Genomic DNA, 230,686 nt, shown 5'->3' with positions numbered 1-230,686 from the left:
GTCCTTCAATGCGGCCCAGACCTTGGGCAGCGCGGCAGGATAGTTGCTGGAGTTATGGGCTTGTCCGCCCAGGATCAGGTACGGAGCGCCGTCGACCATCAGGGCGTGGCGCCCGTCCTTGGCGACGATGCGGGGCATCTCGGTGGCGGCGTGGGCGGCGCTGAACGCCAGTGCGGCGCACAGGCCGAGCAGGCGAAAGGCGGGCTTATGAAACGGCTTCTTCATGCGCGGGTGTCCTCGGTGAGCGGTGGCAGGGAGAAAAAAAGGCGGCGGGCCCGGGAGCCTCGCCGCCTTGCGCAACGCTTAGAACGAATAGCGCAGCGATGCCGTGTAACGCGGTCCGGAGACGAACCAGGCACGGCCCTTCTCGCCGATCGACTGCTGCATCAGCTGCTTGTACTTCGAGTCGGTCAGGTTCTGCGCCTCCACGCCGAGCGACAGGTTCTCGGTGAAGTTGTAGAAGAACGAAGCATCCAGCTGGCCGTAGTCGTCCGCATAGGTCGGCAGGCCCCATGCCAGGCCGGTGGTGCCGCGCGCCGGGCTGTTCGGATTGGTGTCCGTGCCGTCGGTGCCGCGGGTGCCGTTGACGTTCACGCCCTGCAGGTTCTTCGAGCGCCAGTTCCATGCCAGGCGTGCCGACACGGGACCCTTGTCGAACATCAGCGCGATGTTGTACGTGTTCTTCGACAGGCCCTGCAGCGGCAGGTCGCCGAACGCCGCGCCGTTGGTGTCGCAACCATTCAGGCTCAGGTTCAGGTTGCTGGCGCCGTTGTTGCTGCCCGAGCAGTAGGCAGAGAACACGGGGTTGTACAGCTTCTGCTTGCCGTCCACGTAGGTGTAGTTGGCCTGCAGGCCCAGGCCCGAGAGCCAGCCCGGCAGCTTGTCGAAGTACTGCTGGTAGGCCACCTCGACGCCGCGTGCCGTGCCGCGCGCCGCGTTGACGGGGGCGGTGACGTTGAAGTTGTAGGTCTGGCCGTTCGCAGCCTGCAGCGGATAGCTGTAGGTCTGGTTGACGATGATGTCCTTCAGGCGCTTGTTGAACACGGCCACGGTCAGCGAGCCGGCCGGCGCGAAGTACCATTCGGCCGTCAAGTCGACCTGGCGCGACTGGATCGGACGCAGGTTCGGGTTACCGTCGCTGGTGCCGCTCAGGCTGACGTTGTTGACGATCAGGTTGTTGCCGACCAGCGTCGTGTCGTTGGTCTGCGACAGCGTCGTGTAGCCCTGCAGCTGGCTGAAGTCCGGACGCGAGATGCCCATCGCGGCGCCGAAGCGGAACTGCAGGTTGTCGGCCGCCTTCATGCGCAGGTTCAGGCTGGGCAGCACGTTGTGGTAGCTGTTGTCGTAGTCGCGCGCCTGTGCGTAGGCGCCGATGTTCGGAATCGCCGGACCCGTGACGGTGCCGCCGGGACCCGGAACCGGCGTCGTCGTCGGCGGGGTGAACACGGTGTAGCCGCGCGCCGTCATCTCCGTCTTCACGTAGCGCAGGCCGATATTGCCGTCCACCGGATATTTTAGGTCGTCGAAGCCGAAGCGCAGCTGGGTGTAGAACGCGCCCGTCTTCTCGCTCTGCGAGTTGGTGCCGGCCGGATCGGTGCCGAAGGTCGCCGCCTTCCAGGTGCCGCAGTTCGGCGTGGTGCCGTTGGTGGCGGCCACCTGGCGGCACAGCACGTCATAGTAGCTGTGCAGCGTGGCATAGCTGCCCGGATAGCCCGTTGCCAGCGAGGTGTTCGGGAACACCAGCGACGGCACGTTGGTGCCGTTGTTGAAGAAGTTGTTGAACTGGTGGAGCTGCGTCTGGTTGCTGAAGCGCGGGTCGCTCAGGTAGGCCAGTTGCGGCACGCTGGTGCCGTTCGGTCCCGGCACGGCCAGTTCGCCCTGCCACGGCTGGGTGATGGCGGCCCAGTTGTAGCTCGGATTCGTGTTCTGGGTGACGGCGTCGCGGTCCGTGAAGCGCACGCCGAAACGCACGTCGCGCAGCACCGGATGGTCGAACGCGTACTTGGCGTCCAGCTTCAGCGCCCACTGGTCCGCTTCGCTGCGGTCCATGTGTTCCTGGGTGAAGGCCCAGTAATAATTGTTCGGATTGGCCAGGTAGGCACGCTCGGCATCGCTGAACGACAGCGACGGCACGCTGCCGCGCAGGTCGATGCTCTCCTGCTGCATCTTGATGGCGGTAGCCACCGTCGAGTCGAAGCTGTGCGACTTGGCCTTGATGCGCTGGACGTCCGAGTCGAAGGTCCAGGCGCTGTTCGGACGCCAGCTCACGTGCCACGACACGTCGGTGGTATCCGAGATGCGGTTGGCGGCGCGGGTGTCGGCGCCGAAGTCGATGCCGTTGTCCACCGTGTCGTACAGCGTGCCGGTGAGCAGCGCGCCCTTGGCGTCGTAGGTCGCGCCCGGACGCACCTGGATGTTGTACGGGCTGGCCGACGAGAAGATCGCCTGCTCGTCCCATTCCATCTTGTACTTCGACTTGAAGTAGGTCAGCGACGAGCTCAGGGTCGCGTCCTTCTTCCACTGCAGCGCGCCGTAATAGCCTTCGCGCTTGCGGTCGAAGTTCAGCGTGCGCCACTGCGAACCCTTCGGCACCCAGACGGTGCGGCCCGGCTCGACGTCCGCGCGCGGATAGTAAGGCTCGACCTGGAATGCGTCGGTGCGGGTCGCGCTTTCGGAATACGCCAGGTCAACGAGGGCGCCGACTTCGCCGAAGCCCGTCTTCCAGCGGTCCGAGAACATCACGGAACCGGACGGCGACCAGCTTCCCTTCTTCAGTTCCGAATACGTGTTCTGCAGCGACACGGCGACCTTGCGGCCCTTGAAGTCGAACGGCATCGCCGTGCGCAGGTTCACCAGGCCGCCGATGCCGCCTTCGATCTGCTCGGCCGACGGGTTCTTGTAGATGTCGACGCCGGCCATCAGCTCCGGCGGGACGTCCTCGAAGTTCAGCGAGCGGCCGCCGTTGGCCGAGAACGAGTCGCGGCCGTTCAGTTCCGAACGCACGTAGGTCAGGCCGCGGATGTTCACGCCCGAGCCTTCCACCGAGTAGTGCTCCGGGTCGCCCTTGGCCATGGTGCGGTCGATCGTCACGCCGACGACGCGCTGCAGCACCTCGGTGACGGAGCGGTCCGGCAGCTTGCCGATGTCCTCGGCGACGATGGAATCGACGATCTCGTCCGAGTTCTGCTTGAGCTTCTGGGCCGAGTTCAGTGCAGCGCGCTGGCCGGTGACGACGACCACATTGCCTGCTTTCTGGGGAGCCGGCGCATTCTGCGCGCCCTGGGCGCCCACCTGCTGCTCGTTGGCGCTCTGCGCCAGTGCGGCGCCGCTCGCGAGCAGCGCGATCTGCGCTGCGGCGACGGCGATCGCGGTTTTCTGGAACTGTTTCATACTGTCTCCTATCGGCTGTCAATCGCATCCACGTTCGTGCGCGGATGCCTCTCTACTTCAAAGCGCCGGCCGCTTCGGGCCGGCTTCATCAATGATGATTCTTCACCTGCTTCGCCCGCGCGCACGCCGTGCGTGAAATCGATTACGCGCTGGGATCATGGCGGGCATCGCGGGTTCGTCCTGTCAGTGCCTGGATGGTTCGCCGAACACGATGCCGCGTCCGGCCGTGGTCATGTACACAACGCCGTAGCGGTTCATGTCGCCGACGACGAGCTGCGCATCGCCGGGGCCGCCGTACTGGTGGGCGTCGTCGTTGATGCGCACCCACGAGGCGCCGTCGTCGATCGAGCGGTACATGCCGCGCACGCCGCCCACGGTACCCCAGATGTACACGGCAGGGACATCCTTGCCGGGCGCCGCCTTGCCGAAGCCGAGCGCGCCGCACCAGCTCACGCCGGCCACGCCGGCAAAGTGTTCACCGCCGTCGCGCGAGCGGGCCAGGCCGCCATCCTTGAGCGGTACCCACAGGTCGCCCTTGCGGCCGGGCGCCGCGCGCAGCAGCAGCGCTCCGCCCACGGGCAGCGACGCGCGCCGTGCGAAACTGGCGCCGCCGTCGGCGCTGGCCAGCAGCGCACCCGTGTCCGGTTCGTAGACATAGAAGGCCTGCGGATCGACGGGATCGGCCACGGGGCGCACGTTCGCGCGCGCCAGCCCTTTCACCTCGGTCCAGCTGGCGCCGCCGTCGGCGGAGCGCCAGGTGGCCGCGGACCGCTCGGGGATGTGCAGGATGACGGCACCGTCGGCCGACAGCGCGAGCTGGCCGCGGCGGCCCTTCAGCGCCGCCGTCTTCGTCCAGGTGGCGGCGCCATCGCGCGTGACGTACAGGCTGTCGCCCAGGCGTGCCATGATCCGTGGCGCGCGCGCGGCCACGTCCAGGCCCGTCGTGGTACCCATCTGCGGCGCGTGGATGCGGCCGTGGCGGCGCGGATCCTCGTGCAGGTAGCCGTCGATGTCGCCGATGGCCGATACCAGCGGTCCGCCCGGGATGCTGACGAGGCCCAGCGGCACCGTCTCCTCCATGCCGGCGACGGTGAACGTCCAGGTGGCCGGCACGGCATCGATGTCGGCGGTGCGGAACACGCCGTTGCCCGAGGTGACCCAGACGGCCTTGCCGTCGCCGCCGTCGAATTCGACGGAGCCGGTCCAGTGGATGCCGTGCCCCTTCAGCCAGGGCACGCCGGCCGCTTCCTTGACGAAGCCGCGCGCGATCACGTCGGTCCAGGTGCCGCCTCCGTCCGTGCTCGTGAAGATGCGGTCGCCCTTGGCATCGCCCTGCACGAGGAAGGTGTTGATGGTCGAGATGACGAGACGCCGCGGGTCCTTTGGGTCCACGCTGACGCCTGCGAACGGCGTGGTCCAGCCCTGCGGCGTGATGTCGGTCCAGGCCCCGGTCGCGATCGCGTACTTGAAGACGGCGCCGCGGTTCATGGGCTCCCTGCCTTCGCGGTCCGGATGCGGCCCGGCGCCGTTCGCATAGGTGACGATCAGGTTGCCGGCGCCGTCGAGCACGGCGCGCTGCGGCATCAGGCCGGCCGGGCCGCCCTGCACCGGCGCAAAGCTGGCGCCGCCATCGTCGCTGCGGTACAGGTTCGGGCCGACGGCATCGTAGCGCGACACGCCCGCGAACACGCGCCGGGCCCGGCCGCCGGCGACGCTGGCCGGATCGGGGACGACGAAATCGATACCCACGTCGTTTGGCGTCGTCGTCACCGGCATGCCCGCCACGCGCGTCCACGTGTCGCCGCCGTCAACGCTCTTGAACAGGCCATCGCGGCGCGAGCCCACATACAGCAGCTTGGCGTCGGCCGGATCGATCGCGAGGCGCTCGCCGTTCTGCCGGCCCATGCCGTTGCCGTGGGTCTTGAACTGCGCGCCGACGTCGACCGTGGCGAAGGTCTTGCCGCCGTCCCGGGAACGCAGGATGGCCGTGCGGCCGCCGTTCAGGTACTTGATCCCGGCGAGCAGGTAGACGGTGTCGGCATCGTGCGGATCGACGGCTAGGCCGTCGATGCCGAGGAATCCGGTCTGGTCCTGCCCGACCCAGTCGAGCAGCGGGATCCAGCGTTGCGCGCGCGGGTCCCAGCGGTAGGCCCCGCCCACGTCCGTGCGCGCATACGCCACGCCGGGCGCCGCGCGGCTGGGGACGACGGCCGTGACGAAGCCGCCGCCGCCGATCGCCACGCTGTCCCAGACATAGGGAGCGTGCACGACCTGCCCGGTCACGGCGGTGCGCGCCGGCCCGGCGCCGGCCGTGGGCACGGCCACGCTGCCAGCCAGGGCCAGCGCGACGCCGACTGCGCCAGCGAGACGGTAGAGTTTCATTGCCGGTCCCTTGCGCCGGTTCACGCGGCCGGATGGCGCGCGGCAGCGCCGGAAACGGCGTGCGAGCAAGGGAAGGCGAAGGAAATGGATGACCCGCGAGGGTGAGTGGACGTGATGCGCATGGGTCTCCGGCCGTGATTTTTCGTTAGTTTGTTGTTATGTATCTACAGCGAATGCTAAGCGAATGGCGCTAATGGTGGCAAGCGAAATGTTCGCGCTAACAGCCGCCACGCATGGAATGCGCATAACTTCGCGCATTTTCTGAACAAAAATCGCTGAAATCGAGTTCAGACATTCATACCGCACATTATCAAGCGGGACGCCGTTGTATTTTTGTCACACGAAACGCGTATATGTGCGCTTAAGTTCCCGTGTGCCAACATGAAATTTGGGGTGCAGGAGAGATTTTGCGTCTTTATCGCATGGCTCGACCGCGCGTCAGTGACAATCTCGCCGTGGAGGCATGTAATCGATTTCGCCAACGACGTCTGCTGCCTTTGTACAGGAACCTGGACAGGGCGTGACAGCAATCGCCTCAACCCTATGGTAGCGCTTAACAAATGGTGTTAATGTCTACACTTTCCGCACCATGCCGCATGGGCTGGCGCGGGCATGACCACGACACCTAACCAAAGGAGACACCATGACCATCCAGGGCGACATGATCATCGGCCAGCGCATCGTGCGCGGCAGCGCAGGCAGCACGCGCGCCTTCAATCCCGCCACCCACGCCGCCATCGAGCCGGATTTCGGCCTGGCGACGCGCGAGGACGTCGATACGGCCTGCCGCCTCGCGGAAAGCGCCTTCGACGCCTACCGCGCCGTGCCGCTGGAAGCGCGCGCCGCCTTCCTCGAAGCGATCGCCGAGCGCATCCTCGAGATCGGCCCGCTGCTGATCGAACGCGCCGGCGCCGAGTCGGGCCTGCCGGCGGCGCGCCTGGAGGGCGAGCGCATGCGCACCGTGAACCAGCTGCGCCTGTTCGCCAAGGTCGTGCGCGATGGCCGCTTCCTGGACGCCATCCTGGACAGCGCCCTGCCCCAGCGCACGCCGCCGCGCCCGGACCTGCGCCTGCGTAACATCCCCCTGGGTCCCGTCGCCGTGTTCGGCGCATCCAACTTCCCGCTGGCGTTCTCCGTCGCCGGCGGCGACACGGCATCGGCGCTGGCGGCCGGCTGCCCCGTCGTCGTGAAGGCCCACAACGCCCACCTGGGCACGTCGGAACTGGTGGGCAAGGCAATCCGCCAGGCCGCCATCGACAACAATATGCCGGAAGGCGTGTTCTCGATGCTGATCGGCGAAGGCAACCAGATCGGCCAGGACCTCGTAACGCATCCCGCCATCAAGGCGGTCGGTTTCACGGGCTCGCGCGGCGGCGGCCTGGCGCTGGTGGCCGCGGCCAACGGACGCAAGGAACCCATTCCCGTGTATGCGGAAATGAGCAGCATCAATCCCTTCTTCCTGCTGCCGGGCGCGCTGGCCGCCGGCGGCGCCAAGCTGGCGCAGGGCTTCGTCGATTCGCTGACGCTGGGCGTGGGCCAGTTCTGCACCAACCCGGGCCTGGTGATCGCCATGGCCGGTCCGGACCTGGACGCGTTCCGCAGCGCCGCCGTCGAGGCCCTCGCCGCCAAGGGCGCGGGCACCATGCTCACGGCCGGCATCCACCAGGCTTATGCCGGCGCCATCGAGCGCCGCTCGGGCATCGCCGGCGTCGAACTCGTCGCTCAGGGCGGCGCCGACGGCAGCGGCTGCGCCGCCCGCGCCGCGCTGTACCAGGCCGACGCCGCGACCTTCGTCGCCAACCCGGCGCTGGAAGACGAGATCTTCGGGCCGTCCTCGCTGATCGTCGTCCGCCGCGACGAGGCCGAGCTGCTGCAGGTGGCCCGCCATGTCGAGGGCCAGCTGACGGCCACGATCCACGCGAACGCGGACGACCGCGCGCTGGCCGCGCAGCTGCTGCCGGTACTGGAGCGCAAGGCGGGCCGCATCCTGTTCAACGGCTTCCCGACCGGCGTCGAGGTGTCGCACGCGATGGTGCACGGCGGCCCGTTCCCGGCGACGTCGGACAGCCGCTCGACCTCCGTGGGCGCCTCGGCGATCGCGCGCTTCGTGCGCCCGGTGTGCTACCAGGACGTGCCGGCGGAGCTGCTGCCGGTGGAGCTGCAGGATGCGAATCCGCTGGGGCTCGTGCGGGTGGTGGATGGGGAGTTGAAGCTGGCTTGATGGCGGCGATCGGTGGGCACGTGGTGCCCACCCTACGGCCCCACGAAGGAGTCAAATGCAACGTCGCCCCTGCGCAGGCAGGGGCCCAATTTTCGTGGCAAGCCGACGAATTAGCCCCCTGCCTGCGCAGGGGCGACGGTGTTGATGCGTTGCGCTTTAGTGGTTATGGCGCGGCATGTCATCCGCCACGCCGCGGTACTTCAGCGCCAGCTCCATCACGCCGCCCGTGTGCAGCTGCCCCACGGTGGAGCGGTAGATTTCCTGCCACGGCGTCTGGTTCGGCGGGATCGGGGGCGGCGCGTCCTTGCGGCGCGCTTCCAGTTCCGCGTCTTCCAGCAGCACGTCGCAGCGGCCCGTGTTCAGGTCCACGCGCACGACGTCGCCCGTGCGCAGCAGCGCCAGGTTGCCGCCTGCCGCGCTTTCCGGCGACGCGTTCAGGATCGACGGGCTGTCCGAGGTGCCGGACTGGCGGCCGTCGCCCAGCGTCGGCAGCGCCATGATGCCTTTCTTGATCAGCGCATCGGGCGGCTGCATGTTCACGACTTCCGCCGAGCCTGGCCAGCCGATCGGACCGGAACCGCGGATCACCAGCATCGTGTGCTCGTCGATGTTCAGGGACGGGTCGTTGATGCGGTGGTGGTAGTCGTCCGAACCGTCGAACACGACGACGCGGCACTCGAAGCGGTTTTCCGCGCCGGGTGTCGACAGGTAGCGCGCGCGAAAGGCCGGCGAGATCACCGAGGTCTTCATGATGGCGAAGTCGAACAGGTTGCCCTTCAGGACCATGAAGCCGGCCTTTTCCTTCAGCGGCTCGTCGAACGGGCGGATCATCTCGCGATCAATGCTTTCCTTGCCGACCAGGTTCTCGGCCATCGTGCGGCCCGTCACCGTCAGGCGCTGCGAGCGCAGCCGGCCCTTCTGTTCCAGTTCCCACATGATGGCGGGGGTGCCGCCGGCGCGGTGGAAGCGCTCGCCGAGGAATTTACCGGCCGGCTGCATGTTCAGCAGCAGCGGCACGTCGTAGCCCACGTCCATCCAGTCGTCCGTCGTGATCTCCACGCCCGCGTGGCGCGCCATCGCGACGATATGCGGCTGGGCGTTGCTGGAACCGCCGATCGCCGCGTTCACCACGATGGCGTCCAGGAAGGCGTCGCGCGTCAGGATCTGCGAGGGACGCAGGTCCTCGAAGGCCATGCCGACGATCCTCTTGCCCGTCTCGTAGGCCATCTGGCCACGCTCGCGGTACGGCGCGGGAATCGCCGAGCAGCCCGTCAGCGACATGCCCAGCGCTTCCGCCACCGCGTTCATCGTCGACGCCGTGCCCATCGTGTTGCAGTGGCCCGCGGACGGGGCCGAGGCGGTGGCGATGTCGATGAACTTCTGTTCGTCGATCTCGCCCGCGGCCAGGCGCCGGCGGCCCTTCCAGATCGCGGCGCCCGAGCCCACCAGTTCGCCCTCGAACCAGCCGTCCAGCATCGGCCCGCCGGACAATACGATGGCGGGAATGTCGACGGTGGACGCGGCCATGATCTGGGCCGGCGTCGTCTTGTCGCAGCCCGTGGTCAGCACGACGGCGTCGATCGGGTAGCCGTGCAGGATCTCGACGAGGCCCAGGTAGGCCAGGTTGCGGTCCAGCGCGGCGGTCGGGCGGCGGCAGTTCTCGAAGATCGGGTGCAGCGGGAATTCCATCGGGATGCCGCCGGCATCGCGGATGCCGTCGCGCACGCGCTTGGCCAGTTCCAGGTGGATGCGGTTGCACGGGCTGATGTCGCTGCCGCTCTGGGCGATGCCGATGATCGGCTTGCCGGAACGGAGCTCCTCGGGCGTGATGCCGTAGTTCATGAAGCGCTCGAGGTAGAGCGCCGTCATGTCGATGCGCTCCTGGTTGTCGAACCAGTCCTGCGAGCGGAAACGTCGGGGGGTCTTTTGCTGGGTCATGCTCAATGGTCTCCTGCTCACTGCTGCAGCCGCAGCGCGTGCTGCGGCAATCCGGCCACGTCGAGCCGGAAGGTAAACAAACCGCCGGCCAGCGGCTGCGCGGCCAGCTCGTCGGGCGACAGGCCCTTGCGCGCCGTCGTCGCGTACACGGTGCGCAGGTCGTCGCCGCCGAACGCCAGCTTGGTGACGTTGGCGCACGGGAAGCGCACCTCCCCCCCCTTCCGTCCTTGCGCGTCGAAACGGTCGATGCGCCAGCCGCCGAAGGTGGCCACCCACAGGTGGCCGTCGGCATCGACGGCCATCCCGTCCGGATAGCCGCCGTCGGCGATCTCGATGAACACGCGCTTGTTGGACAACGCGCCGTCCGGCGCCACGTCGAACGCGTACACGCGCTTGTCGAGCGTGTCCGTATGATACAACGTGCCGCCGTCGGGGCTCACGGCGGGGCCGTTGGTGATGATGTAGCCGTCGTCCATCGTGCGCACGTAGGTGCCGTCGAAGCGGTACAGCGCGCCGCTGGCGGCCTCCTCGGCATCGTGCATCGAACCGAACCACAGGGCGCCCTGCGCATCGACATGGCCGTCGTTGAAGCGGTTGTGTTCGAGATCCGACTCGACCTTCGCCAGCGGCACGAAATCGCCGCTCTCCGGCAGGAAGCGGTACAGGCCGTCGTCCAGCGAGCACACCATGCCGCCGCCGCTTTCCGGCACGATGAAGCTCACCTGGCCCGGCGCGGGCCAGGTGCGGCGGTCGCTGCCGTCGGGCGCGCAGCGCAGGATGCGCTTGCCCTTGATGTCGACGAACCAGACCCAGGGGCCGCGCGCGTCCCACAGCACGCCCTCCCCCAGCAGCGCCTGGACGTCCCAGATGCAGGTGGGTTCGATCGTCATGCGCCGTACCATCCCGCGTCGACGAAGTATTCGCGGCCGCTGCAGGCGCGCGCATTGTTCGACGCCAGGAACAGCGCCAGCGCGGCGACGTCCTGCATCTCGACGCGTGCCGGCACGCACTGGCCGGCCAGGATGCGCGCCTCCTCTTCCGGGTTGTGCCACAGCTTTTCCTGGCGCGGCGTGCGCACGGCGCCCGGCACGATCGTGTTGGCGCGGATGCCGAACTTGCCCAGTTCGCGCGCCATGCCGCGGGTCATGCCCTCGATGGCCGCCTTCGCCGTCATGTACAGGTCGAGCTGGGTGTGCGGCAGGTGCCAGGAAATGGAGCCGAAGTTCAGCAGCACGCCATGGCCGCGCTGCTTCATGCCGGGGATGACGGCCTGGCTGCAGAAGAACTGGTGGCGCAGGTTGACGTTCATGCGGCTTTCCCAGTATTCCGGGGTCACCGCTTCGATCTCGTGGCGGTCGTCGTTGGCCGCGTTGTTGAGGAGGATGTCGACGCCGCCCGCCTCCGCCTCGATGGCGGCGAACGTGGACTTCAGGGCCTCGATGTCGGTCAGGTCGCAGCGGACGAACTTGGGCGCGGCGGCGCTGCCGGCCAGCGACTGTTCCAGCGCGCGCGAGGCTTCCTCGGCGATGTCGAGGAACCACACGCGGGCGCCTTGGGCGGCGAAGGCGGTGGTCAGTTCACTGCCGATGCCGCTGCCGCCGCCGGTGATGACGACGCGCTTGCCCTTCAGGTCCGGGTAGGTGGCGTAGACGAATGCTTCTTGCTTGGTAGGGGACATGGGATATTGTAGTGTCGGATGGGCCGAATGGTCCGGCTGGTTTCAGCGCGCGCCGGCCAGCAGGCCGCGTCGCGCCAGGTTGTCGTACAGGGCGCGCACGCCGAAGGTCCAGGGTTCGATGGCGTCGCTGCGCTCGACGGTGTTGACGAGCGTGCCCAGGGACGGCGTCGAGATGCTGACGCGGTCGCCCATGTGGTGGGTGAAGCCGCCGCCCTTCGCGTCGCGGTCCTTGATCGGCGAGAACATCGTGCCCAGGAACAGCATGAAGCCGTCCGGATACTGGTGGTGGCGGGCGCAGGTCTGGGCCACGAGGTCGAGCGGATCGCGGCTGATCTCGCGCATGAAGCTGGCGCCCGCCAGCTCGAAGCCGTCGTCGACGCCTTCGATCAGCATGCGCACCTCGAGTTCGCGCACCGTGTCGATGGTGAACGTGCCGTCGAACAGGCGGATGAACGGGCCGATCGCGCAGGAACCGTTATTGTCCTTGGCCTTGCCCAGCAGGAGCGCGCTGCGGCCCTCGATGTCGCGCAGGTTGACGTCGTTGCCGAGCGTGGCGCCGACGGCTTCCGCGCGGCTGTTCACGGCCAGCACGATTTCCGGTTCCGGATTGTTCCAGTGCGAGTTCGGGTGCAGGCCGACGGGCACGCCATGGCCCACCGACGACATCGGCTGCGACTTGGTGAACACTTCCGCATCCGGGCCGATGCCCACTTCCATGTACTGCGACCACAGGCCGCGCGCCGTCAGCTCGGCCTTCAGGCGCATCGCCGCCTCGCCGCCCGGCTCCAGCTCGGACAGGTCGGTGCCGATCGAGTCCTGCAGCTGAGCGCGCAGCGCGTCGGCGCGCGACGGATCGCCCTTGGCCTGTTCCTCGATCACGCGCTCGAGCAGGCTGACGGCGAAGGTGACGCCGGCGGCCTTGATTGCCTGCAGGTCGCACGGGGCCAGCAGGCGCACGGCGCCGCCCTTGCCGTTCACGAGGTCAGCGGCCAGACCCAGGTCCTCGCCCTCGGCCTCGCGCACGACGGCCAGCAGGTCGTCGCGCTCGAACAGCGCCGAGACGGTCGGGGCGTGGCGGGTGATGTCGACCACGCGGCCCTGCCGCACGGCGACGACGGCGGGACCGTCCACCGGCGCGCCACGCCAGACGCGGCCGACCAGCAAGGCCTGCTCGAGGTCCTCGGGCAGCGGATTGGCTTGATGTGCTGTCATGTCGTCTCTCCTGGTTATGCCACCGTCAGCGTCGTCTTCTTGAGGTTGACGCTGTCCGGACCGGCAAAGATGGTGAAGGTGCCCGGCTCGACGGCGCGTTTCATGTCCGCGCCATAGAAGGCCAGGTCGCCCGGCTTGATGTCGAAGGTGACGGTGCGCTGCTCGCCGGGACGCAGGGTCACGCGCGCAAAGCCCTTCAGCTCCAGCAGCGGGCGCGTGACGGAGCTGACGTCGTCGCGGATGTACAGCTGGACGACTTCGTCCCCGGCCACGCGGCCGACGTTCTTCACGTCCACCTGCACGCGCGTGCTGCCGTTGGCGGCGATCCTGGTTTGCTCGAGCCGCGGGGCCGAGATGTCGAAGCGGGTATAGGACAGGCCGTAGCCGAACGGGTACAGGGGCGTCGTGACGCCGTCGATGTAGCCGCGCCGGGTGCTCGGCTTGCGGTTGTAGTACATGGGCAGCTGGCCCGTGTTGCGGGCGATCGTCACGGGCAGCTTGCCGCCCGGGTTGGCTCGGCCGAACAACAGGTCGGCCACCGCATGGCCCGTTTCCTGGCCCAGGTACCAGCATTCCAGCAGCGCGCCGGCGCGCTCGGCCAGCAGCGTGGCCGACAGCGGACGTCCGTTCAGCAGCACCACGACGGTCGGCTTGTTCAGCGCGAAGATGGCGCGCGCCAGGTCGTTCTGCTGGCCCATCAGGTCCAGCGTCGTGCGGTCGCCCAGGTGGTTGTCGGCCCAGGCTTCGCGCGAGGTCTGCTCGTTGTCGCCCAGGACCATGACGATGGTGTCGGCCGACCTGGCCGCCTCGACGGCGTCGGCGATCAGGCGCGCGTTGACTTCCGGCTTGGTGAATTCGATCTCGTCCTTGCCCCAGACGTGGCCTTCCGTGATGCGCACGCCTTCCGAATAGGCCAGCTGGAATCCCTGCGCCCTGGCCTCCGCCTGCAGGCCTTCGTAGACGGAGACGACGTGGCGCGGCACGTCCGAGTAGCCGCCGATGGGCGTGTCCTTCGCGTGGGTGCCCAGCAGCAGCACCTTGCCGACCTTCTTGCCGTCCAGCGGCAGCAGGTTGCGCTCGTTCTTGAGCAGCACGGCGCTCTTCAGCGCGGCCTGGCGCGCCAGCGCGACGGCATCCGGCGTGGCCGTCAGCGCGTCGGCGCGGGCCGCATCGGCGTACGGGTTCTCGAACAGGCCGGCCTCGAACTTCAGCTTCAGGATGCGGCGCACGGCGGCATCGATCTCGGCGACGGACACCTTGCCCTCGGCGACCAGCTCGCCCAGCTTTGCGTAGCCCTTCGGGTCCGGCGTCTCGATGTCGACGCCAGCCTTGACGGCCTGGCGCGCCGCTTCCTTGACGTCGGCCGCCAGGTGGTGGCGCGTGACCAGCTCGTCGACGGCCATGTAGTCGGACACGGTGACGCCGTCGAAGCCCCACTCCTTGCGCAGCACGTCCGTCAGCAGCCAGCGGTTGGCGTGCGAGGGAATGCCGTCGATCTCGTTATACGAAGGCATGACGGCGGCGATCTTCGTCTCGCGCACGATCTTTTCGAACGGCGGGAAGAAATCCTCGCGCAGCAGGCGCTCGCCCACGTTGGCAGGGCCGATATTGGTGCCGCTCTCCGGCTGGCCGTGGCCCGTCATGTGCTTGAGCGTGGCGTATACCTTGTCCGGCGCCAGCGGCAGCGTCTCGCCCGAGAAGCCGATCACGGCGGCCTTGCCCATCACGCCGCACAGGTGCGGGTCTTCGCCGTAGGTTTCCTCGATGCGGCCCCAGCGCGGCTCGCGCGCCACGTCGACGACGGGCGCCAGCGCCAGGTTGGTGCCGCGCGCGCGCATCTCGCGCGCCGCCACGGAAAACACCTTCGTGACGAGCTCGGGATCGAAGCTCGAGGCCAGGCCGATCGCCTGCGGGAAGCTGGTGGCGTCGCGCGCGACGTAGCCGTGCAGCGCTTCCTCGTGCATGAAGATGGGAATGCCGAGGCGGGTGCGCTCCATCGCCCACTTCTGGACGGCGTTGACGTAGTCGGCCGTCTCCTTCGGCCCCCGGTTGGCGACGGCGCCGCTATTGCCGGCGGCGCTGGCGGCGCCCAGCTGGCGGTCCGACGGACGCGCGAACATGCCGATCCCGTGCGGATAGGCGGCGGCCGCCTTGGCCGGGTCGAAGCTGGTGTCCGTGTGCTGCAGCGCGCCCTTGCCGATCCAGACGCACTGCATCTGCGCGATCTTTTCTTCCAGCGTCATGCGCCGCAACAGATCGTCGACGCGCGCGCCGACGGGGGCGCCGGACTGCTTGTAGACGGGTGTCGCGCCCGCCTGCGCGGCAAAGGCGCCGCCCGGTACGACGGCCAGGCCGGCGATACCGCCGACGGAGGCCAGGAATTCCCTGCGTTTCAAAGCCATCGTTGTCTCCCTGCTCTTGTAGTCAGTCGCAGGAGGCAGTCCGCCCGGCATTGCGGCGAGCGGCGAGGACGCGCACGGGCGACGGACGTGCGCATGCGGCGCCGTCGCGATGTGTCGGGTCAAGCATGGAATGTCTCCTGTCGTTTTTATGTGTGGCGGCCGATTCCAACATCTGGATAACAGGAATGTTACCGCAACCATTCGAGTCTATACGGCTGGGCGCGGCGTTGTCAACGAATTATTCCGGCAGGGAGAACGACGCGGAAAACGTCAGCGCGCGCGCCCCTGCCTGGCCCCCGCGGGCAGGCGCGCCGGCGGGCGCACGCGCGGCGCGGCGTCGGACTGGCGGCGCACCAGCTCGAAGTCCATGCGCACCTGTTCGGGGCCGGCGGCACCGCCCTCGCGCTGGGCGCGCACACGCCGCACGAGCGCCTGCACGGCCTCGCGCGCCATCTCGGCGATGGGCTGGCGCACGGTGGTCAGCTCGGGCCAGATCGTCGTGGCGAGCGCGGTATCGTCGAAGCCCGTCACCGTCAGGTCGCCCGGCACGTCCAGGCCCAGGCGGTGGGCGACGGCGACCGTTGCGGCGGCCATGTCGTCGTTGCTGGCGAAGATCGCCGTCGGCCGCTCGTCCAGGGCGAGCAGCTGCTCGGCCGCGTCCAGGCCGGAACGGTAGGTGAACATGCCCTGCACCACCAGTTCCTTCGACGCGTCGGCGTGCTTGTCCGCGATGGCGGCGCGGTAGCCCTCCAGGCGGCGGCTGCTGGCCGTCTGGTTCGGATGGCCGACCACGAAGCCGATGCGCTGGTGGCCCAGGGCGATCAGGTGGCGGGTCATGTGGTAGGCGGCTTCGTAGTCGTCGATGCTGACGGCGCCCACGCGCGCATCGGGCGAACCGCAGGCGACGACGACGACGGGAATGCCGGCGCCGGCGATGGCGCCGACGATCGCTTCGCTGTCGCACAGGGGCGGCGGCAGGATGATGCCATCGAGGCCATTGCCGATCAGGCGGCGCGCATGCTCCGCTTCCTGCTCGCCCGCCTCGCACTTCTCTACGAACAGCTGGACATTGTTCAGGCCCGACTGGGTCAGCAGGCCGACAAGGAATTCGGACAGGTAGGCGGCGCTCGGATTACTGTACAGGAAGCCGACGCGGATCGGCTTGGACCCCGCCAGGTTGCGCGCCTCCTGGTTCGGCGTGTAGTTGAGCGCGGCGACGGCATCGGCCACCTTGCGGCGCGTGCTTTCGCGCACCAGGCCCTTGCCGTTCATGACGCGCGAGACGGTCATCGCCGACACGCCGGCCAGCTTGGCGACGTCGGCCATCGTGGGTTGGCCGCGCCGCTCCAGGTCGTCCTGGGTGGCTTCATCGGTGGCTTTGCTCATCGCTCGGGGGTCCTGTGTCACGTGTTATCGGGCGCATGGCGCGCCACTGTTTGCATCATCTTAACATAGGCGATTGCGCTAACATGCAGGCTCCCTCCTCCGCGCCCCGCAAAGAGAACGGCCCGGCCGGAAGATCCGGGCCGGGCCGCGCGGGACTGCGTGCCGCCGGGATCAGGCGCGCAGCAGCGAACGCAGCGTGCGCGACAGGTCCTCGGCCGAGAACTTGGCGACATAGGCATCGGCGCGCACGTTCTTGACGTGTTCCTCGTTCGTGGTGCCGGACAGCGAGGAGTGGATCACCACGGGCATGGTGCCGAAGCGGGCGTTGTTCTTGATGTTGCGGGTCAGCGTGAAGCCGTCCATTTCCGGCATCTCGAGGTCGGTCAGCACCAGGGCGACGCGGTCATGCACGGTCTTGCCTTCGGCCTCGGCGGCCGTCGCGATCATGTTCAGCTGCTCCCAGCATTCCTTGCCCGTCTTGGTCATCACGAACGGCAGGCCCATCGCTTCCAGGCCGCGCTCGATCAGCGAACGCGCGACGACGGAATCGTCGGCCGCGAGGATCACGGAACCGGGCTTCAGCTGGATCTTGTCGCCGACCGAGGTGGCGATATTGTCGTCGGACGATTCCGGGTTCAGCTCGCGCAGGATGGTTTCCACGTCCAGCACCTGGGCCAGACGCGGCGGGTGCTCGTCCGTTTCCGGCAGGCGCGCGATGCTGGTGACCATGCCGCTGCCGGCGCTGTGCTCGGCCGACATCACCTGGCTCCAGTCCAGGCGCACGATCTCTTCCACGCTCTCGACGGCAAACGCCTGCGTGGTGCGGGCGAATTCCGTGACGAGCATGATGTTCAGGCCCGTGCGCGGGATGACGCCGGTGATGCCCGGCAGGTCCAGCACCTGGATGATCTGGCCGCGCAGGTTGACGACGCCCAGCACGTGGTCGGGCGCGCCGGCCACCTTGGTGACCGCCGGCATGGCGACGATCTCGCGGATCTTGAATACGTTGATGCCGAACAGCTCGCTGGAGCTGCCATGTTCGTCACCGCCGAGGCGGAACAGCAACAGCTCGAACTTGTTGTTGCTGGTAAGGTTGCTGCGCTCGTCGACTTCCTGCTGAACCGATTTCATTGTGTCACCCCAAGGTATGATTCTTTGAGGAAATTCTAGTCGCGAATCGCGGTCCTGTGTAAAGACCGCCACCGATTTCGGGAAATTTTTGACACTCCTGGTTCAAAAAAACCACAGAATTGCCGAAACGACTTTACGAACAGTCGATCAAACGGGCGCTTTGGCCAGCCGGTCGACTTCGTCCAGCGCCAGGCGCGCCATCGTCCGGATGCCTTCGTAGGACTTGGCGGCGGCGATGAAGCGGCCGTTGTGGCAGAAACCGGCATCCGGCACGCCCGTCACGGCCGCCAGGTCGGCGTCGCGCAGGCCGGCCCACGCCTCCGGCAGGTCGGCGCGCGCATCGAAGTTCTCCGTGCTGACGGGCACCGTGTGGATCATGTAGCGCTGCTCGGCCAGGTTATGGCTGATCACGAACAGCACGTCCGGCATCTCCTTGCGCACGACGGTCGACCAGGGCATGGCGCCGTTCTTGAGGAACAGCACGCGGCCGCCTTCCAGCGCTTCCGAGCCGCGCACCTGTTCCAGCGCCTGCAGCGCGCCCACGCGGTACTTGACGGCGTTGGCCATGATGTCGGTGAGCACGGCCATCGCGCGCTCGAACTGCGCGGTGCGGAAGGCCTCGGCGGCGTCGCCGTAGCCCAGGCGCTGCTCGTCCATCCAGTTCAGGTTGTAGCCGGAGACGACGGCCGACAAGCCGTAGCCGCCGGGCGCGTTCTTGGCCGCCCCCACGTCGGACAGGTCCAGGTATTGCACGATGTCGCCGTCGATGGCCCAGGCGATCTGCTGCGCCGTCTCGGCGCTCAACGCCTGGCCCGCATGCTGCTGCGCCAGCGCGGCCACGCAGCGGGCGCCGTATTCCCGCCATACCAGCCCGGCGCTCGCGTACGGCACGCCGCTGCCGCGGGCGCCGTCGAAGCCTTTCTGGTGATGGTCGAAGCGGCCCGTGGCCGGATCCCAGACGCCGCCCACGTCGATAGCGAAATCGGCCGAGTCGATGATGGCCGCGTCGCGCGTGCGCACCAGGCCCGCGTCGGGGTACAGGATCTTCAGGACGGCGACGGCCCACGCGTCGTCCGCGTGGAATTTGCCGCCGTGGGTGGCTATCAGCATGCTTTCTCCAATCTGGTCCGCGGTGCGGCTCGAATCCGCATGATACCGGTTAGTCGCCGATTCTCGTAGCGGGCATGGCGCAGCGTGCCCGCGAACCGGTATCATCCATGGGCCGTACCTGCCCAACCGTCACCATCGGAGTCCGCATGTTCCAGCGCCTGGCCGCGAATCGCCTGTTCCTTCGTTCCCTGTTCCTCGCCGTCGGCCTGGCCGCAGGCGCAAGCACTCCCGCCCATGCCGCCGACCCGGCGCCGGCCGTCCCCAAGGGATCGCTCGTGATCGCCGGCGGCGCGCTGCGCGCCGACAATGCCGCCGTCTGGAAGACGATCGTCGACCTGGCCGGCGGCCGCGGCGCCCACATCGCCGTGTTCGCGACGGCCGCCGGCAACCCGGAACGCTCGGCCAGGTTCATCGCCGAGGTCCTGCGCGGCGCGGGCGCCGACCCGTTCATCGTGCCGCTGGCGCCGCGCCTGAAGGACAGCGACGTGCGCAAGGCGGCCGACGACGCCAGGCTGGCCGCGCAGGTGGCCGGCGCCGGCGGCGCCTTCTTCACGGGCGGCGACCAGGGCCGCATCACGGCGGCGTTGCGCCGGCCCGACGGGACCAACACGGCCGTGCTGGACGCGCTGTGGACCATGTACCGGCGCGGCGGCGTCATCGCCGGCACCAGCGCCGGCGCGGCCATCATGAGCAGCACCATGTTCTACGAGGGCCAGGCCCCGCTGCCGACGCTCAAGAGCGGCATCGTGGACGGGCGCGACATCGCGCCGGGCCTGGGCTTCATCGGCGACGACGTGTTCGTCGACCAGCACCTGCTCGTGCGCGGCCGCTTCGCCCGCATGCTGCCCGCGATGCTGGCCCGGAAGTACCGGCTGGGCCTGGGCATCGACGAGAACACGGCGGCCGTCGTCACGCACCCGGCGGGCAAGCCGGGCCTGGCCATCCAGGTCATCGGCTACAAGGGCGCGATCCTGCTCGACCTGGGCCAGGCCACCGTGGATGGCGCCCGCCCCGGCTTCAACGTGAGCAATGCGCGCATCAGCTATATGGACGCGGGCGACCGCTACGAGACGGCGAGCGCCACCTTCAAGCCCGGCGACGACAAGGAGAAGATCGAGAACACGGGCCCCGCCGCCGCCGGATCCTGGTTCACGCCGGACATCCTGGGCAACCAGGCCGTCGTCGACGTGCTGTGGAAGCTGGGGTCGGGCCAGTTGCCGAAGGCGACGGGCATCGCGTTCGGCGGGCCGGCCAGCGCCGCACCGGAGCGGGGCTTTGAGTTCACGTTCTCCAAGGTGCCGGAGAGCGAAGCCTACGAGTCGAACCGCGCCGACACCTACTCCGTCTACCGCGTGCGCCTGGACGTGAAGCCCATCCGCATGAAGCAGCCGCTGTACGAGAGCGATTGAATGAGAGCGACTGACGCGCCACCCGCGCTAGCGCCGGCCCCGCGTGGCCAGCCAGCAGACGATGGAGCCGGCGCAGACCAGGGCGGCGCCCTGCCAGAAGGCCGGCGCCAGCGGCGTGTCCAGCACGAACGCCGCCAGCGCGGACGACAGCACGGGAATGAAGTAGGAAGCGCCCGCGAGCACCGTCACGTTGCCGTGCAGGATGCCGACATTCCACGCCGCGTAGCCGAAGCCCATCGCGGCCGCGGCCAGTGCCAGGCACACGGTCGTGCGCAGTCGAACGCCATCGGGGCGCCGCCGAAGGCCAGGTAGTTCAGCCACAGCGCCAGCGCCGTGAGGATGAAGAACAGCGTCACGCCGTTCCTGCCCTCGGCGATCCTGGCCGTCACCGTGCAATAGGTCGACCAGATCAGCGCGCCCGCGAACGCCAGGCCGTAGCTCAGCGGATTGCTGCGGACGTTCGCCAGCACGGCAGCCGGGTCGAGCCCCTGCTCGCCGCCCAGCACGCGGCACACGCCCAGCAGGGCCAGTCCTACGCCGGGAACGATCCAGGGGCTGGACGGCTGGCCGTTGAACAGGATGGCGAACGCCATCGTGAGGGCCGGCCACAAGTAGTTGACCATGCCGACCTCGATCGCCTGGCGGTCCGTGGCGGCGTAGCCGATCGACAGTGCCAGGCATAGTTCGTAGGACACGAAGAGCGCGCCACCCAGCAGCAGGTAGCGGCGCGGGAACGCGCGGATGTCGCCCAGGCCGACCGTCGCCAGCAGCAGGACCGACGCGACCGTATAGATCATGGCCGCGCCGCCCGTCGCGCCCAGTCCCTGGCTGACGCTGCGGATCAGGCCCACGATCGAACTCCACAGCGCGATGGCCAGCAGGCCCGTCGCCGTCGCACGCTGCGCTCTCGACATGGCCGGGCGCCCGCTCATCGCTGGACTGCCAGCGCCAGCGTCTCCTTCACTTCTTCCATCACGACGTAGCTCTTCGACTGGCCGCCGTCGGCCACGTGCAGGATCTCGCCCAGCAGGCGGCGGTATTCCGTCATCTCGGGAATGCGCGCCTTGATCAGGTAGTCGAAGTCGCCGGAGACGAGGTGGCACTCCAGCACCTCGGGAATGGCCAGCATGGCGCGCCGGAACCGTTCGAACGCCCCTTCCGATTTCTGGCGCAGCGTGATCTCGACGAAGACGAGGATCTGCAGGCCCAGCGCCTGCGGCGTCACGCGCGCGTGGTAGCCGGCGATGACGCCGTCGCGCTCCATGCGCTTGACGCGTTCGATGCACGGTGTCAGCGACAACCCCACCTGTTCCGCGAGGTCCTTCATCACGATCCGGCCGTCCTGTTGCAGGATGGTCAGGATGTGCAGGTCGATACGGTCCAGCACACGGCTGGACTCCTTTTGTACGCGCATGAATTTTCACCAAAAAGGGATGGAATTACCGAATCAATTATCGCAACACTCGCTGTAATATGGCAATCTTTACTAATATCGTCCCCGTTTAGGGGAAACCGGGAAGAGCTATGCGAGCGACGCGCGTTTTGGTGCTGGGCAGCGGTGTGGTCGGCGTGACCACCGCCTATTATCTGGCAAAAGCCGGCCATGAGGTGACGGTGATCGACCGCCAGCCCGGCCCGGCCCTGGAGACCAGTTTCGCCAACGCGGGCCAGATCTCGCCCGGCTACGCCTCGCCCTGGGCCGCGCCCGGCATCCCGCTGAAGGCATTCAAGTGGCTGTTCCAGCGCCACGCGCCGCTGGCCATCCGCCCCGACGGCAGCCTGTTCCAGCTGCAGTGGATGTGGGAGATGTACCGCAACTGCGACGCCGGCCGCTACGCCGTCAACAAGGAACGCATGGTCCGTCTGGCCGAGTATAGCCGCGACTGCATCCGCCAGCTGCGCGCCGACACGGGCATCGCCTACGAGGGCCGCCAGCAGGGCACGCTGCAGCTGTTCCGCACCCAGGCCCAGTTCGACGGCGCCGCCAAGGACATCGAGGTGCTGCGCGACGCGGGCGTACCGTTCGAGGTGCTGGAAAGCGCGCGCCTGGCCCAGGCCGAGCCGGCCCTGGCCCACGTGCGCGGCAAGCTGGTGGGCGGCCTGCGCCTGCCGAACGACGAAACCGGCGACTGCCAGCTGTTCACCTCGCGCCTGACCCAGATGGCGCGCGAACTGGGCGTGCGCTTCGAGTTCGACACCGAGATCCAGCGCCTGGAGATCAAGGACGGAGAAGTCGCCGCCGTCCACACCAGCAAGGGCACGTTCGGCGCCGAGCGCTACGTGCTGGCGCTGGGCAGCTATTCGCGCCTGCTGCTGCGCGACCAGTTCAAGGTCCCCGTCTATCCGCTCAAGGGTTATTCGCTGACCGTGCCCATCGTCGATGCCGCCAAGGCGCCCGTCTCGACGATCCTGGACGAGACCTACAAGATCGCCGTCACCCGTTTCGACGACCGCATCCGCGTGGGCGGCATGGCGGAAATCGCCGGCTACAGCAAGGCGTTGAACCCGGCCCGCCGCGAGACGCTGGAACTGGTCGTCAACGACCTGTTCCCGGGCGGCGGCGACCTGAAGAACGCGACCTTCTGGACGGGACTGCGCCCGATGACGCCGGACAGCACGCCCATCGTCGGCGCCACGCCGCTGCGCAACCTGTTCCTGAACACGGGCCACGGTACGCTGGGCTGGACCATGGCCTGCGGCTCCGCCAGCGTGATCGCGGACCTCGTCGGCGGCCGCACGCCCGCCATTCCGGCCGACGACCTGGCCGTGTTCCGCTACGCCGGCAACAGCGACGCCGCCGCCCGTCCCGCCATCGCGCGTGCCTGATATGGACCGCTCCACCGATACCGCGCTGGACTCGGACCTGCCCACGAGCGGCGCAAGCGACGCAGTCGATCTGGCCGCACGCGCCGGCGCCCTGCTGACCGTCGACCTCGACGCCATCCGCGCCAACTACCGCCTGCTGCGGGCACAGGCCGGCGGCGCGCTGGTCGCCGGCATCATGAAGGCGGACGCCTATGGTCTGGGCATGGCGCGCATCGCGCCCGTGCTGGCCGAGGAAGGCTGCCGCGTCTTCTTCACCGCGCACCTGGACGAAGCGATCCGCCTGCGTCCCCTGGTTCCGGCTGACCGCGCCATCTACGTGCTGCACGGCGCCATGCCCGGCACCGCCGCGGATTTCATCGCCCACGGCATTTCGCCCGTGCTGAACGACGCCGGCCAGGCGCGCGAATGGATCACCGCCGGCCGCCGGCTCGGCCGGCGCCTGCCCGCCGCGATCCAGGTCGACACGGGCATGTCGCGCATGGGCATGTCCCCGGCCGACCTCGCGCTGCTCGGCGATCCGGCCGGATGGATGGGCGGGATCGAGCCCGCTTTCCTGATGAGCCACCTGGCCTGCGCGGACGAAGCGGACCACCCGATGAACGCGGCGCAGCTCGCCCGCTTCGAGGCCCTGCGCGCCCGCTTCCCCGGCCTGCCCTGCAGCCTGGCGAATTCCTCCGGCCTGTTCCTGGGCAGCGCCTTCCACTACGATATCGTGCGGCCCGGCGCGGCGCTGTACGGCATCAACCCGCGTCCCGGCAGCGCCAATCCGATGCGCGCCGTGGCGGCGCTGCAGGCGCGCATCGTGCAGGTGCGCGACGTGGAAGACGGCACCGTCGTCGGCTACGGCGCGCGCTTCCGGGCCGACGGTCCGCGCCGCATCGCCACCATCGCCATCGGCTATGCGGACGGCTGGCTGCGCGCCCTCACCAACCGGGGATACGCATTCGTGGACGGCGTACGCGTGCCGATTGCCGGCACCGTCTCCATGGACAGCATCACGCTGGACGTCAGCGCCATCCCGCGCGAGCGCATCGCGCCGGGCCTCGCCGTCGAGCTGCTGGGCCCCCACCAGCACGTCGACGAGGTCGCGGCCCAGGCGGGCACGATCGGCTACGAGGTGCTGACGCGCCTGAGCGGCCGCTTCCACCGCGTCTACGCCAACGCCTGACGCAGCCCGGCGCCGGCGGGCAGGCAACCGAGCCCCGCCAGCGTCGCGCTCACCGCCTCGTCCAGCGGCGTGTGCGGCTCGGCGCCCAGTTCCGCCACCAGCTTCGCATTGTCCAGCCGCACGGGCCACTCCCACAGGTAACGCATCTCGCCCAGCTCGCGCATCGTCACGTTGAACGGCGCCAGCAGCGGTACCAGCCACCAGGGAAAGCGCGACACGCGCGCATCCAGGCCGTGCACGGCGGCCACGCGGCGGATCGCCCCGACCATCGCCGTGCCGTCCGCATCCCAGTGGCCGCCCATGTGGTAGCGGGCGAACGGGGCCAGCGTGGCGCGGCGGACGATCAGCGCGACCATCGTCGCCGCCACGTCCGGCAGGTAGGCCCACTGGTGGCCGGCGCCGCCGCGCACCGGGTTGGCGATGCGGGTGATCGGGCGCCCCGGCTTGACGAGGCCCTGGCCGAACCAGTTGTTGCCCGCATGGGGGCCGAAGAAGTCGCCGGCGCGCACCACCAGGGCCCGGCCGCCCCGCGCGCACCACGCTTCCAGCTCCTCCTCGACCCGTACCCGCACGGCGCCCTTGCGCGTGGCGGGGTGCTGGGGAGCGCCTTCCGCGATGGGCGACGGCGTGTCGGGCCCGTAGTTGTAGACGGAACCGGCCACCACCACCAGCGCGCCGGCTGAACTGGCTGCGTCGGCGGCGGCCATCGCATTGCGCACCATGGGCAGCACCAGCTTGTCCCAGTCGCGGTAGCCGGGCGGGTTGACGGCGTGGACGATCACGGCGCAGCCGGCGGCCGCGGCGCGCACGGCGGCGGCATCCTCCGCGTCGCCCTGGATCCAGGCGATGTCCGGCTGCCGCCGCGCCTCCCCGCCCGCCCGCCGTGACAGCGCGCGCACGTTCCAGCCCTCGCGCAGCAACCGGCGCGCCACCTCGCCGCCGATGCCGCCGCTGGCGCCCAGTACCAGGGCGGTTTCCTGCATTCCCGTGTGTCGATCGATCTGCATGTCGCTCTCCTCGTTGACGATGCAGCCATCTTGCTGCATGCTCGGGCCAAATGGAATTGCATACATTGATGCAGCGGCCATGCATATTTGTATAGGCGGAGGGAGATGACATCGACGATCGAATGGGAGCTGTACCGCTCCTTCCTGGGCGTGCTGCGCGAAGGCTCGCTGTCCGGCGCGGCCCGCGCGCTGGGCGTCGCCCAGCCGACCGTGGGACGCCACGTGGCGGCGCTGGAGGCGGGGCTCGGACTCGCGCTGTTCACCCGTTCGCCGACGGGCCTGCTGCCGACCGAGGCGGCGCTGGCCTTGCGCCCGCATGCGCAGGCGATGGAGAGCACGGCGGCGGCACTGGAACGGGCGGCGGCCAGCATCGGCGACGGCGTGCGCGGCGTCGTGCGCGTGACTGCGAGCGAAGTGATGGGCGTCGAGGTGCTGCCGGACGTGGTCGCCCGGCTGCGCGATCGCCATCCGGACCTCGAGGTCGAGCTGCTGCTGTCGAACGACGTCCAGGACCTGCTGCAGCGCGAGGCCGACATCGCCGTGCGCATGGTGCGGCCGGCGCAGGACCAGCTGGTGGCGCGCCGCATCGGCGCCATCGCCGTCGGCCTGCACGCGCATCCGGACTACCTGGCGCGGCGCGGCACGCCCGCCGACAGCGCGGAACTGGCCGGCCACACGCTGATCGGCTACGACCGCCTGACGCCCCTGGTGCGCGCGGGGCTGAAGCGCTGGCCGCAACTGGACCGGCGCAGCTTTGCCCTGCGCACCGACAGCGACGTCGCCCAACTGGCCCTGATCCGCGCCGGCGCCGGCATCGGCTTCTGCCAGGTCCCGCTCGCGCGCCGCGCACCGGCGCTGGTGCGCGTGCTGCCGGACGCGTTCGAACTCGTCTTCGACACCTGGATCACGATGCACGAGGACTTGCGCAACAGCCCGCGCTGCCGCGTGACGTTCGACGCGCTGGCGGAAGCGCTCGCCGCGCACGCCTCGGGCTGAGGCACTGCCGGGGAGCGGTCAGCGCGCGGCGGCCGGCACCTGGCGCAGCACCTCACGCAACACCTGCAGCACGGCCTGCACCACGGCCGCCGGCTGCTCGTCCTGGATGATGTGGCCGGCGCCCGGCACGACGCGCTGCATGCCCTTCGTCGACAGGGCGGCCAGCTCCTTGTGGATCTTCTCGTTCTCGTCCTCGACGGCCTTGTTCACGGCACTCTGCGGTTGGCCCGGCACCGCGTAGGGGCTGACGCCGCGCGTGAGCACCACCAGCGGCAGGTCGCCGAAGGGCTTGCGCAAGGCGCGCAGCTGGGCGTCGCTGGTGTCGATCGCCACGAACTCCCTGGCGCGCACGTCCCAGTAGCCCGGCTTCATGTACATGGCCTGTACCTGGGCGCCCAGCACGGGGCCGTAGTAATCCTGCGGTTTGCCCACGCAATTGCCGAATTCCTCGCTGCCGGCCTTGAACCCCTTCCTGGCGGCAGCAAGGCAGTACTGGTCCTGGCGCTCGACCATCGCATACATGGCCTTGATGCGGCCGCCGGAGGCCTTGTCCAGGCGTTCCGTCTCGTGTTCGGTCTGCGGTTCGACGAGGACGAGGCCCTTTACTTCGGCTGGATAGCGATAAGCGAATACCTGGACGTTGGCGCCGCCGAGCGAATTCCCGACCAGCACGTACGGAGGTTTGATGCCCGCAACGCGGAGCGCCTCGTGCAGGTCCGCGACGGCGTTTTCCGACGTGTTCGGACGCTTGGCCGCATCGCTGAAGCCGATGCCCGCGCGGTCGAACGTGCAGGCGCGCGCCTGCCTGGCGACCTCCGGCTGCACGCGGTGCCAGTTCCATCCCGCCTCGCCCGACGCGGCGTCGAACACGACGGTCACTGGACCACTGCCGCTGCAATGCAGGTTGATCTTGCGGCCGCCGATGTCGACCAGCTGGCCGGGCTTGGCGAAGGCGGCGGAATCCGCTTGCACCGCGGCGTGGACGAACACGGGCAAGGACACTGCAAGCGCCGCGCAGGCAGTGCGGATCGTCAATGGATTCATTACGGAGGCTCCTGTCGTGGTCAGTTCGGGCGGATGCAGCCGACGGCGGCATTCGCGGTATCGGCGCGGTCGGTCCGCGTGCCGGTGCGCAGGTCGAGGACCGCGTGGGTCGATGCCCGCGCTCCCGCCGTTGCGCTCCACGTTTCGCCGAGCGTCCAGCCGGAACGGGGGACGGTGCCGGATGCGTACAAGCCCGTGAGTTCGTCGATGGTCGGCTGGCGCCAGCCGCTCGCCCCGTTGATCGTGGTCCGCGCGCAGAAGTCGCGCGCATCGGCGAAGACATCGTTGAGGGTGACCGCGGCCCAGGTCGCATTGTTCACGGTGACGGCAGGCTCCAGCGTGGCGACGCAGTCGTTGCCTTGCAGCGTGGCCGGTTCGATGCAGCTGCGGTCCGCCTGGCAGGTTCCGTTGACCAGGGTCTGGCCCGAGGGACAGGACGCCTCGGCCACCGTCAGCGTGGTCGTCTTCGACGTGGGCCCGAAGCTGCCCGTGCGTTCCTGGGATGCCGTGATCGTGCTCGTCCCCGGTCCCTTGATGGTGACGGTCGTCCCCGCGATGGTGGCGACGGCGGGATTGCTGCTGGTGAAGGTAAACGGCGCCGGGCTGCGCGAACTGGGCGCCGTCAGCGTGAATGGCGCATCCACCGTCGTCTTGTTGATGGCCGGGAAATCGCCGAGCGGCGGGCCGGCATCCGGATCGCCGCATGCCACGACCAGGCACGCCAGGAACAGCCAACCGAGCAGACGCTTCATGTTCATCCTTTGGGAGAGTGGGCGCGGTCATCGCCGCGCGGCGACGACACTCTACCAAAAAGATGGGCCGGCAAATACGCGGTTTGTCACAAGCGCGCGGGTGCCGGCCCGGTGGCGCGATCAGCCGGCCTTGCGCGCGGCCGGCGCCGGTGCGGCCTGGGCCACGCGCACGGCGTCGCCGTTCGCGACGCCGTCCGGCGGACTGTCGATGATGCGGTCGTTGCGGGTCACCCCGTCGAGCTGCATGGCGCTGCCCAGGTCGCGCGCGATGGCGACCTTCTTGAGCAGCACGTGGCCGGAGCCGTCGACGGTGGCCACCTGCGGGCCGGCCTTGCCGAGGATGACGGCGCCCGGCGGCACGACCACGGCGCCGCTGTCGGTCGGCACATCGAAGCGCACGTTCGCATAGGCGCCCGGCAGCAGCTCGCCGCCCGTGTTGTCCACGGCCAGCTGCACCAGCATGGCGCCGGTGCCGGTATTGATCGCCTGCGACAGCGACTGCACGGTTGCCTTGAACTGCTGGCCGGCGCGTTCCGGCACGGTCAGCACGGCTTCGCTGCCCGGTTTGATGAGCGCCACCTGGCGCTGCGGCACCTGCACGTAGACGCGCAGCTTGCGCAGGTCGGACACGACGAACAGCTCGGCGCCGCTGGCGCTGCTGCCGGCCGTGACCAGGGCGCCCACGTCCGTGTTGCGCGCGGTGACGACGCCGTCGAACGGCGCCACCAGGCGCGTGTAGCGCTTGAGCACCTGCTGGCGGTCGACGCTGGCCTGGAGCGCGGCCACGGTCGATTTCTTGGCGATGTAGTCGCTCTGCTTCTCGTCCGCCTCCTGCTTGGAGACGGCATTCTGCGCCACCAGCAGCTGCCAGCGCTTGGCCGTGGATTCGGACAGCGCCAGGTCGCTGCGCGCGACGGCCAGCTGGGCCTGGGCCTGGCTCAGGTCCTGGTCCAGGTCCGGCGTTTCGATGGTGGCCAGCACCTGGCCGGCCTTGACGTGGGCGCCGATGTCTTCCTTCCAGGCGCCCAGGTAGCCGCTGACGCGCGCGTAGATCGGGGCGCGCGACCAGGCTTCGATGCGCGCCGGCAGGTCCAGCGGCGCGCTGGGCGCGTCCTTCATGGACACGAGGGCGACGGTCGGCACGGAACGGGCGCTGGCGCCCTCCTGCAGCTGCTCGGCCTGGGAATGGCGGGTCATGAGGCCGCCGGCGACGATGGCGCCGGCGCCGACGACGAAGATGCCGGCCACGAGCAGGCCGCGCGGCGACTTGGCGGAAGACGATGGATTAGTTTGCATGGACGGGAACTCCGGGTTGGGGCGACTGGCCGCCGGCGGCGCGCGGGGCGCGGCGGCCGTGGACCAGGCTGAAGACGACAGGGACGAACACCAGGGTGGCGAACGTCGAGAAAATGAGGCCGCCGATCACGGCGCGGCCCAGCGGGGCGTTCTGCTCGCCGCCCTCGCCCAGGCCCAGCGCCATCGGCAGCATGCCGATGATCATCGCCAGCGCCGTCATCAGGACGGGGCGGAAGCGCACGAAGCCCGCGTCCAGCGCCGCGGCGCTGGCATCCTTCAATTCCTCGAGGCGCTCGCGCGCGAAGGTGATCACCAGCACGCTGTTCGCGGTGGCCACGCCCATGCACATGATGGCGCCCGTGAGCGCGGGCACGGACAGCGTCGTGTGCGTCGCGAACAGCATCCACACGATGCCCGCCAGCGCGGCCGGCAGCGCCGACACGATGACGGCGGGGTCGACCCAGGACTGGAAGTTCACGACGATCAGCAGGTAGATCAGGACGACGGCGCCCAGCAGGCCGAACAGCAGGCCGGAGAACGCGCGCTCCATGGTGCGCACCTGGCCCAGCATCTCGACCTTCGAGCCCTTCGGCACGTCGGCCGCCGTGTCGGCGATCGCCTTGCGGATGTCGGCGGCCACACCGCCCAGGTCGCGGTCCTGCGTGGTGGCGTGGATCTGCACCATCGGCTGCACGTCGTACTGGCTGATCAGGGCGCTGGCGTTGCCGCGCTCGATCCTGGCGATGGCGCCCAGCGTGGCCGCGGTCGTGCCGCTGGCGCCGTTGCCGATCGGGAGGTCCTGCAGCGCCGCCAGCGAATCGAGCTGGTGCTGCGGGGTCTGCATGACGATCGGATAGCTGACGCCATTGTCCGGATTCAGCCAGAAGGTCGGCGCGACCTGGCTGCTGCCGGCCAGGTTGACGACCATGCTGTTGGCGACGTCGCGCGTGGTCAGGCCGAGCAACTGGGCCTGGGTGCGGTCGACGTCGACGTTGAACTGCGGCGCGCGGTTGTTCTGCTGGATGCGCACGTCGGCCACGCCCGGGATGGCGCGGATGCGCTTGTACAGCTTTTGCGCGTAGGCGAAATTGGCGTCGATGTCGCGGCCGCGGACCTGCACGTCGATCGGCGCCGGCGAGCCGAAGTTCAGGATCTGGCTGACGATGTCGGCCGGCGGGAACGAGAACGTCGTGTCCGGGAATTCGCGCGGCAGCACCTCGCGCAGGCGGCGCACGTAGTCCGCCGTCGGCGCATGCTCCTCGCCCAGCGCGATCTGGAAGTCGCCGTCGTGGGAACCGGAGACGCCCGTGTTGTTATAGGTGATGTTGATCGTCGATGCGGGCAGGCCGATGTTGTCCACCATCGTGGCGATCTGCTTGCCGGGGATCTCGCGCCGGATCACCTGCTCGATCTTCGCGAAGCGCGCCGCCGTTTCCTCGATGCGGGTGCCGGCCGGCACGCGGACGTGGATCAGCAGCTGGCCGGAATCGACGGCGGGGAAGAAGTTACTGCCCAGGAAAGGCACCAGCAGGAAGGACGCCAGCACGAACACGAGGAAGCCCCCGATGAACGGGCCGCGGCGCAGGATCGCCTTGTCCAGGATGCCGCGGTAGCCTTGGCGGATGCGCTCGAAGCGCGCCTCGAAGCCGCGCTGGAAGCGCTGCGCCGCGTTCAGCTTGGGCGCGTTGCCGTCCTCGTGCGCGACGTGCGGCTTGAGCAGCCAGTTGGCCATAGTCGGCACCAGGGTACGCGACAGGATGAACGAGCAGACCAGCGCGAAAATCACGGCCTTGGCCATCGGCACGAACAGGAAGCCGGCCACACCTTCGAGGAAGAACATCGGAATGAACACGATGCAGATGCACAGCAGCGAGACGAGGGCCGGCGTGACGATCTGCTGCGCGCCGTCCATGATGGCCGGCTCCACGGCCTTGCCGTGCTCCAGGTGCCAGTTGATGTTCTCGATGGTCACGGTGGCGTCGTCGACCAGGATGCCCACCGCCAGCGCCAGGCCACCCAGCGTCATCAGGTTCAGCGTCTCGCCGGTGGCGGCCAGCGCGATCAGCGCGCCCAGGATCGACAGCGGGATCGACACGGCGATGATGACCGTCGAGCGCCAGCTGCCGAGGAACAGCAGGATCATGATGCTGGTGAGCGCGGCCGCGATCACGCCCTCGGTCGCCACGCCCTTGACGGCGGCGCGCACGAACACGGACTGGTCGTTGATCGGCTTGACCTTCAGCCCGTCGGGCAGCACGCCCTGCATGCCGGCCAGGCGCGCGCGCACGCCGTCGACGATGGCCAGCGTGGATGCGGTGCCGTTCTTCAGCACCGACATCAGCACGGAACGGCCGCCGTCCACGTGCACGACGTTGGTCTGCGGCGCGTTGCCGTCGTGGACGTCGGCGACGTCGCGCATCAGGATCGTGGTGCCGTTGACGACCTTGATGGGAATGCGGCCCAGGTCCTCGACCGCCGACGGTGCGCTGTTGAGCTGGATCGTGTATTCGAGGTCGTGGATCTTCTGGGTGCCGACCGGCGTCAGGATGTTCTGGGTCGCCAGCGCGTTCGCCACGTCCTGCGCCGACAGTCCGCGCGCCTGCAGCGCGTCCGGACGGACGTCGATCTGCACCTGGCGCTGCTTGCCGCCGAAGGGCAGCGGGATCGCGGCGCCCGGCACCGACACGAGCGGGATGCGCAGCGTGTTCAGGCCGAAGTCGTACAGCTGCTGTTCCGACATGCCCACGCCGGACAGCGCCAGCTGCAGGATCGGCACCGTGGCGGCGTTGTAGTTGAGGATCAGCGGCGGCGTCGTCCCGGCCGGCATCTGCTTGAGCAGCGCTTGCGAGACGGCCGTCACCTGGGCGTTGGCGACGGCGATGTTCACGCCCGGCTGGAAGAAGATCTTGATGACCGAGACGCCCGGATAGGTATTCGCCTCGATGTGCTCGATGTCGTTGACGGTCGTCGTCAGCGCGCGCTGGAACAGCGTCGAGATGCGGCCCGCCATCTGGTCCGGCGGCAGGCCGGTGTATTGCCAGGCGACGGCGATCACGGGAATCTTGATGTCGGGGAAGATGTCGGTCGGCGTACGCATCGCGGCCAGGGGACCGATGATCAGCAGCGTGAGCGCCAGCACGACGAAGGTATAGGGGCGGCGCAGCGCGACGCGGACCAGGCCAAGCAGCATTGTTGAACTCCAAGAATGAACAGCAACGCACGCCGTGGCACATGCCGGCAGATGACTTCAATACGCAGCAACTTCCCGTAAAGACGGGCTTTTTGCCGCCAACGGCGTGCGAAGGCGCTAATATGCGCGAAATATTAACTGAAGGCTAGATTTTTTGCAGTGCACCACCGGGGAATTTTGTACAGGGCTGAAACATGTAAGAACAACCATGGAGAACCCGCGTTCCCGGCCACGAAAGTCGACACAAAATCGGCACCGGCGGGCATGACGTTGTCCGGCTTCATATCTTGTATACTGGATGCCTCATGCGCCTGACCTCTTTCACCGACTACACCTTGCGGACCCTGCTGCACCTCGGCAGCAACCGCGACCGCCTCGTAACGATCCAGGAGATCGCGGACCTGCATGGCATATCGAAGAACCACTTGACCAAGGTCGTGCACGAGCTGGGCCGCAATGGAGTCGTCGAGACCGTCCGCGGGCGCAATGGCGGCTTTCGCCTGAACCACGAGCCGCAGGACATCAATGTAGGCGCCGTCGTGCGCATGGCCGAAAGCGACTTCTACATGGCCGAGTGCTTCAATCCTGAGGGTACCCCTTGCGGCCTGACGAAGGCGTGCCGCCTGAAAGGCGTCCTCAAGGACGCCACATCGGCCTATCTCGCGGAGCTGGACCGCCACACGCTGGCCGACCTGCTGCCGGAGCCCGCGCCGAAGGAGCAGCCGGTGACGCTGCACCGCACGCTGGCGGCCTGACCGGTTTCAGGCAAGGCATCCGCGTCGTTGGGCACGTGGTGCCTGCGCCGGCCGCGCCCACTCTACGGTCGCGAAAAAAGTGTGTTTCGCTGTCACGACCGGCGTCCCGGGTACGTCTAACAGGCATGAGGGCTGCAATCCGCAGCCCTGTCGATGACCTGAAAGGACCGACCATGTCGCACACTGCCCGCCTCCCCTTGTTCACCCTCGCCCCCGCGCCCCTGAAAGCCATGATCGGCCTGTCGCACGCGGCCAAGCAAAGTTCGCTTGGGCCGCAGCTCGTCGAACTGGTCAACCTGCGGGTGTCGCAGGTGAACGGCTGCGGCGTCTGCGTCGACATGCACTGGCGCGACCTCGTCAAGCAGGGGCGCGACCCGCGCCACCTGAACAGCGTGGCCGGCTGGCGCGAGTCGCCGTTCTTCGACGCCCGCGAACGCGCGGCCCTGGCCTGGGCCGATGCCGTCAACGCCCTGCCCGCCCGCGACGACACGGACGCCGCCTGGCCCGCGCTGCGCGAGCAGTTCAGCGATACCGAGATCGCGGAACTGGGCTATGTCATTGCCGTGATCCGCGGCTGGAACGTGATCAACCTGTCGCTGCGTAACCAGATCCCGGTAACGCCGGCGCCGGGGATGTAAGGCGGCCATCGACAGGAGACACCCATGTCCCTCTCGATAGCCGTCCGCGTCGCCGTCGTCTACCTCGGCGGCCCTGGCCACACGGAGCGCCATGCCGTCGCGGTGGCGATGGGTGCCGAACGGGCCGGCGCCCAGGTGCTGCTGCTCGACATCGGGCGTCCCGGCGCGTGGTGGGCCGACCTCGAGCGCGCTGACGCGATCGTGTTCGGATGTCCTGCCGCCGCGGGCGCCGCAGCAGTCCGCATGCCGTCGTTCCAGCAATTCATGGACGACAGCGCCAAGCTGCCCTGCGCCGCGTTCAGATGGCGCGGCAAGGTGGCGGCCGGGGTCGCCGGCGCGGACGCCCGGCCGGCCACGCTGGCGCATCTGGCTGCCTTCGCCGCCCGCCACGGCATGCGTTGGGTAGAACATGACCACGTGCACACGCGCCCTGCCGTCTCCCGCGCGGCGGCGCCTACCGTGCCCGGTGCTGCGGCCCCGACGCCGGCCGAGCTGCGCGCCAGCGAGCGGCTGGGTGCACGCATCGTGGAGACGGCGCGCGCCGGCATGACACAGCGCGCGATAGCGGCATGAACGGCGCGGAGCGGCCACCCTAGAACAGCGCTCCCTGACGGCTGGTGAGGCGCCCGAAGCTGTCCCCCAGGAACGGCAAGATGCCATCCGCCACCGGTTCGAGCTGGCGCGTCAGGTAGTGCTCGTAGTCGATCGCCGCGGCGCGGCCCGCCTCGACGACTTCCATCGGCTCAGGTCCCGCCATCGTCATCACGTAGCGGATCCAGCCGCCGCCGCGGCGGTACTGCGGCGGGCGGCCCTGGCGCACGTGGAATTCGTCGGCGCTGCGCGCGGCGCGCACGTGGGGCGGCACGTTGCGCTGGTACTCCTCCAGCGGGCGGCGCAGGCGCTTGCGGTAGACGAGCAGCGCGTCGAAGTCGCCGCGCATGGTGGCGGCCACGTAGTCGCGCACATAGTCCTCGTACGGTTCGCCGCGGAACACGCGTCCGTACAGCGCCTGCTGGAATTCCTGGGCCAGCGGCGTCCAGTCGGTGCGCACGGATTCCAGCCCCTTGTAGACGATCTCCTCGCTGCCGTCGGCGTTGCGCACCAGCCCCGCGTAGCGCTTCTTGCTGCCTTCGTCCGAGCCGCGCACGGTGGGCATCAGGAAGCGCCGGAAATGCGTCTCGTATTCCAGCTCCAGCGCCGACGCCAGCTGCAATTCCTCGCGCAGGTGGGCGCGCCACCAGCCGTTGACGTGCTCCACGAGGCCGCGGCCGATGCGCGCCGCCTCCTCTTCCTCGTGCGCCCGGCCCAGCCAGACGAAGGTGGAATCGGTGTCGCCGTAGATCACCTGGTAGCCCTGCGCCTCGATCAGCTCGCGGGTGCGGTGCATGATCTCGTGGCCGCGCATCGTGATCGACGAAGCCAGGCGCGGGTCGAAGAAGCGGCATCCCGTGGTGCCCAGCACGCCGTACATGGCGTTCATGATGATCTTGAGCGCCTGCGACAGGGGCGCGTTGCGTTCGCGCTTGGCCGCCTCGCGCTCCTGCCACACGCGCGCGACGATGCCGGGCAGGCAGTGCTGCGTGCGCGAGAACCTGCCGCCGCGGAATCCCGGCACCGTCTCCGCCTCGTCCTCTTCCAGCCCGGCGACGAGGCCGACCGGATCGATGAGGAAGGTGCGGATGATGGACGGGTACAGGCTCTTGTAGTCCAGCACGAGCACGGAGTCGTACAGGCCGGAGCGCGAATCCATCACGAAGCCGCCCGGGCTGTCGGCGCCCGGCACGTCGCCGATGTTCGGCGCGACGCGTCCCAGGCGGTGCATCAGCGGCATGTAGGAATGCTCGAACGCGGCGACCGAGCCGCCGCTGCGGTCGGCGGCCAGGCCCGTGACGCTGGCGCGTTCCAGCAGGAAGGCCATCAGGCCCGCCTTGTCGAAGATGCGCGTGACCAGTTCGCAGTCGCGCAGGTTGTACAGCGCCAGCGCCGGCTTGTCCTGTTCGAACATGCGGTCGATGCTGGCCATGCGGTCGTAGGGATTGTCGATCGCCTTGCCTTCGCCCAGCAGGCTTTGCGACACGTGTTCCAGGCTGAACGAAGGGAAACTCCAGGTGGCCGAGCGCAGCGCCTCGATGCCGTCGATGACCAGCCGCCCCGCGATGCAGACGAAATAATGTTCCTGCCGGCCGTGCTCGCGCCACTCCATCGGGCTGCCGTCGCGGCCCAGGCGCAGCGGGTGCTGCAGCCGTTCGGCATGTTCCTGCAGCACCCGCAGGTCGAACTGCACGACGTTCCAGCCGATGATCGCGTCCGGGTCGTGGCGTTCGATCCAGCTTTCCAGGCGGTCGAGCAGCTCGCGCCGCGTGGCGCACAGCTCGTAGTCGAAATCGAGCGTCGACGGGTCGCCGTTGCCGGGGCCCAGCATGTAGACCTGGCGCTGGCCGCAGCCTTCCAGCGCGATCGAACGCAGCTCGCCCTGCATCGTCGTCTCGATGTCGAGGGACACGGTCGACAGGCGCGGCCGGTAGCCCGGCGCCGGCTTCAGGTGGGCATCGACCAGCACGCGCCCGTCCCCTTCCATGGGCGTGCCCGTGAATGCGGCGGGCGCCGTGATGAAGCGCTCCATCAGGTAGCGTTCGGGCGGACGCACGTCCGCCTCGTAGACGTCGATGCCGTGTTCGCGCAGGCGTTTTTCCAGGCGCAGCAGGTGGCGGTACTGGCGGCAGTACAGGCCCAGCACGGGGCGGTTGCGGAAGTCGCGCAGGCCCAGCTCGCGCAGCTCGACGCCGCGCTCGCGCGCCAGTAGGCGCCGCAGCATCTCGCCTTGCTCGGCCGGCACGAAGGCGACGGCCTGCTGCGGCGCCAGGCGCACCAGCCGCGGCCCCGCGTCGGTCGCGAGCCAGAACGCGACCTCGACACCGGCATCCGTATCGCGCCAGTGCCGCGTCAGCAGGAAGCCCTGCTGCGCCGTGTCCACGCTCGAGGAGTGTTCCACTACGTCACCCGGCGCTGGCCAGCCCGTCGCCGACGTAGCGCGCCAGCTCGGCCTCCGAGAAGCCGGCCAGGCGCCGCGCCTCGACGTTGAACGGGCCTTTCAGGACGGGCGCCTTGTAGCGTACCGTCAGGGCGTCGTATGTCGACACGGGCTCGAGGCCGCGCTGTTCGCACAGGAAGAAGTACCAGCGGTTGCCGATCTCGACGTGGCCCACCTCCTCGCGCAGCAGGATGTCCAGGATGCGGGCGGCCGCCTCGTCGCCCGCCTGCGCCAGCTTGGCGCGCAGCGGCGGGATCGCATCGAGGCCGCGCGCCTCCATCGTGCGCGGCACGAGCGCCATGCGTGCCAGCACGTCGCCACTGGTCTTGGCGACCATCTCCCACAGGCTGTCATGGCCGGCGAAATCGCCGTAGGACCAGCCCAGCGTGCGCAGGTGCGCGGCCAGCATCTCGAAGTGGCAGGCCTCTTCCCCGGCGACGCGCAGCCAGTCCGTGTAATACGCTTGCGGCATGCCGGGGAAGCGCCAGACGGCGTCCAGCGCCAGGTTGACGGCATTGAATTCGATGTGGGCGAGCGCGTGCACGAGCATCGCGCGGCCCTCCACCGTCGCCATCGACCGGCGCCCCACGAGGCGCGGCGGCACCAGCTCGGGGCGCGCGGGACGGCCGGGAATGCCACCCGGCGGCGCGAGGTCGGCGGCGGGATCGATGGCCAGGGTGCCGGCCCGCGCTGCCGCCACCAGCGCCGCCACGCCGGCGGCCTTGGCGGCGGGATCGGTTTCGACCAGGCACAGCAGGGCCTGGGTGCGCAGTTCGGGCGCGCGCGCCGGGGTGGTCATCGGTACATCCTGTACGGCTGAAACGGAAAGGCCGGTAGTGTACCACCCGTGCACAACGCCGTCGTCCCTGCGCAGGCAGGGACCCAAGTTCTGCAAGCGTCGCCGCCCTGCAGGCAGCATTGGGTCCCTGCCTGCGCAGGGACGACGCCAGCGGGGTCAGCTCAGCGCTGGATCGGCGCATCCTCGCTGCGCGGCGGCGTGGTCACCGGCGGCGGCTGCATCGGCTGCGTCTGCGGCACTTGGGGCTGGCCGCTGGCGCTGGTCGCCGCCTCGGCATCCGACTGCGAGGTGCCAGATGCGGTGATGCCGCTGCTGCTGCTACCCATGCTGCCGGTGCTGCCCGTTCCACCCGTCGCCGCGGCGCCGGCATCCATGCCGCCAGAGGCCGTCGCGCCGCCTTGCGAGCTGCCCACGGCGCTGCTGCCGTCCCCTTCCGTCGTCGTGACGACGCGTTCGCTCACGCCGCCGGCCGGCGTGTTCTGCGCCAGCTGCGTCATGTTCTTCATGTCGTTCTGGTAGGTCTTGCGGGCGTCGGCCAGGCAGCCGGCACGTTCCGACTTGGCGCCGCGGTTGCAGGCGGATTTCTGTTCGGCATACGCCGCGTTGATTTCCTTCTTGAGGGTCGTGCTGGTCTGCTGTTTCGTGTACCAGCGCGCCGGGTCGCCCGGCTTCTTGGCGGTCTGCGACTGCGCCAGCGCCGAACCGGCGGCGGCGACACACAGGGTGCAGGCAACGACGATGCTGCGCAGCAGTGGGGTCTTGGTCTTCATATGAGCCTCCTGACATGATGCATGGTGAGCCACACTGGGCCACGCCGTTCTGGCGCAAGCCCTCCGGCGCCTTCGGTCACCCAGCGAGACATTGTCAAGGTGACATCAGGCTTGGGGCCAGTATAGTCGTTTGCACAGCATCCTTCAGTTCCTTACCTTCAGGCATGTTTACATGCACAAATTCCTTGGGAACGAAAACGATTCCAAAAAAGTTGTCAAGAATGATAGGATGCGAAATGTTTGCGCAAACAGCAGACGGCAAGCGGCGCGGCACCGGCCGACCATATAACAAGCAGCGGACCCCACCGTCCGCGACACGAGACACTCCATGAACCTGTTTACCTCCCTGGACACCTTCGTCTTCCTCGTCTACTTCGTGGTCGTCGCCGGCTACGGACTGTGGGTCTACCGGCGCAAGAAAAGCGCCTCGACGACCGCCTCGCACGATTACTTCCTGGCGGAGGGGTCGCTGACCTGGTGGGCCATCGGCGCCTCGCTGATCGCTTCCAACATCTCGGCCGAGCAGTTCATCGGCATGAGCGGCTCCGGCTACCGCATCGGCATGGCGATCGCCGTGTACGAGCTGATGGCGGCCGCCACCCTCGTCATCGTGGCCGTGTTCTTCATGCCCGTGTACCTGAAGAACCGCATCTACACGATGCCGCAATTCCTCGAGCAGCGCTACGGCAAGGCGGTGGCCACGACGATGGCACTGTTCTGGCTGGGCCTGTACGTGATCGTCAACCTCACCTCGATCCTGTACCTGGGCGCGCTGGCGATCAGCAGCATCGTCGGCATCGGCGTCTTCCCCTGCATGCTGTTCCTGGCCATCTTCGCCACGATCATCACGCTGGGCGGCATGAAAGTGATCGGCTACACGGACGTGATCCAGGTGCTGTGCCTCGTGATCGGCGGCCTGGTGACGACGTGGATCGCGCTCGACCTGGTAGCGACGCTGGGCCAGGGCAACGGCGCCATCCGCGGCGCGACGGAACTGTTCCGCAGCACCCGCGACCACTTCAACATGGTCCTGGGCCGCAACGACCCCAACTACATGGACTTGCCGGGCCTGAGCACGCTGATCGGCGGCATGTGGATCGTCAACCTGAATTACTGGGGCTGCAACCAGTACATCACCCAGCGCGCCCTCGGCGCCGACCTGCAGACCGCGCGCAAGGGCCTGCTGTTCGCCGCCTTCCTGAAGCTGCTGATGCCGGTCATCGTCGTCCTGCCGGGCATCGCCGCCTTCGCACTGGACCGTGCCGGCGTGCTGGGCGACGCGATGCGCGTGGGCGGCGAGCTCAATCCCGACCGCGCCTACCCGACACTGCTGGCCATGCTGCCGGCAGGCCTGAAGGGCGTCGCCTTCGCCGCGCTGACGGCCGCCGTCGTCGCCTCGCTGGCCGGCAAGGCCAATTCGATCGCCACCATCTTCACCCTCGACATCTACAAGAAGAACTTCAACAAGGACGCCGCCGAAACGAAGATGGTCTGGATCGGCCGCGTCTCCGTCGTGGTGGCGATGGTGCTCGCCGTGCTGATCGCCCCCTTCCTCGGCATCGACAAGAAAGGCGGCTTCCAGTACATCCAGGAATACACGGGCTTCGTCTCGCCGGGCATCCTGGCCATGTTCCTGCTGGGCTTCTTCTGGAAGAAGACCACCGCGCCGGCCGCGATGTTCGCGACCATCGGCGGCCTGGTGTTCTCGATCATCCTGAAGTTCCTGCCCGACATGATGGACCTGTCCTTGCTGGCCCCGATCGGCTTCGCCGCCGACAACGGTCACGGCGTCTACGAGATCCCGTTCCTGGACCGCATGTTCATCGTATTCTGGGCCGTCGTCGCTGGCATGGTCGTCATCAGCAAGATGGGCGACGCCTCGAAGATCAAGGCGCTGGTCGTCGATCGCCAGCTGTTCCGCGTCGACGGGGCGTTTGCCTTCGGTTCGGCCGTCGTTTGCGTGCTGGTCGCGACAATTTATGGGGTGTGGTGGTAGGCGCCCGCCGAACCCCTCGCGTCGCCGGGATCGCCCCTGTCGTCTCAGGGACGATGTCCGTTGGACGTCCGCCCATGCGGGACAGCCAACGGTGTTGTCGTGAATTTGCGCATCGTTCTACCATGGCAGCCAAACCTGCCCAGCAAGGACAACACCATGCGTTCCTATCCCACTGATAGCCCACAAGCCATTTCCCGATTGCTGGCGTTGACCGTCATCAGCGACGGCGGGGGATCACCGTCCGAAATCGCCGCGACGTACCGATTGAGCATCCTCGGCCATGCCGGGATCGACGAACAGGTGTTCGATGGCGTCCTGCGCGAGCTGACCGCCGATCTTCCCGCGACGTCGGACGACCTGGTCAAGATCGATGCCGGCATGATCGATCAAGCCCTGGCGGAAATCGTCCGGCCGGAACTCCGGCTGCGCGTATGGAAAGCCATGTGGCAGCTGGCCTATGCGGACGACGAATTCGCCCACGCCGAAGTGGCATTGCTGCACAGGGCGACGGAGGCGTGGGGCATCGAGGCGGATGCCGACGGCAACGGGAAGATCGCCGGGAGCGGCATCGGCTGAGCGGCATTGGCTGAACTTCCTCGCCGGATTGCGCCGCCTGGTCTGGCCGGCGCGGTGTCAGCGTCCCTGCGGCGGCATCGTCTTGCGCCACCAGTCGTCGATCATCTGTTTTTCGTACGGCAGGCTCTCGGCATGCAGATAGGTGGAGACGCGTTCGCGGTAGCCGCCGTCGGACAGCTCCGCCTCGCCGCGCGCTACCTCCTTGCCATCGTCCGTCAGCAGGTAACGCAGGCGCATGCTCGGCCGGTCGCCGATACCGTCCATGATGCGCACGCTGTCGAAGGACGGCGTGCCGGGGCGCTCGCGCCCGGCCAGGTCGACGTCGAGGACGTCGACCACGAGGTCCATGCGCGGCCCCAGTCCCTCGCCCAGGCGGCGGAAGTGGGCCGCGAGGTCGTCCAGTGCCTGCTGGCGCAGCTCCGGTGCGCGCGGCAGATCCGTGTATCGATCGGATGCGACGAAGTTGACGGTGACGGCGGCGGACGCCAGGCAAGGCGCGAGCAGCAGGAATACTGGAAGCAGCGCGGGAACCAGCGCAGGAAGCAGCGCGCGCGTCACGGTGTCACGCCGCATGCCAGGCGGCCGCAAACGCCTGCGCCCGGCGTGCAAGCTCGTCCGGCGCCACGCCCGGCGTGAACAGCTGGCTGCCGATCCCGGCGCCCGTGGCCCCCGCCGCCTTCCAGGCCGCGATCTGCTCCGGCGTCACGCCGCCCACGGGCCACAGCGGCGTCCCCGCTGGCAGCACGGATTTCATCGCCTTCAGCCCGGCCGGCCCGATGGTCTCGGCCGGGAACAGTTTCAGGATGTGCGCGCCGGCGGCCAGCGCTGCGAACGCCTCGGTGGGCGTCGCCACGCCGGGCGCGCACAGCAGTCCTCGCTCGCGCGCGTGGGCGATCACGGCCGGGTCGTAGTTCGGCGCCACGAAGATGCGCCCGCCCGCGTCGGCCACGGCATCGACGTCGGCCAGCGTCAGCATCGTGCCGCCGCCGACCAGCGCGTCCGGCGGCGCCAGGTCGCGGATGATGCCCATCGCTTGCAGCGCGCCGGGACGGTTCAGCGGCACTTCGATCAGCCGGAAGCCGGCGTCGAACAGCGTGCGGCCGACGGTGGCGGCATCGGCGGGGTCGAGTCCGCGCAGGATGGCGACGAGGGGCAGGTCGATACGGTCGAGGTTCATGGGAATGGCATCCGGTCGAGGAAAAGCCCGAGCGCGGCGACGTACACGGCGTCCGGGTCGAGGGGCGCGAGGGCGATGCCCAGCTGTCCGCCGGCCCGCGCATAGTAGCCGTGCAGCCGGGGCGCGGCGATGGAGACGACCTCGCCGCGCGCATCGCTCGTGAGGTCCAGGGCTGCCAGCAGCTCCGCGCCGATGAGCAGGCCGCTGACGAAGGATCGGGTGTGCGCGGCCGGCATCGCGCCCGTGACGACGCGGGCGCGCACGCCGAACAGCGCATTCGTCAGCAACGCGCGGTGGCCGGCCTCGGCGACGCCGGCGTCGAACGCGGCGTCGATATCGGGGCCGTCCATCAGCGGCGCCAGCGTGCCCTGCTTGCCCAGCGTGGCGAAGAATTCTCCCGTCATGAAGGTCGACACGTGGCGGATCACGCCTTCCTCGAGCCGCACCCACTTGCTGTGCGTGCCCGGCAGGACGAACCAGCCGTCGCGCCGCCCCATGGCGACGGCGCCGAGCAGCTGCATCTCCTCGCCGCGGATGACGTCGACCCGGCCTTCGCCATCCTGTTCCCGGTAGCCCGGCACCAGCAGGCAGGACCGCCCGGACGCCGCGTCCTGAACGGGCACGAGGTGCTGCGGCAGGTCTTCCAGCGGCACGGACGCGTCGAGGTAGGGCGTCTCCTTCCACCCTTGCGCGCTGCCGATCATGCCGGACGCGACGACGGGCACGTCCGCGCCGGTCCCCATGTCGGCGAGCAGCGCCGCCAGCGACGGGCCGAAGTCCGGCCGCGCGGCCAGCATGCCCTGGTCGTCGCTGCGGCGGTCGAGGCAGGCGCCGCCCGGTCCCACGAGGTAGGCGCGGCGGTTGCTGGTGCCCCAGTCGATCCCGAGCAGGCGCATGGACGTCACCATTCGGCGATGCTGCCGTCGGGATGGCGCCAGACCGGATTGCGCCAGTCGATCGCGCGTTCGGTCGCGGCCATCACGGCCGCCTCGTCGATCTCGACGCCCAGGCCGGGCTTGGGCAGCGGCTTGATGTAGCCGTCCACGATCGCGAAATCCTCCTTGTTGAGGACATAGTCGAGCACTTCGCCGCCCTTGTTGTAGTGGATGCCCATGCTCTGCTCCTGCAGCACGGCGTTGTGCGACACGAAGTCCACCTGCAGGCAGGCGGCCAGCGCCACTGGGCCCAGAGGGCAATGGGGCGCCAGCGCGACGCCGTAGGCCTCGGCCATGGCGCCGATGCGCACGCATTCCGTGATGCCGCCCGCATGCGAGAGGTCGGGCTGCGCGATCGCCAGGCCGCCCTGTTCGAACACGCGGCGGAAGTCGAAGCGCGAGAACAGGCGCTCGCCGGCCGCGATGGGGATCGAGGTGGCGTCGGCGAGCCGGCGGAAGCCGTCCCCGTGTTCCGGCAGCACGGGTTCCTCGACGAACAGGGGGCGCAGCGGCTCCAGTTCGCGCAGCAGCACCTTGGCCATCGGGAATGACACGCGGCCATGGAAGTCCAGGCCGAACTCGATGGCGTCGCCGAAGGTCTCGCGGATGTTCGCCACCCGCTTGACCGTTTCGCCGATCTTGCGCGCGCTGTCGATCAGCCCGAGGTCGTCGGTGCCGTTCATCTTGAAGGTGTCGAAGCCGACGGCCTGGCGCGCCGAGATGCCGTCGATGACGTCGTGCGGCCGGTCGCCGCCCACCCAGCTGTAGGTCTTCATGCGCTCGCGTACCAGACCGCCCAGCAATTCGTAGACGGGCACGCCGAGCCGCTTGCCCTTGATGTCCCACAGCGCCTGGTCGATGCCGGCGATGGCGCTCATCAGGACGGGGCCGCCGCGGTAGAAGCCGCCGCGGTACATGGTCTGCCACAAGTCGTTGATGTGGGACGGGTCGCGCCCGACGAGGTAGTCGGCCAGTTCGTGCACGGCCGCCTCGACGGTCCGTGCGCGGCCTTCGACGATGGGCTCGCCCCAGCCGTGGATGCCTTCGTCGGTCTCGATCTTCAGGAACATCCAGCGTGGCGGCACGCGGTACGTGGACAAGCGGGTGATCTTCATCCACCTAGTGTAGACCCGGGCGCCATCTCGGCGGCGTACGTTATCTTCCGGAAAAAAGCGGGAACCTGGCGCGGGTCAGCAGAAGCCGTGGCGCTTCAGGGCAGCCCCGAGCTCTTCCTTGAAACTGCCGTAGTCCACGGCCTTCTGTATGTATTCGATGGCGCCCAGCGCGTCGGCGCGGCGGCGGTCCGCTTCGAGGCCGGAACCCGAGACGACGATGACGGGCAGCTGCTCGCCGTCCGGTTGCGCGCGCAGCTTTTCCAGCAGCTCGAAGCCGTCCACGCGCGGCATCTTGATGTCGAGCAGCAGCAGGTCGAAACGGTCTTCCTGGGCCAGCCGGTACGCTTCCTCGCCGTCGCCGGCGATCACGAGCCGGTGCGGGAAGCCGCAGCGTTCCAGCGCCAGCCGGGTCAGCATCACGTCGATGCCCAGGTCATCGACCACCAATATCTTTTTCATTGCCGCGTGTCGTGTGCGACGACGACCTGTCCGGCGCAGTGGTAGTTGGAGGAATCCGGACACTGTACCACGGCCCGGCCGATGTGACGACCCGGTTCGCATGACGGACGTGCGCGCGTCCGGCGTGCTATCGTCGGGCGTCGCCCCCTTCCATTCGAACATGTACCATCCCTGCCCCGACGAACACGGCCTGCCCGTGCGCATCGCCAACCCCAGCCTGCCCGGCGACCCCACGGCCTGGGCGGACCCGGCCCGCATGGCCACCGTCGTGCCCGGCGGCGCCATGCCCGCCGCGCTGAACGGCACGCCCATCGCCCCGGCCCTGCTGCCGATCGTCGAGGCGCGCATCGACGAACCGCCTTATGTGCTGCCGGCCGGCATGCGCGCGGCGGCCGGCGCCGTCATCGTCGAGGACGATGGAAGGGTGTGGCTGGTGGCGCCGACCAATGGCTTCGGCGGCTATGTAGCCACCTTCCCCAAAGGACGCGTCGACGGCGCCATGGACCTGCAGGCCACCGCCGTGCGCGAAGCGTTCGAGGAGTCGGGCCTGGCCATCGAACTGGTCGCCTTCCTGGCCGACGCGCCGCGCACGCAGACCTATACGCGCTACTACGTGGCGCGTCGCGTGGGCGGCAATCCGGCGCTGATGGGATGGGAGACGCAGGCCGTGCACCTGGTGCCGGCCGCGCTGCTGCCGGAGGTGGCAATCCACGCGAACGACGTGGCCGTGATCGCCGCGCTGCGACGCCGCTGACCGGATCGGAAAGCAGGCGTCGCAGCTTGCCTTACACGCCGACGATCGAGACGGCCTTCGTGTTCAGGTAGGCCTCCAGCGCTTCCGGCCCGCCTTCCGACCCGTAGCCCGAATCCTTGACGCCGCCGAACGGCAGCTCGGCGCTCGGCGTGGCCGGCTGGTTCATCCACAGCATGCCCACTTCGAGGCGGTTCATCAGCTGCTGGGCGTTCTTGATGGAGCGGGTGAACGCATAGCCGGCCAGGCCGTACGGCAGGCGGTTCGCCTCCGTGATCGCCTCCTCCAGCGTATCGAAGCCGCGCACGGCGGCGACGGGGCCGAACGGCTCGTCGTTGAACACGCTCGCTTCCAGCGGCACGTCGGACAGGATCGTCGGCGCGAAGAAGTTGCCCTCGCTGCCCACGCGCTTGCCGCCGGTGACGACTTGCGCGCCCTTGGCCTGGGCGTCCTCGACGACCTTGGCCATCGCGGCCAGGCGGCGGTCGTTGGCCAGCGGGCCCAGCGTGGTGCCTTCGGCCAGGCCGTCACCCAGCTTCAGGCCTTCGGCGTGGGCGGCCATCGCGCGCACGAACTCGGCCTTGATGCTGTTGTGGACGAGGAAGCGGGTCGGCGAGATGCACACCTGGCCCGCATTGCGGAACTTGGCGGCGCCGGCGGCCTTGACGGCCAGCGCCACGTCGGCGTCTTCCGCCACGATGACGGGGGCGTGGCCGCCCAGTTCCATCGTCGCGCGTTTCATGTGGGCGCCGGCCAGCGCGGCCAGCTGCTTGCCCACCGGGGTCGAGCCCGTGAAGGTCACCTTGCGGATGACGGGGTGCGGGATCAGATAGCCGGAAATCTCGGCCGGGTCGCCGAACACGAGGCCCACGGTACCGGCCGGCACGCCGGCGTCGACGAAGCACTGGAACAGCGCGGCCGGCGATGCCGGGGTCTCCTCCGGCGCCTTGCACAGGAAGGAGCAGCCGGTGGCCAGCGCGGCGGCCAGCTTGCGCACGACCTGGTTGATCGGGAAGTTCCACGGGGTGAAGGCGGCGACGGGGCCGACGGGCTCCTTCAGCACGAGCTGCTGGGCTGCCGGGTTGCGCGACGGGACGATGCGGCCGTACACGCGCATGCCTTCTGCGGCGAACCAGTCGATGATCTCGGCACCGGCCATGGTCTCGACCCGCGCCTCGGCCAGCGGCTTGCCCTGCTCCTGCGTCATCAGGCGGGCGATGTCGTCGGCGCGCTCGCGCAGCAGGTTGGCGGCGCGGCGCATGGTGGCGGCGCGTTCCGCTGCCGAGATGGCGCGCCAGGCCTCGAAGCCTTTCTGGGCCGCGGCCAGTGCACGGTCGAGGTCGGCGATGGTTGCATGCGCCACCGTGCCGATGGTCTTGCCGCTGGCCGGGTTCACGACGGGAATCGTCTTGCCGCCGGTGGCGTCGACCCATTCGTTGGCGATCAGCAGGCGGATGTCGGGGTAGTTCGTAGTCGTCATGGCGTGTGTCCGTTGTACGTTGTTGTGGAAAGCGATGCGCACCCGGAGCGTCGGTAGTGGCCGGGCGCCGCATCCGCTACTGTGCCAGAAATTCAGGGATCCCGTGCGGACCGGCCGGATTTTCGCCGCCGCGCAGGCGCGTATGGACGCGCAGATCCTGCGTCCCGACAAGAAGAATTTCACAGGCATAACGTGCCCGGCGGCAGGGCACAGCGGTGCTACTCTTGGCTCATGTACGGCGCAGCACGCCCGCGATATGCCGGCAGCGCGGCGCCCCTCCCGCCAACCCAGCACAGCAAGGAAGCGAACCATGAGCAAAACCGTCGGTGACTTTTTCGTCGAACGTCTTTACGACTGGGGCGTGCGCACCATCTTCGGCTATCCGGGCGACGGCATCAACGGCGTGCTCGGCGCACTGGACCGCTTCGACAAGAAGATCGACTTCATCCAGGTACGCCACGAGGAAATGGCCGCCTTCATGGCGTCGGCCCACGCGAAGTTCACGGGCCGCCCGGGCGTGTGCCTGTCGACCGGCGGCCCCGGCGCCACCCACCTGATCACGGGCCTCTACGACGCCAAGCTGGACCACATGCCCGTCCTCGCCATCGCCGGCCAGGCCGCGCGCACCACGCGCGGCGCCCATTACCAGCAGGAAGTCAACCTGGAGCGCATGTTCGCCGACGTGGCCGACTTCGTCCAGGAAGCGGCGGTGCCGTCCCAGGTGCGCCACCTGGTCGACCGCGCCATGCGCACGGCGCTGGGCCAGAACGGCATCAGCGTGCTGGTGCTGCCGAACGACCTGCAGGAACTGCCGTACGAGGACCCGCCGCGCAAGCACGGTTCCGTGTTTTCCGGCATCGGCTACACCCGTCCGAAGATCGTCCCCTACGACGCCGACCTGGCGCGCGCGGCCCAGGTCCTGAATGCCGGCAGCAAGGTCGCGATCCTCGTCGGCGCCGGCGCCCTGGGCGCCACCGACGAGGTGATCGCCGTGGCCGAGCGGCTGCAGGCGGGCGCCGCCAAGGCCCTGCTGGGCAAGGCCGCCCTGCCCGACCACCTGCCCTGGTGCACGGGCTCGATCGGCATCCTGGGCACCAAGGCCAGCTGGGACATGATGAACGAGTGCGACACCCTCCTGATGATCGGCACCGGCTTCCCCTACGCGGAATTCCTGCCGAAGGAAGGCAAGGTCCGCGCCGTGCAGATCGACATCGACCCGACCATGCTGGGCGCGCGCTACCCCACCGAGGTCAACCTGCACGGCGACGCCGCCGAGACGCTGCGCCTGCTGCTGCCCCTGCTGCAGGAGAAGCAGCTGGACGGCGCGTGGCGCAAGAAGATCGAGCAGGACGTGCGCGATTCCTGGACGCTGCTGGAACAGCGCGCGATGGCCAAGGCCACGCCCGTCAACCCGCAGCGGGTCGCGTGGGAACTGTCTCCGCTGCTGCCGCGCGACGCCATCGTCACGAGCGACTCCGGCTCCTGCGCCAACTGGTATGCGCGCGATTTGAAGGTGCAGCGCGGCCAGATGTATTCGCTGTCCGGCGGCCTGGCGTCGATGGGCGCGGCCGTGCCCTATGCGATCGCGGCCAAGTTCGCCCATCCGGAGCGTCCCGTGATCGCCCTCGTCGGCGACGGCGCCATGCAGATGAGCAATATGGCCGAGCTGATCACCGTGGCCAAGTACTGGCGCCAGTGGAAGGATCCGCGCTGGATCGTCTGCGTCTTCAACAACGAGGACCTGAACCAGGTGACCTGGGAACAGCGCGTGATGGAGGGGAACCCGAAGTTCGAGGCCACGCAGACGATCCCGGACGTGCCCTACCACCGCTTCGCGGAACTGATCGGCCTGAAGGGCATCTATTGCGCCGATCCGGACATGGTCGCCGAGGCCTGGCGCGACGCGCTCAAGTCGGACCGTCCCGTCGTCCTCGAATTCAAGACCGACCCCGAGGTGCCGCCGCTGCCCTCGCACATCACGCTGGAACAGGCCAAGTCCTTCATGAGCGCCATCGCCAAGGGCGACCCGAACGAGGGCTCGATGCTGGCCGGCGTGGCCAAGCAGGTATTGAGCTCGATCCTGCCGGGCGAAAAGAAGTAATCTGTCGAAAGGAAGTACGCAATGATCCCGTTCATGTTCGCCACCGGCATCGAGAACAGCTATCCCACCATCGAGAACGGCCGCCTGCGCCGTGACCAGATGGAGGAATGCGGGCATTACAGCAACTGGCGGCACGACTTCGCGCTGGTGAAGGACATGGGCATCGGCTACCTGCGCTACGGCGTGCCGCTGCACCGGGTCTGGCTCGGGCCGGGCCGCTACGACTGGGAATTCTCGGACCAGGCCTTCGGCGAGTTGCAGCGCCTGGGCATCGAGCCCATCGCCGACCTGTGCCACTTCGGCGTGCCGGACTGGGTCGGCAATTTCCAGAACCCGGAGTTTCCCGCGCTGTTCCGCCAGTACGCGGCCGACTTCGCCGCGCGCTACCCGTGGATCCGCTTCTACACGCCGGTCAACGAGATGTACGTCTGCGCGCGCTTCTCCGCGCTGTACGGCTGGTGGAACGAGCAGCAGACCAGCCCCCGCGCCTACGTGACCGCGGCCAAGCACCTGGCCCAGGCGAGCGTGATGGCCATGCAGGAAATCGCGCGGCGCCGCCCGGACGCCCTGTTCATCCAGAGCGAGTCGACCGAATACTTCCACCCCTGCACGCCGCAGGCGGTGGAACTGGCCGAAGCGATCAACGAGATCCGCTTCCTGTCGCTGGACCTGAACTACGGCCACCCGCTGGAACCGTCCGCGCGCGCCTTCGTGCTCGACTGCGGCATGACGGAGGAAGACCTGCGCTATTTCGAACGGAACGGCATGCGCCGCAACTGCATCATCGGCACCGACTACTACGTCACCAACGAACACTACATCGAACCGGACGGCACGCGCACCGCGGCAGGCGAACTGCTGGGCTACACCACGATCGCCCGCCAGTACTACGAGCGCTACGGCCTGCCGCTGATGCACACCGAGACCAACCGCGACGAGGGCCCGCAGGGCGACGAGGCCTCGTCCTGGCTGCGGCGCCAGTGGTCGATGATGCTGAGCCTCATGCACACGGGCGTGCCGATGGTCGGCTTCACCTGGTATTCGCTGACCGACCAGGTCGACTGGGACGATTCGCTGCGCTTCAACCGCGGCCACGTCAACGCGCGCGGCTTGTACGACCTCGACCGCCAGATCCGCAAGGCAGGCTGCGAATACCGCAAGCTGCTGGCGGACTGGCGCGACCGCATCGGTCCCTACGACGAACTGGAACCGGATCCGCAGGTCGCCGCGGACCACCGTCCGGACACCGAGGCCGTCATCGACAACCTGCGGCGCCTGCTGATGCGCGTGGACTCCCACGATAGCGGGGCCAAGGCGCAATAGTCGCCGTCCAGCAACGGGTGCGCCAGAGACAGGGGTTCAGGCTTTCCCGTCCGGCTGTTCGTGCGACGCCGTCGTTGCGGTCGTAGTGCCCGCCCTGGTGGCGGGCCGCGCACGGTGCACGTCCTGGAACAGCAGCATGTCGGCCACCCGGTCCGGCTTGTCGCCATCGAAGCCGAGGACCTGGGCGCGCTCGGCCGGATTGCACCACGTCCCGAACAGCATGTCCCACAAGGGCAGTCCATAGTTCTGGCGGTGATGGCCGCGCCGATGGTGCACGGTATGCATTTCCGGTCGTTGCACGATGAATCCCAGCCACGTCGGCGTGCGCAGATCGCTGTGCAGGAACAGGTCGAACAGCCCGGTCAGCAGCAGCGCGATGGCCGCCGCCACGGGACTGGCGCCCAGCACCAGATAACTCGCACCGGCACTGATGCAGATCGCTGCCGCCGTGTCGAGGGGATGCGCATAAAACGCGGTCAATGCCTCGACCCGGCGCGCGCTGTGGTGCAGCTGGTGGAACGCCCGCCAGAGCAGGTCGGACCAGTGGGTCAGGCGGTGCCACCAATAGAACAGGAAGCTGGCAAGCAGAAAGCCGAGGAAACCCACCGCCGCCTCCGGCATGACGCTGCCAGCATCGAACAGGGCGACGCTGCGGATCGCGCTGCCGAACAGGTAGCCGACCGCCAGGGTCACCGCCAGCGTGACCGCACCCACGCCGGACGCCAGGATCAGCCAGCGCTGGTCGCAGCGGTTGCGCGACGCCGGCGCGATCACTTCGCGTGTGAACAGGGCGACGAAGGCCAGGCCGATGACGGGCAATACCAGGAGTTCGATCATTCCTCACCTTTCAGGAAACGCCAGGGATGCGGCGCAGGCCGTTGCAGACCCCAAGTGTACGTCCGCCGCACCGATGCGACAACCCGTGGCGTGACGAGGGGAGCGACGTACGGGCTGCCTCACTCGTCCGGCGCAAGCGGCACGTACTGGTTCTGCAGGTCGTTCGACGCATCCGCCGCCTGCCAGGCCGCGCTCGTGGTGGGAGCCAGGAACACGGCTTGCGTCACGCTATAGCCGCCGGGCGACATGCGGGCCGGCGCATCGGCGCGCACGGCGTCCATGTCGATGCGCCCGTCCGGCAGGCGGCGCACGGCGCGCTGCCTGGCCGGGGTGATGCGATACAGCACCAGGGCGGCCCCGACGCCCGCGGCCAGCCGGGCCATCGGATCCGGATACCCCGTCATGACATCGTTCTTGCCGCCGGCGTCGGCCCAGCCGAGCGTGACGAAGCCCGCGCGCTTCCAGCGGGCCACTGCCGCGTCGAGATCGTCGACCATGCCGAGCTGGATCCTCGCGGCCTTGTAGGCCATGGGGCCCACGCGTCCGGGCACGGGCGCCGGCTTGTCGGACGCCTCGATCGTCGAACGTCCGCCGCCCCGCTCCATCGGGGCCGTGTCGCGTGAGTCGCGCGACACGGCGGCCAGGTAGACGGCGTGCGGCGGCGCCGGGGCGGCGCTCTGCACGATGAGCGAGGCGCCCATCGCGGCCGCGCGTTGCGGAAAGTCCTGCCGGGCGTCCCCCGGCCCGCTGGCACCGATGCGCACGAAACCCCGCTGTTCCCAGGTACGTACGGCGGCGGGAACGTCGTCGGCGAATGAAAACTGGACGAGGGCATGGCGCACGATCCGCGGCGCCACGTGGGCGGGCGGGTCGGTGGCAGCGATGTAGTGATCGGCGATATCGTTGGTCATGGCGGGTGTCCCGGTATGTTCAGGTAACGCCACCGCTACTTTGCGGCAGCATCGGTTGCTGCATCGGTTGCTGCATCGGTTGCTGCCTCAGTTGCTCCCGGCCCGCGCCGGCACCGTGGCCGGCTGCTGCCACACGGCCGGCAGCACGCTGCGCGTCGCGTAGTCCGTCGCGGACAGCCCGAACAGCACGAGCATCGTCACGGCGCCCACGACGGCGGCGATGCGCAGCAGCGCGGGCGCGCGGCGCAGGCGCATGAACACGAGCGCGACCACGATCGCCTTGGCCAGCGCGATCACCAGGCCCAGCGCCGTGTTGACCCAGCCGAGGGGGACGAATGCCGTGCCGGCGCTCGCGGCCAGCAGCGCCATCAGGACGGCCCAGGCAAGCAGCAGCGGTTTCGCTTCCTTGTCCATTCAGCCTCCCGCCCTTCCGACAAGGTACAGCAGCGGATACAGGAAGATCCAGACCACGTCGACGAAATGCCAGTACAGGCCCGCCAGCTCGACGGATTCCGCGCTGGGCCCGCGATCGCCGCGGCCCTGCAGCCGCCAGGCCAACACGGCGCAGGTGCCGAGTCCCACGCACATGTGCAGGGCGTGCATGCCCGTGAGCGCGAAGTACAGCAGGAAGAACAGCAGCATGCCGTGCAGGGTCTCGGCGCCCGGCGCATCGTCGGGACGGAAGCCGGCGCCGGGGAACAGGTGTTCGCCGACCTCCTTGTGCCACTCGATGCCCTTCACGGCCAGGAAGGCCAGTCCCAGCGCGATGGTCAGCGCCAGCAGGCGCACCGTGCGGCGCCGGTCGCCCGCCTTTGCCGCGGCGCCGGCCAGGGCGATGGCCAGGCTGCTCGTGAGCAGCAAGGCCGTATTCAGCGTGCCGAGCCAGAAATCCGTGTGGCGGCTCGCCAGCGCGCACGCCTGCGGGTAGTGGGTGCGCACGTACAGGTAGCCCAGCAGCAGCGGCCCGAAGAACAGCAGTTCGCTCGACACGAACACCCACATGCCGAAGCTGCGCGCCAGGTCCTGCTGCGCCAGCGTCGTGAACTGTTCGTCGAGCTGCGCTTCCGGCATCCCGCGGGGCATGGGCGTCGTCATGGCGTGTAGGCGTAGGGGCCGCGCGTGACTTCCGGCTGGCGGCTGAAGTTGTGGACGGGCGGGGGCGAATCCGTCTGCCATTCGAGGCCCGTGGCCTGCCACGGATCGGCCACCGCCGCCTTCCCGAAGCGCAGCGACCAGGCCAGGTAAGCGAGCGGCATTAGGTAGCCGACCGCGAGCAGCACGGCGCCGGCCGAGGACAGCACGTGCAGCAGCTGGAATTCCTCCGGATAGCTGTGGTAGCGGCGCGGCATGCCGGCATAGCCGAGCAAGTACTGGGGAAAGAAGGTCAGGTTGAAGCCGGCGAAGATCACCAGCGCCGCCACCCTGCCCCAGGCTTCCGAATACATCCGTCCCGTCACCTTGGGCCACCAGAAGTGGATGCCGCCCAGGTAGGCCATCACGGAGCCGCCCACCATGATGTAGTGGAAGTGGGCGACGACGAAATAGGTGTCGGACAGGTGCACGTCCAGCGCCAGCGCGGCCAGGAACAGGCCCGTCAGGCCGCCCAGGGTGAACAGGCCCACGAAGCCGAGCGCATACAGCATCGGCGCCGTGAAGTGGATGCGGCCCTTGTACAGGGTCGCCGTCCAGTTGAACACCTTGATCGCCGACGGCACCGCGACGAGGAAGGACAGCAGCGAGAACACGAGCCCCGCGTACACGGACTGGCCGCTGACGAACATGTGGTGGCCCCACACGAGGAAGCCGATCACGGCGATGGCCAGGATCGCGTAGGCCATGAAGCGGTAGCCGAACACGGGCTTCCTGGCGAAGCACGGGATGATCTCGCTGGCCACGCCCATCGCGGGCAGCACCATGATGTACACGGCCGGGTGCGAGTAGAACCAGAACAGGTGCTGGAACAGCAGCGGGTCGCCGCCCAGCGCCGGGTCGAAGATTCCGAGCTGGAACAGGCGCTCGACGGCCACCAGCACGAGTGTCATCGCGAGGATCGGCGTGGCCAGCACGAGGATGATCGACGTCGCATAGTTCGCCCACACGAACAGGGGCAGGCGGAACCACGTCATGCCGGGCGCGCGCATCGTGTGCACGGTGACGATGAAGTTCAGGCCCGTCAGGATCGACGAGAAGCCCGTGACCATGATCCCGGCCAGCGTCAGCACCACGTGCGAGTTCGAGAACATCGTCGAGAACGGCGTGTAGAACGTCCATCCCGTATCGACGCCGCCCGCCAGCAGCGCCCAGATGACCATCAGGCCGCCCGCCATGTACAGGTACCAGCTGGCCAGGTTCAGGCGCGGAAACGCCAGGTCGCGCGCGCCGATCATCAGCGGCATCAGGAAGTTGCCGAGCACGGAAGGGATCGACGGGATCAGGAACAGCCACACCATGATCACGCCGTGCGCGGTGAACAGCTTGTTGTACGTGTCGGCGCTGACCAGGTCGCCCTGCGGCGTGGCCAGCTCCAGGCGGATCAGCGCGGCCGCGATCCCGCCGAGGAAGAAGAACAGCGTGATCGACAGCCCGTACAGGACGGCGATGCGCTTGTGGTCGCGCGTGAGCAGCCAGGAGCGCAGCGTGAAGCCCTCGGCCAGGTAGCCGCCGACGGGCGGCGTCTCCGCCATCACGCTAGCGTCGTTCTGCGGTGTCGGCATGGCCGGTCTCCCTGATATATTCGATGATCGCCAGCAGGTCTTCCTCGCCGATCTTGCCGGCGAACGAAGGCATGATCGGGGCGTAGCCGGCCACGACGTCCTTGTCCGGGACGAGGATGGCATCGCGCACATAGGCTTCGTCGGCGCGCAGTTCGCGCCCGTCGGCCAGGTGCACGGGACGGCCCAGCAGCCCGTTCAGCGACGGCGCATGCACGGTGGACCCGGCGGCGTGGCAGCCGCTGCAGCCGTAGTCGCGGAACAGCGCGTAGCCGCGCTGCGCCATGCCCGGCTGGCGCGGCCCTTCCGTGAGCCAGCGCGCGAATTCGCCCGGCGGCTGCACGACGACCTTGCCCAGCATGAGCGCGTGGTCGGTGCCGCAGAACTCCGTGCAGAACAGGTGGTATTCGCCCGCGCGGCTGGGCGTGAACGAGATGCTCGTGTAGCGGCCCGGCAGCACGTCCTGCTTGATGCGGAACGCGGGCACGTAGAAGCTGTGGATCACGTCCTCGGACGTCATCACGAGGCGCACGGGCCGGCCCAGCGGCAGGTGCAGCTCGCCCACCTCGCGCCGCCCATTGCGGTGCTGGGCCTTCCACATCCACTGCTTGGCGACGACGAACACTGGCATCGCGTCGGCCGGCGGCTGGTACAGCTTGACGTAGTCGATGGCCGCCCAGGCGTAGATGCCGAGGAACAGCAGCAGCGGGGTCAGCGTCCAGGCGATCTCGATGCCGCGCCCCTGGCCGGGCGCATTGCTGCGATCCGCATCGGAACCGGCCCGGTAGCGCACGGCGAAACCGATCGTCAGGGCCAGCACGGCCAGGGCCACGGCGCCGGTCAGCAGCAGCAGGGCCAGCGCCAGGCTGTCCAGGCGCGTGGCGGAGGCGGCGCCGTCCTCGGGCAGCAGGTAGAAATGCGGGGCGAGGTTCAGCGTCATGCTACTCCTCCGCGGGCGCGCCGGCGCCAGATCCAGGTGCCGAGCAGCGCCAGCACCAGCAAGGCGCCGCCGCGCACGGCCGCCAGCGCGGCCCCGCTGTGGCGCCCCGCGGCGGGGTCGATATGGGCGCACAGCAGCGCCAGGCGCTGGCCGAACGACGGCGCCGGATCGATCCGGTACGCGCGGGCCGCCTGCACGGCGGCGCGCACGCCGGCCGGGTCGAAGCGCACGCCGGGGAAGAAGCGCACGATCCTGCCATCGGGCGCCGCCACGACGAAACCGGCAGCATGGGCGATCTGTCCGCCGCCGGCGTCCGGCACGGCGCGGTAGCCGAGCGCCCGCTCGATGCGCGCCAGCTGCGGCGCCGCACCCGTCAGCAGGGCGATGTCGGCGCCGCCGCCGGGGAGCAGCGCGGCATAGCGGGGCAGGCGCGCGCGCGCGGCGGCGCCATCCTCGCGCGGGTCGATCGACACGCCGACCAGCACATACTCTCCCGCCTTCATGCCGGACAGGGCCAGCGCCTGCAGGACGCCCTCGAACAAGGTGCCGCACAAGCTCGTGCAGCGGTAGTAGCCCGGCACCAGCACGACGGGCACGCGGCCGAACCTCGCGCCCAGCGGCGCGTCGCGGCCCGCCTCGTCGCGCAGCACGGCATCGAGCGGCAGCCGGGTTCCCGGGCGCGGATCGAAGGCGACGTCGGGCGGCGGCGGCAAGGCCAATGCCTGGGCGCTGGCGACCGGGGGCAGCATGGCGCACGCCAGCAGCGCGGAGGTGGCGAGGACGCGCAGCTTCATCGACGCTCCTCCTGCCTGGCCGCGCGCGCGGCCGTGAGGCGCATCGCCTCGGCCAGCGGGATGCGGGCGACGCCGGCCTCGTGGTCGACCCAGCCATACCCCGTCGTCAGGCGTTCCTTTTCCGCGAAATACGCGGCGCGCTCCGGCACCGGCGCCGTCTGCAGGCGCGGGGCCGGTGCCGAGTTCGCGTGCGGCGGCGTGTTGCCGGCCGGCCCCGTCGCGCGCAGCAGCAGCCAGGCGCCCGCGACGGCGAAGGCGATCCCGCACACGATTGCGCAGGCGCCCCAGCCGATCTTGCGCACGTCCAGCCGCGTCGATTCAGGCATGGTTGCCCTCCCCTCGTGCCGGAACGGGAAGGCGAACGAGCATGGCCAGCACCGCCAGTACGGCGGCCGCCGCCGGCGCGAACCAGAGCGTCCGTCCTTGCAAGCCCTCGACCGACGGCAGCACGAGCCACCAGCAATCGAGCAAATGGGCGCCCAGCAGGGTCCCGGCCAGCATGCCCATGACGCGCGGCGCCCGTTTCGCGCGGCGCGCCAGCAGCAACGCCAGCGGCGCGAACAGGTGCACGGCCGCCAGCAGCCAGGCCACCGTCTTCCACAGGGTGTCGCTGCGGCGCAGGTACCAGGAAATCTCGTGCGGCAGGTCGGCCGCCCAGATGACGAGGAACTGCGAATACGACAGGTAGCCCCAGACCAGCACGTACATCAGCAGCAGGTTGCCCAGGTCCGGCAGGCGGGCGCGGATCGCCTCCCGGTCGGCCAGCAGCACGGCCAGCGCCATTCCCGCCAGCACCTGGCCGGCGCCGGCCAGCCAGCCGAAGATGCTGGAATACCAGTGCGGCTGCAGCGACATGATCCAGTCGACGGCCGCCAGGCCCACCGACACGCCGTACAGCAGCAGGAACGCCGCCGCGCGGCCGGCGCTGCGGCGCTGCGAGCGTGTCTCGATCCAGGCCAGCGCGCTCCACAGCAGCAGGTAGCCGATGCTGCGCGCGACGAAGAAGCCGGGGCTGAGCCACCAGTCGCGGAACGCCTCTTCCGGCTTGCCCGACGGCGGGTGGTCCAGCCAGGGATACAGCGCATGCATCCCCAGCAGCACGGGCAGGAACAGCAGGCAGGCCAGCGGCAGCCAGCGCGCCGCGCGCAGCAATGGCGGGCGGATCGCCTCGCCCCAGGCGCCGCCCGTCAGCTGGTGCAGCCACACGTTGGCCAGGCCGCCGAGCAGCGCGCCCGTCACGAACCACCATGTCGCCAGCCAGGCAGCCAGCAGGCCGCGCGCGTCGAGCCGCCAGCCGGCCCAGGCCAGGGCAGCGGTGACGATGGCGCCCGTGATGACCACCGGCGCCCTCATGGCTGGCCTCCGGCCGGCAGGCGCGCGCGCAGCGACGGGGGCAGCCCGGCAACCGGCGCGTGCTGGCTCAATTGCAGCGCGCGGACGAAGGCCACGATGGCCCAGCGCTCGTGCGGCTCGATCCGGTCGCCATACGGGACCATGACGCCGTAGCCGTTCTTGATCACGTCGTAGACATGGCGGTCGCTGGCCACGCGCAGGCGGTCCTGGTGGAACGTGGGCGGCGCCGGGAAGCCGCGGCGCACGACGAGGCCGTCGCCGTCGCCCGCCGGGCTGTGGCAGGGCATGCAATAGATCATGTACCGCTCGCGCCCTTTTTCCAGCAGGCGCATGTCGACCGGATAGGGATTGTCCTGCGCCCGTTCCGCCGCGAGATCGTCCTCGACCTGGGCGGCACCCCGGCGCCCGCTGGAGCTGCCGGCGAAGTCGCCGCGCGCGCGCGCCTGCACGCCAGCCGGGGGCGTGCGCGCGGCGGCGCCGTCGGCGAACAACGGGCTGGCCGCGAAGGTGCCGTAGCGGGGCTGGTCGTACATATCCTGCTTGGCGCGCTCGCAGCCAGGCAGCAGGACGAGACAGAAGATCGCCGCTGCCGTCCTCATCCCGGCACCTCGCACACGAACAGGGGATCCAGCGGCTCCAGCAGTTCGCGCGCCGTCACGGCCGCGAACACCGGGTCGCGCGCCGGCAGGTACAGGTAGAAGCGGTTGCGGCTCGCCAGTTCGAATTCCTCGACCTCGAACAGCGGGTGATACAGCTGAGGCAGGCCGTTCAGCAACAGCATCGCGATGGCCGCGCAGAACGCGGCGCCCAGGATCGCCACCTCGAACGTCGCGGGGATGAAGGCGGGCCAGCTGTGCAGCGGCCGTCCGCCGAAGTTCAGCGGATAGTCGACCACGGCCGCATACCACTGCAGGAAGTAGATCGCCGCGCCGCCCAGCAGGCCGCCAACCAGCGCGGCGGGCGCGATCCAGCGGCGCCGCATGCCGAGGATGTCCGGCAGGCCTTCGACGGGGAACGGCGCATAGGCCTCGGCACGCGTATAACCATGGTCGCGCGCCGCGCGGGCGGCCGCGCACAGCGCCTCCTCGCCGCGGAACTCGGCCAGCAGGCCGGCGCAGGGACGCTCGCCGTTCGTGCTCATGCCTCCCCCTTCGCGCTGTCGCGCACCAGCTCGCGCATCTCGGCGATCGAGATGAGGGGCAGGAAGCGCACGAACAGCAGGAACAGCCAGACGAACAGCGCGACGGTGCCGAAGAAGGTCAGCCAGTCCCAGAATGTCGGATAGTACATGCCCCAGGACGACGGCAGGTAGTCGCGGTGCAGCGAGGACACGACGATCAGGAAGCGCTCCATCCACATGCCGCAATTGACGACGAGGCTCAGGACGAACAGCGCCAGCACGTTGTGGCGCACGCGGCGCAGCCACAGGAGTTGGGGCAGCACGATATTACAGGCCAGCATGCTCCAGTAGACGGGCGCGTACGGCCCCGTCCAGCGGTTGACCATCATGTACTGCTCGTAGCGGTCGGCGCTGTAGAAGGCGGTGAACGCCTCGGCGGCATAGCCGTAGCCCACCAGCCAGCTGGTGGCGATCATGACCTTGGCCGCGTTCGCCAGGTGGCGCCCGGTGATGAAGCCCTGCAGGCCGAAGGCGGCGCGCAGGGGGATCGCGATCGTCAGCACCATCGCGAAGCCGGAGAACAACGCGCCCGCGACGAAGTACGGCGGGAAGATCGTCGAGTGGTAGCCTGGCGTGTTCCCCACGGCGAAGTCGAACGACACGATCGTGTGCACGGACACGACCAGCGGCGTGGCCAGGCCTGCCATCAGCAGGTAGGCGGATTCGTAGCGCTCCCAGTGGCGCGCCTCGCCGCGCCAGCCCAGTGCCAGCAGGCCGTACACGACCTGGCGCGCGCGCTGCCCGGCCCGTCCGGCGCGGTCGCGCAGCGTGGCCAGGTCCGGGATCAGGCCCACGTACCAGAACAGCGCGGAGACGAGGATGTAGCTCGTGATCGCGAAGAAGTCCCACAGCAGCGGGCTGCGCCACTGGGGCCACAGGTCCATCTTGTTCGGGTACGGCACCAGCCAGTAGAAGAACCAGGGGCGGCCCAGGTGGATGATCGGGTAGATGCCGGCCATGCTGGCCGCGAACAGCGTCATCGCCTCGGCGAAGCGGTTGATCGACGTGCGCCAGCGCTGGCGCAGCAACAGCAGCACGGCCGAGATGAAGGTGCCCGCGTGGCCGATGCCGACCCACCAGACGAAGTTGGCGATGGCGAAGCCCCAGGCGACGGGCATGTCGACACCCCAGATGCCCACGCCTTTCACCAGCAGCCAGACCAGCGCCACCAGCAGGCCGAACACGCCCACGCTGGCTCCCACGAAGGCGGCCCACCACTTCCAGCCGAAGCGGTGCTTGAGCACGATGCCCGCGATCTCGTCGCTGACGCCCGCATAGCTCCAGCCGGCGCCCAGGATCTCGCTGCCCTGCGAGCGCGGCGGTACGCGGTCGGTGGTCGGCGGCCCGCTCATCCGGCCTCCGGATCGGGATTCACCACGCGCGCGCCGTAGCTCGTGCGCGGCCGCGTGTTCAGTTCTTCCAGCAGCACGTAGTCGTGGGCGGAGGCCTTGGCCGCCACCACGGCGCTGTGCGGATCGTTCAGGTCGCCGAACCGGATGGCGCGTGTCGGGCAGGCCGCCTGGCAGGCGGTGACGACCTCGCCGTCCTGCACGCGCCGACCGGCCCGTTCGGCATCGATGCGGGCGCGGGTGATGCGCTGCAGGCAGTAGGTGCACTTCTCCATCACGCCGCGCCGGCGCACCGTGACCTCGGGATTCTGCATGGCCTTCAGGCTCTCGAACCGTTCGTTGGCGTACTGCAGGAAGTTGAAGCGCCTTACCTTGTATGGACAGTTGTTCGAGCAGAAGCGCGTGCCGACGCAGCGGTTGTAGACCTGCACGTTCAGGCCGTCGCCATCGTGGACGGTGGCGCCGACCGGGCACACCTCCTCGCAGGGCGCGTGTTCGCAATGCATGCAGGGCACGGGCTGGAACAGCGTGCGGCGCCGCCCGCCATGCTGCTCCACGTAGCGGTCGACACGGATCCAGTGCATGGCCCTGCCCCGCATCACCTCTTCCTTGCCCACGACGGGGATATTGTTCTCGGCCTGGCAGGCGATCGTGCAGACGCCGCAGCCGATGCAGGCGTTCAGGTCGATCGCCATGCCCCATTTGTAGCCGTCGTAGCGGCGTTCCGGGTAGAGCGAGACCTCGGGCACCGGCGGTTCCGGCGGCTCCGTGGGCACCGGCTTGCCGCGGCGCAGTTCGGCCACGCGCACGGGCGCGCGGCCGTGCATGTCGAATTCGCGCTGGCGCATGGCGAAGTCGTGCTTGTTTCCCAGCCGCTCCAGCGCCAGCGGGGGCGCCGCATCGAAAGATGCCGTCGTGCGCAAGCGGTAGGCGTCGAAGCCGACGCCGTTGCCGACGCTGCCGGCGGCGCGCCGTCCGTAGCCGAGCGGCAGCGTGACGACGCCCTCTGCCTGCTCCGCCAGCACGAGCACGGGCGCCTCCACCATGCGGCCGGCCACGCGCAGCCGCACCCGGTCGCCGCTGGCGATGCCGGCGCGGGCGGCGCTGGCGGGGCCGATCAGGGCGGCATTGTCCCAGCTGATCGACGTCAGGGGCCGCGGCAATTCCTGCAGCCAGCCATTGTTGGCGAACGTCCCGTCGTCGACCGACGGGTCGGCGGCGAACACGGCGACCAGGCCGGCCGCGGCCGCCGGTGCGGGCCGCCGGGGCAGCGTTACCGCAGGCACGGCGACGGGCGCGGCCGCGCTGCCGGCGACGAAGCCGATGCGCAGGGCCTCGCGCCAGGCATCGTCGCCCGCGAGACCCCGTTCGCGCCACGTCGCCCGCACCAGCGCGAGGCCGTCGCGCGGTCCGTCGCCATCCAGCAGCACCAGCAGCTCGTGCGCCGAGCGTCCCCCGTACAGCGGCGCGATCATCGGCTGCACGATGCTGGCCGTGCCGTCGGCCGCGCGGGCGTCGGTCCACGCCTCGTAGCCGTGCGCCAGCGGCAGGTGCCAGCGCGCCGCATGGCCCGTCTCGTCGCGGTACAGCCCCAGGTGGGCGCTCAGCGGCACCCGCGCCAATGCCCTGGCGAAGTCGAGGTCGGCGGGCGCCGTGTAGACGGGGTTCGTGTCCAGCATCAGCAGCGTGTCGACGCGACCGGCATGCATGTCGGCCACGAGCGCGGCGATCGACGCCGCGTGCGCCGCATCGCCCAGCGCGGTCTGTTCGATGTAATCGACCGGCGCGGCGAGGCGCTGGTTCAGCAGGTGGACCAGCGCCCGGCTGGCCGGGTCGAGCGTGGAACCGGCCACGACCAGGGCGCGGCCTCTGGCGCCATCCAGCGCCTTGGCGACGGCCGCTTCCCAGCGCGCCGCCTGGGCGTCGGGCGCCTGGCCGGCGTCTGGAGCGATGTTCAGATGCGCGGCGATGCGCCACAGGCTCGCCGCGATCTCGCGCGGGTTGCGCGAAAGGCGCTCGTCCGCATGGGCGCCTGTGAGCGTCGGCGTCGACTCCAGCGCGTACAGGCGGCGCTCGCCGGCATCCGCGCCAGGGCGCCGTCCATCGGCCCAGCTGCGCGCATGCAGCAGCGATGCCGGGCCGCTGCCCAGCAGGTCCGCGTCCAGCGTGAGCAGCACGGCCACCTCGTCCAGGCGGTACCTGGGTTCCAGTACCCTGCCGAACGCCAGCCGCGACGCCTGCGCGGCGCCGTCGTCGTGCAGCGGATCCCAGAAGTGCACGCGTGCCTGCGGCCAGCGCGTGCGCACGGCGTCCAGCTGGCGGGCCAGCGTGGGAGAACTGGAAGGACCGGACAGGATGCGCAGGCCGGCCCCGCCGTCGCGCGCCCAGCCAGGGCGGCGCGCCGCCAGCGCCGCCTCGAACGCGGGCCAGGTCGACAGCTCGGCGCCCTGCTGCACCGTCTGCGAGCGGTCCGGGTCCCACAGCTGCAGGATCGATGCCTGGGTGAAGACGTCGGTGGCGCCGCCCGCGATCGGGTGCTCGGGGTTGCCCTCGACCTTCGTCGGCCGTCCCATGTTCGTCTCCACCAGCACCCCGTGGGCGTGGCCGCGCCGCACGAAGGCGCTGGCGTAGAACAGGGGCCGGCCCGGTACGGCGCTCTCCGGCATGCGCACCCAGGGCACGATGGTCTCGCTGGGCGGTCCCTTGCAGCCGGCGCCGGCCAGCGCCGTCGATGCCGCCATCAGCTTCAGGAAGCGGCGCCGCGCGACGTCGTCGGCGCGCGTGATGGGGAACACGGGACGGTGGCCGGGTGCGCTCATCGGTGGCAGGTGGAACAGTTGGTGAGCGTCTGCGCGTCGCGCAGCCGGTAGATGCGCGTCAGCTGGCGCACTTCCTCGGGACTCAGTTGCTTGGCCGGCTCCATCGACAGCACCTTGTCCAGCGGCCGGACGTGCTTCGGCGCCTCGCTGTGGCAGTTCAGGCACCATTGCATCTCGAGCGAGGCGGTGCGCCAGGTCAGCGGCATCTGGTCGACGCGGCCATGGCACTCGACGCAGGCGACGCCCTTGTTCACGTGGATGTCGTGCTCGAAGTAGACGAAGTCCGGCAGGTCGTGCACGCGCACCCAGCGGATCGGCCGCCCCGTGCGCTCGCTCTCGTGCAGGGCCTTGAGCAGCGGCGAATCGACGAACAGCTGCGAATGGCAGCTCAGGCACACCGACGTCGACGGCATGCCGGCGAAGCGCGACTTCTCGACCGAGGTATGGCAGTAGCGGCAGTCGATGCCGTCGTCGCCCACATGGTGCTTGTGGCTGAACGGGATCGGCTGCTCGACCGGCTCCATGGTGCCGTAGGCCGGCGTCATGACCCACCACGCCAGCGCGATGCCGCTCGCGCACAACCCCAGCAAGGCGAGCAGGGCCAGCTTGACGTACAGGACGGCCGATCGGGAAAACGGTGCTGCCATCGATTAGGGACGCTTGGGTTCGACACGGTGGTCTTGATTGTCAATACGGCACTCTAGGCGGCGCCATTCTTGGTCCGGTCCAGTATAGCCCGGCGCGAAAATCGGCCCTGCACGATATGGCTGGGCTGGCCGCGCCCCGTTCTTGCGGGCGCCCCACCCGATCGCAAGGGCGGCCAGGGCCCCGTCCCGTGATAGCATGGCAGACCTGCTTTCACTCACCACCTCCATGCAAGCCCAACCATCCCGTCATCTCGATGCCATCGTCGTCGGCAGCGGTCCCGGCGGCGCCGCGACGGCGCGCGAACTGACGCGGCGCGGTGCCCGGGTGTTGCTGCTCGAGCGCGGCGGCGATGCGCCGCTGGCCGGCACGCTGGGCCAGATGGCCGGCATGGCGGCGGTGCCGGGCAAGGGCGCGTTCCTGCACCGCGACGCGTCGCTGCTGGTACGCGCGCTGACGCTGGGCGGCACGTCGACCGTGAATTTCGCCACCGCGGCCCCGCCCCCGGCCGCCATGTTCGCCGCGCACGGAATCGACCTCGAGCCGGCGCTGGCCGCACTGCGCGCCGAACTGCCGATGGCGCCGCTGCCGGACGGGCTGGTGGGTCCGATGGCGCGCCGCATCATGGGCGCGGCGCGCGCACTGGGCCTGCCCTGGCGCAAGCTCGACAAGATGATCCGTCCGCAGTCGTGCCGGGCCGGCTGCTGGCGCTGCGTGTACGGCTGCCCGACGGGCGCCAAGTGGACGGCGCGCGACTTCGTCGACGAGGCCCGCCGCGCCGGCCTCGCCGTGCGCAGCAACGTCCTGGTCGAACGCGTGCTGCTGAAGGACGGCCGCGCCGCCGGCGTGGAGGCAACCGTCGACGGCAAGCCGGCGCGTTTCCTGGCCCCGCTCGTCGTGCTGGCGGCGGGCGGCATCGGCAGTCCGCGCCTGCTGCGCGCCTCCGGGCTGATGGAAGGCCCGGCCCGCTTCTTCAGCGATCCGGTGGTCGCCGTGATGGGCAGCGTCGACGACCTGGGCGAGGATGGCGGCGCCGAGGTCCCGATGGCAGCCGGCGCAGCGTGGCACGCCGACGGGTTCGCGCTGGCCGACCTGACGCTGCCGCGCCCGATGTACCAGGCCTTCGCCGCCCAGGCCGGCCGCGTCGACCGCCTGTTCGCGCACGGCCGCACGCTGTCCATCATGGTCAAGATCCGCGATGCCGTCGGCGGCGCCATCGGTCCCCGCTGGGTCGACAAGACCTTGACCGACAGCGACCGCGCGCGCTTCTGCGACGGCACCGAGATCGCCCGGGCGATCCTCAAGGAAGCGGGCGCCCGCCATCTGTTCTCCAGCCACCACTTCGCCGCCCACCCCGGCGGCAGCGCGCGCATCGGCGACGTCGTCGACGCCGACCTGCGCACGGCCACGCCGGGCCTGTACGTCTGCGACGCGTCCGTCATTCCCGAACCCTGGGGCCTGCCGCCCACGCTGACGCTGCTGTGCCTGGGCCAGCGGCTCGGCACCCACCTGGCGTGCGCCGAGGCAGGCCAGGCCGCCTGACGGGAACGCCCGGCCGGTATCTGCGTCAGCATTACCGCTCGTGGGGCTGGCGCCGTGCCCGCCCACGTGCTACGCTGATGTATTGCCGGCCAGAAACTACCCGGATCGCATGAGGGCACCACCATGCCTCCTCCGGCGCTCCATGCAGCCGGCTTGAGCGGGATTTCGAGGCGACATACATGAAGAACTGGTTGAATCGTTTGCTCGGCGGCGCCCAAGGCGACGGCACCGGCGCGGCTGCGCTGGCCGTGGCGGCGGCTGGCACCGAACACGTGGACACGGGCGCGGAGATCGACGCCGCCTACTACCGCTGGCTGACGGCATCGAACGGCTACCAGGCGCCGGCCGAGATCGAGCGCCGCATCCTGGCCGAAGTAGCGGCCCTGGCGGACGATGCGGGAGCGGCCGCGCACCTGGTGCCGCGCGTGCCGGAAGTGATCCCGCAGCTGCTGGCCAGCCTGGGCGACGACGCGGTGTCGCACGTGGAGATGGCGCGCCAGGCCTCGCAGGACGTGGTGCTCGTGGCGGAACTGATCCGCGAAGCGAACAGCGCCTACTACCGCTCGCTCGATCCGGTCAGCACGGTCGATGCGGCGATCAGGCGCCTGGGCCACGACGGCTTGCGCATGCTGCTGGCGCGCCTCGCGTTCCGTCCGATCATCAAGATGCAGGCCGGCGGCTTCGCCCGCGTGGCCGCGCCCAGTGTATGGAACCAGTCGGAACGCTGCGCGCTGGCCGCCAGCCTCATGGCCCCCGGCGTTACGGCCGGCGCCTTCGAAGCCTATCTCGCCGGCCTGCTGCAGAACGTCGGCCTGGTGGTCGCCTTCCGCGTGGCGGACGGCGTGTGCGAGGATGGCCGCATTCCCGGCGCGCGCGCCTTCGGCGAGGAACTGCAGGCGCTCAGCCGGCGCCTGTCTTCGCAAATCGCGGCCCACTGGGAATTCCCGATCGAGGTGTGCGAGAGCATCGCCCACGCCGGCGATCCGGGCGACCGGCCGCTGGCGCGCGCGCTGGCGCTCGGCGACCGCATCGCCAAGCTGCGCCTGCTCATCGACGGCAACGTGCTGTCGGAACAGGACAACCTCGTCACGGACGGCCTGGACAACTTCCAGCGGCGCTGCCTGACCAAGCTGGGGAACGCGTTGGCCGAAGCTTGACGCGCACCGCCCAATGAAAAAAGCGCCCGCGGGCGCTTTTTTCATTGCCTGGCAGTCGTGCTGCTCACACGGGTCCCGGCAGCGCTTCCAGCGCCTTGCGGCGGCGTGCGCCCGCGACCAGGCCCGCCATGCCGATGCCCAACGCGATCACGGCGATCGCGCGGGGATCGAGGCGCTCGTCCATCTCGGCGCGCAACTCCGCATCGCCATGCGCGACGGCGGCGGGCGACGCGAGCTTCGGCACCGGCTGGCCGGCCGCGTGGCCCGCGTCGGCGGCGAAAGCCGATCCCAGGGAGCCTGCGCCGAGCAGCAGGGCCAGAACAGCGGTGCGAATGGTCGTCATATGGTATCCGTCAGGTTGCCCGCCAGGGTCGGCGGCGTGTCTTGTTTCTGTACGGAACAATAATGCCGCCATTTAGCGGTTTCGTCAAATTCCATTTCTGCATGGAATCGATAGTCCCCCTTTATCGGCGGTTCTGTCGTGTCTTTACGACAATTTCGACACTTTCCCGTCGGCGCCGCGCGGGGAGGCACGCTCAGGCGGCATGTGCATCCGCTTCATGCCGGCCGTCCGGCGCCTTGCATACGGCTTCGATGGGGTGGCCGTCGGGGTCGACCAGGAACGCCGCATAGTACGTGGGACCATCGTCCTCGCACAGGCCCGGCGCCCCGTTGTCCTGTCCGCCGGCCTGCAGTCCTGCCGCGTGGAACAGGTCCACCGCCGCGCGCCGCGGTGCCGCGAATGCCAGGTGGAAGCCGGCGCCGGGCGGGGCCGCCGCGGGGCGCAGCTTCAGGCACAGCAGGTCTTCGCCGTCCTCGATGCCGTAGCCGACGGCATCGTCGTCGTCGAACACGCGGCGATAGCCCAGCGCGCCTAGCACGGCGTCGTAGGAGGCAGTGGCGACGCCGAGGTCGCGCACGCCGAGTGACAGGTGATGGAGCATGGAATGACGGGGCACGGCGCCCCTCGAGATCGAAGGCCGCCACGAAGGCCGCCATGATCGCAGCCTGCGTGGTACGGGCGAATCGCTGGCGCTAGCCGGTCCGTCCGTCGATACGCTCGCAGATCCACTGCCGTGCCCGCGCCAGCGCCAGCTGCGCCATGCGGGTGGGGAACTGGATGAAGCCGTGCGGGGCTTCCGGCAGCAGGTGCATCTCGACCTCCGCCGCCTCGGCCCAGCGGGCGGCCATTTCGCGCGTGTCGTCGCGCAGCGGATCGAGTTCGCCGCCGAACATCAGCGCCGGCGGCATGCCGGCCAGGTCGCCGTACAGCGGGGACAGCGGCGGCGCGCGGCGGCCGGCGTCGTCGACGTCGCGCGTCAGGTGCGCCATGTCGGGCACCATGCCGGGTCCGTCCAGCAGCAGCGTTTCCGGCCCGGCAGCGCGGACGCTTGGCGTGCCGGCCAGGTCGTACACGCCGTAGAACAGCACCGCGCCCTTGACCCGCGCGAACAGCGCCGGCCAGGCCTTCAGGCGCAGCAGCGTGGCCGCGGCCAGGTGCCCGCCGGCCGACTCCCCGACGAGGAACACGGGCAGGTCGCCGCCCTCTTCCAGGCCTCCGTCCAGCGTCCAGCGCGCGGCGGCCAGGCAATCGTCCATGATGTCGCGCATCGCCGCGTCGGTGGCCAGGCGGTAGTCGACCGAGACGACCAGCGCCTGGCACTCCAGCGCCAGCGCGGCGTTGCGGTCGTCGTCCATGCGCGCATTGCCGATCACCCAGCCGCCGCCGTGCACGTCCAGCACGACGGCGCGCGGCGTGGCCGGCGGACGCAGGATGCGGACGGGAACGCGCAAGCCGTCCGCGACGGCCTCCGTCTCGCGCACGGCCAGCCGGCGGCGCGCCAGCTTGCGGTCGGCACCGATCTGCGACAGGCGCAGCAGGCCCTGTCCCAGCCGCAACACGAAGTCGTTGGTCAGGCGGAAGCGCGGCGCATAGGCGAGCTTGCGGTTGAAGGCGCGCGCTTCGGCCAATGTGGCGGCATCGACGGGCAAGCCGGCGGCGGATGGGCGGTGGAGGACGTTCATGTCATTAGTGTAACGAGCCGCAGTCGAGGCCGGCGCACACTGTCGCAACCGCACCCGCGTCGCGTATCATATGCGCCACTTCAACTACCGTAACGGACGAACGACATGGCAGACCAGGACATCACCTACGACGAGGTTGCCGCAGCGGCCGCGGGCCTGCAGGACGGCGGCCAGCCGGTGACGCTCGAGGCGGTGCGTGCCTTCGTGGGCAACGGGTCGCCGAACGCCGTCTACAAGCACCTGGCAGCGTGGCGTGCCAGCAATAGCAAGCCGGCCGAGGTCCCGCCGGCCACGCTGCCGGAATCGCTCGTCGCCGACCTGGCCGCGTGGGCGCGCCAGTTCGCGCACGACGCCGGCGCCGCCGAACGCGAAGCACTCGCCCAGTCCGACGCCGACCGCGACGCCCTGCTGGCCGCCGGCGACGCGCTGGAAGCGGAACGCGAAGCCCTGCGCGCCGAGCTGGCCGACCGCGACGAGGCCATCGAGCGCCTCAACGCCGAGCTGCGCAACGCGCGCCAGGTCGCGATGGATGCGCTGGTCAGCAAGGCCAAGGACCAGCTGGCGATCGACGGCAAGGAGGCGCAACTGACGGCCCTGCGCGCCGAGATCGAGCGCAACGTTGCCGCCCAGGCCGCCGAATCGGACCGCCGCCTGGCCGCCGAGATGGAACTGGTGGGCGCCACGACGGCGCGCACGGCGCTGGAGGCGGAAAACGCCGACCTGCGCGCGCAGCTGCAGGCGGCACGCAAGCGCTGACGCCGTCGCCCCTGCGCAGGCAGGGGCCTCATGTCGCTTGCGCAGCGACTGCGCTTGACGAGCCTGGATCCCTGCCTGCGCAGGGACGACGTTGTCCAGGGCAAGCGGCTGTTCTTCCTGTCCGCGCCGGAACGTGCACCAATAAGGGGCAAGCCACCCCCATTCCCTCTGGCACGGTTCTTGATACATCGCCATGTATCGAACCAAGGACAAGCCATGAGGGACTTCTACAACGAGATGATGGACGGCGCCGGCCCGGTGCGCGACCACTACCGGGAATTCGACAGCTGGCTGCAGCAGCAGCCGCGCGAGCGCATCGAACGCAAGCGCGCGGAGGCGGACCTCACCTTTCGCCGCGTCGGCATCACCTTCGCCGTGTACGGCGACGGCGCCGGCACCGAGCGCCTGATCCCCTTCGACACGATCCCGCGCATCATCCCCGCGCACGAGTGGACGGCGCTGCAGGCCGGCCTGGCCCAGCGCGTCAAGGCGCTGAACATGTTCGTGCACGACATCTACCACGAGCAGAACATCATCAATGCCGGCATCATCCCGGCCCGCCAGATCTACCAGAACGCCCAGTACCGGCCCGAGATGCAGGGCATCGCCGTCGCCTCCGACATCTATGCCCACATCGCCGGCGTCGACATCGTGCGCGCCGGAGCGGGCGAGTTCTACGTCCTGGAAGACAACCTGCGCGTGCCTTCCGGCGTGTCCTACATGCTGGAAGACCGCAAGATGATGATGCGGCTGTTCCCCGAACTGTTCGCGCGCCACCGCGTCGCGCCGGTCGAGCACTATCCCGACATGCTGCTGGAGAACCTGCGCTCGGTCGCGCCGACGGGCGTGCTCGACCCCACGATCGTCGTCATGACGCCGGGGATGTACAACTCCGCCTACTTCGAGCACGCCTTCCTGGCCCAGCAGATGGGCGTCGAGCTGGTCGAGGGCAAGGACCTGTACGTGAACGACAACGCCGTCTGGATGCGCACGATCCGCGGCCCCCAGCGCGTCGACGTCATCTACCGCCGCCTCGACGACGACTTCCTCGATCCGCTCGCGTTCCGCTCCGATTCCTCGCTGGGCGTGCCGGGCCTGCTGTCCGTGTACCGCGCCGGCCGCGTGACGCTGGCCAACGCCATCGGCACCGGCGTGGCCGACGACAAGTCGATCTACCCCTACGTGCCGGACATGATCCGCTTCTACCTGTCGGAGGAACCGCTGCTGAACAACGTGCCGACCTGGCAGTGCCGCAAGCCGGACGAGCTGTCCTACGTGCTGGCCAACCTGGGCCAGCTGGTGGTCAAGGAAGTGCACGGCGCCGGCGGCTACGGCATGCTGATCGGCCCCGCGTCGACGCAGGCGCAGATCGAGGATTTCCGCCGGCGGCTCGTGGCCAGGCCGGACGGCTACATCGCCCAGCCCACGCTGGCCCTGTCGGCCTGCCCGACCTATGTGGACAGCGGCATCGCGCCGCGCCACATCGACCTGCGGCCCTTCGTCCTGTCCGGCAAGACCATCTCGATGGTGCCGGGCGGCCTGACGCGCGTGGCGCTGCAGGAAGGCTCGCTGGTGGTGAACTCGTCGCAGGGCGGCGGCACCAAGGACACCTGGATTCTGGAGGCATGATGCTGAGCCGCACCGCGGACCACTTGTACTGGATGGCGCGCTACACCGAGCGCGCCGAGAACACGGCGCGCATGCTCGACGTGGCGCTGCAGACCTCGATGCTGCCGCAGTCGCAGCACGACACCGAACAGGCCTGGCGCGCCATGCTGAGCATTTCCGAACTGCGCGACGCCTACGACGCCCGCCACGAGGTGCTGGACGCCCGCAGCGTGCTGTCCTTCATGGTGCACGACAGCGGCAACCCGTCCTCGATCGTGTCCTGCCTCACGGCGGCGCGCGAGAACGCCCGCGCCGTGCGCGGCGTGCTCACCACCGAGGTCTGGGAGACCCACAACGCCACCTGGATCGGCCTGCGCGAGCGCGCCGTGCTGGACGGCGACCCGGGCGAGTTCTTCGACTGGGTGAAGTACCGCTGCCACCTGTGGCGCGGCGTCACCTTCGGCACCATGCTCGACGACGAGGCGATGGTCTTCATCCGCCTCGGCACCTTCCTGGAACGGGCCGACAACACGGCGCGCCTGCTCGACGTGAAGTACCACGGCGCCCGCGACAAGGACGGCGCCGGATCCGACGCCAACCGCGAGGTGCTGTCCCAGCGCGAATTCTATTACTGGGCCGCCCTGCTGCGCTCCGTGGCCGGCTTCGAGATCTACCGCAAGGTCTACCGCGACGCCATCACGCCGGCGCGCGTGGCCGAGCTCCTGATGCTGCGCGCCGACATGCCGCGCTCCCTGCTCGCCTGCATGGAGCAGGTGGTGGCCAACCTCAAGACCGTACGCAACGACGTCTCGCGCGAGACGGAGCGCCTGGCCGGCAAGATGCACGCCGAGCTGCAGTTCGCGCGCATCGAGGACATCCTCGAGGCCGGCCTGGACGACACCCTGAGCCGCTTCATGGAAAACGTCTATGAACTGGGCAACGGCATCAGCCGCGACTTCCTCGTTCCCCTCGGAGCCTGACCATGCACCTGTCCATCCGCCACGAGACCCTGTACCGCTACACCCAGCCGCAGGCCTACAGCATCGAACAGCTGCACCTGGTGCCGCGCAGCGAGCCGCAGCAGCAGGTGCTGTCCTGGAAGATCGCCATGCCGGGAAACAGCGCGCCCTATGTCGACGCCTACGGCAACCATTCGCACATGATGACGCTGAACGAACCGCACGACAACGTGCGCATCGTCGTCGAGGGCCTCGTCACCACCACGCCGCTCAGGGACGGCCGTCTGGAAGCCGCCGACAGCCTGTCGCCGCTGATCTTCACGGTGCCGACCCGGCTCACGCAACCCACGCCGCTGCTGGCCGACATCGCCGCCCGCTGCCTGCCCGCGGCGGGCGCGCGGGTCGGCACCGCCGCCGCCATGGACCTGGCCGCGCACATCTTCGGTGCAGTCGAGTACCGCAGCGGTGCGACCGACGTGTTCAGCACGGCGGGCGACGCCATCGTGCTGGGCGCCGGCGTGTGCCAGGACCACGCCCACATCTACCTGGCCTGCTGCCACGCCCGCGGCGTGCCGGCCCGCTACGTGTCCGGCTATATCGATCCCGGGTCGACGGGGCATGCGGCCAGCCACGCCTGGATCGACGTCTGGGTCGAGGACGCCGACCACACGGGCTGGGTCAGCATCGACGTCACCCACAACCGGCTGATGACGGACGCCTACTGCCGGCTTGCCATCGGCAGGGACTACGAATCGGCCGCGCCCGTACGCGGCATGCGCCGCGGCGGCGGCGAGGAAACCATGCGGGTCGAGGCCATGATCGTCCCGGTCCAGTAAAATAGCCGCACTTATTTTCGGTAAATACGCCAATGACTTATTGTGTAGGCATGCGCCTGAACGCGGGGCTGGTCTTCCTGGCCGATTCGCGCACCAATGCGGGGGTCGACCAGGTCGGCACCTTCCGCAAGCTGAGCGTGTTCGAGAACCCGGGCGACCGCATGATGGTGCTGATGACGGCCGGGAACCTGTCGATTTCCCAGGCGATCCGCCAGGTCGTGTCCACCTACATCAGTCCCGAGGGCGCGACGATCTGGAACGCGACCAATATGTACGACGCCGCCCGCATCGTGGGCGACGCCGTGCGCGCCGTCCACAGGCAGGAAGCGGCACAGCTGGCCGAATACGGCGTCGATTTCAACGTCAGCCTGATCTTCGGCGGCCAGATCGCGGGCGAACGCTGCCGCCTGTTCTACGTCTACTCGGCGGGCAACTTCATCGAGTCGCACGACGAGAACCCCTATTTCCAGATCGGCGAGGCGAAGTACGGCAAGCCGATCCTCGACCGCGTCGTCACGCCGCACACGACGCTCGACGATGCCGCCAAATGCGCGCTGATCTCGATGGATTCGACGCTGCGCTCGAACATCTCCGTGGGCCTGCCGCTCGACCTGCTCGTGTACGAGGACGGCGCGCTGGCCGTGACCCGCTTCGTGTCCATCGACGAGCAGAACCAGTATTTCAGCCAGCTGCGCAACAGCTGGGGCCAGCAATTGAAGGCCGTGTTCGAAGGCATCGACGCGCCCGTGTGGAACGCGGCGCCGGGCGCCACCGAGAACGTGCTGTCCTCGGCCAACGGCGGCAACCGTCCCGTGCGCATCGCCCTGCCGCCGGGCATGATCGCGGCCGAGCCGACGGCTCCCGTGCAATCGCTGGCCGAGGGGCCGGCGTCCACGGCCCAGCACTGAGGACGCCGCATATATACGATCCCGCCCCCTTTTTCGCTGGCGTTTATGCGCTTGCCGCTAGCATTCCTGGACGGCCACATCGGCACGTACCCCGCGTGCCCGCCGTTTGCGAAAGGATTGCCATGATCGACCGCCTGAAGTGCCTGGACGAAGCCCGCACCGCCACGCGCAGGACGCAGCGCGCCTGCGCCCTCGCCAGCGCCCTCGCCCTGTGCGTCTATCTTGCCGTGTCGCTCGCCTGGGGGTGAGCCCGCGGCAGCGGAGGCGCGCGCCGCACGCCCGTGCGCTGTGCCACACTGGCCCGACCACATTTGGCGGGAGCTCGACATGAACACGGAACAGCACAGCACCGCGCAGGCGCAGGATGGCCAGCCGGAACAGAAGGACACGGAACCGCAGCAGCAGCAGCAGCAGCACGATGACGTCGACGGCTTGAAGGACAAGAAGCCGGACGAGTTGACGCCGGAAGAGCTGCGGCTGATGGCGGACACGATGCCGGGCGAAGGGCCGGGCGACTAGGCCTGCCGGGCCCGGGCTACTGCCCGGGCGGCGGCTGCCACAGCTCGACCTTGTTGCCTTCCGGGTCGAGCACCCAGCCGAACTTGCCGAATTCGCCCTCCTCGGTCTTGTCGAGCACGTGGCAGCCTTCGGCGCGCAGCAGCTGGAGCAGCGCATCCAGGTCGTCGACGCGATAGTTCACCATGAAGGACGCCAGGCCGGGCGCGAAGTGGTCGCTGCCGGCGGCGCCGATCGACCAGGTCGTGGTGCCGCCGGCCGGCGTACCGGCGCCGTCGGACCAGTCGAACGTGGCGCCGCCCCAGTCCTGCACGTCGATGCCCAGGTGGCGCTTGTACCAGCCGCGCAGCGCGACCGGATCTTTCGCATGGAAGAAGATACCGCCGATACCCGTTACGCGTTTCATCGTTCGCTCCGATCAGAAAAGCTCCGCTGTAGCAGCACGCAGACTTCGTCGACGTCAGGCCGCGGCGATCATCCTCAGCAGCGTGTCGCCGAAGCCGTCGCGGGCGCGCGCATCCGTGCGGGCGCTCGTGTACACGCGCGGCTGCGCGCTCCAGGCGAAACGGGCGCCGATCGCTTCGAGCGCCTTCACCAGCAGCACGTCCTCGTGGCAGGACACGCTCTGGAAGCCGCCGGCGGCGCGGTAGGCATCGGCGCTGACGCCGAGGTTGGCGCCGTGGATGTGGCGGTGGCCGTCGCGGTCGTGGTAGTTGCGTGCGAAGTGCTCGCGCAGGCGCTGGGCATTGTTCCCGTGCGGTGACCAGTCGTCGACGGCGACGGAGCCGCACACGACGTCGACGCCCAGCGCCAGCTGCTCGGCCAGCCATTGCGGGGACACGCGCGTGTCGGCGTCCGTGAACGCGAGCCAGCGCGCCCCGCCCTCCAGCAGGTGCCTCGCGCCGGCCGCGCGCGCGACGCCGACCTGGCGCGCATCGACTTCCAGCGTGTCGAGCCCCACGCCCGCCGCGGCGAATGCGGGCCGGCGGCGGCGGACGACGCTAGCGCTGCCGTCGCGGCAGGCATCGAGCACGACGCACACGCGCACCGGCTCGCCCTGCAGCGCCAGATGGCCGGCCGCGGCCAGGATGGCGTCCAGGCAGTCGCCCAGCGCGGCTTCCTCGTCGTGGGCGGGAATGGCGACGCCGATCATGGATTGCCTCCCTGCTTGCGGAAAACCTCGAGGAGGAAGTCCTCGTCGGCGTGCCGCAGCGTGCGCACGAAGCCGGGCAGGCGGGCCGCCGCCGCGTGCACGAGCTCGGTGGAGGCGGCACGGTCGTCGAAGTCATGCAGGTAGTGGCACAGCACCAGCTCGCCGTCGGCCTGCACGCTGGCGCCGGCCAGCGACAGCAGGGAGACCAGCGCGGCGGGCTCGAAGTAATAGGCCAGCTCGCTGACGACGACGAGGTCGAAGGCCGCTGCGCGCGGCCACTCGGCGGGCAGGCTGCGCCGCTCCATAAGCACCCGGCCCCGCTCCGCGCCGGCCTGCGCCACGCGCCGCCGCGCCGCGGCCACGGCGCTGGCGGAACCGTCGCACGCCAGCAGCTGGTCGCAGCGCTGCGCCAGCGCCGCGCTCATCTCGCCGTTGCCGCAGCCGGGTTCGAAAGCATTGCGGTAGCGCGACTTGCCCAGCGACGCGAGCAGGATGGCGCGCTTGCGCCGCTCGTACCAGGCGTCGCGCACATGCCAGGGATCGTCATCGGCCGCGTAGAGGGCCTCAAAATGCCGTTGCCGGCTCGGTTGGTCGAGGTTCATGCAGATACAGTTCGTAAGGATTGAGCAAGCGTTCCAACGCTTGCGGGAACACGATGGGCGTGGCCCCGGTACTGGAGTCCACCGTCAGCTGGCTATGGAAGCAGGCCATCGCCGCGCGCTTGCGTTCGACCAGCTCCGGCGGCAAGGACAGCTTGCGCGCCCGGTCGAACGGAATGGCGCCGTCGCCCGGCGCGCTCCAGTGCCAGCCCCAGACCGGCACTTCGAGCAGGGTCGCGCCGACGGCGCGCGCCGCCGCGGCGCAGGCGCGCGCCGTGGCCTCGTGGTCCGGGTGGCCGTCGTAGCGCCAGGTGGTGACGACGACGTCGCCCGGCTGCAGCAGTGCCGCCAGGCGCCACGCCACGTCCTCCTCGGCCGCCGTCACGCCGCCGTCGGGAACGTGCAGGCGTACGAGGCGCGGCGCCGCGATGCCCAGGCTGTCCAGCGCCGCCAGCGATTCGCGCGGCCGCGTCGCGCGCAGGCGCTCCACGGGCCACTCGGAGGAACCGGCATGGCTGCCCTCCCCGTCCGTCACGGCGACGACGGCGAAGGGCCGGCCGTGCTGCCCCAGCAAATGCAGCAGGGCCCCGCAGGACAGGATCTCGTCGTCCGGATGGGGCGCCACGACGACGGCCCGCGCACCTCGCGGCACGAGGTCGTCGAGGCCGACGGCCGGAACCCGGGCCAGCGCGGCATCGTCGCGCCAGGCGTGCGCGGGCGTGCCCAGGCCGGCGATGTGGCGCGAACGGTCTACAGCGTCCATGGCGCCTCCCCGGCCGCGGCGACGAGACGCCCGACGGCTTCCTGGTCACGCTCCGCATGGCTCTGGCGGATGAACACGGGCAGGTCCGCGAACAGGCGCGCGAGCCTGCCGTCCTTGCACATGGGGCCAGGCCCCAGCGCGCGGCCCGCCTGCGCCAGCACCAGCGAGGCCGCCGCGTCCACGCTCAGCCGCACCGACAGGGCCAGCTGCATCCCAGCGCGGGACGGCGCCCGGTCGATGGCGGCGGCGGCCTCGCGCATCAGGGCCGCGCTGCCCTGCAGGGCCACGGCCACTTCGCCGAGCTGGGCCAGCCGGTGCGGGTCCGGCTGCGCCGCCACGCGCGCACGCAGCGCCTGCGCCAGCGCCGTGGCCGCGCCGAACCAGCAGGCGGCCACGCCAGCGCCGCCGTGCCAGAACCCGGCGCGGCCGACGTAGAATCCCGGCCCGCCCAGCGGCACGGCACGGGCACGGTCGAACAGGACGTCGACGCTGCGCGAGCCGGCCATGCCGACCGCATCCCACCCGTCCTCCGTCACCCGCACGTCGGCCTGGCGCAGGTCGACGGCGGCCAGCATCGCTTCCCCCGCCTCGTTCCAGCAGCTGACGACGGCGTGACTGACGTCGAGCGCGCCAGAACACCAGGCCTTGCGGCCATCCAGCGTGTAGCGGCCATCCCCTTCCCGGCGCAGCAGCACGCGCGCATCCGGCGGTTCCGCGCACCAGGTGGCCCAGGTCGCGGATTGCTCCGCCTGCGGGGCGCCCGCCTCGGCCAGGATCGCCAGCGCATCGGTATGGCCTTCATACAGCTTGGCGACGCTCAGGTCGTGGGCGCCGATGGCCGCAAGCGCCTGCCAGCGCGCGAGCGTGGCGCCGCTGCCGGGCAGCGGCAGCCGGTCCAGTCCCGCAGCATTGAGGCTGCGCAGGGCCGCGCCCGGATCCATGCCGGCAAGACGGGACAAGTGGTCTTCCAAGGAAGCTGGCGGTAACGGTCGTGCGTCGTGCATGGCAACAGGATGCCGCTGAGAAGTTGCAATATATGCATCATAACAAATTGAACAGAACGGCTACGCACGGCTGAGTACGCTCATCGGCGATGGTGGCTCGCCTTTCGACGTTCACGTCGACGGCGTGTCGGTTAGTTGCAATCAGGAGACGACAGGCGCGCGACGCCCGGATGCGGTATCGTTTCCGCCTCAACCACAGGAGCACCAATGCCGGAAGCCATCCATTTCTACGAACCGCGCCTGGGCCATGGCCTGCCGCACGACCCGTTCAACGCCATCGTCGGTCCCCGCCCCATCGGCTGGATCGGCTCGCAGTCCGCCGACGGCGTGCCGAACCTCGCCCCGTACAGCTTCTTCAACGCCTTCAACTACACGCCGCCCATCGTCGGCTTCTCCAGCACGAGCCTGAAGGACAGCGTCAGGAACATCGAAGCCACGCGCGAATTCACCTGGAACCTCGTCACCCGTCCGCTCGCCGAACGCATGAACGCCACCTCCGCCGCCGTCGGTCCCGACGTGGACGAGTTCGCGCTGGCCGGCCTCGCCCCTGCCCCCTCGCGCATCGTCGCGGCGCCGCGCGTGGCCGAGAGTCCCGTGTCGTTCGAATGCCGCTGCACCCAGCTGATCCAGCTGCAGGGCCAGGATGGGCAGGCGGTGCAGGCATGGCTGGTGCTGGGCGAAGTGGTCGGCGTACACATCGACCGCAGCCTGCTCAAGGACGGCATCTACGACACGGCCAACGCCGGCCACGTGCTGCGCGGCGGCGGGCCCTCCGACTACTTCGCCATCGGTCCGGAGCAACTTTTTCACATGTTCCGCCCCGGCGCGAAATCCTGAGCCCGCGAACGCGCTATTTAATAGCACGATCGTTCAGTCACCAAAAACGCCGCGATCACGTATGATGGCTGCCCCGCGCCGGCAATCGGCCGGCGGCAAGCCGCGCGCACGAACAACAAGACCTGCGCCGCGCCGCCCGTCGACCCGGCATCGAAGCATCAGATCAACCATCGGCCGGACCATCGGCATAGGAGCAACAATGAGTATCGAAAGCAGTCAGGACGAATCCAGGGACACCCAGTTGCGCGCGGACGCGCTCGAGTATCACCGCAGCCCCGTGCGCGGCAAGATCGAAGTCGTCGCGACGAAGCCGCTGTCCAACCAGCGCGACCTGTCGCTGGCCTATTCGCCTGGCGTGGCCTATGCCTGCGAAGAGATCGCCGCCGACCCGGCCATGGCCGCCGAATACACGTCGCGCGGCAACCTGGTCGCCGTGATCTCGAACGGTACCGCCGTCCTGGGCCTGGGCAATATCGGCCCGCTGGCGTCCAAGCCCGTCATGGAAGGCAAAGGCTGCCTGTTCAAGAAATTCGCCGGCGTCGACGTGTTCGACCTGGAACTGGCCGAGAACGATCCGGACAAGCTGGTGGAGGCCATCGCGATGCTCGAGCCCACGGTGGGCGGCATCAACCTCGAGGACATCAAGGCGCCCGAGTGCTTCTACATCGAGAAGAAGCTGCGCGAGCGCATGAACATCCCCGTCTTCCACGACGACCAGCACGGCACCGCCATCATCTCCAGCGCCGCCCTGCTCAACGCGCTGAAGGTCGTGGGCAAGGACATCGGCAGCGTCAAGCTGGTGTGCTCCGGCGCGGGCGCCGCGGCCATCGCCTGCCTGGACATGATGGTCAGCCTGGGCGTGCAGCAGCAGAACATCTACGTCACCGATTCCAAGGGCGTCATCTGGCAGGGCCGCGAAGCGAACATGGAAGCCAACAAGGCGCGCTATGCGCAGGCGACCGACGCGCGTACACTGGCTGACATCGTCGCCGGCGCCGACGTCTTCCTGGGCTGCTCCACCGCCGGCGTGCTGACCGCGCCGATGGTCAAGACCATGGCCGACAGCCCCATCATCCTGGCGCTGGCCAACCCGGAACCGGAAATCCGCCCGGAAGTGGCGAAGGCCGCGCGTCCGGACTGCATCGTGGCGACCGGCCGTTCGGACTATCCGAACCAGGTCAACAACGTGCTGTGCTTCCCCTACATCTTCCGCGGCGCGCTGGATTGCGGCGCGACCCGCATCACGGACGAGATGAAGCTCGCCTGCGTGACCGCGATCGCGGCGCTGGCCGAAGCGGAAGCCAACGACGCCGTCGCCGCCGCCTACGCGGGCCAGGACCTGACGTTCGGTCCCGACTACATCATCCCGAAACCGTTCGACCCGCGCCTGATGGCGGCGATCGCCCCGGCCGTGGCCGCCGCCGCCGCCGCGTCGGGCGTCGCGACCCGCCCGATCGAGGACATGGACGCCTACCGCGACAAGCTGGGCGAGATGATCTACCACACCGGCTTCTTCATGAAGCCCGTGTTCTCCAAGGCCAAGGCCCTGCCGCGCCGCGTCGCCTACGCCGAAGCGACCGACCAGCGCGTGCTGCGCGCCGTGCAGACGGTGGTCGACCAGGGCCTGGCGCGCCCGGTGCTGATCGGCGCCGCCGCCGAGATCGAGGCCGCCGTCAAGGCGTCGGGCCTGCGCCTGCGCCGCGAAGTCGATTACGCGCTGGTCGAGCCGGAAGCGGGCATCGACGCCACCCTGCAGGCCGCGCGCCTCGTCAACGCCGGCCAGGCCGATGCGCTGATCTGCGGCATGAAGGGCAGCTACGACAGCCACCTGACGCACGTGAAGAGCGAGATCGGCCTGGCGCCGGGCGCCGAGACGCTGGCCGCGATGAACGCGCTGGTGCTGGACAAGATGACGCTGTTCATCACCGACACCTACGTCAACGACAACCCCAACGCGCAGGAGCTCGCGGCGATCACCCGCCTGGCCGCCGACGCGATGGTGCACTTCGGCGTGGAGCCGAAGGCCGCCCTGCTGTCGCACTCGATCTTCGGCTCGTCCGAGCGTCCGTCGGCCGTCAAGATGCGCGAGGCGCGCGCCCTGCTGGCCGCGAGCAGCCCCGAGCTGCAGGTGATCGGCGAAGTGCACGGCGACGCCGCGCTGTCGGAAGACATCCGTCGCCTGTACCAGCCGCAGGAAGCCGAAGGCGGCTTCGCCGGCGCGGCCAACCTGCTGGTGATGCCGTCGCTGGACGCCGCCAACATCCTGTTCAACGTGCTCAAGGTCACGTCGGGCAAGGGCGTGACCGTCGGCCCGATCCTGCTGGGCGCCGCCAAGCCCGTGCACATCCTGAGCCCGAGTGCGACCGTGCGCCGCATCGTCAACATGACGGCGCTGGCGGGTGCAGGAGTGCGATAGGCACTCCTGCACGGGGTGCGATAGGCACTCCTGCACGGGGTGCGATAGGCACTCCTGCACGGGGTGCGTCAAGCCTCCATCCGCAGCAATAGCACGTCGCCCCCGCGAAGGCGGGGGCCCAATTCCTCAGCGCTGCCTCGGCACGAAAATTGGGCCCCTGCCTGCGCAGGGGCGACGGTGTCTTATCATACGTGGCGGCTTCGGCACTCCCCCGCTCAATGCACCCGTCGCCGCCGCGCCGACGAGCTCCAGTTTTCCAGGTCCACCTCCTCCCGCATGTCCGCGCAAGCGTCCACCAGCTTGTCGATCTCCCCGGCCCCCAGGCCGCAATTGAGCGTCAGGCGCACCAGCGAGCGGTTCTTGGCCGTGGCCGGCGCGCAGAACACGGCGCCCTGGATGCCGCGCTCCTCCAGCGCCTTGCGCAGGACGAGCGTCTTCGGTTCCGGCCCCGCTTCGAGCGCCACGATCTGCTCCGTCCCGTCGTCGATGCAATAGCCCAGGCGCGCCAGCCGTTCGCGTACTTCCACCGTGATGCGGCGCAGCGCCTCGCGCCGCCCGTCGGCGCCGCGCACCAGGTCGATGGCCGCGTCGAAGAAGGCCAGCTCGTGGTTCAACAGGCAGGAACTGAAGATGGCGGGACGCGACGCCGACAGGAAGTAGCCCTTGAAGCGGCTCGAACAAGTGATCAGGCCCGCGCGTCCGGCGAAGGCCTTGGCCAGCGAGGCGGTACGGAAGTGCACGCGGTCCTCGAGCCCCATGGCGATGACGATGCCTGCGCCTTCCGGCCCGTGCGTGCCGAGCGAATGGGATTCGTCCACCACCAGGATGCTGCCGCTCCTTTCCGCGATCTCGACCACGTCGCGCAGCGGCGCGACGCTGCCGTTGGTGCTGTACAGCGCGTCGATCACGACCACGCCGCGCCCGTGCTTGGCGACCTGGCGTGCCAGGTGGCCGGCGTCGTTGTGCAGGAAAGGCACGCCCAGCGCCTGCGCCGACTGCACGCCCTCCCACAGGGAGGCATGGGCCATCATGTCCAGGTAGACCGGCACGCCCGGTTCCGCCAGGCTTTGCAGCAGGCCGACGTTGGCGGCCCAGCCGGATTGGGCCAGCACCGTGTCCTCGGCGCCCAGGTACTCCGCGAATTTCGCTTCCAGCCGGTGCTGGGCGCTGCCCGCCTGCAGGAACACCGACGACATCAGCGCCTGGCCCGCATTGTTCTCCAGGCAGGCCACCTGCGCCCGCACCAGCGCCGGGTCGCTGGCGATGCACAGGTAGTCGTTCCCGGCCAGCATGACGGCGCCGGGGCCGGGACGCTTCCAGACATGCATGTGCTCGCCGCCGAGCAATTGCTCGACGCGGGTCACGTAGTGCTCGTCCATGCGCCGCGTGACGAAGGACGGCAGTTCGTGGCTGGCCGGGCGGGCCGGACGCGCAGTGAACGGGGTACCCGCTTGGGATGCGAAATCGATCATCGTTTTTTCCTCCAAAAAAGTAGTCATTTTGCAATTCCCATTGACGGGTGGATAAGTCATGCGCGCACTATTGATCGAGATCAACGTCGCGTATGCCATTTACGTCACCATCGGCTCAGGTTGCGTCAGATCAATTTTGTGGATGCAAAGTCACAATGAACTCCCTCGCGAGCGGTATCGCCGGCGCCGTGCGCTCCGGCCAGTTCAAGCACCTGCTGCTCAAATGGCTGCTGGTACAGGAGCAGCAGCACGCCATGGTCGCCACCCGCCTGCGCCTGCTGGCCTGGATCGGCTTCCTCGGGATGCCGGCCTACTACCTGGTGTGGACGACGTGGTTCCCCCAGCCCTACGAAAGCCCGCTGCTGCGCGCCCTTGGCATGGCCCTGTGCGTGCCGGCCCTGTTCGCCCACCACGTCAAGGACAACACGCTGCTGCGCGCCTATGAATTCGTCGGCGTCACGTATGTCCTGCCCTTCTTTTTCACCTATATGTTCCTGATGAACGGCGGATCGGCCGTGTGGGCCCAGTCGCTGCTGGCCGCGCTGATCGTGCTGTTCCACTTCGACTGGTGGTGGGCGCTGGCCTCGTTCGCCGCCGGGACGCTGGCCGCCGCCGCCCTGTTCGTGGCAAACGGCGACGGCACGCCGCTGGCGCAGACCCACATGGTCGAGCAGGCGCCGATCTACCTGTTCACGATCGCGGTGGTGTCGGTGACCAAGCTGGGACGGCGCGTGCTGGCGCGCGAAAAGCTGGCCGGGATGGCGCAGGCGCTGGCGCTGGTGTCGCATGAACTGCGCACGCCGCTGATGGGCGTGGCCGCGAACGTGCGCGGCATCGAGCGGGTGGCCCGGCGCCCCGGTACGCAGGGTCTGGCGCCCGGCGTCGACGCGGCCCTGGAAAGGATCCGCTACGACGTGCGCCACATGAACCGCCTGATCGACCTGTTCCTCGCATCGGCGACGGCGCTGGAGCGCGAGCTGGCGCCCACCGAGGCGCTGTCGATGGCGCGCGTGGTGGAGGCCGCCATCGACCGCTACCCGTTCGCCAGCGGCGCCCAGCGCGGCATGGTCGAAGTCGTGGTGCGGCGCGACTTCTGCTTCGCCGGCCGCGACGACCTGTGCGCGGTACTGCTGCTGAACCTCCTTCGCAACGCCCTCAAGGCGCTGCAGCGGGCCGAACGCACGGGAGGCCGCGGCGGCAGCGCGGGCCGGGTCAGGATCGTCATCGACGGCGCCCGCGCCCATCCGCGCCTGCTCGTCATGGACAGCGGCTGCGGCATCCCGGCGCGCCAGCTGCCCCTGATCTTCGAGCGCTTCCATTCGAACCCGCCCGGCTCCGGCGCCGGCATCGGCCTGGCGCTGTGCCGCGACATCGTGCGCGCCTGGCATGGCACCATCCGCTGCCGCTCGCGCGAGCGCACCTATACCGTCTTCGCCGTCGCGTTCCCGCGCGCGGCCGCCCCCTGAACGATCGCCATGGCACTTCCCCTCTACCAGCATCCGAGCACCGTCGTCCTCGTCGACGACAACACCAGCTTCCTCGACAGCGTGCGCTTCCAGCTGGGCGAGCACCTGCCGGCCCGCACCTTCGGCGATGCGCTCGCGGCCATCGCCTGGCTGCGCGAACGCAGCCGCGCCAGCGCCCCCGCGCACTTCTTCTCGCCCGGCATCGACACCTTCGCGGCCCAGCCGCTCAACGTGGCGCTGCACGTCGAGCGGATCTGCCGCATCGTCGGCGACGCCCGGCGCTTCGCCACGCCGTCCGTGCTCGTCGTCGACTACTCGATGCCGGGCCTGAACGGCATCCAGGTCTGCGAGGCGGTGCGCGGCCTGCCGTGCCGCCGCATCCTCCTCACCGGAGCCGCCGACGAGCGTATCGCCATCGACGCCTTCAACCGCGGCCTGATCGACCGCTACATCCGCAAGAGCGACCACGATGCGCTCGACCGCCTGGACGCCGAGCTCGACACGCTGCAGCAGGCCTACTTCCTGGAACAGGCGGACGCCCTGCGCGCGCTGCTGCCGCTGCACGGGTGGGGCTTCATCGACGATCCCGCCATCGCCACGCTGGTCGAGCAGACCGTCGCCTGCTGCGGCATCGTCGAGCATTACCTCGTCCACGACCCGGCCGGCTTCCTGATGCTGGACCGCGAAGGCAAATGCTGGACGCTGGTCGTGGAGACCGACCAGACCATGGCCGCCCACCTGGAAATGGCGCGCGACAGCGGCGCGCCGCCCTCGCTGCTGGAAGCACTCGAGCGGCGCGTCGTGATCCCGAATTTCAGCGAGGGCGACGGCATGTATTCGCCCGCCTTCAGCAAGGACTGGTACCGCCGGACGGCCCCGGCGCGCGTCTGCGAGGGCCGGCAGCGCTATTACTGGGCACTGTTCGAGGGCCGGCCCGGCTTCCTGGCACCGCCGGCATCGTTCGCGGACTACCGGCGCCTGGACAGCTGAGGTTTGCGCTATGCTGTGGTCCCCTTGCCACCGTTCGCGTCCATCATGACCCGTGTCCGCACTGCCAGCCTGCTCGCCGCCCTGCTTCCCCTGCTCGCACCGTCCCATGCCGCCGAATCCGCAGCCGTGTCGACGGCGGAACCCGTCGCGGCCTTGCGCGTCCATACGCTGGCCAACGGCACCGTGCAGGCCACGGTCGCCGAGCGGATCGGCGGACGCCTGCTGGCTTTCGGCCTGGCCGGCCGTCCCAGCTTCCTGCGCTTCGATGCCGGCGCGGGGCCGGCGGAACCGCGGGTCGACGCGTCCGGCGACAATATCGGCTACCTCGGCCACGAAGTCTGGGTCGGACCGCAGAAGCAATGGTGGGTGGACCAGCGCCTGAACCCGCAACGGGCGGCGGACGGGGCGGTCTGGCCGCCCGATCCCTGGCTGGGGCTGTCGAACACGACCGTCGTCGAGGATGCGCCGGGCGTCCTGGCCCTGCGCGGGCCGGCCAGCCCCGTGAGCGGGGTGTCGCTCGACAAGCGCTATTCCCTCGTCCCCGGCCGGCCGAACAGCCTGCGCCTGGACGTGCGCGCCACCAACGCGCGCGACACCGAGGTCGCCTGGGACATCTGGTTCAATACCCGCGCCCATGCCGACACGGCCGTCTACGTGCCGGTGGCCGCGCGAGCCGACGTGCGCGTGGAGGCGGCGGAGAAGGACCGGCCCGCGCCCCGCTTCGCCCTGGAGGGAGGACTGTTCGCGCTCGACCTGCCGGCCGCGGACGCGCCGGACGCCGCGCGCAAGGGCAAGATCTTCCTGCAGCCGGCGGCCGGCTGGATGGCGGGCTTTCGCGCCGGCCAGGTACTGGTGATCCAGTTCCCGCACCAGCCGCGCAGCGCCATCCACCCGGACCAGGGCCAGGTCGAGCTGTACCACGACGTCGTCCCCGGCCGGCCGGACGAGGGCATCCTGGAGATGGAAGTGCATGCGCCCTACCGTCGGCTCGCGCCAAGGGCGGCGATGCAGGCGCACGAACTGTGGACGATCCTGCCCTACGACGGTCCCGCCACGCGCGCCGGCCACCTCGCGTTCCTGCGCACGCACGCCCGCGCGCTGGGCCTGGACGGGCTCTAGGCGCGCGATGACCGGCCGCTGCCGGGCACGGCGCGGCAAGCTGTGGCATGATTACATGTTCATCATCATGCTATTGAAAGCCACACGGAATGACACCTTCGATTCATCCTGCGCACGACGTCGACGCCATCGTGGTCGGCGGCGGCCTGGCGGGCCTCGCCATGAGCCGCACCCTGCACCGCCAGGGCGTGCACCACGTCGTCCTCGAACGGCGCGATACCGTCTCCAACGAGGGCTTCGGGATCAACCTGCCCGGCAACGCGATCGCGGCCCTGCACGCGCTGGGCGTCGGCGACGCGCTGTCGACGCTCGGCACGCCCACCCGGCGCCGCGAATACCGCGACCACCGCGACCGCCTGCTGTTCGAGGTCGACGAGGACGCGTTCTGGGGACCATCCTGCCGTCCCCGTTGCGTCAAGCGCAGCGAGCTGATGGCGCTGCTGCGCGACGGCCTGCCGGAAGACACGCTGCACCTGTCCAGCCCCGTGGAATCGATCGTCGCCGGCGGCGGCGCGGCGACAGTCGCCACCCCTGACGGCCGCGTCTTCAACGGGCGCCTCGTCGTCGGCGCGGACGGCGTGCATTCGCGCACCCGCGCCTGCACCTTCCCCGACACGGCCGTGCGCTCCGCCGTGCTGTCGACGTCGAGCTGGCGCTTCATCGCCCCCGATCCCGGCGTCGACTGCTGGAAGGTGTGGGCTGGCCCGCAGGCCCTGTTCCTGCTGATCCCGCTCGGCAATGGTGAAGTGTACGGCTGGGCCAGCGACACCTCGGCCGACACGACCCGCGACCTGGCCGACGTCTTCGCCGGCTTCCCCGCCGCCGTGACGACCACGGTGGACTTCCTGATGGCCCACCCGGACCACATCCACCATTCGCCGCTGGCGGAAGTGCGCATGCCGGCCTGGAGCCGCGAGCGCGTCGTGCTGATCGGCGACGCGGCGCATGCCACGGCCCCCGTCTGGGCCCAGGGCGGCGCGCTGGCGTTCGAGGACGCGCAGGCGCTGGGCGCCATCCTGGCGGGCGGCGGCGACTGGTCCGACGCGGGCGCCCGCTTCGAGGCGGCCCGCCGCGCGCGCGTCGATCACGTGCAGGCGATGACGGACAAGATGTCGAAGGCGGCGCGCCTGCCCGCGTTCCTGCGCAATCTGCTGCTGCCGTTCGTGGGGCCGAAGAACTACGCGGCCACCTACGGGCCGCTGCGCACGGCCGGCTGACCGGCCCGGCAGTTTTTTTCGGGCCGGTTGACCCCGGGATGCCGATCCGGCCGTTTCATGGCCATCGACACTACCGGGAGTCTCCCATGCAGTACCGTTTCGCCGCCTGCGCCCCCGCCTTCGCACTCGCCTGCCTGCTGGCCCTGCCGGCCGTCGCCCCCGTCCTCGCCCAGGACGGGGCGCGCCCGCTGCCGCGCGCCGCGCCCGCGCCGCTGCTCGTCGTCCACGGCGCCGAGACGCCGGTGCGCCTGCAGGCGGCCAGCGTCGCCGTCGACATCGGCGCCGGCGTGGCCGACACCACCATCGAGCTCACTTTCCGCAACCCGAATGCGCGCGTGCTCGAGGGTGAGCTGCAGTTTCCGCTCGCGCCGGGGCAGAAGATCGTCGGCTTCGCGCTCGACGTCGGCGGCGAGATGCGCGCCGCCGTCCCCGTCGACAAGGCCAGGGGCCGCCAGGTGTTCGAGGAAATCGTGCGGCGCGGCGCCGATCCGGGCTTGCTGGAAGCCACGCAAGGAGACAACTTCAAGCTGCGCATCTACCCGATCCCGGCGGGCGGCGAGCGCCGCGTGCGCCTGCGCATCGCCCAGGCGCTGGCGCGCAGCGGCGGCCAATGGCACTACCTGCTGCCCCTGCCGCCTTCCCTGGTCGATGCCGCCGGCGCGGACGGGGCCCCTGCGTGGCGCGCCAGCGTGCGCGTGCACGGCACGGGCAGCGCGCCCCGCGTGATCAGCGCCATGGAGGCGGTGACCTGGGACCGCGACGGCGACGGCCTTGCCGCCGATGTGCCCCGCAGCGCGCTCGCGCACGGCCAGCTGACCGTCGCAGGCCAGGCCGACGCCACGCCCCGCGCTTTCACGGGCATGCACGACGATACGGGCTATTTCGTCGCCGAGATCCCCGTCGAGACGGCGCCGCGCCCGCAGCCGCTGCCACGCCATCTCGTGCTGCTGTGGGACAGCTCCGGCTCCGGCGCGGCGCGCCGCCACGACCTCGAATTCGCCTTGCTGGAGCGCTACCTGCGGGCAGCCGGCGACATCGCCGTGCGCCTGGTGCGCCTGCGCGACCGCGCCGAGGCGCCGCGCGACTTCCGGGTGCGCGGCGGCGACTGGTCGGCGCTGCGGCGCGAACTGGCGTCGACCGTGTACGACGGCGCCAGCGCGCTGGGCGCCTGGCGGCCGGACGGGCAGGCCGGCGACTACCTGCTGTTCTCGGACGGCATTGACAACTACGGCACCCATGCCTTCCCCGCGCTGGGGCCGCACCAGCGCCTGTATGCCGTGAACGCCGCCCCGGGCGCCGACACGGCACGCCTGGACGCCCTGGCCCGGCAGGCGCGCGGCCGCCTGGTCGACCTCGGGCCGGGCGACGTCGATGCCGCCGCCGCCGGCCTGCTGCAGGATGCCGTGCGCATCGCCGCGCTGGAAGGCGACGGCCTGGACGCGCTGCAGCCCGAGACGCAGGATGTGCGCGGCGGCGTGCTGCGCGTGGCCGGGCGCCGCGTACGGCCGGACGGAATGCTGCGGGTGACGCTGGACGACGGCCGCACGCTGGCCGTGCCCGTGACACCGTCCAGTCCCGCCCAGCCGCTGGCGCCGCTGCTGTGGGCCGGCTGGCGCATCGATGCGCTGCAGGACCGGCGCGAGGAAAAGCGCGCCGAGATCGCCCGCCTGGGACGCCGCTTCGGCATCCCCACCGGGGACACCTCGCTCATCGTGCTGGAGCTGGCGAGCGATTATGCCCGCTACGACATCGCGCCGCCTTCCGCGCTGCGCGCCGAAGTGGAAAGGATGAAGGCCGACGGCACGGCCCGCGTGGCACGGCGCCGGGCGCAGCAGCTGGAGCGCGTCGTGCGCGACTTCGAGGCCAAGCAGGCCTGGTGGGCCTACCGCTTCCCGAAGGAGCCTCCGCCGCCCGACGCGGCGCTGCCTTCGGAGAAGTCCATGTTCGTGACGGTGCGGGGCAGCGCGGTGGGCGCGCCGGAGGGAGTCATGCCGCCGCCGCCACCGGCACCGTCGCTCCTGTCCTCGTTCCTCCCCGCGCCCGCGCCGGAGACCGTCCAGCGCCGCGCGGGCAATGTTCCGCCGCCGTCCGCACCGATATCCGCACCGATATCCACGCCGGTAGCCGCGCCGGATAGCGCTTCGACGAGCGCCGCGACCGCCGCCGCCATCGCGCTGCGCCCGTGGACGCCCGATGCACGCTACCTCGACCGCATGGCCCGGGCCGACGCACGCGAGGCATATGCCATCTACCTCGACGAGAAGCCCGACCACGCCGACAGCACCGCGTTCTACCTGGACGTGGCCGACACGCTGCTGGGCAAGGGCGACCGCATGCTGGCCCTGCGCGTGCTGTCGAACCTGGCCGAGATGGACCTGGAAAACCGCCACGTGCTGCGCGTGCTCGGCTACCGCCTGCTACAGGCCGGCGCCCCCGAGCTGGCCGTGCCCGTGTTCGAGGAGGTGCTGCGCCTCGCCGAGGAAGAGCCGCAGTCGTGGCGCGACCTGGGCCTGGCATACGCCGCCGCCGGACGGCCGCAGCAGGCCGTCGACACGCTGTACCAGGTCGCCGTGCGCGACTGGGACGCACGCTTCGCCGAGGTCGAGCTGATCGCGCTGGCCGACATGAACGCGATCGTCGCGGCCAACCGGGGCAAGGTCGATACGGGCCGCATCGATCCGCGCCTGCTGCGCAACCTGCCGCTCGACCTGCGCGTGGTGCTGTCGTGGGACGCCGACAACAGCGACATGGACTTGTGGGTGACGGACCCGAACGGCGAGCGCTGCATGTATGCGCATCCGCGCACCTGGCAGGGCGGGCGCCTGTCGCGGGACGCCACCGGCGGCTACGGCCCCGAGGAATTCTCGCTGCGCGAGGCCAGGCCGGGCAAGTACAAGGTCGAAGCCAACTTCTTCGGCAGCCGCCGCCAGGTGGTGGCGGGCGTGACGACGCTGCAGGCCAGGCTGACGACGGGCTTCGGCACGCCGCACGCCCGGGAGCAACTGGTCACGCTGCGGCTGCGCGGGCGCGGCGACACCGTGTTCGTGGGCGAGTTCGAGGTGCCCGCGCGGCGCTGATCAGGGCGCCGCCGCCGGACCGTCCAGGCGCCGGCGCAGTGCGTCCGGCACCGGGTAGTCCGGGTATTCGCGCCGGAAGCTGGCCCAGGACGTCCTTGCGTCGTCGTCGAGCTTGTGGTCGAGCAGCTGGCCGATCACGGCAAGCCATTCGCGCGGACGGCGCTCGTCGGCCGCCGTCACGCGGCTGCCCGTCACCTCGACGTGGGTCGTGGCCGGCGCGCTGCGGCGCTGCACGGCCAGGCCATCGGCGTCGCCCTCGGCGGATTGCGGGGCGGCGAAGTGCTGCAGGTGGAAGGATGGGGCGGATGCGGATGCGGGTGCAGGCGCAGCCGCGGGCGCCGCGGGCGCCGGGCTTGCCGCGGGCGCGGGCGGAGGTGGCGGCGGAGGCCGCACCGCTTGGGTGGGCGCCGCATGCGTTGCGCCCCCTTGCCGCGTGCCTGGGGCCGGGCCAGGCATCGCCTTCTCGACAGGCGCGGGTTCCTGCTGCCATGTCGCCTCGGGAAGCGCGTCAGGAAGCACCTCAGGCGCCGCGACGGGCGCGGGAACGGATGCCGGCTCGCGCGCCTGCGGTGCCGATGCGGCCGGCTCGGAGTCCGCCAGCGCCGCGGGCGCCGTATCCTGGCGCCCGCCATCCCACTGCAGCGCCAGCGACACGCCGATCACGACGGTCGCCGCCACCGCCAGCGGCGCGCGCCAGCGTCCCAGCGGCGAGGCCACCAGGGCGCGCTCTTCCTCATCGCTGGCCGCGTTGGCGTCGTTGGCATCATTGGCCGCGCCCACCGGTTCGGCCAGCGCTTCCTGCGCCTGCGCGCGGATGCGCCCGTCGAGCGCCGGCGGCGGCGCCGGCTGTTCGAGGCCGCGCAAGGCCGCCGCCAGATCGTCCTCGCCGCGCAGGAAGGCGTCGAGTTCGCGGTCGTCGTCGTGGCTGTCGCGGTCCTGGTCCCGGCTGCTCATATTCCTGCCTCCCTGGAAGTCTCGGTGGCGAGTTGCTCGCGCAGCTTGCGCATCGCGTAGCGCAGCCGGCTCTTGATCGTTTCGGCGGACGTGCCGCACAACACGGCGATCTCCTCCAGCGCTAGGCCGCTGAACTGCTGCAGCACCAGCGCCTCGCGCTGCTCGTCCGGCAGCGTGCGGATGGCGCGGTGCAGGCGCGCCGTCTGCTGGCGCGCGTCGAGCAGGCGCTCCGGCGTGCCCTCGTCGTCGGCGGCGCCGTCGAGCGCCGCACCGGCCGCCGCGCTGTCCCCGGCCAGCACGGTGCGCGGATCGCGCCGGATCAGGTCGACGAGGCGGTTGCGCGCGATCTGGTACAGGTAGGTGCGGAACGAACTGCTCGCCACGTAGCGGCCGCGCGCCTGGTGCAGCGCGGCCCAGCTGTCCTGCACGATCTCGTCGACCCATTCGCGGCGCGGCGAACGCCATGCGATGAACCGGTACAGCCCGCCGCTGTGGCGGCGGTACAGTTCCTCGAAGGCGGCCAGGTCGCCATCGCGGTAGCGCAGGGCCAGGTCTTCGTCGGAGGGGTCGGTCGCCATGCCCGCATCATACCATCGCGCATCGGACGCGAGGCCTGGTCCGCTCACTGTGTGTCAATGGGCATGGTGGGCGCGGCGCTGCATCCGGTGGTGCATGCGGCGCAGGCCCAGCCAGACGGTGCCGCACACGACGGGCACCAGCACGCCCGTCGTCACCTCCGGGTTGATGGGCACGCCGATGCCGTGCAGCGCCTTGCCCGCATAGCCCAGCAGGCCGATCACGTAGTAGGAGATCGCGGCCACCGACAGGCCCTCGACGGCTTGCTGCAGGCGCAGTTGCTGGGCCGCGCGCCGGTCCATCGACTGCAGGATCTGGCGGTTCTGGTTCTCGTGGACGATCGACACGCGCGTGCGCAGCAGGTCGTTGACGTTGCCGATGCGGCGCGCCAGCGCGTCCAGGCGCACGGCCGTCGATTCGCAGGTGCTCATCGCCGGCGACAGGCGCCGGTCCATGAACTCGCCCACCGTCGGCACGCCCTCGATGCGGGCCTCGCGCAATTCCTCGATGCGCGCCTTCACCAGGCGGTGGTAGGCCTTCGAGGCCGAGAACCGGTAGCCGTGGTCGAGCGACAGCTTTTCCTGGCGCGCGGCCAGCCGCGTGATCTGGTCCAGCAGCTCCTGGTCCGCGCCCTCCGGATGGTCGCCGTCGACCATGCGGGCGGCCAGCAGCGCCAGCTCGGCCTCGATGTCGTCCAGGGCGGCGCCGACCTCGCGCGCCGTCGGCAGGCCGAGCAGCGCCATCATGCGGTAGGTCTCGATCTCCAGCACGCGCTGCACCAGGCGCGGCGCCTGCTGGGCGCGCATGTCCACGTCGCGCAGCACGAAGCGCGAGAAGCCGTCGGCCTGGATCGCGAAATCGGTCCACACCTCCCCGCCCTGCATCACGCGCGAGCCGACCAGCGTCGTCGCGCTGAAGGCGTCCTGCAGCACCATCTGGTCGGCCGGACCACGGTCGAGCACCACGTGCACGGCGGCCATCAGCCGGCCGCGCAGCGCGCCGATCCAGGCCTGCGGCAGGTGGGCCAGCGGCACCTTGTCGAACGCTTCCTCCAAGGGCAGCTTCGACGCGATCTTTTCCGTGAACGTGTAGCTGGCGAACTCCGTATGGCACTCCCACTTCAGGCGGAAGCGGCCGAAGTCGTGGTAGAAGTGGTTGGCGGCGGCGTTCGGCGCGGCCACGCCGAAATGGGCGCACAGCTGCACCAGCAGCGCGTGCTGGTCCGGGCCGTTGCTGCTGCGCGAGCCGCACTCGCTGGCGCGGTAGACGGCCAGGTGGGTGATCGCTTCCGGCGCTTCCACCTGCAGGAAGGGACGCGAATGGATCTCGGCGGCGAGGGGGACGCGCTGGGCGTGACTGAGACTGGTGTAAGCGGTGTTCATGGTCCTGGTGCATCGGTTCGTGGGGCGGCGCCGGGCTCTGCGGCCTGTCTGCGCTGTCAGTCTCCACCGTCATTCTACATGGCAACAGGCCCGCGTCGACGGACCGGAAGACATGGCCATATTTGCTAATCACTGTCCACGGTGTAAGCTATGGGCCCGGCGCAGCGCATCGACAGGTCGCCCGGCGGACGAACTCATCCACTAATTCGAGCCTTCAGACAGAATGAAATCCACGACAGAGCAAGATACCGGCCTTCCCCTCGACATGGTCATCTTCGGCGGCATGGGCGACCTCGCCATGCGCAAGCTGCTTCCCGCGCTGTATTCGGCCTTCCTGCACGGCAATCTGCCGGCCTCGACCCGGATCATCTCGACGGGACGCCAGGAATTCAACCGGGAAGCGTATCTGGCCCACGTCAGCGAGCATTCGCGCACCTTCATCCCGAAGGACAATTTCGACGACAAGACCTGGGACGGCTTCCTGCACCTGCTCGAGTACGTCCGCCTCGACGTCCAGCAGGCGCCCGACTTCGGCGCCCTGGCCGCCGCCTCGCGCCCCGGCGCCCAGCGCGTGTACTACCTGTCGACGGCGCCGTCGCTGTTCACCACCATCTGCGAAAAGCTGGCCGCGGCCGGCCTCGTCGACGAGCACTCGCGCGTGGTGCTGGAAAAACCGCTGGGCCACGACCTGGCCTCGGCCATCGAGATCAATGAGGCCGTCGGCAAGCACTTCGCCGAATCGCAGATCTACCGCATCGACCACTACCTGGGCAAGGAAACGGTGCAGAACCTGATGGTGCTGCGCTTCGGTAACTCGATCCTGGAACCGCTGTGGCGCGCGCCGAACATCTCCAGCGTGCAGATCACGGTGGCCGAGGAAGTGGGCGTGGGCAGCCGCGCCGGCTTCTACGACGGCACCGGCGCCATGCGCGACATGGTCCAGAACCACCTGCTGCAGCTGCTGTGCATCGTCGCCATGGAGCCGCCCACCTCGCTGTCGCCGGACGCCGTGCGCGACGAGAAGCTGAAGGTGCTGCGCTCGCTGCGCCGCCCGACGCTGGCCGACATCGCGCGCGACACCGTGCGCGGCCAGTACGTGCAGGGCGTGTCGGGCAACCAGGAAGTGCCGGGCTACCACGAAGAAAAGAACGTGCCGGAAGACAGCAAGACGGAAACCTTCGTGGCGCTGCGCACCTTCATCGACACCTGGCGCTGGTCCAAGGTGCCGTTCTACCTGCGTACCGGCAAGCGCATGGCGCGCCGCTCGTCCAAGATCGTCATCGAGTTCGCCAATCCGCCGTTCCCGCTGTTCCCGGACATGCCGGGCGGCGTCGCCAACCGCCTCGTGATGGAACTGCAGCCGGAAGAAGCGATCAAGCTGCAGATCATGGCCAAGCAGCCGGGCAGCGGCATGCAGATGCAGCAGGTAGCATTGAACCTCGACCTGCAATCGGCCTTCCAGCAGCGCCGCGCCGAAGCCTATGAACGCCTGCTGGTGGACGTGGTGCGCGGCCGCCTGACCCACTTCATGCGCCGCGACGAGCTGGAAGCGGCCTGGGAATGGGCCGACCCGATCATCGCAGGCTGGCAGACGCTGAACGAGAAGCCCCATCCGTACGCGGCCGGCTCCTGGGGCCCGGCGGAAGCGTTCACACTGCTGGCGCGCGACGGCTTCCACTGGGTCGAGTAAGCCCCGTCCTATCGGGCTTGGCGATCAGCGCTGCACCGTCAGCGCTGATCCTCGCCGCGCCCGCTGATCCACTCCAGCCAATTGCAGTCCGGACAGCGGCTGCACCAGAGTACGCCGAAGAACGTCGCGCAGCCCAGCACGAGCAGCGTCGCCTGCAGGGCAATATCGGATTCGAAGCCTTGGAATAGATTGAGCATGGCATCTCCCCTCCTCTTGCTGTCAATATAGTCCCGTTCGCGGCGCGAATCCAGTGCGCGCGTGCGGGCAGTTTCGCTGCACCGCAGCATGCCGAACCGCTTTGGCGCGCCGCAAACGTGTGCCGCGTTGTATCGGAACACGCTTGGAAGGCGCGGGCCGCTGGCGTAGAGTGCCTTGTCCCGACTCAGACGAAAACGCCATGACGACGAGTAACTGGAATGCCCTCGGGCCGCTGGGGGTGCAGGCATTGAAGAACATGGACCGCAGCCGCCAGGCCCGCGGCACGATGCTGGACCGGGCCGGCTACGGCCCGCAGGAGACGCCGCACACCGTGCTGCACGAGGAGCCCGGCCTGAAGCTGCGCCGCTACGGCGACACCGGCACCCAGGCCGTGCTGATCGTGCCGGCCCCCATCAAGCGTTCCTACATCTGGGACCTGGCGCCCGAAGTCAGCGTCGTGCGGCGCTGGCTGGAACGGGGCTGGCGCGTCTACCTGGCGGAATGGGTGCCCGTGGACGGCAAGGACTGCGACGGCGACGGCTTCGGCTTCGATACCTACGGCGACCGCCTGCTGTCGGCCTGCCGCCGGGCCATGGCGGCGGACGGGGCGGACGAGCCGCCCGTCATCGCCGGCCATTCGCTGGGCGGCATCCTGGCCGCCATCCACAGCGCGCTGTACCCGGAGGCGCTGCGCGCGACCGTGCTGCTGGAAGCGCCGCTGCACTTCGAACCGGCATCCTGCTGCTTCAACCCGCTGGTGCGGGCCGTTTCGGACGCCAAGGCCATCGCCGACGCCTTCGGCCAGGTGCCCGGCGTCTTCCTCAACATGATGAGCGCGATGGCCGAGCCGCAGGCCTTCCAGTGGGAGCGCATGACGGACCGCTGGCTGTCCATGCTCGACCCGGACCGCCAGGCGCTCGCCAACTACATGCGCGTGGAGCGCTGGACCCACGACGAGTTCCCGCTGCCGGGCCGCCTGTTCACGGACATCGTCGAACGCCTGTACCGCAACGACGAGCTCACGCGCGGCCGCCTGCAGGTGAGCGGGCGCACGATCGGCCCGGCCGACCTGCGCGCGCCGCTGGCCAGCGTGGCCGACCCGCGCAGCAAGGTGATCCCGCTGGACGCCGTGCTGCCCTTCCACGAGGCGGCAGGCAGCGCGGACAAGCTGCTGCTGCACTACCGCGGCGACGTCGGCGTCAACCTGCAACACGTGGGCGTGCTGGTGGGGCGCAATGCCCACGCGACGCTGTGGCCGGCCATCTTCGGGTGGCTGGACGGGATCGACGACGGGGCCGGCGACGGACACGGTCCCGCGCAGGGAGCGCTGGCGATCGCCAAGTGAGCGGCGGGGCCGCCGCGCTTGTCATATTGTTGCTCTACAATGCCGCATCTTCATTTGGATGAGGCGGCACATGGCGACAGCGGCGTTCAGCTACGGATCCGACGTATCGGGCCTGGTCTGGGGCTTCCTGATGGGCGAAGGCGTCACGGCACGGCAGGTCGACGCGGCCGAGGCGGCGGCCTGGATGGGGCAGCCGGAGCCAGGACGCTTCACCTGGCTGCACTTCAACCTGTCGAACGCGGCCAGCGAGCGCTGGCTGCGCGCCCATGCCGGCCTGCCCGACGAGTTCTACGAGATCCTGCACCAGGGCTCGCGCTCGACCCGCATCGAGGTGGCGGAAGACGCCCTGATCGCCGTCGTCAACGACGTCCAGCATAATTTTTCCTTCGACAGCGCCGACATCTCGACCCTGTGGGTGCACGTGACGCCGCGCGGCGTGATCAGCGCACGCAGGAAGCCCCTGGAATCGATCGAGCGGCTGCGCCAGGACGTCCTGCAGGGCAATCCGATCCGCTCGCCGGCCGAGCTGCTCGTGCACCTGCTGCGCGACCAGGCCGACATCCTCGTCAACATCGTGCGCGAAGCCGTGGAGCGCGTGGACGCCACCGAGGACCAGCTGCTGGCGGGCCGCCTGACGCGACGGCGCGAGGACCTGGGCGCGCTGCGCCGGGTGCTGGTGCGGTTGCAGCGGCTGCTGGCGCCGGAGCCGGCCGCCCTGTTCCGCCTGCTGCAGCGCCCGCCGGCCTGGGTCGAGCGCGACGACCGCGAGGAGCTGCGCCAGTCGACCGAGGAATTCGCCGTCGTGCTGCGCGACCTGGCCGCGCTGCAGGAACGCATCAAGCTGCTGCAGGAAGAGATCGCGGCCCAGGTCAACGAGGACAACAACCGCAGCCTGTTCCTGCTCACCATCGTCACCGTGATGGCCCTGCCCATCAACCTGATCGCCGGCCTGCTGGGCATGAACGTGGGCGGCGTGCCGCTGTCCCAGCACGCGCACGGGTTCTGGATCGTGCTGGGCTTCACGGCCGCCGTGACGGGGGCGATCGCGTGGATCCTGCTGCGCCTGCAGAGGCCGCGCTGACGGGTCCTAGGCCGCCAGCGCCTTGATGGCCGCCGCCAGGCGGTCGAGCTCCTCGTTGCGCGTGAACCAGGACGGCGTGACGCGGATGCAGGCGCCGCCGGCCGGTCCCTTGCGCGCGACGGTGAAAATGCCGTAGTCGTCGGCCAGCCGGCGCGCCAGCGCCACGTTGTCCTCGTAGCGCGTCTTGTCGCGGATGCGGAACGACGTGAGCGCGCCATACGTCGTGGGGTCTTCCGGCGTGAGCACCTGCACGCCCGGCAGCTCGCGCACCTGGTGCACCCAGCGGTCGCGCAACTGGCGCAGGCGCGCGGCGCGGTCGGCCAGCTTGACGCGGCCATGGAAGTCGAGGGCGGCGGGTATCGTCATCACGGCCGGCACGTCCATCGTCCCCGCGTGCACGCGGGCGCGGACGTCGCCGTCCGGGTACAGCGTGTTGCCGGCGTGCGGCGCGATGTCCTGCAGGCGCGACGCGCGGATCGCCAGGAAGCCGCTGCACGGCGGCGCGCCGATCCACTTGTGCAGGTTGCCGCCCACGAAGTCCGCGCCAAGATCCGGGATCGCATAGTCCAGCTGGCCCCAGGACTGGGCGATGTCGACCACGACGTCGACGCCGCGGCCCTTCGCCATGCGCACGATCTCGGCCACGGGGGTCACGAGGCCCGTGCGGTTGTTGACGTGCGTGAGCAGCAGCAGGCGCGTGCGCGGATGCTGGCGCAAGGCCTGCTCGTACGCGTCGATGACGCCCTGGCGCGTGGCCGGCTCCGGCGTCTGCACGGTGACAAGCTGGTGGCCGCCGCGGCGCGCCGTCGCGGCCATCGCATCCTGCACCACGTCGTAGTCGAGGTCCCCCATCATCAGCACGTCGCCCGGGCGCAGCAGGCGGTAGTTGCCGATCAGGTTCTGCAGCGACTCGCAGGCATTGCGCGTCAGCGCCAGCTCGCCCGGCGCGACACCCGTATGCGCGGCCAGGCGCGCGCGGATCGCGTCGCGCTCGACGCTGTCGAAGCGCGTGCGCAGGTAGTGCGAGCTTCCCCGGTTCAGCACGTCGATATTGTGCCGGTACGCTTCCAGCACGGGACGCGCCATGACGCCGAGGTAGGCATTCTCCAGGTTGACGAATTCCGTGGCGACGTCGTAGTGGCGCGCCAGCGCGTCCCAGTCGACGGCATTGGCGCCGGCAGCGCTGCCGGCCGCGCCCGCGGCCGGCGTGCCCGGGGCCTCGGCGGCGCCGGCGGGGCCGTGCGCGCCCAGCGCCAGGCCGGCGGCGCCGCACAGCAGGGTCCTGCGGTTCAAGTTCGGTGTGGTCATGGCGTCGCATCAAGAGTGGATGTGCCGCCCAGTATGGCGCAGCGGCCGCCACGGGGGCAAGACGGCCGCTGATGGCCCCATCAGCGCCGCTTATGCCCGCCCCTTCCAAGACCGTCCCGGCTGGGCCATAATGCCCGCACCATGCTCGAGCGCGACATCGATATCTTCCGCACCGTGATGACTTCCGGCTCCGCCACCAAGGCGGCGCGCCTGCTCGGCCTGTCCCAGCCGGCCGTCAGCCTCGCGCTGCGCCGGCTCGAGAAGCACGCGGGGCTCGACCTGTTCCAGCGCGCCGGCGGCAAGCTGCGCCCGAACCAGGAAGCGCACGCGCTGCTGGCGGAGGTGCAGCGCCATTACGTCGGCATGGACCTGATCGAACACCGCATCCGCACGCTGAGCCAGTTCGGGGCCGGCCGCGTGCGCATCGCCAGTTTCCCCGGCCTGGGCATCGGCTTCATGCCGCGCGTGCTGGCCGACCTGGGGCCGCAGCGCGAGCGCAGCCTGGTCTCGCTGCAGGTGATGGGCTCGCAGGACGTGCGCGACTGCGTGCTGCGCGGCGAGGCGGAATTCGGCCTGGTAGCGGACGACGTGTCCGTGAGCGGCCTCGAACATGCGCTGTTCGCCCACTATTTCGGCGTCGTCGCCCTGCCCGCCGGCCATCCGCTCGCGGCGCAGGACGTCGTGACGCCGCGCCAGCTGGCGCGCTACCCCTTCGTGTCGCTGAACCCGGGCGACACCGTCAGCGTGCGCCTGGACGCCATCTGCCGCGCCCACGGCGTGCAGCTGCGGACGGCCATCGAGAGCACCTACACGATCAGCCTGTGCGAACTGGTGCGCAGCGGGATCGGCATCGCCATCGTCAACCCCGTCACGGCTTGCGACTACCTGGGCACGGGCCTCGTGTTCCGTCCCTTTTCCGAGCGCCTCGATTTCACGGCGCTGACCGTGTGGCCGCCGGACCAGCCGGCGTCGCCGTTCGTGCGCGCGCTGCCGGCCGCCATGCGCAAGCGCCTGGAAGCGGACATGGCGAGACTCGCCGCGCAGATGCCGGCGCGCGGCGTCACCCTGCACCAGTTCCAGAAGATCGCGCCTCCGCTGCCCCACCCGGCCGCGTGACGCCGGCCCGCCCGGCGCCGGCGCGCTTGCGCAGGCGCCGCGCGCCGATCACGACGGCCGTGCCGGAAAACAGCAGCCCGCCCGCGCCGAGCACCAGCAACACGGCCTCGCGCACCCAGCCGGCGTCCAGCATCGCCGGCAAGTCCCAGCTGTGCAGCAGGTTGAACAGCCAGCGGCCCAGGCGCTGGCGGCGGTCCAGGCTGGACGCGACCTCGCCCGTGTACGGATCGAGGTGGGTCCAGGTCGCGTGCGCGTCGTCGTAGACGAGGCGCAGCACGGGCAGGCGGCGCTCGTCGGCGCCGTACATCGACTGCTCCTGGCGGGCATAGTAATAGGCGTCGTAGCGGTCGACGCGTTGCGGCACGGACGCCGCGCCCGGCATCAGGTGGCGCGCTGCCGCCAGCAGGCGGGCGCCCGGCCAGCGCGTCAGCACGGCGAAGCCGGCGCCGTCGTTCGCGACGATCCGCGTGCGGTCACAGCCGTCGCGCGCCAGCAGGAAGGGTGCGCCATCCAGCACCCGCCATTCGAGCTCGCGCGGATCGAATCCGGCGTCGCGCAGCAGCGCCAGCGCGCGCGCCACGGGCAGGTCCGGACGCCGCACCCCGGGCGTGCCGCCCGCGTAGGCGGCCGCGTCGGGCTCCGGGCCGGCCGCATCGAACACGCCGAGCGGATTCATCGACATCAGGCCGCTGAAGATCCAGGCCAGCACCAGCGCGCCGAACGCGAGTCCCAGCACGTGGTGCCAGCGCATCGCCGTCTCCCGGAACGGCGTCTTCGCGCCGGACTTGTAGCGGCCGCTGAAGCGCCAGCGCAAGATGCCGTTCAGCGCCCCCGTGAGGGCCGACACGGTGCCCACGGCGGACAAGGCGATCACGAGCCAGGTCCAGACGGGGTCGGACGGCTGGTTGCGGAACATGTACAGCCAGTGCAGCCAGGCGCCGACGAAGTTCCACAGCCGCTGCGCGCGCGGCGCGTCCAGCATCACCTGCCCCGTGCGCGACGACACGTACAGCCGCGTGGCGGCGCCATCGCCCATCTCGACCACGTGCAGCGGCCGGTGGACGTCCAGCGCACGCGAATGCGTCCAGCGGTCTTCGCCGACGGTGCCCATGTAGCTGGCCCGCGCGCCGGGCAGGAAGGAGCGTGCCGCCTCCAGCGCGCCCTCTCTGCCGACGGCGCCTTCGCGGCGTCCGGTCCGCGCGTCGAACGCGGTCACGGCGCCGCGCCCGTCGGTCAGCACGTAGTGCGGTGCGCCGCGGACCGACGTCAGCACGAGCTTGCGCGCATCCTGCACGCCCGGCAGCGCCGCGGGGTCGACGCAGCAGCCTTGCGCCGGAAGCGCCGGCAGGCCCGCCAGGCGCTCCCACGGCGTCAGCTTCGGGTAGCCCGCGAACAGCATCACCATGCCGCTGGCGAACCACAGCACCATCAGCACGCACATGGACACGCCCGTCCAGCGGTGGACGAGGAAGGCGGCGCGCTTGAAGCCGGTACTCATCGGGCGCACGTCAGAACCGGTGGTCGAGCACGAGCTCGACGCGGCGATCCGGCCCCACCAGCCACTGCGTCGGCGTGTAGTACGCCGTCTGGTAGTAGCGCTTGTCGAAGACGTTGGTGCCGTGCAGCGTCAGGCTGGTCTGGCCCGCCACCTTCCAGCGCAGCGACAGGTCGGTGGTCGCGTAGGCGGGCATGCGCAGCGTGTTCGCGTTGTCGGCATAGCGCTCCCCCACGTAGCGCAGGCCGGCGCTGGCGCTCCAGGCGGGCAGCGGCTGCCAGTGCAGCCACAGGTTCGCCAGGCGGCGCGGTACGTCCGGCGGCAGCTTGCCCGCGCGCGAGACGGGTATGCCGCCCACGTTCTCGCTGAAGTCGTCGTAGCGGGCGCGCAGCACGGAGGCGTTGGCGTCCAGCGTCCACCCCGGCGCCAGCAGCAGGTTCAGCGTCCCTTCGACGCCGCGCGAGGAGCGGCCTCCGACCTGAATGCTCTGTGCCGGATTGGCCGGATCGCGCGTCAGCAGGTTGTCCTTGCGGATGTCGTAGACGGCGAGCGTCCACTCTCCCCGTTTGTCGGCCAGCGACTGCTTGACGCCCGCTTCGAACTGGCGCCCCGTCGCGTTCTTGAAATTGCTGTTGGCGGGCGACAGGAACAGCTGCGAGCTCACGGGGTCGGCGGCGCGCGCATACTGGGCGTACAGGGCAAGGCCGGGCGCCGCCTCGTAGACGGTACCGACCCGCCAGCCCGTATCGGCGAACACCTTGTCGTAGGCGAGGCGGCGGGCCACCAAGTCGGTGCGCTCCAGCTTCGCATGGTCGTAGCGCAGGCCGCCCAGCAGCGACCAGCGCTCGTCCAGCGCCAGGCGGTCCTCCATGAACAGCGCGTACTGGCGCGCGCGGATGCGGTAGCGCGGGATCGTTGGGATGTCGCTCACGAAGACGCCCGGCACCGGGTCATACAGGTCGACCGGGCCCGGCGAGCCCGCATAGGTATTGTTGATGTGGGTGAACGAGGTGGCGTTCACGTCGAAGCCCGCCGAGACGTCGTTCTTCAGGCCGAACAGGCTGCCCTTGACGGTGGCCGTCGTCGTGTTGCCGTTCTGGGCCTGGTCGTGCAGGATCTCCGTATCGTCGGAACGGTCGACGAGGCGCGTGTCCGGGTCGTAGACATAGGCCTCGGCATTGCGCCAGTGGCGGTCGCTCGCGACGCGGTAGAAGCGCGAGCGCACCGTCGTCGACGCATCGGGCTGCCAGTTGGCGTCCAGACCGAACCAGCGGTCCTTGTAGGTGATGACGCTGTCGGCCACGTTGTAGTTCCGGTCGCGCGTCGCCTCCAGCTGCTGGCCGTCGACCAGCGGCGTGCCGAAATAGCGCATCGGCTTCTGGTAGCCGTAGGCCATCGACAGCTTGAACCACAGCTCGGGCGACACGTCGAAGCGCAGCGCGCCGGAAAACGCGCGGTTGCGCGACTCGCCCATGTCGACCCAGCCGTCCGACCGGTCCGCGCTGGCATCGACGCGGTAGGACCAGTGTTCGTCGATCGCCCCGCCGCTGCCGAACGCGATGCGGCGCGTGTCCTCCGTGCCGATGGCGGCCTGGACCTCGTTCTGCACGGGACCGCGGGTCGGCTGCTTCGGCACGACGTTGACGACGCCGCCGATGGCGCCCTCGCCATAGATCACGGACGCCGGTCCGCGCAGCACCTCGATGCGCTCGACGGCCCAGGTATCGAAGGGAAACGAAAGGCCGGCGCCGCCGTACTGGCGCAGGCCGTCGTACAGGCGCATCACGGACGTGGTGTCCGTGAAGCCGCGCGCGGCCAGCGACGAGGATGAGTTGCCCGGATGCGGCAGGCTGCTGATGCCGGGGGCGCGCACGATCGCGTCCGTCAGGTTGACGTCGCCGCGCTCCTCCAGCTGCTTGCGTGTGAGGACGTCGATGCTGGCCGGCGTCTCCAGCCGCGACAAATCGAGGTAGGAGCCGGTGGCGGTGCGGTCCTGCAGCGTGCCGTCCTGGGCGCTGCCCGTGACGACGACTTTCGCGACGGGGCCCGGTTCGGGGTCGTCGAAGGCCTGGGCCGGCTGGGTGCCGCACCAGGCCAGCAGGCAGGAAATATAGAGTGCCTTGCGCGGCAAGGACGACGGGGTGGCGGAGAATACGCGCGTGGGATGCATGGTTGTTCTTCTATCGTTCTGGTGGGCCGCCGCGGCCGTGTCGTGACGGCGGCGGGCGGCGATCGCCGCCACGCACGCTGGCCACCGGCGCGCGGGGCGCATGCCGGGGCAGATGTGATACGTGGTGGCGTCATGCCGGAAACCGGCAGCGGTGCAACTCAGGCGAAGAAGGCAGGCGGGGCGCGCGATTGCGCGGCGATCCACGCTGCCAGCGGGCGCGCGGAACGATAGTAGAGCGGCGGATAGTCGTCGTGCCCGCGCAGGACGGCGAGCACGAAGGGCGTGGGCGGCGTCATCGCCACGGGATGCGCATGGGTGAGGCAGTAGGCGCAGTGGCCGGCGTTCTTGGCCAGCGCATCGTCGCCGCCGGGGATGGCGGCATCCTGTTGCAGCAGCTGGATGCCGTGCGCCGTACAGATCTCGACGACGTCCTGGACGGCCTGCGACGCGGGCAGCGCTTGCGACACCGAGGGCGCGAGCACGCCGAACAGGACGGCCAGCATGGCGATCCAGGCGGTGACGCAGCGGTGTCTCAGTGAAGTGCCCATGGCGTCATTATAGCCAAAGCGACATCGCGCGCCGCTCCGCTGTTCGGGGGAGGACAAAATGTCCATCGGCACGAGAAGCCGAATCGGGCGCGGCCACGCTGGCACCGATGCTAAGCTGACCATTCGACAACATTCATGGATTTGCGATGCCGAATCAGCGCCGGGAAAGCGCGCCCTGCCACCGCGATGCGCTTCCTTTCATGTTCGCCACGGGCATCGAGAACAGTGCCCCGACGATCGAGGGCGGCAAGCTGCGCCGCGACCAGATGGCCGAGTGCGGGCACTACGACCACTGGAAGACGGACTTCGCCCGCACCGCGGAGCTGGGCGTGCGCTGGCTGCGCTACGGCGTGCCCTTGTACCGTACCTGGCTCGGCCCCGACCGCTACGACTGGGAATTCTCCGACCTGGCCTTCGCCGAGCTGCGCCGCCTGGGCATCGAGCCCATCGTCGACCTCTGCCATTTCTGCGTGCCGGACTGGATCGGCAATTTCCAGAATCCCGACTTCCCCGCCTTGTTCAAGGAGTATGCGGGCGCCTTCGCCCGGCGCTATCCCTGGGTGCGCCTGTACACCCCCGTCAACGAGATCTATATCGGCGCGCGCTCGTCGGCGCTGTACGGCTGGTGGAACGAGCAGGAACGCAGCCATGCGGCCTACGTGCGCGCCCTGCACCACCTGGCCCGCGCCAGCGTGCTGGCCATGCACGAGATCCTGCGCCACCGGCCCGACGCCCTGTTCGTGCAGAGCGAGTCGACCGAGTACTTCCATGCCGCGGTGCCGGGCGCCGTCGCGCTGTCCAATGCCCGCAACGAACGGCGCTTCCTGTCGCTGGACCTGAACTACGGCCGTCCGCTCGCGGGCGCGCTGCGCGAGTACGTGCTCGACAACGGCATGCAGGAAGAAGACCTGCGCTTCTTCGAGGAGCACGCGCTGCGCCACTGCTGCATCCTGGGTACCGACTACTACGAGAGCAACGAGCACCACGTCGAGGAAAACGGCGAGATGGGCCTGCCCGACGGGCTGCTCGGCTATGCCGCCATCGCGCACGAGTACTGGCAGCGCTACGGGCTGCCGCTGATGCACACGGAGACCAACCGCGACCAGGGCGACGGCGGCGACGAGGCCAGCGCGTGGCTGCGCCACCAGTGGATGCTGGTGCGCAGCCTGATGCATTGCGGCGTGCCGATGGTGGGCTTCACCTGGTATGCGCTGGCCGACCAGGTCGACTGGGACATCCACCTGCGCGAGCAGCACGGCAAGGTCAATCCGCGCGGCCTCGTCGACCTCGAACGGCGGGTACGCCCTGTCGGCCACGCCTACCGCGAACTGATCGCCGCCTGGACGGGGCACGTCTGACGCACGCCGGGCGGCAACGCCCGGCGCCGCTCAATGCTGCAGGCGGGCGCCTGCCCAGGCCACTTCCACTGGCAAGCCGCCCGCCTCCCCGCTGACCAGTTCCAGCGTGCGCACGCCGCGCACATCGACATCGACGTCGGCCGGCACCTTGCCCCGCCCTTCGGACAGGGGCTTGCCGTCGCCGAGGATGCGCCACGCCAGCCCGTCCCGCGCAGCCATGCCGCCATCGTTGACGCCGACACGGCCGCGAAAGCGCGCGAATTCCCCGTCCAGGCGCAGCGCCAGGCGCGAACCGGCGAGCACGCCCAGGCCGTCGTCCGCCCGCACGCCCGCCAGCGCCAGCGGCCGCCCCGACGGCGCCGCGTTCACCTGCGCGGGAATCCACGATGCCGCGAGCAGCGTCGGCAACGCGGCACCTCCGTCCTCCAGCACGCGGATGCGCGCCGGGACCTCGCTGAGGTACACGGTGCCTGGCTCCGCGGCGGCGCCGCTCAGCAGCAGCAGCGCCGTCTCGCGGGGCGCCAGCGCGACGGTCAGCGCGCCGTCCAGGCGGCGCTCGGCGCCCGTCCACAGGTCGCGCGCCGTCGCACCGGAGGCCATGTGGAGGCGCGCCAGCGGCAGTGTCACGCGGCGCGCACGATCGCCGCGGTTGACCACCGCGACGGCCTTGCGGCCGGCCGCGGCCAGCGTCCGCGCCAGGACCTGGACGTCGCCGTCGCGCATCACGGTCACGCCCTGGTGGCCGGCCGGGTCCTGGTCGACGGCGATGACCTCGCGTTTTCCCGCGATGTCGAGCAGCGCCTGCGGCATGCGGGTCAGGTCGGCGCCCAGGATCAGCGGCGCCGCCGCGATTGCCCACAGCGACAGGTGGGAGCGCGCCTCCACCAGGTGGCCGGCGTCGAATTCCCCGTGGCCCAGCTCCAGCATGTCCGGGTCGTTCCAGCCGCCCGGTCCCGCGTACAGCGCACGCGCGGCGGCGCTGTCGAAGTTGTGCAGCATCGACGTCCAGGTCGGCTCGATGTCGGCGCTGGTGCGCCACAGGTTGCCGTACTTGCCGGCCCAGTTGCCCACCCGTGCCTCGCCCCAGGCGCAGATGGAGAGCACGTAGTCGTCCTCCGGCCGGACGGCATGCAGCGCGCCCTTCAGGCCCGCGTACAAGGCCTCGACCCGGGCGGCGCCGGCGGCATCGGGCCGGCCGAGCACGATCCAGGGCTCGACGGCGCGGTGCGTGCCGTCGCTCACCCAGGGCTGCTCCGCGCCGAAGTCGGCCAGGCCGCAGGCATCCACCTTGACGTAGTCGAACCGCCATTCGCCGAACAGCAGGCGCATGTCGGCGGCCTGGTGGCCGAAGGTGCCGATCTCGCGGGCGGCCTGCGTGCCCTCGGGCAGGTTGGGCGAATGCCGGTCCCAGGCCTGCGAGCAGGCATTGCGGCCGATGTCCGTGTAGATGCCGGCCCTCAGGCCGCGCGCGTGCAGCGCGTCGACGAAGCGGCGCATGCTGGTGCTGCCGTCGGCCAGCGCGCCGCTGGGGAACATGCTGGTGCGCACCTCGATGCGGCCGTCGGCGCGGCGCGTGCGCCACCAGCCGTCGTCCATATTCACGTAGCGGTAGCCGGCATCGCGCAGGCCGCTGCTCGCCAGCTTGTCCGCGACGGCCAGGATCTTCGCCTCGTCGACCTCCGTGTGGAAGGCGTTCCACGGATTCCAGCCCATCGGCGGCGTCGCGGCCGGAGCCGGAGCGGCGGTGCCGGCAAGCGCGGCAGCGGACCCGGCCAGCAGCGCCGCGGCCAGCAGCGTGCCACGCGCCCTCATGCCGGCACCGCCTCGATCAGCAGCGCACGGGTGAAGCGCAGCGTCGGCCGCGCAACGCCGCCCTGCACCTCGCCGAGATCGCGGCCGTCCACGTAGTCGCGCAGGCGCCAGCGCCCCGGTCCCAGGCCGCGCAACGCGACCGGGCCATCCCAGTGCGGCGCGTAGAACGCGAAGTACATGCGGCCATCCTTCTCGATCGCATGGCCCTCGGGCTTGTCGAAGCCGATGTCGTACAGTTCACCCCGATAGACACCCTGCGGCAGCATCTTGTCGCGGTAGACCCCGATCCACTTGCGCCAGACGACTTCCTTTTCCGGCGTCAGCAGGAAGCTGTCCTTGGGCTTGGGGTCGACGGGCCAGGTGAACTTGGTCGACAGCACGGCGCCGATGCCGACGGTGGACGCGAAGTCGTCGTGGCCGTCGCTCAGCTCGACGTGGTCGCCGGCATACGGGGCCGATGGCCCCATCAGCGCCTTGATGGTCTTGCCCTTGTGGCGCACCTGCCAGGACGATAGCGGATCGGACGCCGGCGCCTGGTTCATGTAGGGAAAGTTGTGGAAGGCGTACGAGGTGCCGCAGGGGCACAGCTCGACGACGGCGTTCGGGTTCACTTCGCGCGCCGTGTCGTACACCATCTTCCAGAAATCCTGCAGGCGCTCGAACGATTCCTCCGGACGCGCATGCTTGTGGGCCGGATTGTGGCAGGGCGCGACGCCGTTCAGGTGCTGGCCGTCGATCTTGATGCCCTGGTAGCCCCACTCCCCGAAGATCTTGCGGATCCAGGCCCGCGTCATCTCGCGCGTCGGCTCGTAGGCGGGGCACAGGTAGAAGCTGTTCCACCAGCTGATCAGCTGCGGCGCGCCGTCCTTGTCCAGCAACAGCATGTCCGTATGGTCGTGCAGCAGGTCCGAGCCCGGATCGACGGCCAGCGGCGTGATCCACAGGCGCGCCTTCATGCCGGCGTCCTTGATGGCGCCCACCAGGCCGCGCATGTCCGCTTCTCCGTGCGGGAACTTGTGCGCGTCCAGCTTCCAGTCGCCCTCGTTGTTCTGCCAGCCGTCGTCCAGCACGGCCCATTCGAGACCCAGCTCCTTGGCCTTCTGCAGCGTGCCCACCATCAGGGGCACGGTGAAATCACGTTCGTAGCCCCAGGCGCACCAGATCGGCTCGTAGCAGTCCGCCGGGGCGTCCGGTGCGCGCAGGCCGCGCTCGGCCATCACCTGGCGGTAGCGGTCCAGCGCGGCGAAGTAGTCGCCGCCGTGGATGGCCAGGAAAGTCTCCAGCGTGTCGAACGACGCGCCCGGCGCAATCGTCGCTTCGCCTTCGAACTCGACGGCCAGCGCGGCGCCGCCGTCGACGGCGCGCACGGGCAGCGCCACCAGCCGCGGCACCGTGTCCAGGTGGCCCACGGCGAGGCCGCACTCGCGCTGCCAGACGTCGGCCGCCGGCGTGCCGCCGCCATAGTCGGAACCGTTCATGCCCATGAAGTTGCGCTGGTCGAAGCCGTGCACCAGCGGCTGCACCCAGTCGCGCCGGTCCGGGTGGGTGGCGCCGGAATACGTCCAGAATCCGCGCTCGCCGCGCGCGCTCGGGCGCAGGGTGTGCGCGCTGTTGGCCCAGGCCGCGACCAGCAAGGGCTTGCTGCCGGTGTTGCGGTAGCTCGTCCGGATGACGGCGAAGCCCGGATGACGGGCGTAGAAGGTGACGGCGACGGTCTTCTCGATGCCTTCCGGGGCGAGGCCCGTCAGGCGGTGGCGCACCCCGGGGCCGTGGGCGCCGTCGACGCGGTCGAGCGCCTGGGCGGTGAGGTCGAAGCGCTCGATCCAGCGGCCGTTCGGCAGGCGCAGCCGCTCGCTGGGCGCGAAGCCGGTGACGGCCGCCGGGCGCGCTCCCAGCTTCGAGACCACCCGGCATTGCAGCTTGCCGTCGAACTCGAGGGCCATCGCGGCGTCGCCGATGCGCGCCACGTCCCTGCCCTTGCCGCCCTGGGCGGCCGCCGCTGCAGCCGGCCCCACCGTCGATGCCACGGCCGTCCCGGCCAGCCACTGCAGCAGGCTGCGGCGGCGTTCGTCGTGCGATTGCTTCATAGGTCTCCTCGTGTAGGTCTGTTCCGGGACCGGCGCCGGGCCGGCCCGCGGCCTTCCCTACACCAGCTCGACTTGCGCGCCGCGCGCGCGCAGCGCCTCGACCGTCTCCGGCGCCGCCCCGGCGTCCGTGATGATGCGGTCGATCTGTTCGATCTTAGCGATGACGGACAGGCTGCGCCGTCCGAGCTTGGACGAGTCGCCGACCGCCACCACGCTGCGCGCGATCTCCAGCATGCGCGTGTTCAGCCGCGCTTCCAGCAGGTGCGGCGTCATCACGCCGATCTCCGGATCCAGCCCGTCGAAGCCCAGGAACAGGATGTCGGCGTGCAGTCCCTGCAACGCGGCCTCCGCTTGCGGCCCGCCCAGCGAATACGAACTGGGCCGGAGCACGCCGCCCAGCATGATCAGGGTGACGTGCGGCGCGCCGGCCAGCAGCACCGCGATGTTCAGCGCATTGGTGATCACGTTCACCGACTGCAGCTTCAGGCCGCGGATCTGCTTGGCGATTTCCGCCGTCGTCGTGCCCGAATCGAGCACGATCGTCTGCCCTTCCCCGATCAGTTGCACCGCGGCCTCGGCGATGCGCATCTTTTCGGCGCGACGCAGGCTCTGCTTGACGCCGATCGGCAGGTCCTCGTCGGCGCGCTGGGCCAGCGCCCCGCCGCGCGTGCGCACCACGGCGCCGATCTCGGCCAGCGCATTCAGGTCATTGCGTGCCGTGACCTGCGAGATGTCGAACATCGCCGCAAGCTCGGCCACCGTGATCCGTCCACGCTCACCGACCAGCTCGCGGATGTGGCGGCGGCGCTCCTCGACCAGCAGGTCCGCGTCGCCCGCACCACCTGCGATCGCAGCTTTCGTTTCCGTTTTATTTGTTTGCTTCATTGCCGATCTTTCGGGGTCCTGGTTGCACCATCCTGGTGAAGCGATGATACAGGAGTGACAACGCGAAATGAAACGAAAGATCGGTCTAAGCTTATGCTTTCGGACTATGCCATGCCTTCGGATAGGCTTTTTCCGCATTCAGCCGGTACAGCTTGTCCACCACCTGGCGCGGCAGCGCCAGGCCGCGCACCGGCCCGTCCAGCTCCGGCACCGCGATGCTGTCGGCCGTCGTGAAATAGCGCCAGTCGCGCCGCCAGACGGTGTCCAGGTCACGCACGAACTCGGCGTCCGGCTGGGCGTCCGACTGCGCCAGGTCGGTGCCGTACATCAGGCGGTCCTGGTACTTGACGAAGAAGTCGCGTACCTGCCGCAGGTTGCGCTGCGACTGGTACTGGATCTGGCCGATCCGCGCCGCCACGTCGACGTTCACGCCCGGATGGTCGTCGAGCCAGCGTCCCAGCCGCGCCACGTCCCACTCCAGCGACGCCATGTGCACGCCGGTGAAGCGCAGGCGCGGGTGCGCGGCCAGCAGGCGGTCGCGCGCCGCCATCTGCTGCTCGTAGCTCGGCATCTCCATGTGCTTGTACATGTGGTACGCAGGATGCTTCGCGAAGTACTCGCGGTCGTTGTTCACGGTCATCTGCTCGACCGGGAGCCAGCAGTTGTGCGGCTCGCCCTGGTGTCCCAGCACCATCGTGCGGCGCCGTTCCAGGCCGGAAAACACGCCGGCCAGGCGCGGATCGTCGACCATCACCAGCTTGCCGGCACTGTCGCGCATGTCCATGCCGATGTTCTTCCATACCTTGACGCCGACGGCGCCGTCGGCCAGCGCGCCGTCCAGGTCCGCCAGCGTCGCCTCGGTCCAGCCGGGTCGCTCGAACCCCGTCGTGGCAAAGGTCGCCGCCCAGGCGATCTGCCCCGGATGCGCGTGCGCCGCCGCGCTGGCGACGCGGCGCTGACGCGCCAGCGGCGGAAAATCCGGATAGTCGACGTTGATCGTCAGCGCCCGGAAGTTGTCCTTGCGCGCCAGCGCCAGGTAGGCGTCCTGGTCCTCCCCATGCAGGTGAAGGTGCGCGTCGATCTTCGGCACCTTCTCGAAATCGGCCATCGTGTAGCGGTCGGCCGCCACCGCCGGCATGGCCGCCGTGACGGCAAGGACCAGGGCTATCAGTGTGCTGCGCATCGTTTCTCCTCCATGCTTTTCGTTCTAGCGCGCCGCGCCCAGGCGCGCCAGCGCGGCGGCGTCCAGCGGCGTGCCGTTCGTGCGCGCGGCATACAGGGCCGCGCCCAGGCTCGGGGCCAGCAGCGGCTCACGCAACAGGTAGGGTCGCGCGCGCGCCGCCAGCGTCCGCGCGAACGGCGCACGCAGCGGGCTTTCCGGGCCGAACAGGCCACCCGTGTGCGACACGGCGAGCGTGGCGGCGGCCGGCACGTCGAGGCGGGTGCGCACGGCATCGACCATGTCGGCCAGTTCGGCGGCGGCCCGGTCGACGATCGCCTGCGCCAGGAGGTCGCCCTGCGTCGCGGCCTCGGTCACCAGGCGCGCCAGCGCGGCCACGCGGCTGCGCTCGGCATTCAGTTCACCGTAGACGACGCCGCACAGGTCCAGGTCTTCCTGCAGCGCCAGCCGCGCGCGCACCAGCGCGTACAGCGGACCGCGCGGTGCGCGTCCATCGCTCATGCGCGAGAACAGCGCCAGGCCGGCGCGGGCGATCCAGTGCGCCGACCCCTCGTCGCTGAACAGTTCTCCCCAGCCGCCGGCGCGGGCCTTGCGCCCCGCATATTCGCCATAGGCCATCGAACCGGTGCCGGCGATCACGCTGATGCCGTCGGCGCAGGCGAGCGAACCGGACCAGCTGCACACCATGTCGTTGCCGCACAGGTAGCGCTCGTGGCCCAGGATGGCGCGGGGCAGCGCGTCCAGCAGCGCCTGGGCGGCGCGGTCCTCGCCGTAGGCCGGCAGGCCGAAGAAGGCGAAGGCCAGGTCGCCGGGTGCGATGCCCGCGGCGCCGAACACGGCCGCACAGCCGCGCGCCAGCATCGCGGCGGCGCCGTCCATGCCGACCTCGATGTAGTAGGCGCTGCTCTCCTCGTGCCGCGCCAGCACGGCGCCGCCCGCATCGACGAGGGCGAACGCCGTCTTGGTGCCGCCGCCGTCAATCCCGAGGAACATCACGCCCTCCCGCGAACGGATGGATGGTGACACCGCGCACGACGCGGTTGACCGTGCCGGAAACGCTCGGCGTGTCGGGGCGCAGGCCCAGCGCCAGCGACTGCAGCAGTGCGAATGCCTGGCAGAACACGATATAGGGCAGCGCCAGTGCCAGGTCGTGCGCCTGCACCATGCCGGCGGCCGTCACGCAGTCCGTGCCGGGCTCGGGCGCCACCTGTCCGCTCAGCGCCAGCACGCGGCCGGCGCGCCCGTCGCCGCGCAGCTCGCGCAACAGGTCGAGGTCGTAGCGGCGCGTGTACGGATCGTTCGACAGCAGCACGACGACGAGGGTGTCGCCATCGACGATCGTCTTGGGACCGTGGCGGAAGCCCAGCGGCGAGTCGAACAGCGCGACGACCTGCCCGTCCGTCAGTTCCAGCAGCTTCAGCGCTGCCTCGCGCGCCAATCCGCGCAGCTCGTTGCTGCCCAGGTAGACCACGCGCCGGAAGCGGCGCTCCACCAGTGCCTGCAGGGTCGGCAGCGACCCGTCCAGCAGATCGAGCGCGGCGCGCGCCGGCGCGCCGGCGGCGGCGACCGGCAGTGCGCCGAAAGCCAGTGCCGCCGCCAGCAGCATCGAGGTGAAGCTCGTGGTCATGGCAAAGCCGCGGTCGTGGGTGGCGTCCGGCAGCAGGATCGCGAAGGCATTGGTCCGCTGCTGCGCCATCCGGTACAACTCGCCGTCGGCGTTGCAGGTGATGACGAGGTGGTGGACGTCGGCCACCAGCTGGTCGGCCAGCGCCACGGCCGCCAGGCTTTCCGGGCTGCTGCCGGACCGAGCGAACGACACCACCAGCGTCGCCACCCCGGCCTGCAGGAAGCGCCCCGGTCCGGACACGATGTCGGTGGTGGGCACGGCCTCCACGCGGCGTCCCTGCGCCAGCATGGCCGGCGCCAGGCACTCGCCGATGAAGGCCGAGGTACCGGCCCCCGTCAGGACGATGCGCAGGTCGCGCCGCGCCAGCAGCGGCGCCAGGAAGGCGTCGAGCGCCGCGCGCCGCCCGTCCACCAGCGCCGCGATCTGCGGCCAGACGTGGCCCTGCTGGGCGATTTCGCGCGCGGTCAGCCCGCCGCCCAGTTCGTCCAAACGCTCCCCGGCGAGTCCGAGAATGTCCCCCTTTGCTACTAGCATGTTTCCAGCTCCTTCCTTGCGGCGCCGGCGGCGCACGCGTCCATGTAGTGGCGCAGCACGCGTGCCACGCCTTCCTTCAGCAGTTCGGCCGGCGCGTTGCGCAGGCGCCCTTCGCGCACCGCCTCGTACTGGGCCGGCAGGTACTGGCTCAGCAACGTCAGCGGCGGCGCCTCGCGCTCCAGGTTCGCCAGCAGCCGCTCCTGGGCCGCCTGGATCGCCGGGTGCGGCCAGTAGTAACGGATACGGTCGCTCAGGCTGAACTGCTGGTCGAAGCGCGCGCGCGCCGGATCGTGGTAGTACTTGCGCCAGTATTCCGGCTCGGCCTGCATCGTCGTCAGCACCGTGTTCTTGAAGTCCGAGCCGCGCTCCGGGCCCAGCATCTCGTGCTCGATGTCGGCCAGCGCCCACAGCGTCTCGCGCAACGCGAACGTGAGGCCCGGCCCAACCTTCAGGATCGCGAAATGGTCGCGCACGAGCGCCTCCAGGGCGGCCTGGGTCTGGTAGTCCGTCGAGTGGGCTTCGTACACCAGCGTCGGCTCCGCCTCGATGAAGCGGCTCAGCGCCACCGCCCTTTCCGGCCGGTAGTCGATGACCTTGTGGTGGTCGAACTCCACGCCCGGCTGCACCACCAGGCCGACGACGCGCGGCCAGGCGCCGTCCAGCCCGGCCTGCGCGAACGCCTGGCGGTGCGCGGTGATGGTGGCGGCGGCGGCCTGCGGCGTCGTCACGCTGAGCGTGTCGAGGTCCTCGTGGGCCCCCCCGGGCACCGGCACTTCGGTGCCGACCACATACACGGGCGCCTCGCCGCCGGCCACGCGCCAGGCGCGCTCGGCGACGGCGCACAACCGTGCCGCCCGCGCCGCCACGACGGCGTCCGCCAGCGGGACGGGGTCGCCGCCGCAGGACATCGAGCAATCCAGGTGGATCTTGCGGAAGCCCGCCGCCACGTACTGGTCGATCAAAACCTCGGCGCGCGCCATGGCGGCGTCCGCGGGCTCCGCCTGCCAGGCGTTCGGCCCCAGGTGGTCGCCGCCCAGCAGCACGGCGGCGCGCGCCAGGCCGACGCGGTCGGCGATGCCGTGCACGAAGTCGCGGAAGGCGGCCGGGGTCATGCCGGTATAGCCCCCGTCCTGGTTGACCTGGTTCGACGTGGCTTCCACCAGCACGGGCACGCCGCGCCGCAGCGCCAGTTCCATCGCCGCCTCGATGACCAGCGGATGGGCCGAGCACACGGAATGGATGCCGGCGGCTTCGCCTGCCTTGTGGCGGCGTACGAGATGCAACAGGTAGTCCATGTCAGCTCCGGGAATCGGTTGAGGGTGCGGCGGCGCCGTCGTCCGGCTGCAGCGCGAGCAGCAGCGCCGCGGCCAGCGACAGGGCGATGCCGGCCAGCTTGGCGCCGCCGGGGAGCGTGCCGGCCAGCGCCACCGCGATGACGGTGGTGAGCAGCGGCGCGCCGGCGTTCACCAGGGGCGAGACGACCATGGCCTTGCCGTGGCGGAAGGCATGCACGAGGGTCAGCGCGCCGATGGCGTTGAGCACCTGGGTCGCCGCCGCCAGCCACGGCCCGGACGGGCCGTAGTTGATCGGCTGCGAAAAATCCGTCATCGCCAGCGCCACCGGGATGAACAGCAGCGCGCTGGCCGTCATGTAGAAGAAGATGCTTTCCGCATCCATGCTGGCGTTGGCCAGCTTGATGAAGTAGGCCTGCAGGCCCCAGGCCGCGAGCACGCCCAGGGCCAGCACGAACCACAGTCCATACGACTGGGCGGCCTGCCCCGGCGCATAGTCGAACAGCGGCAGCGCGCATACCGCCAGCACGATCCCCGCCGTGCCGAGCGCGCCCGTGCGTTCGCGCAGGAAGGCGAAGGACAGCGCGATCGTGATCACGGGGGAGAGCGAGATCAGCGGAAAGATCAGATAGGTAGGTCCCGCCTTGACCGCGTAGAACAGGATCATCTGCCCGCCCGCGCCGAGCAGGCCGATCGCCAGGCCGTAGGCGACCGCGCGGGCGTCGCGGCGCACGCGCCAGCCGGCGCGGGCCAGCACGAACAGCGCCGGCGGCACCATCGTCAGCGCCCACACGACGTAGATCAGCGTCTCGGGAAAGCCGTACTGGGCCGGCAGGCCCGCGAACGCGCCCCACACGCCCCACAGCAGCGTGGTGGCCAGCGCGTAGCCCAGCCAGCCGGACTTGCGCAGCGCGCCCGGTCGTGCCGCGCCGTCGTCCATCGTCGTCGTCGTTTCCATGCGGGCCCCGTCAGAACTTCATGCTCATGCCGGCCACGTAGGTGCGGCCCCAGGTCTCGAAGCCGTACAGCGCGTCGCTGCGGCCCAGGTTCGAGCGCATCGAGGCGTCGCTCAGGTTCTTCCCTTCGACGAACAGCGTGATGTTGCGGGTCACGTCCCAGGAAGCCGACGCCGTCACCCACGTCAGCGAATCGACCTTGCTCGGGAAGCCGGCGATGACGTTGGTGCTCTGCGTGTATTCGCCCGTGTAGTCGAACGAGATCGAGGCGTTGATGCCGTTGCGCTCGTACAGGAAGCCCAGCGAGGAGGCAGTCGGCGCCACGCCTTCCAGCTGGCCCACGTACTGGCCGTTCTGGTAGGCCTTGGTCAGGGTCTTGGCGAACTTGGCGTTGATGCCGAAGCCGTTGTCGAACAGGTGCTGGATGCCGACCTCGATGCCGCGCACGCGCGCCTTGTCGCCGTTGACCGGGTGCGTGACCGTGTACAGGTAGCCGGGCAGGCCGATGTCCACGTGCTCGTCGGTCTGGTAGGTGACGAAGTTCTTGATCTGCTTGGCGAAGACGGCCGCCGTGATCGCCGACTTGGGACGGTAGTACCACTCCACCGACAGGTCCTGCTGAACGGCCTCGGTCGGCTTAAGCTTCGGATCGCCGACGATGTTGATGATGTAGGTGCGGTCGAGCGTGTTGTCGGTGCGGGTAGGCGCCAGCTTGTCCAGCGACGGACGGGCCATGACCTTGGCGGCGGCGGCACGCACGACGAAGTCCTCGCGCGCCCACCAGCTGAAGTTCGCCGACGGCAGGAACTTGGTGTACTTGCCGTCCTCGGACACCGGCACGGCCGGGCTGTAGGTCACGGTCGGGCTGCTGGTCGGGATGTTCGGCGTCGGGTCGTCGATCGCGACGATCTCGTCGATGGCGCTCTTCGACGTCGTCTTGGTACGCACGACGCGCGCGCCGACGTTGCCGTTCCAGTTGTCGCCGGACAGCTCGAACTGGCCGTACAGCGTGGCCGTCTTCTCGCGCACCGAATAGGAATCGGTCGGCACGAACACGGGCTGGGTCTTGCTGACGTCGAAGGTCTCGCCGGTCGGGTTGCCGCTCGCATCGAGCACCGGCTTGCCGTTCAGGCTCGCCAGCGCCGCCAGGTAGGCCGGCACGTCGAACTGGACGAAGCTGCCCGGGAAGCTGCCACCCGCGTTGCGCATGTAGTTCGGCAGCGTCATCGGATGCACGACGTCGGCGCCCAGCGACGCGAACGTGATCGTGTACATATCGCAGTACTGGCAGGCGCCGCCGCTCTTCTCGTTGCCGATCGAGTTGCGGTCCTTCTTGCGGTTGGTGGCGCTGGCGCCGAACTGGAAGCCGTCGATGTGCCACTTGCCGTCCAGTGCCAGGCGTCCCTCGAGCGAGGCGCCGTCGATGGTGTCCTTGATGTCGACGCCCGTCAGGCCCGTGAAGTGGATGCCGTAGTCCTTGTTGCCCAGGCGGCCCGTAGCCAGCTCAGTCGCCAGGTCGCGGCCGCCCTCCAGCTGGACGCGGATGTCCGGCAGGCCGCCGTTGGTGGCGCGGTAGTAGCCCGTATTGTGGCCCGCGATGCCGGCGACGAGGAAGGTATCCTTGCCGCCCGAATCGCGCTTCGAGGTCGAGCGGTAGACGTCGCCCGTCAGCTTGAGGCGGCTGGTCGGCTTCCATTCGCCACGCCAGCCGAACTGCATCGTGTCGACCACGCGGTCGGTGGTGACGTTGGACATCTCCGGCACCAGGTCCTTCACCGTCATGCTGGTGATCAGGTGGTCCTTCACGACGACGTCCGACCAGCGGTCCGGCGCATGCTCGACGTAATACGATTGCTGGTAGCCGACCTGGGGCGAATCGAGACGCGTGGCGAGGGCATCGACCGTCATCTTGAACTGCGGCGTGACCTTCCATTCGAACGCGCCGGACAGCGCCGAGCGCTTCTTGTCCTCGAATACGGAGCCGAACGAGATGCAGCAAGGCGCCAGCAGGTTGCTCTCGCCGGGACCGATGGCGCCGTCGCCGTTGACGTCGAAGCTGCCCGGCGAGTCGGCGTTGTAGGTCTGGTAGCCGAGCGAATCCGTGCGCACCTTGCGCTTGGAAAGCACGGCGCCGACGATCACGCCCATGGTGTTGTTGTTGAAGGTATTGCTGTAGACGCCAGAGAGCTTGCCCCCATTTTTCTTCGACAGGTCGTTGCGCTCGGCCTCGAAGCGGATGGAGCCGTGCTGGCCAGGATTGTCCATCGGGCGCGCCGAACGCAGGTTGACGGAACCGCCGATGCTGCCTTCCATCTGCGCCGCCTCGGCCGACTTCATCACGTCGGCGCCGCTGATCACCTCGGAGGGCAGCACGTCGAACGCGAAGTCGCGGCCGTCGCCGTCGGTGGCCAGGATGCGCTTGTTCAGGGTGACGATGTTGTAGCCGGAGCCCAGGCCGCGCACGTTGATGTACTGGCCTTCGCCGCCGCGCGTGCGGGACACCGAGATGCCGGATATGTGCGTCAGCGAGTCGGCCACGTTATCGTCCGGGAAGCGGCCCAGCTCCGTGGCGGAGATCGAATCCTGGATCACATCCGCATTGCGTTTCAGGTCGAGCGACTTGGCCAGCGCCGCCCTGGCGCCCGTCACCACCACGACCGAGGGCCCGGCCGCCGCGGCCGCCGCCGGGGCGGCATTCGGTGCGACATTCGGCGCGATGTTCGGCAGCTCGGCCTGTGCCTGCGCCAGCGCCGTGCCGCACAGCGCCATCTCCACCGCCGCAGCCATCAGGCTGCGCCGGAACCCCGTTTCGAATCTGCTACGCATGGCAATCTCCTGGGTGTTGTCTTTCGTTGTTATCAGATGGTAATAAACCTGAAACGAAAACACAACAAACTTTCGAAAGCTTTCGAAACTTTTTTAAATTGTTGTTTTTTCCTTACTGAAGTGATGCCAAGCGAGTGGTGAATGATCCGGCATGGTGGGGACGCCGGCTTGCGCCGTGCATAGAGACCCCCGAGCAATCGATCGTCGGGTGGTCGCGCTTGTGATTCGCTCCGCTTGGTATCATCCTGTCGCGCGCCGGCGCGTCAGGTCCGGCCACACATCATGACAACCTTGCGACAAGCCCAATATCCGTTCATGCCCCATCCGTCCCGTCCTCCCGGCCAGCGCCGCCAACGCGTCCCCGCCACCAAGCTGCTACCCGCCCTGGTGCTGGGCTGCTTCGCCATCCAGCCGCTGCATGCACAGACCGCCGCGCCCGCACAGGCAGGGCCGGTACCCGCCGGGGCGCGACAGGCCGCTTCCGTGCCGGCCACGACAAGCGGCGCCACGACCGGCACCGGCCAGCCCGCCCCGCAATCCGGCAGCGACGACATGGCAACCGTCGAAGTGGTCGCCACGCGCCCCACCAACAAGGTCGACCGCGACGTCTACGACCTGAAGAACGACATCAGCGTCAGCAACGCGTCCGCCTCCGACGTCCTGAACAACGTGCCCTCGGTGACGGTCGACCAGGATGGATCCGTGGCCGTGCGCGGCAACCCGAACGTGCAGATCATGGTCAACGGCAAGCGCGACGCCCAGTTCCAGGGCCAGAACCGGGGTGATGCCCTGAACGCGTTCCCGGCCGAGGCCATCGAGTCGATCGAGGTGATCAACGTGCCGGGCGCGGAATTCGGCAACGAGGGCGGCAGCGGCCCGATCATCAACCTGGTGTTGAAGCGCAACCGCAAGCCCGGCTCGCGCGCGACCCTCAGCCTGAACAAGGGCACCGAGGACCGCTACAACGGCTACCTGAACGGCGAGTATGCGGCCGGTCCCTATTCCATCAGCGGCAACGTGGGCGTGCGCAAGAACGCGCGCAGCACGCACCGCGCCAGCCAGCGCCAGGACCTGGACGCGCGCACGGGCGACGTCGTCGGCGGCAACGAGTCCAGCGGCGACGGCCGCTTCGGCTCCACCTCGGTCACGCTGGCCTCCACGCTGACCTACAACGTGGGAGCGCGCGACCAGGCCGGCGCCACGGTCAGTTATTCGAAGCTGAAGAACGACACGGACAACACGAACGATACCGTGCGCTTCGGTCCGGCCCTGGTGCCGACCGCCGATTTTTCCAGCCGCTCCCACAGCGACTCGCCGGCCGAGAACTTCGGGCTGGGCGCCTCGTACAGCCACAAGAGCGGCGAACCGGGCGAGGAACTGAAGTTCGACCTGCGCTACACGGGCCAGACCAACGACGCCCGCAACGACGTGTTCTACGACTACCGCCTGCGCCCGGACCGCTACACGACGGACAGCATCCGCATCACCGACCGCCGCACGCGCATCCTCGACGTGTCGGTCGACTACCAGCGCGTGCTGTGGGGCGGCTGGCAGTTGAAGGCGGGCGCCAAGTACGCCGACAACCGGAGCGACAACGGCACCGACTACCGCGCCGTCGATCCGGCCAGCGGCGCCTACGTGCCGGTGCCGGCCCGCATCAGCCAGTTCGCGTCGAACGACCGCAACGGCGCCGTCTACGGCACGCTGTCCACGAAGTTCTTCTCCGACGTGCAGGTGCTGGCGGGCCTGCGCGGCGAGTACACGGACCTGGAAGTGCACCAGCCCCTGCTCGCCGAACGCGACACCTACCATTACATGAACTGGCTGCCCAGCTTCTACGCCACCAAGGACCTGGGCGCCACGGCGCAGCTGCAGCTGCGCGCCAGCCGGCGCATCGCGCGGCCCAACGAACGGGACCTGAATCCGAACCTCGTCTACCTGAGCGACTTCAGCGCGCGCCAGGGCAATCCGGACCTGGAACCGGTCGACAACGACCTGATGGAGCTCGCCTACCGCGACCGCTTCTTCGGCGTGGAGTCCAGCTTCACCGCGTTCAAGCGGCGCGAGTCGCCCGTGATCGGCAACCGCAGCTACGCGCTGGCGACGGACCCGAACGTCATCGTCACCTCGCCCATCAACTACGGCGCCAACGATTCCGTCGGCATGGACATGAACTTCAACGTGCGCCAGCTGTTCCTGCGCGGCCTGTCGGCCAACCTCGGCGTCACGCTGGCCAACGAGAAGCGCATGCGCCTCTCGAACTTCGGCGCCGGCGACACGGGAGAGGAACAGAAGAACCGGCGCGAGAACGCCAAGCTGCGCCTGGCCTACCAGTTCCTGCAGGAGTCGCTGCAGCTGTCCGTCAACCGCAACGGCCGCACGCTGAACGGCCAGGGCGTGAACGGCGCCGTCACCATCACCAACTTCACCTGGATGCATCGCTTCTCGCCGCAGTTTTCGCTGAACGTGAACGTCAACAACGTGTTCCGGACCGGGAACAACGAAAGCTGGATCGAGAACGAAGTGCTGCGCCTGCACACGCTCGGCACGCCCCAGCAGCGCGTGTTCACCGTGGGCCTGCGCTACCAGTGGGGCGGCGTCACGGGGGACGAGCGCATCCGCAACGGCGGCCGCCCGGGCATGTTCCGCGGTCCGCAAGGGAATGGGCGCGGCGAGCGTGGCGGCAACGATGGCGGCGGCTTCGGCGGCGGGCGCGGGTTCTGACTATTCCGGCGCCGGCGCGTTCAGCAGCGCTGCGCGCACCCGGCGATTGAGGCGCACTATCCACGCCACCATCCAGACGACGGCGGCGACGACGGCGACCAGGGCGGCAACTCCACCCGCCGCGCCGCCCAGTACCACCCCCGCGGCCAGCGCGGGTAGTGCGAGGTCGTACACGGTATCGACCTCGCTCCACCACCGATGGCTCAGCACGACCTTGCCGCCCGCCGCATCGCGCCAGCCCAGCACCGACGCCCAGTCGCCGGGCCGGGCGAAGGCGACGACCAGCACCGTCCCCGCCTTCGGCACGACCTTGCCCGGCAGTGCGACACCGTAGGTGACGGCGCCGCCGCTGTCGAAGCTGAATGCGCCCCGCGCCCGGGCGTCGAATACGCGGTCGATCCTGATCCGTTCGATGTGCATCTGCGCTACTCCCCTGCTGCCGTCGACGACGCCAGTCTAGCGCGGGCGGCAAGCCCGTGGCTTCGGAAAATCCTGAGGCCAGCTGCGGTCCGGCCGGACCGTTGACGGGCTATAGCGCCATCGCTACGATGTTCCGACAACAACAATACACAGGAGACCCCTTCCATGATCGGCCTTGCCCTCACCAGCGCGCTTTGCTGCGCACTCGCCCTCGCATGCGGCAGCGCCGCCGCCCAGGCTCCCGAAACGACCGCCGCAATGATCGCGCGCGACATCCGGGTCGCCGAGACCCAGTACGGCCAGCTGCTGGAACGCCTGCGCCGGCAGCCGGGCTTCCCGCGCAGCCTCGCGAAGGGCGAGATCGTCACGGTCGGCCCGCTCGACTGGACCTCGGGCTTCTTCCCCGGCACGCTGTGGTACCTGTACGAAGCCACGGGCCAGGCGCGCTGGCGCAGCGCGGCGACCCGCTACACGGCCGACACGGCGCCGGCCAAGTTCGACAAGAGCCAGCACGACCTCGGCTTCATGCTGGGCAGCGGCTACGGCAACGGACTGCGCCTGACCGGCGACCCGTCCTACCGCGATGCCATGCTGGCCGGCGCCACCACGCTGCTGACGCGCTTCGATCCGAAGGTCGGCAGCATCCAGTCCTGGGACCTGTGGCCGGGCAGCGGCTGGGCCTACCCCGTCATCATCGACAACATGATGAACCTGGAACTGCTGATGTGGGCGGCGCGCGCGTCCGGCGAGGCCCGCTACCGCGAAGTCGCCATCGCGCACGCCGACACGACCCTGCAGCACCATTTCAGGCCCGACGGCTCCAGCTTCCACCTGGTCGACTACGATCCCCGCACGGGCGCCGTGCGCGCCCGCGTCACGGTGCAGGGCAAGGCCGACGCGTCGGCATGGGCGCGCGGCCAGGCCTGGGGCCTGTACGGCTTCACGATGATGTACCGCGAGACGGGCAAGGACGCCTATCTGCACCAGGCGCAGAAGATCGCGGCGTTCTACATGCGCCACCCGCGCCTGCCGGCCGACAAGGTGCCCTACTGGGATTTCGACGATCCCGCGATTCCGGCCGCGCCGCGCGACGCCGCGGCGGCCGCCATCGCCAGCGCGGCGCTGCTCGAACTGGCCCGCCATTCAGACGCCACGCTGGCGCCCGGCTATCGCGTGTTCGCGGAGCAGACGCTGCGCAGCCTGTCCTCTCCGGCCTACCTGGCCGCGCCGGGCACCAACGGCGGCTTCCTGCTGATGCACGCGACGGGACACAAGCCGGCCGGCACCGAAATCGACGTGCCCCTGAACTACGCCGACTATTATTTCCTCGAAGCGTTGCTGCGCTTGCGCGCGTCCCTGCCGGCCGCCGCGCCATGAGCCCTTGTGGCCCTCCACGGTAGCGCGGCGGCGGCGGCATCGCCCCTGCCGAAATGCAGGGGCGCACCGGCGCCCGTGTTAAGATCGCCCGTCGAGTTACATCTACCTGCGATGAAAAAGCCCGCCCCGACCATCCGCGACGTCGCCGCCGCCGCCCAGGTGTCCACCGCCACGGTGTCGAAGTACCTCAACGGCGCGCAACGCTTTTCGTCGAAGGTCGAAGCGGCGATCGACGCGGCCGTCGGCCGCCTCGGCTACAAGTCGAATCCCCTGGCCAAGTCGATGATCACGGGGCGCACCGACACGATCGCCCTGTGCCTGCCGGACATCGCCAATCCCCATTTCACCTGCATCCTGCAAGGCGCCGCGGCGGTCGCGGCCGAACGCGGTTACTCGGTGCTGCTGGTCGACGGGTCGCACGGCCCGGAGCGCGAGCGGCGCACGCTGGAGACGCTGAGCCGCCGCGTGGACGGGATGATCGTGTGTTCGCGGCTGGACGAGGCGGACATGCCCTGGATGGCCGACATCGGCAAGCCGGTCGTCTTCCTCGGTACCCTGGCCGAGCTGCCGCTGCCGACCGTCGCCGCCGACGACCATGCGGGCGGCGACATGCTGGCGCGCCACTTGCAGATGCTGGGCCACCGGCGCATCGCCTATCTGGGCTGCCCGGCGTCGCGCCGCGATGCGCAGCGGCTCGGCGGCATCCGCGCCTGCCTCGAGGCCGCGGGCCTCGAGCTGGTCGTGTTCGACGCCGGCAGTCCCACGCTGGCGGAAGGCGAGCGCCTGTGTTCCGGCCTGGTGCTGGGCAGCCGCAGGCTCGACGCCGTCATCTGCTACAACGACCTGCTGGCGCTCGGCTTCATGAAGGAAGTGGCCAACCTCGGCCTGTCGATCCCGCGCGACCTGTCGGTGGCCGGTTTCGACAATATCCCCTACGGCAAATACGTGACGCCGGCACTGACCACCGTCGACCTGCAAAGCCGCCACATGGGCGCGGCGGCGATGGACAAGCTGCTGGCGCTGGTGCGCGGCGAACCGGTCGAGCGCTGCACGCGAATCGCGCCGCGCCTGGTCCTGCGCGGCTCGACGCGCAACCAGCAGCTGCGCTAGAGCCGGGCCATGCGGCCGCCGTCGGCCAGCAGCGCCGCGCCGTTGACGAAGGACGCGTCCGCACTGGCGAGGAAGGCGATGGCCGCGGCCACCTCGTCGGGCGAGCCCACGTCGGCCTTGTCGATCTTTTCCGCGCCCGACTTCACGTTCGGGTTGTCCCACAACATCGGCGTGTCGATCGCGCCGGGCACCACCGCGTTCACGCGGATCCCCTTGTCCTTGCCCTCGATCGCCGCCGAACGGGTCAGCGACAGCAGCGCCGCCTTGGCCGCGGCGTAGGGGGCGACCAGCGCCTCGGTCGCATAGGCGTGCACGCTGGCGACGTTGACGACGGCCCCGCCCTTCTCCATCCGCAGGAACGCCTGCTTGATGAAGAAGAAGGCGCCGAGCAGGTCGACGTCGAGGGTGCCGCGCCAGTCGTCCGCGGTCTGTTCCTCGAGGGGCTTGAAGGTCATGAGGCCGGCGTTGTTGACGACCGCGTCCCAGCGTCCGAAGTGGGCGATGGTGGCGTCGACGGCGGCCTTGACCTGGTCTTCATGGCCGACGTCGCAGACGGCGGTCAGGATCCGCTCGGGCTTCCCGTCCTGCGCCAGCTTGGCGCGCGCCTCGTCGAGGCTGTCCTGGTGGCGTCCGACCAGCGTCACCCCGCCACCCGCCTCCAGCAGGCGCCGCGCGGCCGCCAGGCCGATACCGCCGCCGGCCCCGGTGACGATGGCGATGCGTTGTTTCTCGTTCATGGCTGCTCCTGGCTTGCAATACGAGGAAGCAGTGTAGCGGGGCCGCGCGAAACGCGGAGCACTGCTCGGGACGCCGCCTGCGGGAGCGCCGCCCCCTCAGGCAGCGTCGTCCATCGCCCGCAGCCGCCGGTCCGACGATTGCGGCCGGCCGAACAGATAGCCCTGGAAGTGCGAGCAGCCCTCCGCCTGCAGGCGCAGGAACTGTTCGTGCGTCTCGACGCCCTCGGCCGTCGTGTGGATCAGCAGGCTGTTCGACAGGCCCGTGATGGCACGGATGATCGCCAGCGCCTCGCGGCTCTCGCCGATGTCCTGCACGAAGGATTTATCGATCTTGATCTTGTCGAAGGGGAAGGAGCGCAGATAGCTGAGCGAGGAATAGCCGGTGCCGAAGTCGTCCAGCGAAATGGCCACGCCCAGCTCCTTCAGCGCGCGCAGCGTGCGGATATTGCCGTCGCTGTCGTCGAGCAGTACCGATTCCGTGATCTCCAGTTCCAGGCGCGCGGGGTCCAGGCCGGAGTCGGACAGCGCCAGCGCCACCGTCGCCACCAGGTCCGGGCTCTTGAACTGTGCCGGCGACAGGTTGACGGCGACGGATTCGCCGTCGTTCCAGGTGATCGCTTCCTGGCAGGCGAGGTTGAGGGCGCGCGCCCCGAGGTCGTGGATCAGGCCCGTTTCCTCCGCCAGCGGGATGAAGTCCAGCGGCAGGACCTGGCCGTGCACGGGATGGTTCCAGCGCATCAGCGCCTCGTAGCCGGCGATGCGGCGGCCGTCCTTTTCCATGATCGGCTGGTACACCATCTCGATCTGGCCCAGGTGCAGTGCGCGGCGCAGGTCGGTCTCCATCTGGCGCCGCACGCGCGCCGCCTCTTCCAGCTCGGGGCGGAACACTTCGTAGCGGTTACGGCCGTTGCGCTTGGCTTCGTACAGCGCCATGTCGCCGAAGCGCAGCAGCTCTTCGGCCGAGCTGCCCGAGTTGGTGGAGGCAATGCCCACCGACAGGCCCACGGACAAGCCGTGCTCGTCGATCAGGAACGGCTGGCCCGTGGCGTCGATCAGGCGCTGCGCCGCCTGCTTCGCTTCCTCCAGGCGCCGCAGGCCCGGCAGCACCACGGCGAATTCGTCCCCGCCCAGGCGCGCCAGCGTGTCCTGCTCGCGCAGGTGCTCGCGCAGGCGCTGGGCCAGCGCCAGCAGCAGCTTGTCGCCGTAGGCGTGGCCGAGGGCGTCGTTGATGTTCTTGAAGTTGTCCAGGTCCAGGCACAGGATCGCCGTGATGCTGCGGCTGGCCGCGTCGCCCGCGATCGCCGCTTCCAGCCGGTGGTGGAAGAAGGCGCGGTTCGGCAGGTCGGTCAGGCCGTCGTGCTGGGCCATGTGGTGGATCTGGGCGTAGGCGGCCAGCTCCTCCGTCACGTCCTCGGTAATGGTCAGGATGTAGTCGCCCTCGCCTTCCGGGCGCGTGCCGCGCACCGAGCGGCTGCGCAGCGTGCGGGTACCCAGCGGCGTATCGACGGTGCTCTCCTTGGCCTGCAGCTCGGCGTCCTGCCCCACGCCGGCGACCTGGCGCTCGATGTAGTCGGCGACGGCGGGACTGAGGCAGTCGCGCACGCTCTTGCCGGCCAGGTCCACCTGGGCGCCGCTGAACAGCCGCTGCGCCTGCTGGTTGGCGAGCAGGATGACCTCGCCCGAGCAATCCTGGGCCAGCACGCTGGCCGGGATGTTGGAGATCACGGAATCCAGGAAGCGCGACAGCGACGCCATCTGCTGGCTGTACTTCTCCGCCAGCTCCTTGGCCTCGAGCACCTTCAGTTCCTGCCGGCGCCGTTCCGTGATGTCGCGTGTGATCTTTGCGAAGCCGATCAGCTCGCCGTCCTCGCCGCGCACCGCATCGATTACCACGCTGGTCCAGAATTCGCTGCCGTCCTTGCGCACGCGCCAGCCTTCGGCCTCGAAGCGCCCGTTGCTGCGCGCCGTCTCCAGCGCCGCGTGCGGCAGGCCCGCCGCGCGGTCCGCGGCCCGGTAGAACACGGAGAAATGCCGGCCCACGATTTCGTCGGCCTTGTAGCCCTTGGCGCGCTCGGCGCCGGCGTTCCAGTTCACCACGTGACCATCGCCGTCGAGCATGTAGATCGCATAATCGGTCACGCCCTGGATCAGGTGCCGGAAACGCTGCTCCTGCTCGCGCTGCGCTTCCTGCGCGCGCCGCTGCTCGGTGCAATCGCGCGTGATCTTGGCGAAGCCGACCAGGCGGCCGTCGTCGTCATGGATCGCATCGATGACGACGTGGGCCCACAGCGCCGTGCCGTCCTTGCGCAGGCGCCAGCCCTCATCCTCGAAGCGCCCGTGCTCGCGTGCGATCGACAGGTTGATGTCCGGCAGTCCGGCCGCGACGTCCTCGGGCCGGTAGAACGTCGAATAGTGGCGGCCCACGATCTCCGATGCCACGTAGCCCTTGGCGCGCTGCGCGCCCGCGTTCCAGTTCGAGACGATGCCCTCGGGTGTCAGCATGTAGATCGCATAGTCGACGATCTTCTCGACCAGCAGGCGGTACATCGGATCGGCATTCTCAGCGGGCGGGCTCGTGAACATGGCGGGCAAATCGGCGAAGTGGTGGCGCAACGGGGCCTGGGGCTCGTCGCGGGAGACTCGGGTTGCGGAGTCGGCTCGGATGGGCAGCGCGGGGCGGGGCGCGGCGCCAGTGGGATGACTTGCAGGAAAGTATACAGCAGGATGTTACGCCACGGAAATAGTTATGTTCTATTTCCGTGATATGTGGGTCTATTGCGCCACTCAGGTATCCGACGCCACCTTGGCCACCGGTACGCCCTTGCAGGCCGGCTCCTTGCGTCCGGCCGCCTCGCAGACGCGCGCCCGGCACTGTTCCTCGCCGGCAGCGTTGTATTGCTTGCACACCTGGAGTTGCTCGGCCGGCGTGGCCTTGCGGTTCGTCGGCTGCATGTGCGCCATCAGGGCGGCCAGTAGCACCACGTCGCTGTCGGCCTCGCGCCTGGCCGGCCTGGCCTGGCTCTTCTCCTTCGCCTTCTCCTTCGCCTTCTGCTGCGCCAGGCGTGCCTGCTCGGCCCTTGCCTCGCGCTTCGTGGCCGCCTTCTCCTTGGCCTCGCCACCCTTGCCCGCCGCGTGGCGCGCGGGCGGGGCCATGTCGGCCAGCGGATTCGCGGACGGCTCGGCGACGTCGTTCAAGACCGCGGCCGTCGATGGTTCAGGAGGCGTGGTGGCGGCCAGCGCAGCGAGCGGCGTCGCGTCGGCCGTGCCGGCAGGTGCCGGCGCGACGGGCGCAGCCGACGAAGCAGCCAATGAAGCAGCCAATGACGCAGCCGAAGAGGCAGGCGACGCGGCGACGGCGCCAGGCATGTCCCCATGCCCGGCAGCGGCCGCCGGCGCATGGACGGGCGTGGCCGCGGCGATCTGCGGATCGGCGTCATGGCTTGCGCTCGACAGCGCGAACGCGACGGCGCCGACGACGAGCGCGCCCAGTCCCAGCACGCCCCATACCAGCCCGCGCGACTTGCCCGGCGCCGCTGGTGCCGACGCGGCGGCAGGCTTGGCAGCGGCCGGCTTGGCGCCGGTCCCTTCCAGCGAACTGAGGATGCGCTGCCGCTCCGGCTCGGCTTGCGGTCCGGTCGACAACAGACTGGGCCGGCCAGGACGGGCCGGACGATCGCCTTGGTCTTGCAAGGTGCCTCCCTATTAATATTGCAGTACTTTACAAGAATCAAGAAAAATGTGCCGCGAGTTTGCGTTTTAATCGTGCGCGATACCACATTTAATGATGGGTCATATTTCAATTGTGCGCATGCTTGTCATATCGGTAAGTTATACTTTCAAGAAATGTTTTTGTGACATAAATGTGTCCCTTTGGAGACCAATGTGTTCCTGCTGGCCGTCACCGTGTATTTCATCGTCGCCTGCGCGGTCAGCTGGATGATCCTGTTTCCGTCCGGCCGCGACTTCGTGATGAATGCGCTGGCCGGCGCGAGCCAGCGGCTGCAGCGGCGCGCCGGCATGCTGGCCCGCCTGCGGCCCGCGCTGGATGAGCGTGCGCGGGCCGCCGGCGGCAGCGTCGTGGGGCTCGGGACCTTCGTGCGCCGCCACGCGCTGGCCTGCGCCGCCGGTGCCGCCCTCGTCTGCCTGCCGCCACTGGCCGCGCTGCTGCTGGCGGGACGGCCGGCCCTGAACGGCTACGAGCCGTCCAGCCGCGAGATGAACACGCAGGTGGCGGAACTGCTGCAGGGCGAGCAGCTGGTGCCGCCGCCGGCGCTGCCGCCGCTGGTGTTCGCGCAGGCGGAAGCGGCGCAGGAACGCCCGCTGCTGGTATCGGCGAGCCGCGACTGGGCATTGATGAACGCGGCCTACACGCAGCGCCTGCTGATGGTCTTCAAGATCATGAAGGAACAGCATGGCTACGAGATGGCCATCCTGGAAGGCTACCGCAGCCCCGCGCGCCAGGAGGCCTTGTCGGCGCTGGGACCGGGCGTCACGAACGCCAGGGCGTGGCAGAGCTGGCACCAGTACGGCCTGGCCGCCGACTGCGCCTTCGTCCGCGACGGCAAGCTGGTGATCTCGGAAAAGGATCCCTGGGCCATGCGCGGCTACCAGTTGTACGGCCAGGTGGCGGAATCGCTCGGCCTGACCTGGGGCGGGCGCTGGAAGATGATGGATTTCGGGCACACGGAACTGCGCGTGCCCGGCACGATGAAGCGATAGGAGCGCAACGATGGCAGCACCTTTGATCCGCCTGGGCGACCGCACGTCGCACGGCGGCACCGTAGTCGAGGCATCGCCGTTCAGCGACAGCGGCGGCAAGGGTATCGCACGCGTCGGCGACAAGGTCGATTGCCCGCGCCACAGCAACGTCACCATCGCCACGGGCGATCCGACGATGCTCGTGGATGGCCGCCCGGTCGCGCGCGACGGCGACAAGACCTCGTGCGGCGCCACGCTGATCGCCAGCCAGCAGAGCAGCATCGACATGGTGTGACATGGTGTCCTGGCTGAGGAACCTCACCTATACCGGCATTGCCGTCGGCGCCAGCTGGAGCGGCGCCGTCTGGCGCTGGCGCGCGACCAACCGCATGCCGGATACGGCGGACATCGTGCTCTGGCTGCTCGTGCTGCCGCTGGCCGTGCTGCTCGCGGCCTGGGGCGGACGCGCGCTGTACCGGCGCGCCACCGCCGCACCGGCGGCGGCCGCAAGCGCGCCCGAGGCGGCGGCCGCGGCGGCGCCCGTGCCCGCGCCGGCGCTTCCGCCGCTGGCCATCGTCGCCAGCGCGCTGCGCGTGCCGCACGGCGGCTCCGCCAGCGAGCTGGCCGCCGCGCTGGCCTCGGGAGAAGCGCGGCCGCAGCTCGATACGGAACTGGTCGACGACTATGGCTACCCAGTCCTCGCCGCGCGCGTGGACGGCGTCGACGTCGATGCCGCGCGCGCGGCAATGGGCCCGTCCGGGGCCGCGGCCGGCTTCGGCGACGAACACTGGCGCGCCGTCGCCCTGGGCGGCGCCGTCGCCGCCGAACTGGCCGACTGGCTGGCCGCCCACCCCCGCATCCCGGAACATGCGGCGCGCATCGACGCGCGCGCGCCCTCGCCGCTGCCGCTGCTGGAACTGCATGTCGCCTGGCCACAGGACTTCACGGCGGCGCAACGGACGGCCGGCGGTGCCTGGTACCGCGACCTGCTGGCCGCGAGCGGATGGCCGGCCGAACGCATCGCCATCGCGCCGGAACCCGATCATGGCGACACGAACGGGCTGCCGCCAAGCCTGCTGGCGCGGGCCGGCCAGCCGCTCGTGGCCGTCGTCCTCGCGTGCGGTTCGCAACTGGGCAGCGCCACCGTCGACGCCATGGCCGTGGCGGGCAAGCTGCTCACGGCGCGCCAGCCGCAGGGCCTGATCCCCGGCGAAGGCGCCTGTGCCCTGCTGCTCGCGGATGCGACGCAAGCGGCCTTGCTGGCGCCCCACGAGGAGCTGCCCGCGCTGCGCGCGCTGGCGGCCGGCCGGCTGGGCGCATCCGCCGACGACGCCCGCCGCGTCGATGCCTCCGAGCTCGAAACCCTGTGCGCGCGGGCGTTGCGCGATGCCGGCTGCGCCGCCGACGCCGTGGCGCTCGTCGTGGCCGACGCCGACGCCCGCGCCGGCCGCGTGATGGAGCTGATGGGCGTCGCCACCGCGCAGCTGCCGCAGCTCGACACGGCCGCCGACCTGCTGCGCGCCGGCAGCGCCACAGGGGCCTGTGCGCCCGTCGCCTGGTTGTCCGCCCTGGCCGTGGGCGCGGAGGGCGCGCGCGAACGCCGCGCGCCGGTCCTGTGCATCGGCAATCTCGATCCTTTCCGCCGCGACGTCGCCGTGGTCGCGCCGGCCGACTTCATGCGTTAACCACACCGTCACCATGCAAAAAACCTGGCAATTCCTGACCTCCCGCACCAGCCTGACCGTGATCGGCTGGGTGGCCTTCGCCGCCCTGCTGCTGGTCGCCGCGCAGCTGCTGCAGTGGCCCATCGGCGTGCCGCTGGCGATCTTCGGCATCGCGCTGCTGATCGGCGCCGGCCTGTGGTACTGGCGCCGCCGCGGCCATGCGCGCAAGGCTGGCCAGCTGGGCGACATGATCGAACAGCAGACGGCGGCCGCGCCCGATGCCGCCCAGCGCCAGGAGACGGAAGTCATCCGCAAGCGCCTGCTGGACGCCATCGCCACGATCAAGGGCTCCAAGCTGGGCCAGCTGTCCGGCAACGCGGCGCTGTACGAACTGCCGTGGTACATGATCATCGGGAACCCGGCGGCCGGCAAGAGCACGGCCATCGCCAGCTCGGGCCTGCAGTTCCCTTTCGCCGACAGCAAGGTCGTGCAGGGCGTGGGCGGCACCCGCAACTGCGACTGGTTCTTTACGACGGAAGGCATCCTGCTCGACACGGCGGGCCGCTATTCCGTGGTGGACGACGACCGCGCCGAATGGTTCGGCTTCCTCGACCTGCTCAAGAAATACCGCCGCAAGGCCCCCATCAACGGTGTCATCATCGCCGTCAGCATCGCGGAGCTCACCCGCAACCGTCCCGAATTCGCCATCGACCTGGCCAAGAACCTGCGCCAGCGCGTGCAGGAACTGACGGAGCGCCTGGAGGTGCACGCGCCCGTCTACGTCGTGTTCACGAAGGCCGACCTGATCAACGGCTTCAACGAATTCTTCCAGGACAGCGAGCGGGGCGAACGCGAGAAAGTGTGGGGCGCCACGCTGCCCTACAACCAGGACGCCACCAGCGAGCAGCTGCTCGACCTGTTCGACACCCGCTTCGACGAACTGTACGACGGCCTGAAGGACCTGAGCCTGGCGAACATGGCGCTGCAATGGCGCGAGCGCATGCCGCCGGGCGTGTTCACCTTCCCGCTCGAGTTCTCGTCGATCAAGCCGGCGCTGCGCGCCTTCATCGCCACGCTGTTCGAGGAAAACCCGTTCCAGTTCAAGCCCGTGTTCCGCGGCTTCTACTTCACCAGCGCGCTGCAGGAAGGCGAGACCGTGTCGGCCTCCTCCGCGCGCGTGGCCCAGCGCTTCGACCTGCAGCTGCAGCCGCTGGAGCACGCCGACCAGCACCAGCAGCAGGGCTACTTCCTGCTCAACCTGTTCCGCAAGGTGATCTTCGCCGACAAGGACCTCGTCGCCCAGTACGCCAGCCCCGCCAAGACGCGCCTGCGCTACGCCGCCTTCTTCGGCGCCATGGCCATCGTCGGCCTGGCGCTGGGCGGCTGGAGCTGGTCGTACATGAACAACCGCCAGCTGGTCGCCAACGTGCAGGCGGACCTGGACCAGGCGACCAAGGTGCAGGCCAAGAGCCTGGACCTGCAGTCGCGCTTCCAGGCGCTGGAGATCCTGCAGGATCGCATCGAACAGCTCGACCGCTACGCCGAACACCGTCCGCTGTCGCTGAGCCTGGGCCTGTACCAGGGCGACATCCTGAACCGCAAGCTGAAGGAGGAGTACTTCAACGGCGTGCGCGAAGTGATGCTCAAGCCCGTCGCGCAGTCACTCGAGGGCTTCCTGGCGGAGGTGAACGGCAACGCCGGCCAGCTGCAGCCGATGAACAAGCCGGTCGGCGCCACGGGCACGGCCGCCGCCGCGCCTGCGGACGCGGCCACCGTCAACAACGGCGCCCAGCAGTTCAAGGATGCCTCCCCGACGGACGCCGAGGATGCCTACAACGCGCTGAAGACCTACCTGATGCTGGCCGATAAGTCGCGCGCCGAGAGCGCCCACCTGAACGACCAGCTGACCCGCTTCTGGCGCGTGTGGCTGGAAGGGAACCGCGGCGCCATGCCGCGCGAGCAGATGATCCGGAGCGCCGAGCGCATGATCTCGTTCTTCCTGGCCCAGGTCAACGATCCGTCCTGGCCCGTGATCGAGGAGCGCCGCGCCCTGGTCGACCAGACCCGCGACAACCTGCGCCGCGTGGTGCGCGGCATGCCGGCGCGCGAGCGCGTGTATGCCGACGTCAAGGCCCGTGCCTCCACCCGCTATCCGTCGGTGACGGTGGCGCGCATCGTCGGCGACCAGGACAAGGAACTGGTGCTGGGCAGCTATGCGATCTCCGGCGCCTTTACCCGCGCGGCCTGGGAAGGCTTCGTGCAGGACGCGTTCCGCGACGCCGCCAACCGCGAGCTGCAGAGCGCCGACTGGGTGCTCAAGACGGCCTCGAAGGACGACCTCACGCTGGAAGGCAGCCCGGAACAGATCCAGAAGTCGCTGGTGGACCTGTACAAGAACGAGTACGCGCGCGAATGGCAGAAGTTCATGCAGGGCGTCACTGTGCGCGACCTGAACGGCTTCGATGCGGCCGCCAGCGCGATGGACCGCCTGGGCGACCCGCAGAACTCGCCGCTGAACAAGCTGGTGGCTGCCGTGTACGAGCAGACCTCGTGGGACAACCCCTCCCTGATCGGCACCGGCCTGCAGCGCGCCCAGAACGGCCTGGCCGGCTGGTTCCGCGAGACGGTGCTGCGCCAGAAACCGGCCGCCGTCAACGTCAACCTGCCTGCCGCGAACGTGCAGAACGCCGCCCTGCCCCTCGGCCCCGTGGGACGCGAATTCTCCGGCGTCGCGCGCCTCGTGGTGGCCCGCGACAAGGATGCGTCGCTGATGCGTGGCTACATCGACAACCTGTCCAAGCTGCGCGCCCGCTTCAACCAGATCAAGAACCAGGGCGACCCCGGCCCCGGCGCCAAGCAGCTGATGCAGCAGACGCTGGACGGCAACGGCTCCGAACTGGCCGACGCGCTGAAATACGTCGACGAGCAGATGCTGGTCGGGATGACGGACGCCCAGCGCCAGGCGCTGCGTCCGGTGCTGGTGCGGCCGCTGATGCAGACCTTCGCCGTGATCGTGCAGCCGGCCGAGGCCGAGATCAACAAGGTCTGGGCCGCCCAGGTCGTCCAGCCGTTCAACAAGAACCTGGCCTTGAAGTATCCGTTCGCGACCGAGTCGAAGGCCGAGGCCAGCAACGCGGAGATCGGCGAGATCTTCGGGCCGGACGGCGCCATCGCCAAGTTCTTTACCAGCACGATGGGTCCGCTGGTCGTGCGCCGCGGCGATTCGCTCAGCAGCCGCACCTGGGCCAATATGGGTGTCACGCTGGCGCCGAACGTCGTCGCCAGCTTCCCGAACTGGGTGGCACCGCTGGCCGCCGGCGGCGTCGCCAACGCGGCCGCCTCCAGCGGCGGCGAGGCCCAGACGAAGTTCGACGTGCAGGCGCTGGGCGCCACCGGCGCCACCGAATTCACGCTGGAGATCGACGGCCAGTCGCTGCGCTGGCGCGGCCAGCCGCAGCCCTGGGTGCACATGGCGTGGCCGAACCCGTCCGGCGTACCGGGCGCGAAGATCACGGCGCTGACGCCGGAAGGCCGCAACGTGGTGCTGCTCGACGAGCCGGGCCATTTCGGCCTGAAGAAGATGATCGACGCGGCCCAGCGCAAGCGCAAGGACGGCGGCGTGTTCGAACTGAACTGGCAGAACGGCAACGTGACCGTCACCGCCAACCTGAAGGTGCTGCCGAGCGCCCCGGCACCCGCGCAGGCGGCCCAGCCGGCCCAGGGCTTCAAGCGCCTGCGCCTGCCGGACGTCATCACGGCGCCGGCACCGCAGCCGCCGGCCGTGCCGGCCGCCGCGCCCGCGCCGGCAGCACCTGTACGCACCGCCATGGCACAAGGAGAAGCACGATGAGCCGCGTCGTCACCCCCGTCAGCGTCGGCTATTTCGGCAAGCTGCCCAGCCGTGGCGACTTCGTCAAGGGCAGCACCAGCCCGGCGCTGCTGAAGATCCTGGACGACTGGCTGTCCGAGGCAATGGACCTGATGAGCGCCAACGCGCGCTGGAAGCTGGCCTACGATGCGGTCGCGCCGCTGCACTTCGCCTTCGTCGGCCCGCGCCGGCGCCACGCGATCGGCGGCCACATCGTCGCCAGCAGCGACGCCTCCAGCCGCCGCTATCCGTTCCTGATGGCCGGCGCGATGGAAGTGGCCGAGCCAGCCGCCTTCGTGCCAAACACGCCGCTCGTGTTCTCGCGCCTGTGGAGCCGCCTCGAAGGCCTGACCGCGGGCGTGCGCGGCGCCGCCGATCCCACGGTGCCGCTGCAATCGGCCAGCAGCCAGCCGGTGGAGCTGGACCTGCGCGCGGCCGCCTACGATGCCGCCTTCGACGACTTCCTCGAGCTGCAGACCGTGGGCGCGCTCGATGCGCTGCTGGCGCAGGCAGGCTTCCGCGGTTCCGCGCGCCAGATCCTGCTGGCGCTGGGCATGCTACTGCAGCCCGTACTGGCCAGCAGTTCCAGCCGGCTGGAAAAGAGCCTCGTGCTGCCGCTGCCGGAAGACCCGATGTACCGCAACCTCGTCGCCGCGTTCTGGATGCACGTCATCACGCCATTCCTGGTGCGCGCCGACTTCGAGCTGGCGCTGTTCATCACCCGCCTGGAAGGCCGTCCTGCGCTGATCCTGGGCTTTTCCGGCGCCTCGGCGCAGACGCTGCGCACCATCATCGATCCGCAGGCGGGGCTGGACCACAACATCGCGTTCGAGGAGCTGGACTGGGTCGAAGACCAGGTCGACAGCGACTATGCGATCAAGAAGCTCTCCACCTACCTGGCCCAGGGCAGCCTGTCCCTCAAGTCCGCGCTGGAATCGGTCGGCACGGCATTCATCGGAACCTGACCATGCGAACCATCCCCCATTGCCTCCTTGCCGCCGCATTCTCCGCCATGGCCCTGCAGACGCCGGCCCAGGCCCAGAACGTGGCACCGGCGCAAACGGCTGCGCAGCCGGGCCAGGTCACGGCCAGCGGCACCGTCCCCGACGAAGCGACCAAGGCCGCCGTGCTGGCCAAGCTGCGCGAGGTCTACGGCGCCGACCGCGTGGTCGACCAGATCGCCATCGGCCCCGTCGCCATGCCGGCCAACTGGAACGGCTACGTGCAGAAGCTGATCAATCCTGACCTGCGCCAGATCAGCCGCGGCCAGCTCAAGATCGACGGCAGCACGGTGAGCCTGCGCGGCGAGGTCGCCAACGAATCGCTGCGCCAGCGCATCGCGAGCAACGTGGCAACGAACCTGAACCCGACCTACACGGTCAACAACGGCCTGCGCGTCTCGAGCAACGAACAGGCCATCCTCGACGACACGCTGGCCAACCGCACGATCGAGTTCGAGAGCGGCCAGGCGACGCTGACGCCGAAGGGCCGCGCGATCCTCGACGAGATGGTGGCCGCCATGATGAAGCTGAAGGGCCGCAGGATCGAGATCATCGGCCACACGGACAGCGCCGGCCTGCGCGCCAGCAACGTCAGCCTGAGCCAGGCCCGCGCCGCCACCGTCAAGGCCTACCTGGCCAGCCACGGCATCGCCGAGGAACTGCTCAGCGCCAGCGGCCAGGGACCCGACCGGCCGATCGCCAGCAACGACACCGCCGATGGACGCGCGCGCAACCGCCGCATCGAGTTCCGCCTGGCCCAGTAATATCGACAAAGGACACCATGTTTACCGCAGAAGAACTGCTGCACCCCATCAGCGCCAGCCAGCCGGCCGGCATCGACACGGCCTTTTCCAGCGACCTGGACGCCATCGCCCAGGCGCGCCGCTTCGACGATCCGTCGCTGGCGCAGGGCGAATGGGTGACGGACCTGAAGGAAGCCGACTGGGAATTCGTCGTCAAGCGCTGCGCGCTGCTGCTGCGCGAGCAGACCAAGGACCTGCGCCTGGCCGTGTGGCTGGCCGAGGCGGCCACGAAGGAATACGGCCTGCGCGGCCTGGGCGAAGGCTTGCTGCTGCTGGCCGGGCTGTGCGAGCGCTTCTGGGACCTGGGCCTGTAGCCGGAAGCCGACGGCGGCGACCAGGAACAGCGCATCGGCAACCTGGCCTGGATGCTGTCGCGCATCCGCTCGCTGGTGCGCGAGGTGCCGTTGACGGAGGGCCGCGGCAGCGCCTGGTCGACCGTCGATTTCGAGGGCGCGCGCCGCCGCGCGGCCGCCGGCGACACGGAGACGCCGCCGCGCCTGGCCGACATGGAAGTGGCCAAACGCGCCAATTCGCTCGCCTTCGTCGCCGCCTTCCGCGACGATGCCCAGTACTGCCTGGACGCGCTGGGAGAGCTGGAGCGGGTGGCGGATGCGCGCCTGGGCCAGGACAGCCCGGGATTCTCGGCCGCGCGCGAAGCCGTCCAGGCGATGCTGCATGCGATGCCGGCGCCGGCCACGGTCGACGTCGACCCGCAGCCGGAAGCCGCGGAAGCGCCGGCAGCGCAGGCCTCATCCGCGCCTTCGGCGCCAATGGTGCCGGGCCAGATCCGCAGCCGCGCCGACGCGATCGCCCAGTTGCGCGCGGTGGCGAAGTTCTTCCGCGAGACGGAGCCGCACAGCCCCGTGTCGTATTTCGCCGAGAAAGCGGCGAACGCGGGCGAGCAGGACCTGCATACCTGGCTGCGCTCCGTCATCAAGGACCAGGGTTCGCTGGCCCATATCGAGGAGCTGCTGGGCGTGCCGCCGTCCAACTGAACCGAATAATTCAGCCCAATAATGACGTAGTCCCTGCGGAGGCAGGGACCCAATGTTGCGTACACCGCCGCGGAGCCGGCATTATCGGGCCCCTGCCTTCGCAGGGGCGACGGATTTACCCGATCGTGTAAGTGAAGTTGCCCTGCTCGTCCGCCCCCACCCCGATCCGCTCGATCGCCCGGCCTTCCGCCATCCGCGCCAGCACCGTCTCCGCGATCTCCGGCAGCAGCGTGCCGTTCAGGATGTTGTCGACATTGCGCGCGCCGGAATCGACTTCCGTGCAGCGCGCCAGCACGGCGTCGACCAGGGCCTCGTCGTAGAAGAACGCGGCCTTGTGGTTCGCGTGCACGCGCTTGCCGATGCGGTCCAGCTTCAATTCGATGATCTCGGCCAGCACGTCGTCGGCGATCGGATAGTACGGCACCACCTTCAGGCGGCCCAAGAAGGCCGGCTTGAACTGCTTCACCAGCGCGGGACGGATCAGCGCCTCCAGTTCGTCTACCGACGGCAGCTCCTCGGCTGTCTTGTTCAGGCAGGCCTGCATCAGGGTGCTCGACGCCACGTTCGACGTCAGGATGATGATGGTGTTGCGGAAGTCGACCTCGCGCCCTTCCGCATCGTCCAGCACGCCCTTGTCGAACACCTGGAAGAACAGCTCCAGCACGTCCGGGTGCGCCTTCTCCACTTCGTCCAGCAGCACGACGCTGTACGGGTTGCGGCGCACCGCTTCCGTCAGCACGCCGCCCTCGCCATAGCCCACGTAGCCCGGCGGCGAGCCTTTCAGGCCGGAGACGCTGTGCGCCTCCTGGTATTCGCTCATGTTGATGGTGACGAGCTTCTTCTCGCCGCCGTACAGCACGTCGGCCAGCGCCAGCGCCGTCTCCGTCTTGCCGACGCCGGAGGGGCCGACGAACAGGAACACGCCCTTCGGCTTGTTCGGGTCGTCCAGGTTGGCGCGCGCCGTGCGCACGCGCTGCGCGACGGCGTCGATCGCGTGCGGCTGGCCAAGCACGCGCTGTTCCAGCAGGTCGCGCAGGTTCAGCACCGTGCGGATCTCGTCCGTGACCATCTTGCCGAGCGGGATGCCGGTCCAGTTGGACACGATCGCCGCCACCGCATGGCCATCCACCTGCAGCGGCACCAGCGGCGCCTCGCCCTGCAGTTCGCGCAGCTCCGCCTGCAAGGCCTGCAGGTCGGTGCCGGCCGCCGCTTCGCCACGGGCAGCTTCGATGCGCGCCGCCAGCGCCTGCTCGGCCTCCCAGCGCGTGCGCAGCTGCGCCAGCTCGTCCTCGACACCGGAACGGGAGGCGGCAAGCTCCTCCAGCCGCGCCGCATGCACGGGATTGCCGCCCGACTGTTCGCGCTCCAGCGCCGCGCGCTCGGCCTCGATGCGTTCCAGCCTGCGCACCAGGTCCTCGATCTGCGCCGGCGCGGCGGCCCGGCCCAGCGCCACCTTGGCGCAGGCCGTGTCCAGCACGCTGATGGCCTTGTCCGGCAGCTGGCGGCCGCTGATGTAGCGGTGCGACAGGCGCACGGCCTCCGTCACGGCCTCGTCGTGCACGCACACGCCGAAGTGTTTTTCCATCAGGGGCGCCATCGCGCGCAGCATGGCGCAGGCGATCTCCTCGCTCGGTTCCTCGACCTTCACGACCTGGAAGCGGCGCGCCAGCGCGGGATCCTTCTCGAAATACTTCTTGTATTCGCTCCACGTGGTCGCCGCGATGGTGCGCAGTTCGCCCCGCGCGAGCGCCGGCTTGAGCAGGTTGGCAGCATCGTTCTGGCCGGCCTGGCCGCCGGCGCCGATCATCGTGTGGGCCTCGTCGATGAACAGGATGATCGGCTGCGGGCTCTTCTTGACCTCGTCGATCGTGTTCTTGAGGCGGTTCTCGAACTCGCCCTTGACGCTGGCGCCGGCCTGCAGCAGGCCCATGTCGAGGACGCGGATGGAGACGCCGCGCAGCACCTCGGGCACGTCGCCCTGGGCCACGCGCAGCGCCAGGCCTTCCACCACAGCCGTCTTGCCCACGCCGGCTTCACCGGTCAGGATCGGATTGTTCTGGCGGCGGCGCATCAGGATGTCGATCACCTGGCGGATCTCCGCGTCGCGGCCGATCACGGGATCGACGTGGCCGTCGCGGGCGCGCTGGGTCAGGTCGGTCGTGAACTGGTCCAGCGCCGGCGTCTTCGAGACGGCCTGGCGCTGCAGCTCGCCGACCGGGTCGCCGCCCTCGCCGACGGCCGGTTCGTTCGCGACCGCCACGGCCGGCGCTTCCGCCGACCCTTCCGTGATCTCGTCGAAGTGGTGCTTGATGCGGTCGACGTCGAACTCGGCGAACAGGCCGGACGCGCGATGGGCCAGTTGCGACAGCTCGGGAGAACTCAGCAGCGCCTGCAGCAGGTGACCGCTACGGACCTGCGCCTGCTGGCCCGCCCGCAAATCGAGCGAGGCGATCAGCCAGGCATGCTCGAACAACTTGGGCAGGCGTTCGGAAAAGACGGGCGTGCGGGTATTGCCGCTCCTGAATTTCGCCACTTCGGCCTGCAGGTCGGCTTCCAGGCGCGAGGCCGCGATGCCGCAGCGGCGCGCGATCACGGACACGTCGCTGGCCGGCTCTTCCAGCAGCGCCAGGAACAGGTGCTCGATGTCGACCTCGTACTGGCCCAGCGACACGCACAGGCTGGCCGCGCGCGTCGCGGCCGTGCGGCTCGTGTCGTCCAGCTTGCCGATCAGCGTCTTCAGGTTGATGCTCATGCCTTCTCTCCAGTTGTGGAATCGCCGCAGGCGCGGCGCGAAACTCTAGAATCGCCGCTCAGGCGGCGTGGATCTCGTAGCGCACGTCGGCGCGGTCCTGCTGCTGCGGTCCGTCGACCATGAAACCGTCCCAGCCCAGGCGGCCACCGGCGCCCGGCGCCCCGAGCGTCACGCCGCGCACATCGGCGGCGCGCAGCACCAGCTGCACCTCGTATTCGAGCGACAGGCCCGTGAACATCGTCAGCATGCTCGCCAGCGCGCGCGCCGCCCGCCCGCCGGGCAGGAAGGATTCGTAGGCCGCGAGGTCGAGCGGGCCGATGACCAGGCGCAGGCGCAGGTCGCGCTGCCACACGCGCGTGCCCGCCAGCGCGCCGGCGCCCAGCATGGCATTGCCCATGCCCAGCGCCGTCTGCTGCGCGGCGGGAACGTCGTACCACCGTCCGACGAACTGCTCGGCGCGCACGGGCTGGCCGAAGTATTCGGACAAAACGCGGGCGATCTGCACGCTCGACGCGGGGCGCTGGCGCATCGCCGTCGCGAAATACGCGACGGATTCGTCCAGCACGCCCTCGCCGTGGTCGGACAGGCGCCGGCGCAGCGACTCGTGGCCCATGCCGGCCAGCGACAGCAGTAGCGGCAGGAAGCCGTCCTTGCGCGCCACGCCGTGGTATTTCAGCTCGAGCCGGTACTTGCGCCAGGCTTCGTAGAACAGCGCCAGCGTACGGTTCGAGAACGTGTCCAGGAAGGCGCGCGGCCCCTCGTCGCGCTCGTACAGCACGTGCGCCGCGATGCGTTCCGTGTAGTGCGCCGGCAGCGCGCCGCTGCTGCCCAGCAGGCCCATGAAGGTCGGCGTCAGGCGCACGTACTTCAGCTCCTGCGACTGCAGCGCCTCGGCCAGCGCGGCACGGTCCGGCGCGACGGCGCGCGGTTCCGGCTGCAGCGCCTCGATCTCGCTGGCCGGGAAGGACAGCGAGGTCGAATTCTGGAAGCGCAGGAAGTTCGCGAGCGCGCCCTCTTCCGAACGGCCGCGGCGGCGCAGCCATAGTTCGATCATCCGCACCGCCTGGAAATACTGGAAGCGGTACGGCGCGGCGAACAGGCGCTCGATTACAGCAGGCTCAAATCGCCGCTTCGGGGCTGGCATCGCAGCAGCTCTCCTCCGGTCTTGTTCGATACGATCACCAGCTGGGTGAAGCTGTTGGCATGGACGTACAGGCCCAGGAAGCGCTCGACGATGTGGGCGAACGCGTCGATGCCGCTGCCGACGAAGGCTTCCTCGTCGATCGTCAGGCGTACCTCGATGCCGCGCACCATGCAGGCGAACGGGTTCCCCGCCATCCAGGTCGTCGCCGCCCGGTGCGCCACCGCGACGATGCCGCCGATCTGGCGCTGCGACGACGGCGAGCGCGGCAGGTCGTACAGGGCCAGCATCTCGCGGAACGCATCGACGCCGCCGTCCGACAGCGACAGGTGGTTCAGCGACAGGTGCGAGATCAGACGCCAGTGGGCGCCGCGGCCGCGCTCGAAGCGGTACGACGGAGTCGGCTTCCTGAGGAAGGCGATGGAACGCACGCTCGATCCTCCCTCCAGGAACAGGTCGCCGCCGCGCACGCCGTAGGACAGCTGCGCCGGCAGGTCGCGGTTGGTGCACGTCAGCTCCAGGCTCAGGGTATCCGTTTCCACCTCGGCCGGGTCGAAATCGATGTCGACCAGCGAGATCTGGGTCTCGAAGCCGGGGCTGCGTTCGGCCAGCGCCCCGTCGCGCCGCACGATCCAGTAATGCCCGCTCTTCTCGGGCGCCTGGCCGTGGCGCAGCGAATAGAAGGGCCGGAACTCGACGAGCGATTCGCCCTGCGGGGTCTGGCGCAGCAGGCGTACGGCGTCGATCGACTGCACCTCGAAGGCGTACGCACGGCGCGCGTCGGCCAGCACGGGATAGCTGGCCGTCGTGTGCGTCAGGCGGATCGGCTCGCCCCGCTGGCGGAACAGGTTCACGACCGGCGTGCAGCCCAGCAGCAGGTTGTTGGCCGACAGTGTGCCGAGCATGCGCGCCGTGTTCGAATCCGTGCGCAGGCCGGACAGCGCCAGGTGCAGCGTGATCGTGCGCGCGCCGGCCGGCAGTACCTTCGCAAGCGCCTCCAGGTCGATGTCGAAGAAGTTGAACTTCTCCGGGAAGCAGAAGTACTCGGTCAGCAAACGGTAGGCCGTGTGCGAGCGGGCCGAGAAGTCGATCAGCGACTCCTCCTCGCCGAAGCCGGCCGGCTTGACGGGAATCGCGGGGAGCGCCAGCCAGCGGCCGTTGCCGTCGGCCTCCGCATACGCGCAGACGCCGCGCATGAACAGCGCGTCCCGCAGCGCCGCGCAGAACGACGGTTCGCCGTCGATGAACACGCGCAGCGCCGGCAGCTTGAGCTGGGCGATCGTCACCTGGGCCGCGGTGGCGGACAGCGTGATCGAGATCGACGAGGTGGCCTGCGGGGGTGCGCGCACGGCGTCGGGCGCGTCGATGATGGGGTCGAAGCGCGCGCCCGACAGCGCCAGCGGCGCCACCGTGACCGGGTAGGCGGTGCGGAAGGTGCAGGCAGCGCCGCGCACGGGACGCGTGGTCAGCTGCGTGCCGCGCGGGATCTCGGCGGCCGCCGTCATCTGGGCGGCCGCGCCGCCGAAGTCCATGCGCGCGATCGAGCACGAGGGAAACGGCCGCAGGTAGTGCGGGTACAGCACCTCGAACAGCGCTTCGGTGAATTCGGGGTAATCGTCGTCGAGACGCTTTGCGATGCGCGAGTTCAGCAGCGCGAACGACTCGATCATGCGTTCGATGTGCGGGTCTTCGCACACCTCGCCGCCGATCAGGAGCTTGCCGGCGATCTTGGGATAGCGCTCGGAAAATTCGCGCGCGTGGCGGCGCAGGAAGCCGAGCTCCTGCTCGTAATACGGTAGTAACTGGTCCAACCTAGGCTCCTGGCTGCGCCGGACGGCGCGCCTTGCTGATCGTGTATTGCAGGCTGGAGGGCTGGAGGACGGCGTCGAAATTGACGGGTTCGTGCGCCGCGCTCACGACCATCAGCGCCGTGATGGCGAAATTCAGGCGATTGACCGCGTCGTCGCGCAATTCGAGCCGGGCCTGGACGTTGCGCAGGCGCGGCTCGTGGCGCGCGATGGCCTGCTCCAGGCTGCGGCAGATGAAGGCGCGGTCGTCGGTGCTCGACAGCGACAGGCCGGCGAAATCGTGCAGGCCGTACGTGACGATCGAGCGCGCGCACTCGGGGAAGCGGCGGAAGGTCTCTTCCGGCACCACGGTGCGCGTGTTCAGCAGCGCTTCCAGGTCGCGCGCCACCGAGTCCTTCATTTCCTCGAGCGACACGCGCGGCACCGTGCCTGCCGGGCCCGCGCTAGACCCGCTGTTACCAACCCCGTGGCCCGAGCGCTCCATCAGCCGGTCGAACAGCCCCGGCGTGAATCCCTTGGCAGGCATCGTGCCGTCCGTCTATCAGGCAGCGATCTTGTTGGCCGACAGGTCCCATCCGCCCGAGGTGTTACCGCCCGAACCGCCGCCGACCTTCTGCTGGGTGTACTTCCACTTGACCTTGGAGTACTTCAGCGCCACGTCCTCGGTCAGGATGTTGCCCGGTTCGACCGACGGCGACACGCTGCTGATCAGGACGTTTTCCAGCTCGATCTCGAAGTACTTGACGCGCTCGCCCTGGCCGTCGGCGCGCAGGAACTCGAACTTCGCCTTCGGGATGGTCTTGCCCGACGAGCAGGTCTGCAGCAGGATCGGGGTGGCCAGGTCGGCCAGCTTGGACACGACGATGTCCTTGTGCTCGGTGCGCTCGGCGGTGTGGCCGCCGCCGGTCGACGCGGTGGCCGACTTCGGCTGGAGCACTTCCCACTGGACGCTCTTCACCTCGATCCAGTCCTTGTGGGCGGTATCGGCGGACTCGCCCTTGATGCCGTCGATTTGGAGGTAGACGTCGATTGCCATGTTGTTCTCTTCCTTTCAGTGTGGTGGATGACTACGAAGAACGCATCAGGTTTTGGTCGATGCCGGGAGTTCCGCCACGAGGCGGAGGGAAACCGACAGCTCGTCGAGCTGGAAATGCGGGCGCAGGAACGACACCGCGCGGTACACGCCCGGACGGCCCGGCACTTCCGATACCTGCACGCTCGCCTCGCGCAGCGGGAACTGCGCCTTCTGCTCCTGGCTCGCGTTATCGTCCAGCAGCACGTACTGGGTCAGCCAGCGATTCAGGAAGTCTTCGACGTTCGAGGCCGCCGCGAAGCTGCCGATCTTGTCGCGCATCATGGCCTTCATGTAGTGGGCGATGCGCGAGACGGCGAAGATGTACTGCAGCTGCGCCGACAGCACGGCGTTCGCGTTGGCCGCGTCGCTGTTGTACTTGCGCGCCTTCTGCGCCGACTGGGCGCCGAAGAACGCCGCGTAGTCCGTGTTCTTGCAGTGGACGAGCGAGATGAAGCCCAGGTCCGACAATTCCTTCTCGCGGCGGTCCGTGATCGCGATCTCGGTCGGGCACTTGAGCGCCACTTCGCCTTCGTCGGTCTTGAAGGTGTGAGTCGGCAGGTCTTCGACCAGGCCGCCGCCCTCCACGCCGCGGATCGCCGCGCACCAGCCGTAGTCCTCGAAGGCGGCCGTCAGCTTGGTGCCGAACGCGTAGGCGGCGTTGCACCACAGGTATTTGTGGTGGTCGGTACCGTCGACGTCCTCGACGAAATTGAAGCCCTCGGTGGTGGCGCCGTCGGCCGGGTTGTACGGCAGGCGGCCCAGGAAGCGCGGCAGCGTCAGGCCGACGTAGCGCGAATCTTCCGATTCGCGGAACGATTTCCACTTGGCGTATTCGACGGTGTCGAACACCTTCGACAGGTCGCGCGGCTTGCCCAGGTCGGCGTACGTCTCCAGGCCGAACAGCTCCGGCGAGGCGGCCGAGATGAACGGCGCGTGCGCGGCCGCGGCCACGTGCGACATCTGCTCGATGAAGTACATGTCCTCGGGCTGGCGGGTGATCTCGAAGTCGCCCAGCAGCGCGCCGAACGGGGCGCCGCCGAAGGTGCCGAATTCCTCTTCGTAGACCTTGCGGAACATGGTGCTCTGGTCGAACTCGATCGCGCTCTGGAAGTCCTTCACCAGTTCGCGCTTGGTCGCGTTGAGCATCTTGACCTTCAGGTTCTGGCCCGTCGCCGTGTTGCGCACCAGGTAGTTCAGGCCCGTCCAGCTGCTTTCCAGCTTCTGGAATTCGGGCGCGTGCATCACGGCCGACAGCTGCGCCGAGATCAGGCGGTCCAGTTCGGCGACGCGGGCATCGATCGTGGCGGCCAGATTGTCGGACACGACGACCGTGCCTTCCATGACCTGGCTGACCAGTTCCCCGATCAGGTCCTTGGCGCGGGCATGTTCGGCGTCCGACTTGGCGACCTTGCTCTGCTCGACGATCTGGTCCAGCAGGTCGGCTTCCAGGGCCGGGGCGGCTGCGGTATCCGCCGCGCCGGCGGCATTCGATTGCGCGGACATGGTCATTCCTTCGGATTCTGGCGGCCCAGTTCGGCCATTTTCTCGGTGCTGTTCAACACGTCGTTGAGCAGGTCTTCCAGCTTGTCGTTGCCGGCCAGCTTGTTGCGCAGGTCGGCCAGCTTGGTGCGCGCCTCCAGCAGCTTCTTCAGGGGTTCGACCTGCTGCACGACGGCTTCGGGGCGGAAGTCGTCCATCGAGCGGAATTTCAGGTCGACGGCGAACTGGCCACCCTCGTCCGACAGCTCGTTCGGCACGCGGAACGCGGCGCGCGGCTCGACGCCCTTCATCACCTCGTCGAAGTTGTCGCGGTCGATGCCGACGAAGCTGCGCTCCTTCAGGCGCTTCTGCGGTACTTCCGAGTTACCGCCGAAGTCGCCGACGACGCCGACGACCAGCGGCAGTTCCTTGTTTTCGATCGCATCGCCGATCTCGACGTCGTACGTCATCTGCACGCGCGGCGGGCGGATCTTCTGCAGCTTCTTTTGCACACTCGAATTTCTGGACATGGCATTCCCCTGCTGGGTTGATTCGGATTTACTTGAGCGCGCCGAACGGGTTGGCGCTGCCGCCGCCGTCGTCGGCCTTGGCCTTGGCCTTGCGGCCCTTGGTCGCGACGGACTTCTGCGGCGGCGCCGGCGGCGTGGCCGGCGGCACCAGCACCTGTTCGCCGAGGCTTTCGCGCAGCAGCTTGGCCAGGTCCTGCGACTCGGTGCGGATCGAGCCGGACAGGTTGTTCTGGCGCGACAGGTCGGCCAGCGCGCGGGTCGACAGGCGCAGGCCGCTGATCGCGATGATGCTGTTGGCCAGGCGGTCGTTGGGGTCGCGCACCAGCACTTCCTGGGCGCTCGTGATCGCGTCGCCGTACTGGCCGGCGTCGTAGCGCGTCTGGGCGATATTGGCCCATGGAGTCTTGTCCGCCGGGTACGCGGCCGCGGCTTCCTTCCACAACGCGACGGCCTGCTCCTTCTGGCCGGCGCTGCTGGCCTGGCTGGCCTTGGCCAGCATGTCGTCCATCGACGGCACGGCAGGCTTCTGCGCGACGACCGGTTGCGTCGTGCTGCAGGCGGAGAGCGCGATCGCGCAGGCGATGGCGCCAAGGAGGCGGGTGGTTCGGCCAATGCGTCCGAATGGCATTGCAGCGGTCATGCTTCCCTCACAACGATGAATATACGATGCTTTATTGGTAATTTTGTAAAACGAGAGGCATAATACCAGAGGCATTTTATTGACGTCGCTCAATTTATTTTCAATCGTGCGCGGGAATCATGGGACATCAAATTCTCACACATTCTCACATCGTCCCCGCCAATCCAGCATTTCTGGCGTGGCGGTCGCAATGGAAAGGTGAATATTCACTTCTTTGCACCGAGGAAATTTTGTGTCTTCAATCGGGCGCAGCAATAGACAAAGAAATGTTACTGTTCAGCCACTTTCATCGACAGCAGCAAGGATGCGCATAGCATGAGCGGCAAGATTCTTTGGGGCGAGGGCTTGTTCCTCCGTCCCCAGCATTTCCAGCAACAGGACCAGTACCACGAGGAGCGCCTGCACCGTACCGCCGGCCTGCTGCACCCGTACGCGTGGGGCGTCGGCGCGCTCCAGGTCGACCGCGACGCGCTGGCCAACAATGCGCTGCGCCTGCTCGAACTGTCGCTGCGCTTCCAGGATGGCGAGCTGTATTCGGCCCCCGGCGGCGACGAGCTGCCGGAAACGGTCGACCTCAGCCAGCTGCCGCAGTCGGTACAGGCGGTGACCTACCACGTCGCCCTGCCCGGCTTCAAGCCCTTCGGCGGCAACTTCGGCGGCCAGGGCGGCGACGCCGGCAACGCCGTGCGCTTCCGCCAGCTCGAACGCGAGACCCCGGACCTGTACACGCAGGCGGCCGGCGCCCAGCTTTCCTATCTGCGCAAGACGGTGCGCCTGGTGTCGGATGCGGAACCGCTCGACGCCTACGTCCACTTCCCGCTGCTGCGCCTGCGCCGCGCGGCCACGGGTGGCTTCGAGCTGGACGCCGGCTTCGTCCCGCCCAGCCTGACGATCAAGAGCGCACCCCAGCTGTTCCTGCAGCTGCGCCGCCTGCTCGACGCGCTGCAGGCCAAGGTGAGCGCGCTGTACGGCCACCACCGCGAACCGAGCAAGCACGTGATCGAATTCCGCTCCGGCGACATGTCCTCGTTCTGGCTGCTTCACACGGCCAGCACGGCGTGCGCGTCGCTGTCGCACTACTTCCATCACCCGTCGCTGCATCCGGAACGCCTGTACGAACAGCTGCTGTCGCTGGCGGGCAGCCTGATGACGTTCTCCAAGAGCTGGACGCTGGCCGACCTGCCGCCCTACCAGCACCAGGATCCGGGCCCCGCGTTCGCCACGCTGCACCAGATCATCCGCGAGCTGCTGGACACCGTGATCTCGGCGAAGTATTTCGCGATCGCGCTGCGCGAGGTGAAGCCCTCGTACTGGCACGGCATGCTGGATTCGCAGAAGATCGACGACAAGACCACGTTCTTCCTGGCCGTCTCGAGCGGCATGCCGGCCAGCGAGCTGGTGGACGTGGTGCCGCTGCGCTTCAAGATCGGCGCACCGGACGACGTCGAGAAATTCGTGCTGTCGGCGATGCCGGGCGTACGCCTCGTGCACGCGCCCCAGGTGCCGGCCGCCGTGCCCGTGCGCCCGGACGCCGTCTACTTCGCCATCGAGGCCAAGGGCCAGATGTACGAGCGCATGCTGCAGGCGCAGTCGATTTCGATCTATGTCCCGGGCAGCATGTCCGATGCCCAGATGGACCTGGTGGCAGTGACATCCTGAAGCAAGGAAGATATCCATGAGTACCACGACCGCACCTTCCCTGATGGGCAACGCCGCACCGATGGCGGCGCCGACCACGCCGCAGACGCTGCTCGACCTGATGTACGACGGCTTCTACGCGCTGTTCATGCTCAAGAACGGCAACCGTCCGCAGGACGACGCCGCGTTCGCCCGCAAGATGACGCAATTCCTCGACGACTTCGGCCGTAACGCGCGCAAGCACAACGCGTCGCCGGACGACGTGGACGCGGCAAAATACGCGTTCTGCGCCGCCGTCGACGAGATCATCCTGCGCTCACCCTTCCCCATCCGCGACGCCTGGGAACGCAAGCCGCTGCAGCTGCAGCTGTTCGGCGACCAGCTCGCGGGCGAGAATTTCTTCAACCGCCTGGAGCAGCTGCGCGCGCGCGGCAGCGCCCACGTACAGGCGCTCGAGGTATTCCATATGTGCCTGCTGCTCGGCTTCCAGGGCCGCTACATCATCGAAGGCACGGAAAAACTGAACTACCTGACCTCGCGCCTGGGCGACGAGATCGCGCACATGAAGGGCAAGCGCGGCGGCTTCGCGCCGCATGCGGAACGCCCCGACCAGATCGCCCACAAGCTGCGCAGCGACCTGCCGATGTGGGCGCTGTATTCGGTGTTCGGCCTGATCTGCGTGCTGGGCTACATCGGCCTGCGCACCTCGCTCGGCCATACCAGTGAAGAACGCATGAACGCCTACAGCGACGTCGTCAAGATGGCGCCGCGCCAGGCCAACCTGACGATCACCCTGCCGTAAATGGATCTGCCGCTCGACGCGTCTGCCATCCCGCCGCTGTCGGCGTTGTTCGGCACCGGCCTGTCGCAACACGCGCGCCTGCTCACGCTGGCCAGCGCGCAGGACGGCGCGCTGCCCGAAGCGCTGATGGCGGAACGCTTCAGCGGCCGCGAAGGCGTCAACGAGCTGTATGCCTTCGACGTCGATGCGCTCAGTCCTTCGACGGACCTCGACCTGGACGCATTCATCGGCGAGGAACTGACCGTCGCGCTGCTGCAGCCGGACGGCAGCCGGCGCGCCTGGCACGGCCTGTGCACGCAGGCCGCCTGGCTCGGCGCGGATGGCGGCGTGGCGCGCTACCGCCTGCGCCTCGAACCGGCGCTCGCCCTGCTGCGCCTGCGCCGCGACAGCTACATCTTCCAGGACAAGGACGTGCGCGAGATCGCCACCGAACTGCTGTCCGACTACCCGCAGGTGCGCTTCGAATTCGACGTGACGCAGGAACTGGCGCCGCGCGCCGTCTGCACCCAGTACCGCGAAAGCGACCTCGATTTCCTCGCCCGCATCCTCGCATCCGAAGGCTTGTCGTGGCGCTTCGAACACGACGGGGCGGACGACAGCCCCCAGGACGGCCAGGCACGCCACAAGCTGGTCATCTTCGACAGCCAGGCGCGCGCGCCCGAGACGGCCGGCGGCGCCGACCTGCGCTTCCACGGCATGCGCGCCACCGACACCGACGACGCCGTCGACCGCTTCGGCGCGCGCCGCCGCATCCAGGCCAATGCCGTCAGCATCGGCAGCTGGGATCCCGCGCAATTGCTGGCGCCGTCCGCCGAGCAGCAGACGAGCCTGGACGTGGGCGAGCTGCCGCCGCTGGCGGTCTACGACGGCAGCGGCGAACGCGTCGCCAGCAGCGCGGCGCACGGCGGCGCCGCCGATCCGCACAGCCGCCTGATGCTGCAGGCGCTGGAACTGGACAACAAGCTGTTCGAAGGGGCCGGCGCCGTGCGCCGGCTGGCGGCGGGCCACGCCTTCCGCCTGACGCAGCACGAGCGCTACCCCGAGGGCGACAATGGCTTCGTCGTGCTGTGGGCGGAACATGACGCCCGCAACAATTTCAGCGCACAGATCAAGGGCAGCCGCGACGGCGTGGAGAACGGCACCTACCGCAACCGCTTCGCCTGCGTGCGCGACACGGTCGCCATCGTGCCGCGCGCCGTCGCCGCGCCCTCGCCCGTTACCGCACCGGGACCGCAGACGGCGCTCGTCGTCGGCCTGGCGGATGCCGTCGCCACCACCAACCGCGACCACCAGGTCAAGATCCAGTTCGCCTGGCAGCGCGGCCAGGCGCCGAACGCGGGCGGGAGCGCCCACGACACCGACGAGGCCGGCAACGCCCCCGGCGACGAACGTTCCGGCACCTGGGTACGCGTGGCCGAAGCGCTGGCAGGTCCCAATTGGGGCTCGCAGTTCACGCCGCGCATCGGCACCGAAGTGCTGGTCGACTTCATCGAAGGCGACATCGACCGCCCCCTCGTCGTCGCCCAGCTCTACACGGGCAGCGACATGCCGCCGTTCTCGGCCGGCGTCGACTCGGGCGCGAACCACGCCGGCACGCTGTCCGGCATCCACAGCAATGCGTTCGACGGTGGCGGCTGGAACCAGTGGCAGCTCGACGACACGCCGGGCCAGGTGCGCATGCGCCTCGCGACCAGTACGGCCGCCACGCAGCTGAACCTGGGCTACCTGGTGCAGCAGTCTCCCGGCGCCGCCCAACGCGGCGCGTGGCGCGGCAGCGGCTTCGAACTGCGCACGGATGCCTGGGCCGTCGTGCGCGGCGGCGAAGGCGTACTGCTGACGACGACGGCGCGCAGCAACGGCGTATCGACGCAGATGGACTCGGCAGAGGCGCCGCAGGCGCTGCGCGCCGGGCACGATTTGGCCGCGACGATCACGGATGCGGCGACGCAGCAGCATGCGCTGTCGAGCAAGGAGGCGCTGCAGGCGCAGGCGGACATGGCCGACCTGCTCGATCCTGCCGCGAAAGGCAAGTACGAGGGCGCCGTCAACGGCCAGCAGGCATCGAAGCCGCAGCCGGGATCACGCGCGCTGGACACGTCCAGGCCCGTGGAAAAGCTCGGTGCGCCGCTGGTGGCGCTGGACACGCCGTCGACGCTGAACTGGGCGACGCCGGCATCGACCGTGCTGTTCGCGGGCCGGCAGCTGCAGTGGACGACACAGGGCGACGTGCACATGGCGGCCGGCGCGACGGTGTCGTCGGTGGCGGCGAACGCAGCGTCGTTCTTCAGCCATGCGGGCGGGATCCAGGCGATTGCCGCCAACGGCCCGGTGTCGCTGCAGGCGCATACGGACCAGCTGGAAATCCTGGCCGATCAGTCGGTGACCGTGATTTCCGTGTCGGATGCGATCGAGGTGAAGGCGAGCAAGAAGATCGTGCTGCAGGCGGGGCAGGCATCGATCACGCTGGATGGCGGGGATATCACGTTTGCGTGCCCGGGAGAGTTTACGGTAAAGGGGGCGCAGCACGTGTTTGACGGGGGCGCGGAGGCCAGCGCGCACCTCGCGCCGCTGCCGGACCAGCTGCAGCACATGCCGCCGCCGTTCGTCTCCAACGCGGGACCGCACAGCCTGCGTTTCGCGTTCGCCGGCGCCGACGAGTTGGCCGGCCTGTCGGGCTTTGCCATGCAGCCCTTCCGCATCGTCGACAAGCTGGGGGCCGTGCGTGCCCAGGGAACCGTCGGCGACGACGGCCGCCTGCCGAGGATCGACGTTCCCGATGCCGACGCGCTGACGCTGCAGATCGGCGACGAACGCTGGGACGAGTCGCCGAATGCGCCGGCAGGCGCTCCCGCGATCGAACGGGATGCGGATCCGCAGGTCGAGGCGGCCGAAGCGGGAGATGACATGCGCTACCAGCCGACGGACGACGATGACGAGGATGTCCACCTGTCGAAGGACATGATTGCGCTGCTCGTCGGCGCCAATATGGGAGAACACGAAGAATGAGTTGGAAAAAACTGGCTGCCGCCCTGGCTTGCTCGGTCGCGCTGCTGGCAGGCCACGCGCTCGTGATGGCCGCCCCGGCCGAGACCTACCCGCTCAAGCAGGGCTTGCACCAATGGACGGCAGGAACGGGAAAGCTGATGCTCGTCGCCGGCACCTACCAGGACACCACCACGTTCCGCCGTGCGTATTCCTTTTACTTCAAGGAAGCGAATGACGACGCATGGAACCAGGTGCCGGTTCCGGACAAGAACAAGCTGCCGCAATTTACGTGGAATAGCGCCGTAGGCGGTGAAACCACGCTTGCGGACGGCATCGTGGCGGCGCGCCAGGACGGTATCTACTTCGTCGTCGCCGACAAGCGCGTGGAGCGGAACAAGAGCTACGTGGACAAGGGCGACATCTTCGTTACCTGGTACAAATTCACGCAAGCTGGCGATGACCATCCGGATGATCCGCCCTATGCGTTCAAGCCGGCGTTCACGCGTACCTATCCAAAAACGGCAGACACGGTGGATGCGATCCTGGCCCGCGAAGCCTCGCTGCAGCCGCGTAAATAGGACAGCCCGCAGCGATGGAATATCTGAGTGCAAAATACGACGTCGACACGCTGACCGTCGACTACGTGGCCGGCGACGGCACGCACTTGCTCCGCACGGGCGGCACGGCGGCATGGCGCTTCAACAATCCCGGAAACCTGCGTCCGGGCCGCACCGGCGCGCTCCTGTATGGCGCGATCGGCAAAGCCAAGACGAAGTCCAACGGCAGCTTCCTGATCTTTTCCAGCTACGAGGAAGGACGCAAGCAAAAGAAACTGCTGCTGCGCCGGAAGTACAACCAGCGGACGATCTACACCATGCTCGCCGGCATTCCCGATGCCAACGGCGAACTGCATGACGGCTATGCGCCGAAGAGCGACAAGAACGATCCCGTGGCTTATGCCCAGACCTTGGCCGACCATATCGGCTTGCCGACCACGACGAAGATCGCGGACCTGACCGACGCCCAGCTCGAAAGCATGATGGACGCGATGGAGCGCAAGGAGGGCTACCATAACCAGAAGGATACGCGCAGGGAGAAAGTCGTTCCGACCACCTCGATTACCGTGTCGGACGGTGCCAAACCGAAGCCCGGCCTGCCCGCGAAGGTGCAGGTCGGCAACGAAGAACACGAGACGACGACGGACAAGCAGGGCCGCCTTCCCACGATCGCCCATGTCCAGGAAGGCATGTCGCTCGCTGTCATGATGAAGACCTTGGAAGGGGAATGGAAGAAGGTATATTCCGCAGTGCTGGGCGCACAGTCGAAGACGCTCGCACTGGTCAACCCGCTCGAGGTCTTCGCGGCGCCCACCGCGCCTAAAAAACCGCTGACACCGCCACCCAAAGCGAAGCGTACGCCGATCCGTTACGTGATCGAGTCGGGCGACACCCTTGCAGCGATCGCCAAGCGCTTCAAGACGACGGTCGCCGCGATCCGACGCGACAATCCACAGATCAAGGACGCAGCCAGGATCTATCCCGCCCAGGTCATTTCCATCTATGGCAGCGGCGCGCCGGCGCCCACGCGGAACGCGGCGCCGAAGCCCGCGCCGGTGCAGCAAGGGCGAAAGCGACCGGAGCCGTCCTCCAAGCCTTCTGCGGCGCCGCCGGCACCCACGCCTCCGAAACCGGCCCCTGTCACGCGCAGCAAGGAAGGACAAGGCGCGCCGCTCGCACTCCTGATGCCCGACCAGAAGCAGGCGCCGTGGATGCAGGTCGCCATTGCGGAGGCAAGGAAATGGGGGGGCAAGGTCGAAAGCGAAATCACCAAGACCTCGAATTACCATGCGCTGAACGGCAATGGCTTCCTGAAGTCGCTGTCCGGCACCGAGAATGCCTGGTGCGGTTCCTTCGTCAACTACTGCCTGAAGCACGCCACGCCCGCATACACGACCTGGAAGAACTCGTTCCGCGCCCGCGCCGTGGCATTGGATGCGAATTTCGTGGAAATCACGGAACCCGTATTCGGTGCCATCCTGCTCGTCGGGACGCACCACGTCTGCTTCGTCTATGCCAAAAGCGGCTCGAGCTACGTGTGCCTTGGCGGCAACCAATCGGACCAGATCAATTTTTCGCCATTCGGCAAAGGCGTGCGCTTCTTCGTGCCGCTCGCCTATCACGCCTACGCGCTCGAGCAAATCAAGAAAGGCGGCGGCCTTGCGGAGCATACGGCCGCCGAACTCAACACTGCATTCGGCATCGCAGTGAAGAAAAAGAAAGGCAACGCGACGCGTTGATACAGACCATGAATCGTCCCCACCTGCTTCTTTTGTCCCTGACTCTTCTGCTCGGCACGACGTCGGCTTGCAGCGCCGAGCCTGCCCCGATTCGGCCAGAGCCGGTCGATGCCGCCTGGCTGTCGCACCAACGCATTCCCTCTTCCGGCGCGCTGGTGTCTGCAGCAAGGTTGAAAGACAAGAGCGGAATCCACGTGCTGGTGCTGAACCGCAAAGCAGGGCCATCTCCCAGCAAACCCGGCTCTGGACGGACCGAGAACATCCAATTGACGGTCACATACTACGCGCAAGCGCAAGGCGGCTGGAAGCAGGAATGGACGGTGCGTGACGGCGTGGACTGCCCAGGCCTCGATGCCTCCGCAGACTTCTTTGCCAAATCCCTTGCCTTTTCGGACTTGAACGCGGATGGAAACGCCGAGGTAACGATTCCGTATCAACTATTCTGCGGCGGCGGAGTCGACTCACATACGGTCAAGGTCATCTTGCGCGACGGGTCGACCAAGCTGGCAATACGGGGGGAGTCGCGCGTCGAACTTCCCGGGCAGGAACCGTTCGGAGGCGAGCACACCTACGACAAACCTTTGCTGCGGCCGGACATGGCCGCGTACAAGCAGCATCTCGACAAGATCTGGCAGGCGGTGTCGGTCGACAAGCGAAAATAAAAGCGCAATGGCTAGCCACTTGGACCGGAAAGGCATCGCTTTTTATGCGGTCCTGCTCGTCACCGTCGCCGGCTGTTACAAACCGGGTGCACATCACGCGCCAGAAACCAGTTTCGATGTGCAGAGCAATATCGACCAAACGCCTATCGCCAGTAATTACCCTCAGTGTGTATGCGATAAGGCGTGGGGATAAAGTGGTACCTCGCTCCTGAAAGCGTCAGTCGTTTCAATCAGCGTACTTGGAAAGTATATGCACAGCGCCACCCCTACCCAGGACGATCGCGAGAAGCTGTTTTATTGGCTCAAGAAGATCAGTTCGCTGACCGCCTGGCGAAACGTATCGATCCACTACAGGAACTGGGCTGACATCACCGAAAAAAGCGTGCGCAGGGCCGAAGATCTAGGTTGGATAGAAAAAACCGGGCTGCCACGATCGGACTACAATCTCATACTGAAAGGCCTCCTGCATTGCGACGAGGGCGTGCGCCGTTTAAGCGAGGGCGACAAACGTGTCTTCAAATTCGACAGTAACGGTGAATTTGCCATGGCAAACCGCATTCTGTCGCACTGGAGCCAGATGAAAACGAGAATTGAGGAGGGAGAAAACGGCATCGATGAGGCACATACGCCATACTGGCCAGATTTCACCGCCGCGCTACAGCGTGCACACATGTGCTGGCAAGCATGTAGCTTTCAGATTCTGGAGCCGCGTTACCTGGATGAGCCAGCACTGACGATCTACAATGACTGGACCATGAACTACCTGGCATCACTTCCTTTTCCCAAGGTATTGCAGGCCGTTCCTGATCCACAAGATAACGTATTCGTCAGGACGAATGGTTACACGCCCTGTTCCGGCATATGGGAACCAATCGAGACCGCAGCGCCCAAGCGCTCCTGGCTCGGATTGTTGAAAAAAGATCCCAAACCGCAAGCGCCTTTCAAGATCATGGGCGCGATGAACTATCTGCATGGCGGATCCAGAGCGCCAAAGATCGATGTGGATCTCGAGGACGATGAAGTCAGTCTCCATACGACGTGGCGCCTGCTGTGGCGCGACGACCGCTACCGTGATGGCACTATCCCGGAGGAAGAGGCGGAATATCAGTTCGATGATATTGCGGACAACTAGGCGCTTCAATATTGCTGTGCGCGACGAGCTGGTAACCATTTGAAATGACTCCCTACAAGACACGCCCGATTAAATCCGCGAAGTGCAAGGCGGCCTGGATTGTGGTTTTCGCATTCGGCGTGGCTGCTTTCGCCGCTGCTGGTCCAGTTTCGAATGGCTGCGAAAAGGGCTGCGCCCTGCTCAATCGCAGTGCGGACCAGGATCGCCGCCTCGACAACACGCCCTTGACACGCTGCTCGAATTTCAAGGAGTTCAGGAAGGAAGATGCGCGACTGAATGACGAATACCGGAAGCTGGCAGGCAAGCTGAGTGAAAAAGACAGGACACTCTTGCTACGTCCTCAGCGAGCGTGGATTCGATGGCGCGATGAGCAATGCGAACTCGAGGATATCCAGGCGAATTGTACGAACGGGATGTGCGCAGGCGTCGAGCACGATAACTGCATCCTTGGTCTTACCGCCAGACGAGCAGACGAACTGGAGGCTTTCAATGCCGATCTCGGCAAAGCCAGAGCGACCGGTTTCGGATTCAGCAAAGCGAGTAGCGACGTCAACTAATTGCCGATGACGTCATCGAGGCCGACGTCGCCTCGGCTCGATGTCGCACAGCGCTACAGGCCGCAGGATGCAGCCGACGCCCGGTTGTCGTCCACTTGCTCGCGGACCGGCCAGCACACCCTCCGGCCACCACAGCAACGCATTTCCGCGAGAGCACTTGCGGTGACCGTGTCAAGGCCGCGGATCACATGTGAACTCGGCGAGGCCAAGCCGCCGTTGATGCCGTTCGAGCGCTGCTTTGATCTTACCGTCCGACACCATGTCGCTCGGCGCCAAGGCCGCGCTTGCTGACCCGGAATAGCAGTATCCCCCTGGCTGCTCCCCATTCGAGACATACACGACGGGAAGCTCGATGTTGCCGTCGAAGGTGTTGGACTTGATCGTACTACTGGAGATGACGTCCAACTGTCCATCCCCATTCACGTCCAGATAGCGCAGAGTGCGGAATCCGCGGCAATCAGGTGCGTTCGGCTCCTCAGAAATACTGATCAGTTCGACGCTTTGCACATCGTCGCTCAGCGTCGTCAGCCTGCAATATCCGCTCTTCTCCCCCTTGAACCGGACGTAGGTCGGGACCAACAAGCGACCGCCCTCAGATGAGGACCAGGCCACGTGCTGTTTGTAGGCGATAGCGCTCATGCCGTCGGCGAAATCCTCGCGTCCGGCCAGCAGTCCGGCCAGGCTTTTTTCGACCGCTGTCAGCTGCGCAGAGGTTGCCATACGAGGGGCGACAGACGCTGGCTGTTCTGCCGCGGATGTCATGCCGGAGACAAGCAACAGCGCAGCACCGAGATGCGCCCGGACACTGCGGCGTGAGATCGACATCGTCGTTTCTTTCTCTATATCTAACAGTAAAGTGATCGGTCAGGTCAGCGGTTTTCGCCCATTTCAGGGCGATCCCTATTGACGCCAGCACAGCAATTACTAAACGCCATTTCTTCTTTAATACGTGACTCCAGCAAGAAGAGCATTCCTTCCATTTCAGACTGCGCCCCCTTACTCGTCTATCTCGTTCATCCGATGCAAGGACATGCCTCTCCCGTCGATCCCGACTCCGAATCGACTTGATCATCGCATCCCACCAGCGACCCGCAGTTTTGTCAGTCAGGGAGTTCCGCCGTTTCTTCTGATTGACGTCGTATTGTCCGCTATCTAGTTCAATATGCAATGTCGGGGTAGCAGGTCCCGGGTCCGGTCTCATTGTCTCGGACGGCGACGTTGCGCATGCGTTATTACCTGGATAACCAGACATCGGCAATTCCTCCGGAACACCATCAGCAAAGTTCCCTATCTGCTACGATATCACCTGCACAACATTTTTGATCGGTACTTGGATGTCGGAGCAAGGAAAAACGCTTGCGGCGCTGCTGGCAGCGTCGGTCGCCGCACCAACCGCCGCGGCGATGTCCACCAAAACGACCGTTTCGTTCATTGTTCTTCTCGCATGCATCCTGCAGTCGTCGGCTGCTTCTTCATGCGAGACTGGCCGCGACTGCATCCTGAAAAACCGCTCCGAAGATCAAGCCTGCGACCTGGGAAACGGGCCGCTCACCCGTTGCGAGCGGTATCGCGATTTCGCGAGGGAAGACAAGCGGCTCAATGACGCCTATGCCGCACTCCAACGGTCACTGACCAACAGCGCCGCGCAACAGCTGAGGGCAACCCAACGTTCATGGATAAGGTGGCGCGACCAGACCTGCGAGGACGCGGAGGAGCGTGCTGGCTGCAACAACGGCGTTTGCGCCGGTGTCGAGCAGGATGGATGCGTCGTGAAACTGACGCGTGTCCGTGCAGCTGAGCTCACGCACTTCCTGGCCGATCCCGTCGCTGCAGCGAGGTCGCGCTTTTCGTATGCGAAGAAGTACGAAGGATGGCTGACGTATTGAATACTGCCCGCATGCTCCGCCGTACGGCGGCCGTTCTCGTCGCCGCCTCCGTCGCGGCACTGGTCACCGTCTGCTCGCTGGACGGCGAGTCCCCCGGGCCGTCCACCGATCTCGCCGGCTTGCGCCACGTCGTTGCCATTCCGGATGGCGTCACGGCCGCGCGCTGGGAAATCTTCGGCACGCCCGAATACACGGGCGGCGTGCCCGGTCCAACCGACTACATGACGCTCGTCGCAGAGCTCGACCTCGCCGACGATGCAGCCTTCGCTGCCGACGAACCGGAACGGTGGCCGCCTTCCGTGGTGCCGGAAGCGCCACGACGCTGGCTGTCCCCCGCGTTCCGCGAGCGCATGGAGCGCAGCCGCAACAAGAAACTGGACCTCGACGGCGGGTCTTGCCGCCCGGTGCGCAGCCGCGTGCGCGAATCCGGCCGCATCGTGCCGGGCTTTACCTGCAGGGAGTCCGGCAAGACGCTGCTCTACCTGAAGCTGCAAGCGCCGACCGCCTGATCATCCCTCAGCGGATCGCCTCGCGCCGGTACGTCGCTGCATCGCCCGTCTCCGCGTTTTCGAGGTGTAGCACATTGCCACGCACTCCGATGATGCGGTAGTCGAAGTCCAGTTTGCCGTCCGTATGCGTGTCGATGTGCAGCACGCAGTCCCGCAGCACCCAGTTGCCCACCATTTCCGGCCGGTGGTGGCGCCACGACGTGAACGACTGGATCCCGTCCAGCGTCGCGATGGCGGACTCCTCGAAGTCGTCGTTCTCCGCCTGGATCCAGCTGCCGCGCAGTTGCGCCGCCTGCACCGGGCATGCGCCGCCATGCCCCTTGCCCCGTTCGGCGAGCCAGGCGATGCGGGCCTCGTAGCTGCGTGCGATACAGGCGGCGTCGGGGCAGCGGTCGCGCGTCTCGGCGATCCAGCGGCGCTGGCTGGCCACGAGCGCGGGACGATCGGCGCCGGCATGCATGGCTTCCTTGTAAGCGGCGCCGAGGCGTTCATCCAGGCGGGACAAGGCGGGGTCGGCGCAAATGGTCTTCTCGACGGCCGTTCCCGCCTTGCGGCAGTCGAACGTCGTGGCCTGCGCGGTCGTGGCCGCAAGACCCGCAAGCACCCACGCGGCGAGTGGAAGACGCTTCATCGATGCCCGCCCCTCAACCATGCACCGCACGCGGCAGGCGCCGCCCATTGCCGCGCCGTTTCGCGCCGTTTCGCGCATCGCGCATCGCGCATGGTGCGGCGCGCAATCGAACTCCGTTGACAAACTATGCATACGGCCTAGACTGGTATTGACGGCTTCATTCCACAACGGCGGCATCACCACGGCTGGAGGAAATCATGTTGACCAAAGGACTCCTGGCAATCGTACTCGCCGGACTCGGCTTCTTCGCCGTGTCGGCAAACGGCGACGTCCCTACCCCCACCGGCGCGCACTCGGCCCAGCAATGCCCGGACATGGGCCTGGCGGCACTGCTGCGGCCGATGCAGCATTGAGGTTTATGCCGGCTTGTCCAGCTCGCGCTGGATCGCCTCGACCAGCACCGGATCGTTCGGCTCGACGTCCGGATTGAAACGCGCGACCACCGTGCCGTCGCGCCCGATCAGGAATTTTTCGAAGTTCCACAGCACGTCGGCAGGGTCTTCCGACGTGAAGCCATAGCCGGCCAGCTTCGCGCGGAATGCGCCGCCGGCGGGGTCCAGCGCTTGCGGCCGGGCGCGGGTCAACGCCCCGTACAGCGGATGACGCTCATCCCCTTTCACCGACAGCTTCTCGGCCATCGGAAAGGCCACGCCGAACTTGGACGTGCAGAACGCGGCGATCTCCTCGTTACTGCCCGGCTCCTGGGCACCGAAATCGTTCGCCGGAAAGCCGATCACGACGAGGCCTGCATCGCGCTTGTCCTCGTACAGGCGCTCCAGGCCTTCGTATTGCGGCGTCAGCCCGCATTGCGAGGCCACGTTCACCACCAGCACGACCTTGCCGCGGTATGCCGACAGCGACGACGCGCTGCCGTTCATCAGGCGAAAAGGAATCTGGTCAACTTCGTTCTGCATCGTGTTCTCCTGTGGTGTTGGTAGCTGCAAAAGTATACGCGATGGCTGCGTTCAGCGCGCGCCCGCCACGAGCACGCCGCGCAGCCACACGCCGTGGATCTTGCGGGTGTTACGGATGTCCTCGATCGGATCGGCATCGAGCACGACGATGTCGGCCTGCCTGCCCGGCGCCAGTACGCCGCGCTCCTGGTCGATGCCGAAGATGGCCGCGTTCACGGACGTTCCCGCCTGCAGCGCCTGCATCGGGGTCAATCCGGCGTCCACCAGCAATTCCAGTTCGCGGTGCTCGGCGAAGCCCTGGACGCGTGCGATCGTGGCGCCCGAGTCGGTGCCCAGGCCGACGCGGATGCCGGCCTCGTGCAGCGCCCGCACATTGGCCTGCGCCATGGCGAAGTCCTTGCGTGCCTGCTCCTTGACCTTGTAGGCCGGGCTGCGCAGCCATTCCCAGACGCCCGGGTCGAGCGACTGGCGGAAGAACGGCTGCTGCATCCAGTCCGGCCGGTCCTCATACACGAATGACGATTCGTCCAGGTCCAGCGTCGGGATACAGGCAACGCCGTTCTTCTTCATGAGGGCGATCAGTTCCTCGTCCACGGGCTGGTCGCGCACGCTGTGGCCGAAGATGTCAACGCCGTCGCGCGCCAGGCGCTTGGCATCCTCCAGGTAGTAGACGTGGGCGGCGACCTTGATGCCGTGCCCGTGCGCCTGGCGGATTACTTCCCCGTACAGTGCCGGATCCATCTTCCTGGTCCTGCCGTCGCCGCCATCGTCGACCCAGATCTTGATCAGGTCGACCTTGTGCGCGGCGAGACGGGCGACATCCTCGCGTACCTGCGCCACCGACGTCGGCCGGTAGACCTCGTCCATGCCCATCGCGACCGGCGGCACGCCGTCGCGCACGCCGAAGCCATGGCCCGCCGTCAGGATCGTCGGCAGCGCCAGCTTGCCCTTGCGCTGGGCCGCGCGCAGCGTGTAGATGAAGTCGTGGTCGGTGCCGAAGACGGCCACGGTGCCGACCCCGTGGCGCATGTATTTCTGCAATTGGCGCATGACGTTCGCCTCCGTCATATTGCCCACGCCGGCGCTGGTGCCGTTCGTCAAACCCAGGTGGGCGTGGCCGGCGATCAATGCCGGCATCAGCGTCTTGCCGCGTACGTCGACGATACGCGCGTCGTCCGGCGGCTTGCTGCCCGGCCCCTGCACGGCCTCGATGCGGCCGCCCCTGACGACGAGGCTGCCGTTCTCGATCGGTGCGGCGCCAGTGCCGTCGATGATGCGTCCGCCCTGCAGGACGGTGACCCGTGCACCCGCTGCCGTACCTGTCCCGGCCACGGCGGGACCAGTGCCCGCCAGGGGCAGCAGGGAAAACAGGGCGAGCAGCTTCCTTCGCGATGGCATCGGAACCTCTTCGGGCACATGGGAACGGTGCCGATACTAGCATCGCGGCCTTCGCCGCCCGCGCACGGCAGAGAGGCGACGCGGTAGAATCGGCCTTTTGCAGGGGCCTCGCGCCCAAACGACCCTCCATGAATCCGCGCTCCTCTGCACCGGAAGCCCCGCATCCCGAACTGGTCCTCGGCCTCGACGACCGCCCCGCCCCACTCGTCGGCATGCTGGCCGCCCTGCAGCACCTGCTGGCGATCATCGTTCCCATCGTCACACCAGGTTTGCTGATCTGCCAGGCGCTGGGCGTGCCGGCGCGCGACACGAACCTGATCGTCTCGATGTCGCTCGTCATTTCCGGGATCGCCACCTTCGTGCAGTGCCGCCCCATCGGCCCGTTCGGCGCGGGCCTGTTGATCGTGCAGGGGACGAGCTTCAATTTCGTCGGCCCCCTCATCGCCGGCGGCAGCCTGATGGTCAAGCAGGGCATGCCGGTGGAAGGCGTGATGGCGGCGATCTTCGGCGTGGTGGTGGCCGGCTCGTTTATCGAGATGGCAGTATCGCGCGTGCTGCCCTTCGTGAAACGCATGATCACGCCCCTCGTCACGGGCATCGTCGTGCTGATGATCGGCCTCACGCTGATCAAGGTCGGCCTGATCAGCATGGGGGGCGGCTATGGCGCCATGGCGAAGGGGACGTTCGCGAACGGCGAGAACCTGCTGCTCTCGGGCGTCGTGCTCGCGATCATCGTGGTCCTGAACCGGGTGCCCGTGCCATGGATGCGCAGCGGCGCCATCGTCATCGCCCTGCTCGCCGGTTACGCGCTCGCCGCCGCGCTGGGGCGGCTGGACTTCACGGGCATGCGCGAAGCGGCCTGGTTCCAGGTACCCGTGCCGCTGCATTTCGGGCTCGGCTTCTCGTGGTCGCTGTTCGTGCCCATGATCGTGATCTACCTCGTCACCTCGCTGGAAGCGATCGGCGACGTGACGGCGACGAGCAAGGTATCGGGCGAGCCCGTGGAGGGGCCCGTATGGATGCGCCGCATCAAGGGCGGCGTGCTGGTGAACGGCGCCAACTCGCTGCTGGCCGGCGTCTTCAATACCTTCCCCAGTTCGATCTTCGCCCAGAACAACGGCGTGATCCAGCTGACGGGCATCGCCAGCCGCCACGTGGGCATGTGGATCGCGCTGTTCCTCGTCGTCCTCGGCCTGTTCCCCGGCGTGGCCGGCGTCATCCAGGCCGTGCCGGAGCCCGTGCTCGGCGGCGCGGCGATGGTGATGTTCGGCGCGGTGGCCGCGGCCGGCATCAACATCCTCGCCAGCGTCACGCTGGACCGGCGCGCGCTCCTGATCATCGCAGTGTCGCTGGCGCTGGGCCTGGGCGTGTCGCAGGTGCCCGAATTCCTCGCGCACATGCCGGCGGCGCTGCGCCATGTGCTGGAGTCGGGCGTGGCCACCGGCGGCATCTGCGCGCTGTTGCTCAACTGGTTCCTGCCGGCGGAGCAGCGCCCCGCGTGACGGGTCAGCTGTCGCGGCGGCTCTGGTCCTGGTCGGCGTTGGCCGGTTGCAGCGTCTGCTCGTCGCTCGCTTCCGTGCCCTGGCGGCTGCCGGGCGCGTAGTTCGTGCTGTCGCCGTCCAGCGTCGCCTGCTGGGCATTGCGGCTCGCCTCGAAGCCGCCCTGCGTGCCGCCCGCGACCGGTTCGACGGCGCTGCCATGGCTGTTCAGCGGCTTGCCCGGCGGGTTGACGTTGCTCTCGGGCGAGGCATGGGCGAAATTGCTGTGGATGCCGGACGTGGCTTGCTGGTGGTCGCGCTGCTGGCTGTCCTGCTGCTGGTTGGCCTGCTGCTGGCCCTGCTGCTGGCCCTGCTGCTGGCCCTGTTCCTGTCCTCGTTGCTGGTCCTTGCTCATCGTGATCTCCTCGGCATGTTGAACTTGTCATATCGGTTCGACTTGCGTGTTTTCCAATAGGACTGGACGCAAGGCTGGTGTAGGAGCCATCGCACGTTCTCTCCGCATTCATGTTCTTGCAATATTGCACGGTTAGCCTAGCGGTCGCCCAAGCCCTGCGGACGCGCCGGGAACGGGACACTTCCCGCTCAACCAAGAACCGTGTCGATGAATTCCAAACGAACCCAATTAGCCGCCGCCGTCCTGTGCGCGTGCGGCGCCCTCGATGCAGCCCAGGCCCAGGACACGCTGTCCGACGCCGGCGCAGCCGCCCAGCAATCCGTGATCGTCACGGGTACCCGCGCCAGCAACCGCACCCAGTTCGACACCCTCGCCCCCGTCGACGTGTTCACGCGCGAGGAAATCGCCGCCGTCGAATCGTCGGACCTGAACGACGTGCTGGCCCAGCTCGTCCCCTCGTACGTCGTGCAGCGCCTGCCGATGGCCGACGGCCAGGTCTTCGTCCGTCCGGCCACGCTGCGCGGCCTGTCGCCGGACCAGACGCTCGTGCTGGTCAACGGCCGCCGCCTGCACCGCAGCGCCCTGCTCGGTGCGCGCGGCGCGCAGGCGCCGGACCTGGCCCAGATCCCGACCAGCGCCATCAAGCGCATCGAGGTGCTGCGCGACGGCGCGTCCGCGCAATACGGTTCCGATGCGATCGCGGGCGTCATCAACATCATCCTCGACGACACGCTCGGCGCGGAAGTGACGGTCCAGCACGCGCAGTACGGCGAAGCGGACGGCAAGGCCAACGAGGTGCGCGCCAAGTACGGCTTCGCCTTCGGCAACGGCGGCCGCGCCAGCGTGTTCGCGGAAGCGGCGCAGTCGGATCCCACCTCGCGCACGCGCCAGCGCCCCGATGCCATCGCCTTCCAGGCCGCGCATCCGCAGTTGTCCGTGCCGAACCCCGTGCAGCGCTGGGGCCAGCCGGAACTCGAGAGCCAGCGCATCGGCTTCAATGCCAGCACGGGCCTCGGCGGCGACGCCACCGCCTACGGCTACGGCCTGTTCGCGCACAGCGACGGCGTGTCCGACTTCAACTGGCGCAACCCCGATACCTCGACCTCCGTCTACAAGACCACCACCGTGTTCCCCGGCTGGGACGTGCGCAGCATCTATCCGCTCGGTTTCAGCCCCCAGTACACGAACAAGTCCTACGATGCCCAGGTCGTCGCGGGCGTGCGCGGCAATGCCACGCTGGCACTGTCGTGGGACGTGAGCGCCTCGTACGGCCGCAACGGCATCGACTACGGCCTGCACAACTCCATCAACGCCTCGCTCGGCCCGCAAAGCCCCACGGCGTTCTACCTGGGCCGCCTGACGCAGGAAGAAAAGCTCGTCAACGCCAACTTCAACTACGCGTGGAACGTCCCGGCGCTGGGCCAGCCCGTCAACGTGGGCTTCGGCGCGGAGTACCGCAACGAACGCTATGCGGTCAAGGCGGGCGATCCGGCCTCTTATGCCGTCGGCCCCGGCGCCGCCGTGGGCCTGGATGCCAACGCCAACGGCGCGCCCGGCTTCTCGAACACGCAGGCGGGACGCTGGGACCAGGACAGCTACGCGGCCTACGTCGACGTCGAGGCGCCGCTGACGGAACGCTTCACGCTCGGCGCGGCGCTGCGCTACGAGGACTTCTCGGAATTCGGCAACACCGTCAACGGCAAGGTCTCCGGCCGCTACGAGATCACACCGGACGTCGCCGTACGCGCCTCTTACTCCACGGGCTTCCGCGCGCCGACTCCGGGCCAGCTGAACACCAACAGCACGAGCCAGGGCCTGGACACGAAGACGCTGCTGGTGTTTTCCAGCGGACGCCTGTCGAACAACGATCCGCTGGCGGTCCTGCTCGGCGCCAGGCCGCTGCAGCCGGAAAAATCGAAGAACCTGTCGCTGGGCCTGGCCTGGAAGACGGCGCTGGGCCTGTCCGGCTCCATCGACGTCTACGACATCGCGGTACGCGACCGTTTCAGTACCTCGGCCTCGTTCGCGGTGCCGGCCGGCGTGGCGAATCCGCTGCACTACACGTCCGTCACCTACTTCACCAACGACTTCGACACCACCACCCAGGGCGTCGACCTGGTCGGCAACTACCTGCGCCGCGTGGGCGAAGGCCGCCTGAATGCGACGCTGGCCTGGAACTACAACCGGACGAAGGTCGACGGCGGCAAGTCCAGCATCGCCACCAATCCCAGCCAGCGCATCGTGTTCGAGGAACGCCTGCCGCGCCAGAAAGCCACGTTCGGCACCACCTACGAACGCGGCGCCTGGAGCGCGCTGGGTCGCGTGCGCCACTATGGTTCCTGGACGGACAGCACGGGCAACGCCACCGGCGACATCTTCCAGCGCTTCGGCGCCATGAACTTCCTCGACCTGGCCGCGAGCGTCAAGCTGACGGCCAGGCAGACGCTGCGCTTCGGCATCGACAACGTGCTCGACAAGTATCCGGACGAAGCCGTGTTCCAGGCCAGCCGCGGCCTGATCTACTCGCGCAACGCCCCGTACGACACGGATGGCCGCAACCTGTACGTCGATTGGACGGTGAAGTTTTGAACGCCCCGGACCGGAAGCGGCGCGCGCTGCTGGGCGCCGGCGCGCTGCTGCCGCTGGCAGCGGCGCACGCCACGACCTTCGACCTGCCCGCGACGAACCTCGCGCCGGCGGCGCTGGCTTCCGACGCGGCCTGGTGGCGCCAGGTGGCGGCGCTGTACGACGTCACGGACGAGGTGGCGATGCTCGACAACGGCTTCTGGGGCTCGATGGCCCGGCCCGTGCTGGACGCCTACCAGCGCCACACGGCGGCGGCCAACCGCGGCAACGCCTACTACGGCCGGCGCGAGTTCCCGCCCGCGTTCGAGGCGGCGCGCACGGCCGCGGCGCGCGCGCTCGGCGTGGGGCGTGACGAGATCGTGCTCACGCGCGGCGCCACCGAGGCGCTGCAGGCGCTGATCGGCGGCTACCACCGCCTGCGTCCCGGCGATACGGTGCTGTGCGCCGACGCCGACTACGACAGCACCATCGCGGCGATGCACTGGCTGAAGGCCAGGCGCGGCGTCGATGTCGTGCGGATCGACCTGCCGGAGCCGGCCACGTGGCAGTCGCTGATCGACTGCTACGCCCAGGCGATGGACCGCCATCCGCGCCTGCGCCTGATGCTGCTGACCCACGTCAGCCACCGCAACGGCACCGTGCTGCCCGTGGCCGAGATCGTGCGCATGGGACGCGCGCGCGGCATCGACGCCATCGTCGACACGGCGCACGGCTTCGGCCAACTGGACATGCGCATCCCGGACCTGGATGCGGACTTCGCCGGCATCAACCTGCACAAGTGGATCGGCGCGCCGGTGGGCGTGGGCGCCGCCTACATCCGCAAGGGCCGCGTGCGCGACATCGATCCGTACATGGGCGAGGCGGACGGCGACGACATCCGCACCCGCGTGCACACGGGTACCGTCAACTTCGCCGCCTATGCGGCCCTGCCGCTGGCGCTGCAGATCCACGAGCGCATCGGCGTGGCCAACAAGGAGGCGCGCCTGCGCCTGCTGCGCAACCGCTGGGTGGAAGCGGCGCGCGGCATCGACGGCATCGATGTCCTGGCCTCGCCCGACCCTCGCCTGACCAGCGCCATCGCCTCGTTCCGCGTGCGCGGCCGGACTTCCGTCGCCGACAACGTTGCGCTGGCCAAACGCCTGCTCGCCGAGCACGGCGTCTTTACCGTGATGCGCGACGGCCTGGCGTCGGGCGCCTGCGTGCGGGTGACGCCAGCGATCTTCACCCCGCTGGAGCACATGGACCGGCTGGCGGCGGCACTGAAGGCATAAGCGCTTCGCGCCGGCTCGTCGGTTCAGTGCCTGGCTTCAGTGCTTCGCATATGTGCCACGCAAGCCGCTGTCCGGATCGTCGACGACCAGGCCGTCGGGTCCCACGCGCAGCGCGAGCTTGGAGAACGGCGCCCTCTGGAGGGCTTCCACATTGGTCAACGCAAAGCCCACGAGCCGCGTCTGCGCGCGGCCGGCATCGATGGAAAACCACTGCAACGGCGCCGCGCTGCCGGCGCGGCCCAGCCCGGCGCGCGTCCATGTTTCGCTCGCCGGCATCTCGACGATGGCAGCGCCGTTCTCCTCGCTGACGGCGCTCGCGGTCTTGCCCGAACGCGCTTCGAAACGCACCTCGACATCCCCCATCGGCCCCACGTGCGGCACGCCGACCATGGCGATCCAGCGTCCCGGTTCCACCGGCTCCGTGGCGTTGTAATCGTCGTCGCGGAACAGGCGAAACACCGGCTCTTCCGCACGCGTCGGCGTCAGCACGACGCGATCGTCCTTCTTCGCCCAGGTTCCACGGGCGCCCTGGTCCACGGCGCCGTACATGAGCGCCCATTCGAACGTGCCGTCTTTCCGCAGCAGCAGCTCGGAACCGACTTCGCTGCGCCCCCCTTCGAGGTAATAGTGACCTGCCAGTTCGTCTGCCGGCCCGGCATTGGCGCCCGCGGACAGGAGGAAGCCGGCGACAAGGGCAAGCGACAGCCAGGCTTGGGACAGGGTTCGGTACATGGAGGCTCCTTGAACAAGTCGATGTGACATGAAAGATAACATTGTTTCTTCTTTCTTTTGTCTACGCAAGAATTCAGCGTAGTTCGCTTTCGCCATGCGGACGACGGGACCAGCGGCGGCATGGACCGCGCGCGGGCGTGCGCTACCTCGCGAGGTGCCGTTATGCGCGCAGGGCCGCATCGAACGCATCGCGCCGGGCGACGCGCCGGAACGCCGCAGCGAAGAAAAGCCGCGACGTTTGCGGTACACTGCGCGCTTTTCGATCCCGCCTCTCCATGTTCGCCGTCCCTCCCCTCGACGTCGCCGCCGCCCTCAGGACGCTCGTGCTGACGCTCGACCTGCTCGGCACCTTCGTGTTCGCGCTCAGTGGCGCCGTCGCCGGCGTGCGCCGCCGGCTCGACCTGTTCGGCGTGCTGGTGCTGTCCTTCGTGGCCGCCAACTCCGGCGGCATCGTGCGCGACCTGCTGATCGGCGCCACGCCGCCCGCCGCCATCCGCGACTGGCGCTACCTGGCCGTCTCGCTGCTGGCCGGCGCCCTCATGTTCTTCTGGTACCCCGTCATCAAGCGCCTGCGCCATCCCGTCCTGTTGTTCGACGCGGCCGGGCTGGCGCTGTTCTGCGTGGCCGGCGCCCAGAAGGCCCTCGTGTTCGGCCTGGAACCCGTGATGGCGGCGCTGCTGGGGATGCTGACGGGCGTGGGCGGCGGCGTCGCGCGCGACGTGCTGCTGTCCGAGATTCCGGCGGTGCTGCGGGCGGAGATCTACGCGGTGGCGGCGCTGGCCGGCGCCAGCGTCGTGGTGGCCGGCGCCGCCCTCGGCCTGCCCAGCACGGCGAGCGCCTGTGCCGGCGCGGCGCTGTGCTTCGGCCTGCGCCTGGCCGCGATCCGCTACGACTGGCACCTGCCCGTCGCGCGCGCGTCCGCGCAGGCGGCGGCGGACGCCGACGCGGCCGAGCGGCGCTGACCCAGCCCTGCGTCAGCGCAGGTTGCCCGTGTGCCCCAGCGAATAGCGGCCCGGCTGCGGCCACACGGTCAGGCCATGCGGCTCGCCGCCCACCTTCACCTGGCGCACGCTCCCGTCCCGGGTGTCGAAGCGGTACACGACGTCGTCGAAGCGGCCCGACAGCCACAGCCAGCGGCCGTCGGCGCTGACGTTGCCCATGTCGGGACTGCCGCCGCCCGGGATCGTCCAGCGCGCCACGATCTTCTCGCTGGCGAAGTCCATCACGGCCACGCTGCCCGGTCCGTGGCGCTTGCCGTGGATGCGGTGCGTGCCGCGGTTGGCGATGTACAGGAAGCGGCCGTCGCGGCTCGGATACAGGCCGTGCGTGCCCAGGCCGGCTGGAATGAAGCCGACCTGGCGGAAGCTGGCGCCGTCGATCACGTGCACGCCGTCCGCATCCATGTCCGCCACGTAGAAACGCTTGCCGTCCGGCGAAATGCGCACGTCCTGCGGCATCCCCTTCTTGGCCGTGCACACCTCGTCGGCGCCGGGAATGCCCGGGATGCCCGTCCCGGCCCCTTCGCGCAGGCGCGTCGCGGGCATCGTCAGCTTCAGGTAGCCCGCGACCTTGTGGGCGACCATGTCGATCTTGGCGACGCCGCCGTCGAACTCGCAGGTGAACAGCGCGTAGCGGCCGTCGATCGAGAACTCGGCGTGGTTGATGCCGCCGCACTGCGGCACGTCGATCGCGTACTGCATCGCCATCGTGTGCGGGTCGCGGAAATCCAGCCGGTGGCGCGCCTCGGCCACCACGATGGCCGAACGGCCGTCCGGCGTGAAGTACATATTGTAGGGATCGTCGACGGCGAGGGCCTTGCCGGGCTTGCCCGTGCGCGGGTCGATCGGTGTCAGGCTGCCGTCGTTGCGCCGTTCGGCATTGTTCGCAACCCATAGCGTGCGCAGGTCCCACGATGGAATCACGTGCTGCGGCGCCTCGCCCACCTTGAAGCGGTCCACGACCTTGAGCGTGGCGGGATCGACGACGCTGACGTCGTTGGTGCGCAGGTTCGGCACGTAGATCCGTTCCAGGTCGCCACGGACGGCGGCGGACAGGTGCGCCGGGCCGATCTCGCTGTAGAGGTTGCGGGCGTCGACGACGGGCGGCATGCCGGGCACGGTGGCGACCGGGGCGGACCTGGAGGCGGCGGAGGGTGTCGCCGCCGGGCTGGCGGCGATGGCGGCGGCGATGGCGGAGCCGGCCACGATGAGCGCCAGGCAGGCGCCGGCGGTACGCTTGGAGGACACGATGGACTTGTTCACGGTTGCTTGGACGGGTGTTCGGGTGACTTGGTTTGCCGCGCGGCGCGGATCGCGGCGACGGAGGCATCGACGATGCGCGCCACGCCCAGCTGTCCGAGGGCGGCCGTGGCGCGGGTCGGGTCGCCGCGCACGCCGCCGGCGACACCGGCCCTGGCGCCGGCGGCCAGCTGGTCCTGGCGCACGAGCGACGGGTCGATGGCGAGCGAGAGGGACGTATCGGCGAGGCCGGCGTGCAGGCCGATCTCGGCGTCGCCGTGGCCGCGCCGCTTCAGGTCGGCCACGTAGCCGTCCTGCGTGGCCTCGTAATAGGCGCCCAGCGCATGCGCGCGGCATGCGGGTCCGGCGCCGGCCGCACGGGCCAGATGCGTGGCGGCTTTCTGCTCGCCGGCCTGGTAGCCGCCGTGGTCGCCCAGGAAGAACACGTCGCGGATGCCGTGCGCGCAGAAGCTCCTGGCCGTGGCTTCCAGCACGGTCTCGAACGCGGCCTCGGGAATCGAGATCGTGCCGGCAAACCGCATATGGCCCTGGGGCGGCGCGATCGCGCCTTCGGGAACGTAGGCGATGACGGGCGCGACGACGGCGTCGCCCAGGCGCTCGGCGATGCGGCCGGCCAGCACGCGGGCGCGCACGTTGTGCTTGCCCAGCGCCATGTGCGGGCCGCTCTGCTCGGTGCCGCCGATGGGCACGAGCACGGTGGTGGTGCCGGCGGCGATGCGCGCGGCCAGTTCCGGCGAGGTCAGCTCTTCCACATAGACGCTGGCGGCACCGCCCCCGGCGTGCGCGGCGCCAGCCGCCAGGGCGACGGCCCATGCCAGCGCGGCCAGCCGTCCGCGCCGCAGGTGAAGCATTGGTTCCCGCATTGTTCACATTCCCGATAGTGCTCGACGTCAACACCATTGTAGGCCAAGGGGGCGGACGGGCGCCAATGATGGACAAGCTGTAACGTTCGGTTCGCTGCATCCGGACGGGCGGCGGGCGCGTTTCCCGCGCGCGCGTTGCACGCGTCCCAGGCAAATCGCGGGACCGCCTGCAGAAAAGGGGAAAACGAGGGAAAATGGTGGATTACGTCATTTGGCAGCAACCCTCATGTCCAATTCCGCTTCTCCCTCCCTGCGTCCGCGCGTCGACATCACGCCGAAGCCGCTGGGCGTATCGCTGTTCCTGATCGTGCTCGGGGCCTGGTACCTGGCGCAGGCCGTGAGCCCGCGCCAGGCCGCCCTGTACGTCGTCGGCGCCCTGCTGGGCGTCACCCTGTACCACGCGGCGTTCGGCTTCACCTCGGCCTGGCGCGTCTTCATCGCGGACGGCCGCGGCGCCGGCCTTCGCGCCCAGATGCTGATGCTGGCCGTCGGCGTCGCGCTGTTCTTCCCGGCCCTGTCGGCCGGCACGCTGTTCGGCAATCCCGTCACCGGCCTCGTGCAACCGGCCGGCACCTCCGTGATCGTCGGCGCCTTCATCTTCGGCATCGGCATGCAGCTGGGCGGCGGCTGCGCCTCCGGCACGCTGTACACGGTCGGCGGTGGCAGCACGCGCATGATCGTCACGCTGATCGGCTTCATCGTGGGCTCCCTCATCGGCACCGCGCACATGCCGTTCTGGACGTCGCTGCCGCAACTGAAGCCGATCTCGCTAGTCGGCACGCTGGGCCTGGCGCCCGCGCTGGTGCTCAACTGGATCGTGTTCGCGCTGATCGTGGCCGTGACGGTCGTCGTCGAGAAGCGCCGCCACGGCCGCCTGGTCGCGTCGCACACGCAGCCGAAGCACGTGTCGCCCTGGCTGCACGGCCCGTGGCCGCTGGCCGCCGGCGCCCTCGCCCTCGTCGTGCTGAACTTCGCCACGCTGGCGCTGTCGGGCCGTCCCTGGGGCGTGACGTCGGCGTTCGCGCTGTGGGGCGCCAAAGCCGCTGCCGCCGTCGGCATCGATACCGCGAGCTGGACCTACTGGTCCACCAAGGCCAACGCCGCCGCGCTGGCCGCGCCGATCTCGCAGGACGTGACGTCCGTGATGGACATCGGCATCGTGCTCGGTGCCATGCTGGCGGCGGCGCTGGCCGGCCGTTACGCGCCGGTCTGGCGCATCCCGCTGCGCTCCTTCATCGCGGCCGTCGTCGGCGGCTTGCTGCTGGGTTACGGTGCGCGCCTGGCCTACGGCTGCAATATCGGCGCCTATTTCAGCGGCATCGTGTCGGGCAGCCTGCACGGCTGGCTGTGGCTGGTGGCGGCGTTCGCGGGCAACGTCTTCGGCACCCGCCTGCGTCCGCTGTTCGGGCTCGAGGTCGAGCGCGTGAAGCCGACCGCCTGCTGACTCCCTGGCCAAATAAAAGGCGCTGTCCGCGTTAGTTATGTAAGGTGCGGGCAGCTTGGCGGCAGCGCAGCGCCGCGCGCAGTAGCAAGGTCGGTGTCGTCAGGTACCTGTCGTCCAGGATGCGCTGCCATCCGGAGTAATGGACGAGATAGCGGCTGGCCACGCCACGAAAGCGCAGCAGCCAGGTTTTGAAGCGGCTATGCCATCCGTTCACGTTCTGGATGTGAAGCGCGCCACGTGCGCGGACGCCCGCTTTGACATTCACCGCTTCATGGCTCAATCCTGCCTTCGCCGCGAAGGTCCGGTAGGCGAGCGCCGCATCGCTGATGAGCAGCACGTCCTGAGCCAGGACTGGTCCCAGGCACCGCGCCAGCTGGCTTGCCGTGACGGGGCCCCGGCCCGTATGAAAATCCAGCGTGTGGCCGCTGCGGTCGCGCGCTACCAGCAGGCAGTCGTGCTCGCGATTGATTCCGCGATGCCGGGCCACGCCACCCCGTCTCCTCGGCGGCCGAGTCAAGTGGCGCGAGCCCTTCTGCGATTCGAGCAGGTACGTCTCATCCGCTTCGACGATGGCCGACAATCGCGCGGGTCGCTCGTGCATGGCACCCGGCAGAAAGCGATGACGCCAGCGAAAGCTGGTCGTGCGGTGAACGCCGGTGACCGTGGCGGCATCGCGCACCGTGCGCGACTCCAGCAGGCACTGCAGGTAAGGCAGCCATTGTTCCTTCTTGCGCAGCCGCGCGAGCGGCGTTCCCGTCAAGGCGTTATAGCTGCGCCGGCAGCGGCAACAACGAAAGCGTTGCAAGCCGCTGGCGTGGCCGCAGCGGTGTACGCGGGGGCAGGCGCAATGGGGACATGGGGGCGTGCCGACCGCGCCTGCGATCACGGCCAGGCACTCGCCCGGATGCGCGATGGAGGCCAGCCAGTGGCGCAGCCGCGCCAGATCGTCGATACCTAGTGACAAGCGCTCCAGGGCAGCGAACAAGTCATCGAACGGCATGCTGCGCATTGCGGTTTCCCCATGAGTTACCTCGACCGTGGGTAAGACCGCAGAGATAGCGTCCGGTTCACATAATTAATGCGAACAGCGCCAAATAAAAAGCCGCGGCCCGTTGCTTCAACGGCCGCGGCTTTTTCATTGCCGTCCAGCGGACGTCAGACCTTCGCCGTCGCGCCCGGCGTCGCCGAACGTGCCAGGAAGGCTTGCGTGACTTCCGGCATGTGATCCAGCAGCCAGGCGGCCATCGCCTTTTCCTGCACGATGATCTGCTCGCACGCCGTCTGCGTGGCCGTGTCGCCGACGGCCTGGGCCGCCGCGATCAGGGTCGTGTAGGTGGCGATCTCGATGTTCTCGAACACATAGCCGGCCATGGTGCCCTTGACGACCTCGTCGCTGGCCGTCATGCCGCCGATCGCCTGGCCCATGGCCATCAACTTGCCGCCAAGGTCTTTCACGACGGAATTACTGATATCGCGCCGGCCCAGGATCTCGTCCAGCACACCCTGCTGCCAGCGCGTTTCCTCGATGTGCTGCACGATGCGCTCGCGCAGTGCCGGGTAGTGTTCCAGCCGCTCGGCTTGCGCCTTGAGCATTTTTTCCGCTTGCTGTTCCATGGCGTGCGCATCGCGCAGCCAGTCGTTCAGGTTCTCGTCTGCCGTCGTCGTCATTGCGTTCTCCGGTATCGGTGAGTGGGTGTTCGGCGCGGACTTTCCTGCGCCACATGTCCTGCGAAGCGGTGCCGGCATGCTGCGGCATGGCCGGACGTTCGCCACTGCCCCAGCTTCGCAGACGGCGCTCGCCGCGTTTGTTAAGTAACCCACGCTGGATGAAAACTTTCCCGCTCCGGGATGCGGTATGATCGGCAACAAGCGGAACACATCCCGCGCCACACGGAGCGTGCCATGGGCCAGATCAGCCACCTCGTCGGCAGCCGTACCTACACCTTTTCCGGCTTGCGCGAGCTGCTGGCCAAGGCGACGCCGGCCCGTTCCGGCGACTACCTGGCCGGCGTTGCCGCCACGAGCAGCGAGGAACGTGTGGCCGCGCAGATGGCGCTGGCCGACCTGCCGCTGACGGCCTTCCTGAACGACACCGTCATCCCGTACGAAACGGACGAGGTCACCCGCCTGATCGTCGACAGCCACGACGCCGCCGCCTTCGCCCCCATCCGCGCGCTGACCGTCGGCGCCCTGCGCGACTGGCTGCTGGGCGACGCGGCCGACACGGCGGCGCTTGAGCGCGTCGCGCTGGGGATCACGCCGGAGATGGCCGCCGCCGTCTCGAAGATCATGCGCATCCAGGACCTCGTGCTGGTCGCGCGCAAATGCCGCGTCGTGACGCGCTTTCGCAATACGATCGGCCTGCCCGGCACGCTGTCCACGCGCTTGCAGCCGAACCATCCGTTCGACGACGCGTCCGGCATCGCGGCCAGCCTGTTCGACGGCCTGATGTACGGCAGCGGCGACGCCGTCATCGGCGTCAACCCCGCCACCGACAACGTGCAGCAGGTCGTCAGGCTGGTCGGCATGCTCGACGAGATCATCGCCCGCCATGCGATCCCGACCCAGTCCTGCGTGCTGACCCACGTGACCAACACCATCGCCGCCATCGAACGGGGCGCGCCGGTGGACCTCGTGTTCCAGTCGATCGCCGGCACCCAGGCGGCCAACGCCAGCTTCGGGATCGACCTGGCGCTGCTGCGCGAGGCGCGCGCCGCCGCGCTGTCGCTGGGACGGGGCACGGTGGGAACCAACGTCATGTATTTCGAGACGGGCCAGGGCAGCGCCCTGTCGGCCAACGCCCACCACGGCGTCGACCAGCAGACCTGCGAGGCGCGCGCCTATGCCGTGGCGCGGGCCTTCCAGCCGCTGCTGGTCAACAGCGTCGTCGGCTTCATGGGGCCGGAATACCTGTACGACGGCAAGCAGATCATCCGCGCCGGCCTGGAAGACCATTTCTGCGCCAAGCTGCTGGGCCTGCCGATGGGCTGCGACGTCTGCTACACGAACCACGCGGAGGCGGACCAGGACGACATGGACGTGCTGCTCACGATGCTGGGCACGGCCGGCGTGACCTTCGTGATGGGCGTGCCCGGCGCCGACGACGTCATGCTCAACTACCAGACCACCTCGTTCCACGATGCCCTGTACGCGCGCCGCGCGCTGGGCCTGCAGCCGGCGCCCGAATTCCTCGCCTGGCTGCGCGGCCTGGGCATCTTCACGGACGAGGACCGGGTCACGCTGGGGCGCACGGTGCCGCCGGCCTTCCGCAATCTGCTTGCCTGAGGACAGCGCATGAGCGACACGCCCGCATCGACGAGTCCCTGGGAAGCGCTGCGCCGCTTCACCCCCGCCCGCATCGCGCTGGGCCACAGCGGCATCAGCCAGCGCACGGCGACGCAGCTCGAGTTCCAGCTGGCGCACGCCCGCGCCCGCGACGCCGTCCACGTCCCCCTCGATGCGGCAGCGCTGCAGCAGGCGCTGCAAGGGGTCTGGCCGGGTCCGCCGCCCGTCCTGGCGCACAGCGCGGCCGCGGACCGCCACGTCTACCTGCAGCGGCCCGACCTCGGCCGCCGGCTCGACGATGCCTCGCGCGCCGCGCTGGCCGCCCTGGCCGCCGTGCCATCCTCGGGCGCCGGCCACGACCTGGGCATCGTCGTCGCCGACGGCCTGTCCGCCCCGGCCGTCGCGCGCCACGCGGCCCCGCTGTTGGCCGCGCTCATGGACGCGCTGATGACCCCACTGCCTGGCCGGCCGGCGGAACCCTGGACGCTGGCCCCGCCCGTCATCGTGCGCCAGGGACGCGTGGCCATCGGCGACGAGATCGGCGAACTGCTGGGCGTGCGGCTCGTCGTCGTCCTGATCGGCGAGCGGCCCGGCCTCAGCTCGCCCGACAGCATGGGCCTGTACCTCACCTGGGCGCCGCGCCGCGGCCTGACGGACGAACGCCGCAACTGCATCTCGAACATCCATGCGGCCGGCCTCGGCTACGAGGAGGCGGCCGCCAGGCTGCGCTACCTGATGACGGAAGCGCGCCGGCGCGGCCTGTCCGGCGTCGCGCTGAAGGACGAGACGACCGGGACGGACGACCGCGCCGCGGTCGCAGACGCCGCCCCGCCCCTGCTGCCGTGACCCGTCAGCGGAACGCATAGCGCACGCCGGCACGCAAGGTGCGCGGCGCACCGGGCGCGAAGAAGGTCGCATGGACCACGCTGGCATTGTCGCCGCCGGCCGCAAACGGCCGCGCGATGAAAGTTCCTTCCGGCGTGAGGCCCGTCGCGTTCAACTGGGCCGCCGTCGCATAGCGCCGGTCGAACAGGTTGTCGACCTGGGCGAAGAACCGCAGGCGCGGCGCCGACTCGTAGGTGGTGCCGAGGTCGAACACGGCACGGCCGCTCGTGCGCCCGCTGCCGACGAAATAGGTGCCGTCGGGCTCGTGCGCACCATTCTCGTTGCCGCGCGCCGTCGCCCCGGACACGGCAAGCACGCCCGCCTCCACCAACCAGGCGGGCGTCAACTGCCAGTCGGCGCGCGCCTTGAACACGTGGCGCGGCACCAGCGGAATGCGGTCGCCGGAACGGATGGCGATGTTGCCGTCCTCGTCGGCGCTGCTGTTGGCCTCACCGCCCAGCAGTTCGGCGCTGCGGAACGTCGCATCAAGGTACGTGTAATGGGCGGAAAAGGACAGCGCGCCGGCGCGTCCATCGAGCCCCAGTTCGACGCCCTGGCGCCGCGTCCTGCCGACATTGCGGAAGTAGCCGAAGCCGGCCGCGTCGTCCGCCACGAACAGGATGTCGTCGACGTTATCCGCACGGAACGCGCCGGCACTCAAGTGCGCATTGCCACCGAGCGTACCGCGCATGCCCCCTTCCCAGGTCTTCGTGACCACCTGGCGCAGCGGGGGGTCGCCGGCCATCGCATTGGGCAGCTTGCAGGGGTTCTCCGGGTCGGCGCATCCCAGTTCGATCGCGGTGGGCGTGCGGCTGCCCTCGTTATAGCCGGCGTACAGGTTCAGCGCGCGCGACACCGTCCAGGTGGCGCCGACGGCGGGATTGAAGCGGCTGAAGCGGTGGTCGCCGTCCAGCGAGCCGGGGCCGCCGCCCGGCTGGATGCGGTCGCGGTTGTGCACCGTCGTGCGGTTGTAGCGGCCGGACAGCGTCAGGTCCAGCGCATCGATGCTCACCGTGTCGCTCGCGAACACGCTGGCCGTGCGGGTGCGGCCGCGTAAGTCGACACGGGCATCGATGGGAGCGCCGTCGTCGTCGAACGCGCTGCCGTCCGCGAAGAAATCGACCGGCGTGACGCTGCGGTCCGGGTTCAGGTAGCCGTATTGCGCGGATTGCCGGAAGTCGACGCGGCTCGCATCGAAGGCGGCACCGAGCACGAACTGGTTGGGCCGTCCGCCGATCTGCCCGGACAGGGTGGCTTGCGCGCTTGCCCCGCCCTGCTGCTGGCGGCTGTCGCTGCGGTTGAGCAGGCCGTTGCACTTCTCGGCCGGCTCGTCCTCCAGCAGCACGTTGGCAATGCAGCGCCAGGAGGGGAATGGCGTGTTCGCCGCGTTCGCGCCGATCGTCGGGAAACCCGTGTAGCCGGCGGCCGCCAGCGCCGCCCGTTCCGCGGCGCCGGGCTGGTAGACCGCCTGGTCGAAGGCGTCGTCGTTCATGTCGCCGTTCAGCGTGGCCGTGCGGATGCGGCGGTAGTACAGGTTGCCGCTCAGCTGGACACCGTCCGTCGCCTGTTGGCTACCGGCCAGGTTCAGGAGCAGCGACCGGTTGCGGGTCTGGTCCGGCGACGTATAGATGCTGGCGACATCGCGTTCGAGCGGGCGGCCGTCCTGCAGGCCGTTGCCCGTCAGCTTCGAGCGCGCATGGGCGGCGCTCAGCGCGATCTCCGTGCGGCCGTCCTGCCAGCCGACCTTGGCGAACAGCTGGCCGAGCCGCGACGGCGAAGCGTCGCGCCAGCCGTCCTCGCGGTAGCCCGTTCCCGCGACGTAACAGTGCCAGCCGCGCGCATTGCCGCCGCCGTGTTCGACCTCGACGTCCTTGCGGCCGTAGCGGCCGGCCTGCAGCTGGATGGACGTGCCCGGATCGTGCAGCCCGTCCCTCGTGCGGAGGGCGATGGCGCCACCGAGCGTGTTCAGGCCGAACAGGGGGTTCGAGCCGGGCATCAGGTGGACGGTGGCGATGACGGCGCGCGGGATCAGGTCCCAGCTGACGACGTCGCCGAACGGCTGGTTGATGCGTACGCCGTCCAGGTACACCGACAGGCCCTGCGGCGTGCCGAGCAGCGGCGACGCCGTGAAGCCGCGGAAGCTGACGTCCGGCTGGAAGAGGTTGCCCTGGATGTCGTTGACGAAGACGCTGCCCAGGCGGCGGTTCAGCGCGTCCGGCAGGTTGGCGCCATCCGTGCCCGAGACTTCGGCGCCGTCCAGCGTCTGCACGTTGGCGGGGATCTTCTCGCGCGCCAGGCCCACGCCGGGCAGCGGCGTCAGGCCGATGACCTCGACGACGTGCGGCGCCGCCGTCGCGCCGGCCGGATCGTCCAGCGCCCATGCGGGAGCGCCCGGCCAAGTGGCGGCCACGGCGGCGACCATCGTGGCGAGGCGCGGGCGGGCGGTCGAACGGTGCACCATGGCGGTCGTCTCCTGTGCTGGTCGGGGATGCATCCCTTGCGGACGCTCCGGCCCGCTTTTGCGCCGATTATTCCAAGGCCCCCGCGCGGCCGCTAGGGAATAATTCCCGACCTGCGCCTCGCCGTGTGGCACGGGAGTTGCATCCACGCCCGCAAACGACAACGATGCGAGGAGACCATGGACTTGCGCCGCCGCCTGATCGGCTCCGTCGGCCTGCTGCTGGGCTGCCTGCTGGCCGTGACCGCCGTCATCCAGCTCGTGTCGCTGCGCAGCGACATCGATGCCGAAGTGGGCGCTTCGGCGGAGCTGGTGAGCGTGCTGCTCGCCGCCGGCAATGCCAGCGCGGGCATGGACGAGCTCCTGGCCCGGGCGAAGCTGCGTCACCTGAGCATCCGCACGGCGGCGCAGCCGGCGCCCGCCGATGCGCCCCATCCGCTGCTGGCCCGGCTCGGGCTGGGGCCGGCCGCGCGGCCCGAGCAAGCGATCCGCATCGGCGGCCAGGTGCTGTACATCGCACCGAATCCCCATTCCGAGATCAGCGAGCGGCTACAGGACACTGTCCGGATCTGGAACACCCTGCTGTTCTTTTTCGGAACAACGCTGCTCGTCACCTGGTGGTGCGCCGACCGCGCGCTGGCCCCCGTGCGCGAACTGGAGGCCAGCCTGCACCGGCTGGCACGGGGAGAGGCGGACCCCGCCCTGCCCGCCTTTGCCCTGCGCGAATTCGGCCGCGTGGCGCGCGCCATCGAGCACCTGGCCGGTGCGCTGGCCGCGGCGCGCGCCGCCCAGCACGGCCTGGCCCAGCGCCTGATCACCGTGCAGGAAGACGAGCGCCGCAGCCTGGCACGCGAGCTGCACGACGACATGGGACAGTCGCTGGCGGCCCTGAACGTGACGGCGGCCTACCTGGCGCGCAATGCGGATCGGTTGCCGGGCACCGCGGTGGCCGAGTGCGCGGCCGACCTGCGGCGCGACCTGCGCAGCTGCAGCGAACACCTGCGCGCGATGCTGAGGACGCTGCGCCCGCACGGCCTGCATGCGAGCGGGCTGGCCCAGACGCTGCGCGAGCTGGTGCAGGGCTGGCAGGGCCGCCATACGGAGATCGCCTTCCACCTGGATGTGCCGGACGCGCTGCCCGACATCGACGATGCAACGGCGCTGGCCGTCTACCTTGTGGTGCAGGAAGCCGTGACCAACGTCGTGCGCCACAGCGGCGCCCGCCAGTGCGCGATCCGGCTGGCGGCGGCCGGCCCCGGGCTGTTGCTGGAAGTCGCCGACGACGGCCGCGGCCTGCCCGCCGGCGCGGGCAGCCATGGCGATGGAGGCAAGCATGGCGGCTTGCTGGGCATGCGGGAACGGGTGGCCATGGTCGGCGGCCGCCTGGATGCCGTTCCGGGTCCCTCCGGGGGACTGCGCCTGCGCGCCGCGTTTCCCTTGCAAGCCGCCGCCGCCGCGCCCGTCGCCACCGCCGCAGGAGTCCATCCATGATCCGCATCATCCTCGTCGACGACCACGCCATCGTGCGCAGCGGCTACCGCCGCCTCCTGTCCTCGGAGGCGGACATCGACGTGGTGGGCGAAGCGGCCACTGTGCAGGAAGCGAACGCCCTCGTGCAGCGCGTCCGTCCCGACGTCGCCCTGGTCGACTTGAGCCTGAAGCACAGCAGCGGCCTGGAAGCCATCGCCGGCATGGCGGCGCGCCTGCCGCCGCTGCGCATCCTGGTGCTGTCGATGCACGACGGCGCCGGCCACCTTGCGCAAGCGCTGAAGGCCGGCGCGCACGGCTATCTGACCAAGTGCAGCGAGCCGGAGGAAGTCGTCGACGGCATCCGCGCCGTGATGCGGGGACGGCGGGTGCTGTCGCGCGACATGCAGGACGTCTCGCCCGACGGTGGCGACGGGCCGCTGCACGATTTGAAGCCGCGCGAATTCGAGCTGCTGCGGCTCCTCGTGCAAGGCGAATCCGTGCAGGACATCGCCATTGCACTGCACCTGAGCCCGAAGACGGTCCTGAACTACCTCACCACCATCCGCCAGAAGCTGGGCGCCGACAACGACTTCAAGCTGATGCACCTGGCGGCGCGCTCGGGGCTGGTGGACTTCGGCGCGGCGGCGCCGGCCTGACGCCGGCCGGCATTCAGAACGTCACCGCGCCCCAGGGTTCGGCGCACTTGTGATCCGCCTCGAATGTCGCCAGCGGTTTGATCCCGCCGCCCGAGGCGACGTCCAGGCCCAACACCCGGTCCGGGCCCGTGAACGGGGGCCAGGCGGCCGGCACGTCGGCGCCCCGGTTGGGGTCGCCGCTGCGGGCGAAATTGGTCCAGTAGCGGGTCATCGCCGCCTGCAGCTGGCGCTGCTCGTCGTTGGCGAGCGGCCCCATGTTGTACAGGTACTGGAAGTCGTAGGAATGGCCGGCGCCCTGGGGGAAGCTGAGATAGTACTTGCCTTGGGCGATGCCCACCAGCGGCGTCGCCGTCCGGTCGCGGAATTCGTACATCCAGGCTGGCGACTTCTGGCTCGCCACGCGCTGCGTGACCCGCAGCGCCGGGCAGGCGAAACCGAGGTCGGTGCCCAGCGCGCTGACGGCAAGGCTGGGCTGCAGCGCGGCATCGCTGCCATAGGCGGCCAGCGGATACCAGCGCCCGACGAGGTCGGCGGCGGGAACGCCCGCCCCCGCCGTGAGGCCAGCGACCGTCGGCGCATAGGCCGCGGCCGGCAAGGCGAAGCGCGTATCGGCCGGGTCGAGGTCCGGCGGCGCGGCGGCGGCCCTGCGCGCGGCCTCGGCGATGGCGATATACAGCGTGTACTCGTCGCGGTTGCTGCCGTTGATGAGCGGGACCTTCAGATTCTCGCCCGCCGCGAACGTGGCCTTCACGGACCTGGGCAGCACGCGGCCGTCGACCGACGGCACCATGACCGGCAAGGCCGCGTAGATCGCCTGCGCCAGGTAGGTGCGCACCACCGGTTCCGGCAGGCTGCGCAGGCAGGCCGCCGTCACGGCGCCGGGCGCGCAGACGATGCCCTGGACGCCCGCCGCCTGGGCGGCGCGGAGCGCATCGTCGACGATCGCCGCGCTCGCGCTGCCCATCTGCGCCGCCGTCAGCTGGCGGTCGTTGCCGTAGTTCCCGCTCTGGACGATCGCCTTGTGGAACAGCCCTCTGGAACCGGGAGCGGCAAGATGGGCCATCACGCTGAAGCCGCCGGCCGATTCGCCGAACAGCGTCACGTTGTTGCGGTCCCCGGCAAAGTGCGCGATGTTGTCGCGCACCCAGGTCAATGCGGCCTGCTGGTCCATGATGCCGTAGTTGCCTGCGCTGCCGCCGGCCGCCAGCGCCGGATGCGCGAGGAAGCCCATGGCGCCCAGGCGGTAGGCGACGTTCACGACGATCACGCCCTTCGTCACGAGCGGCGACGGGTCCATGTAGGCGACCGGGCCACCCGTATTGAATGCGCCGCCGTGGATGTTGACCATCACGGGGAACGGGCCCTGTCCGAGGGGCGCGTGGACGTCGAGGTAGAGGCAATCCTCGCTGTCGCCGGGGAGCCGGAACGGGCTTTCGCTGGTCTGCAGGCAGGGCGCGGCGGAGCCGGTCTTCGCCAGCGGGACTTTCCATGCTTGCGGCGGCGCCGGTGCGGCCCAGCGCAGCTCGCCCACGGGCGGCGCGGCGAACGGGATGGCGAAATAGCTGCGCATCCCGGCCCGGTCGACGGCCACGACGTCGCCGGCCGCAATGTGGGCAACGGCGGGGGCAACGGTGGGGACAGTGTCGGGCGCGGGACCGGCCACGTGGTCGTCGCCGTGGCAGGCGGCGAGCATGGCGGCACATGCGAGCGGCAGGAAGGACAAGCACCTCATCAAGCCGTACTTCATCGGGAGGCACGTCATCGAAAGGCACTTCATCGAACGGGTCTTCACTGGTCGGCTCCTTGCGTTGGGCAATCGGATGCTGGCGGAAGGTTGCAGTGCCGGGCTACCGTAGCATATTTACGAAGCGCAATTGCTCACCAAATACCACCACCCCGTGCTAAGGACCTGACAAGCTGTGTCGGCCATGACGAGCGTCCGCGACGCGCCGCGCATAAAAAAAAGCTCGCCGAAGCGAGCTTTTCATGTGCCGTGCCGGATGCTCAGGGCGCCGCCGTCGCGGTGGCGGCAGGCGTTGCCGGCGCCGCGTTCTTCACGTACTTGTCGAACCAGCGCAGCATCTCGTAGACCAGCTGCTCGTTCGACTCGCGCGCCGCGTACCAGTGCGGCTCGTGCGGCAGCATCACCAGGCGCGTGGTGCCGCCGTTGCCGCGGATCGCCTCGTACAGCTTGGTCGATTGCAGCGGGGTCGTGCCGGGATTGGCATCGTCGGCGCCGTGCACGATCAGCAGCGGCGTCTTGAGCTTGTCGGCATAGAAGAAGGTCGAGGCCTTGGTATAGACGTCCGGCGCTTCCCAGACGGAGCGGCGCTCGTTCTGGAAGCCGAACGGCGTCAGCGACTTGTTGTACGATCCGCTCGTGGCCGCGCCGGCGCGGAACAGGTCCGAGTGCGCCAGCAGGTTCGCCGTCATCAGCGCGCCGTGGCTGTGTCCCGTGACGCCCACGCGGTTCGGGTCGGTGACGCCCAGGCGCACGGCCTCGTCGACGGCCGCCCTGGCGTTCGCCACCAGCTGCTCGGTGTAGGTGTCGTAGGCCTTGCGCGGGTCGCCGACGATGGGGAACGCGGCGCTGTCGATGATGGCGTAGCCGGACAGCAGCAGCAGGCGGTACTGGCGCAGGCGCGTGAACGTCGCCTGCGAGCCGGTGGTCTGGCCCGCCTTCGATGCGTCCGCATAATCGAGCGGGTAGGCGTTCAGGATGGTCGGCACGCGCGTACCTTCCTGGTAGCCCGGCGGCGTGTACAGCGTGAACGACAGGTCGATGCCGTCGGCGCGCTTGTATTTCACCAGGCGCTTCTTGATCTGGCGGACCTGCGGTACCGGATCGACGAGGTGGGTCAGCGCGGCGCTCGTCGACGCATGGGCCGGCTCGCCGGCCGGCGCAGTGGTCCGGGCACCCACCGTACGCACGAAGGCGTTCGGGGTTTCCGTGGCCGACTGGTACCAGGTCAGCAGGCGCCGCGTATCGTTGCCGGCGAAGCCCATGAACTGCTCGTACGATGCCGCGGTGCTGCGGAACAGGCGCTCGCCCTGCTTCGTGTTCAGGTCGAAGCGGTCGAGGAAGGGACGGTCGCCGTCGGGCGATGCGCCGGCACCGGCCAGATAGATCGCGTCGCCGTCGACGCGGATCACGGAAAAGCCGTTGGCCAGCTGGCGGCGTACCGGCGTGCCCGGATTGGCGTACTGCTCGTCGCTCGACAGGTCCCAGATCAGGCGGCGCGACGCCTGAGCCTGGTCGACGTCGATCTGCCAGGTGCGGCGCCACTTGCGGTTCACGTCATAGTCGTTCAACAGCGCCACGCCCGGCTTCTCGCTCCAGGCCAGTCCCGCGTAGCGCTGCTCGGTGCGCGTGATTTCGACGGGCGCGCCGTCGAACGGCGCCTTCAGCATCATCAGCTTGTCGCGTTCGGCCGTCTTGACATTCGGGTCGCCGCCGTCCAGCGCCTCGGCCCAGACGAGTGTCGCCGCGTCGGTCGGACGCCAGGTGAAGCCGCGCGGGCCCGTCGGCACGCCGCGGTTCGGCACGCGGTCGGCCAGCGGCAGCGCGGCGATCTCGCGCACGACGGGATTGCCCCCCTTGCTGGCGCCCTTGCCGGCCGCCTTCAAGTCCCACAGGTCGACCTGCTTGGGGAACCGGTCGAAGGTCGTGACGTAGGAATACGGCGGGCGGATCTCCGTCACCACCGCATGGCGGCCGTCCGGCGCCACGTCCAGCTCCTCGTACAGGCCGGGCTTGCCGACCGGGGTGATCTTGCCGCTGGCGACGTCCACCAGCGCCAGTTGCGAGGTGCCGTAGTAGTCGAACAGGGCCTCGTCGTGACGGTTGCGCAGCGTGTCGCGGTTCTCGTACGTGCTGCTCTGCCCCTTCGCGCCCAGCGATTCCTGGATGCCAGGACCGTCCGAGCCCGGCGGCGCCTCGGGCGGCGCCTTGTGCGCCGACACCAGCTTGACCAGCAGCGTCTTCTGGTCCGGCATCCACTGCATCTGGTCGCCGAACATCTGGTTCAGGCGCACGCCCGGCAGCTTGCGCACGGCACCCGTGCCGGCCTCGCCGACCCACAGTTCCACCGCATCGGCGGTGATGTTCTCGAACACGAAGCGCTGGCCGTCGGCGCTCCAGACCGGACGGCGCGGGCAGGCATTCGCCGGCAGCTTGACGGACGTCTGTTTGCCGTCGGCGACCTGCACCAGGTCGATGGCGCTCACGCAGGGCGGGATGCCGTAGCCGCCCGGGGTGTCGTGCTGGGCGTGGTTGGCCGGTTCGATGCGCACGCCGGCCAGGCGCAGGAACGGCGCGGCCACCTTGGCGATCGAGGGGTAGTCGTCCATCGTCACCAGCATCAGGCGGTCGCGGGTCGGGCTCGGCAGCGGCGAAGGCGGCGGCGGCGCGCGCATCACGTCCAGGATCTCCTTCGGCGGCTGGTTGTAGGCGCTCGGGGCGCCGGCGATGCTCGTCGTGGCCGCTGCCGGTACCTTCGGCGCGGCGAGCGCCGCGGGTGCGATGCCGACCGCAAGCGCCGCGCCCGCGAGGCCGCGCAACAAGTATTTTCCCTGCATGGAATTCTCTCCGTTTTTTATCGATGCGTCACGACACGGACGGGCTGTTCTCCTCGTACGTGACATTTAACATTGCCACAAAAGTGTTTTGATAGCAACGATGAATTTCGCTGAAGAAACTGCAAAGCGCGGCACCAGGTGCATGGCCGCATGCCGGTCCGCTCGATCGTGCGCAAGAGTCGCATGGCCACCCCGGCACGCATCCCGTGTCGAATGGACTGAACCGGCGCGAGGCACTGGGGGCGGCGGCGGCCGAACTGCAGGCTGGCCGGCCCGCCTTCCGGGCGGTGCCAAGCGTCCGTTCCCGCCCTACAATGGGGCCGAGCGGCCGGGCAATCCGCGCCGGCGCCTACAAGGAGAACAGCATGTCCGACGCAAGGGAACGATTCGACGCCATCATCATCGGTGTGGGCCAGGCGGCCTCCGCCCTCGCCAACCGTCTTGCGGGCGCCGGCATGACCGTGGCCGTCATCGAACGCCGCGCGGTCGGCGGCACCTGCGTCAACGTCGGCTGCACGCCGACCAAGTCCATGGTGGCCAGCGCCAGCGTCGCCCGCCTGGCGGCCCGCGCGGCGGAGTATGGCGTGGCCATCCCGGGCACGCCCACCGTCGACATGGCGGCCGTGCACGAGCGCACCAGCGCCATCGTCGCGAAGAGCCGTACGGGACTGGAACGCTGGCTCGGCGGCCTCCCCGGCGTGACGCTGATCCGCGGCCATGCGCGCTTCGAGAGCGCGCGCACCGTGCGGGCGGACGACAGGCTGATCGAGGCCGACAAGGTCTTCATCAACGTGGGCGGGCGCGCCTCCGCGGCGAACATCGAGGGACTCGACGAGGTGCCCTGGCTGAGCAGCAGCGACATGGTGGCGCTGCGCGAGCTGCCGCGCCACCTGGTCGTCATCGGCGGCAGCTACATCGGGCTGGAGTTCGCGCAGATGTTCCGCCGCTTCGGCGCGCAGGTGACCGTGGTCGAGCGCGGCGCGCGCCTGATGCCGCGCGAAGACGCGGAAGTCTCCGACGAGATCCGTGCCATCCTCGAGGCCGAAGGCGTCGTCTTCAAGCTGGACGCGGAATGCATCCGGGTGCGTCCGCATCCGGAGGGCGTGGCCGTAATCACGCACGGCGGCAAGGAAGAGACGATCGGCAGCCACGTGCTGGTGGCGGCGGGCCGCGTGCCCAACACGGACGACCTGGGCCTGGACAAGGCCGGCGTGCGCACGGGCCCGCACGGCCACATCGAGGTGGACGAGCGCCTGGCGACGAACGTGCCCGGCATCTGGGCGCTGGGCGACTGCAACGGCCGCGGCGCATTCACGCACACGGCCTACAATGACTACGAGATCGTCGCCGCCAACCTGCTCGACGGCGAGCCGCGCTCGGTGAACGACCGCATTCCCGTGTACGGCCTGTACATCGACCCGCCGCTCGGCCGCGTCGGCATGACGGAGGAACAGGCGCTGGCGCAGGGGCGCACGGTCCGCGTGGGCAAGCGCCCGATGACGCGCGTGGGCCGCGCCGTCGAGAAGGGCGAGCGCCAGGGCTCCATGCGCATCGTGGCGGACGCCCGGACCGACGAGATCCTCGGCGCCGCCATCCTCGGACCGGGCGGCGACGAGGCCGTGCACATGGTGCTGGCCGCGATGGCGGCGAAGATGACGGCCCGCCAGCTGACCCACGTGGTGGCGATCCACCCGACCGTGTCGGAACTGATTCCCACGATCGCCGGCGAACTGGGCGACGCGGTCGCGCCGCCGGCGCGTGCCGGCTGATTGCACCCGCCGGAGCAAGCCGGCCGAAGTGCGCCGGCCGCCCGGCGCGGCGCCACGTTACTTCTTCATGCGGCCGTTCGAGATGGTACGGAATTCCGGCTCGGGCACGAAGCCGTCGCGGTTCGGCATCTTCACCTTCGGCAGGCTGCGGCGGTCCAGCACCGTGTTCTCGGGCACGACGCCGTTGGCGTTCAGCAGGTAGGCCGCGAGCGCATAGTAGTCGCTGTCGGACAGCGATCCCGGCGCCTGGTAGGGCATGGCGCGGCGGATGTAGTCGTACAGCGTGGTCGCGTACGGCCAGTAGCTGCCCACGGTCTTGATCGGGTGGTCGGTGGCGAGGCTGCCCACGCCGCCCACCAGGCGGTCGTTGATGCCGCCCACGCCGCCCACGCCATGGCAGGCCGCGCAGTTGGCCTCGAACAGCTTCTTGCCCTGGGCGACGCTGCCCTTGCCTTCGGGCAGGCCGGTGCCGTCGGGCAGCACGTCGATATTCCACGACTTGACCTCGGCCGGCGTCGCCGGACGACCGAATTGCGCGGCGGCGTCAGGAGCGGCGGCGTGGACCTGGGCGCCGATCGCCAGCGCGGCGCATGCGAGCAAATGCTTAGGCGAGGACATTGGTCACCTTTCCTTCCGTATCGATGCCCCAGGTCTGCTGGGCGTTGTAGTGGAACAGTGCGTTTTCGCCCATCATGGCGACGAACGCCTCGCGGGTGGGCTGCACGAAGCCCTTGTCGTCGGTGGCGCGGCTGACGATGCGGGTGGGCTTGCCGTCCCAGGTCCAGTCGGCGTCGAAGCGCACCTGGGCCTTGTGCAGCACGGGCGCGTTGATGCGCGCCTCGCGCCAGCTGGCCCCGCCGTCCATGCTGACCTCGACCTTGACGATCTTGCCGCGGCCGCTCCAGGCCAGGCCCGTGATGCGGTTGTAGCCGGGACGGATGCGCATGGTGCCGGACGGCGCCGTGATCACCGAGTTGACTTCCTGGTACAGCTGGAACTGGCGTGCCTTCCCGCTTGGCAGCAACTGCGTGTAGCGGTCCGTTTCCCAGCGCGTCATGGTGGGCTGGTTGCCGAACTTCAGGCGGCGCAGCCACTTGATGCTGAGGTTCCCCTCCATGCCCGGGACGAACAGCCGGATCGGGAAGCCGTGGGCCGGGCGCAGCGGTTCGCCGTTCTGCGCATAGGCGACGAAGACTTCGTCGAGGATCTCGTCGGTGAGGGGAATGCTGCGCGCCACGCCCGCCGCATCGCCGCCCTCGGCCAGCATCCAGGTGGACTTCGGATCGGCGCCCACCAGGTCCATCAGGTAGGCCAGTCGCACGCCCGTCCACTCGTGCATGCTCACCAGGCCATGGGTGTCCTGCACGGTCAGGCCGGGATCCGCCTTCTTCCAGTTTTCCCAGCCGTTGCCCGAGCATTCCATGAAATGGATGCGCGAGACGGACGGCATGGCCCGCAGTTCGTCCACGGACAGCACGAGCTCCTTCTTCGTCATGCCGTGGATCAGCAGGCGGTGCTTTGCCGGGTCCAGGTCAGGCGAGCCCGAATGGCTGCGCTCGTAGTGCATGTCCGAGGGCGTGATGGTGCCGGACAGCTTGTCGAGCGGCGTCTTGGAATTGATCGCCAGGCCCAGGTCCACCTTCAGCTTGCCGGGCGCGGCCTCCAGCACCCGGTCCAGGTGCACGTATTGCGAACGTTCGCTCACGGGCCCGACCGGGGGCCCGGGCGCGCGCTGCGGCACGTCGGCCAGCGTGTCGGCCAGCGCGGGTGCCGCGATGATGCCGGCGCCGGCGGCGCCCAGGAACTTGCGCCGCGTGAGCACGGCGCTGGCGCCCAGGAGCGCCTGCTTTTCCTTGTCACTGATGGTCATCGATTGTCTCCACAGGGTAAAAATAGGAAGGGTTGCGTCACGGAGCCGGCGCCGGCTGCACCGCCGCGGCGAGCAGCTTTTCGGCGGGCGCCAGGCGCTCCGTCATGCCGGCCGGCAGGCCGTGGCGGCCTTCCAGGCTGGCGACCGGCTCGTACACGAGCCAGGTCTTGCCTTGTTCGTCCTCGCGCACGAGCACCTTCAGCGGCAGCTCCAGCGCGAAGTCGGGCGCCGCCTGCATCAGCGGCGTGCCCCCTTTCGGATTGCCGTAGACGACGACCGTGGCGGGACGCATCGACAAGCCGGCGTCTCTCGCCCCGGCCTGGTGGTCGATCGTGCCGAAGATGGTCATGCCCTTGCCGGCCAGCGTCGTGCGCAGGCGTGCCAGGGTGTCGGCGAAGGAATAGGGACTGGCGAGTTTCATGGTATGGATCTCCTGCGCGGCGGCCGTGGGGGCGCCCGCGATGACGAAAGCAGCGAGGAAGGAAGCCCGCAGCACCGTCGTGCAGCGCGCGGACAAGGACATCATGTTCATCGATCACCTCTTGCAAAAAAACAGTTCGAACGGGCATCCGGGCCGGCACTGCGCCGGCGCCGGCGCTGGCGACTACAGGCCGAGCAGACGGATCAGCGCATAGCTGGCCGCCGCGAGCCCCAGCAGCGATACGACGACCACTGCCGCCACCCGACCGCCCGCCCGCAGCACGGCGCGCACGTCGACGCCCAGGCCGAGCGCCGCCATCGCCATGATGGTCAGCACGTTGGCCACGTCATGCGCCGGGCCCAGCGCCGCCTGCGGGATCCAGCCAAGGGAACGCAGGACCAGCAGGACGACGAAACCGACGATGAACCACGGCACGAGATGCGACAGGCGGGGACGGCCGCCCCCACCCTTGCCGAACAGCGACAGCACCAGCACCACCGGGCCGAGCATCAGGACGCGCACGAGCTTGACGAGGGTGCCTGCATGCACGCTGGCGCTCGACACCGAGGCCGTCGCGGCGAGCACCTGCGGCACCGCGTAGACGGTCAGGCCGGCGAGCACGCCGTATTCGACGGCCGTCAGCGACAGCACGCCGACCAGCAGCGGCAGGCCGAGCACGACGACGACGCCGAGGACGGCCGTGAACGCAATCGCGGCCGTCACCTCCTTGCCGTCGGCATCGATGACGGGCGCCACCGCGGCGATGGCCGAGTTGCCGCAGATTGCATTGCCGCACGCGATCAGGATGGCCATCTTGCGCGGCAGGCCGGCGAACCGTCCGATGACGTAGCTGAACGCGAGCGCCAGCACGACGACGGCGGCGATGCCGACGACCAGGCCGACCCCGTCCGACAGCAGCGTGCGCGCGCTGACCGAGGCGCCCAGCAGCACCACGGCGATCTCCAGCAGCAGGTGGGCGCCGACGCGGATGCCGGCATCGAAGCGCGCGTCCAGGCGGACCAGCGTGCGGATCGCCGTACCGATCAGGATCGCCAGCACCAGGCTCTCGAGCCAGGCGCGTCCCAGCAGCATGGTCTCTGCACGCTCCACCAGGCAGGCAAGCACGGTCACGCCCGCGCACAGCGCCAGGCCCGGCAGCGCAGCAACGGCATTCGCCCATCCTCGTTTCGTGTCCGCCATCGTCTCCAACGTTTTGTGTATATCGATATGTGTATTTTTGCCTGCGCCGTGCCGCATGCAAACCTCCCAGGCGGAGGGGCGCTTACCCTTCCCGCATGGAGTTGGCCGTACCAGATCCAAAGAAAGTGGTCGGGGCCGGGACGGGTCCCTACAGTCGACGCCTATCGGGACCGTCGCCATCGCACGGCCCTGCCGACGAGGAGCACTGCATGAACGATTCGACCAGCAACGAACGGGACGGCGCGGCGCCCCACGCGCTCGTGATCGGGGGCTCGCTCGGCGGACTGCTGGCCGCCACGACGCTACGCGCGATCGGCTGGCGCGTCGACGTGTTCGAACGCTCGCCGCACGCGCTGGACAGCCGCGGCGGCGGCATCGTGCTGCAGCCGGACGTCCTGCACGCCTTCCGCTTCGCCGGCCTGGCGCGGGGAAACGAGCGGAACAGCCTGGGCGTGGCGTCGGGCGACCGCATCTTCCTCGACCGCGCGGGCGAGGTCGTGCAGCGCGGCTGGCAGCCGCAGACGCAGACGTCGTGGAACATGTTGTACGGGACGATGCGGCGGGCGCTGCCGGACGACTGCGTGCACCAGGGTGCGACGCTGCTGCGCTACGAACAGGACGGCGAGCGGGTGATCGCCCATTTCGCGGACGGAAGCAGTGCGGAAGGCGACCTGCTCGTCGGCGCCGACGGTGCCCGCTCGATGGTGCGCGCCCAGCTGCAGCCGGGCCTGGCGCCCGCCTATGCCGGCTACGTCGCCTGGCGCGGCCTCGTGCCCGAACCGGATCTCGACGCCGCCTCGCGCGCCCTGCTGGACGGCGTGTTCGCGTTCCAGCAGGGCGAGGACCACATGCTGCTCGAGTACCTGGTGCCGGGCGAGGATGGCGCGACCGAGCCGGGGCGGCGCCGCTGGAACTGGGTCTGGTACCGCAAGGTCGATGCGGCGCAGCTGCCTGCTCTGCTCACCGATGCGGGCGGCCGCCCGCACGCGTTCTCGCTGCCGCCGGGCGCCCTGCCCGATGCGCACGCCCGGGCGCTGCGCGCCGACGCCGACGCGCACCTGGCGCCGCCGTTCCGCGCGCTGGTGCACCTTACGGCCGAACCGTTCGTCCAGGCGATCCTGGACCTGGCCGTGCCGCGCATGGCATCCGGCCGCGTCGTGCTGGTCGGCGACGCCGCCTTCGTGCCGCGGCCCCATACGGCAGGCAGCACGGCCAAGGCGGCGGCCAACGCGCTGGCGCTCGCGCGGATGCTGCGGCGCACCGACATGCCGCTCGCGCAGCGCCTGCACGAATGGGAAGCGGACCAGCTGCGCGCCGGCCGCGCCATGACCGACTGGGGCCGCGACATGGGCGACCGCATCATGGGCATCCGGCGTTCACCCGCTTGATTGCGCCGCGTGGTCCAGGTGCTCGGCCGGGCTGGCGCATGGCAGGCGGCGGTGTTCGATGAGGCGGCGCAGGCAACGACGGTGCAAAAAGTCTTCAGTTCCGCAAATCGGTCCACGATGTGTTCCCGTTTTCTCTGTTCGTATCTTTGCTTCCAGCGCAACGCTGTTGTCGGCGCCGGACGGATTATCGCCGGCCGCGCCCAACGCTACAGTAACCCATCTTTTCACACGGAGCGTCACCATGACAAGCCTGTTCGACCCCATCCGCCTCGGCGACCTGGTTCTCCCCAACCGCATCGCCATGGCGCCCGTCACCCGCGCGCGCGCCGGCGGCGCAGGCATCCCGAACGCCGACAACGCGGCCTACTACGCGCAGCGCGCCGGCGCGGGACTGATCGTCAGCGAAGCGACCGACGTGTCGATCGACTCGGCCGCGTTCGAACTGGCACCGGGCCTGTACGACGACGCCCAGGCGCTAGGGTGGCGCCGCGTGATGGAAGCCGTGCACGGCGCCGGCGGCACCCTGTTCGCACAGCTGTGGCACAGCGGCCGCGTGAGTTCCTACGCGCTGCTGGACGGCCGCGCGCCGCTGGCGCCGTCCGCCGTGAACGACGACCTGCACCTGCTGCAGGCCTATGGCGCGCTGGCCAATGGCTGGTACACGCGCATCGCCGCCTCGCCGGCGCGGGCCATGACGACGGCCGACATCCACGAGGCGGTCGCCGCCTACCGCGGCGCCGCGCGCCGTGCTGCGCAAGCCGGCATCGACGGCGTCGAGATCCACGCCGCCAACGGCTACCTGCCACAGCAGTTCCTGTCGCCCCATACGAACCGCCGGGACGACGAATTCGGGGGCAACCTCGTCAACCGGGCGCGCTTCCTGGAACTGGTGCTGCGCGCCGTGCTCGAGGAAATGCCGGCCGGCCGCGTGGGCGTGCGCCTGTCGCCGTTCGCCGCCTACAACAATGCGCCGGACCCGGACACCGCCACCACCTACGCCTACGTGGCGCAGCTGCTGGACGATGCCGGCGTCGCCTATATCCACGCGGCCGACACGAATGCCTGGGGTGGCGCGCCGGACATGGACCGCATCCTCGACATCCTGCGTCCGCGGTTCGGCGGCAAGATCATCGCCAACGGCGGCCTCGATCCGGACAGCGGCGCCGCGCTGGTGGCCAGCGGCCGCGCGGACATGGTGTCGTTCGGCCGGCGCTTCATCGCCAACCCCGACCTCGTCGCGCGCATCCGCCAGGGCGGCCCGTACAACGAGCCCGATCCCTTCACCTTCTACGGCGGCGGCGCGGCCGGTTACCTGGACTACCCGACCCTGGCCGGCGCTGGCACGCCGGATCGTATCCTTTGAGATAGCTAGACGCTGGGCGGCGCCGCTCGCCACAATCGCTTATCCGATCACGAGGAACGACCATGCAATTGCGGACCCTTATCGGCGGCGCTGCCGTCGCCGCCATCGCCGCCGCCGCCGTGCTGGGCGGCCTGTACGCCTGGACCCGGGCGGCGCCGATCGCGCCTGCCGATGCCGCGCCGCCGCCGCCCTCTGCCGCCGTCCTGGCCGCCGGTGCGCGCGTCGTCGCGCTGGGCGACTGCATGGTATGCCACACGGCCGGCGACGGTCCCGCCTACGCGGGCGGCCTGGGACTGCGCACGCCGTTCGGCACCATCTACAGCACCAACATCACGCCGGACCCCGAGACGGGCATTGGCCGCTGGACGCTGCCCGCGTTCCGGCGCGCGCTGCGCGAAGGCACCTCGCGCGACGGCCACCTGCTGTATCCGGCCTTCCCCTATATCCACTATACGCGCATGTCGGACAACGACATCGAACTGGCCTACCGCTACCTGATGACGCGCACGCCCGTCCATGCGCCGGCGCCGGCCAACGACCTGCTGTTCCCGCTGAACTTCCGCCCCGTGCTGGCGTTCTGGAACATGCTGTACCTGCGTCCCGGGACCAGCGATACGCCGGCCAGCCAGGCCACGCCCATCGAACGGGGACGCTACCTGGTCGACACGCTGGGCCACTGCGCCTCGTGCCACAGCGGCCTGAACCTGATGGGCGGCGAGCGCTCGCCCGCCTTCCAGGGCGGCCGCATCGACGGCTGGAATGCGCCCGCGCTGACGCGCCTGGCCGCGGCCGACGCGCCCTGGACCCAGGCGGACCTGGTCGAGTACCTGCGCGGCGGGCTGGCGCTGGGCCACGGCGCCGCCAAGGGCCCGATGCGTCCCGTGACGGAGCGGCTGGCGAGCGTGCCGCGCGAGGACGTGGAAGCGATCGCCGCCTACCTGATGTCGATCCAGGTCGCCCCGCAGAGCCAGCCGGCCGCGGCGCCTGCGGTCAAGCCCGCCGCGGCCATCGTCCCCGGCGACCGTGCCGGCGAGACGCTGTTCGCCGCCGCCTGCGCCGGCTGCCACGCGGCGCCCGCCCCGATGATGCGGCTGGCGGACCGTCCGGGCCTGGCGCGCAGCAGCGCCGTGCTGAGCGGCGATCCCGCCAACTTCGTGCAGACGGTCCTGCAGGGCATCCCCTGGGACAACACGTCGACGGTGTATATGCCGCCGTTTGCCGACACCCTCGACGACAAGCAGGTCGCCCAACTCGCCGCCTACGTCCGCACGGGCCTCGCCGCCAGGCCGGCCTGGGACGACGTCGCCGCCACCAGCGCCAAGCTGCGCAAGGAGAACCAGCCATGAGTACCCGCCTCACCCTGAACGGCAAGGCGCAAGCCCTGCAATCCGATCCCGGCACGCCACTGCTGTACGTGCTGCGCAACGAGATGCGCCTGAACGGCGCCAAGTTCGGCTGCGGCATGGGCCAGTGCGGCGCCTGCACCGTGATCGTCGACGGCAAGCCGGTGTTTTCCTGCGTGACGCCGCTGGGCGCGCTCGAAGGCCGCGCCGTGCGCACGGTGGAGGGCCTCGGAACGCCGCAACGGCCGGGCCGGTTGCAGGCGGCCTTCATCAAGCATCAGGCGGCGCAGTGCGGCTACTGCATCGCGGGCATGATCATGCGTGCGCAGGCGCTGCTGGACAAGGTGCCCCATCCCAGCGACGACCAGATCCGCCAGCACATGCAGCCGAATCTGTGCCGCTGCGGCACGCACCATCGCATCCTGGCGGCGATCCGCGACGTGGCGGATGGAGGCAAGGCATGAACGGTCCGCACCTGAACCGCCGCGCGGTGCTGAAAGGCGGCGCGCTCGTGCTGGGCTTCTCGCTGCTGCCCGTGGCGGCGCGCGCGGAACTGAATGCGCTCGGCCTACCGGCCCTCGTCGACGCGCGCCTTCCCGGCAGCCTGAAGAACACGCCGATGCTGGACGCCTGGATCCGCGTCGCCGCGGACGGCAAGGTCACCGTCTGCAGCGGCAAAGTCGAACTGGGTACCGGCATGCGCACGGCACTGATGCAGATCGCCCTGGAGCAGCTGGAGCTGGCGCCGGCCGACATCGTGTTCATCGGCGGCGACACGCTGCTCACGCCCAACGAAGGATTTACCGCCGGCAGCCACAGCGTCGCGGACAGCGGCACCGCCCTGCTGCACGCGTCGGCCCAGGTGGCGGCCCTGCTGCGCGCCGGCGCGGCGGCGCAGTGGAACGTGGCGGCGGACGGCGTCACGCTGCGCGCCGGCCGCGCCGTCGCCGCCGACGGCCGCAGCATGCACTATGGCGAGGCGGTGAAGGGCTTGCGCGCGCCCGGCCTGCACCGCGGCGCCGCCGCCACGTCGCCGCTGCGCGATCCGGCACGCTACCGCCTGATCGGCAAGTCGGTGCCGCGTGTCGACATCCCGGCCAAGGTCGCCGGCGGCGTGGCCTACGTGCAGGACATGCGCCTGCCCGGCATGCTGCATGCCCGCGTCGTGCGCCCGCCCCGCCCCGGCGCACGCCTGGCCGCGGCCGACCTCGCGGCCGTGCAACGCCTGCCGGGCGTGCGCCAGGTGGTGCGCGATGGCAGCTACCTGGCCGTGCTCGCGGACGACGAGTGGCGCGCCGTGAGCGCCATGAATGCCCTCGCCGCGCAGGCGCGCTGGGAAGGCGGCGCCGTGCTGCCCAGGCCGGAAGAGATCCATGCCACGCTGCAGCACCTGCCCTCGGAAGACCTGGTCATCCTGCAGCGCGGCCGCATCCAGGCTGGCAACGGCCGCAGCGTGTCCGCCCGCTACACCAAGCAGTACGTCATGCACGGGGCGATCGGCCCGTCGTGCGCGGTGGGTCACCTGGCCGACGGCGTGCTGACCGTCTGGACGCACACGCAGGGCGTGTATCCGCTGCGCGCCGCGCTGGCGGAACTGGTGCGCATGCCGCTCGATCGGGTCCGCTGCATCCACACGGAGGGGTCGGGATGCTACGGGCAGAACGGCGCCGACGACGTCGCCGCGGACGCCGCCCTGCTGGCCTGCGCCGTGCCCGGCACGCCCGTGCGCGTCCAGCTGATGCGCGACCAGGAAAACCTGTGGGAGCCGTATGCGCCGGCAATGGTGACGAACGTGCATGCGACCCTCGACGCGAACGGCCGCGTGGACGGGTGGCAGTACGAACTGTGGAGCGGCTCGCACAACGAGCGTCCCGGCAATGCGGGCAAGCTCGTGCCGGCCTGGCTGCTGGCCAAGCCCATCGCGCCATCACGTTCCGAACCGATGCTGCAGCCCGAGGGCGGCGGCGACCGCAACGCGCTGCCCCTGTACGACATCCCGAACGCCCACGTGGTCAACCACTTCCTGCCGGTGACGCCGCTGCGCACCTCGGCCATGCGCTCGCTGGGCGCGCACGTGAACATCGTCGCCATCGAAAGCACCTTCGACCAGCTGGCGCAACTGGCCAACGTCGACCCCGTGCGCTTCCGCCTCGACCACCTGGCCAGCCAGCCGCGCGCGCAGGCCGTCGTCAAGCGCGCCGCCGAGATGTTCCGCTGGCAGCCGGGCGCGAAGCTGGCGCGCAACCGCGGCGTCGGATTCGGATTCGGGCAATACAAGAACCTGATGGCCTACGTCGCCATCGCCGTCGAGCTGGAGTTCGACCCCGACCGCAACGACGTGCGCATCCTGCGCGTGTCCTGCGCCGCCGACTGCGGCCAGGTCGTCAATCCGGACGGCGCCCGCAACCAGCTCGAAGGCGCCATCATCCAGTCGTCCAGCTGGACGCTGTACGAACACTTGCGCTACGGTCCGCAGGGCATCGGCAGCTTCGACTGGAGCAGCTATCCGATCCTGCGCTTTTCCAGCGTGCCGGAGCGGATCGACGTCGACATCCTGGACCAGCCGGGGCAGCCGTTCCTGGGCGTGGCGGAAGCGGCGCAGGGGCCGATGGCGGCGGCGCTGGCGAATGCGCTGGCGCAGGCCAGCGGCGTGCGGCGGCATGATTTGCCGCTGCTGGGGCGGGGATAGCGGGGGCCAAGAGGGAAATCGGGCCCCGGCCTGCGCCGGGGCGACGGTGCAGCAGCCGCCGGCAGTCAGCGCGACGCGGCAGCCGCCTTTGCGCGGGCCACGTGCAGCTTGCGGTAGCTGTCCATCAGGCGATGGTGGCGGTCCAGCCCTTCCAGCCGCATGCTCGTCGGCGTGAGGCCGTGGAAGCGCACGCTGCCGTCCACGGAGCCCAGCGCCGCGTCCATGCGCGCATCGCCGAACATGCGGCGGAAGTTGGCGACGTAGTCGTCCAGCGCCAGCTCCTCGTCAAGCACCACTTCCAGCACCACGTTCATGGCCTGGTAGAACAGCTTGCGTTCGACGGTGTTGTCGTTGTACTGAAGGAAGGCGCCGACGAGGTCGTGCGCATCCTCCAGGCGCTGCAGCGCCAGGTTGATCAGGAGCTTCAGCTCGAGCACGGTGAGCTGGCCCCATTCCGTGTTCTCGTCGAACTCGATGCCGATGAGGGTGGCGATGTCCGAATACTCGTCCAGCTCGTTGTTTTCCAGCCGGTCCAGCAGCGCGGCCAGCGCGTCGTCGTCCAGGCGGTGCAGGTTCAGGATGTCTTCGCGGAACAGCAGCGACTTGTTGGTGTTGTCCCAGACCAGGTCCTCGACCGGATAGACTTCCGAGTAACCGGGCACCAGGATGCGGCAGGCCGTCGCGCCCAGCTGGTCGTAGACGGCGACGTACACTTCCTTGTCCATGTCAGCCAGGATGCCCAGCAGCGCCGCGGCTTCCTCGGCGTTCGCGTTCTCGCCCTCGGCCGTGAAATCCCATTCGACGAAGTCGTAGTCGGCCCGGGCGCTGAAGAAGCGCCACGACACGACGCCGCTGGAATCGATGAAGTGCTCGACGAAGTTATACGGCTCCGTGACGGCATTGCTCTCGAACGTGGGCTGCGGCAGGTCGTTCAGGCCTTCGAAGCTACGGCCCTGCATCAGTTCCGTCAGGCTGCGCTCCAGCGCCACTTCGAAGCTCGGGTGCGCGCCGAAGGAGGCGAACACGCCGCCCGTCTTCGGGTTCATCAGCGTCACGCACATGACGGGATACTGCCCGCCCAGCGACGCGTCCTTGACCAGCACGGGGAAGCCCTGCTCTTCCAGGCCGCGGATGCCGGCCACGATGCCAGGGTACTTGGCCAGCACGTCCTGCGGCACGTCCGGCAGCGCGATTTCCCCTTCCAGGATCTCGCGCTTGACGGCCCTTTCGAAGATCTCGGACAGGCACTGCACCTGCGCCTCGGCCAGCGTGTTCCCGGCGCTCATGCCGTTGCTGGCGTACAGGTTCTCGATCAGGTTGGACGGAAAGTACACGGTCTCGCCGTCCGACTGGCGAACGAAGGGCAGCGACACGATGCCGCGCTCGGCGTTGCCGGAATTGGTGTCGATGAGGTTCGAGCCGCGCAGCTCGCCGTCCGGGTCGTAGATTGCCATGCAGTAGGCGTCGAGGATCTCCTCGGGCACGGCGTCGTCCGGGCCCGGCTTGAACCAGCGCTCGTCCGGATAGTGCACGAACGGCGCGTTGGCGAACTCCTCGCCCCAGTAGGCGCCGGCATAGAAGTGGTTGTTGCTGATGCGTTCGATGTATTCGCCCAGCGCCGAGGCCAGCGCGCTTTCCTTGGTCGCGCCCTTGCCGTTGGTGAAGCACATCGGCGAATGGGCATCGCGGATGTGCAGCGACCACACGTTGGGCACGATGTTGCGCCACGAGGCGATCTCGATCTTGATGCCCAGGTTCGCCAGCAGGCCAGACATGTTGGCGATGGTCTGCTCCAGCGGCAGGTCCTTGCCTGGGATGTAGGTGTGGGCGCCTTCAGGCGGCTGCAGCGTCAGCAGCGCCTGCGCGTCGGCGTCCAGGTTCGCCACTTCCTCGATGACGAACTCGGGGCCCGCCTGCACGACCTTCTTGACCGTGCAGCGGTCGATCGAGCGCAGGATGCCCTGGCGGTCCTTTTCCGAGATGTCCGGCGGCAGCTCGACCTGGATCTTGAAGATCTGCTGGTAGCGGTTTTCCGGGTCGACGATATTGTTCTGCGAAAGGCGGATGTTGTCCGTCGGGATGTCGCGCGTATTGCAGTACAGCTTCACGAAATAGGCGGCGCACAGGGCCGACGAGGCCAGGAAGTAATCGAATGGACCGGGCGCCGAGCCGTCGCCCTTGTAGCGGATCGGCTGGTCGGCAATGACGGTAAAGTCGTCGAACTTGGCTTCGAGACGCAGCTTGTCGAGAAAGTTGACCTTGATTTCCATGATGGCACTCGCCTGCAATACAAAAGCCGGCCAGTATGTCACAACTCGGCGCCGGATCAAAGCCAGACGGCGCTGCTGCACGCCGCCGGAGGCGGTCCGTTGCCTGCACGCCGACCGTGCGCGCATCGCCGGTCAATATCGGATGCTTGCGTGTCGACACCGGCCCGGTGGCTATCCGCCTTCCTGAGTCAACCATTGCGTTGTTCGGTGTGCCCACCCGCCATGCAGCACCGGTTGCCTGCCTGACTACGGGCGCTGCAAGCCGCCGCCCTGACCGTCACGCGACGCCTGGGCTGACGTTGTCCTAGAAATAATACCCCGCCTGCAGATTGATCCTGCGCGTGAACCCGTCGTGCGCCGCCGAGGTCGATGCGAGCCCGCCGCCGTCCGGCGACAGGTACGGGTGGTGCTTGCCGAGCATGAAATCCATGTAGAACGACCACTTCCCGGACGCGAAGCTCAGGCCCGTCACGTTCTGCACGGAGTCCTTGTAGCCGCGGGTCCGCTTGCGCAGCACGCTGTAGTCGTTGTACAGCTTGAAGTCGCCGAACGGACCGAGGCGGCCCGGGATGTCGTAGCTGACGTTGGCGATATGGATGTCGCCGTTCGCCGCCACCGGATAGGGATAGCCGAAGGCGCCCAGCATCACGAAGCTGTTCGGGTCGAGGCCGCCGTAGGTCTGGCTGGCGCCGTGCGCCGTCCCGTAGCGGTAGCGCAGCGATTGCAGCATCAGCTTGAACGGGCCGGCCGCGCCCCGGTAGTGAACGGCGACGGCATGGCGCCGGGTATCCGTGCCGCGGCCGTTGTCGATCGTCCCCGCCAGGCCGGAGATGCCGACCTCGTGCCGGCCGCCGGGCCCGACGTGCCATGCCGCGCGTGCGATCAGCGTGTCGCGCTCGCGGTCGCGCTGGCCCGTGCCGTAGCCCTGGGCATCGTCGTCCGGGACGATGTTGTAGGAGTAGCGGTTCGAGGCGCCGGCCGTATTGCTGCCGCCCCCATAGGAGCCGCCGTCGCGCGGATAGAAGCCGAGCTGCCATTCGAACGGGCCGGGTCGGCTCAGCCAGGTCACGCCCAGGTCGTACTTGTCTTCGAAGCCGGCGTAGAAGGCGATCGACTCGTAGAAATTATTCGACGCCAGCGGCTGCAGGCCGAGCCGGTTCTGGTCCAGCCCCACATGCACTTCGCTCTTGTCGGCGAAACGCATGCCGACCCAGCCGTGATGCAGGAAATGCTGCCAGTAACCGCCCTGCCCCTTGGGAAAGCGGTTGTACCGGTACTGGGCCGATCCGAGCAGGCGTCCATCGTCGTAGTTCACTTCGAGGCGCGCCGTGTCCAGCCCGAAGAAACCGCTGCGGTAATCGTCCTGCCAGCTCTTGTGGACGTAGTTGAAGCGGATCGCGCCGCCCACCGTCAGCGGCGATGCGGGCGCGTCCTCGGCACGAACGGGATTGCCCGACAGTGCACCCGCTGCCGCCAGGAGCGCGCACAGGCAACGCATCCGGCGCAGGGGCCGACGTTGCGTGCTGGTCGTGGTGGTTGGTAGCGGCAATGCGGGGTGTGTACGGGTGTGCAACATCAAATCAGAATTCCTCGGTAACAGTAAGCGTTGGTGAGCGATGGCCAGCGGCGTTGCCGTGGCTGCGGCGGAGTGGGAGCCAGGCGGGCCCGGCGTGCTCGTGATCAGGCGGATGCATCGGCGCGATGCGCAAGCAGGGCGATCGTGCGAATGGTGGAAAGACATGCGCAAACGACATGCGCGAACAACACGCGCGAACGACGGGCGCCGCGTCAGGCAACGGTCGGTCATTCTACCCGCCCACAAAGGTTTGGACAAATGTAGATAATTGTTTTATAATAGCAATCCACCCGGGAGCCGGCACCCATGTCGACTCCCAGCACGGGACGCCGACTGCACAGTTCGACAGCGGCCTCGTCCGTGCACGATTTCCTGGTCGTGGATGGGAAATCATTCTCGGGCCTTGCGCCCACATCATGAATCGTCCGGCGCAGCTGCGCCGGATACCCGGCGCCATGCCAACGCATGGTGCCCGCGTGCTTAAAAGTCCTGTACCCAGCCTCTTTTAACGCGCACATGACGCCCTGGCACCGCCATGCGCCGCCGACAGCGCGTGTTCCGTCCCCTTTCGGCCGCTCGCTTGCGCTGCCGCGTCATTGATTCGCCAACTCGAAGGAGAACCAAAAAGTGGCAAAACAAATCGTCATCGACCAAGTCTTCAAAGTCTTCGGCGACCAGCCGGAGGAAGCGCTGGCGCTCGTCCGCCAGGGCGCCAGCAAGCAGGACATCCTGGCCAGGACCGAATGCACCATCGGCGTGTACGACGCCAGCTTCACCATCGAGGCGGGAGAAATCTTCGTCATCATGGGCCTGTCCGGCTCGGGCAAGTCGACGCTGGTGCGCATGCTGAACCGGCTCGTGGAGCCGACGGCGGGCCGCATCCTCGTCGACGGCAACGACATCAATACCCTGCCGGATGCGGAACTACGCGCGCTGCGCCGCAAGGACATCAGCATGGTGTTCCAGTCGTTCGCGCTGCTGCCCCATGTGACCGTGCTCGACAACACGGCATTCGGCATGGAACTGGCCGGCATTCCGAAGGCGCAGCGCCATGCGCTGGCGCGCCAGGCACTGGAACAGGTGGGCCTTGCCGCCTACGGCGCCAGCTATCCGGACGAACTGTCCGGCGGCATGCAGCAGCGCGTGGGGCTGGCGCGGGCGCTGGCCTGCGATCCGTCGATCCTGCTGATGGACGAGGCGTTTTCCGCGCTCGACCCCATCATGCGCAAGGACATGCAGTCGGAGCTGCTGCGCCTGCAGCAGATCAAGCGCCGCACCATCGTCTTCATCTCGCACGACCTGGACGAGGCGATGCGCATCGGCGACCGCATCGCCATCATGAAGGACGGGCACGTGGTGCAGGTGGGCACGCCGGAAGACATCCTGCGCAAGCCGGCCAACGACTACGTGCGCAACTTCGTGCGCGGCGTCGATACGGCGGCCGTGTTCAAGGCCAGCGACATCGCCCGCAAGAGCCAGATCGTGGTGTCGGAATCGCCGACCCGCGGCTCGCGCGCGGCGCTGTCGATGCTGGAAGAACAGGATCGCGCCTACGCCTATGTCGTCAATCCCGCCAGCAAATTCCTCGGCGTGGTGTCGGTCGATTCGCTGCGCACGGCGCTGGAAGGCCATACGGGTCCGCTGGGCCTCGCGCATGCCTACCTGCCGGACGTGCCGACGATCGATGCCGACGAACCCGTGGCCGGCCTGTTCGGCCAGGTGGCGCAGCTGCCCTACGCGGTGCCCGTCGTGGCCGGCGACGGCAGCTTCCGCGGCGCCATCAGCAAGACCACCTTGCTGAAGTTCCTCGACCGCGACACGCCAGCCATTGCCGAGCAACACACACAGAAAGGACAAGCATGAACGCAAGTAACGCCATGAGCACCATGCCGGCAAGCGCGCCGGCCGCCGAAGGGGCAGCCCAGGTCAACCCCTGGCTGCCGACCCCGCCATCCGATACGTCCTGGCTGGACGCGGCGGCCCCGGCCGCCACGCCCGCACATGCCGGCGGCGTCGACCTGACGCGCATCTTCGATGGCGCCCTGCCGCTGCAGACCTGGATCAACGAGGGCCTGGGCTGGGTCGTCGAACACTTCCGCCCGTTCTTCCAGGCCGTGCGCGCGCCGATCGACGCCACCCTCAACGGCGTGGCCCACCTGCTGCAGGCGGCGCCGTCGCTGGTCGTCATCGCCATCATCGGCCTGCTGGCCTGGCAATTCACGAGCGGCGCACTCGCCATCGGCACCGTGGTGGCGCTGCTGGCCGTCTCGCTGCTGGGCGTCTGGCCGGAAGCGATGATCACGCTGTCGCTGGTGCTGACCTCCCTTGCCTTCTGCCTGGTGATCGGCCTGCCGCTGGGGATCCTCCTGGCCAGCAGCGACCGCGCGCAGAACATGTTGCGCCCGCTGCTGGACGCCATGCAGACGACGCCGGCCTTCGTGTACCTGGTGCCGGTCGTCATGCTGTTCGGCATCGGCAACGCGCCGGGCGTGATCGTGACCATCATCTTCGCCCTGCCGCCGCTGGTGCGCCTGACCAACCTCGGCATCCGCCAGGTCCGCCCCGACCTGATCGAGGCGGCGCGCGCCTACGGTGCCTCGCCGTGGCAGCTGCTGACCCGTGTGCAGTTCCCCCTGGCGATGCCGTCCATCATGACCGGCATCAACCAGTCGCTGATGCTGTCGCTGTCGATGGTGGTGATCGCCTCGATGATCGCGGTCGGCGGCCTGGGCCAGATGGTCTTGCGCGGCATCGGCCGGCTGGACATGGGCCTGGCCACCGTGGGCGGCCTCGGCATCGTGCTGCTCGCCATCACGCTGGACCGCCTGACGCAGGCGATGGGACAGCCGCGCCGCGGCGTGCGCCACTGGTATCAAACGGGGCCCGCCGGCTTCATCCTGCGCCTGGTGCGCAGCAATCCGGGACGTGGCGAAGCGGCCACGCCGAACACTCCCGTTACCGAATAACGAAAATAATCAAGACCAAGGATTTTCATGCATCGACTAGACCACTACCACATCACCCATAAAGCGCAACGCAATTTCAAGCTCGGCTCGATCCTGGCGCTCCTCGCCCTCGTCCTGACCACCAGCGTGGCGATGGCGCAGACGCCGGATGCCGCCCTGCCCGGCAAGGGCATCAAGGTGCAGGCGCTGCAAAGCCCCATCGGCGAAGAGACGTTCCAGACCATGCTGGTCGACCGCGCCCTCGCGCAGCTGGGCTACGAGCCCCAGCCCGTCAAGGAGGTCGACTACCCGACCGCGCACATCGCCATCGCCAACGGCGACGCCACCTTCCTGGCCGTGCACTGGGACCCGCTGCACCAGGACTACTACGACCACGCGGGCGGCGACGCCAAGCTGCTGCGCACGGGCGCCTACGCCGGCCCTGCCGCCCAGGGCTACCTGATCGACAAAGCGACGGCCGACAAGTACCACATCACCAATATCGCCCAGCTGCGCGATCCGAAGATCGCCCGGCTGTTCGACCACGACGGCGACGGCAAGGCCGACCTGACGGGCTGCAATCCGGGCTGGGGCTGCGAGGCGATGATCGAACACCACATGGATGCCTACAAGCTGCGCGCCACCGTCCAGCACGTGCAAGGCAGCTATACGGCGCTGATCGCCGACACCATCGGCCGCTACCAGCGCGGCGAACCGATCCTGTACTACACGTGGACGCCCTACTGGGTCAGCGGCGTGCTGGTGCCGGGCAAGGACGTCGTGTGGCTGCAGGTGCCCTTCTCGGCCAACCCGCAGCACGCGAATACCCGTCTCGCCGACGGCAGCGACTACGGCTTTTCCGTCAACACGACGCGGATCGTCGTGAATCGCGCCTGGGCCGAGAAGAACCCCGCGGCCGTCAGGCTGTTCGAGGTCATGCGCCTGCCGATCGCGGACATCAACGCGCAGAACGAGCGCATGCGCCGTGGCGAGAATACGCAGGCCGACATCGCGCGGCATACGGCCGGATGGATCAAGTTCCACCAGCAGGTGTTCGACGGGTGGATCGCGCAGGCGCGGGCGGCGGCGCAGCGCTGATGCTCGACAGGAGCGGCCTTCGTGGAGAGGAGCTTCAAGAGCTGTTCGTACGCCAGCCGAGGATTGAGCGCGTTGCTTGCTCCTGATGAAAAACCGACGACGAGTCAGCGATCGCCAATCCAGCCTAGCCTAGACAGGTCGGCCATCGACCTATCGTGTCGAACAACTGCTTAAACTGGGCACGTACCGCCAACTATCAATGCTGTTGATCTCCGTATTGCTAGAAGACAGTGTGTAGCCCAATAAGCGGACAAAATTCTCAGGTTCAAGCTGGCACACTTGCGCTCACGGCTTGGCCTTTTTGAGTTCTTCCAAACGGACTACGGACTTGCGTAAGTCTTCCTTGTATCTGTTTTTCAGGTAAAGACCATACGCAGGATCCGAAGGCCCTTTGAAAGAAGCTACTTCATCACGGAAATTCATACTATCCAGTTTCCAGGCGGCAAGACGCGTTTCCTCTGGTGCGGAAACAAGCTCATCAATCAATTTGCGGTTGTTATCGACTAACTCTTCCGCCAATTTTACATACAGTGCCCACCTCTCGCGCATATACTCCTTTGAAGGTACAGGCCAACCCTTCACCTTCCCCGGCCATTGCGGGTGATCCGGCTGCAGGTCAGTGGAAACAACCTCGATGCGGCCATCCGAAATACGCAATACCCACAGCTCGCCCACTTTGCCATTGGCATAAGGCGGCACGTCGACCGTGTACACTTTCTCGACCTCGGGAAGTTCACCTTTGTCATTTTTCGGCAACCAATGCGTGGAGCGGACCCGCACTTTCAGTCCCGCTTTCCACTTGCTCGGCAAAGTAAAGCAACACATGATGCCGCCTGCCGAAAATGGCCCGATGTGTTCTCCTCCACCGATATTGGATTCGTTATCTGGGTCCATTACAACGAACGTAAAAGGATTGGCCGTGTAGTTGACGCCGTGGACGCTCACCGACACCCGTTTCCCTGACTTTGACGATGTAGGATTAGAATGTGACGTGCACCCCAACAGCATCCCCAACAAAGTCATCATTAAGAATCTGCAGTATCTCATCGCATCTCCGATTGCGCGATCAACCAATTCTGGTGACACTTAAAGGGTATTTCGCTCGAGGCATCATTTACATCCCGCCCAGAAACGACTTGATTACTCCCTTGTAAACATTGAACTTGGATGGGAGCTCAGATATATCCGCATCTGCCCAACCTTCATGGCCATTTGCACGCTTGAAGCCCTGGACATTCCCTAATTTATGAACTGCACCGACCGAGGCCACGTTATCGCATTGCCCAAGAAAGTCGAATAAGAAGCCGAAGAAGAGGTTTGTATGGCACGACATTTCGGGCTCGCCACCTTTTATTTTCTCATGTTTAGTCAATCGATCAAGGGCGAGCTTTTCCGCATTGCTGAAAAGGCATTTTGGTCCACGGCTTTAGCATAGCTAATCGGAAAGAAGTCACACAAACTCAAACTCAAACTCAAGGCTACTCCTCCACTAGCTCCTTCAAACGATTTTCGGATCTAATTAGCCCCTCTTGATATCGTTTTTTTAGATACCGATCGTAAGCGGGATCTTCAGGCCCTTTGAATGTCGCGACCTCATTGCGCAGAGACTTATTATCGACTTCCCACGCTTCCTTTCGTGCAGCCTCGGGGGCCGAGTAAAGTTTGGCAATCGAAGCGCGATAACTATCGACGGTCTCCTGCGCCCACTTTATGGCCAAAGCCCGCCTCTCGCGCATATACTCCTTTGAGGGTACAGGCCAACCCTTTACCTTCCCCGGCCATTGCGGGTGATCCGGCTGCAGGTCAGTGGAAACAACCTCGATGCCGCCATCGGACGTACGCAATACCCATAGCTCGCCCACTTTGCCATTGGCATAAGGCGGTACGTCGACCGTGTACACTTTCTCGACCTCGGGAATTTCATCTTTGTCATTTTTCGGCAACCAATGCGTCGAGCGGACTTGCACTTTCAGTCCCGCTTTCCACCTGCTCGGCAAAGTAAAGCAACACATGATGCCGCCTGCCGAAAATGGCCCGATGTGTTCTCCGCCACCGATATTCGATTCGTTATCTGGGTCCACCACAACGAACGGCTTTGTTGCATAAATAAACGATAAGCCTTTGATTTTTCAGTGAATTATAAATTTAGCAGCGAAATTTTTGTTCAATAAAATCAATGACTTGCGGATTTATGCAACAAAGCCACAACGAACGTAAAAGGATTGGCCGTGTAGTTCACGCCGTGGACGCTCACTGACACCCCTTTCCCAGACCTTGACGATGTAGGATTAGAATGTGACGTGCACCCCAACAGCACCCCCAGCAAAGCCATCACTAAGAATCTACAGTATTTCATCCCATTTCCGATCGCGCGATTAACCAATTCTGGTAACACTTAAAAGGGCTTTTCGCTCGAGTCCTCATCCACGTTTAAATATCATCAGCAACGACGCGATTACTCTCTTTTCAACATTGGACTTGAAGCGGGGCCCAGATACCTTTACGGAAGAGGTAGGCGCATACCGATATTTCCTCGCCGCCATGAAATTTTCTTCTAGGAAGACGCAAGTTCAATTTCCTAAAAATAACTAGCAGAAACTTGCGCTTAGGGCTCCTCCTTCATCAACTGTTCGAGCTCGATTTGGGCAGCTCGCAGGCCCTCACCATATTTATTCCTCAAATACAGAGCGTATGCGGGATCTAGCGGACCTTTGAATGCGGCAACCTCGTCCCGCATGTACTTACTGTCAACTGCCCAGGCGTCTTTTCTAGCAGCCTCCGGCGCCTGCTCCAGCTTACCAATTAACCGACGATACGTTTCAACTGCCTCTTTCGCTAATTCAGCCTGTAGTGCCCATCTTTCGCGCACATACTCTTTCGAAGGGACAGGCCAGCCCTTGACCTTTCCCGGCCATTGCGGATGATCTGGTTGCAGATCGGTGGAAACGACTTCGATACCTCCATCGGACGTACGCAGTACCCACAGTTCGCCTACTTTACCGTTCGCGTAAGGCGGTACGTCGACCGTGTAAACTGTCTCGACTTCGGGAAGCTCGCCTTTGTCATTTTTCGGCAGCCAGTGCGTCGAACGCACCTGCACTTTCATTCCCGCTTTCCACTTTTTCGGCAAAGTAAAACAGCACATGATGCCGCCCGCCGAGAATGGTCCGATGTGTTCTCCACCGCCGATATTGGATTCGTCACTCGGATCCACCACGACGAACGTGAAAGGATTGGCCGTGTAGTTGACGCCGTGGACGCTCACTGACACGCCTTTCCCTGACGCTGACAATGCACCATCTGGATGTGACGTGCACGCCATTAGCGTGCCCAACAAAGCCATCATTAAGAATTCACGATATTTCATCCCTTCTCCAGTTGCGCGGCTAATTGATTTTCAATGACAATCAGCATGCATTGTCGGTCGAGGCGCCTCAAGCTTTGAATATCTCCGGTCATATCAAAACTAAGGGCAAACGCCACCCTCAATGTGCAAGTCAGCGATACGACAACCTGGAAAATTTGATCCTTGCCGTTATTGCTACCCGCTGCGCCAGGCCCGACGGAACCGCGCTGGCGACAACGGCGAGGCCCGCATCGATATTCGCGATTCTAGCCGGGGCTGGCAGTCGGTGATCGCGCAGCAATCATGCCTGCAAAGTGCGGACCACGGCAGCACGTATATCCCAGCCATGCCTGGCGAGGCACGTGCGCCCCTCCGAGGCCGCCGGATTTCGGGCATGCGCAGGATAAAACGATATTGGCGGATCGTTCAGTATCCGCACCCAGATAGTTGCCTAGTCCCGCAGGAAAGGGCGCGCGCGCCGTGGTCAACCGACCTTGTCGATGATGCAGGCTGAAATTGTATGCCGACGACAGCGTGGCCTGGCTGGCATCGCCTAATCCTGTTTCTTCACCAGCCCGTGCTTCACGGCGAACAAGACCAGGCCGACGAGGTCCCTCACGCCCGTGCGCTCCATGATTTGCGCGCGGTGGGCGGCGATGGTCTTTTCGCTCAGGTCGAGTTCGAACGCGATCTCCTTGGTCGACTTCCGGTTGGCGATCATCGTCAGGATCTGCTGCTGGCGCGCCGTCAGGAAGCTGAGCGGATCCGCCACGGTCTTGGGCCGGACGAAGCGGTCGATCATTTTTTTCGACACGGCCGGGCTCAGGTAGTTATCGCCGCGGACGACGGCCTGCAGTGCGATGCTCAGTTCCCCCGGCGCCGATTCCTTCACCAGGTAGGCGGACGCGCCCCGCTGCAGCGCCTCGGCCACCAGTTCTTCGGACGCGTGCATGCTGAGGATGACGACGCGCGTCGCGGGACTGGCTTCCATGGCCGGCGCCAGCAAGTCCAGGCCGCTCTGCTCCCCGATCGTGATGTCGGCCACGAGCACGTCGGGCCGATGCTGGCGCACCAGCTCGAGGGCTTCCGCATTGGTGCTGGCTTCGCCGACGACCCGGAAGCCGTCGATCTGGTTGATCAGGTTGGAAATACCGGCTCGTACCAGCGCATGGTCATCCACCAGAATCACGTTCATGCTTGTTCTCCACGAATTGCAGGGGCAGGGTCGCCGTGATGCGCGTTCCCCGTCCGGGCGCGCTGTCCACGTCGAAACTGCCTCCCAGCAGCTGGATGCGTTCGCTCATGCCGGCGAGGCCGGCGCGGCTGCTGCGCGCGGCATGCTCGCGCCAGGAGGCGGCATCGAAGCCGCGGCCGTCGTCGCGCACGATCAGTTCGAGCTCGCGGCTGTCGGCACCGCTATTGATTTCGACCACCACGTGGCGCGCGCCGGCATGGCGGACGATATTGGTCAGGCTTTCCTGGACGATCCGGTACACGCTGATCTCGAGGATCGGGGCAAGCCGCGGCGGCAGGCCCGCATACTCGAAGATCCAGTCCGGCCCGCCGTCGAGTTGCCGGACCAGCAGTTGCCGCACCGTGGGTTCGAGCCCGAAGAAATCCAGGCCGGGCGGCCGCAGCGATACCGACAGGTCGCGCACGAGCCCGACGAGCGACGTCATCTCGCGCTCCGCCTGCTCCCACAAGGCCAGCGCCTCCCCCGCGTGGACATGGGGACGCGTGCGGTACAGCAGCAGGTTCAAGGCCGTCAGGCGTTGCCCCAGCTCGTCGTGCAGCTCGCGCGCCAGGGCCTTGCGTTCGCTTTCCTGGGCGTTGATCAGGTCACGCGAGAGGCGGGCCATGTCGCGCCGCTTGCGCTCGAGCCGTTCGATCAGGCGCGCGCGTTCGCCCGCCGTATGCTCCAGTTCGGCGAACAGGCTTTGCTCGCGCGTGACGTCATGCTGCACGCCGACGAAATGCGTCACCTCCGCGCCCGCCAGCCGCAGCGGGAACAGGTACAGCTTGTTCCAGAACATCTCTCCCGATTTACGGTAATTGCGCAGCAGGCATTCGCAGGACGCTTGTTCCGCGACCGCCTTGACGATCACGTCGCGGGCCGGCTGGTCGCGATCCTCGTTCTGCAGAAATCGGCAGTTCCGTCCAAGGACGTCGCGCAAGGCGTAGCCCGTCATGCGCTCGAACGACGGGTTGACGAAGACGATCGGCGCGTCTGTCGCCGTGGCATCGGTGATGACGATCGACGAGTTGCTGGCACTCACGAAGGCCAACAGCACGCCGTATTCGTCCGGCAAGGAATGCGGTTGAGTCATCGGATGTCTGGTGAGCGATCGATGGCTCCATGCTAGTAAAAACCGCGTGAGGTCGTCGCGCGCCAGCACACTGGACGGCACGCGGCGCGACGCCGTGCGCCGTCCCCGGTCGCGAGAGCGCGTGTCTTGCCGACCACGCCGGTGATGCGCTATGATTTGGCAAGGCTTTGCAGCATGAAGCCGAACGACAGCCGGAAGCTGTCGCCGCATACAGCTTGCGCGCACGTTGAAGCCACTTCATCCCTTGTGCACGCATCCACCCTTTCCAGCAACGGGCCATGCATCTCGCCATCGAACAAGCCGTCACGCCTGCACGCGCCCTGTCGCGGCTGACCCGCTTCGTGGTCATGGTCTGCATCGCCCTGTTCACGTTCCAACTGCTGGCGGCCGCCGCCCATCACCACGAGGACGGCAAGGTCAAGCACCATTGCGCGGCCTGCCACACGGCGGCGCCGGTCCTCGGGGACGTCCCGGCCACGCCGCCCTTGCTGCTCGCCGTCTTCCTCGCAGCCGTCTACCTGCTGGCGCGCGCGCCGGATTCCATCCTCGTCGTTGCACCCGCCTACCTGATGCCGCCCGGCCAAGGGCCGCCATCGCCCCTCCTGTCGCTGTCCTGATCCGCACCCACCTGGTTCGCCGGCGCTGACGCGCGCGCCGTTCCCGTACGAGCACTGCTCGTAGGCCTTCTGTCGCCGTTCCCGTTCGTCCTCGAACCGAATGGTGGCAGCGCGCCTGCGCGCGCATACCGGACGTCCTGGTGGTGCAGCCCATTCGCTTGACCCGACGCGCCGCCGCACGGCGCATCGGGTGCGCCTTCGCGCGCACCAACAACGCCCCAACACGATGAGCTTCGATCCATCGCGCGCCACCATGGCGCGCTGCCTTGCCGCGCCTGTCCTTGCCGACACTGCGGCCGACCCGCCACGCGCGCGGCGTCATCCCGCCGCCGCATCCGACCACCGACTCTCTACATGGAGACCTGTTTGACTACGACTACCACCATCGACGCCGCCCTCGCGGCGACGGGCGTCGTCGCCGGCTACGGCCGCAAGACAATCCTGCACGGCCTCGACCTGCACGTACGCGCCGGCGAGATCTACGCGCTGCTGGGCGCGAACGGCGCCGGCAAGACCACGACCCTGAGCCTGTTCCTGGGCTTCCTCGCGCCGTCCGCCGGCCAGGTGCGGGTACACGGCACGGACCCGGCCGCGCATCCCGAGGCGGCGCGCCGGCTGCTCGCCTACATTCCGGAAAACGTCGCGCTGTACGAACACCTGACGGCGCGCGAGAACGTCGCCTACCTGCTCGCCCTCGCGGGACAGGCGCCGGCGGATGCCCCGATCGACGCCTCGCTGGCGGCCGCGGGACTGGCTGCGGACGCGTTCGACCGCCGCGTCGGCGGATTCTCGAAAGGCATGCGCCAGAAGGTGGCGATCGGCCTGGCGCTCGCGCGGCGCGTGCCCGTCCTGCTGCTCGACGAGCCCACGTCGGGCCTGGATCCGCAGGCCACCGCGGAATTCAACCGTTTGCTCGGCGTGCTGCGCGGCCAGGGCGTGGCCGTGCTGATGGTGACGCACGACCTGCTGGGCGCCGCCGATGTCGCCGACCGCATCGGCTTCCTGGACGCGGGACGCCTGGTCGAGGAAGTGGCCGCCACCGGCGCCGACCGTTTCGACGTGCGCACCCTGCACCGCCGCTACGGAGGGCAGGCCGCATGAACATCGCCATCCGCATCGCCCGCGACGAGTGGCGCTGCCTGTTCCGCGACCGCGCCGCCGTCGCGAGCCTGGCGTTGCTGATCGTGCTGACGCTGCTCGCCGTGCTGAACGCCCACGAGCACCAGCGCAGCGTCGCCGCCGAACGCGCCCATTATCAGGCCGAGGCGAACCATGCGTTCGAAGCGCAGCCTGACCGCCATCCGCACCGCATGGTGCACTTCGGTCACTTCCTGTTCCGTCCCCTCAATCCCCTGGCCGCCTTCGATCCCGGCATCGACGGCTATACCGGCAACACCATGTTCCTCGAAGGGCACCGCCAGAACAGCGCGAACTTCGGCGACGTGCGCCAGCATTCGCTGCTGCTGCGCTTCGGCCAGCTGACACCCGCCTTCGTGCTGCAGGTACTCACGCCGCTGCTGCTCGTGTTCTTCGGCCACGCCGGGGTCGCGCGTGAGCGCGAGTCCGGCACGCTGCGCGTGCTGCTCGCGCAGGGCGTGCGCAGCCGCGAGCTCGTGCTGGGCAAATGGCTTGCCCTGGCCGGCTTCGCTGGCCTTGCGCTGGCGCCTGCGCTGCTGGGCCTGGCCTGGCTGGCGGCGAGCGGCCAGGCGGCGTGGCCGCCCGTGCTTCTGCTCGGCGCCGCCTACGCCGGCTGGCTGGCGCTGTGGACGCTGGCCGTGGTGGCGGTGTCCACGCTGTGCCGGCGCGGCCGCGACGCCTTGCTCGCGCTGCTGGCCGTATGGGCGCTCGTCGTCGTCATGGTGCCGCGCTGGGCGCCGGACGTGGCGAACACCGTCGTCGCCCTGCCGAGCCGTGTCGAGGACAACATCCACGTGCAGCGCGACTATCTCGCGCTGGGCAACGCCCACGATCCGGCCGATCCGAAGTTCGCCGCCTTCCGCGCCAGCCTGCTGCAGCGCTACGGCGTATCGCGCATCGAAGACCTGCCCGTCAATTACAAGGGCCTCGTCGGGATCGAGGGCGAGCGCCAGTCCAGCGCCCTGTTCGGCCGCTACGCCGACGCTGCGTTCGACCGCCAGCAGCGGCAGGGCGCCGTGGTCGACGCCTTCGCCTGGATCAGTCCCACGCTGGCGTTGCGCCGGCTGTCGATGACGGCCTCCGGTACCGACCTCGCCGCCCACCGCCGCTTCCTCGAGCAGGCCGAGGGCTATCGCTACGACCTCGTGCAAGGACTGAATCGTCTGCAGGCGCAGGAGTTGCGCTATGCGGACGACACCAACCCCGACAAGGAGAATCGCGTGTCACGCACCCACTGGAAGGCATTCCCGGAATTCCACTACGCCCCGACGCCGCTGGCGGACACCGTGCGCACGGCGCTGCCGGCCGGCCTGGTGCTGCTGGCCTGGATCGGCGCGGCCGGCGCGCTGGCATGGTGGCTGGCGGCTCGCCTGGGGAGGGCCGTGCGATGAGCGCCCTTTCCTTCGAACTGCGCCTGCTGTGGCGCTCGCGCGCCAGCATGGCGGCGCTCCTGCTGCTGTTGCTGCTGTCGTCGCTCGCCGTCTGGTCGGGGTTGCACGAGGTCGCGCGCCAGCGCCAGACGATCGCCCGCGTCGGCCCCCTGAACGAGCAGGACGTCGCGGCCGTGGCGCGCACCCGTGGGGACAGCCCCAATGGCGGCGAGGCCGCCTACTACACGTTCTACACCACGGCCGACCCGCCCTCCGACGCCGCCTTCCTGGCGATCGGCATGCGCGATGTCTCCCCCTACGTGCTGCGCGTGCGCGCCCTCGGCCTGCAGGCACAGTTGTACGACGGCGAGACGTTCAATCCCGAGCTGGCGCTGGCGGGACGGTTCGACTTCGCGTTCGTCCTGATCTACCTGGCGCCCCTGTTCGTCATCACGCTCCTGCACGACGTCGTGTCCGGCGAACGGCAAGCCGGGCGGCTGCGCATGCTGCTGGCGCTGCCGCACGGCGCGCGCTCGTGGCGCCGGCGCGTGCTGCTGCGCGGCGCGCTGGTGTTCGCCTGCCTGGCGCTGCCCGCCTGCGTCGGCATGCTGGCCGCGTCCACCGGCGCGGCCGTCGCCGGCGTCGTGCTGGCCACCACGGCCGCCTACCTCGCCTTCTGGACGGGGATCTCGCTGCTCATCGCCTCGCGCGGCTGGCGCTCGGTGGCCAACGCCACCGCGCTGATGGGCGCCTGGGCGATGCTGACGCTGGTGCTGCCCGCGCTGGCCAACGTGATGCTGACGCGCGCCGTGCCCGTCCACCAGGGCGTGGACCTCATGATGGCCCAGCGCCAGGCCGTGCACGGCGCGTGGGAAGTCCCGCGCGAGGAAACGATGCGCAAGTTCTTCGCCGGCCATCCGGAATGGCGCGACACGGCGCCGCTGCCGTCGCGCTTCCACTGGAAATGGTATTTCGCGTTCCACCAGCTCGGCGACGAGAGCGTCGCGGCCCAGGCGCGCGACTATCGCGCGGGACTCGCCGCGCGCCAGGAATGGAGCGAGCGGCTCGGCTGGCTGCTGCCCGGCGTCGGCGCCCAGGCCGTCCTGCATCGCCTGGCCGGCAGCGACCTGCCGGCGCAACTGGCCTACCAGGACCGCATCGCCGCCTTCCACCGCCGCATCCGGGAATTCTATTACCCCTACCTGTTCAACGACCGCCCGTTCCGGGCGGACGACTACGCACGGCGGCCCGTTTACGACGCGCGTCCCGCCGACGCCGCGTATCCGACGGCAGGCATCGCCGCGCTGTGCGCGCTGGCCGTGCTGGTGTTCGCCTGGGGACTCGCGCGCCTGCGCCGTCTCCGCGTGGCCTAGCGCACACCGCCCAATGACAAACAACCCATTCAAGCAACCGGAGTACCGATGACGTTCCCTTCCCGCCTCACTCTCCCGCCAGTGCGCATGCGTGCGCTTCCCCTGGCGGCCCTGATCGCCTGCGCCGCCGGCCACGTCCTTGCCGACGACGATCCACCCGACGGCAGTACCCACGTCGTCGAAGTCAAGGGCAGCAAGGATGGCGATGACCGCACGGCACCCGGCCTCGGTGCGCGCGCCCTCCCCGGCAGCGTGACCACCGTGACGGCGCAGGACATCGCCACGCTGGATGTCGGCCGCGACATCTCCAACATCTTCAAGCGGGTGCCCGGCGTCGTCGCCCACAACATCGACCAGGGCGATACGGGCAACGGCTTTCGCATGCGCGGCTTCGCCACCCAGGGCACCCACGGCGCCGACACGGCCATCTACATCGACGGCGTGCCGCAGAACATCCCGTCCAGCCAGGGGGGCGCGGGCCACGGCCCGGCGTTCCTCGAATGGATGACGGCCGACATGGTCGGCACGGTCGATGTCATCAAGGGCCCCGTCTCCGCCCTGTTCGGCGACCAGAACCGCGCCGGGTCGGTGGCGATTTCCACCCGCGAGGGCGGCGCCGAGACGCCATCCAGCGCCGCGCTGACCGTGGAGAGCTACGGCGGACGGCGCGCATCGCTGGTGCTGTCGGGAGAGTACGGCAAGGTGCGCTCCCTGCTCGTGGCAGACCGCTACCTCAGCGACGGCTTCCGTCATGGCGCCAACAACAAGCGGGCGAACCTGTTCTGGAAGCTGTCGACGACCATCGGTGACGGCATCTACAGCCTGCGCGCGAATTATTACGAATCCGACTTCGCCGGCGCCGGCTACCTGTCGCTGCCGGCCATGGAGGCCGGGCTCGACCCGCATGCGACCATGTACGGCCTGCCCGGCTTCGGCGACGCGCACCGCAAGACGGTGGTGTTCAACCGCCGTCCGGCCTCCAGCGAGGCGGGCTGGTTCGCCACCGCCTACGCCGAGGATTTCCAGCGCAGCCGCGCGATCCAGACCAGCCCCGTGCTGCATACCTACGGCTACGACGACCGCGACATCGCCGGCGCCCGCCTGGGCACGACCTGGAACGTCGGCGCGGACGGCATCCTGACCATTGGACTCGAGGCGCGCAAGGACCGGGGCATCGCCTACCGCCGCCAGTACCAGTCCCGCCAGCCGACGGCGCGCTACGTCAACAGCCAGGACCTCGACCTGCTCACCTACGGCGCCTTCGCCCAGGGCCAGTACCGCGTGCTGCCTTATCTGAAGCTGCATGGCGGCATCCGTTACGACCGCTTCGACTACGACATCGCCAACCTGAAGCTGCCGGCGGCCAGCACGGACTACCGCAGCGCGGTGGTCACGCCCAAGTACGGCGCCATCTGGAGCACGATGCCCGACCTCGACTTCTTCGCCAACGTCGCGCAGGGCTTCCGTTCCCCGGCCGCCGAGCAGATCAGCGCCAGCGGCAGCCTGGGACCGCTGGGCGCCGCTGGCGGCAGGAGCAATACCGGCATCGAACCGAGCAAGGTCCGCTCGCACGACGTCGGTGCCAACGCGCGCCTGGGCGATGACTGGACGCTGTCGGGTGCCGTCTACGACATCAAGAACGACGACGAGATCGTCAATACGGCACCCGACGTCTACGTGGCATCGGGCCGCACGACCAGACGGGGATTCGAGTTCGACGTGCGCTACCAGGCGAGCCGCGCCTGGAGCGCCTACCTTAGCTATGGCCGTATCCTGCGCGCGCAGCTGGACAATCCGGCGCCCGGCACCGGCGCCCTCCTCTCCGTCCCCGCCCACACCTGGAAAGGCGGCGCGCAGCATCGCCGTGCGCTCGGACCCGGCATGCTGACGGTGAACGGCGACGTCTACGTCACCGCGCGCAATCCCTATTACATGGGCAGCCCGCTCGTCCGGCGCGACATGCCCACCTTCGTGCGCTACGACGTGAAGGCGACCTACGACGTCGGCAAGCTGCAGGGCTCCGTCTTCTTCGCGCTGCAGCCGCACGAGTTTGCCAGCGACATCGCCTACGGCAGCGCGGCGGGCCTGCTGGTGTCGACCGTGCCACGCATGCAGGGAGGCGCCTCGTTGCGATACTATTTCTGATGAGCGAAGCGGGCCAGGCGAATCGTTCGAAAGCTCGCTGAGGCGGGCTGCTTGCCGGCCGCCGGCTTCACCCGCCTCGGCGGCCGTCACCGGCACGTGCGCATGTGGTACGTGCCGAATCGCAATGTAATTGACACAAGAATGCAAATCGGCCAGACTCGTCACCGTTGATGTTAGCGCTATATCTTTAGTGATATAGGATGTTACCAAACAGCCCGATTCCGATGCACCCTGTCGCCGCCCCTGTCTGCCTGTCTCACCGCCTCGCCAGCGCGCTGCCGGCGGGTCGTGTCCGGCGTTGCCGTTCGTCCGGCAACCGCACGGGACTTGTCACGCGTGCCGGCCGAGCCGGCGACATCGGCCCGTCCACGCCCGCGATCGGCGAACATCCCCTTCGCATGATCCACAGCGCCGGGAATATATTGTTGCACAGGGAGAAATCGGCGCGCCATTGATGCCGCCCAGGAAACCGATCACCCCACCGGCGGCAAGTGTCGTAGAACACGCCGCGCCACCAGACGGAAACGGCACCCATTACGGATGCAATAACAAACCAAGGAGACCACGATGCACCAAGTTGCTGTCGACAACACCAGTAGCACCATCCAGGAGACGGAAAATACCCGTCTCATCATTCTCATCAGTTGCGTTGCCACCATCGGCGGATTCCTGTTCGGGTTCGACAGCGGCGTCATCAACGGCACCGTCGACGGCCTGAAGCAGACTTTCCATTCGACGGCCGCCGAGCTCGGATTCGAAGTCGCCTCGATGCTGCTGGGCTGCGCGGTCGGCGCCTTCTCCGCCGGCCGCCTGGGCGACCTGTGGGGACGCCGTACCGTCCTGCTGATCTCGTCCTTGATGTTCCTGCTGTCGGCACTGGGCGCGGGCTTCGCGACGAATTCGGCCTTTTTCATCGCCGCGCGCGTGCTGGGCGGCTTTGCCGTCGGCGCAGCCAGCGTGATGTCGCCGGCCTACATCGCCGAAGTGGCGTCGGCCCGCTACCGGGGCCGGCTGGCGACGGTGCAGCAGATCGCCATCATCAGCGGCCTGTTCTGCGCGTTCCTAAGCAACTACCTGCTGGCCCAGTCGGCCGGCGGCTCGGTCGGCGTGCTGTGGCTGGGACAGGAAGCATGGCGCTGGATGTTCTGGATGATGGCAATTCCTTCCGTCCTGTTCCTGCTGCTGCTGCTGACGATCCCCGAAAGCCCGCGCTTCCTCGTCGTCAAGAAACGCAAGGACGAGGCATTGGCCGTGCTGGAACGCTTGTACGGCGCGGCCGCGGCGCACACGAAGTTCGCCGCCATCGACGTGTCGCTGTCGAAGGACCACCACCGTCCGCGCCTGTCGGACCTCGTCAACAAGGCAACGGGCAAGCTGCGTCCGATCGTCTGGATCGGCATCGGCCTGGCGACCTTCCAGCAACTGGTCGGCATCAACGTCGTGTTCTATTACGGCGCCGTGCTGTGGCAGGCCGTGGGCTTCTCCGAGAGCGATGCCCTGCTGATCAACGTGTTGTCCGGCGGCCTGAGCATCGGCGCCTGCATCGTCACCGTCTTCCTGATCGACCGGATCGGCCGCAAGCCGCTGCTGTGGATCGGCTCGACCGGCATGGCGGTGACGCTCGGCCTGGTGACCTACGCCTTCGCCAGCGCCTCACTCGACGCCGGCGGCAAGCTGGCCCTGTCCGGCTCGATGGGCATGCTGGCCCTCGTCGCGGCGAACCTGTACGTCATCTTCTTCAATATGTCCTGGGGACCGGTGATGTGGGTGATGCTGGGTGAAATGTTCCCGAACCAGATCCGCGGTTCCGGCCTGGCGGTCGCCGGCGCAGCCCAGTGGACGGCCAATTTCCTGATCACGGTGACCTTCCCGGTCCTGCTGACCGGCATTGGCCTGGCAGGCGCCTATGGCCTGTACACGCTGGCTGCGATCGTGTCGATCTTCTTCGTGCTGCGTTATGTGCACGAAACGCGCGGCAAGGAGCTGGAGCAGATGGAAGGCTGAGCGGGTACCGCTTGGTTGCCGGCGACGGGGGCTGCGCCCATGGGCTGGCGCCCTCGTTCTGGTAGAAAAACGAAAAGCCGTTGATCGTTCGAATCGGATGATCAACGGCTTGTTCATTTGCGTTTCAAGATCGCTGACGACAACGATCCTGCCGTTCCCGTTCGAACGCGCACGGCCTCCGGCGTCATCCTTTCTTCATGCAGGGCTGCCATGATCGAATCCCGCGCGTATGCCGGCTGGAGGACATGGTCGGTGCCGTGCCCTGGGCATCGACGTTCCACATGGGGGCCTGGCTGGCGGAACGCTACCGCAGCAGCTCGGTCTTCCTGGCCGGCGATGCCGCGCACGTGTATCCGCCTGCCGGCGAGGGTCGCGATCGCCGCTGCGCCTGGCTGCCGGCGCTGGTCCGGAAAGATGGATCGATGAGTGCAGCGTGCGGCGAAGCCACCACATAGACTGGTACCCGCCAGTACCTGGCTGTCGACGGCAACGTGCGGGACAATACAGCAGCATCCGCCTTTGGCGCCCCGCGCCCGGGCTTTTTCACCCCATCACGCAGAGCGCATGAATTATTCGCCCCCTACGCCTCGTCTCGATGCCGGCGCCATCCGATTCGGCCTGTTCCACTGCTGCGCCGTGCTGGTCGCGCACGCGGTCGTCTACCTGCTGCACGAATACAGCCATAGCGTCGTCGCCTGGCTGCTCGGCTGGAAAGCGTATCCATTCCAGATCGACTACGGCGCGCCGACGGTGCTCAACCTGCTGTTCCAGTCCGACGTCGGCGACGGCGTCGACTATGCGCCGATCCTGGCTGCCGGCCACGGTGCCCAGGCGTCCCTGATCGCGCTCTCCGGCCTCGCGTTCGGCAACGTCCTGCCCTATCTGGTCGTGTGCCGCCTGATGGCCAGCGCCACGGCCGGCGCGAACAGGTGGCTCCTGGCCGCCCTGTACTGGACCGCGCTGATGTGTGCCGGGAACGTGTGGAGCTACGTGCCGACGCGCGCGATCACGACCCACGCCGACATCGCCCTGGCGGCGCAAGGCTGGGGCGTCACGCCGCTGCAGCTGTTTCCGTTCGTGCTGGTCCCCGCCCTCGCGCTCGTCGCCCACTTTTTCCTCGTGACGTACCGGCGCAGTATCGGCCGGCTGACGGCGTCCGTGCCCGGGGGCACTGCCTGCGTGGTCCTGTTGAGCGCCTACTGGTTCTTCGCGTATTTCGGCAGCGCCGGCTACGACGGCGGCTACGGGCCCGTCACCCAGGCCTTCGCGATGGTGTCGCGCTGCATCCTGTTCCCCTTGGTCGGCATGTGGATGTGGATGGATGCCCAGGCCGTCGCAGAGGCGCCCGCGTCAAGCCTGTGGGGTGTAAAGCGCAAGGCGTAGCGCTGGATGGTCGACCCACTGGAAGCTCGCCAGGTCATAGTGCACGCAAGCGCCGGCGCCACCGGGGTGCAACGCCTTGGTGCGCACCACCGGCGTATCGATGCGATGGTCACGCCACCAGTCGCCGAACGCGGGATGCGCGCCATGCAGCCGCTCGACCAGGGCCTCGAACGCCGGATCGCCGCGGCGCCGGTCGTAGGCCGGGCGGAACAGCGCCACGATTCGCTTCGCTTCGCGTAGCCAGCCGGCGCCGAACACCGCGCGCGCGTCCTCGCCCAGCATGTAGACGAGGATATTGCGTTCATCGTGAGCGCACCGGCCGAACGCGAACAGGGCATCGGCCGCCGTATTGAAGGCCAGGATGTCCCAGCGCTCGCCCGTGATGTAGGCCGGCCCGGGATACTGGTCTACCATGCGCCGCAATGCGTCCGGCACCGACTCGGGTGCGAACGCCGGCAAGGCCGCGCCCGACGCCAGTCCGCGCTGGTGCTGCATCTCCAGCTCGTCGAGCCCCAGCGCCCGTCCCAGCGCCGCAATCGTGGGGCCGGAGGGTCCGGCGGCGCGCCCCTGCTCCAACTTCACGTACCACTCGGTGCTGATGCCGGCGCGCTCGGCGACTTCTTCGCGGCGCAAGCCGGGGGTACGGCGCGTGCCCGCACGGCGAATGCCGAAGCGCTCGGGTTCGAGGCGCAGGCGATGCGATCGAAGGAACTCTCCAAGCGGTTTGTTTGCGTGCATGCGGTACCCGAAATCATTGCCGGCGACCCTGGTATTTTACAGTCCCTGTCTGTTCCGCCCGCGCACGCCTATCCTGTTTGTTCATTCAACCCGATGGAGGAACTGACCATGCCGATGGTATATATCTGGACCCATGAAGGAAAGAACGAAGAACGCCTGAACGCCATCTCGCAAGGCGTGCATGCCGCGATGGTCAACGTGTTGAACGTGACCGAGGACACCTACGACCATTTCATCAACACCTTGCCGCACGGCCGCATGGTCTACGACCGCAACTACTGCGGCGTGCCGCGCAGCGACGAAATGGTCTTCATCCACTTCTTCTTCAATGCCCGCACGCCCGAGCTGAAGGCCCGCTTCTTCGAGGCGGTCGCCGACGAACTGGCGGCGCGCGCGCAGCTGGACCGGGCCGACCTGATCATGTCGATCACGGAAGTGGCGCCGGAAAACTGGTGGGCCCAAGGGCGCGAGGTCGACCCCGTCACCGGCTACGACAAGCGCATGCAGGTGGACAAGGACGGCAACGCCCGCGCACCGGCAGGCACGGGAGGGCTCTGATGGCACGCCTGCCACTGGTACGCGAAGCGGACATGACGCCGGAACAGCGCGCCCAGTTCGAGCGCTTTCCGTCCAACCTCACCCGCGGCGTGCTGCTGGCCGCCCCGAGGCTGGCGCGGGCGCTGCCGGAAATGGCAAATGCACTGCGCGACGCCGGGCTGGATCCGAAGCTGCGCGAAGGCGTCATCCTGCGCGTGGCCCACCTGTGCGGCAGCGCCTATGAACGCATGCAGCACCTCGGCCAGGCCCGCAAGGCCGGCTGGCGCGACGACGAGATCGCACGCATCGAGTCGCAGGGCGCGGCCGGCTTCACGGGTACCACGGCGGCCGTGCTGCGATTCGTCGACGAATGCGTGCGCGACGTACGGGTCGGCGATGCCGCCTTCACCGACGTGCGCGAACGGTTGCCGGCCCGCGATATCGCGACCCTGCTATGCTTGATCGGCCATTACATGTCGGTGGCGCGCTTCGTCGCCACCCTCGACATCGAGCTCGACGATCATCCCGACGAGTGGTCTCACGAGCACTGACACGGCCGGGAGCAGACTGCGCACTCGGTCCGTTTTTCAAGCAAACCGGATGAACATGACACGACACGCCCCAACCGTGCTTCCCCCGCTGCCCGCCGCGCTGAGGCGCCTGGTACCCCTCCTGCTGGCCGTCGCCGTGGCGGCTGGCGCCGGCACTGCGCCAGAACCGGCACCACCGTTTGCCGGTGCGATGACGCTTGCCGTCGACGCCACCGACGCCGACCACCAGGTATTCTGGATCGAACAGACCATCCCGGTCCAGCGGCCGGGTCGCATGACGCTGCTGTATCCGCGCTGGGAGACCGGCAGCCATGCGCCCACGGCCACCGTGCACGAACTCGCCGGGCTGCAGATCGATGCCGCCGGCAAGCCGCTGGCATGGCGCCGCGATCCGCTCGAGACGCACGCTTTCCACGTCGACGTCCCGGCCGGCGTATCCGCACTGCACCTGCGCATGCAGTTCCTGGCGGCGCCGTCGCAGGCCTTGCTGCATCCCGACATGGTGATCGTGCCCTGGCACCGCCTGCTGCTGTATCCGCAAGGCTGGCCGGCGCACGCGATCCCGGTCGCCGCCACGCTCAAGCTGCCGGCGGGCGTCACGCCCGTGTCGGCCCTCGCCCGGGCAGGGGGCGGCGACGGCGTGGTCCGCTACGCCCAGGTCCCGCTCGACACCCTCGTCGATGCGCCCGTTCACGCCGCCCGCCAGTACCGGTCGATCGCCCTGGGCCGCGTCGGCGCCGCGCCGGTGACGCTGGACCTGCTGGCCGATACGGCTGCGGACATGGATGCCGCCCCGGCCCAGCTGCAAGGACTGCGCAGCCTGCCCGTCCAGGTCGAGCGCGTGTTCGGCACGCCTCCCTTCCGCAACTACCGCATGCTGGTGACGCTGAGCGACCGCGTCCCGGGGCCGGGCGGTTACGAGCACCTCGAGGAAGGCGAGATCGCCCTCCCGGCCGATTACTTCACAGCGCCGGGGCGGCAGCTCCCCAACCAGGATTTGATCGCCCACGAATTCGTCCATGCCTGGAACGGCGTCTACCGTCGACCGGCCGCGCTGTGGTCCCCCGATTTCAATTCGCCCGTGCAGACGGATCTGCTGTGGGTGTACGAAGGCCAGACCGAGTTCTGGGGCCGGGTGCTGGCCGCACGCGCCGGCATGCGCAGCCTGCAGGACAGCCTGGACAAGCTGGCGGTCGATGCGGCCCTGGTCGAACACCGTCCCGCCCGCGCCTGGAAGAACCTGGCCGACAGCCTGGCCGATCCCCTGTACATGCCGGGCCACCGCATCGCCTGGAAAGACTGGCAGCGCCGCGAAGACTACTATCCCGAAGGCGTCCTGCTGTGGCTGGGCGTGGAAGCCCGCCTGCGCACGCTCAGCGGCGGCCGGCTCGGCATGGACGATTTCGCGCGCCGCTTCTTCGACACGCGCCGGTCCGGTCCTTCGCTGTATGCCTTCGAGGACGTCTGCGCGACGCTTGACGGCATGGCGCATGCCGACTGGCGCGCTGCGCTGACGCGCAAGCTGGAGACGCACGACGACGCCGAAGCCATCGACGGCTTGGCCGCCGCGGGCTGGCGCCTGGTCTACGACGAGACGGCGAGCGAGTCGTTCCGCCAGGAGGAAGCGGCGGACGGCGCGCGCAATTTCGCCTACTCGGCCGGCTTGACCGTCACGGAGAAAGGCGTGGTGCGCGAGGTCGCCTGGAACGGTCCGGCCTTCCGCGCGGGCCTGGCCCCGGGTGCCCGGCTGCTGACGGTGAATGGCGAGCCTTTCAGCGCCGACGGCCTCGCGCACGCCATCGCTGGCGCCACCACCGCGCCGCCCGTCCTCGCGTTCGAGTCGGGTGGACGCCGCCGCACGGCCACGCTGGACTATCGCGGCACGCTGCGTTACCCGCACCTGGTCCGCATTGCGGGCACGACGGATCATCTGACGCCGCTGCTGATGCCGCGCTGAGGCTGCGCTGTGGCCAATCACGGGCGCCGGGTGTTCCCGGCGCCGCCCCGGTCATCCGCAGGATTACAGTTCAACCATGTTCAGGATTCAGGCGCCATTGCCGACTACAATCGACGTGCCGCTTTTCAACCTCACTGCCTTTGATTGGAGCCTGCGATGAAAAACACCATGGCGCTGGTCCTGAGCGCCCTGCTCACGACTGCCGCGTTTGCCCAGACAACCGTGCCGAACCCGCTGTCCCCGTCGACCGGCGCCAGTCCATCCTCGGCCCAGGCCGGCAAGCCGGCGAAGACCGCGTCACCGGCCGAGGCGGCGCCCGGCGGTGGCGCCGGAAAAGTCTGGGTCAACAGCTCGAGCAAGGTCTACCATTGCGAGGGCGACAAGTACTATGGAAAGACCAAGAAGGGCGAATACATGGCCGAGGCGGATGCCAAGGCGAAGGGCTACCACGGGGTGCACGGCAAGACGTGCTCTTGACCCAGCGCGTTCTGCGCGCACGGCGGGGAGCGCGGATCCAGCTGGCGACCAAGTTCGGAAGGACCAGCATGGATGCTTCCATACGGTGTCATCGCCGACCTTGACGCGGCCATGCGCGCTACGGACGCCATGAAAGCCGCCGCGGTTCGCCACGCATGACACAACGCAGCAAACAGAGCGGCCGTCAACGAACAAGGCCGCGCCCCGCCAGGCGATCCGCGTTGTCACGAATGACCTCGCGGACCGCATCGCAGAGCAGCCGCACGCGCTTCGTGCGTCGTGTATCGCCATGCGTCAGCAGCCAGATGTCCCCGATATGCTTGACCGGACTGCCGGGTACGCGGACGAGCGCTTCGTCGGCATCGCCCAGGAAACATGGCAGAAGCGCGACCCCCATCCCTGCGCGTGCCGCCTCGAACTGCGATCGCATCTCGGTGAACCGGACCGGGGTTGGCGCCATCCTCACCTCGTCGGCGGGTACCCAGTCAGCGGGCACGACTTCATCCGGTCCGAGCAACCACGCTGGATACGCCGGGGAGCGGGCTTCCGCCACCGTCCGAGCGACGTAGTAAGCGACGTGAAATTCGCAGAGCCGCATGCCGTAGAGATTCTCTGGCGGCGTGCCATTGCCGATGACGACCCGGAGTGCGACGTCGGCTTCACGCTTGCCCAGATTGACCACCGATGTCGAACTCAGGACTTCCAGGGCAATGTCCGGATAGCGGCTCCGGAACGCCGCCAGCGTCGGCATCAACAGGTCGGTGGCGAACGAGACTGGAAGCGTGAAGCGCAGCGGCCCGGACACGTTCTGGCCTCGGCCGAAGATGCGGGCCTCGATCTGCGACGATGTGGCGGCCATCTGCGCCGCCAGTTCCACGATGTCGCTTCCCGCATCCGTCAACCTGTAGCCGGTCGCCAGCTTGTCGAACAGCTTGGCACCCAGCTTGTGTTCGAGCCGGCCGATGGCGCGGATGATCGTGGCGTGGTTGACCTCCAGCGCGTTCGCAGCGGCACGAACCGTTCCGCCCTTCGCGACCGCGAGAAACATACGAATTTCATCCCAATGATCCATGGTGCGTTTTCCCACAAGCGTTGTGCTCTATTAGCGAATTTACGTGGGCGTGACCCGTTCGTAATATAGCAGTGGCAGTCCACGGTGGTGCGATGACGCACTACCCATTTTTCCCACTGAATAAAGGTCAACAGCTACCATGCGCAAACTCGACTCGAAAATCGCCGTCGTCACCGGCGGCTCCAGCGGAATCGGCTACGCGATCGCCGAGCGCTTCATCAAGGAAGGCGCGAAGGTCTACATCACCGGACGCCGGATCGCGGAACTCGAGGCCGCTGCCCGCGCGCTTGGAGACGCCGCCCGGGCCGTGCCGAGCGACGTATCGAACCTCGAGAGTCTGGACCGGCTGTTCGCCGCGATCCGCGAAGAAGAAGGGCGTCTGGACGTGCTTGTCGCCAACGCGGGCGTGATCTCATCCAGTCCGATCCGGGAAGCCAGCGAGGCCCACTTCGACAGCATGTTCGACATTAACGTGAAGGGCACCTACTTCACCGTCCAGAAAGCGCTTCCGCTCATGCGCAGGGGCGGTTCGATCATCCTCGTGTCGTCGTGCCTGGCAACGAAGGGATTCCCGGGCCACAGCGTCTACAACGCCACGAAGGCGGCAGTACGCTCGCTCGTCCGCACGGCCGCCGCAGAACTGGTGTCCGATGGCATCCGCGTCAACACGCTCAGCCCGGGCCCGGTCGACACCCCCATCATCGAGGGCCAAGTCGGATCGCCGGAGGCGGCCGAAGCGTTCCGCAAGCAGGCCGCCACCCATGTCCCGCTCGGCCGTATCGGCCGGCCGGAAGAACTCGCGGCCGCCGCGCTGTTCCTGGCGTCGGAAGAGAGCAGCTTCTCGACCGGGATCGATCTCGTCATGGATGGCGGCATGACGCAGCTCTAAAAACCGAAGGTAGAGCAGACATATCTTGTTCGACGGAATTGCAGATACAGCAGTTCGTAACTCTTTTATGGAAGCAGCAAACCCCGATAACTGGGAGATAACGGTGTTGCCTGATGCATTTGAAAGGAGCGGTACCATGCCACTACGTCGGCCGCGCGGCCATGTAAGCCCTGCTACGTACAGTGGAATTGCCCATGCCTGCCGAACCCGGGAAATTCACTACATCTGAACCCAGCGGTCGATCCGTCATGGCGCGATGAGCCCGGCCGGGGCCGCTCGCTTGTCTCGTTCAAGCGGAAGGACAATCGTCTTATCTGCTTACTATGTCGACTTCTCACGGATAGCCAACGCTAGACAATCCCAAAGTTGCCGTGCCAACTTGTGACAAGGGAGGCGCAGATTCACCTTGGCGTCATGGCTAGCTTAGTTATCCAAGGAGGAGGCGGATAATGTTTTAGACAGTGCTACCATTTTCAGTAGCAGTGATCAGGAACCTTACCTAAAACGGCGAAAATACGATGATCTCGACAGCATCCAATGTTTTACTCGAAGCATTTTCTCACAATGCATTCGAAAAATTTTTAGTTGGGGAACCGCCTTATTTTTTTCATGCAAAAAACGATAACGAAGAGCCACAAAACGTAAGCCAAGCGTTCTACACTCTAATCATTCCCTACTGGAATTTAACAAAAGATATTGACTTTCCAAAAAGATTCTCATCTGCACTTTATCAATTACTGGATACATATCCCGATAAGAACCGGGCAATCTATGTAGCACATGAATGGATCTGGTGCTACAAATATTTTTTTGATAAAAACATTTTGAACTCTTCCGAATATTATAGGGAACTTTTTGAGGTTGATCTTTCTCAAGTGGCTTACCTATTAAAATCGTTGATCGAAGAAAATAAAGAGGGTTTAATTAACGATCATAGATGGGCCGGACGCTCATGGAATAGCCAGAACGGAATGTGGGGACCTTTGCTAAAGGTTTCAGAAACTGTAAGAGACAAGCTTGGTGGCCCGAATTTTGTCCCTACCAATAAATGAAGGAAAATTGCAGCCTATTTATCAAGTCTCGTTGAGCATAAACCCGCTTAACGCATAAGCCCTACCGCTAATGCCGCACTCCCTCGCATAAGCTGTCGTCGAAATATATCGATCAATTATCAAAACTTGACCAACGCAGGCTATGCTACTTTCATATCGAAAATTCCTAGATTTCTTTTCGACCGCAAACAAAGAGCGACTTGACGGACTGACTCAAGCACATTTTGACGGAATGTTGCCACAAGAAAGGTCGATGGCTTTTGACTATCTATTAAAGCTAGTATTGAAAGGCGGCAGCCGTGAGAGCGCTAATGGACTTTTTGTTGCCGATGCAGCACGGGCTGC

189 protein-coding genes and 5 pseudogenes (2 of these 194 running past the window's edge) are annotated in these 230,686 nt (G+C 68.6%); 88 read left to right on the top strand and 106 right to left on the bottom strand.

All coding sequences use genetic code 11. The features are described 5' to 3' along the window. The 3 genes from ACI1V7_RS06545 to ACI1V7_RS06535 all read right to left on the bottom strand — a co-directional run. On the bottom strand, positions 1-225 hold the start of the coding sequence (locus ACI1V7_RS06545; RefSeq protein WP_404530935.1) for a GH35 family beta-galactosidase. Its footprint begins 1,452 nt before the window's first position; 225 of the gene's 1,677 nt are visible here — the first part of the coding sequence; it begins with the start codon at positions 223-225; its stop codon lies beyond the left edge, outside the window. A 78-nt stretch (positions 226-303) separates the two neighbouring features. Continuing rightward, positions 304-3,390, bottom strand: coding sequence for a TonB-dependent receptor (locus tag ACI1V7_RS06540; RefSeq protein WP_404530934.1), 3,087 nt, complete (start codon positions 3,388-3,390; stop codon positions 304-306). Positions 3,391-3,573: 183 nt separating this feature from the next. Continuing rightward, positions 3,574-5,772, bottom strand: a complete 2,199-nt coding sequence (locus ACI1V7_RS06535) for a beta propeller repeat protein (protein WP_404530933.1) — start codon at positions 5,770-5,772, stop codon at positions 3,574-3,576. Positions 5,773-6,415: 643 nt separating this feature from the next. On the opposite strand from ACI1V7_RS06535, the gene ACI1V7_RS06530 reads away from it, so the two are divergent. After that, positions 6,416-7,993 (top strand): aldehyde dehydrogenase (NADP(+)), encoded by a 1,578-nt coding sequence (locus tag ACI1V7_RS06530; protein ID WP_404530932.1) that lies wholly within the window; start codon positions 6,416-6,418, stop codon positions 7,991-7,993. Between the two features lie 156 nt (positions 7,994-8,149). Here ACI1V7_RS06530 and ACI1V7_RS06525 read toward each other — a convergent pair whose 3' ends face one another. From ACI1V7_RS06525 to ACI1V7_RS06490, 8 genes are all read right to left on the bottom strand, one after another. Beyond that, positions 8,150-9,931 carry an IlvD/Edd family dehydratase gene (locus ACI1V7_RS06525; RefSeq protein WP_404530931.1) on the bottom strand — a complete coding sequence of 594 codons (1,782 nt, stop codon included), beginning with the start codon at positions 9,929-9,931 and terminating at the stop codon, positions 8,150-8,152. Between the two features lie 17 nt (positions 9,932-9,948). Further along, on the bottom strand, positions 9,949-10,821 hold the full coding sequence (locus tag ACI1V7_RS06520) for an SMP-30/gluconolactonase/LRE family protein (RefSeq protein WP_404530930.1): 873 nt from the start codon (positions 10,819-10,821) through the stop codon (positions 9,949-9,951). Next, entirely contained in the window at positions 10,818-11,609 is a 792-nt protein-coding gene (xylB, locus tag ACI1V7_RS06515; protein ID WP_404530929.1) for a D-xylose 1-dehydrogenase, read from the bottom strand. The genes ACI1V7_RS06520 and xylB overlap by 4 nt, the downstream gene beginning before the upstream one ends. Positions 11,610-11,651: 42 nt before the next feature. Beyond that, positions 11,652-12,821, bottom strand: a complete 1,170-nt coding sequence (locus ACI1V7_RS06510; protein WP_404530928.1) for a fumarylacetoacetate hydrolase family protein — start codon at positions 12,819-12,821, stop codon at positions 11,652-11,654. 14 nt (positions 12,822-12,835) lie between these two features. After that, positions 12,836-15,223, bottom strand: coding sequence for a glycoside hydrolase family 3 N-terminal domain-containing protein (locus tag ACI1V7_RS06505; RefSeq protein WP_404530927.1), 2,388 nt, complete (start codon positions 15,221-15,223; stop codon positions 12,836-12,838). A 270-nt stretch (positions 15,224-15,493) separates the two neighbouring features. Further along, positions 15,494-16,609: a LacI family DNA-binding transcriptional regulator gene (locus tag ACI1V7_RS06500; protein ID WP_404530926.1), complete on the bottom strand. Its 1,116-nt coding sequence runs from the start codon at positions 16,607-16,609 to the stop codon at positions 15,494-15,496. A 171-nt stretch (positions 16,610-16,780) separates the two neighbouring features. Then, a complete protein-coding gene (locus ACI1V7_RS06495; protein WP_404530925.1) occupies positions 16,781-17,740 on the bottom strand; it encodes a chemotaxis protein in 960 nt (319 codons plus the stop codon). Between the two features lie 147 nt (positions 17,741-17,887). Next, on the bottom strand, positions 17,888-18,850 hold the full coding sequence (locus ACI1V7_RS06490) for an MYG1 family protein (protein ID WP_404530924.1): 963 nt from the start codon (positions 18,848-18,850) through the stop codon (positions 17,888-17,890). Between the two features lie 146 nt (positions 18,851-18,996). On the opposite strand from ACI1V7_RS06490, the gene ACI1V7_RS06485 reads away from it, so the two are divergent. Beyond that, positions 18,997-20,259 carry a cyanophycinase gene (locus tag ACI1V7_RS06485; protein ID WP_404530923.1) on the top strand — a complete coding sequence of 421 codons (1,263 nt, stop codon included), beginning with the start codon at positions 18,997-18,999 and terminating at the stop codon, positions 20,257-20,259. Positions 20,260-20,286: 27 nt separating this feature from the next. On the opposite strand, the pseudogene yddG reads toward ACI1V7_RS06485, so the two are convergent. Both yddG and ACI1V7_RS06475 read right to left on the bottom strand, forming a co-directional pair. Then, positions 20,287-21,173, bottom strand: a pseudogene (gene yddG / locus ACI1V7_RS06480) (aromatic amino acid DMT transporter YddG). A gap of 14 nt (positions 21,174-21,187) precedes the next feature. Next, the gene (locus tag ACI1V7_RS06475; RefSeq protein ID WP_290410878.1) at positions 21,188-21,673 is read right to left on the bottom strand and encodes an Lrp/AsnC ligand binding domain-containing protein; all 486 of its coding nucleotides are present in this window, start codon (positions 21,671-21,673) and stop codon (positions 21,188-21,190) included. Positions 21,674-21,783: 110 nt separating this feature from the next. On the opposite strand from ACI1V7_RS06475, the gene ACI1V7_RS06470 reads away from it, so the two are divergent. Both ACI1V7_RS06470 and alr read left to right on the top strand, forming a co-directional pair. Further along, a complete protein-coding gene (locus tag ACI1V7_RS06470; RefSeq protein WP_404530922.1) occupies positions 21,784-23,085 on the top strand; it encodes a D-amino acid dehydrogenase in 1,302 nt (433 codons plus the stop codon). A 1-nt stretch (position 23,086) separates the two neighbouring features. Beyond that, entirely contained in the window at positions 23,087-24,253 is a 1,167-nt protein-coding gene (alr, locus tag ACI1V7_RS06465) for an alanine racemase (RefSeq protein WP_404530921.1), read from the top strand. On the opposite strand, the gene ACI1V7_RS06460 is transcribed toward alr, so the two are convergent. Beyond that, the gene (locus tag ACI1V7_RS06460; protein WP_404530920.1) at positions 24,238-25,260 is read right to left on the bottom strand and encodes an SDR family NAD(P)-dependent oxidoreductase; all 1,023 of its coding nucleotides are present in this window, start codon (positions 25,258-25,260) and stop codon (positions 24,238-24,240) included. The two genes, alr and ACI1V7_RS06460, sit on opposite strands and share 16 nt — an antisense overlap. Before the next feature lie 105 nt (positions 25,261-25,365). Here ACI1V7_RS06460 and ACI1V7_RS06455 point away from each other — a divergent pair, with 105 nt between their 5' ends. Further along, complete coding sequence (locus ACI1V7_RS06455; RefSeq protein ID WP_404530919.1) at positions 25,366-26,256, top strand: LysR family transcriptional regulator; 891 nt, start codon at positions 25,366-25,368, stop codon at positions 26,254-26,256. A gap of 18 nt (positions 26,257-26,274) precedes the next feature. Here ACI1V7_RS06455 and ACI1V7_RS06450 read toward each other — a convergent pair whose 3' ends face one another. The 4 genes from ACI1V7_RS06450 to ACI1V7_RS06435 form a co-directional block, all read right to left on the bottom strand. Further along, a complete protein-coding gene (locus ACI1V7_RS06450) occupies positions 26,275-27,300 on the bottom strand; it encodes an alpha/beta fold hydrolase (protein ID WP_404530918.1) in 1,026 nt (341 codons plus the stop codon). Between the two features lie 20 nt (positions 27,301-27,320). Further along, positions 27,321-28,052: an immunoglobulin-like domain-containing protein gene (locus ACI1V7_RS06445; RefSeq protein ID WP_404530917.1), complete on the bottom strand. Its 732-nt coding sequence runs from the start codon at positions 28,050-28,052 to the stop codon at positions 27,321-27,323. Positions 28,053-28,172: 120 nt separating this feature from the next. Then, the gene (locus tag ACI1V7_RS06440; RefSeq protein WP_404530916.1) at positions 28,173-29,348 is read right to left on the bottom strand and encodes an efflux RND transporter periplasmic adaptor subunit; all 1,176 of its coding nucleotides are present in this window, start codon (positions 29,346-29,348) and stop codon (positions 28,173-28,175) included. Then, entirely contained in the window at positions 29,338-32,535 is a 3,198-nt protein-coding gene (locus ACI1V7_RS06435; protein WP_404531551.1) for an efflux RND transporter permease subunit, read from the bottom strand. Before ACI1V7_RS06435 ends, ACI1V7_RS06440 begins: the two co-directional genes overlap by 11 nt. Positions 32,536-32,843: 308 nt before the next feature. Here ACI1V7_RS06435 and ACI1V7_RS06430 point away from each other — a divergent pair, with 308 nt between their 5' ends. The 3 genes from ACI1V7_RS06430 (at position 32,844) to ACI1V7_RS06420 (ending at position 34,504) form a co-directional block, all read left to right on the top strand. Then, positions 32,844-33,293: an RrF2 family transcriptional regulator gene (locus ACI1V7_RS06430; protein WP_404530915.1), complete on the top strand. Its 450-nt coding sequence runs from the start codon at positions 32,844-32,846 to the stop codon at positions 33,291-33,293. 173 nt (positions 33,294-33,466) lie between these two features. Further along, complete coding sequence (locus tag ACI1V7_RS06425) at positions 33,467-33,931, top strand: carboxymuconolactone decarboxylase family protein (protein WP_404530914.1); 465 nt, start codon at positions 33,467-33,469, stop codon at positions 33,929-33,931. Positions 33,932-33,955: 24 nt separating this feature from the next. Then, a complete protein-coding gene (locus ACI1V7_RS06420) occupies positions 33,956-34,504 on the top strand; it encodes a flavodoxin family protein (RefSeq protein WP_404530913.1) in 549 nt (182 codons plus the stop codon). A gap of 19 nt (positions 34,505-34,523) precedes the next feature. On the opposite strand, the gene ACI1V7_RS06415 is transcribed toward ACI1V7_RS06420, so the two are convergent. The 3 genes from ACI1V7_RS06415 to ACI1V7_RS06405 form a co-directional block, all read right to left on the bottom strand. Further along, positions 34,524-36,905 (bottom strand): DNA polymerase II, encoded by a 2,382-nt coding sequence (locus tag ACI1V7_RS06415; protein ID WP_404531550.1) that lies wholly within the window; start codon positions 36,903-36,905, stop codon positions 34,524-34,526. Between the two features lie 22 nt (positions 36,906-36,927). Beyond that, positions 36,928-37,761, bottom strand: a complete 834-nt coding sequence (locus ACI1V7_RS06410; RefSeq protein WP_404530912.1) for a ferritin-like domain-containing protein — start codon at positions 37,759-37,761, stop codon at positions 36,928-36,930. A gap of 161 nt (positions 37,762-37,922) precedes the next feature. Next, complete coding sequence (locus ACI1V7_RS06405) at positions 37,923-38,531, bottom strand: hypothetical protein (protein ID WP_404530911.1); 609 nt, start codon at positions 38,529-38,531, stop codon at positions 37,923-37,925. A 328-nt stretch (positions 38,532-38,859) separates the two neighbouring features. On the opposite strand from ACI1V7_RS06405, the gene ACI1V7_RS06400 reads away from it, so the two are divergent. After that, entirely contained in the window at positions 38,860-40,527 is a 1,668-nt protein-coding gene (locus ACI1V7_RS06400; protein WP_404530910.1) for a sodium:solute symporter family transporter, read from the top strand. 156 nt (positions 40,528-40,683) lie between these two features. Next, the gene (locus tag ACI1V7_RS06395) at positions 40,684-41,103 is read left to right on the top strand and encodes a TerB family tellurite resistance protein (RefSeq protein ID WP_404530909.1); all 420 of its coding nucleotides are present in this window, start codon (positions 40,684-40,686) and stop codon (positions 41,101-41,103) included. A gap of 57 nt (positions 41,104-41,160) precedes the next feature. Here the strand turns inward: ACI1V7_RS06395 and ACI1V7_RS06390 are convergent, their stop codons facing one another. The 5 genes from ACI1V7_RS06390 to ACI1V7_RS06370 all read right to left on the bottom strand — a co-directional run bounded on the left by ACI1V7_RS06390 (position 41,161) and on the right by ACI1V7_RS06370 (position 44,789). Then, entirely contained in the window at positions 41,161-41,676 is a 516-nt protein-coding gene (locus ACI1V7_RS06390; protein WP_404530908.1) for a DUF3016 domain-containing protein, read from the bottom strand. Then, positions 41,666-42,280, bottom strand: a complete 615-nt coding sequence (locus ACI1V7_RS06385; RefSeq protein ID WP_404530907.1) for a 2-dehydro-3-deoxy-6-phosphogalactonate aldolase — start codon at positions 42,278-42,280, stop codon at positions 41,666-41,668. The genes ACI1V7_RS06390 and ACI1V7_RS06385 overlap by 11 nt, the downstream gene beginning before the upstream one ends. Further along, positions 42,277-43,188 (bottom strand): 2-dehydro-3-deoxygalactonokinase, encoded by a 912-nt coding sequence (locus ACI1V7_RS06380; protein ID WP_404530906.1) that lies wholly within the window; start codon positions 43,186-43,188, stop codon positions 42,277-42,279. Before ACI1V7_RS06380 ends, ACI1V7_RS06385 begins: the two co-directional genes overlap by 4 nt. After that, positions 43,182-44,330: a galactonate dehydratase gene (gene dgoD / locus ACI1V7_RS06375; protein WP_404530905.1), complete on the bottom strand. Its 1,149-nt coding sequence runs from the start codon at positions 44,328-44,330 to the stop codon at positions 43,182-43,184. The genes ACI1V7_RS06380 and dgoD overlap by 7 nt, the downstream gene beginning before the upstream one ends. 75 nt (positions 44,331-44,405) lie before the next feature. After that, a complete protein-coding gene (locus ACI1V7_RS06370) occupies positions 44,406-44,789 on the bottom strand; it encodes a response regulator (protein WP_404530904.1) in 384 nt (127 codons plus the stop codon). Positions 44,790-44,889: 100 nt separating this feature from the next. Between ACI1V7_RS06370 and ACI1V7_RS06365 the strand changes: the two genes are divergently transcribed. After that, positions 44,890-45,543, top strand: coding sequence for an NUDIX hydrolase (locus ACI1V7_RS06365; protein ID WP_404530903.1), 654 nt, complete (start codon positions 44,890-44,892; stop codon positions 45,541-45,543). 31 nt (positions 45,544-45,574) lie between these two features. On the opposite strand, the gene ACI1V7_RS06360 is transcribed toward ACI1V7_RS06365, so the two are convergent. Next, the gene (locus tag ACI1V7_RS06360; RefSeq protein WP_404530902.1) at positions 45,575-47,020 is read right to left on the bottom strand and encodes an NAD-dependent succinate-semialdehyde dehydrogenase; all 1,446 of its coding nucleotides are present in this window, start codon (positions 47,018-47,020) and stop codon (positions 45,575-45,577) included. A gap of 310 nt (positions 47,021-47,330) precedes the next feature. On the opposite strand from ACI1V7_RS06360, the gene ACI1V7_RS06355 reads away from it, so the two are divergent. Both ACI1V7_RS06355 and ACI1V7_RS06350 read left to right on the top strand, forming a co-directional pair. Further along, the gene (locus tag ACI1V7_RS06355) at positions 47,331-49,121 is read left to right on the top strand and encodes a thiamine pyrophosphate-requiring protein (protein WP_404530901.1); all 1,791 of its coding nucleotides are present in this window, start codon (positions 47,331-47,333) and stop codon (positions 49,119-49,121) included. Positions 49,122-49,142: 21 nt separating this feature from the next. Further along, on the top strand, positions 49,143-50,444 hold the full coding sequence (locus ACI1V7_RS06350) for a family 1 glycosylhydrolase (RefSeq protein ID WP_404530900.1): 1,302 nt from the start codon (positions 49,143-49,145) through the stop codon (positions 50,442-50,444). Positions 50,445-50,480: 36 nt separating this feature from the next. Here ACI1V7_RS06350 and ACI1V7_RS06345 read toward each other — a convergent pair whose 3' ends face one another. The 14 genes from ACI1V7_RS06345 to ACI1V7_RS06280 all read right to left on the bottom strand — a co-directional run bounded on the left by ACI1V7_RS06345 (position 50,481) and on the right by ACI1V7_RS06280 (position 63,985). Next, positions 50,481-51,281 (bottom strand): sterol desaturase family protein, encoded by an 801-nt coding sequence (locus ACI1V7_RS06345; protein WP_404530899.1) that lies wholly within the window; start codon positions 51,279-51,281, stop codon positions 50,481-50,483. Positions 51,282-51,400: 119 nt separating this feature from the next. Continuing rightward, positions 51,401-52,192: a hypothetical protein gene (locus ACI1V7_RS06340; protein ID WP_404530897.1), complete on the bottom strand. Its 792-nt coding sequence runs from the start codon at positions 52,190-52,192 to the stop codon at positions 51,401-51,403. A gap of 87 nt (positions 52,193-52,279) precedes the next feature. Continuing rightward, positions 52,280-52,606: a cytochrome C oxidase subunit IV family protein gene (locus tag ACI1V7_RS06335; protein ID WP_404530896.1), complete on the bottom strand. Its 327-nt coding sequence runs from the start codon at positions 52,604-52,606 to the stop codon at positions 52,280-52,282. Beyond that, positions 52,607-53,275: a cytochrome c oxidase subunit 3 gene (locus ACI1V7_RS06330; protein WP_404530895.1), complete on the bottom strand. Its 669-nt coding sequence runs from the start codon at positions 53,273-53,275 to the stop codon at positions 52,607-52,609. A gap of 8 nt (positions 53,276-53,283) precedes the next feature. Further along, on the bottom strand, positions 53,284-54,906 hold the full coding sequence (gene ctaD / locus ACI1V7_RS06325) for a cytochrome c oxidase subunit I (protein WP_404530894.1): 1,623 nt from the start codon (positions 54,904-54,906) through the stop codon (positions 53,284-53,286). After that, positions 54,881-55,843 carry a cytochrome c oxidase subunit II gene (gene coxB, locus ACI1V7_RS06320; protein ID WP_404530893.1) on the bottom strand — a complete coding sequence of 321 codons (963 nt, stop codon included), beginning with the start codon at positions 55,841-55,843 and terminating at the stop codon, positions 54,881-54,883. Before coxB ends, ctaD begins: the two co-directional genes overlap by 26 nt. After that, a complete protein-coding gene (locus ACI1V7_RS06315) occupies positions 55,840-56,637 on the bottom strand; it encodes an SCO family protein (protein ID WP_404530892.1) in 798 nt (265 codons plus the stop codon). Before ACI1V7_RS06315 ends, coxB begins: the two co-directional genes overlap by 4 nt. Then, entirely contained in the window at positions 56,634-56,963 is a 330-nt protein-coding gene (locus ACI1V7_RS06310; protein ID WP_404530891.1) for a hypothetical protein, read from the bottom strand. The genes ACI1V7_RS06315 and ACI1V7_RS06310 overlap by 4 nt, the downstream gene beginning before the upstream one ends. Continuing rightward, entirely contained in the window at positions 56,956-57,990 is a 1,035-nt protein-coding gene (locus ACI1V7_RS06305; RefSeq protein ID WP_404530890.1) for a hypothetical protein, read from the bottom strand. The genes ACI1V7_RS06310 and ACI1V7_RS06305 overlap by 8 nt, the downstream gene beginning before the upstream one ends. Next, entirely contained in the window at positions 57,987-58,589 is a 603-nt protein-coding gene (locus tag ACI1V7_RS06300; RefSeq protein ID WP_404530889.1) for a c-type cytochrome, read from the bottom strand. Before ACI1V7_RS06300 ends, ACI1V7_RS06305 begins: the two co-directional genes overlap by 4 nt. Then, positions 58,586-59,131, bottom strand: coding sequence for a DUF3341 domain-containing protein (locus ACI1V7_RS06295; RefSeq protein WP_404530888.1), 546 nt, complete (start codon positions 59,129-59,131; stop codon positions 58,586-58,588). Before ACI1V7_RS06295 ends, ACI1V7_RS06300 begins: the two co-directional genes overlap by 4 nt. Then, the gene (gene nrfD / locus ACI1V7_RS06290) at positions 59,128-60,522 is read right to left on the bottom strand and encodes an NrfD/PsrC family molybdoenzyme membrane anchor subunit (RefSeq protein WP_404530887.1); all 1,395 of its coding nucleotides are present in this window, start codon (positions 60,520-60,522) and stop codon (positions 59,128-59,130) included. Before nrfD ends, ACI1V7_RS06295 begins: the two co-directional genes overlap by 4 nt. After that, positions 60,519-63,338: a 4Fe-4S dicluster domain-containing protein gene (locus ACI1V7_RS06285; protein ID WP_404530886.1), complete on the bottom strand. Its 2,820-nt coding sequence runs from the start codon at positions 63,336-63,338 to the stop codon at positions 60,519-60,521. Before ACI1V7_RS06285 ends, nrfD begins: the two co-directional genes overlap by 4 nt. Continuing rightward, positions 63,335-63,985: a cytochrome c3 family protein gene (locus ACI1V7_RS06280; protein WP_404530885.1), complete on the bottom strand. Its 651-nt coding sequence runs from the start codon at positions 63,983-63,985 to the stop codon at positions 63,335-63,337. Before ACI1V7_RS06280 ends, ACI1V7_RS06285 begins: the two co-directional genes overlap by 4 nt. 226 nt (positions 63,986-64,211) lie before the next feature. Between ACI1V7_RS06280 and ACI1V7_RS06275 the strand changes: the two genes are divergently transcribed. Both ACI1V7_RS06275 and ACI1V7_RS06270 read left to right on the top strand, forming a co-directional pair. Continuing rightward, positions 64,212-65,525: an FAD-dependent oxidoreductase gene (locus tag ACI1V7_RS06275; protein ID WP_404530884.1), complete on the top strand. Its 1,314-nt coding sequence runs from the start codon at positions 64,212-64,214 to the stop codon at positions 65,523-65,525. Positions 65,526-65,704: 179 nt separating this feature from the next. Next, the gene (locus ACI1V7_RS06270) at positions 65,705-66,682 is read left to right on the top strand and encodes an HDOD domain-containing protein (RefSeq protein ID WP_404530883.1); all 978 of its coding nucleotides are present in this window, start codon (positions 65,705-65,707) and stop codon (positions 66,680-66,682) included. A 64-nt stretch (positions 66,683-66,746) separates the two neighbouring features. Here the strand turns inward: ACI1V7_RS06270 and ACI1V7_RS06265 are convergent, their stop codons facing one another. The 3 genes from ACI1V7_RS06265 to ACI1V7_RS06255 all read right to left on the bottom strand — a co-directional run bounded on the left by ACI1V7_RS06265 (position 66,747) and on the right by ACI1V7_RS06255 (position 68,707). Continuing rightward, positions 66,747-67,025: a hypothetical protein gene (locus ACI1V7_RS06265; protein ID WP_404530882.1), complete on the bottom strand. Its 279-nt coding sequence runs from the start codon at positions 67,023-67,025 to the stop codon at positions 66,747-66,749. 193 nt (positions 67,026-67,218) lie between these two features. Next, a complete protein-coding gene (locus ACI1V7_RS06260) occupies positions 67,219-67,626 on the bottom strand; it encodes a VOC family protein (protein WP_404530881.1) in 408 nt (135 codons plus the stop codon). Between the two features lie 91 nt (positions 67,627-67,717). Next, complete coding sequence (locus ACI1V7_RS06255) at positions 67,718-68,707, bottom strand: alpha/beta hydrolase (RefSeq protein WP_404530880.1); 990 nt, start codon at positions 68,705-68,707, stop codon at positions 67,718-67,720. Positions 68,708-68,812: 105 nt separating this feature from the next. Here ACI1V7_RS06255 and ACI1V7_RS06250 point away from each other — a divergent pair, with 105 nt between their 5' ends. The 7 genes from ACI1V7_RS06250 (at position 68,813) to ACI1V7_RS06220 (ending at position 74,293) form a co-directional block, all read left to right on the top strand. Continuing rightward, positions 68,813-69,463: a DNA-binding protein gene (locus ACI1V7_RS06250; protein ID WP_404530879.1), complete on the top strand. Its 651-nt coding sequence runs from the start codon at positions 68,813-68,815 to the stop codon at positions 69,461-69,463. Between the two features lie 216 nt (positions 69,464-69,679). After that, positions 69,680-71,092 (top strand): circularly permuted type 2 ATP-grasp protein, encoded by a 1,413-nt coding sequence (locus tag ACI1V7_RS06245; protein WP_404530878.1) that lies wholly within the window; start codon positions 69,680-69,682, stop codon positions 71,090-71,092. After that, positions 71,092-72,051, top strand: coding sequence for an alpha-E domain-containing protein (locus tag ACI1V7_RS06240; RefSeq protein WP_404531549.1), 960 nt, complete (start codon positions 71,092-71,094; stop codon positions 72,049-72,051). The genes ACI1V7_RS06245 and ACI1V7_RS06240 overlap by 1 nt, the downstream gene beginning before the upstream one ends. 2 nt (positions 72,052-72,053) lie before the next feature. Further along, a complete protein-coding gene (locus ACI1V7_RS06235; protein ID WP_404530877.1) occupies positions 72,054-72,866 on the top strand; it encodes a transglutaminase family protein in 813 nt (270 codons plus the stop codon). A gap of 32 nt (positions 72,867-72,898) precedes the next feature. Further along, complete coding sequence (locus ACI1V7_RS06230) at positions 72,899-73,774, top strand: proteasome-type protease (protein WP_404530876.1); 876 nt, start codon at positions 72,899-72,901, stop codon at positions 73,772-73,774. Between the two features lie 122 nt (positions 73,775-73,896). After that, positions 73,897-74,022: a hypothetical protein gene (locus ACI1V7_RS06225; protein WP_404530875.1), complete on the top strand. Its 126-nt coding sequence runs from the start codon at positions 73,897-73,899 to the stop codon at positions 74,020-74,022. Positions 74,023-74,101: 79 nt separating this feature from the next. Beyond that, the gene (locus tag ACI1V7_RS06220) at positions 74,102-74,293 is read left to right on the top strand and encodes a hypothetical protein (protein WP_404530874.1); all 192 of its coding nucleotides are present in this window, start codon (positions 74,102-74,104) and stop codon (positions 74,291-74,293) included. A 16-nt stretch (positions 74,294-74,309) separates the two neighbouring features. Here the strand turns inward: ACI1V7_RS06220 and ACI1V7_RS06215 are convergent, their stop codons facing one another. From ACI1V7_RS06215 to ACI1V7_RS06195, 5 genes are read right to left on the bottom strand one after another with little or no spacing between them, the layout of a single operon-like run. Continuing rightward, the gene (locus ACI1V7_RS06215) at positions 74,310-74,696 is read right to left on the bottom strand and encodes a VOC family protein (protein WP_404530873.1); all 387 of its coding nucleotides are present in this window, start codon (positions 74,694-74,696) and stop codon (positions 74,310-74,312) included. A 54-nt stretch (positions 74,697-74,750) separates the two neighbouring features. Further along, positions 74,751-75,443, bottom strand: coding sequence for a glycosyltransferase family 2 protein (locus ACI1V7_RS06210; RefSeq protein WP_404530872.1), 693 nt, complete (start codon positions 75,441-75,443; stop codon positions 74,751-74,753). Then, on the bottom strand, positions 75,440-76,045 hold the full coding sequence (locus tag ACI1V7_RS06205) for a methyltransferase domain-containing protein (protein ID WP_404530871.1): 606 nt from the start codon (positions 76,043-76,045) through the stop codon (positions 75,440-75,442). Before ACI1V7_RS06205 ends, ACI1V7_RS06210 begins: the two co-directional genes overlap by 4 nt. Then, positions 76,008-76,805, bottom strand: coding sequence for a PIG-L deacetylase family protein (locus tag ACI1V7_RS06200; protein WP_404530870.1), 798 nt, complete (start codon positions 76,803-76,805; stop codon positions 76,008-76,010). Before ACI1V7_RS06200 ends, ACI1V7_RS06205 begins: the two co-directional genes overlap by 38 nt. Then, on the bottom strand, positions 76,793-77,809 hold the full coding sequence (locus ACI1V7_RS06195) for an acyl-CoA dehydrogenase (protein WP_404530869.1): 1,017 nt from the start codon (positions 77,807-77,809) through the stop codon (positions 76,793-76,795). The genes ACI1V7_RS06200 and ACI1V7_RS06195 overlap by 13 nt, the downstream gene beginning before the upstream one ends. A 207-nt stretch (positions 77,810-78,016) precedes the next feature. Between ACI1V7_RS06195 and ACI1V7_RS06190 the strand changes: the two genes are divergently transcribed. Then, on the top strand, positions 78,017-78,646 hold the full coding sequence (locus ACI1V7_RS06190; RefSeq protein ID WP_404530868.1) for a flavin reductase family protein: 630 nt from the start codon (positions 78,017-78,019) through the stop codon (positions 78,644-78,646). 199 nt (positions 78,647-78,845) lie between these two features. Then, the gene (locus ACI1V7_RS06185; protein ID WP_404530867.1) at positions 78,846-81,062 is read left to right on the top strand and encodes an NADP-dependent malic enzyme; all 2,217 of its coding nucleotides are present in this window, start codon (positions 78,846-78,848) and stop codon (positions 81,060-81,062) included. 215 nt (positions 81,063-81,277) lie between these two features. On the opposite strand, the gene cqsA is transcribed toward ACI1V7_RS06185, so the two are convergent. Then, positions 81,278-82,534 (bottom strand): alpha-hydroxyketone-type quorum-sensing autoinducer synthase, encoded by a 1,257-nt coding sequence (gene cqsA / locus ACI1V7_RS06180; protein WP_404530866.1) that lies wholly within the window; start codon positions 82,532-82,534, stop codon positions 81,278-81,280. Positions 82,535-82,689: 155 nt separating this feature from the next. On the opposite strand from cqsA, the gene ACI1V7_RS06175 reads away from it, so the two are divergent. The 5 genes from ACI1V7_RS06175 (at position 82,690) to ACI1V7_RS06155 (ending at position 90,403) form a co-directional block, all read left to right on the top strand. Continuing rightward, a complete protein-coding gene (locus ACI1V7_RS06175) occupies positions 82,690-84,000 on the top strand; it encodes a sensor histidine kinase (RefSeq protein WP_404530865.1) in 1,311 nt (436 codons plus the stop codon). 9 nt (positions 84,001-84,009) lie between these two features. Further along, positions 84,010-84,990: a response regulator gene (locus ACI1V7_RS06170; RefSeq protein WP_404530864.1), complete on the top strand. Its 981-nt coding sequence runs from the start codon at positions 84,010-84,012 to the stop codon at positions 84,988-84,990. Between the two features lie 45 nt (positions 84,991-85,035). Beyond that, positions 85,036-86,109 carry a DUF4380 domain-containing protein gene (locus tag ACI1V7_RS06165; RefSeq protein ID WP_404530863.1) on the top strand — a complete coding sequence of 358 codons (1,074 nt, stop codon included), beginning with the start codon at positions 85,036-85,038 and terminating at the stop codon, positions 86,107-86,109. Between the two features lie 89 nt (positions 86,110-86,198). Further along, on the top strand, positions 86,199-87,326 hold the full coding sequence (locus tag ACI1V7_RS06160) for an FAD-dependent monooxygenase (protein ID WP_404530862.1): 1,128 nt from the start codon (positions 86,199-86,201) through the stop codon (positions 87,324-87,326). 86 nt (positions 87,327-87,412) lie between these two features. After that, a complete protein-coding gene (locus tag ACI1V7_RS06155) occupies positions 87,413-90,403 on the top strand; it encodes a DUF2135 domain-containing protein (RefSeq protein WP_404530861.1) in 2,991 nt (996 codons plus the stop codon). On the opposite strand, the gene ACI1V7_RS06150 is transcribed toward ACI1V7_RS06155, so the two are convergent. The 3 genes from ACI1V7_RS06150 to ACI1V7_RS06140 are packed head-to-tail and all read right to left on the bottom strand — an operon-like array spanning position 90,404 to position 93,315. Continuing rightward, entirely contained in the window at positions 90,404-91,357 is a 954-nt protein-coding gene (locus tag ACI1V7_RS06150; protein WP_404530860.1) for a hypothetical protein, read from the bottom strand. Beyond that, positions 91,354-91,935, bottom strand: coding sequence for a sigma-70 family RNA polymerase sigma factor (locus ACI1V7_RS06145; protein ID WP_404530859.1), 582 nt, complete (start codon positions 91,933-91,935; stop codon positions 91,354-91,356). The genes ACI1V7_RS06150 and ACI1V7_RS06145 overlap by 4 nt, the downstream gene beginning before the upstream one ends. A 54-nt stretch (positions 91,936-91,989) precedes the next feature. Further along, positions 91,990-93,315, bottom strand: a complete 1,326-nt coding sequence (locus ACI1V7_RS06140; protein WP_404530858.1) for a DUF3422 family protein — start codon at positions 93,313-93,315, stop codon at positions 91,990-91,992. 223 nt (positions 93,316-93,538) lie between these two features. Between ACI1V7_RS06140 and zwf the strand changes: the two genes are divergently transcribed. Beyond that, complete coding sequence (gene zwf / locus ACI1V7_RS06135; RefSeq protein ID WP_404530857.1) at positions 93,539-95,005, top strand: glucose-6-phosphate dehydrogenase; 1,467 nt, start codon at positions 93,539-93,541, stop codon at positions 95,003-95,005. Between the two features lie 38 nt (positions 95,006-95,043). Here the strand turns inward: zwf and ACI1V7_RS06130 are convergent, their stop codons facing one another. Further along, positions 95,044-95,202: a hypothetical protein gene (locus ACI1V7_RS06130; protein WP_404530856.1), complete on the bottom strand. Its 159-nt coding sequence runs from the start codon at positions 95,200-95,202 to the stop codon at positions 95,044-95,046. A 200-nt stretch (positions 95,203-95,402) separates the two neighbouring features. Between ACI1V7_RS06130 and ACI1V7_RS06125 the strand changes: the two genes are divergently transcribed. Continuing rightward, positions 95,403-96,548, top strand: coding sequence for an alpha/beta hydrolase (locus ACI1V7_RS06125; protein WP_404530855.1), 1,146 nt, complete (start codon positions 95,403-95,405; stop codon positions 96,546-96,548). Between the two features lie 70 nt (positions 96,549-96,618). After that, the gene (locus tag ACI1V7_RS06120; protein ID WP_404530854.1) at positions 96,619-97,629 is read left to right on the top strand and encodes a transporter; all 1,011 of its coding nucleotides are present in this window, start codon (positions 96,619-96,621) and stop codon (positions 97,627-97,629) included. Between the two features lie 6 nt (positions 97,630-97,635). Here ACI1V7_RS06120 and ACI1V7_RS06115 read toward each other — a convergent pair whose 3' ends face one another. Further along, positions 97,636-98,937, bottom strand: coding sequence for an aminotransferase class V-fold PLP-dependent enzyme (locus ACI1V7_RS06115; RefSeq protein ID WP_404530853.1), 1,302 nt, complete (start codon positions 98,935-98,937; stop codon positions 97,636-97,638). Between the two features lie 141 nt (positions 98,938-99,078). Between ACI1V7_RS06115 and ACI1V7_RS06110 the strand changes: the two genes are divergently transcribed. Then, entirely contained in the window at positions 99,079-100,053 is a 975-nt protein-coding gene (locus ACI1V7_RS06110) for a LysR substrate-binding domain-containing protein (RefSeq protein WP_404530852.1), read from the top strand. On the opposite strand, the gene ACI1V7_RS06105 is transcribed toward ACI1V7_RS06110, so the two are convergent. The 3 genes from ACI1V7_RS06105 to ACI1V7_RS06095 all read right to left on the bottom strand — a co-directional run bounded on the left by ACI1V7_RS06105 (position 99,998) and on the right by ACI1V7_RS06095 (position 104,266). Then, the gene (locus ACI1V7_RS06105; RefSeq protein WP_404530851.1) at positions 99,998-101,551 is read right to left on the bottom strand and encodes a PepSY domain-containing protein; all 1,554 of its coding nucleotides are present in this window, start codon (positions 101,549-101,551) and stop codon (positions 99,998-100,000) included. The genes ACI1V7_RS06110 and ACI1V7_RS06105 overlap by 56 nt on opposite strands. A gap of 10 nt (positions 101,552-101,561) precedes the next feature. Next, positions 101,562-103,718 carry a TonB-dependent receptor gene (locus ACI1V7_RS06100; protein ID WP_404530850.1) on the bottom strand — a complete coding sequence of 719 codons (2,157 nt, stop codon included), beginning with the start codon at positions 103,716-103,718 and terminating at the stop codon, positions 101,562-101,564. Positions 103,719-103,876: 158 nt separating this feature from the next. Further along, a complete protein-coding gene (locus ACI1V7_RS06095) occupies positions 103,877-104,266 on the bottom strand; it encodes a DUF2946 domain-containing protein (RefSeq protein ID WP_404530849.1) in 390 nt (129 codons plus the stop codon). Between the two features lie 146 nt (positions 104,267-104,412). Here ACI1V7_RS06095 and ACI1V7_RS06090 point away from each other — a divergent pair, with 146 nt between their 5' ends. Beyond that, a complete protein-coding gene (locus tag ACI1V7_RS06090; RefSeq protein ID WP_404530848.1) occupies positions 104,413-105,624 on the top strand; it encodes a family 1 glycosylhydrolase in 1,212 nt (403 codons plus the stop codon). A 30-nt stretch (positions 105,625-105,654) separates the two neighbouring features. Here ACI1V7_RS06090 and ACI1V7_RS06085 read toward each other — a convergent pair whose 3' ends face one another. The 9 genes from ACI1V7_RS06085 to ACI1V7_RS06045 form a co-directional block, all read right to left on the bottom strand. After that, positions 105,655-107,436 (bottom strand): NPCBM/NEW2 domain-containing protein, encoded by a 1,782-nt coding sequence (locus ACI1V7_RS06085; RefSeq protein ID WP_404530847.1) that lies wholly within the window; start codon positions 107,434-107,436, stop codon positions 105,655-105,657. After that, entirely contained in the window at positions 107,433-109,523 is a 2,091-nt protein-coding gene (locus tag ACI1V7_RS06080) for a glycoside hydrolase family 36 protein (RefSeq protein ID WP_404530846.1), read from the bottom strand. Before ACI1V7_RS06080 ends, ACI1V7_RS06085 begins: the two co-directional genes overlap by 4 nt. 57 nt (positions 109,524-109,580) lie before the next feature. After that, positions 109,581-110,408, bottom strand: coding sequence for a DeoR/GlpR family DNA-binding transcription regulator (locus ACI1V7_RS06075; RefSeq protein ID WP_404530845.1), 828 nt, complete (start codon positions 110,406-110,408; stop codon positions 109,581-109,583). A 91-nt stretch (positions 110,409-110,499) separates the two neighbouring features. Continuing rightward, complete coding sequence (locus ACI1V7_RS06070; protein WP_404530844.1) at positions 110,500-111,591, bottom strand: amidohydrolase family protein; 1,092 nt, start codon at positions 111,589-111,591, stop codon at positions 110,500-110,502. Positions 111,592-111,615: 24 nt separating this feature from the next. Then, complete coding sequence (locus ACI1V7_RS06065; protein ID WP_404530843.1) at positions 111,616-112,581, bottom strand: N-acetylglucosamine kinase; 966 nt, start codon at positions 112,579-112,581, stop codon at positions 111,616-111,618. Beyond that, the gene (locus ACI1V7_RS06060; RefSeq protein ID WP_404530842.1) at positions 112,565-113,749 is read right to left on the bottom strand and encodes an SIS domain-containing protein; all 1,185 of its coding nucleotides are present in this window, start codon (positions 113,747-113,749) and stop codon (positions 112,565-112,567) included. Before ACI1V7_RS06060 ends, ACI1V7_RS06065 begins: the two co-directional genes overlap by 17 nt. Next, a complete protein-coding gene (locus ACI1V7_RS06055) occupies positions 113,743-115,044 on the bottom strand; it encodes a D-tagatose-bisphosphate aldolase, class II, non-catalytic subunit (RefSeq protein WP_404530841.1) in 1,302 nt (433 codons plus the stop codon). Before ACI1V7_RS06055 ends, ACI1V7_RS06060 begins: the two co-directional genes overlap by 7 nt. A 1-nt stretch (position 115,045) precedes the next feature. Continuing rightward, a complete protein-coding gene (locus ACI1V7_RS06050; protein WP_404530840.1) occupies positions 115,046-115,999 on the bottom strand; it encodes an EamA family transporter in 954 nt (317 codons plus the stop codon). A gap of 10 nt (positions 116,000-116,009) precedes the next feature. After that, a complete protein-coding gene (locus tag ACI1V7_RS06045) occupies positions 116,010-118,823 on the bottom strand; it encodes a TonB-dependent receptor (protein ID WP_404530839.1) in 2,814 nt (937 codons plus the stop codon). A gap of 291 nt (positions 118,824-119,114) precedes the next feature. Here ACI1V7_RS06045 and ACI1V7_RS06040 point away from each other — a divergent pair, with 291 nt between their 5' ends. Beyond that, entirely contained in the window at positions 119,115-121,547 is a 2,433-nt protein-coding gene (locus tag ACI1V7_RS06040) for an outer membrane beta-barrel protein (protein ID WP_404530838.1), read from the top strand. Here ACI1V7_RS06040 and ACI1V7_RS06035 read toward each other — a convergent pair whose 3' ends face one another. Beyond that, positions 121,548-121,967: a hypothetical protein gene (locus ACI1V7_RS06035; RefSeq protein WP_404530837.1), complete on the bottom strand. Its 420-nt coding sequence runs from the start codon at positions 121,965-121,967 to the stop codon at positions 121,548-121,550. Positions 121,968-122,132: 165 nt separating this feature from the next. Here ACI1V7_RS06035 and ACI1V7_RS06030 point away from each other — a divergent pair, with 165 nt between their 5' ends. Continuing rightward, on the top strand, positions 122,133-123,344 hold the full coding sequence (locus ACI1V7_RS06030) for a glycoside hydrolase family 88 protein (protein WP_404530836.1): 1,212 nt from the start codon (positions 122,133-122,135) through the stop codon (positions 123,342-123,344). A 111-nt stretch (positions 123,345-123,455) separates the two neighbouring features. Beyond that, positions 123,456-124,454 (top strand): LacI family DNA-binding transcriptional regulator, encoded by a 999-nt coding sequence (locus tag ACI1V7_RS06025; RefSeq protein WP_404530835.1) that lies wholly within the window; start codon positions 123,456-123,458, stop codon positions 124,452-124,454. Here the strand turns inward: ACI1V7_RS06025 and ACI1V7_RS06020 are convergent. The 3 genes from ACI1V7_RS06020 to ACI1V7_RS06010 form a co-directional block, all read right to left on the bottom strand. Continuing rightward, positions 124,451-125,191 (bottom strand): SDR family NAD(P)-dependent oxidoreductase, encoded by a 741-nt coding sequence (locus ACI1V7_RS06020; RefSeq protein ID WP_404530834.1) that lies wholly within the window; start codon positions 125,189-125,191, stop codon positions 124,451-124,453. The two genes, ACI1V7_RS06025 and ACI1V7_RS06020, sit on opposite strands and share 4 nt — an antisense overlap. A 96-nt stretch (positions 125,192-125,287) precedes the next feature. Further along, entirely contained in the window at positions 125,288-127,774 is a 2,487-nt protein-coding gene (locus tag ACI1V7_RS06015) for a sensor domain-containing protein (RefSeq protein WP_404530833.1), read from the bottom strand. Positions 127,775-127,975: 201 nt separating this feature from the next. Beyond that, positions 127,976-128,881 (bottom strand): hypothetical protein, encoded by a 906-nt coding sequence (locus ACI1V7_RS06010; protein WP_404530832.1) that lies wholly within the window; start codon positions 128,879-128,881, stop codon positions 127,976-127,978. 192 nt (positions 128,882-129,073) lie between these two features. On the opposite strand from ACI1V7_RS06010, the gene ACI1V7_RS06005 reads away from it, so the two are divergent. The 7 genes and pseudogenes from ACI1V7_RS06005 (at position 129,074) to tssA (ending at position 138,220) form a co-directional block, all read left to right on the top strand. Continuing rightward, a complete protein-coding gene (locus ACI1V7_RS06005) occupies positions 129,074-129,910 on the top strand; it encodes a M15 family metallopeptidase (protein WP_404530831.1) in 837 nt (278 codons plus the stop codon). 10 nt (positions 129,911-129,920) lie between these two features. Continuing rightward, a complete protein-coding gene (locus ACI1V7_RS06000; RefSeq protein WP_404530830.1) occupies positions 129,921-130,184 on the top strand; it encodes a PAAR domain-containing protein in 264 nt (87 codons plus the stop codon). Position 130,185: 1 nt separating this feature from the next. Further along, on the top strand, positions 130,186-131,574 hold the full coding sequence (locus tag ACI1V7_RS05995; RefSeq protein WP_404530829.1) for a hypothetical protein: 1,389 nt from the start codon (positions 130,186-130,188) through the stop codon (positions 131,572-131,574). Positions 131,575-131,587: 13 nt separating this feature from the next. After that, positions 131,588-135,403, top strand: coding sequence for a type VI secretion system membrane subunit TssM (gene tssM / locus ACI1V7_RS05990; protein ID WP_404530828.1), 3,816 nt, complete (start codon positions 131,588-131,590; stop codon positions 135,401-135,403). Continuing rightward, positions 135,400-136,386, top strand: coding sequence for a type VI secretion system-associated protein TagF (tagF, locus tag ACI1V7_RS05985; RefSeq protein ID WP_404530827.1), 987 nt, complete (start codon positions 135,400-135,402; stop codon positions 136,384-136,386). Before tssM ends, tagF begins: the two co-directional genes overlap by 4 nt. A gap of 2 nt (positions 136,387-136,388) precedes the next feature. After that, positions 136,389-137,186, top strand: coding sequence for an OmpA family protein (locus ACI1V7_RS05980; protein ID WP_404530826.1), 798 nt, complete (start codon positions 136,389-136,391; stop codon positions 137,184-137,186). Positions 137,187-137,203: 17 nt separating this feature from the next. Then, positions 137,204-138,220 (top strand): annotated as a pseudogene (tssA, locus tag ACI1V7_RS05975) (type VI secretion system protein TssA). A 115-nt stretch (positions 138,221-138,335) separates the two neighbouring features. On the opposite strand, the gene tssH reads toward tssA, so the two are convergent. Genes tssH through ACI1V7_RS05935 form a run of 8 tightly spaced genes read right to left on the bottom strand, consistent with a single transcriptional unit; the run spans position 138,336 to position 147,633 of the window. Further along, entirely contained in the window at positions 138,336-140,972 is a 2,637-nt protein-coding gene (gene tssH / locus ACI1V7_RS05970; protein ID WP_404530825.1) for a type VI secretion system ATPase TssH, read from the bottom strand. Between the two features lie 58 nt (positions 140,973-141,030). Then, positions 141,031-142,116: a type VI secretion system baseplate subunit TssG gene (gene tssG / locus ACI1V7_RS05965; protein WP_404530824.1), complete on the bottom strand. Its 1,086-nt coding sequence runs from the start codon at positions 142,114-142,116 to the stop codon at positions 141,031-141,033. Next, positions 142,080-143,924 carry a type VI secretion system baseplate subunit TssF gene (gene tssF / locus ACI1V7_RS05960; protein WP_404530823.1) on the bottom strand — a complete coding sequence of 615 codons (1,845 nt, stop codon included), beginning with the start codon at positions 143,922-143,924 and terminating at the stop codon, positions 142,080-142,082. The genes tssG and tssF overlap by 37 nt, the downstream gene beginning before the upstream one ends. A 1-nt stretch (position 143,925) precedes the next feature. Continuing rightward, a complete protein-coding gene (gene tssE / locus ACI1V7_RS05955) occupies positions 143,926-144,447 on the bottom strand; it encodes a type VI secretion system baseplate subunit TssE (protein ID WP_404530822.1) in 522 nt (173 codons plus the stop codon). Positions 144,448-144,462: 15 nt separating this feature from the next. Continuing rightward, a complete protein-coding gene (locus ACI1V7_RS05950) occupies positions 144,463-144,957 on the bottom strand; it encodes an Hcp family type VI secretion system effector (protein ID WP_404530821.1) in 495 nt (164 codons plus the stop codon). A 45-nt stretch (positions 144,958-145,002) separates the two neighbouring features. Next, on the bottom strand, positions 145,003-146,499 hold the full coding sequence (gene tssC, locus ACI1V7_RS05945) for a type VI secretion system contractile sheath large subunit (protein WP_404530820.1): 1,497 nt from the start codon (positions 146,497-146,499) through the stop codon (positions 145,003-145,005). A 2-nt stretch (positions 146,500-146,501) separates the two neighbouring features. Next, a complete protein-coding gene (gene tssB, locus ACI1V7_RS05940) occupies positions 146,502-147,005 on the bottom strand; it encodes a type VI secretion system contractile sheath small subunit (RefSeq protein WP_404530819.1) in 504 nt (167 codons plus the stop codon). A gap of 28 nt (positions 147,006-147,033) precedes the next feature. Next, positions 147,034-147,633 carry an outer membrane protein assembly factor BamD gene (locus ACI1V7_RS05935; RefSeq protein WP_404530818.1) on the bottom strand — a complete coding sequence of 200 codons (600 nt, stop codon included), beginning with the start codon at positions 147,631-147,633 and terminating at the stop codon, positions 147,034-147,036. A gap of 327 nt (positions 147,634-147,960) precedes the next feature. Here ACI1V7_RS05935 and tssK point away from each other — a divergent pair, with 327 nt between their 5' ends. The 8 genes from tssK (at position 147,961) to ACI1V7_RS05895 (ending at position 157,717) form a co-directional block, all read left to right on the top strand. After that, positions 147,961-149,304, top strand: a complete 1,344-nt coding sequence (tssK, locus tag ACI1V7_RS05930) for a type VI secretion system baseplate subunit TssK (protein WP_404530817.1) — start codon at positions 147,961-147,963, stop codon at positions 149,302-149,304. 16 nt (positions 149,305-149,320) lie between these two features. Further along, positions 149,321-150,085, top strand: coding sequence for a type IVB secretion system protein IcmH/DotU (gene icmH / locus ACI1V7_RS05925; protein WP_404530816.1), 765 nt, complete (start codon positions 149,321-149,323; stop codon positions 150,083-150,085). Next, positions 150,086-153,091: a type VI secretion system Vgr family protein gene (locus ACI1V7_RS05920; RefSeq protein WP_404530815.1), complete on the top strand. Its 3,006-nt coding sequence runs from the start codon at positions 150,086-150,088 to the stop codon at positions 153,089-153,091. Continuing rightward, positions 153,088-153,648, top strand: coding sequence for a hypothetical protein (locus tag ACI1V7_RS05915; RefSeq protein WP_404530814.1), 561 nt, complete (start codon positions 153,088-153,090; stop codon positions 153,646-153,648). The genes ACI1V7_RS05920 and ACI1V7_RS05915 overlap by 4 nt, the downstream gene beginning before the upstream one ends. 14 nt (positions 153,649-153,662) lie before the next feature. Then, the gene (locus ACI1V7_RS05910; RefSeq protein WP_404530813.1) at positions 153,663-155,366 is read left to right on the top strand and encodes a LysM peptidoglycan-binding domain-containing protein; all 1,704 of its coding nucleotides are present in this window, start codon (positions 153,663-153,665) and stop codon (positions 155,364-155,366) included. An 8-nt stretch (positions 155,367-155,374) separates the two neighbouring features. Further along, positions 155,375-156,028: a M949_RS01915 family surface polysaccharide biosynthesis protein gene (locus ACI1V7_RS05905; RefSeq protein ID WP_404530812.1), complete on the top strand. Its 654-nt coding sequence runs from the start codon at positions 155,375-155,377 to the stop codon at positions 156,026-156,028. A 250-nt stretch (positions 156,029-156,278) separates the two neighbouring features. Beyond that, positions 156,279-157,160: an Imm71 family immunity protein gene (locus ACI1V7_RS05900; RefSeq protein WP_404530811.1), complete on the top strand. Its 882-nt coding sequence runs from the start codon at positions 156,279-156,281 to the stop codon at positions 157,158-157,160. Between the two features lie 44 nt (positions 157,161-157,204). After that, positions 157,205-157,717, top strand: coding sequence for a lysozyme inhibitor LprI family protein (locus tag ACI1V7_RS05895; RefSeq protein WP_404530810.1), 513 nt, complete (start codon positions 157,205-157,207; stop codon positions 157,715-157,717). Between the two features lie 171 nt (positions 157,718-157,888). Here ACI1V7_RS05895 and ACI1V7_RS05890 read toward each other — a convergent pair whose 3' ends face one another. Together ACI1V7_RS05890 and ACI1V7_RS05885 are read right to left on the bottom strand one after the other, a co-directional pair. Next, positions 157,889-158,542 (bottom strand): hypothetical protein, encoded by a 654-nt coding sequence (locus ACI1V7_RS05890; protein ID WP_404531576.1) that lies wholly within the window; start codon positions 158,540-158,542, stop codon positions 157,889-157,891. A 235-nt stretch (positions 158,543-158,777) separates the two neighbouring features. Next, positions 158,778-158,918, bottom strand: a pseudogene (locus ACI1V7_RS05885) (hypothetical protein); the annotation flags it as partial. Positions 158,919-159,051: 133 nt separating this feature from the next. Here ACI1V7_RS05885 and ACI1V7_RS05880 point away from each other — a divergent pair. Together ACI1V7_RS05880 and ACI1V7_RS05875 are read left to right on the top strand one after the other, a co-directional pair. Further along, on the top strand, positions 159,052-159,603 hold the full coding sequence (locus tag ACI1V7_RS05880; RefSeq protein WP_404530809.1) for a lysozyme inhibitor LprI family protein: 552 nt from the start codon (positions 159,052-159,054) through the stop codon (positions 159,601-159,603). A gap of 11 nt (positions 159,604-159,614) precedes the next feature. Beyond that, complete coding sequence (locus ACI1V7_RS05875) at positions 159,615-160,112, top strand: hypothetical protein (protein ID WP_404530808.1); 498 nt, start codon at positions 159,615-159,617, stop codon at positions 160,110-160,112. A 7-nt stretch (positions 160,113-160,119) separates the two neighbouring features. On the opposite strand, the gene ACI1V7_RS05870 is transcribed toward ACI1V7_RS05875, so the two are convergent. Further along, positions 160,120-160,743, bottom strand: coding sequence for a lysozyme inhibitor LprI family protein (locus ACI1V7_RS05870; RefSeq protein ID WP_404530807.1), 624 nt, complete (start codon positions 160,741-160,743; stop codon positions 160,120-160,122). A 197-nt stretch (positions 160,744-160,940) separates the two neighbouring features. Here ACI1V7_RS05870 and ACI1V7_RS05865 point away from each other — a divergent pair, with 197 nt between their 5' ends. Further along, entirely contained in the window at positions 160,941-161,096 is a 156-nt protein-coding gene (locus ACI1V7_RS05865; RefSeq protein ID WP_404530806.1) for a hypothetical protein, read from the top strand. 3 nt (positions 161,097-161,099) lie between these two features. On the opposite strand, the gene ACI1V7_RS05860 is transcribed toward ACI1V7_RS05865, so the two are convergent. After that, positions 161,100-161,657, bottom strand: a complete 558-nt coding sequence (locus ACI1V7_RS05860) for a glutathione peroxidase (protein ID WP_404530805.1) — start codon at positions 161,655-161,657, stop codon at positions 161,100-161,102. A gap of 51 nt (positions 161,658-161,708) precedes the next feature. Continuing rightward, on the bottom strand, positions 161,709-163,055 hold the full coding sequence (locus ACI1V7_RS05855; RefSeq protein ID WP_404530804.1) for an amidohydrolase family protein: 1,347 nt from the start codon (positions 163,053-163,055) through the stop codon (positions 161,709-161,711). A gap of 128 nt (positions 163,056-163,183) precedes the next feature. Here ACI1V7_RS05855 and ACI1V7_RS05850 point away from each other — a divergent pair, with 128 nt between their 5' ends. Beyond that, positions 163,184-164,557: a nucleobase:cation symporter-2 family protein gene (locus ACI1V7_RS05850; protein ID WP_404530803.1), complete on the top strand. Its 1,374-nt coding sequence runs from the start codon at positions 163,184-163,186 to the stop codon at positions 164,555-164,557. Between the two features lie 4 nt (positions 164,558-164,561). On the opposite strand, the gene ACI1V7_RS05845 is transcribed toward ACI1V7_RS05850, so the two are convergent. After that, positions 164,562-164,948 carry a hypothetical protein gene (locus ACI1V7_RS05845; RefSeq protein ID WP_404530802.1) on the bottom strand — a complete coding sequence of 129 codons (387 nt, stop codon included), beginning with the start codon at positions 164,946-164,948 and terminating at the stop codon, positions 164,562-164,564. A 207-nt stretch (positions 164,949-165,155) separates the two neighbouring features. On the opposite strand from ACI1V7_RS05845, the gene ACI1V7_RS05840 reads away from it, so the two are divergent. Then, positions 165,156-167,537 carry a TonB-dependent receptor plug domain-containing protein gene (locus ACI1V7_RS05840; protein WP_404530801.1) on the top strand — a complete coding sequence of 794 codons (2,382 nt, stop codon included), beginning with the start codon at positions 165,156-165,158 and terminating at the stop codon, positions 167,535-167,537. Further along, positions 167,534-168,805 carry an aminotransferase class V-fold PLP-dependent enzyme gene (locus ACI1V7_RS05835; RefSeq protein WP_404530800.1) on the top strand — a complete coding sequence of 424 codons (1,272 nt, stop codon included), beginning with the start codon at positions 167,534-167,536 and terminating at the stop codon, positions 168,803-168,805. Before ACI1V7_RS05840 ends, ACI1V7_RS05835 begins: the two co-directional genes overlap by 4 nt. Before the next feature lie 36 nt (positions 168,806-168,841). Here the strand turns inward: ACI1V7_RS05835 and ACI1V7_RS05830 are convergent, their stop codons facing one another. After that, positions 168,842-169,537, bottom strand: coding sequence for a hypothetical protein (locus ACI1V7_RS05830; RefSeq protein WP_404530799.1), 696 nt, complete (start codon positions 169,535-169,537; stop codon positions 168,842-168,844). 275 nt (positions 169,538-169,812) lie between these two features. Here ACI1V7_RS05830 and ACI1V7_RS05825 point away from each other — a divergent pair, with 275 nt between their 5' ends. Next, positions 169,813-170,499: a trimeric intracellular cation channel family protein gene (locus ACI1V7_RS05825; RefSeq protein WP_404530798.1), complete on the top strand. Its 687-nt coding sequence runs from the start codon at positions 169,813-169,815 to the stop codon at positions 170,497-170,499. 12 nt (positions 170,500-170,511) lie between these two features. Here the strand turns inward: ACI1V7_RS05825 and ACI1V7_RS05820 are convergent, their stop codons facing one another. Both ACI1V7_RS05820 and ACI1V7_RS05815 read right to left on the bottom strand, forming a co-directional pair. Continuing rightward, positions 170,512-171,798: a YncE family protein gene (locus tag ACI1V7_RS05820; protein ID WP_404530797.1), complete on the bottom strand. Its 1,287-nt coding sequence runs from the start codon at positions 171,796-171,798 to the stop codon at positions 170,512-170,514. After that, a complete protein-coding gene (locus tag ACI1V7_RS05815; protein ID WP_404530796.1) occupies positions 171,795-172,646 on the bottom strand; it encodes a creatininase family protein in 852 nt (283 codons plus the stop codon). Before ACI1V7_RS05815 ends, ACI1V7_RS05820 begins: the two co-directional genes overlap by 4 nt. Positions 172,647-172,884: 238 nt before the next feature. Between ACI1V7_RS05815 and ACI1V7_RS05810 the strand changes: the two genes are divergently transcribed. Then, positions 172,885-174,102, top strand: a complete 1,218-nt coding sequence (locus ACI1V7_RS05810) for a YeeE/YedE family protein (RefSeq protein WP_404530795.1) — start codon at positions 172,885-172,887, stop codon at positions 174,100-174,102. A 31-nt stretch (positions 174,103-174,133) separates the two neighbouring features. Here the strand turns inward: ACI1V7_RS05810 and ACI1V7_RS05805 are convergent, their stop codons facing one another. Continuing rightward, positions 174,134-175,111: an IS1595 family transposase gene (locus tag ACI1V7_RS05805; protein WP_404530794.1), complete on the bottom strand. Its 978-nt coding sequence runs from the start codon at positions 175,109-175,111 to the stop codon at positions 174,134-174,136. Positions 175,112-175,257: 146 nt separating this feature from the next. Further along, a complete protein-coding gene (locus ACI1V7_RS05800) occupies positions 175,258-175,770 on the bottom strand; it encodes a ferritin-like domain-containing protein (protein ID WP_404530793.1) in 513 nt (170 codons plus the stop codon). Between the two features lie 234 nt (positions 175,771-176,004). Here ACI1V7_RS05800 and ACI1V7_RS05795 point away from each other — a divergent pair, with 234 nt between their 5' ends. Continuing rightward, positions 176,005-177,387: an ethanolamine ammonia-lyase subunit EutB gene (locus ACI1V7_RS05795; protein WP_404530792.1), complete on the top strand. Its 1,383-nt coding sequence runs from the start codon at positions 176,005-176,007 to the stop codon at positions 177,385-177,387. A gap of 9 nt (positions 177,388-177,396) precedes the next feature. Beyond that, complete coding sequence (gene eutC / locus ACI1V7_RS05790) at positions 177,397-178,233, top strand: ethanolamine ammonia-lyase subunit EutC (RefSeq protein ID WP_404530791.1); 837 nt, start codon at positions 177,397-177,399, stop codon at positions 178,231-178,233. A gap of 4 nt (positions 178,234-178,237) precedes the next feature. Here the strand turns inward: eutC and ACI1V7_RS05785 are convergent, their stop codons facing one another. Beyond that, entirely contained in the window at positions 178,238-180,733 is a 2,496-nt protein-coding gene (locus ACI1V7_RS05785) for a TonB-dependent receptor (RefSeq protein WP_404530790.1), read from the bottom strand. A 177-nt stretch (positions 180,734-180,910) separates the two neighbouring features. On the opposite strand from ACI1V7_RS05785, the gene ACI1V7_RS05780 reads away from it, so the two are divergent. Beyond that, positions 180,911-182,221: a sensor histidine kinase gene (locus ACI1V7_RS05780; protein ID WP_404530789.1), complete on the top strand. Its 1,311-nt coding sequence runs from the start codon at positions 180,911-180,913 to the stop codon at positions 182,219-182,221. Next, entirely contained in the window at positions 182,218-182,856 is a 639-nt protein-coding gene (locus ACI1V7_RS05775; protein WP_404530788.1) for a response regulator, read from the top strand. Before ACI1V7_RS05780 ends, ACI1V7_RS05775 begins: the two co-directional genes overlap by 4 nt. Positions 182,857-182,869: 13 nt before the next feature. On the opposite strand, the gene ACI1V7_RS05770 is transcribed toward ACI1V7_RS05775, so the two are convergent. Continuing rightward, on the bottom strand, positions 182,870-184,579 hold the full coding sequence (locus ACI1V7_RS05770; protein WP_404530787.1) for a carboxylesterase/lipase family protein: 1,710 nt from the start codon (positions 184,577-184,579) through the stop codon (positions 182,870-182,872). Between the two features lie 281 nt (positions 184,580-184,860). After that, entirely contained in the window at positions 184,861-187,434 is a 2,574-nt protein-coding gene (locus ACI1V7_RS05765) for an alpha/beta hydrolase family protein (RefSeq protein WP_404530786.1), read from the bottom strand. Positions 187,435-187,799: 365 nt separating this feature from the next. On the opposite strand from ACI1V7_RS05765, the gene ACI1V7_RS05760 reads away from it, so the two are divergent. Further along, positions 187,800-189,203 (top strand): FAD-containing oxidoreductase, encoded by a 1,404-nt coding sequence (locus tag ACI1V7_RS05760; RefSeq protein ID WP_404530785.1) that lies wholly within the window; start codon positions 187,800-187,802, stop codon positions 189,201-189,203. Between the two features lie 57 nt (positions 189,204-189,260). On the opposite strand, the gene ACI1V7_RS05755 is transcribed toward ACI1V7_RS05760, so the two are convergent. The 4 genes from ACI1V7_RS05755 to ACI1V7_RS05740 all read right to left on the bottom strand — a co-directional run bounded on the left by ACI1V7_RS05755 (position 189,261) and on the right by ACI1V7_RS05740 (position 192,694). Further along, positions 189,261-189,821 (bottom strand): c-type cytochrome, encoded by a 561-nt coding sequence (locus ACI1V7_RS05755; protein ID WP_404530784.1) that lies wholly within the window; start codon positions 189,819-189,821, stop codon positions 189,261-189,263. Then, a complete protein-coding gene (soxC, locus tag ACI1V7_RS05750; RefSeq protein ID WP_404530783.1) occupies positions 189,808-191,073 on the bottom strand; it encodes a sulfite dehydrogenase in 1,266 nt (421 codons plus the stop codon). Before soxC ends, ACI1V7_RS05755 begins: the two co-directional genes overlap by 14 nt. A gap of 37 nt (positions 191,074-191,110) precedes the next feature. After that, a complete protein-coding gene (locus ACI1V7_RS05745; protein WP_404530782.1) occupies positions 191,111-191,605 on the bottom strand; it encodes a DUF302 domain-containing protein in 495 nt (164 codons plus the stop codon). Positions 191,606-191,677: 72 nt separating this feature from the next. Next, on the bottom strand, positions 191,678-192,694 hold the full coding sequence (locus ACI1V7_RS05740; protein WP_404530781.1) for a YeiH family protein: 1,017 nt from the start codon (positions 192,692-192,694) through the stop codon (positions 191,678-191,680). A 209-nt stretch (positions 192,695-192,903) separates the two neighbouring features. Here ACI1V7_RS05740 and ACI1V7_RS05735 point away from each other — a divergent pair, with 209 nt between their 5' ends. From ACI1V7_RS05735 to ACI1V7_RS05715, 5 genes are all read left to right on the top strand, one after another. Continuing rightward, positions 192,904-194,082, top strand: coding sequence for an FAD binding domain-containing protein (locus tag ACI1V7_RS05735; RefSeq protein WP_404530780.1), 1,179 nt, complete (start codon positions 192,904-192,906; stop codon positions 194,080-194,082). Between the two features lie 241 nt (positions 194,083-194,323). Beyond that, positions 194,324-195,445 carry an alkene reductase gene (locus ACI1V7_RS05730; protein WP_404530779.1) on the top strand — a complete coding sequence of 374 codons (1,122 nt, stop codon included), beginning with the start codon at positions 194,324-194,326 and terminating at the stop codon, positions 195,443-195,445. A gap of 62 nt (positions 195,446-195,507) precedes the next feature. Next, positions 195,508-196,791: a c-type cytochrome gene (locus ACI1V7_RS05725; protein WP_404530778.1), complete on the top strand. Its 1,284-nt coding sequence runs from the start codon at positions 195,508-195,510 to the stop codon at positions 196,789-196,791. After that, on the top strand, positions 196,788-197,252 hold the full coding sequence (locus tag ACI1V7_RS05720; RefSeq protein ID WP_404530777.1) for a (2Fe-2S)-binding protein: 465 nt from the start codon (positions 196,788-196,790) through the stop codon (positions 197,250-197,252). The genes ACI1V7_RS05725 and ACI1V7_RS05720 overlap by 4 nt, the downstream gene beginning before the upstream one ends. Further along, positions 197,249-199,477, top strand: coding sequence for a molybdopterin cofactor-binding domain-containing protein (locus tag ACI1V7_RS05715; RefSeq protein WP_404530776.1), 2,229 nt, complete (start codon positions 197,249-197,251; stop codon positions 199,475-199,477). Before ACI1V7_RS05720 ends, ACI1V7_RS05715 begins: the two co-directional genes overlap by 4 nt. A 65-nt stretch (positions 199,478-199,542) precedes the next feature. Here ACI1V7_RS05715 and ACI1V7_RS05710 read toward each other — a convergent pair whose 3' ends face one another. After that, a complete protein-coding gene (locus tag ACI1V7_RS05710; RefSeq protein ID WP_404530775.1) occupies positions 199,543-201,747 on the bottom strand; it encodes an OsmC domain/YcaO domain-containing protein in 2,205 nt (734 codons plus the stop codon). A 304-nt stretch (positions 201,748-202,051) separates the two neighbouring features. Continuing rightward, positions 202,052-203,245, bottom strand: coding sequence for a hypothetical protein (locus ACI1V7_RS05705; RefSeq protein ID WP_404530774.1), 1,194 nt, complete (start codon positions 203,243-203,245; stop codon positions 202,052-202,054). A 705-nt stretch (positions 203,246-203,950) separates the two neighbouring features. On the opposite strand from ACI1V7_RS05705, the gene proV reads away from it, so the two are divergent. The 3 genes from proV to proX are packed head-to-tail and all read left to right on the top strand — an operon-like array spanning position 203,951 to position 207,366. Continuing rightward, positions 203,951-205,186 (top strand): glycine betaine/L-proline ABC transporter ATP-binding protein ProV, encoded by a 1,236-nt coding sequence (gene proV, locus ACI1V7_RS05700; protein WP_404530773.1) that lies wholly within the window; start codon positions 203,951-203,953, stop codon positions 205,184-205,186. Next, positions 205,183-206,289: a glycine betaine/L-proline ABC transporter permease ProW gene (proW, locus tag ACI1V7_RS05695; RefSeq protein WP_404530772.1), complete on the top strand. Its 1,107-nt coding sequence runs from the start codon at positions 205,183-205,185 to the stop codon at positions 206,287-206,289. The genes proV and proW overlap by 4 nt, the downstream gene beginning before the upstream one ends. A gap of 27 nt (positions 206,290-206,316) precedes the next feature. Beyond that, on the top strand, positions 206,317-207,366 hold the full coding sequence (gene proX / locus ACI1V7_RS05690) for a glycine betaine/L-proline ABC transporter substrate-binding protein ProX (protein WP_404530771.1): 1,050 nt from the start codon (positions 206,317-206,319) through the stop codon (positions 207,364-207,366). A 285-nt stretch (positions 207,367-207,651) separates the two neighbouring features. On the opposite strand, the gene ACI1V7_RS05685 is transcribed toward proX, so the two are convergent. From ACI1V7_RS05685 to ACI1V7_RS05665, 5 genes are all read right to left on the bottom strand, one after another. After that, positions 207,652-208,392 (bottom strand): DUF3304 domain-containing protein, encoded by a 741-nt coding sequence (locus tag ACI1V7_RS05685; protein ID WP_404530769.1) that lies wholly within the window; start codon positions 208,390-208,392, stop codon positions 207,652-207,654. A 452-nt stretch (positions 208,393-208,844) separates the two neighbouring features. Next, the gene (locus ACI1V7_RS05680) at positions 208,845-209,447 is read right to left on the bottom strand and encodes a DUF3304 domain-containing protein (protein ID WP_404530767.1); all 603 of its coding nucleotides are present in this window, start codon (positions 209,445-209,447) and stop codon (positions 208,845-208,847) included. A gap of 524 nt (positions 209,448-209,971) precedes the next feature. After that, on the bottom strand, positions 209,972-210,733 hold the full coding sequence (locus ACI1V7_RS05675) for a DUF3304 domain-containing protein (RefSeq protein ID WP_404530766.1): 762 nt from the start codon (positions 210,731-210,733) through the stop codon (positions 209,972-209,974). Between the two features lie 532 nt (positions 210,734-211,265). Further along, positions 211,266-211,907, bottom strand: coding sequence for a response regulator (locus tag ACI1V7_RS05670; protein WP_404530765.1), 642 nt, complete (start codon positions 211,905-211,907; stop codon positions 211,266-211,268). Next, positions 211,885-213,039, bottom strand: coding sequence for a PAS domain-containing protein (locus ACI1V7_RS05665; RefSeq protein WP_404530764.1), 1,155 nt, complete (start codon positions 213,037-213,039; stop codon positions 211,885-211,887). The genes ACI1V7_RS05670 and ACI1V7_RS05665 overlap by 23 nt, the downstream gene beginning before the upstream one ends. A gap of 278 nt (positions 213,040-213,317) precedes the next feature. Here ACI1V7_RS05665 and ACI1V7_RS05660 point away from each other — a divergent pair, with 278 nt between their 5' ends. The 8 genes and pseudogenes from ACI1V7_RS05660 to ACI1V7_RS05625 all read left to right on the top strand — a co-directional run bounded on the left by ACI1V7_RS05660 (position 213,318) and on the right by ACI1V7_RS05625 (position 223,068). Beyond that, the gene (locus tag ACI1V7_RS05660) at positions 213,318-213,656 is read left to right on the top strand and encodes a hypothetical protein (RefSeq protein ID WP_404530763.1); all 339 of its coding nucleotides are present in this window, start codon (positions 213,318-213,320) and stop codon (positions 213,654-213,656) included. A 366-nt stretch (positions 213,657-214,022) separates the two neighbouring features. Beyond that, positions 214,023-214,757, top strand: coding sequence for an ABC transporter ATP-binding protein (locus ACI1V7_RS05655; protein WP_404530762.1), 735 nt, complete (start codon positions 214,023-214,025; stop codon positions 214,755-214,757). Beyond that, the gene (locus ACI1V7_RS05650; protein ID WP_404530761.1) at positions 214,754-216,184 is read left to right on the top strand and encodes an ABC transporter permease; all 1,431 of its coding nucleotides are present in this window, start codon (positions 214,754-214,756) and stop codon (positions 216,182-216,184) included. The genes ACI1V7_RS05655 and ACI1V7_RS05650 overlap by 4 nt, the downstream gene beginning before the upstream one ends. Next, complete coding sequence (locus ACI1V7_RS05645) at positions 216,181-217,536, top strand: ABC transporter permease (RefSeq protein ID WP_404530760.1); 1,356 nt, start codon at positions 216,181-216,183, stop codon at positions 217,534-217,536. The genes ACI1V7_RS05650 and ACI1V7_RS05645 overlap by 4 nt, the downstream gene beginning before the upstream one ends. An 87-nt stretch (positions 217,537-217,623) precedes the next feature. Continuing rightward, positions 217,624-219,681, top strand: coding sequence for a TonB-dependent receptor (locus ACI1V7_RS05640; protein WP_404530759.1), 2,058 nt, complete (start codon positions 217,624-217,626; stop codon positions 219,679-219,681). A gap of 567 nt (positions 219,682-220,248) precedes the next feature. Beyond that, positions 220,249-221,685, top strand: coding sequence for a sugar porter family MFS transporter (locus ACI1V7_RS05635; RefSeq protein WP_404530758.1), 1,437 nt, complete (start codon positions 220,249-220,251; stop codon positions 221,683-221,685). Positions 221,686-221,876: 191 nt separating this feature from the next. Further along, positions 221,877-222,140 (top strand): annotated as a pseudogene (locus ACI1V7_RS05630) (FAD-dependent monooxygenase); the annotation flags it as partial. A 109-nt stretch (positions 222,141-222,249) separates the two neighbouring features. Beyond that, positions 222,250-223,068, top strand: coding sequence for a hypothetical protein (locus ACI1V7_RS05625; RefSeq protein WP_404530757.1), 819 nt, complete (start codon positions 222,250-222,252; stop codon positions 223,066-223,068). On the opposite strand, the gene ACI1V7_RS05620 is transcribed toward ACI1V7_RS05625, so the two are convergent. Next, complete coding sequence (locus ACI1V7_RS05620) at positions 223,036-223,806, bottom strand: helix-turn-helix domain-containing protein (RefSeq protein WP_404530755.1); 771 nt, start codon at positions 223,804-223,806, stop codon at positions 223,036-223,038. The genes ACI1V7_RS05625 and ACI1V7_RS05620 overlap by 33 nt on opposite strands. Before the next feature lie 108 nt (positions 223,807-223,914). On the opposite strand from ACI1V7_RS05620, the gene ACI1V7_RS05615 reads away from it, so the two are divergent. The 4 genes and pseudogenes from ACI1V7_RS05615 to ACI1V7_RS05600 all read left to right on the top strand — a co-directional run. After that, positions 223,915-224,364, top strand: a complete 450-nt coding sequence (locus ACI1V7_RS05615) for a tautomerase family protein (RefSeq protein ID WP_404530754.1) — start codon at positions 223,915-223,917, stop codon at positions 224,362-224,364. Continuing rightward, complete coding sequence (locus ACI1V7_RS05610; RefSeq protein WP_404530753.1) at positions 224,364-224,894, top strand: carboxymuconolactone decarboxylase family protein; 531 nt, start codon at positions 224,364-224,366, stop codon at positions 224,892-224,894. Before ACI1V7_RS05615 ends, ACI1V7_RS05610 begins: the two co-directional genes overlap by 1 nt. A gap of 55 nt (positions 224,895-224,949) precedes the next feature. Next, positions 224,950-226,851: a M61 family metallopeptidase gene (locus ACI1V7_RS05605; RefSeq protein ID WP_404530752.1), complete on the top strand. Its 1,902-nt coding sequence runs from the start codon at positions 224,950-224,952 to the stop codon at positions 226,849-226,851. 237 nt (positions 226,852-227,088) lie between these two features. Further along, positions 227,089-227,328, top strand: a pseudogene (locus tag ACI1V7_RS05600) (DUF3761 domain-containing protein); the annotation flags it as partial. Between the two features lie 184 nt (positions 227,329-227,512). On the opposite strand, the gene ACI1V7_RS05595 reads toward ACI1V7_RS05600, so the two are convergent. Beyond that, positions 227,513-228,400 carry a LysR family transcriptional regulator gene (locus ACI1V7_RS05595; RefSeq protein WP_404530751.1) on the bottom strand — a complete coding sequence of 296 codons (888 nt, stop codon included), beginning with the start codon at positions 228,398-228,400 and terminating at the stop codon, positions 227,513-227,515. Between the two features lie 139 nt (positions 228,401-228,539). On the opposite strand from ACI1V7_RS05595, the gene ACI1V7_RS05590 reads away from it, so the two are divergent. The 3 genes from ACI1V7_RS05590 to ACI1V7_RS05580 all read left to right on the top strand — a co-directional run. After that, entirely contained in the window at positions 228,540-229,289 is a 750-nt protein-coding gene (locus ACI1V7_RS05590; protein ID WP_404530750.1) for an SDR family NAD(P)-dependent oxidoreductase, read from the top strand. 518 nt (positions 229,290-229,807) lie between these two features. Next, a complete protein-coding gene (locus ACI1V7_RS05585; protein ID WP_404530749.1) occupies positions 229,808-230,341 on the top strand; it encodes a hypothetical protein in 534 nt (177 codons plus the stop codon). A gap of 253 nt (positions 230,342-230,594) precedes the next feature. After that, positions 230,595-230,686, top strand: the beginning of a protein-coding gene (locus ACI1V7_RS05580) for a hypothetical protein (protein WP_404530748.1). 400 nt of this gene lie beyond the right edge of the window; 92 of the gene's 492 nt are visible here — the first part of the coding sequence; the start codon lies at positions 230,595-230,597; its stop codon lies off the right edge, out of view.

The sequence above is a fragment of the Massilia paldalensis genome (genome assembly GCF_044901715.1).
In the GTDB taxonomy this organism is placed as follows: Bacteria; Pseudomonadota; Gammaproteobacteria; order Burkholderiales; family Burkholderiaceae_D; genus Telluria; species Telluria paldalensis.
The sequence above is the reverse complement of the archived record's forward strand: the minus strand, read 5'-3'. Positions and strand labels throughout refer to the sequence as shown.

Coding starts and splice junctions, on each gene's coding strand:
- ACI1V7_RS05830 (WP_404530799.1), bottom strand. CDS start 169,537: ATGTACCGAACCCTGTCCCAAGCCTGGCTGTCGCTTGCCCTTGTCGCC.
- ACI1V7_RS06200 (WP_404530870.1), bottom strand. CDS start 76,805: ATGGACGCTGTAGACCGTTCGCGCCACATCGCCGGCCTGGGCACGCCC.
- ACI1V7_RS06250 (WP_404530879.1), top strand. CDS start 68,813: ATGGCAGACCAGGACATCACCTACGACGAGGTTGCCGCAGCGGCCGCG.
- ACI1V7_RS06245 (WP_404530878.1), top strand. CDS start 69,680: ATGAGGGACTTCTACAACGAGATGATGGACGGCGCCGGCCCGGTGCGC.
- ACI1V7_RS05870 (WP_404530807.1), bottom strand. CDS start 160,743: ATGAAGCGTCTTCCACTCGCCGCGTGGGTGCTTGCGGGTCTTGCGGCC.
- ACI1V7_RS06000 (WP_404530830.1), top strand. CDS start 129,921: ATGGCAGCACCTTTGATCCGCCTGGGCGACCGCACGTCGCACGGCGGC.
- ACI1V7_RS06330 (WP_404530895.1), bottom strand. CDS start 53,275: ATGCCCCGCGGGATGCCGGAAGCGCAGCTCGACGAACAGTTCACGACG.
- ACI1V7_RS05825 (WP_404530798.1), top strand. CDS start 169,813: ATGTTCGCCGTCCCTCCCCTCGACGTCGCCGCCGCCCTCAGGACGCTC.
- ACI1V7_RS05760 (WP_404530785.1), top strand. CDS start 187,800: ATGTCCGACGCAAGGGAACGATTCGACGCCATCATCATCGGTGTGGGC.
- ctaD (WP_404530894.1), bottom strand. CDS start 54,906: ATGCCGACACCGCAGAACGACGCTAGCGTGATGGCGGAGACGCCGCCC.
- ACI1V7_RS05810 (WP_404530795.1), top strand. CDS start 172,885: ATGTCCAATTCCGCTTCTCCCTCCCTGCGTCCGCGCGTCGACATCACG.
- ACI1V7_RS06210 (WP_404530872.1), bottom strand. CDS start 75,443: ATGATCGGCGTCGCCATTCCCGCCCACGACGAGGAAGCCGCGCTGGGC.
- ACI1V7_RS05670 (WP_404530765.1), bottom strand. CDS start 211,907: ATGAACGTGATTCTGGTGGATGACCATGCGCTGGTACGAGCCGGTATT.
- ACI1V7_RS06030 (WP_404530836.1), top strand. CDS start 122,133: ATGATCGGCCTTGCCCTCACCAGCGCGCTTTGCTGCGCACTCGCCCTC.
- ACI1V7_RS05795 (WP_404530792.1), top strand. CDS start 176,005: ATGGGCCAGATCAGCCACCTCGTCGGCAGCCGTACCTACACCTTTTCC.
- ACI1V7_RS06175 (WP_404530865.1), top strand. CDS start 82,690: ATGAACTCCCTCGCGAGCGGTATCGCCGGCGCCGTGCGCTCCGGCCAG.
- ACI1V7_RS06060 (WP_404530842.1), bottom strand. CDS start 113,749: ATGCTAGTAGCAAAGGGGGACATTCTCGGACTCGCCGGGGAGCGTTTG.
- ACI1V7_RS06095 (WP_404530849.1), bottom strand. CDS start 104,266: ATGGGCACTTCACTGAGACACCGCTGCGTCACCGCCTGGATCGCCATG.
- ACI1V7_RS05660 (WP_404530763.1), top strand. CDS start 213,318: ATGCATCTCGCCATCGAACAAGCCGTCACGCCTGCACGCGCCCTGTCG.
- ACI1V7_RS06090 (WP_404530848.1), top strand. CDS start 104,413: ATGCCGAATCAGCGCCGGGAAAGCGCGCCCTGCCACCGCGATGCGCTT.
- ACI1V7_RS05805 (WP_404530794.1), bottom strand. CDS start 175,111: ATGCGCAGCATGCCGTTCGATGACTTGTTCGCTGCCCTGGAGCGCTTG.
- proW (WP_404530772.1), top strand. CDS start 205,183: ATGAACGCAAGTAACGCCATGAGCACCATGCCGGCAAGCGCGCCGGCC.
- ACI1V7_RS06405 (WP_404530911.1), bottom strand. CDS start 38,531: ATGAAGACCAAGACCCCACTGCTGCGCAGCATCGTCGTTGCCTGCACC.
- ACI1V7_RS06455 (WP_404530919.1), top strand. CDS start 25,366: ATGACATCGACGATCGAATGGGAGCTGTACCGCTCCTTCCTGGGCGTG.
- ACI1V7_RS05620 (WP_404530755.1), bottom strand. CDS start 223,806: ATGCACGCAAACAAACCGCTTGGAGAGTTCCTTCGATCGCATCGCCTG.
- ACI1V7_RS06315 (WP_404530892.1), bottom strand. CDS start 56,637: ATGAAGCTGCGCGTCCTCGCCACCTCCGCGCTGCTGGCGTGCGCCATG.
- ACI1V7_RS05635 (WP_404530758.1), top strand. CDS start 220,249: ATGCACCAAGTTGCTGTCGACAACACCAGTAGCACCATCCAGGAGACG.
- ACI1V7_RS06385 (WP_404530907.1), bottom strand. CDS start 42,280: ATGAACCTCGACCGTATCGACCTGCCCCTCGTCGCCATCCTGCGCGGA.
- ACI1V7_RS06160 (WP_404530862.1), top strand. CDS start 86,199: ATGACACCTTCGATTCATCCTGCGCACGACGTCGACGCCATCGTGGTC.
- ACI1V7_RS06390 (WP_404530908.1), bottom strand. CDS start 41,676: ATGCGGCGTGACACCGTGACGCGCGCGCTGCTTCCTGCGCTGGTTCCC.
- ACI1V7_RS05865 (WP_404530806.1), top strand. CDS start 160,941: ATGTTGACCAAAGGACTCCTGGCAATCGTACTCGCCGGACTCGGCTTC.
- ACI1V7_RS05775 (WP_404530788.1), top strand. CDS start 182,218: ATGATCCGCATCATCCTCGTCGACGACCACGCCATCGTGCGCAGCGGC.
- ACI1V7_RS05950 (WP_404530821.1), bottom strand. CDS start 144,957: ATGGCAATCGACGTCTACCTCCAAATCGACGGCATCAAGGGCGAGTCC.
- ACI1V7_RS05610 (WP_404530753.1), top strand. CDS start 224,364: ATGGCACGCCTGCCACTGGTACGCGAAGCGGACATGACGCCGGAACAG.
- ACI1V7_RS05860 (WP_404530805.1), bottom strand. CDS start 161,657: ATGCAGAACGAAGTTGACCAGATTCCTTTTCGCCTGATGAACGGCAGC.
- ACI1V7_RS05665 (WP_404530764.1), bottom strand. CDS start 213,039: ATGACTCAACCGCATTCCTTGCCGGACGAATACGGCGTGCTGTTGGCC.
- tagF (WP_404530827.1), top strand. CDS start 135,400: ATGAGCCGCGTCGTCACCCCCGTCAGCGTCGGCTATTTCGGCAAGCTG.
- tssG (WP_404530824.1), bottom strand. CDS start 142,116: ATGCCAGCCCCGAAGCGGCGATTTGAGCCTGCTGTAATCGAGCGCCTG.
- ACI1V7_RS05650 (WP_404530761.1), top strand. CDS start 214,754: ATGAACATCGCCATCCGCATCGCCCGCGACGAGTGGCGCTGCCTGTTC.
- ACI1V7_RS06050 (WP_404530840.1), bottom strand. CDS start 115,999: ATGGAAACGACGACGACGATGGACGACGGCGCGGCACGACCGGGCGCG.
- ACI1V7_RS05740 (WP_404530781.1), bottom strand. CDS start 192,694: ATGGCGGACACGAAACGAGGATGGGCGAATGCCGTTGCTGCGCTGCCG.
- ACI1V7_RS06505 (WP_404530927.1), bottom strand. CDS start 15,223: ATGGCTTTGAAACGCAGGGAATTCCTGGCCTCCGTCGGCGGTATCGCC.
- ACI1V7_RS06525 (WP_404530931.1), bottom strand. CDS start 9,931: ATGACCCAGCAAAAGACCCCCCGACGTTTCCGCTCGCAGGACTGGTTC.
- ACI1V7_RS06275 (WP_404530884.1), top strand. CDS start 64,212: ATGCAAGCCCAACCATCCCGTCATCTCGATGCCATCGTCGTCGGCAGC.
- ACI1V7_RS06220 (WP_404530874.1), top strand. CDS start 74,102: ATGAACACGGAACAGCACAGCACCGCGCAGGCGCAGGATGGCCAGCCG.
- ACI1V7_RS05685 (WP_404530769.1), bottom strand. CDS start 208,392: ATGATGACTTTGTTGGGGATGCTGTTGGGGTGCACGTCACATTCTAAT.
- ACI1V7_RS06265 (WP_404530882.1), bottom strand. CDS start 67,025: ATGACGACCATTCGCACCGCTGTTCTGGCCCTGCTGCTCGGCGCAGGC.
- ACI1V7_RS06070 (WP_404530844.1), bottom strand. CDS start 111,591: ATGCGCAGCACACTGATAGCCCTGGTCCTTGCCGTCACGGCGGCCATG.
- ACI1V7_RS05875 (WP_404530808.1), top strand. CDS start 159,615: ATGCTCCGCCGTACGGCGGCCGTTCTCGTCGCCGCCTCCGTCGCGGCA.
- ACI1V7_RS05725 (WP_404530778.1), top strand. CDS start 195,508: ATGCAATTGCGGACCCTTATCGGCGGCGCTGCCGTCGCCGCCATCGCC.
- ACI1V7_RS05845 (WP_404530802.1), bottom strand. CDS start 164,948: ATGAGCAAGGACCAGCAACGAGGACAGGAACAGGGCCAGCAGCAGGGC.
- ACI1V7_RS05815 (WP_404530796.1), bottom strand. CDS start 172,646: ATGCTTCACCTGCGGCGCGGACGGCTGGCCGCGCTGGCATGGGCCGTC.
- ACI1V7_RS06380 (WP_404530906.1), bottom strand. CDS start 43,188: ATGGTGACGTCCATGCGCCTGCTCGGGATCGACTGGGGCACCAGCAAC.
- ACI1V7_RS05590 (WP_404530750.1), top strand. CDS start 228,540: ATGCGCAAACTCGACTCGAAAATCGCCGTCGTCACCGGCGGCTCCAGC.
- ACI1V7_RS06230 (WP_404530876.1), top strand. CDS start 72,899: ATGACTTATTGTGTAGGCATGCGCCTGAACGCGGGGCTGGTCTTCCTG.
- ACI1V7_RS06450 (WP_404530918.1), bottom strand. CDS start 27,300: ATGAATCCATTGACGATCCGCACTGCCTGCGCGGCGCTTGCAGTGTCC.
- ACI1V7_RS06485 (WP_404530923.1), top strand. CDS start 18,997: ATGTTCCAGCGCCTGGCCGCGAATCGCCTGTTCCTTCGTTCCCTGTTC.
- ACI1V7_RS06300 (WP_404530889.1), bottom strand. CDS start 58,589: ATGAGGACGGCAGCGGCGATCTTCTGTCTCGTCCTGCTGCCTGGCTGC.
- ACI1V7_RS05980 (WP_404530826.1), top strand. CDS start 136,389: ATGCGAACCATCCCCCATTGCCTCCTTGCCGCCGCATTCTCCGCCATG.
- ACI1V7_RS06520 (WP_404530930.1), bottom strand. CDS start 10,821: ATGACGATCGAACCCACCTGCATCTGGGACGTCCAGGCGCTGCTGGGG.
- ACI1V7_RS06510 (WP_404530928.1), bottom strand. CDS start 12,821: ATGACAGCACATCAAGCCAATCCGCTGCCCGAGGACCTCGAGCAGGCC.
- ACI1V7_RS06110 (WP_404530852.1), top strand. CDS start 99,079: ATGCTCGAGCGCGACATCGATATCTTCCGCACCGTGATGACTTCCGGC.
- ACI1V7_RS06195 (WP_404530869.1), bottom strand. CDS start 77,809: ATGCACGACGCACGACCGTTACCGCCAGCTTCCTTGGAAGACCACTTG.
- ACI1V7_RS06065 (WP_404530843.1), bottom strand. CDS start 112,581: ATGTTCCTCGGGATTGACGGCGGCGGCACCAAGACGGCGTTCGCCCTC.
- ACI1V7_RS06045 (WP_404530839.1), bottom strand. CDS start 118,823: ATGCGTAGCAGATTCGAAACGGGGTTCCGGCGCAGCCTGATGGCTGCG.
- ACI1V7_RS06470 (WP_404530922.1), top strand. CDS start 21,784: ATGCGAGCGACGCGCGTTTTGGTGCTGGGCAGCGGTGTGGTCGGCGTG.
- ACI1V7_RS06185 (WP_404530867.1), top strand. CDS start 78,846: ATGAGTATCGAAAGCAGTCAGGACGAATCCAGGGACACCCAGTTGCGC.
- ACI1V7_RS05675 (WP_404530766.1), bottom strand. CDS start 210,733: ATGAAATATCGTGAATTCTTAATGATGGCTTTGTTGGGCACGCTAATG.
- ACI1V7_RS06105 (WP_404530851.1), bottom strand. CDS start 101,551: ATGAGTACCGGCTTCAAGCGCGCCGCCTTCCTCGTCCACCGCTGGACG.
- ACI1V7_RS06355 (WP_404530901.1), top strand. CDS start 47,331: ATGAGCAAAACCGTCGGTGACTTTTTCGTCGAACGTCTTTACGACTGG.
- nrfD (WP_404530887.1), bottom strand. CDS start 60,522: ATGAGCGGGCCGCCGACCACCGACCGCGTACCGCCGCGCTCGCAGGGC.
- ACI1V7_RS06490 (WP_404530924.1), bottom strand. CDS start 18,850: ATGCTGATAGCCACCCACGGCGGCAAATTCCACGCGGACGACGCGTGG.
- tssC (WP_404530820.1), bottom strand. CDS start 146,499: ATGTCCGCGCAATCGAATGCCGCCGGCGCGGCGGATACCGCAGCCGCC.
- ACI1V7_RS06205 (WP_404530871.1), bottom strand. CDS start 76,045: ATGAACCTCGACCAACCGAGCCGGCAACGGCATTTTGAGGCCCTCTAC.
- ACI1V7_RS05585 (WP_404530749.1), top strand. CDS start 229,808: ATGATCTCGACAGCATCCAATGTTTTACTCGAAGCATTTTCTCACAAT.
- ACI1V7_RS05840 (WP_404530801.1), top strand. CDS start 165,156: ATGAATTCCAAACGAACCCAATTAGCCGCCGCCGTCCTGTGCGCGTGC.
- ACI1V7_RS06100 (WP_404530850.1), bottom strand. CDS start 103,718: ATGCATCCCACGCGCGTATTCTCCGCCACCCCGTCGTCCTTGCCGCGC.
- ACI1V7_RS06335 (WP_404530896.1), bottom strand. CDS start 52,606: ATGGACAAGGAAGCGAAACCGCTGCTGCTTGCCTGGGCCGTCCTGATG.
- ACI1V7_RS06370 (WP_404530904.1), bottom strand. CDS start 44,789: ATGAAAAAGATATTGGTGGTCGATGACCTGGGCATCGACGTGATGCTG.
- ACI1V7_RS05605 (WP_404530752.1), top strand. CDS start 224,950: ATGACACGACACGCCCCAACCGTGCTTCCCCCGCTGCCCGCCGCGCTG.
- ACI1V7_RS06215 (WP_404530873.1), bottom strand. CDS start 74,696: ATGAAACGCGTAACGGGTATCGGCGGTATCTTCTTCCATGCGAAAGAT.
- ACI1V7_RS05715 (WP_404530776.1), top strand. CDS start 197,249: ATGAACGGTCCGCACCTGAACCGCCGCGCGGTGCTGAAAGGCGGCGCG.
- ACI1V7_RS06430 (WP_404530915.1), top strand. CDS start 32,844: ATGCGCCTGACCTCTTTCACCGACTACACCTTGCGGACCCTGCTGCAC.
- ACI1V7_RS06235 (WP_404530877.1), top strand. CDS start 72,054: ATGCACCTGTCCATCCGCCACGAGACCCTGTACCGCTACACCCAGCCG.
- soxC (WP_404530783.1), bottom strand. CDS start 191,073: ATGACCATCAGTGACAAGGAAAAGCAGGCGCTCCTGGGCGCCAGCGCC.
- ACI1V7_RS06020 (WP_404530834.1), bottom strand. CDS start 125,191: ATGAACGAGAAACAACGCATCGCCATCGTCACCGGGGCCGGCGGCGGT.
- ACI1V7_RS05935 (WP_404530818.1), bottom strand. CDS start 147,633: ATGCCATTCGGACGCATTGGCCGAACCACCCGCCTCCTTGGCGCCATC.
- ACI1V7_RS06150 (WP_404530860.1), bottom strand. CDS start 91,357: ATGAGCAGCCGGGACCAGGACCGCGACAGCCACGACGACGACCGCGAA.
- ACI1V7_RS06130 (WP_404530856.1), bottom strand. CDS start 95,202: ATGCTCAATCTATTCCAAGGCTTCGAATCCGATATTGCCCTGCAGGCG.
- tssE (WP_404530822.1), bottom strand. CDS start 144,447: ATGCCTGCCAAGGGATTCACGCCGGGGCTGTTCGACCGGCTGATGGAG.
- ACI1V7_RS06165 (WP_404530863.1), top strand. CDS start 85,036: ATGACCCGTGTCCGCACTGCCAGCCTGCTCGCCGCCCTGCTTCCCCTG.
- ACI1V7_RS05890 (WP_404531576.1), bottom strand. CDS start 158,542: ATGTCGATCTCACGCCGCAGTGTCCGGGCGCATCTCGGTGCTGCGCTG.
- ACI1V7_RS06015 (WP_404530833.1), bottom strand. CDS start 127,774: ATGTTCACGAGCCCGCCCGCTGAGAATGCCGATCCGATGTACCGCCTG.
- ACI1V7_RS06500 (WP_404530926.1), bottom strand. CDS start 16,609: ATGAGCAAAGCCACCGATGAAGCCACCCAGGACGACCTGGAGCGGCGC.
- ACI1V7_RS05645 (WP_404530760.1), top strand. CDS start 216,181: ATGAGCGCCCTTTCCTTCGAACTGCGCCTGCTGTGGCGCTCGCGCGCC.
- icmH (WP_404530816.1), top strand. CDS start 149,321: ATGAGTACCACGACCGCACCTTCCCTGATGGGCAACGCCGCACCGATG.
- ACI1V7_RS05720 (WP_404530777.1), top strand. CDS start 196,788: ATGAGTACCCGCCTCACCCTGAACGGCAAGGCGCAAGCCCTGCAATCC.
- ACI1V7_RS06540 (WP_404530934.1), bottom strand. CDS start 3,390: ATGAAACAGTTCCAGAAAACCGCGATCGCCGTCGCCGCAGCGCAGATC.
- ACI1V7_RS06190 (WP_404530868.1), top strand. CDS start 78,017: ATGCCGGAAGCCATCCATTTCTACGAACCGCGCCTGGGCCATGGCCTG.
- ACI1V7_RS05735 (WP_404530780.1), top strand. CDS start 192,904: ATGAACGATTCGACCAGCAACGAACGGGACGGCGCGGCGCCCCACGCG.
- ACI1V7_RS05705 (WP_404530774.1), bottom strand. CDS start 203,245: ATGCGTTGCCTGTGCGCGCTCCTGGCGGCAGCGGGTGCACTGTCGGGC.
- ACI1V7_RS05800 (WP_404530793.1), bottom strand. CDS start 175,770: ATGACGACGACGGCAGACGAGAACCTGAACGACTGGCTGCGCGATGCG.
- ACI1V7_RS06285 (WP_404530886.1), bottom strand. CDS start 63,338: ATGAGCGCACCCGGCCACCGTCCCGTGTTCCCCATCACGCGCGCCGAC.
- ACI1V7_RS06125 (WP_404530855.1), top strand. CDS start 95,403: ATGACGACGAGTAACTGGAATGCCCTCGGGCCGCTGGGGGTGCAGGCA.
- ACI1V7_RS06140 (WP_404530858.1), bottom strand. CDS start 93,315: ATGAACACCGCTTACACCAGTCTCAGTCACGCCCAGCGCGTCCCCCTC.
- ACI1V7_RS06170 (WP_404530864.1), top strand. CDS start 84,010: ATGGCACTTCCCCTCTACCAGCATCCGAGCACCGTCGTCCTCGTCGAC.
- ACI1V7_RS06120 (WP_404530854.1), top strand. CDS start 96,619: ATGGCGACAGCGGCGTTCAGCTACGGATCCGACGTATCGGGCCTGGTC.
- ACI1V7_RS06360 (WP_404530902.1), bottom strand. CDS start 47,020: ATGACGACTACGAACTACCCCGACATCCGCCTGCTGATCGCCAACGAA.
- zwf (WP_404530857.1), top strand. CDS start 93,539: ATGAAATCCACGACAGAGCAAGATACCGGCCTTCCCCTCGACATGGTC.
- ACI1V7_RS05785 (WP_404530790.1), bottom strand. CDS start 180,733: ATGGTGCACCGTTCGACCGCCCGCCCGCGCCTCGCCACGATGGTCGCC.
- ACI1V7_RS05895 (WP_404530810.1), top strand. CDS start 157,205: ATGACTCCCTACAAGACACGCCCGATTAAATCCGCGAAGTGCAAGGCG.
- ACI1V7_RS05900 (WP_404530811.1), top strand. CDS start 156,279: ATGCACAGCGCCACCCCTACCCAGGACGATCGCGAGAAGCTGTTTTAT.
- ACI1V7_RS06305 (WP_404530890.1), bottom strand. CDS start 57,990: ATGAGGGCGCCGGTGGTCATCACGGGCGCCATCGTCACCGCTGCCCTG.
- coxB (WP_404530893.1), bottom strand. CDS start 55,843: ATGACGCTGAACCTCGCCCCGCATTTCTACCTGCTGCCCGAGGACGGC.
- ACI1V7_RS06145 (WP_404530859.1), bottom strand. CDS start 91,935: ATGGCGACCGACCCCTCCGACGAAGACCTGGCCCTGCGCTACCGCGAT.
- ACI1V7_RS06295 (WP_404530888.1), bottom strand. CDS start 59,131: ATGAGCACGAACGGCGAGCGTCCCTGCGCCGGCCTGCTGGCCGAGTTC.
- ACI1V7_RS06080 (WP_404530846.1), bottom strand. CDS start 109,523: ATGAAGCAATCGCACGACGAACGCCGCCGCAGCCTGCTGCAGTGGCTG.
- ACI1V7_RS06400 (WP_404530910.1), top strand. CDS start 38,860: ATGAACCTGTTTACCTCCCTGGACACCTTCGTCTTCCTCGTCTACTTC.
- ACI1V7_RS06495 (WP_404530925.1), bottom strand. CDS start 17,740: ATGAAATCGGTTCAGCAGGAAGTCGACGAGCGCAGCAACCTTACCAGC.
- ACI1V7_RS06445 (WP_404530917.1), bottom strand. CDS start 28,052: ATGAAGCGTCTGCTCGGTTGGCTGTTCCTGGCGTGCCTGGTCGTGGCA.
- ACI1V7_RS05755 (WP_404530784.1), bottom strand. CDS start 189,821: ATGTCCTCGCCTAAGCATTTGCTCGCATGCGCCGCGCTGGCGATCGGC.
- ACI1V7_RS05625 (WP_404530757.1), top strand. CDS start 222,250: ATGAATTATTCGCCCCCTACGCCTCGTCTCGATGCCGGCGCCATCCGA.
- ACI1V7_RS06365 (WP_404530903.1), top strand. CDS start 44,890: ATGACGGACGTGCGCGCGTCCGGCGTGCTATCGTCGGGCGTCGCCCCC.
- ACI1V7_RS06240 (WP_404531549.1), top strand. CDS start 71,092: ATGCTGAGCCGCACCGCGGACCACTTGTACTGGATGGCGCGCTACACC.
- ACI1V7_RS05640 (WP_404530759.1), top strand. CDS start 217,624: ATGCGTGCGCTTCCCCTGGCGGCCCTGATCGCCTGCGCCGCCGGCCAC.
- ACI1V7_RS06035 (WP_404530837.1), bottom strand. CDS start 121,967: ATGCACATCGAACGGATCAGGATCGACCGCGTATTCGACGCCCGGGCG.
- ACI1V7_RS06340 (WP_404530897.1), bottom strand. CDS start 52,192: ATGACCAACGATATCGCCGATCACTACATCGCTGCCACCGACCCGCCC.
- ACI1V7_RS06075 (WP_404530845.1), bottom strand. CDS start 110,408: ATGAAGCAAACAAATAAAACGGAAACGAAAGCTGCGATCGCAGGTGGT.
- ACI1V7_RS06395 (WP_404530909.1), top strand. CDS start 40,684: ATGCGTTCCTATCCCACTGATAGCCCACAAGCCATTTCCCGATTGCTG.
- dgoD (WP_404530905.1), bottom strand. CDS start 44,330: ATGAAGATCACCCGCTTGTCCACGTACCGCGTGCCGCCACGCTGGATG.
- ACI1V7_RS05915 (WP_404530814.1), top strand. CDS start 153,088: ATGAGTTGGAAAAAACTGGCTGCCGCCCTGGCTTGCTCGGTCGCGCTG.
- tssB (WP_404530819.1), bottom strand. CDS start 147,005: ATGTCCAGAAATTCGAGTGTGCAAAAGAAGCTGCAGAAGATCCGCCCG.
- ACI1V7_RS06225 (WP_404530875.1), top strand. CDS start 73,897: ATGATCGACCGCCTGAAGTGCCTGGACGAAGCCCGCACCGCCACGCGC.
- ACI1V7_RS05920 (WP_404530815.1), top strand. CDS start 150,086: ATGGATCTGCCGCTCGACGCGTCTGCCATCCCGCCGCTGTCGGCGTTG.
- ACI1V7_RS06535 (WP_404530933.1), bottom strand. CDS start 5,772: ATGAAACTCTACCGTCTCGCTGGCGCAGTCGGCGTCGCGCTGGCCCTG.
- ACI1V7_RS06255 (WP_404530880.1), bottom strand. CDS start 68,707: ATGAACGTCCTCCACCGCCCATCCGCCGCCGGCTTGCCCGTCGATGCC.
- tssH (WP_404530825.1), bottom strand. CDS start 140,972: ATGAGCATCAACCTGAAGACGCTGATCGGCAAGCTGGACGACACGAGC.
- alr (WP_404530921.1), top strand. CDS start 23,087: ATGGACCGCTCCACCGATACCGCGCTGGACTCGGACCTGCCCACGAGC.
- cqsA (WP_404530866.1), bottom strand. CDS start 82,534: ATGATCGATTTCGCATCCCAAGCGGGTACCCCGTTCACTGCGCGTCCG.
- proX (WP_404530771.1), top strand. CDS start 206,317: ATGCATCGACTAGACCACTACCACATCACCCATAAAGCGCAACGCAAT.
- ACI1V7_RS05615 (WP_404530754.1), top strand. CDS start 223,915: ATGCCGATGGTATATATCTGGACCCATGAAGGAAAGAACGAAGAACGC.
- ACI1V7_RS06345 (WP_404530899.1), bottom strand. CDS start 51,281: ATGATCGAACTCCTGGTATTGCCCGTCATCGGCCTGGCCTTCGTCGCC.
- ACI1V7_RS06410 (WP_404530912.1), bottom strand. CDS start 37,761: ATGACCACCCCGGCGCGCGCGCCCGAACTGCGCACCCAGGCCCTGCTG.
- ACI1V7_RS06270 (WP_404530883.1), top strand. CDS start 65,705: ATGAAGAACTGGTTGAATCGTTTGCTCGGCGGCGCCCAAGGCGACGGC.
- ACI1V7_RS06530 (WP_404530932.1), top strand. CDS start 6,416: ATGACCATCCAGGGCGACATGATCATCGGCCAGCGCATCGTGCGCGGC.
- ACI1V7_RS05730 (WP_404530779.1), top strand. CDS start 194,324: ATGACAAGCCTGTTCGACCCCATCCGCCTCGGCGACCTGGTTCTCCCC.
- ACI1V7_RS05595 (WP_404530751.1), bottom strand. CDS start 228,400: ATGGATCATTGGGATGAAATTCGTATGTTTCTCGCGGTCGCGAAGGGC.
- ACI1V7_RS05765 (WP_404530786.1), bottom strand. CDS start 187,434: ATGCAGGGAAAATACTTGTTGCGCGGCCTCGCGGGCGCGGCGCTTGCG.
- ACI1V7_RS06440 (WP_404530916.1), bottom strand. CDS start 29,348: ATGCAAACTAATCCATCGTCTTCCGCCAAGTCGCCGCGCGGCCTGCTC.
- ACI1V7_RS06055 (WP_404530841.1), bottom strand. CDS start 115,044: ATGGACTACCTGTTGCATCTCGTACGCCGCCACAAGGCAGGCGAAGCC.
- eutC (WP_404530791.1), top strand. CDS start 177,397: ATGAGCGACACGCCCGCATCGACGAGTCCCTGGGAAGCGCTGCGCCGC.
- ACI1V7_RS06475 (WP_290410878.1), bottom strand. CDS start 21,673: ATGCGCGTACAAAAGGAGTCCAGCCGTGTGCTGGACCGTATCGACCTG.
- ACI1V7_RS06115 (WP_404530853.1), bottom strand. CDS start 98,937: ATGACCACACCGAACTTGAACCGCAGGACCCTGCTGTGCGGCGCCGCC.
- ACI1V7_RS05995 (WP_404530829.1), top strand. CDS start 130,186: ATGGTGTCCTGGCTGAGGAACCTCACCTATACCGGCATTGCCGTCGGC.
- ACI1V7_RS05850 (WP_404530803.1), top strand. CDS start 163,184: ATGAATCCGCGCTCCTCTGCACCGGAAGCCCCGCATCCCGAACTGGTC.
- ACI1V7_RS06420 (WP_404530913.1), top strand. CDS start 33,956: ATGTCCCTCTCGATAGCCGTCCGCGTCGCCGTCGTCTACCTCGGCGGC.
- ACI1V7_RS06025 (WP_404530835.1), top strand. CDS start 123,456: ATGAAAAAGCCCGCCCCGACCATCCGCGACGTCGCCGCCGCCGCCCAG.
- tssK (WP_404530817.1), top strand. CDS start 147,961: ATGAGCGGCAAGATTCTTTGGGGCGAGGGCTTGTTCCTCCGTCCCCAG.
- ACI1V7_RS06425 (WP_404530914.1), top strand. CDS start 33,467: ATGTCGCACACTGCCCGCCTCCCCTTGTTCACCCTCGCCCCCGCGCCC.
- ACI1V7_RS05880 (WP_404530809.1), top strand. CDS start 159,052: ATGTCGGAGCAAGGAAAAACGCTTGCGGCGCTGCTGGCAGCGTCGGTC.
- tssM (WP_404530828.1), top strand. CDS start 131,588: ATGCAAAAAACCTGGCAATTCCTGACCTCCCGCACCAGCCTGACCGTG.
- ACI1V7_RS05905 (WP_404530812.1), top strand. CDS start 155,375: ATGAATCGTCCCCACCTGCTTCTTTTGTCCCTGACTCTTCTGCTCGGC.
- ACI1V7_RS06350 (WP_404530900.1), top strand. CDS start 49,143: ATGATCCCGTTCATGTTCGCCACCGGCATCGAGAACAGCTATCCCACC.
- ACI1V7_RS05910 (WP_404530813.1), top strand. CDS start 153,663: ATGGAATATCTGAGTGCAAAATACGACGTCGACACGCTGACCGTCGAC.
- ACI1V7_RS06085 (WP_404530847.1), bottom strand. CDS start 107,436: ATGAGGGCGCGTGGCACGCTGCTGGCCGCGGCGCTGCTGGCCGGGTCC.
- ACI1V7_RS06280 (WP_404530885.1), bottom strand. CDS start 63,985: ATGGCAGCACCGTTTTCCCGATCGGCCGTCCTGTACGTCAAGCTGGCC.
- ACI1V7_RS06460 (WP_404530920.1), bottom strand. CDS start 25,260: ATGCAGATCGATCGACACACGGGAATGCAGGAAACCGCCCTGGTACTG.
- xylB (WP_404530929.1), bottom strand. CDS start 11,609: ATGTCCCCTACCAAGCAAGAAGCATTCGTCTACGCCACCTACCCGGAC.
- ACI1V7_RS05745 (WP_404530782.1), bottom strand. CDS start 191,605: ATGAACATGATGTCCTTGTCCGCGCGCTGCACGACGGTGCTGCGGGCT.
- ACI1V7_RS06155 (WP_404530861.1), top strand. CDS start 87,413: ATGCAGTACCGTTTCGCCGCCTGCGCCCCCGCCTTCGCACTCGCCTGC.
- ACI1V7_RS05855 (WP_404530804.1), bottom strand. CDS start 163,055: ATGCCATCGCGAAGGAAGCTGCTCGCCCTGTTTTCCCTGCTGCCCCTG.
- ACI1V7_RS06260 (WP_404530881.1), bottom strand. CDS start 67,626: ATGCTCCATCACCTGTCACTCGGCGTGCGCGACCTCGGCGTCGCCACT.
- ACI1V7_RS06310 (WP_404530891.1), bottom strand. CDS start 56,963: ATGCCTGAATCGACGCGGCTGGACGTGCGCAAGATCGGCTGGGGCGCC.
- ACI1V7_RS05710 (WP_404530775.1), bottom strand. CDS start 201,747: ATGGAAATCAAGGTCAACTTTCTCGACAAGCTGCGTCTCGAAGCCAAG.
- ACI1V7_RS05780 (WP_404530789.1), top strand. CDS start 180,911: ATGGACTTGCGCCGCCGCCTGATCGGCTCCGTCGGCCTGCTGCTGGGC.